Origin of the sequence: Citrobacter braakii (genome assembly GCF_002075345.1) — a bacterium.
Taxonomy (GTDB): domain Bacteria; phylum Pseudomonadota; class Gammaproteobacteria; order Enterobacterales; family Enterobacteriaceae; genus Citrobacter; species Citrobacter braakii.
Window position 1 is genome coordinate 57,672 of sequence record NZ_NAEW01000006.1, and the last position, 230,686, is coordinate 288,357.

At 52.5% G+C, this 230,686-nt stretch carries 203 protein-coding genes, 3 tRNA genes, 3 pseudogenes and 1 other annotated feature (2 of these 210 only partly in view); of the genes and pseudogenes, 86 read left to right on the forward strand and 123 right to left on the reverse strand.

The genetic code is table 11. The features are described from left to right. A protein-coding gene (mrcB, locus tag BZK42_RS14390; protein ID WP_016151745.1) for a bifunctional glycosyl transferase/transpeptidase crosses the window boundary here: on the reverse strand, positions 1-409 show its 5' end (the start). It extends 2,132 nt beyond the left edge of the window; the window shows 409 of its 2,541 coding nt (coding positions 1-409); it begins with the start codon at positions 407-409; its stop codon lies beyond the left edge, outside the window. A 135-nt stretch (positions 410-544) separates the two neighbouring features. Beyond that, positions 545-2,974: an ATP-dependent helicase HrpB gene (hrpB, locus tag BZK42_RS14400; protein WP_095715627.1), complete on the reverse strand. Its 2,430-nt coding sequence runs from the start codon at positions 2,972-2,974 to the stop codon at positions 545-547. A 73-nt stretch (positions 2,975-3,047) separates the two neighbouring features. Here hrpB and thpR point away from each other — a divergent pair, with 73 nt between their 5' ends. From thpR to panD, 9 genes are all read left to right on the forward strand, one after another. Beyond that, positions 3,048-3,578 (forward strand): RNA 2',3'-cyclic phosphodiesterase, encoded by a 531-nt coding sequence (gene thpR / locus BZK42_RS14405; protein WP_016155716.1) that lies wholly within the window; start codon positions 3,048-3,050, stop codon positions 3,576-3,578. A 15-nt stretch (positions 3,579-3,593) separates the two neighbouring features. Next, positions 3,594-4,298, forward strand: a complete 705-nt coding sequence (sfsA, locus tag BZK42_RS14410; protein WP_016151742.1) for a DNA/RNA nuclease SfsA — start codon at positions 3,594-3,596, stop codon at positions 4,296-4,298. A gap of 177 nt (positions 4,299-4,475) precedes the next feature. Beyond that, positions 4,476-4,931 carry an RNA polymerase-binding protein DksA gene (gene dksA, locus BZK42_RS14415; RefSeq protein ID WP_003018625.1) on the forward strand — a complete coding sequence of 152 codons (456 nt, stop codon included), beginning with the start codon at positions 4,476-4,478 and terminating at the stop codon, positions 4,929-4,931. A 70-nt stretch (positions 4,932-5,001) separates the two neighbouring features. Next, positions 5,002-5,898, forward strand: a complete 897-nt coding sequence (gene gluQRS, locus BZK42_RS14420) for a tRNA glutamyl-Q(34) synthetase GluQRS (protein ID WP_016155714.1) — start codon at positions 5,002-5,004, stop codon at positions 5,896-5,898. Between the two features lie 71 nt (positions 5,899-5,969). After that, the gene (gene pcnB, locus BZK42_RS14425; protein ID WP_203457720.1) at positions 5,970-7,364 is read left to right on the forward strand and encodes a polynucleotide adenylyltransferase PcnB; all 1,395 of its coding nucleotides are present in this window, start codon (positions 5,970-5,972) and stop codon (positions 7,362-7,364) included. Further along, positions 7,361-7,840: a 2-amino-4-hydroxy-6-hydroxymethyldihydropteridine diphosphokinase gene (gene folK, locus BZK42_RS14430; RefSeq protein ID WP_016155713.1), complete on the forward strand. Its 480-nt coding sequence runs from the start codon at positions 7,361-7,363 to the stop codon at positions 7,838-7,840. Before pcnB ends, folK begins: the two co-directional genes overlap by 4 nt. A 120-nt stretch (positions 7,841-7,960) precedes the next feature. Next, positions 7,961-8,752, forward strand: a complete 792-nt coding sequence (gene panB / locus BZK42_RS14435) for a 3-methyl-2-oxobutanoate hydroxymethyltransferase (protein WP_003829230.1) — start codon at positions 7,961-7,963, stop codon at positions 8,750-8,752. Between the two features lie 125 nt (positions 8,753-8,877). Next, on the forward strand, positions 8,878-9,732 hold the full coding sequence (panC, locus tag BZK42_RS14440) for a pantoate--beta-alanine ligase (protein ID WP_016151737.1): 855 nt from the start codon (positions 8,878-8,880) through the stop codon (positions 9,730-9,732). Positions 9,733-9,827: 95 nt separating this feature from the next. Beyond that, positions 9,828-10,208 carry an aspartate 1-decarboxylase gene (panD, locus tag BZK42_RS14450; protein WP_000621526.1) on the forward strand — a complete coding sequence of 127 codons (381 nt, stop codon included), beginning with the start codon at positions 9,828-9,830 and terminating at the stop codon, positions 10,206-10,208. 6 nt (positions 10,209-10,214) lie between these two features. On the opposite strand, the gene BZK42_RS14455 is transcribed toward panD, so the two are convergent. From BZK42_RS14455 to BZK42_RS14470, 4 genes are all read right to left on the reverse strand, one after another. Next, positions 10,215-11,444 (reverse strand): polysaccharide deacetylase family protein, encoded by a 1,230-nt coding sequence (locus BZK42_RS14455; RefSeq protein ID WP_080859358.1) that lies wholly within the window; start codon positions 11,442-11,444, stop codon positions 10,215-10,217. Between the two features lie 61 nt (positions 11,445-11,505). Next, positions 11,506-11,946 carry a PTS sugar transporter subunit IIA gene (locus BZK42_RS14460; RefSeq protein ID WP_080859359.1) on the reverse strand — a complete coding sequence of 147 codons (441 nt, stop codon included), beginning with the start codon at positions 11,944-11,946 and terminating at the stop codon, positions 11,506-11,508. Positions 11,947-12,049: 103 nt separating this feature from the next. Then, a complete protein-coding gene (locus tag BZK42_RS14465) occupies positions 12,050-12,820 on the reverse strand; it encodes an ABC transporter permease (RefSeq protein WP_003829467.1) in 771 nt (256 codons plus the stop codon). Beyond that, positions 12,817-13,743: an ABC transporter ATP-binding protein gene (locus BZK42_RS14470; RefSeq protein WP_046275357.1), complete on the reverse strand. Its 927-nt coding sequence runs from the start codon at positions 13,741-13,743 to the stop codon at positions 12,817-12,819. Before BZK42_RS14470 ends, BZK42_RS14465 begins: the two co-directional genes overlap by 4 nt. A 101-nt stretch (positions 13,744-13,844) precedes the next feature. Between BZK42_RS14470 and can the strand changes: the two genes are divergently transcribed. Further along, entirely contained in the window at positions 13,845-14,534 is a 690-nt protein-coding gene (gene can / locus BZK42_RS14475; RefSeq protein ID WP_016151733.1) for a carbonate dehydratase, read from the forward strand. A 70-nt stretch (positions 14,535-14,604) separates the two neighbouring features. On the opposite strand, the gene hpt is transcribed toward can, so the two are convergent. Continuing rightward, positions 14,605-15,141, reverse strand: a complete 537-nt coding sequence (gene hpt, locus BZK42_RS14480) for a hypoxanthine phosphoribosyltransferase (RefSeq protein ID WP_016151732.1) — start codon at positions 15,139-15,141, stop codon at positions 14,605-14,607. 203 nt (positions 15,142-15,344) lie between these two features. Between hpt and BZK42_RS14485 the strand changes: the two genes are divergently transcribed. Continuing rightward, entirely contained in the window at positions 15,345-17,735 is a 2,391-nt protein-coding gene (locus BZK42_RS14485) for a glucose/quinate/shikimate family membrane-bound PQQ-dependent dehydrogenase (protein ID WP_032931273.1), read from the forward strand. A gap of 34 nt (positions 17,736-17,769) precedes the next feature. On the opposite strand, the gene BZK42_RS14490 is transcribed toward BZK42_RS14485, so the two are convergent. Together BZK42_RS14490 and cueO are read right to left on the reverse strand one after the other, a co-directional pair. Further along, positions 17,770-18,291 (reverse strand): hypothetical protein, encoded by a 522-nt coding sequence (locus BZK42_RS14490; protein ID WP_080859360.1) that lies wholly within the window; start codon positions 18,289-18,291, stop codon positions 17,770-17,772. Between the two features lie 121 nt (positions 18,292-18,412). Further along, the gene (gene cueO / locus BZK42_RS14495; RefSeq protein ID WP_080859361.1) at positions 18,413-20,029 is read right to left on the reverse strand and encodes a multicopper oxidase CueO; all 1,617 of its coding nucleotides are present in this window, start codon (positions 20,027-20,029) and stop codon (positions 18,413-18,415) included. 153 nt (positions 20,030-20,182) lie between these two features. Between cueO and BZK42_RS14500 the strand changes: the two genes are divergently transcribed. Beyond that, entirely contained in the window at positions 20,183-20,530 is a 348-nt protein-coding gene (locus tag BZK42_RS14500; RefSeq protein ID WP_003018667.1) for a YacC family pilotin-like protein, read from the forward strand. A gap of 30 nt (positions 20,531-20,560) precedes the next feature. Here the strand turns inward: BZK42_RS14500 and BZK42_RS14505 are convergent, their stop codons facing one another. The 6 genes from BZK42_RS14505 to acnB form a co-directional block, all read right to left on the reverse strand. After that, a complete protein-coding gene (locus BZK42_RS14505; protein ID WP_046275359.1) occupies positions 20,561-21,328 on the reverse strand; it encodes a DeoR/GlpR family DNA-binding transcription regulator in 768 nt (255 codons plus the stop codon). A gap of 9 nt (positions 21,329-21,337) precedes the next feature. Continuing rightward, complete coding sequence (locus BZK42_RS14510; RefSeq protein WP_080859362.1) at positions 21,338-22,321, reverse strand: D-threonate 4-phosphate dehydrogenase; 984 nt, start codon at positions 22,319-22,321, stop codon at positions 21,338-21,340. Further along, positions 22,311-23,582, reverse strand: a complete 1,272-nt coding sequence (dtnK, locus tag BZK42_RS14515) for a D-threonate kinase (RefSeq protein WP_080859363.1) — start codon at positions 23,580-23,582, stop codon at positions 22,311-22,313. The genes BZK42_RS14510 and dtnK overlap by 11 nt, the downstream gene beginning before the upstream one ends. Continuing rightward, positions 23,579-24,532 carry a 2-keto-3-deoxygluconate permease 1 gene (locus BZK42_RS14520; RefSeq protein ID WP_016151725.1) on the reverse strand — a complete coding sequence of 318 codons (954 nt, stop codon included), beginning with the start codon at positions 24,530-24,532 and terminating at the stop codon, positions 23,579-23,581. Before BZK42_RS14520 ends, dtnK begins: the two co-directional genes overlap by 4 nt. 180 nt (positions 24,533-24,712) lie before the next feature. Further along, on the reverse strand, positions 24,713-25,075 hold the full coding sequence (yacL, locus tag BZK42_RS14525) for a protein YacL (RefSeq protein ID WP_016151724.1): 363 nt from the start codon (positions 25,073-25,075) through the stop codon (positions 24,713-24,715). A gap of 174 nt (positions 25,076-25,249) precedes the next feature. Then, positions 25,250-27,847, reverse strand: coding sequence for a bifunctional aconitate hydratase 2/2-methylisocitrate dehydratase (gene acnB, locus BZK42_RS14530; RefSeq protein WP_016151723.1), 2,598 nt, complete (start codon positions 27,845-27,847; stop codon positions 25,250-25,252). A gap of 447 nt (positions 27,848-28,294) precedes the next feature. Here acnB and BZK42_RS14540 point away from each other — a divergent pair, with 447 nt between their 5' ends. Beyond that, positions 28,295-29,896 (forward strand): DUF3300 domain-containing protein, encoded by a 1,602-nt coding sequence (locus BZK42_RS14540; protein WP_080859364.1) that lies wholly within the window; start codon positions 28,295-28,297, stop codon positions 29,894-29,896. A gap of 10 nt (positions 29,897-29,906) precedes the next feature. Beyond that, a complete protein-coding gene (locus tag BZK42_RS14545) occupies positions 29,907-30,701 on the forward strand; it encodes a DUF2950 family protein (protein ID WP_053390263.1) in 795 nt (264 codons plus the stop codon). 61 nt (positions 30,702-30,762) lie between these two features. Here the strand turns inward: BZK42_RS14545 and traT are convergent, their stop codons facing one another. The 5 genes from traT to pdhR form a co-directional block, all read right to left on the reverse strand. Then, complete coding sequence (traT, locus tag BZK42_RS14550) at positions 30,763-31,494, reverse strand: conjugal transfer complement resistance protein TraT (RefSeq protein ID WP_043018444.1); 732 nt, start codon at positions 31,492-31,494, stop codon at positions 30,763-30,765. Positions 31,495-31,689: 195 nt separating this feature from the next. Further along, complete coding sequence (gene lpdA / locus BZK42_RS14555; RefSeq protein ID WP_016155701.1) at positions 31,690-33,114, reverse strand: dihydrolipoyl dehydrogenase; 1,425 nt, start codon at positions 33,112-33,114, stop codon at positions 31,690-31,692. A gap of 175 nt (positions 33,115-33,289) precedes the next feature. Continuing rightward, positions 33,290-35,182: a pyruvate dehydrogenase complex dihydrolipoyllysine-residue acetyltransferase gene (aceF, locus tag BZK42_RS14560; protein WP_016151718.1), complete on the reverse strand. Its 1,893-nt coding sequence runs from the start codon at positions 35,180-35,182 to the stop codon at positions 33,290-33,292. A 14-nt stretch (positions 35,183-35,196) separates the two neighbouring features. After that, positions 35,197-37,860 carry a pyruvate dehydrogenase (acetyl-transferring), homodimeric type gene (gene aceE / locus BZK42_RS14565; protein WP_016151717.1) on the reverse strand — a complete coding sequence of 888 codons (2,664 nt, stop codon included), beginning with the start codon at positions 37,858-37,860 and terminating at the stop codon, positions 35,197-35,199. 162 nt (positions 37,861-38,022) lie between these two features. Further along, positions 38,023-38,787: a pyruvate dehydrogenase complex transcriptional repressor PdhR gene (gene pdhR, locus BZK42_RS14570; protein WP_003018699.1), complete on the reverse strand. Its 765-nt coding sequence runs from the start codon at positions 38,785-38,787 to the stop codon at positions 38,023-38,025. A gap of 564 nt (positions 38,788-39,351) precedes the next feature. On the opposite strand from pdhR, the gene aroP reads away from it, so the two are divergent. The 3 genes from aroP (at position 39,352) to BZK42_RS14585 (ending at position 43,239) form a co-directional block, all read left to right on the forward strand. Beyond that, positions 39,352-40,725, forward strand: coding sequence for an aromatic amino acid transporter AroP (gene aroP / locus BZK42_RS14575; protein WP_085951098.1), 1,374 nt, complete (start codon positions 39,352-39,354; stop codon positions 40,723-40,725). A 157-nt stretch (positions 40,726-40,882) separates the two neighbouring features. Continuing rightward, positions 40,883-42,289, forward strand: coding sequence for a glycoside-pentoside-hexuronide (GPH):cation symporter (locus BZK42_RS14580; protein WP_016151715.1), 1,407 nt, complete (start codon positions 40,883-40,885; stop codon positions 42,287-42,289). Then, on the forward strand, positions 42,289-43,239 hold the full coding sequence (locus tag BZK42_RS14585) for a glycoside hydrolase family 43 protein (protein ID WP_049269187.1): 951 nt from the start codon (positions 42,289-42,291) through the stop codon (positions 43,237-43,239). The genes BZK42_RS14580 and BZK42_RS14585 overlap by 1 nt, the downstream gene beginning before the upstream one ends. Positions 43,240-43,320: 81 nt before the next feature. On the opposite strand, the gene ampE is transcribed toward BZK42_RS14585, so the two are convergent. Beyond that, positions 43,321-44,175, reverse strand: coding sequence for a beta-lactamase regulator AmpE (gene ampE, locus BZK42_RS14590; RefSeq protein WP_080859365.1), 855 nt, complete (start codon positions 44,173-44,175; stop codon positions 43,321-43,323). Next, a complete protein-coding gene (gene ampD, locus BZK42_RS14595) occupies positions 44,172-44,735 on the reverse strand; it encodes a 1,6-anhydro-N-acetylmuramyl-L-alanine amidase AmpD (RefSeq protein ID WP_080859366.1) in 564 nt (187 codons plus the stop codon). Before ampD ends, ampE begins: the two co-directional genes overlap by 4 nt. Positions 44,736-44,822: 87 nt before the next feature. On the opposite strand from ampD, the gene nadC reads away from it, so the two are divergent. From nadC to hofC, 4 genes and pseudogenes are all read left to right on the forward strand, one after another. Next, positions 44,823-45,716 (forward strand): carboxylating nicotinate-nucleotide diphosphorylase, encoded by an 894-nt coding sequence (gene nadC / locus BZK42_RS14600; protein WP_080859456.1) that lies wholly within the window; start codon positions 44,823-44,825, stop codon positions 45,714-45,716. 244 nt (positions 45,717-45,960) lie between these two features. Then, positions 45,961-46,398, forward strand: a pseudogene (gene ppdD / locus BZK42_RS14605) (prepilin peptidase-dependent pilin). A 9-nt stretch (positions 46,399-46,407) separates the two neighbouring features. Then, the gene (gspE, locus tag BZK42_RS14610; protein WP_080859367.1) at positions 46,408-47,793 is read left to right on the forward strand and encodes a type II secretion system protein GspE; all 1,386 of its coding nucleotides are present in this window, start codon (positions 46,408-46,410) and stop codon (positions 47,791-47,793) included. Next, positions 47,783-48,985, forward strand: coding sequence for a protein transport protein HofC (hofC, locus tag BZK42_RS14615; protein WP_080859368.1), 1,203 nt, complete (start codon positions 47,783-47,785; stop codon positions 48,983-48,985). The genes gspE and hofC overlap by 11 nt, the downstream gene beginning before the upstream one ends. 55 nt (positions 48,986-49,040) lie before the next feature. Here the strand turns inward: hofC and BZK42_RS14620 are convergent, their stop codons facing one another. Further along, positions 49,041-50,084: a GMP reductase gene (locus BZK42_RS14620; RefSeq protein WP_003829510.1), complete on the reverse strand. Its 1,044-nt coding sequence runs from the start codon at positions 50,082-50,084 to the stop codon at positions 49,041-49,043. 225 nt (positions 50,085-50,309) lie between these two features. Here BZK42_RS14620 and coaE point away from each other — a divergent pair, with 225 nt between their 5' ends. The 3 genes from coaE to yacG are packed head-to-tail and all read left to right on the forward strand — an operon-like array spanning position 50,310 to position 51,877. After that, a complete protein-coding gene (gene coaE, locus BZK42_RS14625; protein ID WP_046275369.1) occupies positions 50,310-50,930 on the forward strand; it encodes a dephospho-CoA kinase in 621 nt (206 codons plus the stop codon). Next, positions 50,930-51,673 carry a cell division protein ZapD gene (zapD, locus tag BZK42_RS14630; RefSeq protein ID WP_016151705.1) on the forward strand — a complete coding sequence of 248 codons (744 nt, stop codon included), beginning with the start codon at positions 50,930-50,932 and terminating at the stop codon, positions 51,671-51,673. The genes coaE and zapD overlap by 1 nt, the downstream gene beginning before the upstream one ends. Before the next feature lie 9 nt (positions 51,674-51,682). Continuing rightward, positions 51,683-51,877, forward strand: a complete 195-nt coding sequence (gene yacG / locus BZK42_RS14635; protein ID WP_016151704.1) for a DNA gyrase inhibitor YacG — start codon at positions 51,683-51,685, stop codon at positions 51,875-51,877. Between the two features lie 88 nt (positions 51,878-51,965). Here yacG and mutT read toward each other — a convergent pair whose 3' ends face one another. From mutT to leuO, 23 genes are all read right to left on the reverse strand, one after another. Next, on the reverse strand, positions 51,966-52,355 hold the full coding sequence (mutT, locus tag BZK42_RS14640; RefSeq protein WP_016155691.1) for an 8-oxo-dGTP diphosphatase MutT: 390 nt from the start codon (positions 52,353-52,355) through the stop codon (positions 51,966-51,968). Positions 52,356-52,411: 56 nt separating this feature from the next. Further along, a complete protein-coding gene (gene secA, locus BZK42_RS14645; protein ID WP_016151702.1) occupies positions 52,412-55,117 on the reverse strand; it encodes a preprotein translocase subunit SecA in 2,706 nt (901 codons plus the stop codon). Positions 55,118-55,177: 60 nt separating this feature from the next. Continuing rightward, positions 55,178-55,684, reverse strand: a complete 507-nt coding sequence (secM, locus tag BZK42_RS14650; RefSeq protein WP_029139762.1) for a secA translation cis-regulator SecM — start codon at positions 55,682-55,684, stop codon at positions 55,178-55,180. Between the two features lie 284 nt (positions 55,685-55,968). Next, complete coding sequence (lpxC, locus tag BZK42_RS14655; RefSeq protein ID WP_006686706.1) at positions 55,969-56,886, reverse strand: UDP-3-O-acyl-N-acetylglucosamine deacetylase; 918 nt, start codon at positions 56,884-56,886, stop codon at positions 55,969-55,971. A gap of 100 nt (positions 56,887-56,986) precedes the next feature. Then, positions 56,987-58,138 carry a cell division protein FtsZ gene (gene ftsZ / locus BZK42_RS14660; protein WP_003018753.1) on the reverse strand — a complete coding sequence of 384 codons (1,152 nt, stop codon included), beginning with the start codon at positions 58,136-58,138 and terminating at the stop codon, positions 56,987-56,989. A gap of 186 nt (positions 58,139-58,324) precedes the next feature. Beyond that, entirely contained in the window at positions 58,325-59,587 is a 1,263-nt protein-coding gene (gene ftsA / locus BZK42_RS14665; protein ID WP_003018755.1) for a cell division protein FtsA, read from the reverse strand. Beyond that, the gene (ftsQ, locus tag BZK42_RS14670; RefSeq protein ID WP_080859369.1) at positions 59,584-60,417 is read right to left on the reverse strand and encodes a cell division protein FtsQ; all 834 of its coding nucleotides are present in this window, start codon (positions 60,415-60,417) and stop codon (positions 59,584-59,586) included. The genes ftsA and ftsQ overlap by 4 nt, the downstream gene beginning before the upstream one ends. A 1-nt stretch (position 60,418) precedes the next feature. Next, complete coding sequence (locus BZK42_RS14675; RefSeq protein WP_016151699.1) at positions 60,419-61,339, reverse strand: D-alanine--D-alanine ligase; 921 nt, start codon at positions 61,337-61,339, stop codon at positions 60,419-60,421. Continuing rightward, positions 61,332-62,807, reverse strand: a complete 1,476-nt coding sequence (gene murC, locus BZK42_RS14680; protein ID WP_080859370.1) for a UDP-N-acetylmuramate--L-alanine ligase — start codon at positions 62,805-62,807, stop codon at positions 61,332-61,334. Before murC ends, BZK42_RS14675 begins: the two co-directional genes overlap by 8 nt. A gap of 51 nt (positions 62,808-62,858) precedes the next feature. Continuing rightward, entirely contained in the window at positions 62,859-63,926 is a 1,068-nt protein-coding gene (gene murG / locus BZK42_RS14685) for an undecaprenyldiphospho-muramoylpentapeptide beta-N-acetylglucosaminyltransferase (protein ID WP_080859371.1), read from the reverse strand. Next, the gene (gene ftsW, locus BZK42_RS14690) at positions 63,923-65,167 is read right to left on the reverse strand and encodes a cell division protein FtsW (RefSeq protein ID WP_016151696.1); all 1,245 of its coding nucleotides are present in this window, start codon (positions 65,165-65,167) and stop codon (positions 63,923-63,925) included. The genes murG and ftsW overlap by 4 nt, the downstream gene beginning before the upstream one ends. Continuing rightward, positions 65,167-66,483, reverse strand: a complete 1,317-nt coding sequence (gene murD, locus BZK42_RS14695) for a UDP-N-acetylmuramoyl-L-alanine--D-glutamate ligase (protein ID WP_016151695.1) — start codon at positions 66,481-66,483, stop codon at positions 65,167-65,169. The genes ftsW and murD overlap by 1 nt, the downstream gene beginning before the upstream one ends. 2 nt (positions 66,484-66,485) lie before the next feature. After that, positions 66,486-67,568 (reverse strand): phospho-N-acetylmuramoyl-pentapeptide-transferase, encoded by a 1,083-nt coding sequence (mraY, locus tag BZK42_RS14700; RefSeq protein ID WP_016151694.1) that lies wholly within the window; start codon positions 67,566-67,568, stop codon positions 66,486-66,488. Beyond that, positions 67,562-68,920 (reverse strand): UDP-N-acetylmuramoyl-tripeptide--D-alanyl-D-alanine ligase, encoded by a 1,359-nt coding sequence (gene murF / locus BZK42_RS14705; RefSeq protein WP_080859372.1) that lies wholly within the window; start codon positions 68,918-68,920, stop codon positions 67,562-67,564. Before murF ends, mraY begins: the two co-directional genes overlap by 7 nt. After that, positions 68,917-70,404, reverse strand: coding sequence for a UDP-N-acetylmuramoyl-L-alanyl-D-glutamate--2,6-diaminopimelate ligase (gene murE / locus BZK42_RS14710; protein ID WP_016151692.1), 1,488 nt, complete (start codon positions 70,402-70,404; stop codon positions 68,917-68,919). The genes murF and murE overlap by 4 nt, the downstream gene beginning before the upstream one ends. Further along, positions 70,391-72,157, reverse strand: a complete 1,767-nt coding sequence (ftsI, locus tag BZK42_RS14715; RefSeq protein ID WP_016151691.1) for a peptidoglycan glycosyltransferase FtsI — start codon at positions 72,155-72,157, stop codon at positions 70,391-70,393. The genes murE and ftsI overlap by 14 nt, the downstream gene beginning before the upstream one ends. A gap of 15 nt (positions 72,158-72,172) precedes the next feature. After that, complete coding sequence (gene ftsL, locus BZK42_RS14720) at positions 72,173-72,538, reverse strand: cell division protein FtsL (RefSeq protein ID WP_006686695.1); 366 nt, start codon at positions 72,536-72,538, stop codon at positions 72,173-72,175. Next, positions 72,535-73,476, reverse strand: coding sequence for a 16S rRNA (cytosine(1402)-N(4))-methyltransferase RsmH (rsmH, locus tag BZK42_RS14725; protein ID WP_016151690.1), 942 nt, complete (start codon positions 73,474-73,476; stop codon positions 72,535-72,537). Before rsmH ends, ftsL begins: the two co-directional genes overlap by 4 nt. A 1-nt stretch (position 73,477) precedes the next feature. Next, positions 73,478-73,936 carry a division/cell wall cluster transcriptional repressor MraZ gene (mraZ, locus tag BZK42_RS14730; protein WP_005124560.1) on the reverse strand — a complete coding sequence of 153 codons (459 nt, stop codon included), beginning with the start codon at positions 73,934-73,936 and terminating at the stop codon, positions 73,478-73,480. A 613-nt stretch (positions 73,937-74,549) separates the two neighbouring features. Then, positions 74,550-75,554 (reverse strand): catabolite repressor/activator, encoded by a 1,005-nt coding sequence (gene cra, locus BZK42_RS14740; protein ID WP_016151689.1) that lies wholly within the window; start codon positions 75,552-75,554, stop codon positions 74,550-74,552. Between the two features lie 175 nt (positions 75,555-75,729). Continuing rightward, positions 75,730-76,221, reverse strand: a complete 492-nt coding sequence (gene ilvN / locus BZK42_RS14745) for an acetolactate synthase small subunit (RefSeq protein ID WP_003829566.1) — start codon at positions 76,219-76,221, stop codon at positions 75,730-75,732. 2 nt (positions 76,222-76,223) lie between these two features. Then, on the reverse strand, positions 76,224-77,948 hold the full coding sequence (gene ilvI, locus BZK42_RS14750; protein WP_016151688.1) for an acetolactate synthase 3 large subunit: 1,725 nt from the start codon (positions 77,946-77,948) through the stop codon (positions 76,224-76,226). Between the two features lie 318 nt (positions 77,949-78,266). Continuing rightward, on the reverse strand, positions 78,267-79,214 hold the full coding sequence (gene leuO, locus BZK42_RS14755) for a transcriptional regulator LeuO (protein ID WP_080859373.1): 948 nt from the start codon (positions 79,212-79,214) through the stop codon (positions 78,267-78,269). A 654-nt stretch (positions 79,215-79,868) separates the two neighbouring features. On the opposite strand from leuO, the gene leuL reads away from it, so the two are divergent. The 5 genes from leuL (at position 79,869) to leuD (ending at position 84,727) form a co-directional block, all read left to right on the forward strand. After that, positions 79,869-79,949 (forward strand): leu operon leader peptide, encoded by an 81-nt coding sequence (leuL, locus tag BZK42_RS28320; RefSeq protein WP_135107961.1) that lies wholly within the window; start codon positions 79,869-79,871, stop codon positions 79,947-79,949. A 96-nt stretch (positions 79,950-80,045) separates the two neighbouring features. Beyond that, positions 80,046-81,617, forward strand: a complete 1,572-nt coding sequence (leuA, locus tag BZK42_RS14760; RefSeq protein ID WP_016151686.1) for a 2-isopropylmalate synthase — start codon at positions 80,046-80,048, stop codon at positions 81,615-81,617. Then, positions 81,617-82,708: a 3-isopropylmalate dehydrogenase gene (gene leuB / locus BZK42_RS14765; protein WP_016155686.1), complete on the forward strand. Its 1,092-nt coding sequence runs from the start codon at positions 81,617-81,619 to the stop codon at positions 82,706-82,708. Before leuA ends, leuB begins: the two co-directional genes overlap by 1 nt. A 2-nt stretch (positions 82,709-82,710) precedes the next feature. Beyond that, positions 82,711-84,111, forward strand: coding sequence for a 3-isopropylmalate dehydratase large subunit (leuC, locus tag BZK42_RS14770; protein ID WP_016155685.1), 1,401 nt, complete (start codon positions 82,711-82,713; stop codon positions 84,109-84,111). A 10-nt stretch (positions 84,112-84,121) separates the two neighbouring features. After that, positions 84,122-84,727: a 3-isopropylmalate dehydratase small subunit gene (leuD, locus tag BZK42_RS14775; RefSeq protein WP_080859374.1), complete on the forward strand. Its 606-nt coding sequence runs from the start codon at positions 84,122-84,124 to the stop codon at positions 84,725-84,727. A 49-nt stretch (positions 84,728-84,776) separates the two neighbouring features. Here leuD and BZK42_RS14780 read toward each other — a convergent pair whose 3' ends face one another. Together BZK42_RS14780 and sgrT are read right to left on the reverse strand one after the other, a co-directional pair. Beyond that, positions 84,777-85,955: a sugar efflux transporter gene (locus BZK42_RS14780; protein WP_080859375.1), complete on the reverse strand. Its 1,179-nt coding sequence runs from the start codon at positions 85,953-85,955 to the stop codon at positions 84,777-84,779. 115 nt (positions 85,956-86,070) lie between these two features. Then, the gene (gene sgrT / locus BZK42_RS14785; protein ID WP_016151681.1) at positions 86,071-86,193 is read right to left on the reverse strand and encodes a glucose uptake inhibitor SgrT; all 123 of its coding nucleotides are present in this window, start codon (positions 86,191-86,193) and stop codon (positions 86,071-86,073) included. A gap of 99 nt (positions 86,194-86,292) precedes the next feature. Here sgrT and sgrR point away from each other — a divergent pair, with 99 nt between their 5' ends. The 4 genes from sgrR to thiQ all read left to right on the forward strand — a co-directional run bounded on the left by sgrR (position 86,293) and on the right by thiQ (position 91,578). After that, complete coding sequence (gene sgrR, locus BZK42_RS14790; RefSeq protein ID WP_053388885.1) at positions 86,293-87,948, forward strand: HTH-type transcriptional regulator SgrR; 1,656 nt, start codon at positions 86,293-86,295, stop codon at positions 87,946-87,948. Between the two features lie 375 nt (positions 87,949-88,323). Beyond that, complete coding sequence (gene thiB / locus BZK42_RS14795; protein WP_080859376.1) at positions 88,324-89,307, forward strand: thiamine ABC transporter substrate binding subunit; 984 nt, start codon at positions 88,324-88,326, stop codon at positions 89,305-89,307. Further along, positions 89,283-90,893, forward strand: coding sequence for a thiamine/thiamine pyrophosphate ABC transporter permease ThiP (gene thiP, locus BZK42_RS14800; RefSeq protein WP_080859377.1), 1,611 nt, complete (start codon positions 89,283-89,285; stop codon positions 90,891-90,893). Before thiB ends, thiP begins: the two co-directional genes overlap by 25 nt. Continuing rightward, positions 90,877-91,578: a thiamine ABC transporter ATP-binding protein ThiQ gene (gene thiQ / locus BZK42_RS14805; protein ID WP_016151677.1), complete on the forward strand. Its 702-nt coding sequence runs from the start codon at positions 90,877-90,879 to the stop codon at positions 91,576-91,578. Before thiP ends, thiQ begins: the two co-directional genes overlap by 17 nt. 49 nt (positions 91,579-91,627) lie before the next feature. On the opposite strand, the gene BZK42_RS14810 is transcribed toward thiQ, so the two are convergent. Next, complete coding sequence (locus tag BZK42_RS14810; protein ID WP_016151676.1) at positions 91,628-92,395, reverse strand: DedA family protein; 768 nt, start codon at positions 92,393-92,395, stop codon at positions 91,628-91,630. Between the two features lie 119 nt (positions 92,396-92,514). Beyond that, positions 92,515-93,360 (reverse strand): arabinose operon transcriptional regulator AraC, encoded by an 846-nt coding sequence (gene araC, locus BZK42_RS14815; protein ID WP_003018834.1) that lies wholly within the window; start codon positions 93,358-93,360, stop codon positions 92,515-92,517. 339 nt (positions 93,361-93,699) lie between these two features. On the opposite strand from araC, the gene araB reads away from it, so the two are divergent. Genes araB through araD form a run of 3 tightly spaced genes read left to right on the forward strand, consistent with a single transcriptional unit; the run spans position 93,700 to position 97,675 of the window. Then, positions 93,700-95,409 (forward strand): ribulokinase, encoded by a 1,710-nt coding sequence (gene araB, locus BZK42_RS14820; protein ID WP_080859378.1) that lies wholly within the window; start codon positions 93,700-93,702, stop codon positions 95,407-95,409. Positions 95,410-95,419: 10 nt separating this feature from the next. Next, entirely contained in the window at positions 95,420-96,922 is a 1,503-nt protein-coding gene (araA, locus tag BZK42_RS14825; protein ID WP_016155678.1) for an L-arabinose isomerase, read from the forward strand. A 57-nt stretch (positions 96,923-96,979) separates the two neighbouring features. Next, complete coding sequence (gene araD / locus BZK42_RS14830) at positions 96,980-97,675, forward strand: L-ribulose-5-phosphate 4-epimerase (RefSeq protein ID WP_047498360.1); 696 nt, start codon at positions 96,980-96,982, stop codon at positions 97,673-97,675. Between the two features lie 44 nt (positions 97,676-97,719). On the opposite strand, the gene BZK42_RS14835 is transcribed toward araD, so the two are convergent. Beyond that, a complete protein-coding gene (locus tag BZK42_RS14835) occupies positions 97,720-98,103 on the reverse strand; it encodes a DUF4751 family protein (protein WP_016155677.1) in 384 nt (127 codons plus the stop codon). 600 nt (positions 98,104-98,703) lie between these two features. On the opposite strand from BZK42_RS14835, the gene polB reads away from it, so the two are divergent. From polB to rluA, 3 genes are all read left to right on the forward strand, one after another. Beyond that, positions 98,704-101,055 (forward strand): DNA polymerase II, encoded by a 2,352-nt coding sequence (gene polB, locus BZK42_RS14845; RefSeq protein ID WP_080859379.1) that lies wholly within the window; start codon positions 98,704-98,706, stop codon positions 101,053-101,055. A gap of 177 nt (positions 101,056-101,232) precedes the next feature. Then, a complete protein-coding gene (gene rapA, locus BZK42_RS14850; protein ID WP_080859380.1) occupies positions 101,233-104,139 on the forward strand; it encodes an RNA polymerase-associated protein RapA in 2,907 nt (968 codons plus the stop codon). A gap of 11 nt (positions 104,140-104,150) precedes the next feature. Continuing rightward, the gene (rluA, locus tag BZK42_RS14855; protein WP_016151668.1) at positions 104,151-104,810 is read left to right on the forward strand and encodes a bifunctional tRNA pseudouridine(32) synthase/23S rRNA pseudouridine(746) synthase RluA; all 660 of its coding nucleotides are present in this window, start codon (positions 104,151-104,153) and stop codon (positions 104,808-104,810) included. A gap of 95 nt (positions 104,811-104,905) precedes the next feature. Here the strand turns inward: rluA and djlA are convergent, their stop codons facing one another. Further along, positions 104,906-105,721, reverse strand: coding sequence for a co-chaperone DjlA (gene djlA / locus BZK42_RS14860; RefSeq protein WP_046276044.1), 816 nt, complete (start codon positions 105,719-105,721; stop codon positions 104,906-104,908). Between the two features lie 343 nt (positions 105,722-106,064). Here djlA and lptD point away from each other — a divergent pair, with 343 nt between their 5' ends. The 6 genes from lptD to apaH are packed head-to-tail and all read left to right on the forward strand — an operon-like array spanning position 106,065 to position 112,810. Then, complete coding sequence (gene lptD, locus BZK42_RS14865; protein ID WP_080859381.1) at positions 106,065-108,425, forward strand: LPS assembly protein LptD; 2,361 nt, start codon at positions 106,065-106,067, stop codon at positions 108,423-108,425. 53 nt (positions 108,426-108,478) lie between these two features. Further along, on the forward strand, positions 108,479-109,765 hold the full coding sequence (gene surA, locus BZK42_RS14870; RefSeq protein ID WP_016155672.1) for a peptidylprolyl isomerase SurA: 1,287 nt from the start codon (positions 108,479-108,481) through the stop codon (positions 109,763-109,765). Beyond that, positions 109,765-110,757, forward strand: coding sequence for a 4-hydroxythreonine-4-phosphate dehydrogenase PdxA (gene pdxA / locus BZK42_RS14875; protein ID WP_080859382.1), 993 nt, complete (start codon positions 109,765-109,767; stop codon positions 110,755-110,757). Before surA ends, pdxA begins: the two co-directional genes overlap by 1 nt. Beyond that, positions 110,750-111,571 carry a 16S rRNA (adenine(1518)-N(6)/adenine(1519)-N(6))-dimethyltransferase RsmA gene (gene rsmA, locus BZK42_RS14880; RefSeq protein ID WP_003018865.1) on the forward strand — a complete coding sequence of 274 codons (822 nt, stop codon included), beginning with the start codon at positions 110,750-110,752 and terminating at the stop codon, positions 111,569-111,571. Before pdxA ends, rsmA begins: the two co-directional genes overlap by 8 nt. A 2-nt stretch (positions 111,572-111,573) precedes the next feature. Then, a complete protein-coding gene (gene apaG, locus BZK42_RS14885; RefSeq protein WP_003018867.1) occupies positions 111,574-111,951 on the forward strand; it encodes a Co2+/Mg2+ efflux protein ApaG in 378 nt (125 codons plus the stop codon). Between the two features lie 10 nt (positions 111,952-111,961). Then, positions 111,962-112,810 carry a bis(5'-nucleosyl)-tetraphosphatase (symmetrical) ApaH gene (gene apaH / locus BZK42_RS14890; protein ID WP_016151663.1) on the forward strand — a complete coding sequence of 283 codons (849 nt, stop codon included), beginning with the start codon at positions 111,962-111,964 and terminating at the stop codon, positions 112,808-112,810. 94 nt (positions 112,811-112,904) lie between these two features. On the opposite strand, the gene folA is transcribed toward apaH, so the two are convergent. From folA to BZK42_RS14935, 9 genes are all read right to left on the reverse strand, one after another. Then, a complete protein-coding gene (folA, locus tag BZK42_RS14895) occupies positions 112,905-113,384 on the reverse strand; it encodes a type 3 dihydrofolate reductase (RefSeq protein ID WP_143329700.1) in 480 nt (159 codons plus the stop codon). 198 nt (positions 113,385-113,582) lie between these two features. After that, positions 113,583-115,445, reverse strand: coding sequence for a glutathione-regulated potassium-efflux system protein KefC (kefC, locus tag BZK42_RS14900; RefSeq protein ID WP_016151661.1), 1,863 nt, complete (start codon positions 115,443-115,445; stop codon positions 113,583-113,585). Next, on the reverse strand, positions 115,438-115,968 hold the full coding sequence (gene kefF / locus BZK42_RS14905) for a glutathione-regulated potassium-efflux system oxidoreductase KefF (protein ID WP_006686662.1): 531 nt from the start codon (positions 115,966-115,968) through the stop codon (positions 115,438-115,440). Before kefF ends, kefC begins: the two co-directional genes overlap by 8 nt. A gap of 103 nt (positions 115,969-116,071) precedes the next feature. Next, the gene (locus tag BZK42_RS14910) at positions 116,072-116,305 is read right to left on the reverse strand and encodes a YgdI/YgdR family lipoprotein (RefSeq protein ID WP_003018880.1); all 234 of its coding nucleotides are present in this window, start codon (positions 116,303-116,305) and stop codon (positions 116,072-116,074) included. A gap of 90 nt (positions 116,306-116,395) precedes the next feature. Next, a complete protein-coding gene (locus BZK42_RS14915) occupies positions 116,396-117,739 on the reverse strand; it encodes an MFS transporter (protein WP_019078353.1) in 1,344 nt (447 codons plus the stop codon). Between the two features lie 109 nt (positions 117,740-117,848). Beyond that, positions 117,849-118,136, reverse strand: a complete 288-nt coding sequence (gene fixX / locus BZK42_RS14920; RefSeq protein ID WP_000203738.1) for a ferredoxin-like protein FixX — start codon at positions 118,134-118,136, stop codon at positions 117,849-117,851. Then, entirely contained in the window at positions 118,133-119,419 is a 1,287-nt protein-coding gene (locus BZK42_RS14925; protein ID WP_080859384.1) for an FAD-dependent oxidoreductase, read from the reverse strand. Before BZK42_RS14925 ends, fixX begins: the two co-directional genes overlap by 4 nt. Before the next feature lie 49 nt (positions 119,420-119,468). After that, positions 119,469-120,410, reverse strand: a complete 942-nt coding sequence (locus tag BZK42_RS14930; RefSeq protein ID WP_080859385.1) for an electron transfer flavoprotein subunit alpha/FixB family protein — start codon at positions 120,408-120,410, stop codon at positions 119,469-119,471. 15 nt (positions 120,411-120,425) lie between these two features. Next, on the reverse strand, positions 120,426-121,196 hold the full coding sequence (locus BZK42_RS14935) for an electron transfer flavoprotein FixA (RefSeq protein WP_049269136.1): 771 nt from the start codon (positions 121,194-121,196) through the stop codon (positions 120,426-120,428). A 481-nt stretch (positions 121,197-121,677) separates the two neighbouring features. On the opposite strand from BZK42_RS14935, the gene caiT reads away from it, so the two are divergent. The 6 genes from caiT (at position 121,678) to caiE (ending at position 128,808) form a co-directional block, all read left to right on the forward strand. After that, positions 121,678-123,195: an L-carnitine/gamma-butyrobetaine antiporter gene (gene caiT / locus BZK42_RS14940; protein WP_016155669.1), complete on the forward strand. Its 1,518-nt coding sequence runs from the start codon at positions 121,678-121,680 to the stop codon at positions 123,193-123,195. A gap of 34 nt (positions 123,196-123,229) precedes the next feature. Beyond that, positions 123,230-124,372, forward strand: a complete 1,143-nt coding sequence (caiA, locus tag BZK42_RS14945; protein ID WP_047417246.1) for a crotonobetainyl-CoA dehydrogenase — start codon at positions 123,230-123,232, stop codon at positions 124,370-124,372. Between the two features lie 105 nt (positions 124,373-124,477). Then, the gene (gene caiB / locus BZK42_RS14950) at positions 124,478-125,695 is read left to right on the forward strand and encodes an L-carnitine CoA-transferase (RefSeq protein WP_019078349.1); all 1,218 of its coding nucleotides are present in this window, start codon (positions 124,478-124,480) and stop codon (positions 125,693-125,695) included. 62 nt (positions 125,696-125,757) lie between these two features. Further along, a complete protein-coding gene (caiC, locus tag BZK42_RS14955; protein WP_019078348.1) occupies positions 125,758-127,311 on the forward strand; it encodes a crotonobetaine/carnitine-CoA ligase in 1,554 nt (517 codons plus the stop codon). 54 nt (positions 127,312-127,365) lie between these two features. Further along, positions 127,366-128,151 carry a crotonobetainyl-CoA hydratase gene (gene caiD, locus BZK42_RS14960; RefSeq protein WP_080859386.1) on the forward strand — a complete coding sequence of 262 codons (786 nt, stop codon included), beginning with the start codon at positions 127,366-127,368 and terminating at the stop codon, positions 128,149-128,151. Positions 128,152-128,211: 60 nt separating this feature from the next. After that, complete coding sequence (gene caiE, locus BZK42_RS14965; RefSeq protein ID WP_080859387.1) at positions 128,212-128,808, forward strand: carnitine operon protein CaiE; 597 nt, start codon at positions 128,212-128,214, stop codon at positions 128,806-128,808. A 42-nt stretch (positions 128,809-128,850) separates the two neighbouring features. Here the strand turns inward: caiE and caiF are convergent, their stop codons facing one another. From caiF to BZK42_RS14990, 5 genes are all read right to left on the reverse strand, one after another. Beyond that, positions 128,851-129,246, reverse strand: a complete 396-nt coding sequence (gene caiF, locus BZK42_RS14970; RefSeq protein ID WP_016151651.1) for a carnitine metabolism transcriptional regulator CaiF — start codon at positions 129,244-129,246, stop codon at positions 128,851-128,853. Between the two features lie 273 nt (positions 129,247-129,519). Continuing rightward, the gene (gene carB, locus BZK42_RS14975; RefSeq protein WP_047498316.1) at positions 129,520-132,747 is read right to left on the reverse strand and encodes a carbamoyl-phosphate synthase large subunit; all 3,228 of its coding nucleotides are present in this window, start codon (positions 132,745-132,747) and stop codon (positions 129,520-129,522) included. Positions 132,748-132,764: 17 nt separating this feature from the next. After that, positions 132,765-133,913 (reverse strand): glutamine-hydrolyzing carbamoyl-phosphate synthase small subunit, encoded by a 1,149-nt coding sequence (carA, locus tag BZK42_RS14980; RefSeq protein WP_003018918.1) that lies wholly within the window; start codon positions 133,911-133,913, stop codon positions 132,765-132,767. 455 nt (positions 133,914-134,368) lie between these two features. Beyond that, positions 134,369-135,190, reverse strand: a complete 822-nt coding sequence (gene dapB / locus BZK42_RS14985) for a 4-hydroxy-tetrahydrodipicolinate reductase (RefSeq protein ID WP_016151648.1) — start codon at positions 135,188-135,190, stop codon at positions 134,369-134,371. A 133-nt stretch (positions 135,191-135,323) separates the two neighbouring features. Further along, positions 135,324-136,331 (reverse strand): LacI family DNA-binding transcriptional regulator, encoded by a 1,008-nt coding sequence (locus BZK42_RS14990; RefSeq protein ID WP_080859388.1) that lies wholly within the window; start codon positions 136,329-136,331, stop codon positions 135,324-135,326. Between the two features lie 187 nt (positions 136,332-136,518). Here BZK42_RS14990 and BZK42_RS14995 point away from each other — a divergent pair, with 187 nt between their 5' ends. From BZK42_RS14995 to BZK42_RS15015, 5 genes are read left to right on the forward strand one after another with little or no spacing between them, the layout of a single operon-like run. After that, positions 136,519-138,264, forward strand: a complete 1,746-nt coding sequence (locus tag BZK42_RS14995; protein ID WP_016155664.1) for a class I mannose-6-phosphate isomerase — start codon at positions 136,519-136,521, stop codon at positions 138,262-138,264. 4 nt (positions 138,265-138,268) lie between these two features. Further along, positions 138,269-138,697, forward strand: coding sequence for a PTS sugar transporter subunit IIA (locus tag BZK42_RS15000; RefSeq protein ID WP_016155663.1), 429 nt, complete (start codon positions 138,269-138,271; stop codon positions 138,695-138,697). A gap of 11 nt (positions 138,698-138,708) precedes the next feature. Then, positions 138,709-139,203: a PTS sugar transporter subunit IIB gene (locus BZK42_RS15005; RefSeq protein WP_003837349.1), complete on the forward strand. Its 495-nt coding sequence runs from the start codon at positions 138,709-138,711 to the stop codon at positions 139,201-139,203. 10 nt (positions 139,204-139,213) lie between these two features. Then, on the forward strand, positions 139,214-140,014 hold the full coding sequence (locus BZK42_RS15010; protein ID WP_046276031.1) for a PTS mannose/fructose/sorbose/N-acetylgalactosamine transporter subunit IIC: 801 nt from the start codon (positions 139,214-139,216) through the stop codon (positions 140,012-140,014). After that, the gene (locus tag BZK42_RS15015; protein ID WP_016151643.1) at positions 140,014-140,832 is read left to right on the forward strand and encodes a PTS system mannose/fructose/sorbose family transporter subunit IID; all 819 of its coding nucleotides are present in this window, start codon (positions 140,014-140,016) and stop codon (positions 140,830-140,832) included. Before BZK42_RS15010 ends, BZK42_RS15015 begins: the two co-directional genes overlap by 1 nt. Before the next feature lie 41 nt (positions 140,833-140,873). Here the strand turns inward: BZK42_RS15015 and BZK42_RS15020 are convergent, their stop codons facing one another. The 9 genes and pseudogenes from BZK42_RS15020 to BZK42_RS29305 form a co-directional block, all read right to left on the reverse strand. Next, positions 140,874-141,656 carry a glucose-6-phosphate isomerase family protein gene (locus BZK42_RS15020; protein ID WP_047414458.1) on the reverse strand — a complete coding sequence of 261 codons (783 nt, stop codon included), beginning with the start codon at positions 141,654-141,656 and terminating at the stop codon, positions 140,874-140,876. Further along, complete coding sequence (locus BZK42_RS15025; protein WP_016151641.1) at positions 141,649-142,212, reverse strand: glucose-6-phosphate isomerase family protein; 564 nt, start codon at positions 142,210-142,212, stop codon at positions 141,649-141,651. The genes BZK42_RS15020 and BZK42_RS15025 overlap by 8 nt, the downstream gene beginning before the upstream one ends. A gap of 97 nt (positions 142,213-142,309) precedes the next feature. Further along, entirely contained in the window at positions 142,310-143,224 is a 915-nt protein-coding gene (rihC, locus tag BZK42_RS15030) for a ribonucleoside hydrolase RihC (RefSeq protein ID WP_047358352.1), read from the reverse strand. A 66-nt stretch (positions 143,225-143,290) separates the two neighbouring features. Further along, a complete protein-coding gene (ispH, locus tag BZK42_RS15035) occupies positions 143,291-144,241 on the reverse strand; it encodes a 4-hydroxy-3-methylbut-2-enyl diphosphate reductase (RefSeq protein WP_016155658.1) in 951 nt (316 codons plus the stop codon). A gap of 1 nt (position 144,242) precedes the next feature. Further along, on the reverse strand, positions 144,243-144,692 hold the full coding sequence (fkpB, locus tag BZK42_RS15040) for an FKBP-type peptidyl-prolyl cis-trans isomerase (protein ID WP_003018929.1): 450 nt from the start codon (positions 144,690-144,692) through the stop codon (positions 144,243-144,245). 117 nt (positions 144,693-144,809) lie between these two features. Next, entirely contained in the window at positions 144,810-145,307 is a 498-nt protein-coding gene (gene lspA / locus BZK42_RS15045; RefSeq protein WP_003018932.1) for a signal peptidase II, read from the reverse strand. Further along, positions 145,307-148,123, reverse strand: a complete 2,817-nt coding sequence (gene ileS / locus BZK42_RS15050; RefSeq protein ID WP_080859389.1) for an isoleucine--tRNA ligase — start codon at positions 148,121-148,123, stop codon at positions 145,307-145,309. Before ileS ends, lspA begins: the two co-directional genes overlap by 1 nt. A 37-nt stretch (positions 148,124-148,160) precedes the next feature. Continuing rightward, positions 148,161-149,099, reverse strand: a complete 939-nt coding sequence (gene ribF, locus BZK42_RS15055) for a bifunctional riboflavin kinase/FAD synthetase (protein ID WP_080859390.1) — start codon at positions 149,097-149,099, stop codon at positions 148,161-148,163. A gap of 7 nt (positions 149,100-149,106) precedes the next feature. Continuing rightward, a pseudogene (locus BZK42_RS29305) lies at positions 149,107-149,322 on the reverse strand (DUF2575 domain-containing protein). Positions 149,323-149,427: 105 nt separating this feature from the next. On the opposite strand from BZK42_RS29305, the gene rpsT reads away from it, so the two are divergent. After that, positions 149,428-149,691, forward strand: coding sequence for a 30S ribosomal protein S20 (gene rpsT, locus BZK42_RS15065; protein ID WP_003018940.1), 264 nt, complete (start codon positions 149,428-149,430; stop codon positions 149,689-149,691). Positions 149,692-149,770: 79 nt separating this feature from the next. After that, a pseudogene (locus BZK42_RS29680) lies at positions 149,771-149,869 on the forward strand (hypothetical protein); the annotation flags it as partial. Between the two features lie 114 nt (positions 149,870-149,983). Here BZK42_RS29680 and nhaR read toward each other — a convergent pair. From nhaR to BZK42_RS15095, 6 genes are all read right to left on the reverse strand, one after another. Further along, the gene (gene nhaR / locus BZK42_RS15070; RefSeq protein ID WP_016151636.1) at positions 149,984-150,883 is read right to left on the reverse strand and encodes a transcriptional activator NhaR; all 900 of its coding nucleotides are present in this window, start codon (positions 150,881-150,883) and stop codon (positions 149,984-149,986) included. A gap of 38 nt (positions 150,884-150,921) precedes the next feature. Further along, a complete protein-coding gene (gene nhaA, locus BZK42_RS15075; RefSeq protein ID WP_016151635.1) occupies positions 150,922-152,088 on the reverse strand; it encodes a Na+/H+ antiporter NhaA in 1,167 nt (388 codons plus the stop codon). A gap of 156 nt (positions 152,089-152,244) precedes the next feature. Then, positions 152,245-153,960: an aryl-sulfate sulfotransferase gene (locus BZK42_RS15080; RefSeq protein ID WP_046274470.1), complete on the reverse strand. Its 1,716-nt coding sequence runs from the start codon at positions 153,958-153,960 to the stop codon at positions 152,245-152,247. 118 nt (positions 153,961-154,078) lie between these two features. Further along, positions 154,079-155,329, reverse strand: coding sequence for an IS1/IS1595 family N-terminal zinc-binding domain-containing protein (locus tag BZK42_RS15085; RefSeq protein ID WP_080859391.1), 1,251 nt, complete (start codon positions 155,327-155,329; stop codon positions 154,079-154,081). Positions 155,330-155,353: 24 nt separating this feature from the next. Then, a complete protein-coding gene (locus tag BZK42_RS15090) occupies positions 155,354-156,553 on the reverse strand; it encodes an anaerobic sulfatase maturase (protein ID WP_100250040.1) in 1,200 nt (399 codons plus the stop codon). A 98-nt stretch (positions 156,554-156,651) separates the two neighbouring features. Further along, positions 156,652-158,145: a sulfatase family protein gene (locus BZK42_RS15095; protein ID WP_080859392.1), complete on the reverse strand. Its 1,494-nt coding sequence runs from the start codon at positions 158,143-158,145 to the stop codon at positions 156,652-156,654. 573 nt (positions 158,146-158,718) lie between these two features. Between BZK42_RS15095 and BZK42_RS15100 the strand changes: the two genes are divergently transcribed. After that, positions 158,719-159,477, forward strand: coding sequence for an outer membrane protein OmpK (locus BZK42_RS15100; protein WP_047414475.1), 759 nt, complete (start codon positions 158,719-158,721; stop codon positions 159,475-159,477). Between the two features lie 110 nt (positions 159,478-159,587). Continuing rightward, positions 159,588-161,159 carry a bifunctional metallophosphatase/5'-nucleotidase gene (locus BZK42_RS15105; RefSeq protein ID WP_065554597.1) on the forward strand — a complete coding sequence of 524 codons (1,572 nt, stop codon included), beginning with the start codon at positions 159,588-159,590 and terminating at the stop codon, positions 161,157-161,159. Between the two features lie 64 nt (positions 161,160-161,223). Here the strand turns inward: BZK42_RS15105 and BZK42_RS15110 are convergent, their stop codons facing one another. The 5 genes from BZK42_RS15110 to dnaK form a co-directional block, all read right to left on the reverse strand. Further along, complete coding sequence (locus BZK42_RS15110) at positions 161,224-162,936, reverse strand: aryl-sulfate sulfotransferase (RefSeq protein WP_047358359.1); 1,713 nt, start codon at positions 162,934-162,936, stop codon at positions 161,224-161,226. 902 nt (positions 162,937-163,838) lie between these two features. Continuing rightward, on the reverse strand, positions 163,839-164,162 hold the full coding sequence (locus tag BZK42_RS15120) for a phage holin family protein (RefSeq protein WP_046275510.1): 324 nt from the start codon (positions 164,160-164,162) through the stop codon (positions 163,839-163,841). Positions 164,163-164,208: 46 nt separating this feature from the next. After that, the gene (locus BZK42_RS15125; protein ID WP_080859393.1) at positions 164,209-165,105 is read right to left on the reverse strand and encodes a LysR family transcriptional regulator; all 897 of its coding nucleotides are present in this window, start codon (positions 165,103-165,105) and stop codon (positions 164,209-164,211) included. A 190-nt stretch (positions 165,106-165,295) separates the two neighbouring features. Further along, positions 165,296-166,429, reverse strand: a complete 1,134-nt coding sequence (dnaJ, locus tag BZK42_RS15130; protein ID WP_008786151.1) for a molecular chaperone DnaJ — start codon at positions 166,427-166,429, stop codon at positions 165,296-165,298. Between the two features lie 85 nt (positions 166,430-166,514). Continuing rightward, the gene (dnaK, locus tag BZK42_RS15135; RefSeq protein ID WP_016151634.1) at positions 166,515-168,437 is read right to left on the reverse strand and encodes a molecular chaperone DnaK; all 1,923 of its coding nucleotides are present in this window, start codon (positions 168,435-168,437) and stop codon (positions 166,515-166,517) included. Between the two features lie 611 nt (positions 168,438-169,048). Here dnaK and satP point away from each other — a divergent pair. Beyond that, positions 169,049-169,615: an acetate uptake transporter gene (gene satP / locus BZK42_RS15140; protein ID WP_047358362.1), complete on the forward strand. Its 567-nt coding sequence runs from the start codon at positions 169,049-169,051 to the stop codon at positions 169,613-169,615. A gap of 34 nt (positions 169,616-169,649) precedes the next feature. Here the strand turns inward: satP and BZK42_RS15145 are convergent, their stop codons facing one another. From BZK42_RS15145 to tal, 3 genes are all read right to left on the reverse strand, one after another. Next, positions 169,650-170,957 carry an MFS transporter gene (locus BZK42_RS15145; protein WP_080859394.1) on the reverse strand — a complete coding sequence of 436 codons (1,308 nt, stop codon included), beginning with the start codon at positions 170,955-170,957 and terminating at the stop codon, positions 169,650-169,652. Between the two features lie 124 nt (positions 170,958-171,081). After that, positions 171,082-171,669, reverse strand: a complete 588-nt coding sequence (gene mog / locus BZK42_RS15150; protein WP_016155649.1) for a molybdopterin adenylyltransferase — start codon at positions 171,667-171,669, stop codon at positions 171,082-171,084. A gap of 110 nt (positions 171,670-171,779) precedes the next feature. Further along, positions 171,780-172,733 (reverse strand): transaldolase, encoded by a 954-nt coding sequence (gene tal / locus BZK42_RS15155; protein WP_016151631.1) that lies wholly within the window; start codon positions 172,731-172,733, stop codon positions 171,780-171,782. Between the two features lie 274 nt (positions 172,734-173,007). On the opposite strand from tal, the gene BZK42_RS15160 reads away from it, so the two are divergent. Then, positions 173,008-174,438 carry an alanine/glycine:cation symporter family protein gene (locus BZK42_RS15160; RefSeq protein WP_016155648.1) on the forward strand — a complete coding sequence of 477 codons (1,431 nt, stop codon included), beginning with the start codon at positions 173,008-173,010 and terminating at the stop codon, positions 174,436-174,438. Positions 174,439-174,515: 77 nt separating this feature from the next. After that, the gene (gene yaaA / locus BZK42_RS15165; protein WP_016155647.1) at positions 174,516-175,289 is read left to right on the forward strand and encodes a peroxide stress protein YaaA; all 774 of its coding nucleotides are present in this window, start codon (positions 174,516-174,518) and stop codon (positions 175,287-175,289) included. A gap of 84 nt (positions 175,290-175,373) precedes the next feature. Here yaaA and thrC read toward each other — a convergent pair whose 3' ends face one another. The 6 genes from thrC to yjjY form a co-directional block, all read right to left on the reverse strand. Next, the gene (gene thrC, locus BZK42_RS15170) at positions 175,374-176,660 is read right to left on the reverse strand and encodes a threonine synthase (RefSeq protein ID WP_075847928.1); all 1,287 of its coding nucleotides are present in this window, start codon (positions 176,658-176,660) and stop codon (positions 175,374-175,376) included. A gap of 3 nt (positions 176,661-176,663) precedes the next feature. Continuing rightward, positions 176,664-177,593, reverse strand: a complete 930-nt coding sequence (gene thrB, locus BZK42_RS15175) for a homoserine kinase (RefSeq protein ID WP_080859395.1) — start codon at positions 177,591-177,593, stop codon at positions 176,664-176,666. A 1-nt stretch (position 177,594) separates the two neighbouring features. Continuing rightward, positions 177,595-180,057 carry a bifunctional aspartate kinase/homoserine dehydrogenase I gene (gene thrA, locus BZK42_RS15180; protein WP_047500133.1) on the reverse strand — a complete coding sequence of 821 codons (2,463 nt, stop codon included), beginning with the start codon at positions 180,055-180,057 and terminating at the stop codon, positions 177,595-177,597. Positions 180,058-180,080: 23 nt separating this feature from the next. Next, positions 180,081-180,207, reverse strand: a sequence feature (Thr leader region). Further along, the gene (gene thrL, locus BZK42_RS15185; RefSeq protein WP_032337689.1) at positions 180,137-180,202 is read right to left on the reverse strand and encodes a thr operon leader peptide; all 66 of its coding nucleotides are present in this window, start codon (positions 180,200-180,202) and stop codon (positions 180,137-180,139) included. (Overlaps the previous feature by 66 nt.) Before the next feature lie 206 nt (positions 180,208-180,413). Continuing rightward, the gene (locus BZK42_RS15190) at positions 180,414-181,100 is read right to left on the reverse strand and encodes a tRNA/rRNA methyltransferase (protein WP_016155643.1); all 687 of its coding nucleotides are present in this window, start codon (positions 181,098-181,100) and stop codon (positions 180,414-180,416) included. A 399-nt stretch (positions 181,101-181,499) separates the two neighbouring features. Beyond that, positions 181,500-181,640 carry a YjjY family protein gene (gene yjjY / locus BZK42_RS28330; RefSeq protein WP_042998021.1) on the reverse strand — a complete coding sequence of 47 codons (141 nt, stop codon included), beginning with the start codon at positions 181,638-181,640 and terminating at the stop codon, positions 181,500-181,502. 95 nt (positions 181,641-181,735) lie between these two features. On the opposite strand from yjjY, the gene arcA reads away from it, so the two are divergent. Continuing rightward, positions 181,736-182,452: a two-component system response regulator ArcA gene (arcA, locus tag BZK42_RS15200; RefSeq protein ID WP_001194359.1), complete on the forward strand. Its 717-nt coding sequence runs from the start codon at positions 181,736-181,738 to the stop codon at positions 182,450-182,452. Positions 182,453-182,512: 60 nt separating this feature from the next. Here arcA and creD read toward each other — a convergent pair whose 3' ends face one another. From creD to creA, 4 genes are read right to left on the reverse strand one after another with little or no spacing between them, the layout of a single operon-like run. Further along, positions 182,513-183,880, reverse strand: coding sequence for a cell envelope integrity protein CreD (gene creD / locus BZK42_RS15205; protein WP_080859396.1), 1,368 nt, complete (start codon positions 183,878-183,880; stop codon positions 182,513-182,515). Positions 183,881-183,937: 57 nt separating this feature from the next. Beyond that, positions 183,938-185,362 (reverse strand): two-component system sensor histidine kinase CreC, encoded by a 1,425-nt coding sequence (gene creC / locus BZK42_RS15210; protein WP_019078322.1) that lies wholly within the window; start codon positions 185,360-185,362, stop codon positions 183,938-183,940. Next, positions 185,362-186,051: a two-component system response regulator CreB gene (gene creB / locus BZK42_RS15215; RefSeq protein WP_080859397.1), complete on the reverse strand. Its 690-nt coding sequence runs from the start codon at positions 186,049-186,051 to the stop codon at positions 185,362-185,364. Before creB ends, creC begins: the two co-directional genes overlap by 1 nt. A gap of 12 nt (positions 186,052-186,063) precedes the next feature. Next, a complete protein-coding gene (gene creA, locus BZK42_RS15220; RefSeq protein WP_016155640.1) occupies positions 186,064-186,537 on the reverse strand; it encodes a protein CreA in 474 nt (157 codons plus the stop codon). A 211-nt stretch (positions 186,538-186,748) separates the two neighbouring features. Here creA and robA point away from each other — a divergent pair, with 211 nt between their 5' ends. Next, positions 186,749-187,618 carry an MDR efflux pump AcrAB transcriptional activator RobA gene (robA, locus tag BZK42_RS15225; RefSeq protein WP_003837295.1) on the forward strand — a complete coding sequence of 290 codons (870 nt, stop codon included), beginning with the start codon at positions 186,749-186,751 and terminating at the stop codon, positions 187,616-187,618. Here robA and gpmB read toward each other — a convergent pair. Continuing rightward, positions 187,615-188,262 (reverse strand): 2,3-diphosphoglycerate-dependent phosphoglycerate mutase GpmB, encoded by a 648-nt coding sequence (gene gpmB / locus BZK42_RS15230; protein ID WP_016155639.1) that lies wholly within the window; start codon positions 188,260-188,262, stop codon positions 187,615-187,617. The two genes, robA and gpmB, sit on opposite strands and share 4 nt — an antisense overlap. A 52-nt stretch (positions 188,263-188,314) precedes the next feature. Here gpmB and yjjX point away from each other — a divergent pair, with 52 nt between their 5' ends. Further along, entirely contained in the window at positions 188,315-188,830 is a 516-nt protein-coding gene (gene yjjX / locus BZK42_RS15235) for an inosine/xanthosine triphosphatase (protein ID WP_080859398.1), read from the forward strand. Positions 188,831-188,905: 75 nt separating this feature from the next. Here yjjX and trpR read toward each other — a convergent pair whose 3' ends face one another. Both trpR and sltY read right to left on the reverse strand, forming a co-directional pair. Then, positions 188,906-189,232, reverse strand: a complete 327-nt coding sequence (gene trpR / locus BZK42_RS15240; RefSeq protein ID WP_019078321.1) for a trp operon repressor — start codon at positions 189,230-189,232, stop codon at positions 188,906-188,908. Positions 189,233-189,321: 89 nt separating this feature from the next. After that, positions 189,322-191,259 carry a murein transglycosylase gene (gene sltY / locus BZK42_RS15245; RefSeq protein ID WP_047358370.1) on the reverse strand — a complete coding sequence of 646 codons (1,938 nt, stop codon included), beginning with the start codon at positions 191,257-191,259 and terminating at the stop codon, positions 189,322-189,324. Between the two features lie 408 nt (positions 191,260-191,667). Between sltY and ettA the strand changes: the two genes are divergently transcribed. Continuing rightward, a complete protein-coding gene (gene ettA / locus BZK42_RS15250; protein ID WP_003019019.1) occupies positions 191,668-193,335 on the forward strand; it encodes an energy-dependent translational throttle protein EttA in 1,668 nt (555 codons plus the stop codon). 99 nt (positions 193,336-193,434) lie between these two features. Here ettA and nadR read toward each other — a convergent pair whose 3' ends face one another. The 3 genes from nadR to serB form a co-directional block, all read right to left on the reverse strand. Then, positions 193,435-194,664 (reverse strand): multifunctional transcriptional regulator/nicotinamide-nucleotide adenylyltransferase/ribosylnicotinamide kinase NadR, encoded by a 1,230-nt coding sequence (gene nadR / locus BZK42_RS15255; RefSeq protein ID WP_016151614.1) that lies wholly within the window; start codon positions 194,662-194,664, stop codon positions 193,435-193,437. A 65-nt stretch (positions 194,665-194,729) separates the two neighbouring features. Next, on the reverse strand, positions 194,730-196,112 hold the full coding sequence (gene radA, locus BZK42_RS15260) for a DNA repair protein RadA (protein WP_016151613.1): 1,383 nt from the start codon (positions 196,110-196,112) through the stop codon (positions 194,730-194,732). A gap of 83 nt (positions 196,113-196,195) precedes the next feature. Beyond that, the gene (gene serB / locus BZK42_RS15265; protein ID WP_003829946.1) at positions 196,196-197,164 is read right to left on the reverse strand and encodes a phosphoserine phosphatase; all 969 of its coding nucleotides are present in this window, start codon (positions 197,162-197,164) and stop codon (positions 196,196-196,198) included. Positions 197,165-197,279: 115 nt separating this feature from the next. On the opposite strand from serB, the gene BZK42_RS15275 reads away from it, so the two are divergent. Then, entirely contained in the window at positions 197,280-197,921 is a 642-nt protein-coding gene (locus BZK42_RS15275; protein WP_016151612.1) for a YtjB family periplasmic protein, read from the forward strand. A 20-nt stretch (positions 197,922-197,941) separates the two neighbouring features. Then, positions 197,942-198,958, forward strand: a complete 1,017-nt coding sequence (gene lplA / locus BZK42_RS15280; protein ID WP_016155635.1) for a lipoate--protein ligase — start codon at positions 197,942-197,944, stop codon at positions 198,956-198,958. Between the two features lie 84 nt (positions 198,959-199,042). On the opposite strand, the gene deoD is transcribed toward lplA, so the two are convergent. The 4 genes from deoD to deoC all read right to left on the reverse strand — a co-directional run bounded on the left by deoD (position 199,043) and on the right by deoC (position 203,517). Continuing rightward, positions 199,043-199,762, reverse strand: a complete 720-nt coding sequence (gene deoD / locus BZK42_RS15285) for a purine-nucleoside phosphorylase (protein ID WP_000224864.1) — start codon at positions 199,760-199,762, stop codon at positions 199,043-199,045. Positions 199,763-199,961: 199 nt separating this feature from the next. After that, positions 199,962-201,185: a phosphopentomutase gene (gene deoB, locus BZK42_RS15290; protein ID WP_016151610.1), complete on the reverse strand. Its 1,224-nt coding sequence runs from the start codon at positions 201,183-201,185 to the stop codon at positions 199,962-199,964. Between the two features lie 50 nt (positions 201,186-201,235). Then, positions 201,236-202,558 (reverse strand): thymidine phosphorylase, encoded by a 1,323-nt coding sequence (gene deoA, locus BZK42_RS15295; RefSeq protein ID WP_016151609.1) that lies wholly within the window; start codon positions 202,556-202,558, stop codon positions 201,236-201,238. Between the two features lie 179 nt (positions 202,559-202,737). Next, positions 202,738-203,517 (reverse strand): deoxyribose-phosphate aldolase, encoded by a 780-nt coding sequence (deoC, locus tag BZK42_RS15300; RefSeq protein ID WP_211280441.1) that lies wholly within the window; start codon positions 203,515-203,517, stop codon positions 202,738-202,740. A gap of 261 nt (positions 203,518-203,778) precedes the next feature. Between deoC and BZK42_RS15305 the strand changes: the two genes are divergently transcribed. Further along, a complete protein-coding gene (locus tag BZK42_RS15305) occupies positions 203,779-205,329 on the forward strand; it encodes a YjjI family glycine radical enzyme (protein ID WP_080859400.1) in 1,551 nt (516 codons plus the stop codon). Continuing rightward, positions 205,301-206,164 carry a YjjW family glycine radical enzyme activase gene (locus tag BZK42_RS15310; protein WP_046275499.1) on the forward strand — a complete coding sequence of 288 codons (864 nt, stop codon included), beginning with the start codon at positions 205,301-205,303 and terminating at the stop codon, positions 206,162-206,164. The genes BZK42_RS15305 and BZK42_RS15310 overlap by 29 nt, the downstream gene beginning before the upstream one ends. Before the next feature lie 32 nt (positions 206,165-206,196). Here BZK42_RS15310 and BZK42_RS15315 read toward each other — a convergent pair whose 3' ends face one another. The 8 genes from BZK42_RS15315 to holD all read right to left on the reverse strand — a co-directional run bounded on the left by BZK42_RS15315 (position 206,197) and on the right by holD (position 212,706). Then, positions 206,197-206,973: a metal-dependent hydrolase gene (locus BZK42_RS15315; RefSeq protein WP_053389011.1), complete on the reverse strand. Its 777-nt coding sequence runs from the start codon at positions 206,971-206,973 to the stop codon at positions 206,197-206,199. Then, positions 206,970-208,043 (reverse strand): patatin-like phospholipase family protein, encoded by a 1,074-nt coding sequence (locus BZK42_RS15320; protein WP_016151604.1) that lies wholly within the window; start codon positions 208,041-208,043, stop codon positions 206,970-206,972. Before BZK42_RS15320 ends, BZK42_RS15315 begins: the two co-directional genes overlap by 4 nt. Before the next feature lie 245 nt (positions 208,044-208,288). After that, positions 208,289-208,450 (reverse strand): DUF1328 domain-containing protein, encoded by a 162-nt coding sequence (locus BZK42_RS15325; protein WP_003019081.1) that lies wholly within the window; start codon positions 208,448-208,450, stop codon positions 208,289-208,291. A 127-nt stretch (positions 208,451-208,577) separates the two neighbouring features. After that, complete coding sequence (osmY, locus tag BZK42_RS15330; protein ID WP_016151602.1) at positions 208,578-209,195, reverse strand: molecular chaperone OsmY; 618 nt, start codon at positions 209,193-209,195, stop codon at positions 208,578-208,580. 305 nt (positions 209,196-209,500) lie between these two features. Then, positions 209,501-211,090 carry a peptide chain release factor 3 gene (gene prfC, locus BZK42_RS15335; RefSeq protein ID WP_016151601.1) on the reverse strand — a complete coding sequence of 530 codons (1,590 nt, stop codon included), beginning with the start codon at positions 211,088-211,090 and terminating at the stop codon, positions 209,501-209,503. Between the two features lie 92 nt (positions 211,091-211,182). Then, entirely contained in the window at positions 211,183-211,863 is a 681-nt protein-coding gene (gene yjjG / locus BZK42_RS15340; RefSeq protein WP_016151600.1) for a pyrimidine 5'-nucleotidase, read from the reverse strand. A 14-nt stretch (positions 211,864-211,877) separates the two neighbouring features. Beyond that, on the reverse strand, positions 211,878-212,324 hold the full coding sequence (rimI, locus tag BZK42_RS15345; RefSeq protein ID WP_005123887.1) for a ribosomal protein S18-alanine N-acetyltransferase: 447 nt from the start codon (positions 212,322-212,324) through the stop codon (positions 211,878-211,880). Next, positions 212,293-212,706 carry a DNA polymerase III subunit psi gene (holD, locus tag BZK42_RS15350; protein ID WP_003837254.1) on the reverse strand — a complete coding sequence of 138 codons (414 nt, stop codon included), beginning with the start codon at positions 212,704-212,706 and terminating at the stop codon, positions 212,293-212,295. Before holD ends, rimI begins: the two co-directional genes overlap by 32 nt. A gap of 103 nt (positions 212,707-212,809) precedes the next feature. Between holD and rsmC the strand changes: the two genes are divergently transcribed. From rsmC to BZK42_RS15370, 4 genes are all read left to right on the forward strand, one after another. After that, complete coding sequence (gene rsmC / locus BZK42_RS15355; protein ID WP_080859401.1) at positions 212,810-213,838, forward strand: 16S rRNA (guanine(1207)-N(2))-methyltransferase RsmC; 1,029 nt, start codon at positions 212,810-212,812, stop codon at positions 213,836-213,838. 209 nt (positions 213,839-214,047) lie between these two features. Further along, a tRNA-Leu gene (locus BZK42_RS15360) sits at positions 214,048-214,134 on the forward strand. 28 nt (positions 214,135-214,162) lie between these two features. Beyond that, positions 214,163-214,248 (forward strand) — tRNA-Leu (locus tag BZK42_RS15365). A 31-nt stretch (positions 214,249-214,279) separates the two neighbouring features. Then, positions 214,280-214,365: transfer RNA gene (locus BZK42_RS15370), tRNA-Leu, on the forward strand. A gap of 39 nt (positions 214,366-214,404) precedes the next feature. Here the strand turns inward: BZK42_RS15370 and BZK42_RS15375 are convergent. Continuing rightward, entirely contained in the window at positions 214,405-214,680 is a 276-nt protein-coding gene (locus BZK42_RS15375; protein WP_019078313.1) for a DUF1435 domain-containing protein, read from the reverse strand. Between the two features lie 216 nt (positions 214,681-214,896). Between BZK42_RS15375 and BZK42_RS15380 the strand changes: the two genes are divergently transcribed. Both BZK42_RS15380 and fhuF read left to right on the forward strand, forming a co-directional pair. Beyond that, on the forward strand, positions 214,897-215,973 hold the full coding sequence (locus tag BZK42_RS15380) for a GGDEF domain-containing protein (protein ID WP_016151597.1): 1,077 nt from the start codon (positions 214,897-214,899) through the stop codon (positions 215,971-215,973). 108 nt (positions 215,974-216,081) lie between these two features. Continuing rightward, positions 216,082-216,870 carry a siderophore-iron reductase FhuF gene (gene fhuF, locus BZK42_RS15385; protein WP_047414505.1) on the forward strand — a complete coding sequence of 263 codons (789 nt, stop codon included), beginning with the start codon at positions 216,082-216,084 and terminating at the stop codon, positions 216,868-216,870. A gap of 29 nt (positions 216,871-216,899) precedes the next feature. Here fhuF and BZK42_RS15390 read toward each other — a convergent pair whose 3' ends face one another. Continuing rightward, positions 216,900-218,243 carry a PTS sugar transporter subunit IIC gene (locus BZK42_RS15390; RefSeq protein WP_080859402.1) on the reverse strand — a complete coding sequence of 448 codons (1,344 nt, stop codon included), beginning with the start codon at positions 218,241-218,243 and terminating at the stop codon, positions 216,900-216,902. Between the two features lie 365 nt (positions 218,244-218,608). Here BZK42_RS15390 and BZK42_RS15395 point away from each other — a divergent pair, with 365 nt between their 5' ends. Continuing rightward, positions 218,609-219,070 carry a YbaK/EbsC family protein gene (locus BZK42_RS15395; protein ID WP_016151593.1) on the forward strand — a complete coding sequence of 154 codons (462 nt, stop codon included), beginning with the start codon at positions 218,609-218,611 and terminating at the stop codon, positions 219,068-219,070. Between the two features lie 54 nt (positions 219,071-219,124). On the opposite strand, the gene bglJ is transcribed toward BZK42_RS15395, so the two are convergent. Next, the gene (gene bglJ / locus BZK42_RS15400) at positions 219,125-219,802 is read right to left on the reverse strand and encodes a DNA-binding transcriptional activator BglJ (protein ID WP_047414508.1); all 678 of its coding nucleotides are present in this window, start codon (positions 219,800-219,802) and stop codon (positions 219,125-219,127) included. After that, positions 219,763-220,488, reverse strand: a complete 726-nt coding sequence (locus BZK42_RS15405) for a response regulator transcription factor (protein WP_080859403.1) — start codon at positions 220,486-220,488, stop codon at positions 219,763-219,765. The genes bglJ and BZK42_RS15405 overlap by 40 nt, the downstream gene beginning before the upstream one ends. A gap of 458 nt (positions 220,489-220,946) precedes the next feature. Between BZK42_RS15405 and BZK42_RS15410 the strand changes: the two genes are divergently transcribed. The 6 genes from BZK42_RS15410 (at position 220,947) to opgB (ending at position 226,674) form a co-directional block, all read left to right on the forward strand. Continuing rightward, positions 220,947-221,723: a threonine/serine exporter family protein gene (locus BZK42_RS15410; RefSeq protein WP_080859404.1), complete on the forward strand. Its 777-nt coding sequence runs from the start codon at positions 220,947-220,949 to the stop codon at positions 221,721-221,723. Beyond that, a complete protein-coding gene (locus BZK42_RS15415) occupies positions 221,714-222,187 on the forward strand; it encodes a threonine/serine exporter (RefSeq protein ID WP_016151589.1) in 474 nt (157 codons plus the stop codon). The genes BZK42_RS15410 and BZK42_RS15415 overlap by 10 nt, the downstream gene beginning before the upstream one ends. Positions 222,188-222,310: 123 nt before the next feature. Further along, entirely contained in the window at positions 222,311-222,850 is a 540-nt protein-coding gene (dnaT, locus tag BZK42_RS15420) for a primosomal protein DnaT (RefSeq protein WP_016151588.1), read from the forward strand. Between the two features lie 2 nt (positions 222,851-222,852). Then, complete coding sequence (gene dnaC, locus BZK42_RS15425; RefSeq protein WP_080859405.1) at positions 222,853-223,590, forward strand: replicative helicase loader DnaC; 738 nt, start codon at positions 222,853-222,855, stop codon at positions 223,588-223,590. 70 nt (positions 223,591-223,660) lie between these two features. Next, on the forward strand, positions 223,661-224,152 hold the full coding sequence (locus BZK42_RS15430; RefSeq protein WP_016151586.1) for a YjjA family protein: 492 nt from the start codon (positions 223,661-223,663) through the stop codon (positions 224,150-224,152). Between the two features lie 230 nt (positions 224,153-224,382). Next, on the forward strand, positions 224,383-226,674 hold the full coding sequence (gene opgB / locus BZK42_RS15435) for a phosphatidylglycerol--membrane-oligosaccharide glycerophosphotransferase (RefSeq protein WP_080859406.1): 2,292 nt from the start codon (positions 224,383-224,385) through the stop codon (positions 226,672-226,674). A 105-nt stretch (positions 226,675-226,779) separates the two neighbouring features. On the opposite strand, the gene BZK42_RS15440 is transcribed toward opgB, so the two are convergent. Further along, entirely contained in the window at positions 226,780-228,225 is a 1,446-nt protein-coding gene (locus BZK42_RS15440) for a tagaturonate reductase (RefSeq protein WP_080859407.1), read from the reverse strand. A 13-nt stretch (positions 228,226-228,238) separates the two neighbouring features. Continuing rightward, on the reverse strand, positions 228,239-229,261 hold the full coding sequence (locus BZK42_RS15445; protein ID WP_080859458.1) for a zinc-binding alcohol dehydrogenase family protein: 1,023 nt from the start codon (positions 229,259-229,261) through the stop codon (positions 228,239-228,241). Between the two features lie 137 nt (positions 229,262-229,398). Between BZK42_RS15445 and BZK42_RS15450 the strand changes: the two genes are divergently transcribed. After that, the gene (locus BZK42_RS15450; protein ID WP_080859408.1) at positions 229,399-230,301 is read left to right on the forward strand and encodes a GntR family transcriptional regulator; all 903 of its coding nucleotides are present in this window, start codon (positions 229,399-229,401) and stop codon (positions 230,299-230,301) included. Positions 230,302-230,513: 212 nt separating this feature from the next. After that, positions 230,514-230,686: the 5' portion of a C4-dicarboxylate TRAP transporter substrate-binding protein gene (locus BZK42_RS15455; RefSeq protein WP_228522537.1), read on the forward strand. It continues 835 nt past the right edge of the window; 173 of the gene's 1,008 nt are visible here — the first part of the coding sequence; its start codon is at positions 230,514-230,516; the stop codon falls past the right edge of the window.

Sequence of the window (230,686 nt, forward strand, 5' to 3'; positions counted from 1 at the left end):
TCACCTGACGATACTGCGTAGCCTCCAGCAGTTTCACCATCTCGTTCTTGCCGATCGGCATTTCTGGCTCAAGGTTAACCATACGGCCATATACTGCCGCAGGAAGCTGCCAGACTTTACCATCTATACGGCTGCGGATTTTTTGGTCCAGATAAACGCCGTAAATGGCGATCAGCACCAAAAAAACAATCGACAGTTTTACCAGCAGCCAGAACCAGCCGCGTTTACCACGAGGCTTACGCCCTTTGCCTTTACCCTTACGCGGCATCGGTTCTTCATCCTCATAGTCATCATCATCATAATCGTCGTCATACTCTTCATCTCTGAGTTGACGACGGCTCACCTTTTGTTTCACCGGACGCGAGGGTTTCCCTTTACGTCCAATTGGCTCGCGGTCATTCCCCGCCATGCTTTTTCTCCGCAACATTCAGGCGCAAGGGCCCGATTCTCTGTTCTTCCGTCAGTTAACAGAAGAAGAAATCTCTCAATTTACTGCCGTGTTTATACCGGATGACGGCTTCGCTTTATCCGGCCTACAGTTTCATTACGAATACTTCTTTGTTCGCCGCGTTGGCGCGGTATTCGCCGGATCGTCCGGCCAGACATGTTTGGGATAGCGCCCTTTCATCTCTTTTTGCACCTCACGGTACGATCCCTGCCAGAACGCGCTCAAATCGCTCGTTACCTGCAACGGTCGTTGGGCCGGAGACAGCAGTTCCAGCACCAGCGGCACGCGCCCCTCGGCGATGGTTGGGGTCTTCGCTTCACCAAACATTTCCTGCATCCGAACCGCCAATACCGGAGGGTTATCCTCATGATAGCGAATGGCAATCCGGCTTCCCGTCGGCACAGTGTAATGCGCTGGCAGTTCACTATCCAGACGTTGCAGCATTGACCAATCCAGCAAACCGCGCAACGCCTGACCCACATTTAGCGCTTTTAACGCGCGTAGCGAATGCACACCGCTCATGTGCGGCAGCAGCCAGCTCTCCAGCGTCGCCAGCAGAGAATCCTCATCTACCGCGGGCCAGTTATACTCTGACAACCAGTTTGCCGCACATTGCAGACGCAGGCGAAACTGCTCGGCTTCCGGCGTCCAGTTGAGCACACTTAGCCCTTTATCGCGAATGCCGTTCAACATCGCCAGGTGCAACTCCTCTTCCGAGGGTTTGGCCAGCGCCTGTACTTTTACCGTTAGCTGGCCAATGCGCGACCGACGCAATGCTTTTAACGTTCCCTGAGTTTCATCCCATTCGATGGTGTCAGATTGTTGTAGCAGTTCAGGGCATGCCTGTATCAGCACCTCGATATCCAGCGGCAGAGCCAGCAGAATACGCGCATCCGGCGAAGCGCTGCCCTGCAGTAACAGCGGCGCAATCAGCCATTCATGGCGTCCGGAGGCGTCATCGGCATCCAGCATTGCCCCCATGCCATTCGCCAGTTGATAGCGCCCTTCCTGCCCGCGCCGACGCGCGATCCGATCGGCAAACGCCTGCGCCAGTAATGAGGGGAGCAGCGCGCTCTCCGGCTGTCCGCTGCGAACGTTAAGCCGTTTCAGTAATTGTTGACTGCGCTGCTGCCAGGCGGGCTGATTTCGTGAAAACGCTACAGCCAGATCGGTACTGCCACCGCGCGGCGGCTCTTCCAGAATCGCAGCCAGTTTTGCCGCCGTTGCCGCTTCATTGTCATTGTTGGCGCTAACCAGCATAGCCGCTAAACGGGGGTCGTTACCCAACGTCGCCATTTTCTGCCCAATGGCGCTGAGCCTGTCACCCTCAAGCGCCCCCAGCATCTGCAGCAGCCGCTTTGCCGCCTGCAGGTTGATGGCGGGCGGGGTATCCAGCCAGTTCAGTTGCTCAGGGTCGGAACATCCCCATTGCAGTAACTCCATCAGCAGTCCGGACAGGTCGCTCTGTAAAATCTCCGGTTCTCCCTGCGCCGCCGCTCTTTCCGCCTGCTCTTTGGCAAGCAAATGTAGGCAGATACCGGGTTCCAGACGGCCCGCGCGTCCCGCTCGCTGGGTCATCGAGGCCTGGCTTATGCGTTGGGTAATCAGTCGCGTTAAACCGGTACGCGCATCATAGCGCGCCACGCGCTCCTGGGCGCAGTCCACCACCAGCCGGATGCCTTCGATCGTTAAGCTGGTTTCGGCAATATTGGTCGCCAGCACTACTTTGCGCTTGCCTTGCGGAGCGGGCAAAATCGCCTGACGCTGCTCGGCAAGCGTCAGCGCGCCGTACAGTGGGCACAACAACACATCGCTGCCCACACGCGTTGCCAGTTGCTCCTGCACGCGCTGGATTTCCCCTACACCCGGCAAAAACAGCAGCAGCGACCCGCTTTCATGGCGCAGGAGTTCTGCCGTCGCTATCGCTACCGCTTCAGCAAAACGCAGATGCGCCGCCAACGGCTGATATCGTCGCTCAACGGGAAATGCGCGGCCTTCAGAAACGATCGTCGGCGCATCGGGCAACATCTGCTGCAAACGCCCGTTGTCCAAAGTGGCGGACATGATCAACAGTTTCAGATCGTCACGCAGCCCTTGCTGCACATCCAGCAACAGCGCCAGCGCCAGGTCGGCCTGCAAACTCCGCTCGTGAAATTCGTCGAGGATGATCAGCCCAACGCCCGTCAGTTCGGGGTCGCGCTGGATCATGCGCGTCAGAACCCCCTCCGTCACCACCTCAAGGCGGGTCTGCGGCCCTACGCAGCTTTGCGCACGCATGCGATACCCCACGGTCTCGCCAGGCTTTTCATTCAGCAATTCCGCCAACCGCTGCGCCACATTGCGTGCTGCCAGACGCCGCGGCTCCAGCAAAATAATCCGTCCCTTGATACCGCGATGTTCAAGGAGTCGCAACGGCAGCCAGGTTGATTTCCCGGCACCGGTCGGCGCCGTCAGCAAAACCTGCGACGAGGCATCAAGGGCGGTAAGTAGTTCAGGCACTACGGCAGCAACGGGCAACGACGTCACAAATGACTCCAGAGGGTTAACATTCTTCGCGCTGCATTGTAGCATCGCGTTAATTCATAACCGAGTATCCATCATGTCTGAGCCAAAAAGGCTGTTCTTTGCGATTGAATTGCCTGGCGAGGTTCGGGAGCAGTTAATCCACTGGCGGGCCGCGCAGTTCCCCCCTGAAGCGGGTCGTCCCGTCGCCGCCGATAATCTGCATCTGACGCTCGCCTTTTTGGGCGACGTCAGCGCTGAGAAGCAGCATGCGTTAACGCAGCTTGCAGGGCGTATTCGCCAGCCGGGTTTTACGCTCAAACTCGACGATGCCGGGCAATGGCTGCGCTCGCGAGTCGTGTGGTTGGGAATGCGTCAGCCGCCGCGCGGGCTGCTGCAGTTGGCGAACATGTTGCGGGCACAAGCCGCACGCAGTGGGTGCCACCAGAGCCCGCAGCCGTTTCACCCGCATATCACGCTGCTGCGTGACGCCGGTCACGCGGTATCTATCCCTCCGCCAGGGTTTGGCTGGTCGTTTCCGGTAACAGAGTTTGGGCTTTATTCCTCCTCATTCATGCGAGGACGCACGCGTTACACGCAGTTGCAACGCTGGACGCTGACTGAATAATCAAAGGAACTGTTCATGCAATTTTCTCCACCTTTACAACCTGCAACGCTCATTCAGCGCTATAAGCGTTTTTTAGCGGATGTGATCACACCGGATGGCACAACGTTAACGCTACACTGCCCCAATACGGGAGCCATGACCGGCTGCGCAACGCCGGGAGATACAGTTTGGTATTCGACATCAGAAAATACTAAACGAAAATATCCACATACCTGGGAATTAACGCAAACCCAATCCGGTGCACTTATTTGTGTTAACACGCTGTGGGCCAATAGATTAACGAAAGAGGCTATTCAGCGTTCGTTAATTTCGGAAGTTTCAGACTACAGCACCTTGAAAAGTGAAGTAAAATACGGCGCAGAAGGGAGCCGCATCGACTTTTTGTTACAGGCGGATTCCCGACCTGACTGCTATATTGAAGTGAAATCAGTCACGTTGGCGGAAAAAGATCAGGGTTATTTTCCCGATGCCATCACTGAACGAGGTCAGAAACATCTTCGGGAATTGATGAGCGTAGCGGCCGAAGGCAAGCGCGCGGTGATATTTTTCGCGGTGTTGCATTCAGCCATTACACGGTTTTCACCCGCGCGCCATATCGATGCAAAATATGCGCAATTATTAGTTGAAGCACAGCTTAAGGGGGTAGAAATTCTGGTTTATAAAGCGGAACTTTCTGCCCATGGTATGACTCTTAAAGAGCCGTTGCCCATTACCTTGTAATGGTGTAAATATTCGGTTAATTAGTATTCTGGGCGCGTGGGCAAATACGCTTTTCCTCACAGGGTTGTCAAGTGTTACGTTTAGATAATTGCTATCCGGAAAAGCATCTGCTATTTATAGCGACCTGATTTTTCCCCCGAACATGGGGATCGATAGTGCGTGTTAAGGAGAAGCAACATGCAAGAAGGGCAAAACCGTAAAACATCGTCCCTGAGTATTCTCGCCATCGCTGGGGTGGAGCCGTACCAGGAGAAACCGGGCGAAGAGTATATGAACGAAGCCCAGCTGTCGCACTTCAGGCGTATTCTTGAGGCATGGCGTAATCAACTTAGGGATGAAGTTGATCGCACCGTATCTCATATGCAAGACGAAGCGGCTAACTTCCCTGATCCGGTGGACCGCGCCGCACAGGAAGAAGAATTCAGCCTTGAGCTGCGTAACCGTGATCGTGAGCGCAAACTGATCAAAAAGATCGAGAAGACGCTGAAGAAAGTAGAAGACGAAGATTTCGGCTACTGCGAATCATGCGGCGTAGAAATTGGTATTCGCCGTCTGGAAGCGCGTCCGACAGCCGATCTGTGCATCGACTGTAAAACGCTGGCAGAAATCCGCGAAAAACAAATGGCAGGTTAATTCCGGTCATTTTTACCACGTTTACTACAGGCGGGAGCTTCTCCCGCCTTATTATTTGTTAGCCCGCAAAATGAGCGATTCACATTATATTGGCCGCTTCGCCCCTTCCCCCTCTGGCGAACTCCATTTTGGTTCACTGATTGCCGCCCTCGGAAGTTACCTGCAGGCCCGTGCTCGTCGCGGAATCTGGCGGGTACGCATTGAAGATATTGACCCCCCTCGTGAAGTTCCCGGTGCTGCAGACACGATTCTGCGTCAGCTGGAACATTACGGACTGCACTGGGATGGCGATATTTTATGGCAATCCCAGCGTCATGACGCCTACCGCGAGGCGCTGGCCTGGCTGCATCAGCAGGATCTGAGCTATTACTGCACCTGTACGCGCGCGCGTATTCAAAGCGTCGGCGGTATTTACGACGGTCATTGCCGTGAGCTACGCCACGGGCCTGAACAGGCGGCGGTCCGCATTAAGCAACGCCATCCGGTGATGCAGTTTACGGACCAACTGCGCGGTGTGATTCAGGCTGATCCGCGGCTTGCAAAGGAAGATTTTATTATTCACCGTCGCGACGGGCTGTTTGCCTATAACCTCGCGGTGGTGGTAGACGACCACTTCCAGGGCGTGACGGAAATTGTGCGCGGTGCCGATCTTATCGAACCGACGGTACGGCAAATTTCGTTGTATCAACAGTTCGGCTGGCAAGCGCCGGACTATATTCATCTGCCGCTGGCGCTCAACGAACAAGGCGCTAAACTTTCAAAACAAAATCATGCACCTGCACTGCCGCAAGGCGATCCACGCCCGGTGATTGTTGCTGCGCTGCGCTTTCTCGGCCAGCACTCCGATATCCCGTGGCAGGAGATGCGCGTGGATCAGATTCTCACGTTTGCCATTGAAAACTGGAGTCTGACAGCGGTGCCAGAATCGGCGATCGTAAATCCGCCATTCTCAAATGCATCATGCTGAGCTATGATTAGCCGCTATTTTTACACAGCAACACTTGTTCTGATTGAAGTTTGACACTACCGAGGTGCACTATTTTTACCCGAGTCGCTAATTTTTGCCGCAAGGTGCTAAGCCGCGAGGAGCGCGAGGCCGAGCTCGCCGTTGCCCGTCCACATATGACGGTAATCCCGCGTGAGCAGCACTCTATCTCCCGCAAAGATATCAGTGAAAATGCCCTGAAGGTAATGTACAGGCTCAATAAGGCCGGATACGAGGCATGGCTGGTTGGCGGAGGCGTACGCGATCTTTTGCTGGGCAAAAAGCCGAAAGATTTTGATGTCACGACTAACGCCACGCCAGATCAGGTGCGAAAACTGTTTCGTAACTGTCGTCTGGTTGGTCGCCGTTTCCGTCTGGCCCATGTCATGTTTGGCCCGGAAATTATCGAAGTGGCAACTTTCCGTGGTCATCATGAAGGCAGCGAGTCCGATCGCACAACCTCACAGCGCGGACAAAACGGTATGCTGCTGCGCGACAACATCTTCGGCTCCATCGAAGAAGATGCCCAGCGTCGCGACTTCACGATTAACAGCCTGTATTACAGCGTGGCCGATTTCACCGTGCGTGATTACGTTGGTGGCATGCAGGATCTCGAAGAGGGCATCGTTCGCCTGATCGGTAATCCGGAAACGCGCTATCGCGAAGACCCTGTACGTATGCTGCGGGCCGTGCGCTTTGCCGCCAAGCTCGACATGCGTATCAGCCCGGAAACCGCTGAGCCAATCCCGCGTCTGGCAACACTGCTTAACGATATTCCCCCCGCACGCCTGTTTGAAGAAGCACTCAAACTGTTACAGGCGGGCTATGGGTATGAAACCTATAAAAAACTGCGTGAGTACAGCCTGTTCCAGCCGCTGTTCCCCACCATTACGCGCTATTTCACCGAAGACGGTGACAGCCCAATGGAACGCATCATCGCTCAGGTGCTGAAGAATACCGATAACCGCATCCACAATGATATGCGCGTTAATCCGGCGTTCTTGTTCGCCGCCATGTTCTGGTATCCGTTACTGGAAGCTGCGCAGAAAATTGCCCAGGAAAGCGGTCTGGCTTATTACGATGCCTTCGCACTGGCGATGAACGACGTACTGGATGAAGCCTGCCGCTCGCTGGCGATCCCGAAACGTCTGACCTCGCTGACCCGTGATATCTGGCAGTTGCAGCTACGCATGTCTCGTCGCCAGGGCAAACGCGCCTGGAAGCTGATGGAGCATCCGAAGTTCCGCGCCGCTTACGATCTGCTGGCCCTGCGTGCCGAAGTGGAAAACAACGCTGAACTGCAGCGTCTGGCGCAGTGGTGGGGAGAATTCCAGGTTTCAGCGCCGCCGGAACAAAAAGGCATGCTCAACGAACTCGACGAAGAACCAGAACGCCGTCGTCATCGTCGCCCGCGTAAACGCGCCCCGCGCCGTGAAGGTTCCGCGTGACCATCGCCTATATCGCTCTCGGCAGTAATCTGGCCTCTCCTCTGGAGCAGGTTAATGCTGCCGTAAAAGCGATTGGCGACATTCCCGACAGCCGTATCGTCGCTGTTTCCTCCTTTTACCGCACACCGCCATTAGGCCCACAGGATCAGCCAGATTACCTGAACGCTGCCGTGGCGCTGGAAACCACTCTCGCTCCCGAAGAATTGCTTAATCATACCCAACGCATTGAGCTGCAACAGGGACGCGTACGTAAAGCCGAACGCTGGGGGCCGCGCACTCTGGACCTCGATATTATGCTGTTTGGCGATGAAGTGATTAACACCGAACGTCTGACCGTGCCGCACTACGACATGAAAAACCGTGGTTTTATGCTGTGGCCGCTCGCTGAAATCGCACCTGAGCTTATCTTCCCGGAGGGTATCAGCCTGCATCAGCTCCTCACCCATCTTGGTGCCGCAAAACCTGCACACTGGTAAAGTATCCTCTCCCCTTCCGCGTTTACTACTTTAGTGCCAAACGGTTGCTTAAAACAATTGCCCCCCTGAATGTGACTGTTAGAATGCCGATAAATATGACTTTCATCATCAGGAAATGTTATGAAACCCACCACCATTTCACTGCTGCAGAAATGCAAGCAAGAGAAAAAACGCTTCGCAACCATTACCGCCTACGACTACAGCTTTGCTAAGTTATTTGCCGACGAAGGCATTAATGTGATGCTGGTTGGCGACTCGCTGGGCATGACGATTCAGGGGCATGACTCCACCCTACCGGTCACCGTTGAAGATATTGCTTACCACACTCGTGCCGTACGTCGTGGCGCTCCCAACTGTCTGCTGCTCTCCGACCTGCCATTTATGGCTTACGCCACGCCGGAACAAGCATTTGAAAACGCCGCGGTGGTGATGCGGGCGGGCGCTAATATGGTCAAAATTGAAGGCGGCGCCTGGCTGGTGGATACGGTAAAAATGCTCACCGAACGCGCCGTACCGGTTTGCGGTCATCTGGGATTAACACCGCAGTCGGTGAATATTTTCGGCGGCTATAAAATTCAGGGCCGCGGCGACGCCGGGCAGGTATTGCTGGATGACGCGCTGGCCTTAGAAGCCGCTGGCGCTCAGTTGCTGGTGCTGGAGTGCGTGCCGGTTGAGCTGGCGAAGCGCGTCACCGAAGCGCTGTCGATTCCGGTTATCGGAATCGGCGCTGGTAACGTCACCGATGGACAAATCCTCGTCATGCACGATGCCTTTGGTATTACCGGTGGCCACATCCCGAAATTTGCGAAGAATTTCCTCAATGAAGCAGGCGACATGCGCGCCGCAGTGCGGCAGTATATGGCTGAAGTGGAGTCCGGCGTTTATCCGGGCGAAGAACACAGTTTCCACTAATTTTTCAGGCCATATATCGGCCTGAAAAGCGTAGCGCCATCAGGCGGTTCGCTGCATGTTGCCGGATGGCGGCGTAAACGCCTTATCCGGCCTACGGTTCCTCAGGCAACTCAAGGAGTCTTGTCGTGTTAATCATTGAAACCCTGCCGCTGCTGCGCCAGCATATTCGTCGTCTGCGTCAGGAAGGCAAACGCGTCGCTCTGGTTCCCACCATGGGCAACCTGCACGACGGCCATATGAAGCTGGTCGATGAGGCAAAAGCGCGGGCTGATGTGGTGATCGTCAGCATTTTCGTCAACCCGATGCAGTTTGACCGACCGGACGATCTGGTGCGCTATCCACGCACGCTGCAGGAAGATTGTGAAAAGCTGAACAAGCGTAAAGTCGATTATGTTTTTGCGCCAGCCGTTGAGGAAATCTACCCGCAGGGGCTGGAAGGCCAGACGTTCGTTGAAGTTCCCGGTCTCTCCACCATGCTGGAAGGCGCCAGCCGTCCAGGCCATTTCCGTGGCGTTTCCACTATCGTCAGCAAGCTGTTTAACCTGATCCAGCCAGATATCGCCTGCTTTGGCGAGAAAGATTTCCAGCAGCTCGCGCTGATCCGCAAAATGGTGGCGGATCTGGGTTATGACATTGAGATCGTTGGCGTGCCGATTATTCGCGCCAAAGACGGTCTGGCGCTTAGCTCACGTAACGGCTATCTGACCGCAGAGCAGCGAAAAATTGCGCCGGGTCTGCACAAAGTGATGAACGGCATCGCTGAAAAGCTGCTTGCTGGCCATCGTGACCAGGAAGAGATTATTGCCATTGCCGAGCAGGAACTGAATGAAAAAGGCTTCCGTGCCGACGATATTCAGATTCGTGATGCCGACACGCTGCTGGAGCTGACGGAAACCAGTAAACGCGCGGTGATTCTGGCCGCCGCCTGGCTGGGTCAGGCACGTCTGATCGATAATCAAAGCGTTACATTAGCCCAGTAGACAGGGGTTAAAAATCAGGCAATACTGCCTGAGAATTTCTCAAAGCAGGCCAGTAGTGCCTGCTTAGCCAAGGTAAACGACAGGGTATAGAAGTTATGATTCGCACCATGCTGCAAGGCAAGCTCCACCGCGTAAAAGTCACGCAGGCGGACCTGCACTACGAAGGCTCCTGCGCCATCGACCAGGATTTCCTCGATGCCTCTGGTATTCTGGAAAACGAAGCTATTGATATCTGGAACGTGACCAACGGTAAACGTTTCTCAACCTATGCGATTGCGGCTGAACGCGGCTCCAGAATCATCTCGGTGAACGGCGCAGCGGCGCACTGTGCTGAAGTCGGCGACATTGTGATTATCGCCAGCTTCGTCACCATGTCTGATGAAGAAGCCCGCACCTGGCGTCCGAAAGTGGCCTACTTTGAAGGCGACAACGAAATGAAGCGCACCGCGAAAGCCATTCCGGTACAGGTTGCCTGACAGCCCTTACCCCTGCGGCTGATTACTTATCAGCCGCGACATCGTCTCCAGCGAATCCGTTCTTAAAATATAAAGTCTTTTCAATAAGAACGGATTATCCCCCGGTTTAACCTTCCCTCTCACCGTGGTGACCGCCATGTGGAATCCCGCGTCGCCTGCCGCTTTTACTGCCGTGGCGTTATAGCCACCAAACGGATACGAAAGATATAGAACGTGAGGGTTAAACTGAGACAACGCCCGACGCGAACGGGCAAAATCAAACAGAATATTGTGATAGCTGCGACTCAGCAGGATTGGCCGGTGATTCGCATCAACCCGATGTAAAAAATGGGTATGCGACTGGAAGTCGAACACGTCCCTGATCTCATTCAGTTCCGTGATGCTCATAAACTGCAGTGATTTCGGATCCCACTTCTGCGGGTGGCGCTTGATACGTGAGGAGATAATAAACGCCGTTGCCTTCATACCGTGCTGCTTCAGAATCGGGTAAGCATAACGACTCACCGACTTCAGACCATCATCAAAAGTCAGCACCACCGCCCGCGCCGGGAGATTCATATTGTTGCGAACATAGCCTTCCAGTTGGTACATCGTCAACGTGGTGTAGCCGCGGTCCTGTAGCCAGGCCATCTGGTTGCTGAAGGCGCGTACGGAGGTTGTCGTGGAGGTGTGGCGAAAACGGGTATTCTCTTCATCGCGCAGAATATGGTGATAGGTTAACACCGGGATACCGTTGTCTTCCTGCGCATCCAGAGCGCTGATATAGGCCAGTCTGCCGCCAATACGGATCTGGTACCAGGTTTGGTTGAGACGGTCTTTAAGCTTGCTGATAACCGGATAACGCAGATTATCCGCCAGCACGCCAAACGGGGCGCTACCAACATCCGGAGCGTTATAAACCGGCGTATCTTTCCAGGTGATCAGGCTTTGGTTGCTGAGGGGTTTATTGAGATCGCCCAGACCATCGTCGACTTTCTGCCGCCCCTGCACAGGCTCCAGATGCCCTTTATCAATAAACCCGGTACCAAAACCAAAGGTAAATTCGTAATAGTCTGCCGCAATTGGCTCAACGGCGAGGATCTGCCCGGCGCGAATATTTCCTACCGTCACCATCTTGTTGCCAATCTGCGCCCACACGGCGGCTGCTTCGGTGGTTTGCATGTAGCGAGCAGGCAAAGCCGCAGCTATGCGGCCAGAAAACAGGAGCAATAAAACAAGCAGAACGCGCATCACCATATGAGATAACCGAGGCGAGAAACCCCGGCTATTGTAGCAAAAGCGCCATCAATACCAATGATTAATACTCATACAAATCATGCTTCAACACGAAGGGGGGATTTTTCTGTTGTTGATGCCAGAGGCTAGAGACTTCGGGCCCGCCAAGCGCAACGATGCTATCACGAAACGCAGAACTGCTCATCGATTCCCGCGACGAAAGCATTCGCTCAAGCAATGGATAACTGATACCTGAAATCACTTCACACTGGGGATGTTTATGGCTCATTAACGAAGCCACGCGGTAAGGCGCGGCCCCGGCCATATCCGTCAGGAATATCACACCCTCGCCAGAGTCTGTAGCATGCAGGGCATGGCACATCATGCGGCTTAGCATATTCGAGCTAAGCCCACGCCAAAAACTCACCGCCTGGCATTGAACCAACGGGCCGTACTTTTTCTCCAGATGATGCAGCATATCCTGTGCCTTATCATCATGACAGGTAATTACCCAACCTAGCATTGCCTACCTCCTTAGCAGGCAAGTAGTTTATCAGGGTGATAAATCCGTAATGGTGATAAGCATCAAAAGTCTTCCTCTCCCGGGCAAGGAGAGGAAGAAAGACTTAGCTGCGCAGGCCGCGTCCGCGCTGAATCAGGTACCAGCACAGCAAATAAAACGCCGCGATAAACACCACCAGCACGCCAAAGGTCGTGACCAGCGGAACATCGTGGATCCCCAAGAAGCCGTAACGGAAACCGCTAATCATGTAGACAATCGGGTTCAGATGGGACAGTCCCTGCCAGAATGGCGGCAGCAGCGTTAACGAATAGAAAACGCCGCCCAGATAGGTCAGCGGAGTCAGCACGAAGGTTGGGATCAGGCTGATATCGTCAAAGGTTTTAGCGAAAACCGCGTTCAACAGACCGGCCAGCGAAAACAGCACCGCTGTTAACACCAGCGTAAGCGCCACAAAGACCCAGGAATGCACCTGGAACGGCACGAAGAACAGCGAAATCGCTGTTACCAGGATCCCTACGCACAGGCCACGCGCCACGCCGCCGCCAACAAAGCCGGCGATGATCACGTGCGTCGGTACCGGAGCGACCAGTAACTCTTCAATGTTGCGTTGAAACTTGGCGCTGAAGAATGACGATGCCACGTTGGCGTACGAGTTGGTAATTACCGCCATCATAATCAGCCCTGGCACGATAAACTGCATGTAGCTAAAACCATGCATTTCGCCGATACGCGAGCCGATCAGGTTACCAAAGATAATAAAATAGAGCGTCATAGTAATGACGGGAGGAACCAGAGTCTGGACCCAGATACGCATAAAGCGGTGGATCTCTTTCGCCCAGATGCTTTTCAGCGCAACCCAATAAAGCTGCATCATGCGCGATCTCCTTGTTTTTCATGCACCAGAGAAACAAACAGTTCTTCCAGTCGGTTCGCTTTGTTTCGCATACTCAATACCTGAATGCCCTGGGCGCTCAGCTGTGAGAACACGCTGTTGACCCCCTGTTCACGCAGTACTTCAACTTCCAGCGTGGAGGTATCCACCAGCCGGTATTGATAGCCCTCCAGTTTTGGCAGCGGGCTTTTCGGCGCCAGATCGAGAATAAAGGTCTCGGATTTCAGCTTAGAGAGCAGGCTCTTCATCGAGGTGTTTTCCACCAGCTCGCCATGCTGAATAATGCCGATGTTGCGACACAGCATTTCCGCTTCTTCGAGATAGTGAGTGGTCAGAATAATCGTGGTGCCTTTGTCGTTTAAATCCTTTAAAAAACCCCACATTGAACGACGCAGCTCAATATCGACCCCCGCCGTCGGTTCATCAAGGATGAGTAATTTAGGCTCGTGCATTAGTGCGCGGGCAATCATCAGACGACGTTTCATCCCGCCGGAGAGCATGCGCGCGCGCTCGTTACGTTTTTCCCATAAATCGAGCTGCTTTAAATATAGTTCGCTGCGTTTGACCGCCTCTTTATACTCAACGCCGTAATAACCCGCCTGGTTGACTACGATCTGCTGCACGGTTTCAAACGGGTTAAAGTTAAACTCCTGCGGTACCAGACCAAGCTGGCGTTTCGCATTAACGGTATCTTTTTCAAGATCGTATCCGAAGACGCTCACCCGCCCAGAGGTTTTATTCACCAGCGAGCTGATTATCCCGATGGTGGTGGACTTGCCTGCGCCATTCGGTCCCAAAAGCGCATAAAAATCCCCCGCTTCGACTTGCAAATCTATTCCGCGTAACGCCTGAACGCCACCGGGATAGGTTTTTTTAAGTTGTTGAAGTTCCAGAGCAATGGTCATGGTTTTTTACTTACCTTACATTCTAATGCTTGATATTTGGTTTTAATAAATCAGGAGTTAACCTATATTAGCGCAACGCAATTCAATTGGTTACAGCCTCCATGAAAGACATAGATACACTCATCAGCAACAACGCGCTATGGTCAAAGATGCTGGTAGAAGAGGATCCCGGATTTTTTGAAACGCTGACTCACGCACAAAATCCGCGCTTTTTATGGATTGGATGTTCCGACAGTCGCGTTCCCGCAGAACGTTTAACCGGTCTTGAGCCGGGTGAATTATTTGTTCACCGTAATGTTGCCAATCTGGTTATTCACACCGACCTGAACTGTCTCTCAGTAGTTCAGTATGCGGTGGATGTGCTGGAAGTGGAACATATTATTATTTGCGGCCACTATGGATGTGGTGGCGTACAGGCAGCTATTGAAAATAAAGAACAGGGGCTGATTGATAACTGGTTACTGCATATTCGCGATATCTGGTTTAAACACAGTTCACTGCTGGGCGAAATGCCGCAGGAGCGTCGCATTGACACCCTGTGCGAACTGAATGTAATGGAGCAGGTCTACAACTTGGGCCACTCAACCATCATGCGTTCAGCCTGGAAGCGCGGTCAGAAAGTTACCATTCACGGCTGGGCTTACGGTATTCATGATGGCCTGCTGCGCGATCTGGACGTCACCGCCACCAGTCGCGAGACGCTGGAGCAGCGCTATCGCCAGGGGCTGTCTAACCTCAGCCAGAAACATACCAATCACAAGCAGATACCAACAAGCGGCAGCGACGCTTAAGTCGCTTTTCGGCCTGCGGGGAAGTATCGTGCAGGCCGAATAAGCAAAGCGCCATCAGGCGCTCCCGACATTACTCGTCCAGCAGCACCACTTTGCCAACGTACGGCAGATGGCGATAACGCTGGGCATAGTCAATGCCATAGCCGACAACAAACTCATCTGGGATAGAGAATCCGATAAACTCAACCGGAACATCCACTTCGCGACGGGTAGGTTTGTCCAGCAGCGTACAAATAGCCAGGGATTTCGGCTCGCGCAGGCTCAGAATCTCACGCACTTTGGACAACGTGTTACCGGAGTCGATGATGTCTTCGACAATCAGCACGTCCTTGCCACGAATGTCTTCATCCAGGTCTTTCAGGATTTTAACATCGCGCGTGGTGGACATTCCGCTGCCATAGCTGGAAGCAGTCATGAAATCGACTTCGTGGGAGACATGCACTTCACGGCACAGGTCGGCCATAAACATAAATGAGCCGCGTAACAGACCAACCAGCACCATATCGCTGCCGCTGTCCTTGTAACGTTCGTTAATCTGACGTCCCAGTTCAGCAATACGCGCTTTGATCTCCGCTTCCGGGATCATGACTTCAACAGTATGTTTCATATCTCTAACCATATGATTTAAAAACAAATCACTCAATGCTAACTTTTAATAAGTCAGCATCTAAGCGCAAGGCACGCAGTATACCAGCAAAAGCATTCATACGCGGCATCTGTTGATAAAGTTCATAATGTGACGTTTATCACGCGTTTTAGCTCCTATAATTAACTGCTATTAAAGAAATAACACCTGTGATGGTATTTTTTATGGCAAATAACAACGTACGTTCTCAACGGCTTATCGTGACCCTGAGCGCCCTGTTTGCGGCACTTTGTGGACTATATCTCCTGATTGGTGGAGGCTGGCTGGTCGCCATCGGTGGCTCCTGGTATTACCCGATCGCGGGCCTTGCCATGCTCGGTGTGGCTCTCCTGCTGTGGCGCAGTAACCGATCCGCCCTTTGGCTGTATGCCGCCCTGCTTCTCGCCACCATGATTTGGGGCGTCTGGGAAGTCGGCTTTGATTTCTGGGCGCTGACGCCGCGTAGCGACATCCTGGTCTTCTTTGGTATCTGGCTTATCCTGCCTTTCGTCTGGCATCGCCTGATTATCCCTTCCAGTGGCGCAGTAGCGGCGCTGGTGGTGGCCCTGCTGATTAGCGGCGGTATCCTGACCTGGGCTGGCTTCAACGACCCACAAGAGGTTCACGGCACGCTGAGTGCAGATACCTCTCAGGCCGATGCAATCTCAGCGGTTGCCGACGAGGACTGGCCGGCTTACGGTCGCAATCAGGAGGGTCAACGCTACTCACCGTTAAAACAAATTAACGCTGACAACGTTCATCAGTTGAAAGAAGCCTGGGTATTTCGTACCGGGGATTTAAAACAACCCAACGATCCCGGCGAAATCACCAATGAAGTCACGCCAATAAAAGTGGGGGATACTCTTTATCTGTGTACCGCCCACCAGCGGCTGTTCGCCCTGGATGCGGCCAGCGGTAAAGAGAAGTGGCATTTCGATCCCCAACTCAATACCAATACCAGCTTCCAGCACGTAACCTGTCGCGGCGTTTCTTATCATGAAGCCAGACCGGATACGGCTTCTGCAGAAGTGATGGCCGACTGTCCGCGCCGCATCCTTTTGCCGGTCAATGATGGTCGACTGTTTGCCTTGAATGCCGAGACCGGCAAGCTGTGCGAAACCTTCGCCAATAAAGGTATTTTGAATCTGCAGACCAATATGCCGGATACCTCACCGGGCCTGTACGAACCAACGTCTCCCCCGATAATCACCGATAAAACCATCGTTATTGCCGGGTCGGTAACCGATAACTACTCAACCCGCGAAACATCCGGGGTGATACGTGGTTTTGACGTCAATAACGGCAAGCTTCTGTGGGCGTTTGATCCCGGTGCCAAGGATCCTAATTTCATCCCGTCAGATGAACATACCTTCACCTTTAACTCACCCAACTCCTGGGCGCCTGCGGCCTACGACGCGAAGCTGGATCTGGTGTATCTGCCCATGGGCGTTACCACGCCGGATATCTGGGGCGGTAACCGCACACCGGAACAGGAACGTTACGCCAGCGCCATTCTGGCGTTAAATGCCACGACCGGGAAATTGGCCTGGAGCTATCAGACCGTTCACCACGATCTGTGGGATATGGACTTACCGGCGCAGCCAACCCTGGCGGATATCAACGTCAATGGAGAGAAAATTCCGGTCATTTATGCCCCGGCAAAAACCGGTAATATCTTTGTGCTCGACCGCCGTAATGGTGAACTGGTGGTGCCTGCCCCGGAAAAACCGGTGCCGCAAGGTGCAGCCAAAGGTGATTATGTCAGCAAAACCCAGCCGTTCTCCGATCTCAGTTTCCGTCCGCAAAAAGATCTCAGTGGTGCGGATATGTGGGGCGCAACCATGTTTGACCAGTTGGTGTGCCGCGTAATGTTCCACCAGCTGCGCTATGAAGGCATTTTTACCCCGCCTTCAGAGCAAGGCACTCTGGTGTTCCCGGGTAACCTCGGCATGTTCGAATGGGGCGGTATTTCCGTTGATCCCAACCGTCAGGTAGCCATTGCCAACCCGATGGCGCTGCCGTTCGTTTCTAAGCTGATCCCACGCGGTCCCGGCAATCCGATGGAGCCGCCGAAAGATGCCAAAGGTACTGGCACGGAGTCCGGTATTCAGCCGCAGTACGGCGTACCGTTCGGCGTAACGCTCAATCCGTTCCTTTCACCATTTGGTCTGCCGTGTAAACAGCCAGCATGGGGCTACATTTCCGCCGTAGATCTGAAAACCAATCAAGTGGTGTGGAAAAAACGCATTGGTACGCCACAGGACAGCATGCCATTCCCAATGCCGGTTCCGGTGCCGTTCAATATGGGGATGCCGATGCTGGGTGGACCTATCTCCACCGCGGGTAACGTGCTGTTTATAGCCGCGACTGCCGATAACTATCTGCGCGCATACAACATGAGCAACGGTGAAAAACTGTGGCAGGGTCGGCTTCCGGCAGGCGGCCAGGCAACGCCGATGACGTATGAAGTTAACGGTAAGCAATATGTGGTGATATCCGCCGGGGGCCACGGCTCATTTGGCACCAAGATGGGCGATTATATTGTGGCATATGCGTTGCCGGACGACGCGAAGTAAAATGGACAACGCCCGCTAATCAGCGGGCGTTTTTTTATTCAAACTTCAGTGACAGTAACGACGCTTTTGCGGCTTCCTGATACTGAGCCACAAGATCTTTGGTCATATTGAAGGAGACCTGCACCGCTTTCTCGTTTTGCGAGGTAATCAGCAGCATATTGAGAATTTCAGTATCCGGCGCTTGAGAACGGAAAGTAATCAGCCACGCTTTATGTCCATCAACCGTGACAGGTTCCGCCTGCGGCTTGAAGTTGGTCAGCATCTTCAGTGTCGCATCCTTTGCCATATCCAACTGAGCGGCAGGCAACGCGTTGCGCCCGGCGGTAATACCTAGAGACGCTTTACCGCGTTCGTCACCGTAAATCACCTGTGGACGGTTTTCAGAAGGGTATTTGATTTTTGCCATTTCGTCCGGCATTGGCGTGAGCGTCTGCGGAATTTCGAGACTTAAATTCAGTTTTGAAATCTGTTGGCGTTCCATCTTCATCGCAGCCTGTGCCGAAACCGCCAGAAGCATAATAAAAGATGCCGTCAGTACTTTACGCAAAAGGGCCATGAATACCTCGTGATGAGTGATTAACCTCATCAGTATATGAATGCCTTTACTCGACGATAGAGTAATAATCCTTTTTTGAAATAAACATTTAGCGGATAGCGCCACCGCTATTCGCCGCTGTTTATACGGTAAAACCGAGCATCATCCCGGTGTCTTCATGCTCTAACAAATGGCAGTGCGCCATATAGGCATGTTCCTTTGGCGCGTCGTGGTCAAATTTCACCAGCACCTCGCTCACGCCGCCCTCTACCCGCACCGTATCTTTCCATCCCGCGCGGTGCGCAGCAGGCGCTTTGCCATTTTCAGACAGAATACGGAACTGCGTGCCGTGAATGTGGAACGGATGCAGCATCATGTCGCCCTGACCGGAAATCACCCAGCGTTCGTGTTGACCTTTCGCCGCGGCAAACATCGGTTTATTCATATCAAACGCCTGACCATTAATCCGGTTGGCATTATGGAAATCGAATGTTCCATGCTTCATGTTGCCCATGTCACCATGCTGCATATTCCCCATCTCACCGTGGTTCATATTGCCATGCTTCATGTTCCCGTGGCCCATATTGTCATTATTCATATGGCCCATCATCTTGCCATGATCCATACCCGCCATAGCCTGAGCGCCGTACTTCTTCATCAACATTTGCATGCCCATCATGTCGAGCATTGGGTCCATCGATAATTGCAGTTTGCGCACCGTCAGCCCCTCAAGCGATGGCAGCGCCGGCATGGATGTCAGCGTATCCGGCAACGTGCCGGAAGCGGTAATCAGCAGCGGCTGAACGCGCATCACCGGATGCGGCTTATCAAATGGCGCAATCGCCATGCCCATCTGACCCACAGGCAGAGTAACCAGATCAAACGCTTTACCGTCACTCACGTCCACCAGCACTTCAAAGCGTTCGCCCATCAGCATAGGAAGTTCGGTCACTTTTACTGGCTCCGCCAACAGTCCGCCGTCGCTGGCAATAACGTACAAAGGACGATTGTCGCTGGCCGCGATATTCAGTGAGCGTGCGTTACAACCATTTAGCAGACGCAGACGCAGCCAACCGCGCGGTGCGGCATGCTGAGGATAAATCACCCCATTGGTCAGCAGCGTATCGCCAAACCAACCGACGGCAGCGGTCATGATGTCCAGTTGATAGTCAACCTGACCATCAGCAGAGAACTGTTTATCCTGAATAATCACCGGCACATCATCAATACCCCACTGCTTAGGCAGCAGCAACTTGCGAATCTCTTCATCTTCAATCAGCACCAGTCCGGCCAGGCCCATCGCCACCTGATGACCGGTCTTCCCATGCTGATGCGGGTGGAACCAGCAGGTTGCCGCGCGCTGATCCGGTGTGAAGGTCACAGAACGTTTCCCACCCGCCGGAATAATACCTTGCGGGCCACCGTCGACTTCACCGGGGATTTCCAGCCCGTGCCAGTGCAACGTCGTCTCTTCGGCAAGCTGGTTATGGATATCCACCGTCACCGATTGCCCTTTACTCAGCTTGACCGCCGGCCCGAGCAAACTGCCGTTATATCCCCAGGTCGTGGCTGTTTTACCGGCAAAACTCGACTGTCCGGCTTGCACGATCAGCTGCATACGGTTAGAGGCATCTGCGGTTAACAGGTCTGGAATGGGTAATGCGGGACGGTCTGCAGCAAATACGCTCCGGCTCCACAGAGGTAACGCTGACGCGACGCCCAGCGCCACGGAGTACTTTAAAAAGTCACGACGTTGCATAATCACTTCCTTATATTCAGCAGCTTAAGCAGGCTATCTTTTAAGCATAAGCCTTCCCCTTACGGGAAGGTCAAGTAAACGGCTAATAATAAAGGTCGTCGCTTCGCTCGCAGTGTGCTAACGTTTAAATTCCGTGATGCAGTGGTAGAAGCAATGAAGACGTTTTTCAGAACCGTTTTGTTCGGCAGCCTGATGGCCGTATGCGCAAACAGCTACGCGCTTAGTGAGTCCGAAGCCGAAGATATGGCCGATTTAACGGCAGTTTTTGTTTTTCTGAAAAATGACTGTGGATACCAGAATTTGCCAAATGGGCAGATTCGTCGCGCACTGGTCTTTTTTGCCCAGCAAAACCAGTGGGACCTGAGCAATTACGACACCTTCAATATGAAAGCGTTGGGTGAAGACAGCTACCGCGACCTCAGCGGTATAGGCATCCCAACGGCCAAGAAATGCAAAGCGCTGGCACGTGACTCCCTGAGCCTGTTGGCTTACGTAAAATAATCTCCGGCACGACCACGGTTGATATTACCATTACTCTGGCTGAACCAGCGAGAGGGCAACGGATTGCGCTTTTAATTCAGCCTGCGCGTTTGGCGCTAAATTCACATCGGTAACAACATCGGTAAAGCGGCTGAGCGGCGCGACGTTAAATAACGAATGCGCACCGTACTTGCTGCTATCCGCCAGTAATACCTTGCGTTGAGCATTAGCAATAATTTCCTGCTTTAATCCCGCTTTGTCTTCCGTGGGCGTGGTTACGCCCTTTTCCATACTCCAGGTGTTACAGCTCATAAAAGCGATATCAGGATAGACGCTGCGCAACATTTTCCGGCCAAACTCACCAATACAGGACTGGCTACTGTCATCGATGCGCCCACCGACGATCGTCACCTCTATCTGGCGAAATTCTGACAAAAACAGGGCAATGTGTAGATCAACGGTAATGACGCGCAGCGGCAAATGCGTCAAACATTTTGCCAATTCCAGCATCGTGGTACCGGCGTCAAGCACCACGGCATCGCCCGCGCGCACCATTGAGGCGGCAAAACGCGCAATCGCCCGTTTCTCAGCACGCGAACGCAGTTGCTTTTCGTTCGTGGTCGGCTGCGCCGCTTCAAAGCGTCGTAACGCAACACCGCCGTGGCTACGGCTGATCACACCCTGTTCATCCAGCTTAATGAGATCGCGTCTGATCGTTGCTGGTGAAGCGTCAACCGCATCAACCAATTGTTCCACGGTAACCAGCGTATGATTTTTCAAATACGCCACTATCTTATCCAGACGGTGTTGCCCTTTCATAACAGTAAATTACGCCAGTTGCATTGCCAGTTTGATCGATACGGCCATGCTCTCAGATTTTGCTTTTCCCGTCCAGGCGATATCAAATGCCGTACCATGATCGGCAGAAGTACGAATGAACGGCAAACCTGCTGTGATATTTACGCCATCATAAAAACCGAGCAACTTCAGTGGGATATGTCCCTGGTCGTGGTACATCGCCACGACCATGTCATACTGGCCCTCATAAGCCTGTAAAAACACGGTATCCGGTGGGCACGGACCGTAAACATCCATCCCCTTCGCCTTCATATTTTCAATCGCAGGCCCGACAATACGGATTTCCTCATCGCCAAACAGGCCATTCTCACCGGCATGTGGGTTCACTCCCGCAACGGCAATACGCGGATGCGCAAAGCCTACGCGCTTCAGGAAGGTATCGGCAATGCCAATCACCGTTTCGACACGTTGCCCATTGAGCGTATCGAGGAATTTGCGCAGAGCGATATGCGTGGAAACATGGATGACTTTCAGTTTGTCAGTGTACAGCACCATTGCGTAATCACGACTTTCCGTCAGCGTTGCCAGCAGTTCCGTATGTCCGGGATAATTGTGTCCACCAAGATGCAATGCTTCTTTGTTCAACGGCGCGGTCGCAATCGCATGCACATCACCCTTCATTGCCAGTTCCGTCGCGCGTTTCACACAGCGATAGGCCAGATCGCCCGCCTGCGCCTGTACGGTTCCCGGAACAAGTTCATCGGGTTGTGCCAACGGTTCATCAATCACATGAATCGTATCTGGTGTAAATCGGGCATCGGCGACCTGTTCAATAGCGCGAAATGTCACCCCTTCGGCCAACCCCTGGGCCTGCAATCGATGCAGCGTTTTCAGGCACCCAACCACCACTAACGGCGCACCGTTAAGCTCATCCTCGCGTAGCGCTTTAACAATAATTTCCGGACCAATCCCCGCCGGATCTCCCATCGTAATCGCAATTGTTTTAGTTACCACGGTACATCTCCTCAATAAAATACAGCGCATCACAAAGGGTCGTGTCAGAACCGAATCCGCCCGCTTTGGTAATCACAGGCAAGTCATCAATCTCGCTATTCACAAACGTTCCACACGGAATACAGGGGGCAACCTCACTTTGAATGCGATACCCTTCGGCTCCCAACGCACTGGCGACCGCCGTGGCAATATCACCTCCGGTCAGGAACAAGCCGCCGATACGTGCCTGTTCAATAATGTGCAGCGTTATCATTCCGAGACGCTGGCTCAGCAGTTCTCCTAGCTGTTGTCGGCTCATTTCCACGTTACGACACAGCGCGTCGATCATATCCCGGTCTTCAGCACGCCGACTGGTGCGCAGGATCGTGTGGTGTTGTTGACTCAACAGCCCACAAGCCTGCTCAATAACGGAGGCCATTTCCTGCTCGAATTCTGACCCTGCCAGGCGTGCGGCATCAACGTCCACCACCTTTGCCCGGTCCTGACACAAGGCCTTTTCCACCTGACGTCGCGTTGCTTCGCTCATTGAGCCCGCCACAACCAACACCGGCAATTCCTGCTTTTCTTGCATAAACGTTCCGGCCGGTAGCGCATTGGCAAGCCCCGCCGCCCCGACCAGTAGTGGCATCTGTTTTTGCTCACAGACCGCCTGAGCAATCAACGCGAGATCTCGTTCCTCTTGCGCATCCACCACCACCATACATTCACCTGCTGTCGCGAATCCGCTCAGCAACGCACTCAAGCTTCCCCGACGCACATCCGCTAGCGACACCTCATGTACCGGGATATCGCTTTGTAACGCGAGCAGTTCAGCAATACGTGAAGAGAGAATTGGCGTTTTCGGATCGCTGGCGAATTCCGTCTCCAACAGCGGTACGCCATGAACCAGGCATAATCCATCCCGTGTGGTACGCCCGGCGGCAGGAATCGCCGCCGCAATAACGGCCTGCGTCCGACCAGCTGTGTGCATGGCAGCAGTAACTTCAGCCCCTACGTTGCCACGGAATGTCGAGTCGATTTTTTTGTACACCAGCGGTTTTATTGCTTCTTCACACCATGGCGCTAACGCCTGTTGTACAGCTGCTGCGGCCTGCATTGCAGGCATCGCCCGACTTTCCGTGTTGATGACCAGAACATCGACGCGACGAGAAGGCTTCTGTGCCGATGTAAGCATGACCTCAGTGCGTGCGCCTTTTTTCGCCAACTGTACGCCGGTATCGTTAGACCCCGTAAAATCATCGGCGATAACGATCATTTTCATGCTTTCTTCTCCTGCACCGCCTGACGCGCCTGTTTTTTCGCCACCCACGACGTAAGAATTGGCGTCAGAATAGCGGTGGTAATTACCGACGCAGCAATCAACGGCGCAGCCGCAGCGGCAACCTCTGCCAACGATGGATCGGCTTGTGCTATCGCCAGCGGCGTCGCGACGGCGTTCCCCGCTGTACTGGATGCAGCGGCGCCAGCAATACCACTTCCGCCTACCAGACGATCGGCACGAATGTTAAAGAAGCCGCCAACAAAGGTGGTCAGCACGCCAAGCAGAATGCCTGCCAGACCACCCTGCAGCAGCATTTCCAGATTAATGCCAGCCCCAAGTGCAAACGCAAAGAAAGGAATGAGCAACGGACCGCCTTTGGTCAGGAAGTCACGCATATTGGCATCGAGGTTACCGAGGATCATACCTACCGCCAACGGTACCAGAACTGCCACCAGCGCCATGACAGGAATGTTTGCCATACCCGCAGCACCCAGTGCAATCATGGTAAAGAAAGGTCCGTCATTCAAAGACAGAATAGAAATCGCACCGACATCACGTTCGTTGCCAAATTCCCCAACCAGCGCCGCATAAAGCCCGCCATTGGAGTTACTCATTGCCGCAATAATGGCGACACCGCTCAAGCCAAAGATGCCTTCTGCACCAAACAGGTGTTCAACCCCGAGACCAATCGCGATTGCGACCAGCAATTTCGTCAGCGTAATCGTACCGCCTTGTAACAAAGCCTGTGGTGCCGCCTTTACACTAATTCCCGCCCCCATGCAGAGCAGGAACGCGCCGATCAAAGGAGCCGCACCATTTTTAAATAAAGCTGTGGTGAATCCACCGATCTGCAACGCCTGCGGGGCAAAAGTGTTGATAATGGCACCGATAACCAACGGCACTACCATCATGCCGCCGGGTACGCGTTCTATTGCCTTCTTGATGTTCATGGTCTTCCCGCCTGTTGTTGTGTTGTGATTAAATAAAATCATAAAGATTATATTCAATCAAAAACAGATCGCAAACGCGGCAGATCACAGTTTTAAAATGATTAATAAAAATCAAATAATCATTTCAATGAAAAAAAAACCGGGTTCGTCTCACCCGGCTTCATTGATATCTGAAATATCTCAGGATTGTTGTACAAACTCGCGGTACGCCGCCACGACCTGAAGAAAGTCCTCTACGCCGCAAAGTGAAAAGCTCTCTTCGTCGTAGTAGCTCATCCCCTCTTCCATTTCATCTCCGGAGAATTCCAGCTGATTGGCGCGCACCATCACCTCTTCACCATCCAGCCAGAGCGTGTATTCATGCCCTGCTCGCTGCCAGGAGCGCTCACTGCCCTTCACCGCATGCGCCGCCTGTTCCACTTCATCAAGTAAGGCCAGGTTCTCTTTCACTTCTTCGTTAAACCAGTGCCCCACCACCTCGTGGCCCATGGACATACGCACTTTTACCACTCCGGTAATATCGCGCAGAAATTCGTAATCCATAATGTCTTCCTCTGCTCCTGGCAATGCGCCAATACCGCATTGCGCCTTGCTGTAATTATCGCAGCAGCGCGGCAGAAAAAAAGCGTAGCGGGTATAAGGAATAGAAATAAAAATGCCCGGAGAAGCAGACTTCTCCGGGCATTGATGCGTTTTTACACAAATCGCGTTAGCGTATTACACCGCGGTCTGGAAAATCACACCATCGGCTTTCTCAGTATACTGAGACAGCTGGTCGAAGTTCAGATAACGGTAAGTATCCACCGCCGTCTTATCAACCTGCGCCACATAGGTCTGATACTCTTCCGCCGTCGGCAGTTTGCCAATCAGCGCCGCAACCGCCGCCAGCTCCGCAGACGCCAGGTAGACGTTCGCCCCGGTACCTAAACGGTTCGGGAAGTTACGGGTAGAGGTCGAAACCACCGTTGCGCCGTCAGCCACACGCGCCTGGTTACCCATGCACAGCGAACAGCCAGGGATCTCAATACGCGCACCGCTCTTACCAAACACGCTGTAGTAGCCTTCTTCGGTCAGCTGCGCCGCATCCATACGGGTTGGCGGAGCCACCCACAGACGAGTCGGCAACTGGCCTTTGTGTGCATCCAGCAGTTTACCCGCCGCACGGAAGTGGCCGATGTTGGTCATGCAGGAGCCGATGAAGACTTCATCGATCTTCTCGCCCTGCACGTCAGACAGCAGACGCGCGTCGTCCGGATCGTTCGGTGCACACAGGATTGGCTCTTTGATATCCGCCAGATCGATGTCGATCACCGCCGCGTATTCTGCGTCAGCGTCGGCTTCCAGCAATTGCGGATCCGCCAGCCATTTTTCCATCCCCTGCACACGACGCTCCAGCGTACGGCGATCGCCGTAACCTTCAGCGATCATCCACTTCAGCAGAACGATGTTAGAGTTCAGATACTCAACGATCGGCTCTTTGTTCAGTTTGATGGTACAACCGGCAGCGGAACGTTCAGCGGAGGCATCGGTCAGTTCGAACGCCTGCTCCACTTTCAGATCCGGCAGACCTTCGATTTCGAGGATGCGGCCAGAGAAGATGTTTTTCTTACCTTTCTTCTCAACGGTCAGCAGACCCTGTTTGATCGCGTACAGCGGAATGGCGTGTACCAGATCGCGCAGGGTAATCCCCGGCTGCATTTTGCCTTTGAAACGCACCAGAACGGATTCCGGCATATCCAGCGGCATCACGCCGGTCGCAGCAGCAAACGCCACCAGGCCAGAACCCGCCGGGAAGGAGATGCCAATCGGGAAACGAGTATGGGAGTCACCGCCGGTGCCGACGGTATCCGGCAACAGCATGCGGTTCAGCCAAGAGTGGATTACGCCATCGCCCGGACGCAGCGACACGCCGCCACGGTTCATGATGAAGTCCGGCAGAGTGTGGTGCGTGGTCACGTCAACCGGCTTCGGATACGCGGCAGTGTGACAGAAGGACTGCATCACCAGGTCAGCAGAGAAGCCCAGGCACGCCAGGTCTTTCAGTTCATCACGGGTCATCGGGCCGGTGGTATCCTGAGAACCCACGGAGGTCATCTTCGGTTCGCAGTACGCGCCCGGACGGATACCTTTCACGCCGCAGGCGCGGCCCACCATTTTCTGCGCCAGAGAGAAGCCGCGGCTGCTTTCCGCCACGTCTTTCGCCTGACGGAATACGTCGCTGTGCGGCAGTCCCAGCGCTTCGCGCGCTTTGGTGGTCAGGCCACGACCGATGATCAGCGGAATACGGCCACCAGCGCGCACTTCGTCGATCAACACATCAGTTTTCAGCTCAAAGCTTGCCAGCAATTCGCCGGTTTCGTGGTTACGCACTTCTCCTTTGAACGGGTAAACGTCAATCACGTCGCCCATGTTCATGTTCGAAACGTCCACTTCGATTGGCAGTGCGCCCGCATCTTCCATGGTATTGAAGAAGATCGGTGCAATTTTGCCGCCGAGACACAGACCGCCGCCACGCTTGTTCGGTACATGAGGGATATCATCGCCCATGAACCACAGTACGGAGTTGGTTGCAGATTTACGCGAAGAGCCAGTACCAACAACGTCACCCACATAAGCCAGCGGGTAGCCTTTTTTCTGCAGTTCTTCAATCTGTTTGATCGGGCCTACCGCGCCCGGCTGGTCCGGTTCGATACCTTCACGGGCATTTTTCAGCATCGCCAGCGCGTGCAGAGGGATATCCGGGCGAGACCATGCGTCCGGTGCCGGAGAGAGGTCATCGGTGTTAGTTTCACCCGTCACTTTAAACACGGTAACGGTGATTTTTTCAGCCAGAGCTGGACGGTTCAGGAACCATTCGGCATCGGCCCAGGACTGCATTACCTGCTTCGCGTATTCGTTGCCCGCTTTGGCTTTTTCTTCTACATCGTAGAAGTTATCGAACATCAGCAGCGTTGAAGAGAGCGCTTTGGCGGCAATCGGCGCCAGTTTTGCGTCGTCAAGCGCGTCGATCAGCGGATGAATGTTGTAACCACCCTGCATGGTGCCCAGCAGTTCAATGGCTTTTTCTGGAGTCACCAGCGGGGAGGTGGTGTCGCCTTTCGCGACGGCAGCGAGAAAACCCGCTTTAACATAAGCGGCTTCATCTACGCCAGGAGGAACGCGGTTGATCAACAGGTCTAACAGGAATTCTTCTTCGCCCACAGGCGGGGTCTTCAGCAGCTCGACAAGTGCGGCCATTTGGGTTGCGTCTAACGGTTTTGGCACAATCCCCTGGGCAGCACGCTCAGCTACGTGCTTACGGTATTCTTCTAGCACGACGATATCTCCTCGCTCTCATTGTCATAATGCGGCGCTTTTGTAGATGGGCGATTCTCTTCACGCTCCTGTGAGACAGTAGTTAGTAGGGTAAATGCCCGGTACCGCGTAAGGCACAATAACAGGATTTTCATTAAGTGTTAATCCGTTTACAAAAAAGCAACATAAAAAATTGGCTGAATCGTTAAGAATGGTGTAGCGACAAGGCGGGGCGTAATTTAGGCTCCCTAAAAACGATGTAAAACGGTTAATTTTCAAGCGTGACATGCTGAATATTCCAGCGATTTTTCAGCCATCAGATATAATTGTGTAATAAATCTTCACACTCTTTTTCCGGACCTGCCGGGTGAATCCCCAATAAAAGTCAAAACTATCTAACACGGGTGAATAATACTCGCGGCAACAGAACGCCTCACGGCACAGCGCTCGTCTCGTTGGAGTCATTTTATGAAGTTGCCCTTTAAGCCACATCTGCTTGTCCTTCTGTGCAGTGCCGGGCTGTTTGCCGCCTCTGGCGTGATGTTCGTTAAAAGTCGCGCAACGGAGCCAGCAGCTCCAGCCCCCGTCGCACAGCAACCGTCCGCACCGGCTCCAGCTCCCGTAGCGGCCCCTGCCCCGGCCGATCAACCAGCGCCCACCGCAGCCCCTACGTACACATCGGCACAAATCGATCAGTGGGTTGCGCCTATCGCGCTCTATCCGGATTCACTGCTGTCGCAAATTTTGATGGCCTCAACCTACCCGGCCAACGTCATCCAGGCCGCGCAGTGGTCAAAAGACAATCCCAAAATGCAGGGTGATGCCGCCATTCAGGCCGTTGCTAGCCAACCCTGGGATCCCAGCGTGAAATCGCTGGTGGCGTTTCCACAGCTGATGTCGCTGATGGGTGAAAATCCGCCGTGGGTACAGAGCCTGGGCGATGCATTCCTTGCGCAGCCGAAAGAGGTTATGGATTCCGTTCAACGCCTGCGTGCGCTGGCGCAACAGACCGGAGCATTGCAATCAACACCGCAGCAGACCGTTACCACCGTGACCAAAGCAGCACCGGCTAAAACCGTCACCAGCGAGTCAACAACCACAACAGCCACGACCGCAGCTTCAGCAAGCCCAACGGTAATCAAAATTGAATCCGCCGACCCGCAGGTAGTTTACGTTCCCACCTATAACCCAAATACGGTTTACGGTACCTGGCCGAACACCGCCTATCCGCCAACCTATCTACCGCCAACGCCCGGCGAGCAGTTTGGCAACAGCTTCGTTAACGGTTTAGGCTTCAGCCTCGGCGTCGCCACAACTTATGCCATCTTCAGCAATATTGACTGGGATGACGACGATGACTGGGATCACCATCATAACGATGACTGGGATAACCATGGCGGCTATAACCGCAACGGTGATAACAACATCAATATCAACGTAGATAACTTCAATAAAATCAGTGGACAGCGTCTGACGGATGCCAACCGTACCTGGCAGCACAACCCGGCCTATCGCGAAGGGGTGCCGTACCCTAATAGCCAGCTCAATAACCGCTTCCACTCCACTAACACGGCTACTGGCCTAAGCTCAACCCAGCAAAGACCGGTCAACCGTGATAGCCAGCGTCAGGCAGCGTTGAGCCAGATGGAAAAATCAACGGGGAAAACCTTCCCCCAGACGGCGCGTACGGGAACGAAAGACGCCCAGCGTCAGGCATCCAGCCAACAACTAAAGCAAATTTCCCAGCGTAATAACTACCGTGGTTACGATACCAAACCGCAAACGGCAAAACGGACAAACGCTCAGCAACATGAACATCGCCAGGCCGCCACTCAGCGACAAGAGAAACGGGTCACGCAACCAGCGCAGCAACGCAACGTGCAGCAGCGCAATCTTCAACAACGGACCAGCCAACCGCGGGCCAATGCGCTGAGCGGCAACGACAGTCGCTCCGCCAGTTGGCAGGCGCAGCAGCAGCGAGGGGCTCAAAGCAGGCAGGTCGCCCGCAACCAGCCATCTCGCCAGCTATCCGGCGACCGTGCTGAACACCGTGAATTCCGTCATCGTTAAGGGAAGCGACATGAAAAATAAACTACTCAGTGGAATGGTGTTATTCATGGTTTCGACCACCGCGATGGCACAGCAATCCTTCAGCACACCAGACCAGGCGACCGATGCCCTGGCAACCGCGATAAGCGAGCAGAATGAAAGCGCGATGAACAACCTGCTCGGGGAAAACTGGCGCGAGTTTCTGCCACCGGAAGGCGTCGATCCTGATGCGGTTGATCGCTTCCTGCGCGACTGGAAGGTCCGCCATAATACCGTCATCGACGGCAATACCGCGCACCTGGTGGTCGGGGACAGCGACTGGCAACTGCCGATCCCGGTTGTTAAAAGCGCTTCCGGCTGGCAATTTGATATCAAGGAAGCGGCTGAAGAGATCCTGACCCGTGAGATTGGGCGCAACGAACTTGCGGCTATTGAAGCATTACACGCCTATGTAGATGCTCAGCAAAGCTACTTTGCGATGAACCAAAAATACGCGCAAAAGATTGTCAGTTCTGAAGGGAAAAAAGATGGTCTGTACTGGCCTGTTTCGCCCGGCGAAGCGCCAAGCCCGCTTGGCCCGGCCTTTAGTCCGCAGGAGCCTGGCACGGGCTATCACGGCTATCGTTTCCGTATCCTTCCCGATAAAACCAGCGGCTTTGCGATGGTTGCCTGGCCCGTCAGCTACGATCACACTGGTGTTATGAGTTTTATGATTAACGGTGATGATAAAGTCTACCAGGCCGATCTCGGCGTTGATTCACAACAGAAAGCCCAGGCGTTAACCGCATATCATCTGGATAAAAACTGGCAGCCCGTAGCGCCCTGAATGCCAGTCAAATAGTGAGTTGACCGGGGAAGCGAAGCCCCTCCGGCCAACTCACGAGAGATTACAGGATGTTAGCGACGGATTTCGCCAGCTGCGCTTCCAGAACCGGTTTCGCTTCCTCGAACTTCAGGTTCACTTTGTTGGCATTAGACACGACGCGGGTCTGGTATTTTGCGCGATCGCCCTGCGCGCTGCTGGTTTGCAGCTTGATACCGGACGTGCCCTGGCGCAGTGCGGCAACGTTATCCGTTGTCACTTTCGCTTTGCTGCGCTCAGAGATTTGCAGGTCAGTGACCATGGTGTAGTTCACGTCTTCTACCATGGCATCCGCGGCCATACCGATCAGCCCCGCCGCCAGGCCAACGCCCAGCGCCGCGCCGGAGGAGTTGCTGTTATAGGCAGTGATCCCCGCTCCCAACGCAGCACCCACCGCTGCCCCTTCATAGCCGGTCTTCAGGAAGCCCTGAGCTTCACGCAGATCCATTTTGTCCGCTTTCAGTACGTTCGCCTGTACCCAGTAGTAAGCGCTGTCTGGTGAACTGGTCACTTTATAGCCCTTCGCAGACAGGTCGTTTGCCAGCAGGGTTTGCAGGTTGCTCATGTCTTTATCAGAAGTGTTTTTTACCTGAATGTAGACGGTCTTCTCGCTGGAAGGCTCCAGCCAGATGGTTTCACTCATCTGCGTTTTCACTTCGAGATTACGTTTTTTAACGGCGGTGGTCATCGCGCCACAACCAGTCAGCGTCATTGTCGCGACAACCATGCCAACAACCGCGATTTTTTTTAAAGACATGTTATTTCCTTTTTTCGTGTAATAGAGAATCCAGAGCCTCTTAACCGCGCGGCCAGTAGCCACACAATGGCGAAAAAAGTATCGGCAGTTGCGCAATTTTTTTTAGTGGAAATATCAATAAGATGACTACCAGAACTGGTAGCTTTCAGGCAAAAAAAACGCCTCCGAAGAGGCGTTTTCACAAAAGCGGGAAGATTACTTTTTCTTCGCTTTCGGGTTTGGCAGGTCGGTGATGCTACCTTCGAACACTTCTGCCGCCAGGCCCACAGACTCGTGCAGAGTCGGGTGCGCGTGGATGGTCAGCGCGATGTCTTCAGCATCACAACCCATTTCGATCGCCAGACCGATTTCACCCAGCAGCTCGCCGCCGTTGGTACCGACAATCGCACCACCGATAACACGGTGAGATTCTTTGTCGAAAATCAGTTTAGTCATACCGTCTGCGCAGTCGGAAGCGATAGCACGACCAGAAGCAGCCCACGGGAAGGTGGCGGTCTCAAAGCTGATGCCTTTCTCTTTCGCTTCTTTCTCAGTCAGGCCAACCCATGCAACTTCTGGTTCAGTGTATGCGATGGATGGGATAACTTTCGGATCGAAGTAGTGTTTCTTACCGGCGATAACTTCAGCGGCAACGTGACCTTCGTGAACACCTTTGTGCGCCAGCATCGGCTGACCGACGATATCGCCGATAGCAAAGATGTGCGGCACGTTGGTACGCAGCTGTTTGTCAACGCGGATGAAGCCACGGTCATCAACTTCCACGCCAGCTTTGCCCGCGTCGAGGTTTTTGCCGTTCGGTACACGACCGATAGCCACCAGCACTGCATCGTAACGCTGAGCTTCAGCTGGCGCTTTTTTGCCTTCCATAGAAACGTAGATACCGTCTTCTTTCGCTTCAACGGCGGTTACTTTGGTTTCCAGCATCAGGTTGAATTTCTTGCTGATGCGTTTGGTAAAGACTTTAACCACGTCTTTATCGGCAGCCGGGATAACCTGGTCGAACATTTCAACCACGTCGATCTCTGAACCCAGCGCATGGTACACAGTACCCATTTCCAGACCGATGATACCGCCGCCCATTACCAGCAGGCGCTTAGGAACAGTCTTCAGTTCCAGTGCATCGGTGGAATCCCACACGCGCGGATCTTCATGCGGAATGAATGGCAGTTCGATCGGACGGGAACCCGCCGCGATGATCGCGTTGTCAAAGTTGATCACGGTTTTGCCGTTTTCACCTTCAACTTCCAGGGTGTTTGCCCCGGTAAATTTACCCAGACCGTTAACCACTTTCACTTTACGGCCTTTGGCCATACCCGCCAGACCGCCGGTCAGTTGAGTGATAACTTTTTCTTTCCAGGTACGAATCTTGTCGATATCGGTTTTCGGCTCGCCAAAAACGATACCGTGTTCAGCCAGCGCTTTGGCTTCTTCGATAACTTTTGCTACGTGCAGCAGCGCTTTAGAAGGGATACAGCCGACGTTCAGACAAACACCACCGAGGGTGCTGTAACGTTCTACGATGACGGTCTCCAGACCTAAATCTGCGCAACGGAAGGCAGCAGAGTAACCTGCAGGGCCTGCCCCAAGTACCACGACCTGAGTTTTGATTTCAGTGCTCATCATGACCTCTTAATTTATACCCGTCGTCCACCGGGTCGTTCTATCCGCCCGTATTTTACAAAATTGTTAACAATTTTGAAACAACAAACGGCAACCGATTTGTCTTTCGCACAATAACCTCACTGACTTCATGAGATTACCAGAAAAAAGCCGGCCGTCGGGCCGGCTTTTTCGCTTACATCACCAGGCGGCGAATGTCAGACAGCATGTTGTTGATGATGGTGATAAAGCGCGCACCATCAGCACCGTCGATTACGCGGTGGTCGAAGGAGAGCGAAATCGGCATCATCAGACGCGGCATAAACTCTTTACCGTTCCACACTGGCTCCATAGAGGACTTGGAGACACCGAGGATAGCCACTTCCGGCGCGTTCACAATCGGCGCGAAGTGGGTCGTACCCAGGCCACCGATGCTGGAGATGGTGAAGCAACCGCCCTGCATTTCGCCAGCGGTCAGCTTGCCATCACGCGCTTTCTTGGAGATGGTGGTCAGTTCACGAGACAGCTCGGTAATGCTCTTCTTGTTCACGTCTTTGAAGACCGGAACAACCAGACCATTCGGCGTATCTACCGCGACACCGATGTTGATGTATTTTTTCAGGGTCAGACGCTGACCGTCTTCAGACAGAGAGCTGTTGAAGCGCGGCATCTGTTCCAGAGCGGCGGCAACGGCTTTCATGATGAAGACCACTGGCGTGAATTTCACATCCAGTTTACGTTTTTCAGCTTCGGCGTTCTGCTGTTTACGGAACGCTTCCAGATCGGTGATATCGGTCTTGTCGAAGTGAGTAACGTGCGGGATCATCACCCAGTTACGGCTCAGGTTAGCACCAGAGATTTTCTGGATACGACCCAGTTCCACTTCTTCGATTTCACCAAACTTGCTGAAGTCCACTTTCGGCCAAGGCAGCATGCCCGGAATACCGCCGCCTGCTGCTGCCGGAGCAGCTTCAGCACGCTTGATAGCGTCTTTCACGTAAGCCTGAACGTCTTCACGCAGGATACGACCTTTACGGCCAGAACCTTTCACTTTCGCCAGGTTTACACCGAACTCGCGCGCCAGGCGACGAATCAGCGGCGTTGCATGAACGTAAGCGTCGTTCTCAGCGAACTCAGATTTACCTTCCGCTTTCGCGGCCGGAGCTGCAGCTGGTTTAGCAGCCTGAGCCGGTGCAGCTGCAGAGGCTGGAGCAGCCGCGGCAGCTGGAGCGGCAGCAGGTGCTGCGCCTTCAACTTCGAAGATCATAATCAGAGAACCGGTTTTGACTTTGTCGCCGGTGCTGATTTTGATTTCTTTCACGGTGCCCGCGAACGGTGCCGGAACTTCCATCGACGCTTTATCGCCTTCAACGGTAATCAGTGACTGCTCAGCGGCAATTTTATCGCCCACTTTAACCATCACTTCAGTGACTTCAACTTCGTCACCGCCGATATCCGGAACGTTAACCTCTTTCGAGCCAGAAGCTGCCGGAGCCGCCGCTGCTGCTGGAGCTGCCGCCTGAGCCGGTGCTGCAGCAGGCGCTGCGCCTGCAACTTCGAAGACCATAATCAGAGAACCGGTAGACACTTTATCGCCCGTGTTGATTTTGATCTCTTTAACGGTGCCCGCGAACGGCGCCGGAACTTCCATCGACGCTTTATCGCCTTCAACGGTGATCAGAGACTGTTCAGCCGCAACGGTGTCGCCCACTTTAACCATAACTTCGGTAACTTCGACTTCGTCACCGCCGATGTCCGGTACGTGTACTTCTTTCGCCGCTGCCGCAGCAGGTGCTGCTGCCGGAGCTGCTTCTTTCTTCTCTTCTGCCGGAGCAGGTGCAGCGGCTGCTGCACCATCGGCGGAATCGAAAATCATGATCAGTTTGCCGGTCTCAGTTTTGTCGCCAACAGAGACTTTGATCTCTTTAACGATACCTGCCTGAGGAGACGGAACTTCCATAGAGGCTTTGTCGCCTTCTACGGTGATCAGCGACTGTTCAGCTTCAACTTTGTCGCCCACTTTGACCAGGATCTCGGTGATTTCAACTTCATCAGCCCCGATGTCCGGTACATTGATTTCGATAGCCATTATTCTTTTACCTCTTACGCCAGACGCGGGTTAACTTTATCTGCATCGATGTTGAATTTGATGATTGCGTCAGCAACCACTTTCTTATCGATTTCGCCACGTTTAGCCAGTTCGCCCAGGGCCGCTACAACCACATAAGAAGCATCAACTTCGAAGTGGTGACGCAGGTTTTCACGGCTGTCAGAGCGACCGAAGCCGTCAGTACCCAGTACGCGATAATCATCAGCCGGTACATAAGTACGAACCTGTTCGGCAAACAGTTTCATATAGTCAGTAGATGCCACTGCCGGAGCGTCGTTCATCACCTGAGCGATGTACGGAACGCGCGGAGTTTCCATCGGGTGCAGCATGTTCCAGCGTTCACAATCCTGGCCATCACGCGCCAGTTCAGTGAAGGAGGTTACGCTGTAAACGTCAGAACCTACACCGTAGTCGTTCGCCAGGATCTGTGCTGCTTCACGCACGTGACGCAGGATAGAACCGGAGCCCAGCAGCTGAACTTTACCTTTCTTACCTTCGAGGGTTTCGAGTTTGTAGATACCTTTACGGATACCTTCCTCGGCACCTGCTGGCATTGCCGGCATGTGGTAGTTTTCGTTCAGCGTGGTGATGTAGTAATAAACGTTCTCTTGTTTCTCACCGTACATACGCTCCAGACCATCGTGCATGATGACCGCAACTTCGTACGCGTAAGACGGATCGTAAGAGATACAGTTCGGGATAGTCAGAGACTGAATATGGCTGTGACCATCTTCGTGCTGCAGACCTTCGCCGTTCAGCGTCGTACGACCAGAAGTTCCCCCTACCAGGAAGCCGCGAGCCTGTTGGTCGCCTGCCTGCCAGCACAGGTCACCGATACGCTGGAACCCGAACATGGAGTAGTAGATGTAGAACGGAATCATCGGCAGATCGTTGGTGCTGTAGGAGGTCGCAGCAGCCAGCCAGGATGCGCCAGCACCCAGTTCGTTGATGCCTTCCTGCAGGATCTGACCTTTCTCGTCTTCTTTATAGTAAGCAACCTGCTCACGGTCCTGCGGGGTGTACTGCTGGCCGTTCGGGCTGTAGATACCGATCTGACGGAACAGACCTTCCATACCGAAAGTACGCGCTTCGTCAGCGATGATCGGAACCAGACGATCTTTGATCGACTTGTTCTTCAGCATCACGTTCAGGGCACGAACGAAAGCGATAGTGGTGGAGATTTCTTTGTTCTGCTCTTCCAGCAGCGCACCGAAGTCTTCCAGAGCAGGCAGTTCCAGCTTCTCGGTGAAGTTCGGCTGACGAGCAGGCAGATAGCCGTGCAGTTTCTGACGCTGAGCGTGCAGATAAGTGTGCTCTTCAGAACCTTCCGGGAAGGTGATGTAAGACAGGTTTTCAACCTGCTCATCGGTCACAGGAACGTTGAAACGGTCGCGGATATAACGCACGCCGTCCATGTTCATTTTCTTCACCTGGTGAGCGATGTTTTTACCTTCGGCGGTGTCACCCATGCCGTAACCTTTGATGGTATGGGCCAGGATTACAGTTGCTTTGCCTTTGGTTTCCTGCGCTTTCTTCAGTGCAGCGTAGACTTTCTTCGGATCGTGACCACCACGGTTCAGAGCCCAAATCTGCTCGTCAGTCCAGTCAGCAACCAGGGCTGCGGTTTCCGGGTATTTACCGAAGAAGTGCTCACGTACGTATGCGCCATCTTTGGATTTAAAGGTCTGGTAGTCGCCGTCAACGGTTTCGTTCATCAGTTGGATCAGTTTACCGCTGGTATCTTTACGCAGCAGCTCATCCCAACGACCGCCCCACATGACTTTGATAACGTTCCAGCCAGCGCCCGCGAAGATGCCTTCCAGTTCGTTGACAATCTTGCCGTTACCGGTGACCGGACCGTCAAGACGCTGCAGGTTACAGTTGATAACAAAGACCAGGTTGTCCAGTTTCTCACGGGTCGCGATGGTGATAGCACCCTTAGATTCTGGCTCATCCATTTCGCCGTCGCCCAGGAAGGCGTAAACGGTTTGTTTAGAGGTATCTTTCAGGCCACGGTGTTCCAGATATTTCAGGAACTTAGCCTGGTAGATTGCACCGATTGGGCCCAGACCCATAGATACGGTCGGGAACTGCCAGAATTCCGGCATCAGTTTCGGGTGCGGGTAGGAAGACAGGCCTTTGCCATGTACTTCCTGACGGAAGTTGTTCATCTGCTCTTCAGTCAGACGACCTTCCAGGAATGCGCGAGCGTAGATGCCCGGAGAGATGTGGCCCTGGAAGTAAACCAGATCGCCGCCATCCTGCTCGTTGCGTGCACGGAAGAAGTGGTTGAAGCAAACATCATACACCGTTGCGGAGGACTGGAAGGATGCCATGTGGCCACCCAGCTCGAGGTCCTTTTTAGACGCGCGCAGTACGGTCATGATGGCGTTCCAGCGGATAGCAGAACGAATACGACGCTCCAGCTCCAGATTGCCCGGGTATTCCGGTTCATCTTCAACGGCAATAGTGTTTACATAATTGCTGGCCCCAGCACCTGCCGCTACTTTCACGCCGCCTTTGCGAGCTTCTGAAAGCAGTTGGTCGATCAGATACTGAGCACGCTCAACACCTTCTTCACGGATGACCGATTCGATCGCCTGTAGCCAGTCGCGAGTTTCGATCGGATCCACGTCATTTGGGAAACGTTCTGACATGGGGGTATTCCTTATCTATCTAATACGTTGAGTTATCTGGAACCTGTCCCATTACGTTCTCACCAGAGAGCGTAATAAGACAGGTTCTGCGTTTAGTTGCCGCGCCTTTCGATAGCGCTTGATTTACAACATCTTCTGGTTAACGTTCTGCCAGAAAAATCACTAATTCTTTCGTTGCTCCAGACGGCGTAAGGCGCGTTCACGACGGCTTTCCTCACGGCTCCTGTCCAGCAGAATCTCTTCGATAAACGCCAGGTGACGGTGAGACGCTTCACGCGCTTCTTCAGGCTTCCCGGCGATAATTGCTTCAAAGATGCGGGTACGGTGACTGCTCACCAGCGGCAGCATCTCGCGACGCGCATACAGCAATTCGAAGTTTTGCCGAACGTTCTGGGCCAGCATCGGCTCCATACACCTTAGCAAATGGAGCAGCACCACATTATGTGCCGCTTCGGTGACAGCAATTTGATACTGGAGTACCGCGTCAGATTCGCCGTCAAGATCGCCGGACTGTTGAGCAAGCTCGATCGCATGGTGGAGTTCACGGATACGCGTTTTGTCTTCATCCGTGCTGCGCAGTGCAGCGTAATAGGCTGCAATACCTTCCAGCGCATGGCGCGTCTCAAGCAGGTCAAACTGGGATTCAGGATGGTCGGAGAGCAGCTCTACCAGTGGGTCGCTAAAGCTCTGCCACAGGCTGCTCTGAACAAAAGTGCCACCGCCCTGACGACGAAGCAGTAACCCCTTCGCTTCAAGGCGTTGGATCGCCTCGCGTAAGGAGGGGCGGGAGACGTCGAACTGTTTTGCCAGCTCGCGTTCCGGTGGGAGTTTTTCTCCGGGGCGAAGTGTCCCCTCAAGAATTAAAAACTCCAGCTGCTGCTCAATCACATCGGAGAGTTTTGGTTGGCGGATTTTGCTGTAGGCCATGATTTCCTGTCTTAAGCCATTTGCCCGGAGTCAATTGGTCTTACCAATTTCATGTTCTTGACGCTAAAGTAACAAAGTATTCACCTTCTGTCCATACAGGTTTTGATTGAAATCAGTAAAGGGGGCATATTTTAACAACATTACAGAAATAACGTTTCAAACATGTAACTATGCACAAATGTTAAATTTACCCACCACGGGGTAGTTTTAACGGAATTGAAACGAAAAAATATCTTATCTGAACCGATTCACCTGATTATTTATCGACACATTAGCCACAATTAGTGAATAAAAATTCAAAATGGAAATTTTGTGGTAGATAAACTCGCATTTACAAATGGTTTCTTTTTATTCAACTCGTCATCTTGCCCGCATAAAGCAGGTGCATTCGCGCTCGCATATCATTATTCTGATCAAGACAAAAGCATTGAGGCAACATTTTATCTAAAGCATCTGTAAACAAATAAATACAACAAACGGAATTGCAAACTTACACACGCATTGCTGCGTAGTTCAAAAAATAAGTACTCGAAATATGAAGAGTAAAACCACACACGAGGTTTAATGATGGAAAGTCAACAGCATGGCGATCAGCTCAAGCGCGGTCTTAAGAACCGCCATATACAGCTAATCGCGCTGGGTGGCGCGATTGGTACCGGGTTATTTCTCGGTAGCGCATCCGTTATCCAGTCTGCAGGACCGGGTATTATTCTGGGTTACGCAATTGCCGGCTTTATCGCCTTTTTGATTATGCGTCAGTTAGGTGAAATGGTAGTTGAAGAACCGGTTGCAGGCTCCTTTAGCCACTTTGCTTATAAATACTGGGGCGGTTTTGCGGGCTTCTCTTCTGGCTGGAACTATTGGGTACTGTACGTCCTGGTTGCCATGGCTGAACTGACTGCCGTAGGTAAATACATCCAGTTCTGGTATCCGGATATCCCCACCTGGGTTTCTGCTGCAGCCTTCTTCGTGCTGATCAACGCCATCAACCTGACCAACGTGAAAGTGTTTGGGGAAATGGAGTTCTGGTTCGCCATTATTAAAGTCATTGCCGTGGTTGCGATGATTCTGTTCGGCGGCTGGTTGCTGTTTAGCGGCAACGGCGGCCCGCAGGCCAGCGTCAGTAACCTGTGGAGTCAGGGTGGCTTCCTGCCGCACGGCTTCACCGGTCTGGTGATGATGATGGCTATTATTATGTTCTCTTTCGGTGGGCTGGAGCTGGTCGGGATCACCGCAGCAGAAGCCGATAACCCGGAGCAAAGCATTCCCAAAGCAACCAACCAGGTTATCTACCGTATCCTGATTTTCTATGTAGGTTCGCTGGCTGTTCTGCTTTCCCTGATGCCGTGGACGCGCGTCACGGCTGATACCAGCCCGTTTGTCCTTATTTTCCACGAGCTGGGCGACACCTTTGTTGCCAATGCTCTGAACATCGTAGTGCTGACCGCTGCCCTTTCTGTCTATAACAGCTGCGTATACTGCAACAGCCGTATGCTGTTCGGTCTGGCACAACAGGGCAACGCGCCAAAAGCGCTGATGAACGTCGACAAACGCGGCGTACCGGTGAACACCATTCTGGTCTCCGCGCTGGTTACGGCTCTGTGTGTACTGATCAACTATCTGGCACCGGAATCCGCCTTTGGCCTGCTGATGGCGCTGGTGGTTTCCGCACTGGTGATCAACTGGGCAATGATTAGCCTGGCGCACATGAAGTTCCGCAAAGCCAAACAGCAGCAAGGCGTTACCACCCGTTTCCCGGCGCTGCTCTATCCGCTTGGTAACTGGGTATGTCTGATTTTCATGGCTGCAGTGCTGGTGATTATGCTGATGACGCCGGGCATGGCGATTTCGGTGTACTTAATCCCGGTATGGATTGCCATTCTTGGCATCGGCTATTTGTGCAAACAGAAAACCGCCAAAGTAGCTAAAGCGCATTAATTCTCCCTCCCCCACCTGCATCAGGTGGGGGTTGTTACCTGCCTCACACTTTCCCACTCACGACTGTTTCGTCCATATCACTGGCGTTATCCTGCAACGCAAAAACACCTCTGCCAGACAATAATTATCTCCATATCTTATTAATGGAGTGCAGTTGATGGAAACCAGTAAGCTCACGGTGAAAGAAAAGATCGGCTATGGAATGGGCGACGCCGGATGCAACATCATCTTTGGCGCCATCATGTTGTTTGTTAACTATTTTTACACAGATATTTTTGGTCTGGCACCGGCCCTGGTCGGCGTGTTACTGCTCTCAGTACGCGTTATAGATGCCGTTACCGACCCTATTATGGGCGCGATGGCCGACCGCACCCGCAGCAAATATGGTCGATTTCGTCCATGGCTTTTGTGGATGGCTTTCCCATACGCATTATTTAGCGTACTCATGTTTACCACCCCTGAGTGGACGTATAACAGCAAAGTAATCTATGCGTTCGTCACCTACTTCCTGCTCTCTATCACCTATACGGCGATCAACATCCCTTACTGCTCGCTCGGCAGCGTCATCACTAACGATCCAAAGGAACGTGTCGCCTGCCAGTCATATCGCTTTGTGTTGGTAGGAATTGCAACCCTGCTGCTCTCCCTCACCTTGCTGCCAATGGCGGACTGGTTTGGCGGGGAAGATAAAGCTAAAGGCTATCAGATGGCGATGGCAGTGCTGGCCTTCATCGGCATGTGTATGTTCCTGTTTTGCTTTGCAACCGTCCGTGAGCGCGTACGTCCTGCCGTCCCGACTAACGACGATTTAAAAGCCGACCTGAAAGACGTATGGAAGAACGATCAGTGGGTAAAAATCCTGCTGTTAACCCTGTGCAACGTCTGTCCGGGCTTTATTCGCATGGCTGCCACCATGTACTACGTAACCTGGGTTATGCAGCAAAGCACGCAGTTCGCAACGTTGTTTATCAGCCTTGGCGTTGTGGGCATGATGATCGGCAGCATGCTGGCGAAGGTGTTGACCGATCGCTGGTGCAAACTGAAAGTCTTCTTCTGGACCAATATCATCCTGGCGATTTTCTCCGGCGCGTTTTACTTCTTCGATCCTAAAGCCACCATGATGATTATGGTGCTTTACTTCCTGCTCAACATTCTGCATCAGATCCCATCCCCACTGCACTGGTCGCTGATGGCAGATGTCGATGACTACGGCGAGTGGAAAACCGGTAAACGTATCACCGGAATCAGCTTCTCCGGCAACCTGTTCTTCCTGAAACTGGGCCTGGCGATTGCCGGAGCGATGGTTGGTTTCCTGCTCTCCTGGTACGGCTACGACGCAGGGGCGAAAGCGCAAAGCGACTCCGCCATTAACGGTATTATGCTGCTGTTTACCATCATACCGGGTGTAGGCTACCTGATTACCGCAGGCGTAGTTCGTCTGCTGAAAGTTGACCGCGAGTTTATGCAACAAATCCAGACAGATTTAGAAAAGCGCCGCGCCAACTACCGTGAACTGAATGAGTACCACGATATAAAAACGACTGAAAACGTAAGGAAAGCCTAATGAATCAGTGGCCAAATCCCTTTATTGAACAGCGTGCCGACCCGTTTATTTTACGTGACGGTAGCCACTACTATTTCATTGCTTCAGTGCCCGAATACGATCGTCTGGAGATCCGCCGGGCGGACTCGCTGGAAGGGTTACGCACCGCCGTCCCGGTTGTCGTCTGGCGCAAACCAGAAAACGGCCCCATGAGCCAGCTGATCTGGGCGCCTGAGATCCATCATCTGGCAGGCAAGTGGTACATCTATTTTGCCGCCGCCCACACACAGGCGCTCGACAAGCTGGGGATGTTCCAGCACCGTATGTTTGCGCTCGAATGTGCAGACGCCGATCCGCTGACCGGCCAATGGACAGAGAAAGGGCAGATTAAAACGCAGTTTGATACCTTCGCGCTCGATGCCACCACCTTTAACCATCAGGGAAAACAGTGGTATCTGTGGGCGCAGAAATCCCCCGATATCGCCGGAAACTCCAATATCTATCTCGCCGAACTGGAAAATCCATGGACGATTAAAGGCGAGCCGGTAATGCTCAGTCATCCAGAGTATGACTGGGAATGCCGGGGTTTTTGGGTCAACGAAGGCCCGGCCGTCATGGTTCACGGCGATAAGCTGTTTATCAGCTATTCCGCCAGCGCCACCGATGAGAACTACTGTATGGGATTATTGTGGATTGATCTCAACGCCGATCCGCTCAACCCGCAGAACTGGCACAAATCGCCGCGCCCGGTCTTTACCACCAGCTACGAAAACCGCCAATACGGGCCGGGGCACAACAGCTTTACGCAAACGCCGGAAGGAGAAGATGTGCTGGTGTACCACGCGAGAAATTACACTGAAATCGAGGGCGATCCGCTGTACGACCCAAACCGCCATACTCGTCTGAAGCTGGTGCGCTGGAACGAAAACGGGATGCCAGATTTTGGCATCCCACCTGCTGATACGCTTTGAAAGATTGGCCCGCAAGCACAAAGCGACCGGGCCAATTTTTTTCCTCGACGGATAAGCGCAGCGCCATCCACCAATAATGGCTTAAATTAATGTTCCATAAATGGTCAGCACGGCAATGACCACCACCACCACAAACGAGGTCTTCTTCGCCATCGAAACCGCGGCTTTTGGCGTTGCGACTTTATCGGTATGTGGTTCACGCTCCAAAGAAAACTGCGCAAGGCGAGTAAGCACCTGATATTGCGAAGTATGCAGATCCGCCAGCGACGCAAACCAGGCAGGCAACGCCTTCTCGCCGTGCCCCAGCAGCGCATAGACGACACCCGCCAGGCGCACCGGGATCCAGTCCAGCACGTGCAGGATCGCATCGATACCTGATTGCAAACGCTGGTGTGGCGTCTGATAGCGCGCCAGCCAGGACTGCCAGGCACGTAGAAAGGCATAACCCACCAGCGTCACCGGTCCCCACGGGCCACCGACAATCAGCCAGAATAACGGCGCCAGATAAAAGCGAAAGTTGTTCCATAACAGCGCGTTCTGCAGTTCGCGCAAGAACTCACGCTCATCGCACTCAGGCGGAATCCCATGAATCAGGGTCAGCTCGCTGGCCATCGCTTCACGGGCGTGAGCGTCATCGCGAGCAGCCGCGTTCAGATAGGCATGATAATGAAGACGCGTCTTGCCAGCGCCGATGCACAGCAAACCAATTAAGATCCACGCCACCAGCAAAGGCACGTTAAACAACAGGCCTTGAAGTGCGCGCAGCAGCAGGAATGTCACCCCCATCGCAATAAGGGCCATGCCTACCGTACGCATCATCGAAAAATGCTTCACCCGGCGGAAAAAAGCTTCAACCCGGTGATCAAGCTGCCAGTGCTCACCCAGCTTAAACAGGCGTTCAACAATCAACACCAGTAATGTTGTAAACAGCGTCATGTCATCTCCTTGTGCGACGAGGGGGTGACCAGGGCGCGAAACCTTGCCCAGTCAAAAGAGGGCCCGGGATCGGTCTTACGCTCGGGCGCAATATTGCAATGTCCTGTCATGTTGTTGGCAATGGCCGGATAACGCGTAATCAGGGCATTCGTCACGGCTGCCAGTTGCTGATACTGCGCATCGGTATAGGCCAGCGTATCCGTCCCTTCCAGCTCAATACCAATTGAGAAATCATTACAGCGTTCGCGGCCTTGATAGTTCGACACGCCAGCATGCCAGGCGCGTTTATCAAAGGGGACATACTGCACGATTTCACCGTCACGGCGAATTAAACAATGTGCCGAAACGCGCAAATGGGCGATCCCGGCAAAATAAGGATGGGCATTGGGAGCAATCGTGCCCGTAAACAGCGCATCGATCCACGGGCCGCCAAACTCGCCAGGCGGCAGGCTGATATTATGCACCACCAGCAGAGAAGGGTTTTCGTCATCCGGGCGGCAATCGTAATGAGGAGAGGGAACGCGTCGCGCCTCTGCCAGCCAGCCCTCGTCTAACAACATGCAGAATCTCCTTATTGGTGGTGCTCATATCAGGTTCAGGGTAGCATGTTTCCACCTTATGATTCGTTAGCAATTTGGAGTTTTATCATGCCGCCTCGCCGCTATAACCCTGACTACCGACGTGACGCGCTGTTGGAACGCATAAATCTGGATATCCCTGCCGCTGTAGCTCAGGCGCTGCGTGAAGATTTAGGCGGAGAAGTTGATGCCAATAACGATATCACCGCACAGCTTTTACCCGCGGATATGCGCTCCCACGCCACCGTGATCACCCGCGAAGATGGCGTTTTTTGTGGAAAACGTTGGGTAGAAGAGGTCTTTATTCAACTGGCTGGCGATGATGTCAACATCACCTGGCATGTCGAAGATGGCGACAGCATTAAGACCAATCAGCCGCTATTTGAACTGGACGGCCCTTCCCGCGTGCTGCTAACTGGCGAACGTACCGCGCTTAATTTTGTACAGACGCTTTCGGGTGTGGCGAGCGAGGTGCGTAAATATGTCGACCTGCTGGCGGGAACAAAAACCCAACTGCTGGATACACGTAAAACTCTGCCGGGGCTACGTACCGCGCTGAAATACGCCGTATTATGCGGCGGCGGCGCAAATCATCGTCTGGGCCTTTCTGACGCTTTCCTGATTAAAGAAAACCACATTATTGCTTCAGGTTCGGTACGTCAGGCCGTTGAAAAAGCCTTCTGGCTGCACCCGGATGTGCCGGTTGAAGTCGAAGTAGAAAGCCTGGATGAACTGGACGACGCGCTGAAAGCAGGGGCCGACATCATCATGCTCGATAACTTCGAAACTGACCAAATGCGGGAAGCGGTAAAACGCACCAACGGCCAGGCGCGTCTGGAAGTGTCGGGTAACGTCACTCATGAAACTCTGCGCGAATTTGCCGAAACCGGCGTGGATTTCATCTCTGTTGGCGCGCTGACCAAGCATGTTCGCGCGCTCGATCTCTCTATGCGTTTTCGCTAATTACTGATGGTGTAGCCCGATAGTACTTTCACTTATCGGGCCCATCACGTCGGTTTTTTCTATCGGCCGGATAAAGCGTTTACGCCGCCAAACGGCTGTTTCTTGGAGCCTCTTCGCAAATACGGTGTCTGACTCTGTAATTTCATAAAAATCCTCGGAACCCGCCTTCCCGTTCTGTTTTTTGCCTCTCGCCGTGACCCCGAGCGTTTGCCAAAGTAGCGCCAGCTAACTCAAGGAGCGAACGATGGACAAGCAACGAGGCTTCACACTTATCGAACTCATGGTGGTCATTGGCATTATTGCCATCCTTAGCGCCATCGGTATTCCGGCTTATCAAAACTATCTGCGCAAAGCCGCGTTAACAGACATGCTGCAAACCTTTGTTCCCTATCGCACGGCGGTTGAGCTCTGTGCGCTGTAGCATGGCGGAACAACAACCTGTGATGCCGGAACGAATGGCATCCCTTCTCCAGCCACCACCCGTTATGTCTCAGCCATGAGCGTTGAAAAAGGGGTGGTCAGCCTCAGCGGACAAGAAAGCCTGAACGGGTTAAGCATCACCATGACGCCGGGTTGGGACAATGCCAACGGAATTACCGGCTGGAGTCGTAACTGCGTTATCCAGAATGACAGCGCATTGCAACAGGCCTGTGAAGACGTTTTCCGTTTCGATATCAATTAAGGAAAAGAGATGAATACCACCCAACTTACGGCGCTGTGCCAACGTCATCAGGGAATATTACTGGATGCAGACAATGAAGTGGTGCACATCGCCGTCGTGGACGCTCCATCCCACGAATTGCTGGACGCACTGCATTTTGCCACCACCCGACGTATCGACATCGTCTGCTGGACGCGTCAACAAATGGAAGGCCACACGCATACGCCACAGAAAATGCTCCCGGCAGTGGTCACGAAAAGCAGCGCCAGCGCAGCAGATTTGCTGAATCAGACGTTTCAATCCGCCCTGGTGCAACGGGCTTCTGATATTCATTTTGAGCCAGCGGAAAATCACTATCGAATCAGATTACGTGTGGATGGCGTACTGCATGCTTTACCGGACGTCACGACCGAGATGGGTATCGCCATCACTGCCAGACTAAAAGTTTTAGGCAGTCTGGATATTGCCGAGCACCGACTTGCGCAAGACGGCCAATTTACCGTTGAGATTTCAGGAGAGCCGGTCTCGTTTCGCATCGCCACTCTGCCCTGTCGTTTCGGCGAAAAAGTGGTGCTACGGCTACTGCATCAGGTCGATCAAGCGCTGGAAATCACCGCGCTGGGAATGCAGGACGCGCAGCTGGCAGCATTTTCACAAGCGTTGCAGCAGCCTCAGGGGCTGATTCTGGTCACCGGACCAACCGGAAGCGGTAAAACGGTCACGCTGTACAGTGCGCTGCAGACCCGAAACACTCCGGACGTTAACCTCTGTAGCGTGGAAGATCCAGTCGAGATCCCGATCGCAAGTCTTAACCAGACACAAATTCATCCACGTGCCGGTCTCACTTTTCAGGGAGTATTGCGCGCGCTGCTGCGTCAGGATCCCGACATTATCATGGTGGGTGAAATCCGTGATGGCGAAACGGCCGAAATAGCCCTTAAAGCCGCACAAACCGGTCATCTGGTTCTATCAACACTGCATACCAATTCCACTACAGAAACACTTATACGCTTGCAGCAAATGGGGGTTGCACGCTGGATGATCGCCTCCGCGCTGACGCTCGTTATTGCACAGCGGTTGGTGAGAAAATTGTGTCCCCATTGCCGACAATGTCTGGAAACGCCGATCATGCTCCCGGAAGCGATCTGGCCTATGCCACTGCCTCGTTGGCAGGCTCCGGGCTGCCAACATTGCTATCACGGATTTTATGGCCGTACGGCATTGTTTGAAGTTCTCCCCGTTACACCTGCATTGCGCCAGAGCATCGCCAACGGTACGTCCGTAGACGGAGTGGAATCGAATGCTCAGCAACTGGGGATGAGCACGCTTTTCGAAAATGGTTGCAAGGCCGTCGAACAAGGGTTAACAACATTTGAAGAGTTGGTACGCGTACTGGGCATGCCCCATGTCAGCTAAACTGCTTTGGCGCTGGCAAGGTATTAGCAACGAAGGTAATCCACTGGAAGGCGTACTTTGGGCCGATACCCGCCCCTCATTGATACTTGCTCTCGAGCAACGGCATATTACGCCGCTGCGCATTAATCGTATGCGTGTAAAAGCCTCACAATGGAGCCGTGAAAAAAGCGCTGAAACCATACATCAACTGGCGACGTTGCTGAAAGCAGGGCTAACACTCTCGGCAAGTTTAGCTTTGCTGGCTGAACAGCATCCCAGCAGCCAATGGCAAGCGCTACTGCGCACGCTGGCTCACGATATGGAACAGGGTATTTCTCTCTCCACCTCGCTATCTCAGTGGCAACACGTTTTTCCGCCTCTTTATCAGGCAATGATCCGTACCGGAGAGCTTACGGGTAAGCTGGACGACTGCTGCTTTGAACTCGCCCGCCAGCAGAAGAATCAACAGCAACTGGCGGATAAAGTTAAAAAAGCCCTACGCTATCCGATTTTCATCATCACGATGGCGGTGATGGTAGTATTCGCGATGCTGCAGTTTGTACTCCCTGAGTTTGCCGCCATTTACCAGACGTTTAACACCCCGCTACCAGTACTCACTCAGTGGATTATTGCCATCGCGCATTTTAGCAGCCAATGGGGATGGCTGGCGGGAGCATTCAGCCTGGTAGCGGGTGCGGCATATCACCTGATGAAGCAGAAGCCATACTGGCTCACTCTGCGCCAGAAATTGCTGCTCGGCTTCCCGGTCATAGGACCGATGGTGAGAGGGCAAAAACTCACGCAGATCTTCACTGTTCTGGCGTTAACGCAAAATGCAGGTATTCCTTTTCTGCAAGGTCTTGAGAGCGTCACTGAAACGCTGGCCAACCCTTTCTGGTCGCAACGCTTAGCGCAGGTACATCACGACATCAGCGCCGGAAAACCGGTCTGGTTAGCGCTAAAAAATTGCGGTGAATTCAGCCCATTGTGCATACAGTTGGTCAGAACAGGTGAGGCTTCCGGCTCGCTGGATACAATGCTGCGTAATCTCGCCCATCACCACGGCGAGAAAACATTGTCTCAGGCAGAGAATCTGGCTGCACTACTAGAGCCTGCGTTACTGGTCATTACGGGGCTGATAATCGGTACGCTGGTCGTTGCGATGTATTTGCCGATTTTTCATTTAGGAGATGCGATGAGCGGGGTGGGATAAATTCAAATGCCGGATGGCGCACAGCTTATCCGGCATGTCATAGTACTACCTGTTCTTACAGGCTATTGAAAACGCGGTTTTCTTGTTCCTGTACACGAATAAACGTTGTACGTTTGGTCAGTTCTTTCAGGCGAGATGCACCGACATAGGTACAGGCAGAACGCAGGCCGCCAAGGATATCGCGTGCAGTGTTATCAACCGGGCCACGCAGAGGCAACTTAACTGTTTTACCTTCCGCAGCGCGGTATTGTGCAACACCACCAACGTGACGCGTCATGGCTGATTCAGAGCTCATTCCGTAGAACAGCATGAATTTCTCACCGTTCTCTTCAACAATTTTGCCGCCGCTTTCTTCATGACCGGCCAACATACCGCCGAGCATAACGAAGTCCGCGCCACCGCCGAACGCTTTTGCCACGTCACCCGGCATTGTGCAGCCGCCGTCACTGACAATCATGCCGCCCAGACCGTGAGCTGCATCAGCACATTCAATAACCGCAGAAAGCTGTGGGTAGCCAACGCCGGTTTTTACACGTGTGGTACATACAGAACCCGGGCCAATGCCGACTTTAACAATGTCCGCGCCGGAAAGAACCAGCTCTTCACACATTTCCCCAGTAACCACATTGCCCGCACAAATTGTTTTTGTCGGCCATGCTTCACGCGCTTTCGACACAAACTGAACAAAATGCTCTGAGTAGCCATTTGCCACATCAATGCAGATAAAGTTCAGCGCCGGGTTGAGCGCCAGAATCTGTTTGGTTTTTTCGAAATCGGCATCAGAGGTGCCGGTTGAAACCATTACATGTTTGAGCACATCAGCAGAGCTCTCTGCGATGAAAGCAGCCCAGTCTTCAACAGAATAGTGTTTGTGTACCGCAGTCAGGATGTCGAAGGATGCCAGCGCCGTTGCCATGGCAAACGTCCCGACAGTGTCCATGTTCGCGGCAATAATCGGTACGCCGGACCAGGTCTGACCTGAGTGCTTAAAGGTAAATTGACGTTCCAGCTCAACATCGGAACGGCTTTTGAGAGTAGAACGCTTAGGGCGGATAAGAACGTCTTTGAAACCTAACTTCAGATCTTCTTCGATACGCATGTGCGGATTCCTGGGGTTAATGGCGAAAAATCGAAACTCACAACTCCAGTGACGCTATCATACGCACTAATCAATGCCGCGCAAGACTGCGAAATTCTCTTTTTTTACGCTACAATCCCATAAATTTACCTGGCGAATAGTAGGTTAATCCTGCAGCAGCCTCGCCGTCGCACGCTTAACTTTTAACTGTTTGATAATCAAACTTAAACTCCAGGATCTGCATCTATGAGGTATACGGTAGCCTTAACCGGCGGCATTGGCAGTGGTAAAAGTACCGTTGCAAATGCGTTCGCTGACCTCGGAATAAACGTCATTGATGCAGATATTATTGCGCGCCAGGTAGTTGAACCCGGTACCCCAGCCCTTAAGGCGATCGAAGAACATTTTGGTACCGAAGTTATAGCTACCGACGGATCGTTGCAGCGACGCATTTTACGCGAACGCATTTTTTCCAGTCCTGAGGAGAAAAGCTGGCTGAATGCCTTGCTCCATCCGCTTATTCAGCAGGAAACGCAGCGCCAGTTTCAGCAAGCAACCTCCCCTTATCTGTTGTGGGTTGTACCTTTGCTGGTGGAAAATTCGCTGTATAAAAAAGCCAACCGCGTACTCGTGGTGGATGTTACCCCCGAGACACAGCTCAGACGCACTATGCAGCGCGATGACGTCACGCGTGAGCATGTTGAACAAATTCTTGCTGCCCAGGCAACGCGCGAAGCGCGTCTGGCCGTGGCAGACGATGTTATTGATAATAATGGCGCACCGGAGGCCATCGCCTCGGATGTCGCCCGCCTGCACGCGCTCTATTTGCAATGCGCGTTGCAGTTTGTCTCACAGGAAAAACCGTAATGCACACCCAGGTCCTTTTTGAACACCCTCTCAATGAGAAGATGCGTACATGGCTGCGCATTGAGTTTTTAATCCAACAGCTCTCCGTTAATGTACCCATAGCGGACCATGCAGGCGCACTGCATTTTTTCCGCAACATCGGAGACTTACTGGATGTATTTGAACGCGGCGAAGTCCGTACCGAACTCCTCAAAGAGCTGGAAAGACAACAGCGTAAACTCCAGGCCTGGGTTGAAGTTCCCGGCGTCGATCAAAACAGGATCGACGCATTGCGCCAGCAGTTAAAAAGCGCGGGCAGCATTCTTATTTCGGCTCCGCGTATTGGACAGACGCTGCGCGAAGATCGTCTGATTGGCCTTGTACGTCAGCGTTTAAGCATTCCTGGCGGATGCTGCAGCTTCGATCTGCCGACCCTGCATATTTGGTTACATCTACCGCAGTCGCATCGCGACGCGCAGGTTGAAACCTGGCTTGCAAGTCTGAATCCGCTCAATCAGGCACTGTCGCTGGTGCTGGATTTAATTCGCAACTCTGCGCCATTCCGTAAGCAAACCAGCTTGAATGGTTTTTATCAGGACAACGGCGAAGATGCCGATCTGCTTCGCTTGCAGCTGCCGCTTGATTCGCAGCTTTATCCGCAAATTTCTGGTCATAAGAGCCGCTTTGCTATTCGCTTTATGCCGCTGGATAGCGAGAATGGCCAGGTGCCTGAGCGTCTCGATTTTGATCTGGCGTGCTGTTAAGGAGTCAACATGTCTGAACAAACCATCGTCAACTGCCCAACCTGCGGCAAACCCGTAGTGTGGGGTGAAGTCAGCCCGTTTCGCCCATTCTGCAGCAAGCGCTGCCAGTTAATCGATCTGGGTGAGTGGGCCGCAGAAGAGAAACGTATCCCAAGCTCTGGTGATCTGTCGGAAAACGACGACTGGAGTGAAGAGCAGAAGTAATTCAGCTAAAACGTAGGGCGGGCAAGCGTAGCGACCCCGCCCTAATTTGCCGGATGGTGGGGTTGCCTAATCCGGCCTACGAACACCTTTATCCAGCAATCAGCTTTTCAATTACCGGCGCATTCGCAGGCGGAAAATCTTCTGTATTCAGAGCATCTTGCGCAATCCACTGCGCCGGTTGCCCCTCTTTCCCCCACGGTTCGCCTTCCCAGCTTTCAACCAGCCAGAACCACAGAGTGATATGCCGGTCCGGAAACTGGTACTCCAGCTTTTCGAACAGTGAGCTTTGAGTCGGCGTAATGCCTACTTCTTCCTGTAACTCGCGAATCAGCGCCTGCTCCGGCGTTTCGCCCGCTTCAATTTTCCCGCCGGGGAACTCCAGCTTATTGGCCATGTGGGCATCAGCCGCACGCTGGGTTATAAAAATTTCATGGTGCTGGTTGCGAATAATCCCGACGGCGATCTGCAGTATTTTCATCTTTATCGTCCATAAAAAAGGCGCAGAATTCTGCGCCTTTTCAGTAAGTTATTTTCTTAACTCAGGCGGCCATGGCACTGTTTGTACTTTTTGCCGGAACCGCAAGGACACGGATCGTTACGGCCCACTTTACGATCGCCAGTTTGTGCTGCCAGCTCTTCTGCCGCGGCAGAATCGTCACCTTTATGGCTCAACTGCTGCATCTGCGCTAAACGTTCAGCGTCTTCACGACGTTGCTGCTCCATCGCTTCTACTTCTTCAGGCATACGCACCTGAACTTTGCTCAGGGTGCTGATCACTTCGTACTTCAGTGATTCCAGCATTGATGCAAACATAGAGAAGGATTCACGCTTGTATTCCTGCTTCGGATCTTTTTGCGCATAACCACGCAGGTGGATACCCTGACGCAGGTAGTCCATCGCCGCAAGGTGCTCTTTCCACAGAGAATCGAGAGTTTGCAGCATCACGCCTTTTTCGAAGTGACGCATCATCTCCGCGCCCACAACTTCTTCTTTACGCTGATAAACTTCGATGGCGTTTGCCAGAATACGTTCGCGCAGCGTTTCCTCATGCAGCTCAGGCTCTTTATCCAGCCACTCTGAAATAGGCATTTCCAGATCGAAGTCGTTTTTCAGACGTTCCTGCAGACCCGGGATATCCCACATTTCTTCCAGAGACTGCGGCGGAATATAGGCATCAATTGTCGCTTTGAAGACATCCTCACGGATGCTATTAATGGTTTCGCTAACGTCAGTTACGTCCAGCAGTTCGTTACGCTGGGTGTAGATTGCGCGACGCTGGTCATTGGCAACGTCATCATATTCCAGCAGTTGCTTACGAATATCGAAGTTGCGGCTTTCTACTTTACGCTGCGCGTTTGCAATCGCTTTAGTCACCCACGGGTGTTCAATTGCTTCACCAGGCTTCATGCCCAGTTTACGCATCATGCCGGACACGCGGTCAGAAGCAAAAATACGCATCAGCGCATCTTCCATCGACAGATAGAAACGAGAAGACCCCGCATCCCCCTGACGACCAGAACGACCACGCAGCTGGTTATCTATACGACGAGATTCGTGACGCTCGGTACCGATAATATGTAAACCACCTGCTGCTAACACCGCATCATGGCGAACCTGCCACTCGGCTTTGATCTGCGCGATTTGTTCTGGAGTCGGGTCCTCCAGCTCGGCAATTTCCGCCTGCCAGCTACCACCCAGCACGATATCGGTACCACGACCTGCCATGTTTGTCGCGATAGTCACTGCGGACGGATAACCCGCCTGGGCGACGATTGCGGCTTCGTTGGCGTGGAACTTGGCGTTCAGAACGTTGTGTTTGATACCCGCCTTGTTCAGCTCGTTAGAAACCACTTCCGATTTTTCAATAGAGATAGTACCAACCAGCACCGGCTGGCCATTTGCGGTACGCTCTTTAATATCTTCAATGATCGCCTGAATTTTTTCCGCTTCAGTCATGTACACCAGATCCGGTAAATCCTTACGGATCATCGGGCGGTTGGTCGGCACAACAACGGTATCCAGTTTGTAAATGGAGCTGAATTCAAAGGCTTCAGTATCTGCTGTACCGGTCATACCGGCCAGTTTTTCGTACAAACGGAAGTAGTTCTGGAAGGTAATAGATGCCAGCGTCTGGTTCTCGTTTTGGATATCTACGCCTTCTTTGGCTTCAACAGCCTGGTGCAGACCATCGGACCAGCGGCGACCCTGCATGGTACGACCGGTGTGTTCGTCGACGATGATAACTTCACCGTCTTTCACGATATAGTCAACGTCGCGAGTAAACAGCACGTGCGCGCGCAGTGCAGCAGTCACGTGGTGCATCAGCATAATGTTGCCCGGAGAGTACAGCGACTCGCCCTCATCCATAATGCCTTCGTTAACCAACAGCTCTTCAATCAGTACCAGACCACGTTCGGTCAGGTTGACCTGGCGCGCTTTCTCATCAACAGAGAAGTGGCCTTCCCCCTGGAACGTGTCGGAATCGTCCTTCTCCTGACGAATCAGGTGCGGGATGATTTTGTTCACTTTTTTATACATTTCCGAGCTGTCTTCAGCCGGACCGGAGATGATCAGCGGCGTACGCGCTTCATCGATCAGGATGGAGTCGACTTCATCGACCAGCGCATAGTGCAGTTTACGCTGAACGCGCTCTTCCGGGCTAAACGCCATGTTGTCGCGCAGGTAGTCAAAGCCGTATTCGTTGTTGGTACCGTAAGTAATATCGGCATTGTAGGCTTCACGCTTGGCTGGCGCAGGCAGGCCAGACATGTTGATACCCACGGTCATGCCGAGGAATTCAAACAGCGGGCGGTTATTTTCGGCGTCACGCTGAGCCAGGTAGTCGTTCACGGTAACCACGTGTACACCTTTCCCGCTTAAGGCGTTGAGGTAGGCTGGCAGCGTTGCGGTCAGGGTTTTACCTTCACCGGTACGCATTTCCGCGATGCAGCGATCGTTAAGCACCATACCACCCAGCAGCTGTACGTCGAAATGACGCATGCCGAACACACGCTTACTCGCTTCGCGGACCACCGCGAACGCTTCCGGGATCAGGCTTTCAACGCTGGCGCCTTTTTCCAGACGGGCGCGGAATTCAGCGGTCTTCGCTTTCAGTTCATCATCGGAGAGTTTTTCCATCTCCGGTTCCATTGCATTGATGACATTGACCACTTTACGCATACGACGCAGCGTACGCTCGTTACGGCTACCGAATACTTTTGTTAATAATTTGATTAGCATAATAAAATCTCAAACGCCCCGCGGTGCGGAGTCAAAAATTATAAGTTGGAAGGTTCTTTTTTAGCTGAGGCGTTGAGGGCCAGCACGGATACCCTGCAGCTGGCTGATCCAGACCGGAACGCTAAATGCGGCCTGAGAGGTAAAATGGGCATATGTCACGCGACTCACGGTCGCGGGCGGTCTGCCTTCTTGCGTCAGCATCGCGCTGAGCGTATTCAGTAACGCAAGATGGTGCGCCTGGATTGGCAACGGCTCTTCGGCAACAGGCAGCGCCTGAGGAGCCATGGCAAAAGAAAGATGGCGAATGACCGTACGAATGGCATGCTGATGCCAGTAGTCAACGGTAAAATTCGGGCGGCGATTGGTCGCCTCCAGCAAAGCAAGCTGGCTAAAGTTAACTTTGGCAGATTGATCGTGATTGCTGGCGGTCGCCTTCGCGGGAGTATTAGGTTCAGCAGCATTACCGAGCGCAGGCAGGCCAAAACTAGCCGCGACCATCCCCAACAGGAGATGCGGCCAGAAGTACCGTCTGCCTAACTGTCGCCAACGCGTCAGTATTCCACTCACGTTATTGCCACCTGATATACCCTGCGTTTGGGGTTACAAATGCAAAACCATTTTTTTGCGCATAAATATTACCATTAAAGCGTACGCTCCACAGCAGTAATGACAGCAAGTCGCGGGTAAATATGCTTAAGAAAGCAGCGATCGAACGGTGTTTTAATCTGTTGGTGGGGAAAAAGTCGCTTCAGATAAGGTGGTTTTGCAATCGAAAGATAAAAAACGACTGGCTCACCTGGCCGGAGAGAGTGCCAGATTTACCAGTCGAATTTATGCGACAGCGTATGTCGTTATGCCAGTACAGTCGAAGGTGCTTTGAACGCCAACGGCAGTTCTGCATCGTCCTGGAAGGTCACATATTCCCAGGCTTCCTGTTTTGCCAGGACTGCCTGCAATAGTTTGTTATTCAGTGCATGACCGGATTTATACGCGGTGAATGCACCAATAATGTTGTGACCACACATGAACAAGTCACCAATCGCGTCGAGCATTTTGTGACGAACGAATTCGTCTTCAAAACGCAGGCCGTCTTCGTTCAATACGCGATAATCGTCAACAACGATGGCACAATCGAAGCTGCCGCCCAGGCACAGGCCGCGGGACTGCAGATATTCGATATCACGCATGAAGCCGAAAGTACGCGCGCGGCTGATCTGGCGCATGAACGCATCCGCAGAGAAGTTCATCGCGTAGCGCTGCGTGCTGGAGTCGATCGCCGGATGGTTAAAGTCGATGGTGAAATCCAACGTAAAACCATTATACGGCTTAAACTCAGCCCACTTATCGCCATCTTCGACACGAACGGTCTCTTTGATGCGAACAAATTTTTTGGCGCTGCTCAGTTCTTCAATACCTGCATCAAGCAGCAGGTAAACGAACGGAGCGGCACTGCCATCCATAATCGGGATTTCCGGGGCGTTAACTTCAATAACGATGTTATCGATACCTAAGCCCGCCAGAGCAGCATTAAGGTGCTCTACAGTTGAAATCCGCACATCATGCTCATTGACCAGACACGTACAGAGCATGGTATCACGCACAGATTTGGCATCGGCCGGGAAATCTACCGGAGGATTCAAGTCGGTGCGACGATAGATGACCCCGGTGTTGGCCGGCGCAGGTCGTAATGTCAGGGTGACTTTTTTGCCGGTATGCAAACCGACGCCAGTCGCCTGAACGATACGTTTAAGAGTCCTTTGTTTGATCATCGTATAATCTCGCCAAATTACCTATCCAACCGAAGTGTACTATACATTCGGTGGGCCAGTTTAGCACAAAGAGCCACAATTCCCAAATTCCAGCTAATTCTTAATCAGCTTGCTTACGCAGGAATGCAGGGATATCCAGATAATCCGGCTCTTTCGTGGTTTGCGGCGTATTGTCGTTAACCACTTTCGCTACCGGTTTCTGCTCTTGCGTCAACGGCGCCATGCCGTGCTGCTGGTAACGATCCATTACCGGCTGCTGTACCTGTTTGTTGGTCACCAGAGTGATTTCAGGACGCTTGTCCATACCAATTCCAGTCGCAACAACGGTCACGCGCAGTTCGTCGTTCATATCCGGGTCCAGAGAGGTACCGATAACCACAGTCGCGTTATCCGATGCAAAGGCACGAATCGTGTTACCCACGGTTTCGAACTCATCCAGACGCAGGTCGAAGCCCGCAGTAATGTTAACCAGCACTCCGCGTGCGCCGGACAGATCGATATCTTCCAGCAGCGGAGAAGAGATAGCCATTTCAGCCGCTTCTTCTGCACGGTCTTCACCGCTCGCCACGCCAGAACCCATCATCGCGTAGCCCATTTCGGACATCACGGTGCGTACGTCTGCAAAGTCGACGTTCATCAGGCCCGGACGAGTAATCAGTTCAGCGATACCCTGGACTGCGCCTTTCAGCACGTCGTTCGCTGCGCCAAATGCATCCAGCAGGGAGATACCACGGCCCAGTACTTTCAGCAGCTTGTCGTTCGGGATAGTGATCAGAGAGTCCACGTGTTTGGACAGCTCGGTGATACCCTGCTCCGCGAATGCCATACGCTTCTTGCCTTCAAAGTTGAAAGGCTTAGTCACGACAGCAACGGTCAGGATACCTAAATCTTTTGCGACTTCAGCTACCACTGGCGCTGCACCGGTACCGGTACCGCCGCCCATGCCAGCTGCGATAAACACCATGTCTGCGCCGTCAAGCGCTGCGCGCAGAGCTTCGCGATCTTCGTCTGCCGCATTACGACCGACTTCCGGGTTTGCACCCGCGCCCAGACCTTTGGTGATGCCGCTACCAATCTGAATGGTCTGTCCAACCGCCGTTTTACGCAACGCCTGAGCGTCGGTATTCACCGCGAAGAATTCAACACCTTCGATGCGCTCACGCACCATGTGTTCAACGGCATTACCGCCGCCGCCACCGACGCCGATGACTTTAATCACCGCGTCGTTGGTTAGTTCCATAGGTTCAAACATAGTTTCTCTCTCCGTTTTACACTTCATCCTTCAAGCCGCCTCTTTGTTGGCTGCCTTCACTCACTCCCGTGACATAGTAAACTATGCTCCAGGAGATTCGCTCAGTTGCCGCCGCGATGCAACTTGAATGACTTTGTGTAGTGCCTGTCGCCTGAGACCGTTAATTTGCGTCGGTCTCTTTAAAAATTAAAACTCTTTACGTAACCAGCTATTCAGTCGCTTGATCCACGATCCGACCGAGGCAGTTACGCGCTTTTCTACTTCAGCCTCACCACTTAAATGGGATTCTTTCCCGTAGTGCAGCAGCCCTACCGCCGTTGAATAATACGGCTCCTGGGCATAATCCGTCAGACCGGTAATATTCAGCGGTGCGCCAATACGTACTTGTGTATGGAACACGCGCTGTGCGCAGGCCGCAAGACCTTCAATTTGCGCAGCACCGCCGGTTAACACAATCCCCGCCGCCAGATGATGTTTCACACCCTGCTGGCGAAGCTGTTCTTGTAATTGCAAAATTTCTTCGTTGACCAGGTTGAGCAGCTCGGTATAACGCGGCTCAATGACCTCTGCCAGAGTCTGACGTTGCAGGCTACGCGGCGGACGACCACCAACGCTTGGCACTTCAACGCTCTCGTCTTTACCCACGATGGAACCCAGTGCGCAGCCATGACGCACTTTGATGGCTTCAGCATCGCTCGGCGGCGTACCAAAGGCATACGCGATATCGCTGGTCACGACATTCCCTGCATAAGGGATAACTTTAGTGTGGCGCAACGCCCCGCCAGTATAAACGGCGATGTCCATTGTACCACCACCAATATCCACCACGCAGACACCCAGTTCACGTTCATCTTCCGTCAATACGGAATAACTGGCTGCCAACCCGGCAAAAATCAGTTGGTCAACTTTCAGACCACAACGTTCAACGGCTTTGACAATATTCTTCGCCATGTCGTTGTGGCAGGTAATAAGATGGACTTTTGCCTGCATACGCACACCGGAAAGACCGACCGGATTTTTGATACCTTCCTGGTAGTCGATGGCGTATTCCTGCGGGATGACGTGCAGAACACGATGTTCATCGCGAACGCGTACGGATTTTGCCGTATGTACCACGTTTTCCACATCTTCCTGCGTCACTTCCTCTTCGGAAATGGGCACCATACCAATTTCATTCTGACAGCTAATATGTTTACCGGAAAGCGCCAGATACACTGAAGAGATCTGGCAATCTGCCATCAGTTCAGCCTGGTCAATGGCGCGCTGTACGCACTTCACCACTGACTCAAGGTCATTCACCCCGCCTTTATCCATACCTCGCGATGGGCAACTGCCCACGCCAATGATATTGACCATACCGTCGGGCAGAACTTCCCCTACTAAAGCGGCTACCTTCGCGGTGCCAATCTCCAGTCCAACTACCAGTTTTCTGTCCGTCGCCTTGATCATTGTTGTTCTGCCTGTGCCTGATTCTGTTGCTGATTAGATTCCTCAGGAGGCAAGGGAACCCAGCCTACTGCCGCTCCTGAGTCATAACGCAAATCAACGTAGCTAATCCGTTTGCCATCGGTTTGCGCCTGCTGCTGTAAAACCGGGTAGAGTTCCACAAAGCGAGCCAAACGTTTTATCGTATCGCCCCTGCCCAGATTCAGCTTAATATCGTTATTCAGCGTCAACTGCCAGGAACGACGAGCGGTCATTGCCGCTTCCTTCAGGGTGAATCTGTCCTTAGCCAGCACCTGCCCCATATCGCGGAACCCTTGCAGCACTTCACTTGCGCTGCCTTCCGGTCCGTACAACATAGGTAATACCTGCTTATTGGCCCGACCGGTTGGGACACTGAAGGTATTTCCTTCGGCATCCACCATATGTTGGTCATTCCAACGCGCTATTGGCACATATTCAACCAGATGAATCTTCAATTCATCAGGCCATTGCTTTCTAACGCTCGCCTGTTTGATCCAGGGGAGGCGTTCAATCTGGCTCTGGATGATGTTCACATCCTGAGTCATAAATGTTCCCGGAGCGCCCAGCGCCAGGATGGACTGACGGATATCATCATTGCGTGTGTAATGCCGTTCACCGGTTAACACCAGTTTTGACAATGGCAGGCGCTGCGCATCTTCCATCCATCCCAACACTACCCAGCCGCTGACAAACACGGTGCACAGCACTGTCAGCAGGAACAGTATTCCTGCAAGACGCGTTCCATTATTGCGGCGTGAGGAGTTTACTTCGTCTTCATCACCGTTTCGCGTGTTCAGCGCAGCCTGCGACATATCAGTCCGCCAACTCCAGAATTCTTACCACCAACTGCGAGAAGCTCAGGCCCGCCTGACGCGCCGCCATCGGCACCAGACTGTGACTGGTCATACCCGGAGAGGTATTCGCTTCCAGCAGATAAAACTGGCCATCGCTGTCCAGCATGACGTCAATGCGACCCCAACCTTTACAGCCCAATGCAGTCCACGCTTTCAGGACTAATTCCTGTAAAAAGGCTTCTTGTTCGACTTCCAGACCAGCAGGGCAGAAATATTGTGTCTCATCAGAGAGATACTTCGCCTCATAATCATAGAAGGTTCCCGCGGGTTGGATACGTATTGACGGTAAAATTTCTTCGCCAAGTATCGCAACTGTAAATTCCGGGCCACTGAGCCATTTTTCAATCAGTACTTCTTCATCATGCTGAAAAGCCAATGCTAATGCACCCTGCAAAGCATTTTCTTCTTCAACTTTTGACATCCCTACGCTGGAACCTTCACGGCTTGGCTTTACAATCAGCGGCAAGCCTAACGCAGAAATTTTTGTAACTGCTTCATCGCTAAGACCTTTTTCGAACTCAGCGCGGGTCAGCGCAACCCATGGGGCGACGGGTAAACCTGCGCCCTGCCACAGCAGCTTGCTGCGCAGTTTGTCCATGGAAATCGCGGAAGCCATGACGCCGCTGCCGGTATACGGCAGGCCAATCAGCTCCAGCATGCCCTGCAATGTGCCATCTTCACCGCCACGACCGTGCAGCGCAATAAACACCTTCTGAAACCCCATAGATTTCAAAAGAGTGACATCGACCTCTTTGGGGTCAACCGGATGGGCATCTACACCACCTTCGCGTAATCCTGCCAGTACGGCCGCGCCTGAATTCAGCGATACTTCACGCTCAGCGGAGGTTCCCCCTAACAGGACCGCGATTTTATCAGCCATGTTGTTCTTCCTCCGGGTTTTGCGGCTTCAGTTTGATTTCAGCTAAGGAACGCGCGATTTTGCCGATATTTCCAGCGCCCTGCACCAAAATCAGATCGTTGCCGGTTAATACGGGTGCCAGCATTTCTGCCACCTGGGTCGGATCGGATACCAGAATCGGATCGATCTTACCGCGGCCACGAATCGTACGGCACAACGAACGGCTGTCGGCACCCGGAATCGCGGCTTCGCCCGCGGCATACACATCCAGCATCAACAGCGCATCGACCTGGGTCAGCACGTTAGCAAAGTCGTCGTACAGATCGCGTGTACGCGTAAACCGGTGCGGCTGGAACAGCATCACCAGGTTTTTGTCCGGCCAGCCCGCGCGTGCGGCTTTAATCGTGGCGTCCACTTCCGTTGGGTGGTGGCCATAGTCATCAACCAGCATCGCGGTCCCGGCTTTACCGTTCACCGGCTCAAGCGGGAATTCGCCGAGGAAGTCAAAACGACGTCCGGTACCCTGGAAACTTTCCAGCGCGCGCAGAATAGCGTCGTCTTCAATACCTTCTTCCGTCGCGACCGCCACTGCCGCCGCCGCGTTCAGTGCATTGTGACGACCCGGCGCGTTTAACGTAACACGTAAATCGGCCATCCCCTGACGCACCAGCGTGAAGTGTCCTTGTGGACCAATCTGCTGGTAATCTTCAACGCGCACATCGGCATCATCACTGAAACCATAGGTTGTGGTTTGACGGCCAACTCGCGGTAACAGTTCGCGGATAACCGGATCGTCAACGCACATCACCGCACGACCATAAAACGGCAAGTTGTGCAGGAAATTAATAAACGTCTGCTTTAAATTTTCGAAGTCGCCATGGTAGGTATCCATGTGGTCGGCTTCGATATTGGTGACGATCGCCACCATTGGCTGCAAATGCAGGAACGACGCGTCGCTCTCGTCTGCTTCGGCAATCAAATAACGGCTATGACCCAGGCGCGCATGCACGCCTGCGGCCTTCACCAGACCGCCGTTGACAAAAGTGGGATCCAGACCCGCTTCCGCGTAGATGCTGGAGACCATTGCCGTAGTCGTGGTTTTACCGTGCGTCCCGGCAATAGCGATACCGTGACGAAAACGCATTAACTCCGCCAGCATTTCAGCACGACGAATCACCGGAATACGTGCTTCATGCGCTGCAACAATTTCCGGGTTATCCGCAGAAATAGCGCTGGATACCACCACCACGCTCGCATCGCGCACGTTTTCCGGGCGATGGTTGAAGAAAATCGTGGCCCCCAGATTCGTCAACTGCTGCGTCACAGGATTCGGCGCTAAGTCAGAACCGCTGATCTGATAACCTTCATTGGCCAAAACTTCGGCAATACCGCCCATACCAGCACCACCGATGCCGACAAAGTGAATGTGCCGAACGCGACGCATTTCGGGCACGATGGAACGCAGTTTTGCCAGTTGTTGTGTATTCATTCTTTAGCCATTAACTTCTTAGTTCATGCGATGCAAAAGGCATCACCACAATTACGCCCGGGCAGCCCGGCTCACTTCATTTGCAACGCGCTCTGTGGCATCCGGTATGGATGCGGCGCGCGCACGTTCTGCCATGGTTAATAACGTTTCTCGCGACCACCCGGCAAGGGTGCTGGCGACGGCATCCACAGTAAACTGCGGCTGCTCCAGAATTTTGGCGGCGCCCGCTTTCTCCAGCGGCAGCGCATTCCAATACTGCTGTCTGTCTTTGTGCTGGAACGGCACAAACAGCGCAGGCAAACCTGCGGCGGCAATTTCGCTCACCGTCAGCGCGCCTGAGCGACAAACCACGACATCAGCCCACGCGTAGGCCGCTGCCATATCATCAATAAACTCAGTGACCTTGTGCTGCGGTTGTCCCGCGTCGGCATACGCCTGTTCAACGGTCTGCTGCGAGCCTTTGCCGCTCTGATGCCAGATAGTCACCGCGTCGCCAAGCTTTGCGGCAACCTGCGGCATCGTCTGGTTCAGTACGCGTGCGCCCTGAGATCCCCCGACGACCAACACACGAACCGGACCTTCACGCCCGGCCAGACGCACTTTTGGCAACGGCAGCGCCAGCACGTCAGTGCGCACTGGGTTGCCCACCACTTCCGCATTCGAGAAAGCGCCAGGAAAAGCCTGCATCACCGTAGTGGCAATCTTCGCCAGCCATTTGTTAGTTAATCCCGCAATGCCGTTCTGCTCATGCAGTACAACCGGAATACCTAATGACCAGGCCGCCAGACCGCCAGGGCCAGACACGTAGCCGCCCATACCCAGCACCACATCGGGTTTAAACTGCTTCATGATGGCGCGCGCCTGACGCCAGGCATTAAAAATACGCACAGGTGCGGCAAGCAGCGCATTGACGCCTTTACCACGCAAACCGGAGATACGAATAAAGTCAATTTCAATGCCGTGTTTCGGCACTAAGTCCGCTTCCATACGATCGGCGGTGCCCAGCCAACGAACCTGCCAGCCCTGGGCCATTAAATGGTGCGCGACCGCCAGCCCCGGGAACACATGCCCGCCGGTACCGCCTGCCATCACCATTAACCGCTTCGGTTGACCACTCATCGTGCACCTCGTGTAAACGCCTGGGCTTTTTCCAGACGCGTTTCATAATCAATACGTAACAAAAACATGATGGCCGTCGACATAATCAACAAACTTGAACCACCATAACTGATCAGCGGCAGCGTCAGACCTTTGGTTGGCAGCATACCCGCAGCCGCACCGACGTTTACCAGTGCCTGGAAGCTAAACCAGATCCCGATTGAGCAGGCTAAAAAGCCTGAAAAACGGTGGTCAATTTCCAACGCCTTACGGCCAATCGACATCGCGCGAAAAGCGACGAAGAATACCATTAAAAGTGCCAATACCACACCGATATAACCCAGCTCTTCCCCAATGATGGCGAAGATGAAGTCGGTATGCGCTTCTGGTAAATACTCCAGTTTTTGGACTGAATTACCTAAGCCCTGCCCCCAAACCTCACCGCGACCAAATGCCATCAGGGATTGCGTCAGCTGGTAGCCACTGCCGAACGGATCTTCCCATGGGTTCCAGAAAGAGGTTACGCGGCGAATACGATACGGTTCGGCAAGGATCAGCAGCACGACCGCTGAAATCCCCATGCCGATAATGGCAATGAACTGCCACAGTTTCGCTCCGGCGAGAAACAGCATCGCCAGGGTAGTGACAAACAGCACTACCACCGTACCAAGGTCAGGCTGTGCCAGCAGTAAAATAGCCAGCACCAGGATCACGCCCATCGGTTTTAAGAAACCGCGCAAGTTGTTACGCACTTCATCAACTTTACGCACCAGGTAGTTGGCGAGGTAACAGAACAGCGACAGCTTGGTAAATTCCGCAGGCTGAATACGCAGCGGCCCCAGCGCAATCCAGCGCGACGCCCCGTTAACGGAGCTACCCACCACCAGCACAATCAGCAGCATGATGATCGAGGCTATCAGCATCGTCGTACTGTACTTTTGCCAGAACTCCATCGGCAGACGCAGCGTCACCATCGCCAGGCAGAAGGCGAGGAAGATGTACAGTGCATCACGCTTAGCAAACAGGAAAGGATCGCCCGCCAGACGTTGTCCAACGGGCATCGATGCCGATGTCACCATCACAAAACCGATCGCTGCCAGACCAAAGGTCAACCACAGCAGCATGCGGTCATACATGATCAGGCTGTCCGCGTCTTTATCACGCGAAGCCATCACCCAGCCTTTAAGTGCCGCGAAGACCCACGCCAGGATACCCAGTCCCGGTAAGCGCGGCATTCTCAGACGAGGGAGAGATAAGCGCATCAACCCAACTCCTTCGCCAGGCGGGTAAAGACGTCACCACGTTGCTCAAAGTTCTTGAACTGGTCGAGGCTGGCGCAGGCGGGCGACAGCAGCACCATATCGCCCGACTTCACGCGCGGTGCGAGCAGACGCATTGCCTGCTCCATGGTTTCAGTTTGTTCCGTAACGTCAGGTCGCAGAGCGGCAAGCTGCGCGCCATCGCGACCAAAGCAGTACAGACGAATGTTGTCGCCGGTCAGGTATCGTTGCAGCGGCGTAAAGTCAGCGGATTTCCCGTCTCCCCCCAGCAACAGGTGCAACGTACCGTCAACGTGCAGGCCATTCAGCGCGGCTTCAGTGCTTCCGACGTTGGTGGCTTTAGAATCGTTAATCCAGCGCACGCCGTTGTGCTCAAGCACAGTCTGAAAACGGTGCGCCAGACCGGTAAACGTGGTGAGCGCTTTCAGGCTCGACGCCCGCGGCAGACCTGCGGCATCCGCCAGCGCCAGCGCAGCCAGGGCGTTGGTATAGTTATGCTGACCGGAAAGCGTCATCTCTTTCACGTTAAGAACTTTTTCACCCTTCACTCGCAGCCAGGTTTCGCCCTGCTGACGGTTCAGGTGATAGTCACCCATGTTGATGCCAAAGCTCACGCAACGCTCATCCGCCCCGCGAACCGGCATGGTCAGCGCATCATCAGCGTTGACCACACACACTTTCGCGTTTTCATAGACGCGCAGTTTGGCCGCACGATACTGCTGCAAGCCAAACGGATATCTGTCCATATGGTCTTCGGTGACGTTCAAAATGGTAGCGGCTACGGCTTGTAAGCTGGAGGTCGTTTCCAGTTGGAAGCTCGACAGTTCCAGAACATACAGCTCACGTTCGTCATCCAGCAGCATCAGCGCGGGCAGGCCAATATTACCGCCAACCCCCACGTTCACACCGGCCGCTTTCGCCATCTCACCTACCAGCGTAGTGACTGTGCTTTTCCCGTTGGAACCGGTGATCGCGACGATCGGTGCCTGTGCTTCGCGACAGAACAGCTCAATGTCGCCGACAATTTCAATTCCCGCATCGGCGGCGGCGCTCAACGAAGGATGCGCCAGGGCAATACCAGGGCTGGCGACAATAAGATCAGCGGCCAGCAGCCAGTCATCATTCAGACTGCCAACATGACGCTCAACCGCTTCCGGTAATTTGTCCAGGCCCGGCGGCGTCGCGCGGGTATCCATTACGCGCGGCGTCACGCCACGCGCCAGGAAGAAATCCACGCAGGACAGCCCGGTCAAACCCAGACCGATAATGACGACTTTTTTACCCTGGTAATCAGCCATGATTAACGTACCTTCAGCGTTGCCAGGCCAATCAGCACCAGCATCAGCGAAATAATCCAGAAGCGCACAATTACGCGCGGTTCCGGCCAACCTTTCAGTTCATAGTGATGGTGGATCGGCGCCATACGGAAGATGCGCTGTCCGCGCAGCTTAAAGGAGCCAACCTGCAAAATGACCGACAGTGTTTCTACGACGAATACACCGCCCATGATCACCAGCAGGAACTCCTGACGCAGCAGCACGGCAATAATGCCCAGCGCGCCGCCCAGCGCCAGCGATCCGACGTCGCCCATAAAGACCTGCGCCGGATAGGTGTTAAACCACAAGAAGCCTAACCCCGCACCGACAATTGCCGTACAGACGATCACTAATTCGCCGGCATGACGTAAATAGGGAATATGCAGATAGTTGGCGAAGTTCATGTTACCGGTCGCCCACGCTACCAACGCAAAACCTGCGGCCACAAAGACGGTCGGCATAATCGCCAGACCATCCAGACCATCGGTGAGGTTGACCGCGTTGCCAGTACCCACAATCACGAAGTACGCCAGCAGCACGTAGAACAGCCCCAACTGGGGCATCACGTCTTTAAAGAACGGCACCACCAGCTCAGTGGCCGGGGTATCTTTACCAGCCAGATACAGGGCAAAGGCCACGCCCAGCGCAATCACCGACATCCAGAAGTATTTCCAGCGCGCGATCAGGCCCTTGGTGTCTTTGCGTACCACTTTGCGGTAGTCATCGACAAAACCGATAATGCCGTAACCGACCAATACCACCAGCACGCACCATACGTACGGGTTCGACGGGTATGCCCACAGCAGTACGGAGATAACAATCGCGGTGAGGATCATAATCCCGCCCATGGTCGGCGTACCGCGTTTACTGAAGTGTGATTCCGGACCGTCGTTACGCACGACCTGTCCAAAGGACATTTTTTGCAAGCGGGCGATCATGCGCGGGCCCATCCACAAAGAGATGAACAGCGCGGTCAGCAGGCTGACGATGGCGCGAAACGTCAGATAGGAAAAGACGTTAAAGCCGGAATAATATTTGACCAAATGTTCGGCCAGCCAAACTAACATGTCCCATTCTCCTGTAATGCGCGTACTACCTCTTCCATGGCGGCACTACGTGAACCCTTCACTAAAATCGTCATAATCTGATGTTCTGCAATCAGCGCCTTAAGATGCGCGGTCAACGCGGTTTTATCCGCAAAATGCTCACCCGCACCGCTGGCATGGCTAATTGCCTGACTCAGTTTCCCTGTACTCAGCACACGGTCGATACCTGCAGCCTTCGCAGCGTCACCCACCTGCACGTGGCATGCTTCGCTTTCCGCGCCAAGCTCTGCCATATCGCCAACGACCAGCACGCGGTAGCCCGGCATTTCGGACAGCACGTTTACCGCTGCGGTCATTGACCCGACATTTGCGTTATAGGAGTCATCCAGCAGTAGCTGATTTTCTGCCAGTTGAATCGGGAACAGACGCCCCGGTACCGCTTGCAGCTCCTTCAGACCCGCTTTAATCGCTTCGTGCGTCGCGCCTACCGCCATAGAGAGCGCAGCCGCCGCCAGGGCGTTAGCAATGTTGTGACGACCCGGCAGCGGCAGCAGAACATCAATGCTTCCGGTTGGCGTTTGCAGAGAAAACTCTGTGCCGTGTGAAGTCACATGAACATTGGCCGCCGAAAAGTCGCTGTTGGCCGCATTCGGGGAGAAGCGCCAGACTTTGCGATCGCCGATAATGCTCTGCCAGTTCAGCCAGTCGTTATTGTCGGCATTCATAATGGCGATTCCGTTCGCTGGCAGGCCGGTAAAAATCTCACCTTTTGCCTTCGCAACACCCGCCAGTGAACCAAAGCCTTCCAGATGCGCGGCTGCCAGGTTGTTCACCAGCGCCGCTTCCGGACGCGTCAGGCCAACGGTCCAGGCGATTTCGCCCTGATGATTAGCGCCAAGCTCAATCACGGCATAGTCGTAATCGTTGTTTAAGCGCAACAGCGTCATCGGTACGCCGATGTCGTTATTCAGGTTGCCCGCGGTATATAAGGTGTTGCCACACTGACTCAGAATGGATGCGGTCATCTCTTTGACAGACGTTTTACCGGAAGAGCCGGTCAGCGCGACAACGCGCGCCGGAACCTGAGCGCGTACCCATGCCGCCAGTTCACCAAACGCCAGACGTGTATCTTTAACAATCAGCTGCGGCAGGTTGGTGTCCAACGGACGGCTGACCAGCAGCGCACCCGCCCCGCTCTCTTGCGCCTTGTCTGCGAAATCGTGGGCATCAAAGCGTTCGCCTTTCAGCGCGACAAACAGGCAGCCCGGCGTAACTTTACGCGTATCGGTTGTCACCGCATCAAGAGTCAGATCGGCTCCTTTCAGTTCGCCACGGAGGATCTCCGCCAGTTGGCTGAGCGTTACGCTAATCATGCGATTACTCCCAGCAGACGCGCTGCCGTGACGCGGTCAGAATAGTCGAGGCGCTGCGAGCCAACGATCTGGTAGTCTTCGTGACCTTTCCCGGCCACCAGCACCACATCGTTTTCTTTCGCCTGCATAATGGCGTTTGTCACAGCCTCTGCGCGACCTTCCATCACTTTCGCCTGTCCGGCATCCAGCATACCCGCCAGAATGTCGTTAATAATGGCGCGCGGCTCTTCGGTACGCGGGTTGTCATCGGTCACCACGACAACATCAGCAAACTGCTCGGCAATCGCGCCCATCAACGGACGTTTGCCTTTGTCGCGATCGCCGCCGCAACCAAAGACGCACCACAGTTTGCCAGTACAGTGCAGACGTGCCGCCTGCAGCGCTTTTTCCAGCGCATCTGGCGTATGGGCATAATCAACCACAACGGTGGTTTTACCCGGCGCGCTGAACACTTCCATGCGCCCACAAACTGGCTGTAATTGTGTCGCCGTTTTCAGTAAATCAGCTAACGGATATCCCAACGCCAGCAGCGTTGCCAGCGCCAACAGCAGATTGCTGACGTTAAACGCGCCCATCAGGCGACTTTCAATTTCGCCGTCACCCCATGAGGAGGTAAAACGAATTGTTGCCCCGCTGTCGTGATAATTCACGTCAATCGCCTTTAACCAACGACCATGACAGTTCGGGTTGATGTGATCTTCCATCGATACGGCAACCGCATCCGGAAGTTTGGCCAACCAGCGACGACCGACTTCATCATCCGCATTAACGATGGCCTGGCCGCAATGGTGCGTGGAATACAGCAGCCATTTCGCGGCTTCGTAATGTTCCATGTCGCCGTGGTAATCAAGATGGTCGCGGCTTAAGTTAGTAAATACTGATGCGGCAAACTTCAGCGCCGCCACGCGATGCTGAACCAGACCGTGTGAAGACACTTCCATTGCGCCAACCGTTGCGCCTTGTGCAACCAGCCCTGCCAGCACATGCTGGACATCTACGGCTGAACCGGTGGTATTTTCCGTCGGGATCACTTTGCCCAGCAGGCCATTGCCGACTGTTCCCATCACCGCGCTGGTTTCGCCAAGCAGTTGGCTCCACTGTGCCAGCAATTGGGTGGTGGTGGTTTTACCGTTGGTCCCGGTCACGCCGACCAGTCGCATTTTTTCAGAAGGCTCGTGGTAAAAGCGGCCCGCCAGTGCAGATAAACGTTCGTTAAGCTGACTGAGATAGATAACTGGAACGCCGTGCATTTCACGGATTTCACCGTCAGTAGCTTCATCTTTTGCTTCTGCAATAATGGCAGCCACACCTTGCGCTATCGCCTGCGGGATATACCGACGCCCGTCCGCCTGATGACCCAATACTGCGACAAAGAGATCGCCCGATGCAGCCATACGGCTGTCGAGCGTCATCTCCCGCAGTGCTCGCTCCGGTGCACCCGGCACCCATGGAGCAAGAAGGTCGCGCAAATTACGATCTGCCACCTGTTGCCTCGCCTTGATTATTCACAAATTCATTTTTATCGCCCGTTGTCAGCGCATCCGGCTCGATGTTCATGGTGCGCAGTACGCCGCCCATGATGGCACCAAAGACCGGCGCGGAAACGGCGCCACCGTAGTATTTACCCGCCTGCGGATCGTTGATAACAACAACCAGCGCGAAGCGCGGCTGACTCGCAGGCGCAACGCCTGCGGTATAAGCAATGTATTTGTTGATGTAGCGGCCATCCGGCCCTACTTTCTTCGCCGTACCGGTTTTAATGGCGATACGATAGCCTTTAATCGCCGCCTTCACGCCGCCGCCGCCGGGCAGCGCCACGCTTTCCATCATGTGCACCACGGTACGCACGGTTGATTCCGGGAAGATACGCTCGCCCGGAACAGGAGGGTCAACTTTGGTGATCGACAGTGGCCGATAAACGCCATAGCTGCCGATCGTTGCATAGACTCGCGCTAACTGTAACGGCGTTACCATTAGCCCGTAGCCGAAAGAGAAGGTGGCCCTCTCTATGTCAGACCACCGTTGTTTTTGAGGATATAAGCCACTGCGTTCTCCGACCAACCCCAAATTGGTCGCTTTTCCCAGCCCAAAACGTGAGTAAGTGTCTACTAACGCTGAGGACGGCATCGCTAACGCCAGCTTGGAAACACCGACGTTACTCGACTTCTGCAAAACCCCGGTGAGGGTCAATTCGCTATAACGCGCCACGTCTTTAATTTCGTGGCCATTAATTCGGTAAGGGATAGTGTTAAGTACGGTATTTTCGCGAACCACGCCACGCTGCAGCGCCGTCATCACCACCATCGGTTTGACAGTGGAACCCGGTTCAAACACGTCGGTAATCGTACGGTTACGCATCGCATCCTTCGGCGTACCGGTGAGATTGTTCGGGTTGTAGGACGGGCTGTTGGCCATCGCCAGCACTTCACCGGTGTTCACATCCACCAGTACCGCACTGCCTGACTCCGCCTTGTTAAACGCCACGGCGTTATTCAGTTCGCGGTAGACCAGCGCCTGTAAACGCTCATCGATACTTAGCGCAAGGTTATGCGCCGCCTGGCTGTCGGTTGAGGAAATATCCTCAATGACGCGGCCATAACGGTCTTTACGTACAATACGTTCGCCCGGTTGCCCGGTGAGCCATTTGTCGAAGCTCTTCTCAACGCCTTCAATCCCCTGGCTGTCGACGTTAGTAAAGCCGATAAGGTGAGCGGTCACTTCTCCGGAAGGATAGTAACGGCGGGATTCTTCGCGCAGGTGAATGCCTGGCAGCTTCAGTTTTTTGATGTAGTCAGCCATGTCAGGGTTTACCTGACGCGCCAGATAGATAAAGCGCCCTTTCGGGTTGGCGTTAATGCGGGAAGCCAGTTGATCGAGCGGGAGATTCAGCGCGGTCGACAGCGCTCTCCAGCGTTCACCAACGCTTACGCCGCCTGCGTCATGCACCTCTTTGGGGTCGGCCCAAATCGCCTTAACCGGAACGCTCACCGCCAGCGGACGACCTGAACGGTCGGTAATCATCCCGCGCGATGTGGACACTTCCTGTACGCGCAGAGAGCGCATATCGCCCTGACGCACCAGCATGTCCGGCGCGATGATTTGCAGCCAGGCAACGCGCCCCAGCAGAAAACCCAGTGCCAGCAAAATACAGCCGCACAGTAACGCAAAACGCCAACTGATAAAGTTGGCTTGTTCTTCCTGGCGTTTTGGCTTGTGCGTTTTTGCCGCTGCTTTCATGCGTCGCGTTTATCCTTATTTTTGTACTACGATATTTTCTTGTGAGGGATCAACATGCTGCATTTGCAGCTTTTCCGTTGCGATCCGTTCAACACGGCTATGGTCGCCGAGCGCGTTCTCCTCAAGGATCAAGTTGCGCCATTCGATATCCAACGCATCTCGCTCCAGAACCAGCTGCTCACGTTGCGCGGTTAGTAACCGCGTATGGTGTGCTGTTGTCACGACGGTAACCGCCGTCAAAATAATGCAAATGAACAGGCAGAGTGGCAGCTTCCCATACCGCAAAAGATCGTCACCGATCACGCCAGGCAAGGCATGGCGCTCGTTGCTTCCTATCGATCCTTTAACTTTGCTGAGGGCTTCTGTCACTCTGCTGATCATGCGTTCGTCCTCTCTGCAATACGCAGAACTGAACTACGGGCACGAGGATTTTCAGCTACCTCTTCTTCACCCGGCATCATCTTGCCTAGTGCTCTTAACTCACGGCCGCCCAGCTTTTTGATCTGCGCTTCGGTCATCGGTATTCCAGCCGGAACCTGAGGACCACGGCTTTGTTCGCGCATAAAGCGTTTCACAATGCGATCTTCAAGCGAATGGAAACTGATTACCGAAAGGCGACCACCTGGTGCCAGCACGCTGAGCGAGCTTTTTAGCGCCTGCTCTATCTCCTCCAGTTCACTGTTCACCCAAATGCGCACCGCCTGGAAGGTACGGGTCGCGGGATGTTTGAATTTGTCTTTCACCGGCATTGCCGCCGCAATCACTTCCGCCAGCTCTTTAGTGCGGGTCATCGGTTCGATGCGGTTGCGCTCTACGATGGCGCGAGCAATACGTTTGCCGAAGCGCTCTTCGCCAAAGGTTTTAATCACCCAGGCAATGTCTGCTTCATCGGCGGTTTGCAGCCATTCGGCCGCTGACTGACCGCGTGTTGGGTCCATACGCATATCTAACGGACCGTCACGCATAAATGAGAATCCGCGCTCAGCATCATCAAGCTGTGGAGAAGAAACCCCAAGATCGAGAAGAATCCCGTCGATCTTACCGGTAAGTCCGCGCTCGGCGACATAATCAGCCAGCGCAGAAAAAGGACCATGGACGATGGAAAAACGGGGATCGGTAATCGTCTTTGCAACGGCAATCGCCTGCGGATCGCGATCGATGGCCAGTAAACGCCCCTCTTCGCCAAGTTGCGAGAGGATCAGACGTGAGTGACCACCGCGACCAAATGTCCCGTCAATGTAGATGCCGTCTGGACGAATATTCAGGCCGTTTACGGCTTCATCCAGCAACACCGTTGTATGTTTATAATTTTCCATCATTTTATAGAGACAAATCCTGCAATCGTTCCGACAGCGCGCCGGTAACAGACTGCTCAGCGTCGATATCTTCCTTGACCTGTTGATACCAGGTCGTTTCATCCCACAGCTCAAACTTATTGAACTGCCCAACCAGCATCACTTCTTTCGTTAGCCCTGCGTGTTGCCGCAGAATGGGCGCTATCAATAATCGGCCAGCGCTATCCATCTGACATTCGCTAGCATGACCCAACAACAGGCGCTGTACGCGACGCTCAACTGGATTCATGCTCGACAGACGCGATAACTTCTGCTCGATAATTTCCCATTCAGGCAGGGGATACAGCAGCAGGCACGGGTGATGGATGTCAATGGTGCAAACCATTTGACCGGTAGCGCTCTCGAGCAGTTGATCCCGATAACGGGTAGGCACAGATAAGCGCCCTTTACTGTCGAGATTAACTAACGTTGCTCCCCGGAACATGCCAGCCTCACCCCCGATTACCACTTTATCCCACAAATTCCCACTTAAAGGAGTTTACGGAGCGGAGGAAAACCTTGTCAAGCAAGTCACGGCGCTTAGCGGAGCAAAAAACCCATTGTTTACGGCTAATATCAGCGTTGAACAAATTCCGTACAGCAAACGAAGCAAATTAACGTCATGAATATTTGTAAGAAAAAAATCCAACAACTCATGATTGTTTAAAACAACTGAATATCATCAAAAGAAAAATATAAAGTGTCAGTTTGCGACGCGAGCGGCATTTTAGGACAATATGCAGCGAGATAACAGTACCAGTTAATCAGTCTGTACGCCGCACAGGAGCGAGATCAGGCCGAGATTGTCGCAACACACCAGTAAAGTGTTTGTTAATTCGGCAAACCCCTACATGCTTGTAACAAAATAATACAACCGTAACGCATCGTTACGTCTCAATTACCCAAAAATGGATAGTTGCATTTTTAATTCGGCATAATAGAAGAATCAATTTCAGATAATTCTAAAGAATATTCTTAATTATAATGCGGTTATTTCCGAGAACGGGATAATTGATGATGTCAGAGGCTTATCCGCCGACATCATCAATTGAGGCAACTTAGTTACGGCTTAGAATACCGCGACGGTACAGATTACGCCGTATACGCGTTAAACCTGGTTTGGGTTTACGCGGCTCATCCAGGCTTGCCAACACAATCTCCAACACGCGTTCCGCGACATCTCGATGGCGCTGCGCCACCGCCAGAACCGGGCACTGCAGGAAGTCGAGCAGCTCGTGGTCGCCAAAAGTCGCAATCGCTAAATCAGACGGTAACTGCCCGTCGCGGCGCAGGGTCACATCCATCACCCCCTGCAACAGGGCAAACGACGTGGTAAACAGCGCCTGAGGCATTGGATGCGTTTCCAGCCATTTATCAAATAACTGCGCGGCCGCCTCCCGCTCATAGCTGTTGGCATAGAGAAAATGCACTTCACGCGGATCGTCCTTCCACGCGGTACGGAAACCCTGTTCGCGCAGGAAACTGACGGACAATTCAGGAAGCGCCCCCAGATAGAGCACGGTTTCAGCAGGGAATTTACGTAACTCCTCCGCCAGCATCTGCGCATCATCCTGGTCTGCGCCCACCACGCTGGTGAAATGTTCACGATCCAGCGCGCGATCCAGCGCCACAATCGGGAATGAACTGTTCGCCCAGCGCTGATAAAACGGATGTTCAGGCGGCAAGGAAGTCGAAACGATAATGGCATCAACCTGACGTTGTAAAAGATGCTCAATACAGCGCATTTCGTTATCCGGCTGATCTTCAGAGCAGGCAATCAGTAGTTGATACCCGCGCTGACGCGCCTGGCGCTCCAGATAGTTTGCGATCCGGGTATAGCTCGTGTTCTCGAGATCCGGGATCACCAGCCCGATAGAACGTGTGCGTCCAGCACGCAGCCCGGCCGCCACGGCATTCGGGTGGTAATTATGCTCACGCACCACCGCCATGACTTTTTCAACCGTTTTGTCGCTTACGCGGTATTGCTTTGCTTTGCCGTTAATAACGTAGCTTGCAGTCGTTCGCGAAACGCCGGCCAACCGAGCGATTTCATCCAGTTTCACAATTGCCCCTTGCGTAAAATGTACAAACCATAACCTTTGAGATGGCATGGGTTAAACTTCTTAACATCTAAGCGCAGAATAATGACTGCGGCAACCGCTTTTGTCTCTGGTTACTGCTGATTTCGCAAAAAAAAGCAACCAGTAGCCAATGCATCTCGCGTAGGTCAGGTAAGCGTTAGCGCATAATTTTATCGCCGCGGGAAAGCCCCACCACGCCGGAACGGGCAACTTCCACGATTTTGGCGACTTCCCGTAGCGTTGCCAGAAACGCATCCAGCTTATCGCTGGTGCCCGCCAGCTGTACGGTGTAGATCGACGGCGTAACATCGATGATTTGCCCACGGAATATCTCCGTGTTGCGTTTCACCTCTTCCCGGCCATAGCCGCTGGCCTGGATTTTCACCAGCATGATTTCTCGTTCAACGTGGGCGCCCTGCCCCAGTTCGCTGACGCGCAGAACATCCACCAGTTTGTGTAGCTGCTTTTCGATCTGCTCCAGGACTTTCTCATCCCCTACCGTTTGAATCGTCATCCGCGATAAGGTCGGGTCGTCAGTCGGCGCGACGGTCAGGCTTTCAATGTTGTATCCGCGCTGGGCGAAGAGGCCAATCACACGTGACAATGCACCCGACTCGTTTTCCAGCAATACTGATAATATCCGGCGCATAATCAGGTCCTCTCCGTTTTACTTAACCACATTTCGTCCATCCCGCCCCCACGAATCTGCATCGGGTAGACATGCTCACTGCCGTCGACGGTGACATCAACAAACACCAGGCGATGGTTACGCACATGTTCCAGCGCTTCGCCCAGCTTGCTCTCCAGTTCGCCTGGATGATTAATCTGGATACCGATATGCCCATAAGCTTCAGCAAGGCGCACAAAATCGGGTAGCGACTGCATGTAAGACTGGGAGTGACGCCCGGAGTAAATCATGTCCTGCCACTGTTTGACCATGCCGAGATAGCGGTTGTTAAGGTTGAGCACCAGTACCGGTAGCTCATATTGCAGCGCCGTCGACAGTTCCTGGATGTTCATCTGAATGCTGCCATCCCCGGTAACGCACACCACCGTTTCATCCGGCAGCGCCATTTTCACCCCTAACGCCGCGGGTAAACCGAATCCCATGGTGCCGAGGCCGCCTGAGTTAATCCAGCGGCGTGGTTTATCGAACGGATAGTAAAGTGCGGCAAACATTTGATGCTGGCCAACGTCAGAGGTCACGTATGCATCCCCTTTCGTCAGACGCCAGATGGTTTCAATCACCGCCTGCGGTTTAATACTTTCACTTTGCGTGTCGTATTTCAGGCACTGACGAGCGCGCCAGTGTTCGATCTGTTGCCACCAGTCACGGTTATCATCCAGCGGCTGCTGCGATTTCTCCTGCGGCAGCAGTTCAAGCATCTGATCCAGCACCAGGCGAGCATCGCCCACAATCGGAATATCCGCAGTGACGGTTTTTGAAATTGAGGTCGGATCGATGTCGATATGCAGCACGGTCGCATTCGGGCAATATTTTGCCAGGTTATTGGTCGTTCGATCGTCAAAACGAACGCCGACGGCAAAGATCACATCAGAATGATGCATGGTCATATTCGCTTCGTAAGTACCATGCATGCCCAACATTCCCAGCGCCTGGCGATGCGTGGCCGGAAACGCGCCTAACCCCATCAGCGAGGAGACAACCGGCAGATTAAGTGCTTCGGCAATTTGCCCCAGTTGTTCGTGACAGGCGGCATTCACCGCGCCACCACCAACATAGACAACCGGTTTCTTCGCCGCCACCAGCGTCTGCAAAGCACGTTTTATCTGTCCTTTGTGCCCGGTCGTTGTCGGGTTATACGAACGCATACTCACCGACTCCGGCCAGCTATAAGGCAGTTTTTTCGCCGGATTCAGAATATCTTTCGGCAAATCCACCACCACCGGCCCCGGACGACCGCTTGCCGCCAACCAGAAGGCTTTTTTCAGCACCTGCGGGATATCTTCCGTTTGTTTAACCAGAAAACTGTGTTTTACCACCGGGCGGGATATACCCACCATGTCGCACTCCTGGAAGGCATCGTAGCCAATCAGGGAGGTGGCGACCTGGCCAGAGAGGATCACCAACGGAATGGAATCCATATATGCTGTTGCAATCCCGGTGATCGCATTGGTTGCCCCTGGTCCGGAAGTGACCAAAACGACGCCCACTTCTCCCGTGGCACGCGCCAGGCCATCAGCCATATGTACCGCGGCTTGCTCATGACGGACTAACACATGATCAATACCGCCGACCGTATGCAATGCATCATAAATATCGAGGACGGCCCCCCCGGGATAACCGAATACCTGCTTCACACCCTGATCGATAAGCGATCGGACGACCATCTCGGCTCCAGACAACATCTCCATGGCTTGCCTCACTCTTATAATGAATTACGGTTTAACAACACATTAACCGCTGACGATGACGCATGGCAATTGACTCCGAAGGGGTGGCACTGGAGTAAATAAGAATAAAACGGAGGTAAGAATTGAATAAATGGAGAATTAAACCAGCATAAGCAATTGATATGATAAATAATCGCTTAAAAAGGGGGACTTACAGCAATTAGTCTATTTTTTTACACTTTCGGACATACGTAAAAAGTCGAGTTCAGCACAAAATTTTAGATATAAAGACAAAAGCAGAATAAACCAGATGTATTCCCCGATTTATTCTGCCAGCGGCTACTTCTTACAGACGGAGACCAACAGTTCTTCCATCCATTGATGTCCTTTATCGCGCCCCGCAGCCTCATGCCAGGAAAGATAACATGTGCGGCTATTCAATTTTAAAGGTAAAGGCAATATCTGCAGTTCTAAAGAATCGGCGAACTCTTCCGCCAACCAACGCGGCGCAATAGAGACCAGGTGCGTTTGCGACACAATATTAAGCACGCTGATTAATGCCATTCCCTGATAAGCCACGCAGGATTGTTTATCCGGTGTGTCATACCACGGCTGGCTGAATGAGGCGAAGCGATCAAGCGAAACCACGGCATGCTGTTCATGATAGAGATTGCTTTCCAGCAATGGGCCACTAATGCGCGGATGTTTTTTGCTTGCCACTAACACCATTTCGTCATTGAATAACGGAACACTGGTAAATTCCGGACGACGGAATTCTTCATAGCTAATAACAAACTCAGTTTCCTGATAACGTAATTGGTGCTCGGTATTTAGATTTAGTGAAGATTTAAAAACGACATTAATGTTCGGCGCGACTTGTTCAACTCGATTATAAATCAACGAAGTTAGAATATTATCCAATGGACTGCATACGCAAAGATTGAATACACGCTCGCTGCTGGTAGGTTCAAAGCCAGAACCAGGCAGTTCATTCTGCACTAATTGCAATGCCTGACGAACGGAGCCAAACAGGTGGAAGGCTCTTGCTGTCGGCTGGATTCCACGGCCATAACGAACAAAAAGCTCATCGTTAAACATGACTTTCAGGCGTGCGACCGCATTACTGACAGCGGGTTGCGACATCCCCAGCGTATGTGCAGCACGCGTAATATTTTGTTCCTGCATCACCGCATCAAAAACAGTTAATAAATTAAGATCAACCATGCGAAGCTGTGGCTTCCCCATCTCTATGAGATTAGATTTATCTATTATTTTTACTTCTGGCATATTTAACTCCACTGTCACTCTAAACTCCCTTTTCCCAGACGGAGTGCAGAAATAATCTCCGTTAATATGATTTACCATGCATATAAAATAAGAAAAAGGAAAAACATTAAAATTAGGAAAACATAAAGGCACAAATCTAAATGTACAAAAGAACACCACAAGCGTAGTGCGGCAGATGTCACTGCGCGATGATTCATATGTTTAAATTTCGAAAACAATATAACCATAAGCGTGGCGAATACACAATCATACGCACAGTGAATATGTATTTAAGTTTTAATTAAACATTTCTATTATTAACACATTAAAAGTTAACATTAATTTATCAATTATTGGGTAACACATTGGTTTCATCCATTCAAAATGAATATAAAAGCTGATAAATCATAAAGATATGAAATCCCAAATGAGGCGTTATCTTTAGTTCTTCGTTACCATAAATGCAAATAAATATGCTTAAATATGTCAAACCGTGAAAAATATGTTCAACGATCAGATGATTAATTTTATATACCCTGAGAAATTCAGCACAATTCGCTTAAGTTTATCAGAAACTTTCCCCCTTAACGGGAGCATTTGCAGGGAATGGGGTTGACATCAGTCTTCATATCCAGTACCACTAAAAGCATATCGCATTCGCCTGGAGCTTGATTGATGACTTACATTGCTCGTTTTATCGGTCTACTACTACTAAACGCATTCTCATTGCGCGGTAGACTGGTGGACGACATTTAGCATTAAGTCAGCTCCAGTTAAGACAAAAAACCCGCGCCGTTGCGCGGGTTTTTTTATGCTCGAAGCAAGGCGCCCTAAAGACCAAGGACCTAAACCATGAGCCAGCAAGTCATTATTTTCGATACCACCTTACGTGACGGTGAACAGGCGTTACAGGCGAGCCTGAGTGTGAAAGAAAAACTGCAGATTGCGCTGGCCCTCGAGCGTATGGGCGTTGACGTGATGGAGGTCGGTTTTCCGGTCTCTTCACCGGGTGACTTTGAGTCCGTACAAACCATCGCTCGTCAGGTGAAGAACAGCCGCGTTTGCGCCTTAGCCCGCTGCGTAGAAAAAGATATCGACGTTGCCGCAGAATCTCTGAAGGTCGCTGAGGCTTTCCGCATTCATACGTTCATCGCCACCTCGCCGATGCATATCGCGACGAAATTGCGCAGCACGTTGGATGAAGTGATCGAGCGAGCAGTCTACATGGTGAAGCGTGCGCGTAATTATACAGATGACGTGGAGTTCTCATGCGAGGATGCTGGCCGTACCCCTATTGCCGATCTGGCCCGCGTGGTCGAAGCCGCGATTAATGCGGGTGCCAAAACCATCAATATCCCCGATACCGTTGGCTACACCATGCCTTTCGAATTCGGAGCAATCATTTCTGGTCTGTATGAACGCGTACCGAATATCGATAAAGCCATCATCTCCGTGCACACCCATGATGATTTAGGTCTGGGCGTTGGCAACGCGTTGGCGGCCGTCCACGCCGGTGCTCGCCAGGTGGAAGGCGCGATGAACGGTATCGGCGAACGCGCCGGTAACTGCTCACTGGAAGAAGTGATCATGGCGATCAAAGTGCGCAAAGATATCCTGAACGTACAGACCCGCATTAATCACCAGGAAATCTGGCGTACCAGTCAGTTAGTCAGCCAAATCTGCAACATGCCTATTCCGGCCAACAAAGCCATTGTCGGTAGCGGCGCCTTTGCCCACTCCTCTGGCATCCATCAGGACGGCGTACTGAAAAATCGTGAAAACTACGAAATCATGACGCCTGAATCCATCGGTCTGAACCAGGTGCAGTTGAACCTGACTTCCCGTTCCGGACGCGCCGCAGTGAAACACCGTATGGACGAGATGGGATATAAAGAGAATGAATACAACCTGGACAACCTGTACGACGCATTCCTGAAGCTGGCGGATAAAAAAGGTCAGGTATTTGATTACGACCTGGAAGCGCTGGCCTTTATTAATAAACAGCAGGAAGAGCCGGAGCATTTCCGTCTGGATTACTTCAGCGTGCAGTCCGGCTCAAATGACATCGCCACCGCCTCCGTCAAGCTGGCCTGCGGTGAAGAAGTCAAAGCCGAAGCGGCGAACGGTAACGGTCCGGTCGATGCCATTTATCAGGCCATCAACCGTGTGACCGAGTACAACATCGAACTGGTGAAATACAGCCTGACCGCCAAAGGGCACGGTAAAGATGCGCTGGGCCAGGTGGATATCGTTGCTAATTATAACGGCCGCCGCTTCCACGGCGTCGGTCTGGCAACAGATATCGTCGAATCGTCCGCGAAAGCGATGGTTCATGTGCTGAACAACATTTGGCGCGCCGAAGAAGTCGAAAAAGAATTGCAACGCAAAGCTCAGAACAACGAGAACAACAAGGAAACCGTGTGATGTCGAAGAATTATCATATTGCTGTTTTGCCGGGCGACGGTATTGGCCCGGAAGTGATGGCGCAAGCCCTGAAGGTACTGGACGCAATCCGCAACCGTTTTAACATGCGCATTACCACCAGCCACTACGACGTGGGGGGGGCCGCTATCGATAACCATGGTCAGCCGCTGCCACCAGCGACGGTTGAAGGCTGTGAGCAAGCTGACGCCATTCTGTTTGGCTCCGTTGGCGGCCCGAAATGGGAAAATCTGCCACCCAATCAGCAGCCTGAACGCGGCGCGCTGCTGCCGTTGCGTAAACACTTCAAATTATTCAGCAATCTGCGCCCGGCTAAGCTGTACCAGGGTCTGGAAGCATTTTGCCCTCTGCGCGCAGATATTGCCGCGAACGGTTTCGACATCCTGTGCGTGCGCGAACTGACCGGCGGTATCTACTTCGGTCAGCCAAAAGGCCGCGAAGGCAGCGGACAACATGAAAAAGCCTTTGATACCGAGGTTTATCACCGTTTCGAGATCGAGCGTATCGCACGTATCGCGTTTGAATCTGCTCGCCAGCGTCGCCGCAAAGTCACGTCGATTGATAAAGCCAACGTACTGCAAACGTCTATTCTGTGGCGCCAAATCGTCAATGAAATTGCTAATGAATATCCGGATGTTGAGCTGGCGCATATGTACATCGACAACGCGACGATGCAGTTGATCAAAGATCCATCCCAGTTCGACGTGCTGCTGTGCTCCAACTTGTTTGGCGACATTCTGTCTGACGAATGCGCCATGATCACCGGATCAATGGGGATGTTACCGTCCGCCAGCCTGAATGAGCAGGGCTTTGGTCTGTACGAGCCCGCTGGCGGATCCGCTCCGGATATCGCCGGGAAAAACATTGCTAACCCTATCGCCCAAATCCTTTCGCTGGCGCTGCTGCTGCGCTACAGCCTGGACGCCAATGATGCGGCAACCGCAATTGAGAGCGCCATCAACCGCGCATTAGAAGAAGGCATTCGCACCGGTGACTTAGCCCGTGGCGCTGCCGCAGTCGGTACCGATGAAATGGGTGACATTATTGCCCGTTACGTCGCAGAAGGGGTGTAATCATGGCCAAAACGTTATACGAAAAATTGTTCGATGCGCACGTCGTCTACGAAGCGCAAAACGAAACCCCGCTGTTGTATATCGACAGACATCTGGTGCATGAAGTGACCTCTCCGCAGGCGTTTGATGGCCTGCGTGCGCATGGCCGTCAGGTGCGCCAGCCGGGTAAAACCTTTGCCACCATGGACCATAACGTCTCCACGCAGACCAAAGACATTAACGCTTCCGGCGAAATGGCCCGCATTCAGATGCAGGAATTAATCAAAAACTGCAATGAATTTGGCGTCGAACTGTACGACCTGAACCACCCGTATCAGGGGATCGTTCACGTGATGGGGCCTGAGCAAGGCGTAACGTTGCCGGGTATGACCATCGTTTGCGGCGACTCCCACACCGCCACACACGGCGCGTTTGGCGCGCTGGCCTTTGGTATTGGCACCTCTGAAGTTGAACACGTTCTGGCGACGCAGACCCTGAAACAGGGGCGTGCCAAAACCATGAAGATTGAAGTTAACGGCACAGCAGCACCTGGCATTACCGCCAAAGATATCGTGCTGGCGATTATCGGTAAAACCGGTAGTGCAGGCGGTACCGGACACGTCGTTGAATTTTGTGGCGAAGCCATCCGTGCGCTGAGCATGGAAGGTCGTATGACCCTGTGCAACATGGCCATTGAAATGGGCGCCAAAGCAGGTCTGGTCGCACCGGATGAAACCACCTTTAACTATGTGCAGGGTCGTTTACACGCACCGAAGGGTGAGGATTTTACCAACGCGGTTGCGTACTGGAAAACGCTGAAAACCGACGACAACGCGACGTTTGATACCGTCGTTACCCTGCAGGCAGAAGAGATCGCACCGCAGGTCACTTGGGGTACGAACCCGGGTCAGGTCATCTCGGTGAACGATAATATTCCCGACCCGGCGTCATTTTCCGATCCCGTTGAGCGCGCATCGGCTGAAAAAGCGCTGGCATATATGGGGCTGAAACCGGGTATTCCGTTAACAGAAGTGGCTATTGATAAAGTGTTTATCGGTTCCTGTACCAACTCGCGTATTGAAGATTTACGCGCTGCGGCCCAAATCGCCAAAGGGCGCAAAGTTGCGCCAGGCGTACAGGCGCTGGTTGTGCCGGGTTCTGGTCCGGTGAAAGCGCAGGCTGAAGCGGAAGGTCTGGACAAGATCTTCATCGAAGCCGGGTTTGAATGGCGTTTACCGGGCTGTTCCATGTGTCTGGCCATGAACAATGACCGCCTGAACCCAGGCGAGCGCTGTGCATCCACCAGCAACCGTAACTTTGAAGGCCGCCAGGGCCGCGGTGGTCGCACGCACTTAGTCAGCCCGGCCATGGCCGCCGCTGCCGCCGTTACCGGTCATTTTGCCGACATTCGCAGCATCAAATAAGGAAACTACCATGGCAGAGAAATTTACCCAACATACCGGCCTGGTTGTCCCACTGGATGCCGCCAACGTGGATACCGACGCGATTATTCCCAAACAGTTTTTGCAGAAGGTTACGCGCACCGGTTTTGGCGCTCATCTGTTTAACGACTGGCGTTTTCTAGATGAAAAAGGGCAACAGCCTAACCCAGAGTTCGTACTGAACTTCCCGGAATATAAAGGCGCGTCAATTCTGCTGGCGCGGGAAAACTTTGGCTGCGGCTCTTCCCGTGAACATGCGCCATGGGCGCTGACCGATTACGGCTTTAAAGTAGTGATCGCGCCAAGCTTCGCTGACATCTTCTACGGCAACAGCTTCAATAACCAACTGCTGCCGGTGACCTTGAGCGACGCGCAGGTAGATGAAATGTTCGCCCTGGTGAAAGCCAATCCGGGCATTAAATTTGAAGTGGATCTGGAAGCGCAGGTGGTGAAAGCGGGCAATAAGTCCTACAGCTTTAAAATCGACGACTTCCGCCGCCACTGCATGCTGAACGGTCTGGACAGCATCGGGCTGACGCTGCAGCATGAAGCAGCCATCACCGAGTACGAAGACAAGCAGCCAGCGTTTATGCGCTAGTCCTTGTGGTGCCGGATAAGGCGTAAGCTGCCATCCGGCACTACAAAAATCAAACGTCCTTTACCCGCCCGGTCATCACCAGCGTGACCACAGAAATCGCCGCAATCACCCAATAGACGGCAAAGTGACCGTAGCTTTGCGCAACAGCCCCCTGAATCACTCCCGCGAGAATGACCCCCGTTGAAATACTGTTGGTAAATAATGTGGTCGCTGACCCCGCACGCCCTGGCATAAGATCCTGAAACCACAGCATTCCTATCCCGGCGATGATACCGATAAATACTGCATTAAATAGTTGCAGCACCAGCAGCGCCGTGCGGCTGTGAAAGAAGATCAAACCAAGATAAAACAGTACGCCCGCCGCGACGGCCGCGATCATCATTCGCCGTTTGCCAAAGCGCTTCACATAGTAGCCCGCCAGGATCATCGCCGGAATTTCCAGCCCAGCCGCCGTCCCCATCAGGAGCCCGGCCAGCTTGTCCGGTAACCCCAGCTCAAGGCTTATCCACAGCGGCATATCGATGATGTACATGGTATTGCAGGTCCACATCAGCGTGGAGGCAATAAACAACATGCGCACATTTTTGTCCTGCCAACCGCCGGTCTGTTCCAGCGGTACGTCAACAGGTTGCTCCACCCGCGTGACTGACGGCAGTATCAGCGCAATCAGCACCAGGCTAATGGCGAAAATCCCTGCGGCAATGGAAAACATCGCCGTAAAGCCGTAATTCAGCGCCAGCATGAAGGCCAGCGGCGGTCCAATTACCCAGGCCAGCGAAAGCTGCGCACGCATCACCGAGCTAAACATCACCACTTCACGCGCGGAGTTATCAGCGTATTCCCGCGCCAGCGCAAACAGCTGCGGCATGGCGGTATTCGCCAGCGAGGCCAGCAGCACACCGCAGGTGATAAGCGTGAGATAGTGGCGATTAAACGCAAACAGCAGCGCGTTTCCGATTGCCATCAGGCAGCAGAACATGATCAGCTTGCGCCTGTCGCCCTGGCTGTCGGATCGTTTCGCGAGGGCAAGGCTGACAACGATCCCGACAATCGCATTGACGGTATAAAACAGCCCGACCCAAAACGGCTGCGCCCCGACTTCACGGCTCAGGAACAAGCTCAGCGTGGGTGCCTGCAATGCACCTGCTACGCCCATCATAAAAGCGACCAGCATAAATGCCGCGTAAACGCCGTTGAGGCGCCGTCCCATGGTCATAATCCAGAGCATTACAGTTCCTTTTAGCGCTGCAGAAACAAAAAAAGCCAGCAGTGATTATCTGCTGGCGCGGCGATTAACACCAATACTCAGTCACACATGATGTCTGCAATTCCCAATTCAGGAGTCAGGCTGTCACCTCCCACTGCATCAGTTCTTCGAGCATCTTTAAGCGCTGCGGTGCGCTCAGGCAAGCCAACCAGGACGATTTTTCCGTCGCGGTAAAGTATTTCAACCAGAACTGACGCATAGATGACCCCTTCGTTGTCTCATCGCTTCATCGGAATCTATTATTGGCTTAATATAGGGATAATAAAATTGCTGAGTTTTTCGCAGGAGTTCCCCTTTTATGTCTTCTGGTCGTCTGCAACAACAGTTCATCCGTCTGTGGCAATGCTGTGACGGCAAAACGCAAGACACGACGCTGAACGAGCTGGCGGAGCTGCTGAGTTGTTCGCGCCGCCATATGCGTACCCTGCTCAATACCATGCAAGAACGCGGCTGGTTAACGTGGGAAGCCGAAGTTGGGCGAGGTAAACGCTCGCGCCTGACTTTCCTCTATACCGGGCTGGCACTCCAGCAGCAGCGGGCAGAAGACCTGCTGGAACAGGATCGCATCGATCAACTGGTGCAGTTGGTCGGTGACAAAACGGCCGTACGACAGATGCTGGTTTCGCACCTGGGGCGCAGTTTTCGCCAGGGGCGGCACATCATGCGCGTTCTCTATTATCGTCCCATGCACAACCTGCTTCCCGGTACGGCGCTACGCCGTTCAGAAACTCATATCGCCCGGCAAATCTTCAGCGCCTTAATTCGGGTAAATGAGGAAAATGGGGAACTGGAAGCGGACATCGCCCATCACTGGCAGCAGATTTCACCGTTACACTGGCGATTCTTCCTGCGTCCGGGGATTCATTTTCATCATGGCCGCGAACTGGAAATGGAAGATGTCATCACCTCGCTGATGCGCATTAACGCCCTGCCGCTGTACTCGCACATCACGCAGATCGTTTCTCCCACGGCCTGGACGCTGGATATCCATCTCGCCCAACCCGACCGCTGGCTTCCCTGGCTATTGGGGCAAGTCCCCGCCATGATCCTGCCGCGAGAATGGGAGACGCTCAGCAACTTCTCCAGCCACCCAATTGGCACTGGTCCCTATTCGGTGATGCGCAATACCAATAACCAACTGAAAATTCATGCATTTGATGATTACTTTGGCTACCGGGCGCTGATCGACGAAGTTAACGTTTGGGTTTTACCCGATATCGGTGAAGAGCCTGGCGGTGGGTTGACGCTAAAAGGCCCCACGGAGGATGAAAAGGCGATCGAAAGCCGCCTCGAGGAAGGATGCTACTACCTGCTGTTTGATGCGCGCACCCACCGTGGCGCTAATCAGGAGGTTCGCGATTGGGTTAGCCGCGTTCTTTCGCCAACCCATCTCATCTGCCATGCCGACGAACAGTTCCAGCGACTGTGGTTTCCCGCCTACGGTTTGCTCCCCCGCTGGCACCATGCCAAACCCGGCCATGGTGAAAAACCCGCCGGACTGGAAACGCTGACGATCACCTACTATCGCGATCACATCGAACATCGGATTATCGCGCAGATCATGAAGACGTTGCTGGCAGAGCATCAGGTACAGTTAAATATTCAGGAGATCGACTACGATCAATGGCATGCGGGTGAAATCGTCAGTGATATCTGGCTCAACAGCGCCAACTTTACCCTACCGCTGGATTTCTCGCTGTTCGCCCATTTGTGCGAAGTCCCGTTACTGCAAAACTGTATCTCGCGGGACTGGGAAAACGATGCGGCCCGCTGGCGGACGGGCGAAATGAGCCTGGCGGCATGGTGCCAACAGCTGCTCGCCACAAAGGCCATTGTGCCATTAATCCACCACTGGCTGATCATTCAGGGGCAGCGCAGTATGCGCGGGTTACGCATGAATACCCTCGGCTGGTTTGATTTTAAATCAGCGTGGTTTGCACCACCGGATCCTTAGATCCGGCTCTTGATTGCCGCATAGCAACAAAATCATTACACTAACGCCGTTCTCAACGGGGTGCTAAATAAAAACATACACAAAATCATTCAGGCTGCATCAAGGCGGCAAGCGAGTGAGTCCCCAGGAGCATAGATAACTATGTGACTGGGGTGAGCGACAAATCTGCCGGGAGCAGATTTGAACGCTGCTTGCAGCGGCCCCGAAGGGGCGAGGCCCGGAGATGGGCCGAGTAACGCAGCCAACACAGAGGCAGCGTGAATGATGAAGTGTATGGGCTGAGAGATACCCGTCGAACCTGATCCGGATAATGCCGGCGAAGGGATTTGAGGCTGCAACTCAAGTCCTTTGCCACCCAACTTTATGAGGTGCAAAGTGTTTAAAAAATGTCTTCCGCTTTTACTGCTGTGCGCAGCGCCTGCTTTCGCCAAACCTGTACTGACCGTATATACCTACGACTCGTTCGCAGCTGACTGGGGCCCGGGCCCGACAATAAAAAAAGCCTTTGAAGCTGACTGCAACTGTGAACTGAAACTGGTCGCGCTGGAAGATGGCGTCTCGCTGCTTAACCGCCTGCGCATGGAAGGAAAAAACAGTAAAGCTGACGTCGTACTGGGCCTCGATAACAACCTTCTGGAAGCCGCCACCCAAACCAAACTGTTTGCCAAAAGCGGTGTAGCAAGTGAAGCCGTAAACGTGCCCGGCGGCTGGAAAAACGATACCTTCGTTCCGTTTGATTACGGCTATTTCGCCTTCGTTTATGATAAGAACAAGCTGAAGAATCCGCCCAAAAGCCTGAAAGAACTGGTAGAGAGCGATCAAAAATGGCGCGTCATTTATCAGGACCCGCGTACCAGCACGCCGGGGCTGGGCCTGCTGCTATGGATGCAGAAAGTCTATGGCGATAAGGCGCCGGAGGCCTGGCGCGCGCTTTCGGCAAAAACCGTCACGGTCACCAAGGGCTGGAGTGAAGCCTACGGCCTGTTCCTGAAAGGCGAAAGCGATCTGGTACTCAGCTACACCACCTCCCCGGCCTATCACATCATCGCCGAGAAAAAAGACAACTACGCCGCAGCCAACTTTAGCGAAGGCCACTATTTGCAAGTGGAAGTCGCCGCCCGTACTGCGGCCAGCAAACAGCCGGAACTGGCCGAGAAATTCCTCAAGTTTATGGTGTCTCCAGCCTTCCAGAATGCGATTCCGACCGGCAACTGGATGTATCCGGTAACCCCGGTCGCCCTGCCTTCTGGATTCGAGCAACTGAATAAGCCAGCCACCGCGCTGGAATTTACGCCGCAGCAGGTTGCGGCTCAACGCCAGGCATGGATTAGCGAATGGCAACGCGCCGTCAGCCGTTAATTTCCGGCTGGCTGGTTCCAGGGCTTACCGCCGCCACGCTGATGGTGGCCGTTGCCCTGGCCGCGTTTCTGGCGCTGTGGTTTAACGCCCCACGGGGGGAGTGGCTCTCACTGTGGCAAGACGACTACCTGTGGCACGTGGTGCGCTTTTCTTTCTGGCAGGCTTTTTTATCCGCAGTGTTGTCGGTCATCCCGGCGATTTTCCTTGCCAGAGCGCTCTATCGCCGCCGTTTTCCAGGACGACTGGCGCTGCTGCGCCTGTGCGCGATGACGTTAATCCTGCCAGTGCTGGTCGCGGTCTTCGGTATTCTTAGCGTGTACGGTCGTCAGGGCTGGCTGGCCTCGATCTGGCATACATTCGGGCTGGAATGGACGTTTTCGCCGTACGGTCTGCAGGGCATTCTGCTGGCGCACGTCTTTTTCAATCTGCCGATGGCCAGTCGTCTGCTGTTGCAGTCGCTGGAGAATATTCCCGGCGAACAGCGACAGTTAGCCGCTCAGTTGGGTCTGCGCGGCTGGCATTTCTTCCGCTTTGTTGAATGGCCGTGGCTGCGTCGGCAAATTCTTCCCGTCGCGGCGCTCATCTTTATGCTCTGTTTCGCCAGCTTCGCCACTGTTTTGTCACTGGGCGGTGGACCGCAGGCCACAACCATCGAGCTGGCGATTTATCAGGCGCTGAACTTTGATTACGATCCCGCCCGCGCCGCCATGCTGGCGTTGATCCAGATGGTTTGTTGTTTAGCGCTGGTGCTCTTCAGCCAACGTCTGAGCCGCGCCATCGCCCCCGGTACCACGCTGGTTCAGGGCTGGCGCGATCCCGACGATCATCTGCACAGCCGCCTGGCAGACGCACTGCTGATTATTCTGGCCCTGCTGCTACTGCTGCCGCCGCTGCTGGCGGTAATTGTCGATGGTATTAACCGCCATATGCTGGATGTTCTTAAGCAACCTGTACTGTGGCACGCACTGGGAACCTCGCTGCGCATTGCGCTGGCGGCAGGTGCGTTGTGCGTAGTTCTCACCATGATGCTGTTATGGAGCAGTCGTGAACTGCGTGCCCGACAGCAGGTGCTGGCGGGTCAGATGCTGGAACTTAGCGGCATGATGATCCTCGCCATGCCGGGCATCGTGCTGGCAACCGGCTTCTTTCTGCTGCTCAATAACACCATTGGACTCCCCGAATCAGCCGACGGCATTGTCATTTTTACCAATGCGCTGATGGCGATCCCTTACGCGCTGAAGGTGCTGGAAAACCCAATGCGGGACGTCACCACCCGCTACAGTATGTTGTGCCAGTCGTTGGGAATTGAGGGATGGTCGCGCCTGAAAGTGGTTGAACTGCGCGCCCTGAAGCGCCCGCTGGCGCAGGCGATGGCTTTTGCCTGCGTGCTGTCGATTGGCGATTTTGGCGTGGTTGCGCTATTCGGTAATGAGGATTTCCGCACCCTGCCGTTTTATTTATATCAGCAGATTGGCTCTTATCGCAGTCAGGATGGCGCAGTTACGGCGTTATTGCTGCTGATCCTGTGCTTTACGCTGTTTACTGTTATTGAGAAATTGCCGGGTCGAAATGTTAAAACTGATTGATATCACATGGCTTTATCACCATTTGCCGATGCGCTTTACGCTGTCGATCGCACGCGGTGAGCAGGTCGCGATCCTCGGGCCCAGCGGCGCCGGGAAAAGTACGCTGCTGAATCTGATCGCCGGCTTTCTCACGCCTGCCAGCGGTACCATGTTGATTGAAGGTGAAGATCACACCGCCACGCCTCCATCACGTCGCCCCGTTTCGATGCTGTTTCAGGAAAATAACCTGTTCAGCCACCTGAGCGTGCAGCAAAACATCGGCCTGGGCCTTAACCCGGGATTGAAGCTGAACGCATCGCAGCGGGAGAAAATGCATCACATCGCCCAGCAAATGGGGATTGACTCACTGCTGGAGCGCCTCCCCGGTGAGCTTTCCGGCGGTCAGCGACAGCGCGTAGCGCTGGCGCGTTGCCTGGTGCGGGAACAACCCATTTTGCTGCTTGATGAACCGTTCTCTGCGCTCGATCCCGCCCTGCGCCAGGAGATGTTAACGCTGGTTGCTGAAGTCTGTCGCGATAAACAGCTTACCTTACTGATGGTGTCCCACAGTGTAGAAGATGCGGCGCGAATTGCGTCCCGTTCGATTGTGGTCGCCGACGGGCGCATCGCCTGGCAGGGCAAAACGGATGAGTTATTAAGCGGTCAGGCCAGCGCCTCGACGCTCTTGGGCATCAAAGCCGAGTGATTGATTTCCCAGGCCGGATAAGCGTCAGCGCCATCCGGCAAAAGAATCGTCAGAAACCCACGACTTTACGCAGAATATCAATATACACCGGCATCAGCGGATGGCGCAGTAACGCCACCAGCGCGACCACGCCGATCCCAAGCGTCAACGGCGCCAGATACAGTAAACGGCTGCGGGGGAAATACGCGGTTAAGCGATCGACTGCCGCTTTGCCGCTACGCCACAGTCGCCAGCAAAACCAGCCCCCTACCCATAGCAACAGCGCCGTCGCCAGCAGCAACCATTTAAAATCCCCGCTCTGCATCTCAGAAGGAATATCAATTGCCGCCCCCGCCAGGATCCCCGGCAGGAAGTAGAACGGCGGCCACAGCACGCAGCCAATAATATTCGGGACGATAAATTTAGCGACAGGCAGATCCAGCATGCCCGCCACCATTGGCACCAGCGGACGCGTCGGTCCCACAAAACGCCCCACCAGAATGGTAAACATGCTGTGCTGATGCAGCGCGTGCTCGGTTTTATCCAGCAACGCCTTGTTCTTTTTCATGAACGACCAACGGTGCAGCGGCTTTTTAAAGCGCCAGCCCAACCAGAAAGAGATCCAGTCCCCCAACAGGCAACCAATGATGCCCGCAAGCCAGGCATGCCAGAAGTTCAGTTCGCCACTGCCAATCAGCGCCCCCAGCCCCGCCATCATCACGGTACCGGGCAGAATCAGACCAACCAGCGCCAGCGACTCCAGAAAGGCCACCAGCAGTACGGCGATCAGGGAGTACAGGGCGGACTGAAGAATAAAGTGTTCCAGCAATGCTTGCATAATGTGTCCGTCAGATTTACGAAGCAGGGATTTTGATAACCCGTCTCAACTTCGTCAAGCCATCAATTGTCTGAATAGATTGCGAGTTATGACAACTTTCAGGACACATCATTCACTTTTTATTCACATCCGGCGCGAAACTCGCTCGGACTGGCGCCGGTACATTTTTTGAAAACGCGAGAAAAATAGAGCTGATCGTCAAAGCCAACATTGCGCCCTACCGTAGCAATGGGCATACGAGTGGTACTCAGCAATAGCTTGGCCTGGCTGATACGCTGATCCTCGCGCCAGCTTAATACGCTGATACCCAACTGCTGACGGAACAGATGCGACAAACGGGAAGGCGACAGGCAGACGTGCTGTGCGACGCTGGCAATATCAAAATTACTGTCCGCCAGGTGATCGCTGATGTACTGGCAGGCGTCGCGCACGCGGTTGTCCATGGGGGGATGCAGCGATTCATTAATGGCTTCCATACGTCGGAGCAATAACTGCTCCAGTAAATTAATCGCCAGCAGTTCGGAATAGCGACCTTCTCCCTGCCCGGCGTTGATTATCTGCCCAAACAGTTCGTTAAAATGCGGCTGATGTGCTTCATCCGGGCGAAAGAATCCAGTCTGGGCAAAAATGGCCGGCCAGGTCAGCCACTCCTGCCAGTAGGCGCGTGGGCGAAAGTAAACCCACTGGTGATACCACTCGCTGGCATCAGGATGGCGTCCGTAGTGGTGAATTTCTCCGGGCGGAAACAGCAAAATATCGCCAGGCCGGCAGACAAATTGTTTGCCCTGATTATTGATAACCCCTTCGCCACGGATAGTGAGATTGAGGATATAGCCCTTCATACCCAGCGGCCTGTCGATAAAAAAATCCAGGTATCCGTTCGCCTCGATGGGGGTTAATCCGGCCACCAAATGCGCATTAAACGAATAGCCTGGCAGCAGGGGATCGTTTTGCGTTTCAGCCATAATTTCAATACTCCCTATGTTCTGCTAAGAAACAATTTGTCCATATTACGCCAGACATCATTGCCGTCGCCCCTGCGGGCCGCTGTGTTTGCGGTAATGGACCATCAACCCCGCTTGTGAAAAGCACTTTGTAAAAAATATGTACTGCGCCAACGTTAAAATCGGCTAACAAAAGTGTCTATAACTACGGCAGAAATGTCCACATTGATTATTTGCACGGCGTCACACTTTGTGATGCCACAGCATTTTAGTCCATAAGATTAGCGAATCCTGCCTGACGGTTTTTATCCCTACTAACTACTGTTTATCCATACCCGTATTTTTGGATGGAGTAAGACGATGGCGATTGCAATTGGCCTCGATTTTGGCAGTGATTCAGTACGCGCTTTGGCAGTGGAATGTGCCACCGGTGAAGAAATCGCCACCAGCGTAGAGTGGTACCCACGTTGGCAGGAAGGACAGTATTGCGATGGCCCAAACAACCAGTTTCGCCATCATCCACGCGACTACATTGAATCAATGGAAGCGGCGCTGAAAACCGTGCTGGCCGAACTGAGCGTTAAACAGCGTGCGGAAGTGGTCGGGATTGGCGTTGACAGCACCGGTTCAACCCCGGCCCCCATCGATGCCGACGGCAACGTACTGGCGTTGCGTCCGGAGTTCGCTGAAAACCCAAATGCAATGTTTATCCTGTGGAAAGATCACACCTCAGTAGAAGAAGCTGAAGAAATTACCCGTCTGTGCCACACACCGGGCAAGATCGATTACTCCCGCTATATCGGCGGTATTTATTCCAGCGAATGGTTCTGGGCCAAAATCCTGCATGTGACCCGTCAGGACCACGCGGTTGCCGAGGCCGCGGTTTCGTGGATTGAACTGTGCGACTGGGTTCCGGCCCTGCTCTCTAATACCGTACGTCCACAGGATATTCGTCGCGGTCGCTGCAGCGCCGGGCATAAATCACTGTGGCATGAAAGCTGGGGTGGTCTACCGCCAGCCAGTTTCTTTGACGAACTCGACCCCATCCTCAACCGCCATCTGCAATACCCGATGTTTACCGATACCTTCACAGCCGACCTGCCGGTTGGCACCCTGTGCGCCGAGTGGGCGCAGCGTCTGGGACTACCGGAAAGCGTGGTGATTGCAGGCGGCGCTTTTGACTGCCATATGGGCGCGGTCGGCGCGGGCGCACAGCCCAATACGCTGGTGAAAGTCATTGGCACGTCGACCTGCGACATTCTGATTGCTGACAAACACAGCGTCGGCGAGCGCGCGGTGAAAGGCATTTGCGGCCAGGTTGATGGCAGCGTGGTGCCGCATTTTATTGGCCTCGAGGCAGGCCAGTCCGCGTTCGGCGATATCTATGCCTGGTTTAGCCGTGTGCTGAGCTGGCCGCTGGAGCAGCTTGCCGCGCAACACCCGGAGCTGAAGACCCAGATTAAAGCCAGCCAAAAACAGCTGCTACCAGCGCTAACCGAAGCCTGGGCGAGAAATCCGTCGCTGGATCACCTGCCGGTGGTGCTCGACTGGTTCAACGGTCGCCGTACGCCCAATGCCAACCAGCGTTTGAAAGGAGTGATTACCGATCTGAATCTGGCAACCGACGCGCCAGCGCTGTTCGGCGGTCTGATTGCCGCCACCGCCTTTGGTGCACGCGCCATCATGGAATGCTTCACCGAACAAGGCATTGCGGTTAACAACGTAATGGCGCTAGGCGGCATCGCCCGTAAAAATCCGGTCATCATGCAGGCCTGCTGTGACGTGCTCAACCGTCCGCTACAGATTGTCGCTTCAGACCAGTGCTGCGCACTCGGTGCAGCTATCTTTGCCGCCGTTGCCGCGAAAGTACACACCGATATCCCAGCCGCTCAGCAACAGATGGCAAGCGCCGTGGAAAACACGCTGCAACCTCGACCAGAGCAGGCTCAACGTTTTGAACAGCTTTACCGCCGCTACCAGCAGTGGGCGGTTAGCGCTGAACAACAATACCTTCCGACTGCCGCTCCGGCGCAACAAACCCCGGTAGACCAGGCAACCCTGACACATTAAGGACACGACAATGACGATTTTTGATAACTATGAAGTGTGGTTTGTGATTGGTAGCCAGCATCTGTATGGCCCTGAAACCCTGCGTCAGGTAACCCAACATGCCGAGCACGTCGTTAACGCGCTGAATACTGAAGCTAAACTGCCCTGCAAACTGGTTTTAAAACCGCTGGGTACTTCACCTGACGAGATTACCGCTATTTGTCGTGACGCTAACTACGATGATCGCTGCGCAGGTCTGGTGGTCTGGCTGCACACTTTCTCTCCGGCCAAAATGTGGATTAACGGTCTGACTATCCTCAACAAGCCGCTGATGCAATTCCATACCCAGTTCAACGCCGCCCTGCCGTGGGACAGCATTGATATGGACTTTATGAACCTGAACCAGACCGCGCACGGCGGCCGTGAATTCGGCTTCATCGGCGCACGTATGCGTCAGCAGCACGCCGTGGTCACCGGTCACTGGCAGGACAAACAAGCGCACGAACGCATTGGCTCCTGGATGCGCCAGGCCGTGTCCAAACAGGATACCCGCCATCTGAAAGTCTGCCGTTTTGGCGACAACATGCGTGAAGTCGCGGTCACCGATGGCGATAAAGTCGCTGCGCAGATCAAATTCGGCTTCTCGGTAAATACCTGGGCCGTAGGCGATCTGGTGCAGGTAGTGAACTCCATTAGCGACGGCGAAATCAACGCGCTAATCGATGAGTATGAAAGCACCTACACCATGACGGCGGCAACGCAAGTCCACGGTGAGAAACGTCAAAACGTACTGGAAGCGGCCCGTATTGAACTGGGGATGAAGCGCTTCCTGGAACAGGGCGGATTCCACGCCTTTACCACGACATTTGAAGATTTACACGGCCTGAAACAGCTCCCGGGTCTGGCCGTACAGCGTCTGATGCAGCAAGGCTACGGCTTTGCGGGCGAAGGCGACTGGAAAACCGCCGCTCTGCTTCGCATCATGAAGGTGATGTCAACCGGTCTGCAGGGCGGCACCTCATTTATGGAGGATTACACCTACCACTTCGAGAAAGGCAACGATCTGGTGCTCGGCTCGCACATGCTGGAAGTGTGCCCGTCCATCGCGGTGGAAGATAAACCGATCCTCGATGTTCAGCATCTCGGCATTGGTGGTAAAGACGATCCCGCTCGTTTGATCTTCAACACCAAAACTGGCCCGGCAGTCGTTGCCAGCCTGATCGATCTTGGCGATCGCTATCGTCTGCTGGTTAACTGCATCGACACGGTTCAAACACCGCACTCCCTGCCGAAACTGCCGGTGGCTAACGCATTGTGGAAAGCCCAGCCTGATCTGCCGACCGCATCTGAAGCCTGGATCCTGGCCGGTGGCGCGCACCACACCGTCTTCAGCCACGCGCTGGATCTGAACGATATGCGCCAGTTCGCTGAAATGCACGATATCGAGATCGCCGTGATCGACAACGATACCCGCCTGCCGGCCTTTAAGGACGCGCTGCGCTGGAACGACGTCTATTACGGTTTTAAACGTTAATTATGTTGTTGCCGGATGGCTCTGCGCTTGCCCGCCATCCGGCACAGAGGAATCAACATGTTAGAAGATCTCAAACGTCAGGTGCTGGAAGCCAATCTGGCGTTGCCTAAGCACCACCTGGTTACCTTGACCTGGGGGAACGTGAGTGCCGTCGATCGCGAGCGCGGCGTGTTTGTGATAAAACCTTCCGGGGTCGATTACAGCGTTATGACCGCAGAAGATATGGTCGTAGTCAGTATCGCCACCGGTGAGGTTGTAGAAGGTGCGAAGAAACCCTCCTCTGATACCCCAACGCACCGTCTGCTGTATCAGGCATTCCCGACCATTGGCGGCATTGTTCATACCCATTCGCGTCATGCGACCATCTGGGCGCAGGCGGGCCAGTCGATTCCAGCCACGGGTACCACTCATGCGGACTATTTCTACGGATCGATTCCCTGCACACGGAAAATGACCGAGGAAGAAATCAACGGCGAATATGAGTGGGAAACCGGTAACGTGATCGTTGAAACCTTTGAGAAACAAGGCATTGACGCTTCGCAGATGCCTGGCGTGCTGGTGCACTCTCACGGTCCGTTTGCGTGGGGAAAAAACGCCGAAGATGCGGTACACAACGCCATCGTGCTGGAAGAAGTCGCCTACATGGGGATCTTCTGTCGCCAGCTCGCGCCGCAATTGCCGGATATGCAGCAAACCCTGTTAGATAAACACTACCTGCGTAAACACGGCGCAAAAGCCTACTACGGCCAGTGAAAACAATCTGAGCGCGCCCGAAATCTCGGTGGCGCGCTCTCTGGTTATTCCTTTATATATTCCGCAAACGCACTTCGATACACACAGTTATTAGCACAAACGTATTTAATCACGTTGTCATAATGTCCCTGCGCCTCTTCACCATCCAGTGAATGAAAGAAAATGTAATCTGTAATCGTTGACTGCCAGCGCTGTCCATTCAACAGATAATTAATCACCGTATCACGATGACCATTTATTCTGTCATGCCCTTGCCAGTGAAAGAAAGCATTCCCACGTTCAATAACCTCAGTACGCCAAATTTGACCTGACCACGTTCTATACTCAATATATTGACTTACTGATTTAATAGTAGGGTTAGATAACTGAGTATTAACAAATAAATAGTGATCATATCCTACCTGTAACGCCTGAGTATAAATATCCATAATAGGCCTCCATAACACTACGCACCCAAACTATTGATATAAAACACCCGAGCTATCAGATGAATAAAATTATATTCAGCGATAAAAATCAAATTATACAGAGAGATATTCCCGACGAAATCGAACCGAAAATCCGTTTTTATCCAGACAATAGCAAGCCATAAAAATATATTATATTCAATCTGGTAACCCGAGTGTTTGATTAAAATAGTTACACTAACCATGAATAAAAACAAATAAAAAAAATAACCATTTTTCCTGAACCGAGGGATGAGTAACAAAACCGTACGAGCACGATTCCGAAAATGACATAAAAATCCTGAAACGGACTTCCAATTTATGAAACAAATATAATTACAAAAGAATAATAGATACAAATAGCCATGACAGGCCAATAAAATAATTAAAGGAAGAGTTTTCAATTAAGGCATTCATTTATTAAATATCAAAGCCTATCCTGTAACACTTTTACTGCGGAGGGCATTTTACTGTTACTGTCACAATAACTTCCCGCAGCTCTCATTTTTAACTGTACAAAATAACAGTACAATCGTGTAAACCAGGCTATAATAATGCCTGGTTTTTTAATGGGTACGCAGCGTGGCGCAGGCAGGCTTTATTTTAACCCGGCACTGGCGGGACACCCCGCAGGGAACTGAGGTCACATTCTGGCTGGCTACGGACGACGGGCCGCTACAGGTCACGCTCGCGCCTCAGGAGTCGGTCGCGTTTATTCCTGTCAGTCAGGTTCCTCGCGTAGCGTCATTATTACGCAATGAAAACGGCTATCGTCTGACGCCGCTGCAATTGCAAGACTTCCACCGCCAGCCCGTTTCCGGCCTGTATTGCCGCTCACATCGCCAGCTCATGCGGCTGGAAAAGCTGCTGCGTGAAAACGCAATTACCGTCTACGAGGCCGACGTGCGTCCGCCGGAACGGTATCTGATGGAGCGTTTTATCACCTCACCTGTGTGGGTTGAAGGCGACAGACACAACGGTACGCTGGTCAATGCCCGATTGAAGCCAAACCCTGACTATCGACCGCCGCTGAAATGGGTCTCGCTGGATATCGAAACCACGCGCCACGGCGAACTCTACTGTATCGGCCTTGAAGGCTGTGGGCAGCGTATTGTCTACATGCTCGGTCCGGCAAACGGCGATGCCTCAGCGCTGGATTTTGAACTTGAATATGTCGCAAGCCGCCCGCAGTTACTGGAAAAGCTCAACGACTGGATTGCCCGTCACGATCCTGATGTGGTAATCGGCTGGAACGTCGTGCAATTCGATTTACGCGTCCTGCAAAAGCATGCTGAACGTTACCGCATTCCCCTGCGTTTTGGCCGTGACAATAGCGAGCTGGAGTGGCGCGAACATGGCTTCAAAAACGGCGTATTCTTCGCGCAGGCTAAAGGTCGCCTGATTATCGACGGCATTGAGGCGCTTAAATCCGCATTCTGGAATTTCTCATCCTTTTCGCTGGAAACGGTGTCACAGGAGCTGCTGGGCGAAGGGAAGTCGATAGATAATCCCTGGGACAGGATGGACGAAATAGATCGCCGGTTTGCCCAGGATAAGCCCGCACTCGCCACCTACAATCTCAAAGACTGTGAGCTGGTCACGCGTATTTTTCATAAAACCGAGATCATGCCATTTTTGCTGGAACGATCGACGGTAAACGGCCTGCCGGTCGACCGGCACGGCGGTTCCGTTGCCGCCTTCGGCCATCTCTACCTACCGCGAATGCACCGGGCGGGCTATGTGGCACCGAATCTGGGGGAGGTTCCCGCGCACGCCAGCCCCGGTGGCTACGTGATGGACTCGCGCCCGGGTTTGTACGACTCCGTGCTGGTGCTGGATTACAAAAGCCTGTACCCGTCAATTATTCGTACTTTTTTGATCGATCCAGTGGGACTTATCGAAGGGATGGCACAGCCGGATCGGGAACACAGTACCGAGGGGTTCCTTGACGCCTGGTTCTCACGCGAAAAGCACTGTCTGCCGGAAATTGTTACCCAGATCTGGCATGGGCGCGATGAAGCCAAACGCCGCGGCAATAAGCCGCTCTCACAGGCGCTGAAAATCATCATGAACGCGTTTTACGGCGTGCTTGGCACCACCGCCTGCCGCTTTTTCGACCCGAGGCTGGCTTCGTCTATCACCATGCGCGGTCACGCGATCATGCGTCAGACCAAAGCGCTGATTGAGGCTCAGGGTTACGACGTCATCTATGGCGACACCGACTCCACCTTTGTCTGGCTTAAAAAGGCGCACTCGGAAGACGATGCGGCCCGGATTGGTCGGGAGCTGGTAAGCTATGTCAACAACTGGTGGGCGCAATCGCTGAAGCAGCAAAACCTGACCAGCGCGCTGGAGCTGGAATTTGAAACCCACTTTTGTCGCTTTCTGATGCCGACGATTCGCGGTGCAGATACCGGCAGCAAAAAACGCTACGCCGGAATGATTCAGTCAGGTGCTGAGCAACGCATGGTCTTTAAAGGTCTGGAAACGGTACGAACCGACTGGACGCCGCTGGCCCAGCAGTTTCAGCAGGAGCTGTACCTGCGAATTTTTCGTAACGAGCCTTATCAAGAGTTTGTTCGCGAGACTATCGACCGTCTGATGGCGGGTGAACTGGATGAACACCTGGTGTACCGCAAACGCCTGCGCCGCCCGTTGAGCGAATACCAGCGGAATGTTCCGCCGCACGTTCGCGCCGCGCGGCTCGCCGATGAGCAGAACGTCAAACTGGGGCGTCCGCAGCAGTATCAGAATCGTGGCACGATTAAATATGTCTGGACGATAAATGGACCTGAACCTGTTGATTATCAGCTATCTGCACTTGATTACGAGCATTATCTGACCCGCCAGATCCAGCCGGTTGCCGAGGGAATTCTTCCCTTTATTGACGATAATTTTGCTACACTACTCACAGGACAACTGGGGTTATTTTGACGCGTGACGAAACCGCCGCCATCCAGTACCATAGCGCCCTTTCCATTCCTGGACCCATTTAACACCCCTACCACTGATTTATTAGCCTGGTAGCGGGGTCGTATGCTCTCAATAACGGGGACTAGCCCGGAAAATGACGAGTATTGCCTGCAATTAAAGATATAGAGCCGAACATATATGCCTTTTACACTTGGTCAACGCTGGATCAGCGATACAGAAAGCGAATTGGGACTTGGTACTGTTGTCGCCATGGATGCGCGAACCGTCACTTTACTTTTCTCATCGACGGGTGAAAACCGTCTGTATGCGCGCAGTGATTCCCCCGTGACCCGCGTGATGTTCAATCCTGGTGACACGATCACGAGCCATGAAGGCTGGCAACTGCATGTCGATGAAGTAAAAGAAGAAAACGGCCTGCTTGCCTATATCGGAACCCGCCTTGATACCGAAGAAACCGGTGTAACGCTGCGTGAAGTGCTGCTCGACAGCAAACTGGTTTTCAGTAAACCCCAGGATCGCCTGTTTGCCGGCCAGATTGACCGTATGGACCGCTTTGCGCTGCGCTATCGCGCACGTAAATTTCAGAGCGAACAGTACCGTATGCCGTGGAGTGGTTTGCGTGGTCAACGTACCAGCCTGATCCCCCACCAGCTCAACATTGCCCATGATGTCGGCCGTCGTCATGCCCCTCGCGTGTTGCTGGCAGACGAAGTGGGTTTAGGTAAAACCATTGAAGCAGGGATGATCCTGCATCAACAACTGCTGTCAGGCGCCGCGGAGCGCGTTCTGATCATCGTCCCGGAGACGTTACAGCACCAGTGGCTGGTCGAAATGCTGCGTCGTTTCAACCTGCGCTTTGCGCTGTTTGATGATGAGCGTTATGCAGAAGCGCAGCACGATGCCTACAACCCGTTTGAAACCGAACAGTTGGTTATCTGTTCGCTGGACTTTGCCCGTCGCAGTAAACAGCGTCTGGAGCACCTGTGTGATGCCGAATGGGATCTGCTGATTGTCGATGAAGCCCATCACCTGGTGTGGAGCGAAGACGCGCCCAGCCGTGAATATATGGCCGTTGAACAGCTGGCAGAGCGCGTACCAGGCATCCTGCTGCTGACCGCAACGCCGGAACAGCTGGGCCTGGAAAGCCACTTTGCGCGCCTGCGTCTACTGGATCCAAGCCGCTTCCACGATTTCGCCCAGTTTGTTGAAGAACAGAAAAATTACCGTCCGGTCGCCGATGCCGTCGCCATGTTACTGGCTGGCAACAAGCTGAGTAACAATGAGCTGAACATGTTAGGTGACATGATTGGCGAACAGGACATTGAGCCGTTATTGCAGGCGGCAAACAGCGACAGCGAAGACGCCCAGAGCGCGCGTCAGGAGCTGGTTTCGATGCTGATGGACCGCCACGGCACCAGCCGCGTGCTGTTCCGAAATACCCGTAACGGTGTGAAAGGCTTCCCGAAACGCGAGCTGCATACCATCAAATTGCCGTTGCCAACCCAATACCAGACGGCCATTAAAGTCTCCGGCATTATGGGCGCGCGTAAGAGCGCGGAAGACCGCGCGCGCGACATGCTCTACCCGGAGCAGATTTATCAGGAATTCGAAGGCGACACCGGCACCTGGTGGAACTTTGACCCGCGCGTGGAATGGCTGATGGGCTACCTGACCAGCCACCGCTCGCAAAAAGTTCTGGTCATCTGTGCGAAAGCCACCACTGCGCTTCAGCTGGAGCAGGTTCTGCGCGAGCGCGAAGGTATCCGCGCCGCCGTATTCCATGAAGGGATGTCGATCATTGAACGTGACCGCGCTGCGGCCTGGTTTAGCGAAGAAGATAGCGGCGCCCAGGTGATGCTGTGCTCTGAAATCGGCTCCGAAGGGCGTAACTTCCAGTTCGCCAGCCATCTGGTGATGTTTGATCTGCCGTTCAATCCGGACCTGCTGGAACAGCGTATTGGCCGTCTGGACCGTATTGGTCAGGTGCATGATATCCAGATCCACGTTCCATACCTGGAAAAAACCGCGCAATCCGTGCTGGTGCGTTGGTACCACGAAGGTCTGGATGCGTTCGAACACACTTGCCCGACCGGACGTACCATCTATGACACGGTATATAACAATCTGATCGGCTACCTGGCTGAGCCAGAAAACACCGATGGCTTTGACGATCTGATCAAAACCTGTCGCGAACAGCATGACGCGCTGAAAGCACAGCTGGAGCAAGGTCGCGATCGCCTGCTGGAGATCCACTCTAACGGCGGCGAAAAAGCGCTGGCGCTGGCTGAGAGTATTGAAGAACAGGACGACGATACCAGCCTGATCGCCTTCGCCATGAACCTGTTTGTTATCGTTGGTATTAATCAGGATGACCGTGGCGACAATTTGATCGTGCTGACACCGTCCGATCATATGCTGGTGCCGGATTTCCCAGGGCTGCCGGAAGATGGCTGTACCATTACGTTTGAGCGTGATGTTGCCCTGTCGCGTGAAGACGCGCAGTTTATTACCTGGGAGCATCCGCTGATCCGTAATGGTCTGGATCTGATCCTCTCCGGCGACACCGGAAGCAGCACCATTTCTTTGCTGAAAAACAAAGCATTACCAGTCGGTACTCTGCTGGTTGAACTGGTCTACGTCGTTGAAGCGCAAGCGCCAAAACAGCTGCAGTTAAACCGCTTCCTGCCGCCAACCCCGGTACGCATGCTGCTGGACAAAAACGGCAACAACCTTGCCGCGCAGGTTGAATTCGAAACCTTTAACCGTCAGCTCAGTGCCGTTAACCGCCACACCGGCAGTAAACTGGTCAACGCCGTACAGCAGGATGTGCATGCCATTCTGCAACTCGGTGAAGCGCAGGTAGAAAAATCGGCCCGCGCGCTGATCGACGCGGCGCGTAAAGAGGCGGACGAGAAGCTGACGGCTGAACTCTCCCGTCTGGAAGCGCTGCGTGCCGTTAACCCGAACATCCGTGATGACGAACTCAGCGCCATTGAAAGCAATCGTCAGCTGGTGATGGAAAGCCTGGATCAGGCGGGATGGCGTCTGGATGCCCTGCGCCTGATCGTCGTGACGCATCAGTAACGGAGCCAGACATGGGGATGGAAAACTATAATCCGCCGCAGGAACCCTGGCTGGTTATCCTGTATCAGGATGAGCACATTATGGTGGTCAACAAGCCGAGCGGCTTGTTGTCCGTGCCGGGTCGTCTGGATGAACACAAAGACAGCGTGATGACGCGTATTCAGCGCGATTATCCGCAGGCTGAATCCGTACATCGTCTGGATATGGCAACCAGCGGCGTGATTGTAGTGGCGCTAACTAAAGCGGCAGAGCGCGAGCTAAAGCGCCAGTTTCGCGAACGCGAGCCGAAGAAACAGTATGTCGCACGCGTCTGGGGACATCCCGCTCCGGCCGAGGGGCTGGTTGATTTACCGCTGATTTGCGACTGGCCGAATCGGCCAAAGCAGAAAGTGTGTTATGAGACCGGAAAATCGGCGCAGACCGAGTATGAAGTGGTGGAGTTTGCGGAAGATAACACCGCCCGGGTCGTGCTCAAACCCATTACCGGACGCTCCCACCAGTTACGTGTGCATATGCTGGCATTAGGGCATCCGATCCTGGGCGACCGCTTCTACGCCCCGCCACAGGCCCTGGCGTTAGCGCCGCGCCTGCTGCTGCACGCAGAGATGTTAACTATCACGCATCCCGAATACGGCAACAGTATGACGTTTAAAGTTCCGGCAGATTTTTAAACGCAGGTCCCATTTAGGCCGGTGGGCTTCGCTTGCCCGGCCTACAGTCATTAACGTAGGCCGGATAAGGCGCTAGCTGCCACCCGGCATAACGATTATTTAAAACCTTTCTGTTCTTTAATTAACTCGTAAGCTTTTTGAATTTCCTGCGCTTTTTGCTTCGCCATTTCCATCATTTCTGGCGGCAGGCCTTTCGCCACCAGTTTGTCCGGATGGTGCTCGCTCATCAGCTTACGGTATGCGCGCTTAATGGTGGTCGCATCATCGGTCGCTTTCACACCCAGCACATTGCAGGCGTCTTCCAGCGTCGGACCGCGTTGCGTCTGCTGCCAGCCACCGCCGCCGGACTGCTGCTGATATCCGCCGCCAAACTGGGCGCCGCCCTGCATCATGCGCAGAAACTGATCAAACTGGGTACGTGAGATCCCCAACTCTTCAGCAATCACATACAGCACTTCACGCTCGTTCGGATGCAACGACCCATCGGCAAAAGCCGCCTGGATCTGAATCTCCAGAAACATGCGGATCAGATCGAAGCGACCAAAACAGACGCTGCGAAACTGACGCATTTTTTCACGTAATGGGTAATTGTCCGATTTTCCCACCCGGAAGGCATGTTGCGCGGCGGTACGCGAGTCGCCGTGCAAATTCATTCGATCCATCAATTGACTGGCGATATGGATATCGGCTTCCGTGACGCGACCTTTGGATTTGGTCAGATGCCCCATCACCTCAAAAGTGGTGGCAAAAAACAGCGCCTGGCGTTCACGCTGGTTGGCAAACCACGCCATTTTGCGCATGCGGGCTTTGTCGAACATGTGGCCAACTAACAGGCCCAGAACCACACCCCAGAAGCCGCCGCCCATCATTAAGGCCACGGCGACACCAATTATCTTTCCCCAATACTGCATAGACTCCCCAAATCTTTCTGCTCTCAGCCAGGATATGTCCCACAATATAAGGTGCTTTTACCGATTTACGGCTGCGGTCAATTGTGGGACATCGCCTATAATTTGCATTATCATACCTGTCATTCTATGCCGTGCCTAACACCACAAACGCTATACCCGTAGGATTTCGAGTTGCAATAAGGCGGCAACGCAGTGACCAATTCGTCTGAAACGAAGATGCAGCTTGAAAGGTGGCGGGATAAAATGGGCAGGATTAATACTAGCGAAGTGAAGATGAGATAAGTTAGGCTGTGACCGTTTGTCACGCGCGACGCTACTGATGATGGAACAATAAATACAACGTATGAAAAAACGTATTCCCACTCTTCTGGCCACCATGATTGCCAGCGCCCTCTATAGCCATCAGGGTCTGGCAGCCGATCTCGCCTCACAGTGTATGCTGGGCGTGCCAAGCTATGACCGTCCTCTGGTACAGGGCGAGACCAATGAATTACCCGTCACCATCACTGCTGACAACGCGAAAGGGAATTACCCGGATGACGCGGTGTTTACTGGCAATGTGGACATCGCACAGGGTAACAGCCGCCTGCAGGCCGACGAAGTGCAGCTTCATCAGAAGCAGGCAGAAGGCCAGCCGGAGCCAGTTCGTACCGTCGATGCGCTTGGCAATGTCCATTATGATGACAATCAGGTTATTCTGAAGGGGCCGAAGGGCTGGTCTAATCTGAATACCAAAGATACCAACATCTGGGAAGGTGATTATCAGATGGTAGGCCGTCAGGGGCGCGGAAAAGCCGATCTGATGAAGCAGCGTGGGGAAAACCGCTATACCATTCTGGAAAACGGTAGCTTCACCTCTTGTCTGCCAGGTTCCAATACCTGGAGCGTCGTCGGTAGCGAAGTCATTCACGACCGTGAAGAACAGGTCGCAGAGATCTGGAACGCCCGTTTTAAACTGGGTCCGGTTCCGGTATTTTACAGTCCTTATTTACAGTTACCCGTCGGCGATAAGCGTCGCTCTGGTTTCCTGATCCCGAACGCAAAATACTCTACCAATAACTATTTTGAGTTCTATCTCCCGTATTATTGGAACATTGCGCCCAATATGGACGCCACCATCACGCCGCATTATATGCACCGTCGTGGCGGTATCATGTGGGAGAACGAATTCCGCTACCTCACCCAGGCGGGCGCAGGTCTGATGGAGTTCGACTACCTGAATTCCGATAAAGTGTACGAGGATGAACATCCGAAGGATGACAATTCCCGCCGCTGGCTGTTCTACTGGCAGCACGCCGGTGTAATGGATCAGGTGTGGCGTTTTAACGTCGACTACACCAAGGTCAGTGACTCCAGCTACTTTAACGACTTTGACAACAAGTACGGTTCCAGTACCGACGGCTACGCCACGCAAAAATTCAGCGTCGGCTATGCGGTACAAAACTTTGATGCGACAGTTTCGACCAAGCAGTTCCAGGTCTTTGACGATCAGAACAACAGTAGCTATTCCGCTCAGCCGCAGTTAGACGTCAACTACTACCAGAATGATGTGGGTCCGTTTGACACCCGTATCTATGGTCAGGCAGTCCATTTCGTTAATACCAACGACAACATGCCGGAAGCAACGCGTGTTCACCTCGAACCGACCATCAACCTGCCATTGTCGAATAACTGGGGAAGTATCAATACCGAAGCTAAGCTGCTGGCTACGCACTATCAGCAGACTAACCTGGATTGGTACAACAGCAACCCGCGTAACGTTAACAAGCTTGATGATTCAGCCAACCGCGTCATGCCGCAGTTTAAAGTTGACGGCAAGATGATCTTCGAGCGCGATATGAACATGTTAGCGCCGGGCTATACCCAAACGCTGGAGCCCCGTGCGCAGTACCTGTATGTACCGTATCGCGACCAAAGTCATATCTATAACTATGACTCGTCCCTGCTGCAATCTGACTACAGCGGCCTGTTCCGTGATCGTACCTATGGCGGTCTGGACCGCATCGCGTCTGCCAACCAGGTAACGACCGGGGTCACATCTCGCGTTTATGATGACGCTGCCGTTGAACGTTTTAATATTTCTGTGGGTCAAATCTACTATTTCACCGAGTCTCGCACCGGCGATGACCATATCGAATGGGAGAATGACGACAAAACAGGCTCATTGGTATGGGCAGGTGACACCTACTGGCGCATCTCCGATCGCTGGGGTTTACGCAGTGGGATCCAGTACGATACCCGTCTGGACAGCATCGCAACCAGCAACAGCAGCATCGAATATCGTCGCGACGAAAACCGTATGCTGCAGCTGAACTACCGTTATGCCAGCCCGGAGTATATTCAGGCTGCAGTGCCTTCCCGTGATGTGACTAAACCACAATATGAAAACGGGATTTCACAGGTGGGCGCGGTAGCAAGCTTCCCGATCGCCGATCGCTGGTCGATTGTCGGGGCTTACTACTTTGATACCAACGTGAACAAAGAAGCAGATTCCATGCTGGGCCTGCAGTACAACTCCTGCTGTTACGCCATTCGCTTCGGCTACGAACGTAAGCTGAACGGCTGGGATGACAAACAGCAGCACGCGATTTATGACAACACGATCGGCTTTAATATCGAACTACGCGGCCTGAGTTCCAACTACGGTCTCGGCACCAACCAAATGTTGCGTTCGAACATTTTACCGTATCAAAGCTCTTTATGATCTGATTGATTTACAACGTAATCCGCTTTGCGGTTAATTGAAATGGAAAAAGTATGAAGAACTGGAAAACGCTGCTTCTCGGTATCGCCATGATCGCGAATACCAGTTTCGCTGCCCCACAGGTAGTCGATAAAGTCGCAGCCGTCGTCAATAACGGCGTCGTTCTGGAAAGCGACGTCGATGGCTTAATGCAGTCAGTAAAACTTAATGCGGGTCAGGCTGGTCAACAATTACCGGACGACGCCACGCTGCGTCATCAGATCCTGGAACGTTTGATCATGGATCAAATCCTCCTGCAGATGGGTCAGAAGATGGGTGTTAAAATCTCTGACGAGCAACTGGATCAGGCAATTGCCAACATCGCCAAGCAAAACAACATGACGCTGGATCAGATGCGCAGCCGTCTGGCACAGGATGGCTTAAGCTATTCGACCTATCGTAGCCAGATCCGCAAAGAGATGACCATCTCTGAAGTGCGGAACAACGAAGTTCGCCGTCGCGTTACTATCCTGCCTCAGGAAGTGGATGCCCTGGCGCAGCAGGTCGGCAACCAAAACGATGCCAGCACCGAGCTGAACCTGAGCCACATTCTGATCCCATTACCGGAAAACCCAACTTCTGACCAGGTTAACGCGGCTGAAAGTCAGGCGCGCTCTGTTGTTGATGAAGCGCGTAACGGTAGCGATTTCGGCAAACTGGCTATCACCTATTCCGCTGACCAGCAGGCGCTGAAAGGCGGCCAGATGGGTTGGGGACGTATTCAGGAGCTGCCGGGCATCTTTGCCCAGGCGCTAAGCACCGCGAAAAAAGGCGATATCATCGGCCCAATTCGTTCTGGTGTCGGCTTCCACATCCTGAAAGTTAACGATATGCGTGGTCAAAGCCAGAGCATCTCCGTGACTGAAGTTCATGCCCGCCATATTCTGCTCAAGCCATCGCCGATCATGACCGATCAACAGGCGCGTCTGAAGCTGGAACAAATCGCAGCTGATATTAAGAGCGGTAAAACAACCTTCGCGGCAGCGGCTAAAGAATTTTCTCAGGATCCGGGTTCTGCCAACCAGGGCGGCGATCTGGGCTGGGCTGCAGCGGATATTTTCGATCCCGCTTTCCGCGATGCGCTGACCAAACTTCACAAAGGCCAGATGAGTACCCCGGTGCACTCCTCTTTCGGGTGGCATCTGATCGAGCTGCTGGACACGCGTAACGTTGATAAAACTGACGCGGCGCAGAAAGACAGAGCTTATCGTATGCTGATGAACCGTAAATTCTCGGAAGAAGCGGCAACCTGGATGCAGGAACAGCGCGCCAGCGCCTACGTTAAAGTTCTGAGCAACTAATGACTCGTATTCAACGCGTTGTGATCACTCCCGGCGAACCCGCCGGGATTGGCCCGGACCTGGTGGTTCAGCTCGCCCAACGTGAGTGGCCTGTAGAACTCGTTGTCTGTGCGGATGCCGCACTCCTCAGTGACCGGGCAGCAATGCTCGGTTTACCGCTTTCACTCCTCCCATACTCTCCAGATACCCCAGCCAGACCGCAATCAGCAGGTACGTTGACGCTGTTGCCGATTGCTCTGCGGGCGCCTGTTATCGCGGGTCAGTTGGCGGTAGAGAACGGACAATATGTGGTGGATACGCTGGCTCGCGCCTGCGATGGTTGTCTGCAAGGTGAGTTTGCGGCGCTGATTACCGGTCCGGTGCACAAGGGCGTAATCAATGACGCAGGCGTCCCGTTTACTGGACATACCGAGTTTTTTGAAGAGCGCTCACAGGCGAAGAAAGTCGTCATGATGCTGGCGACTGAAACGCTGCGCGTTGCCCTGGCAACCACTCATTTGCCGCTCAGAGCCGTTGCCGATGCCATTACGCCTGCTCTGCTTAAGGAAGTGATCGGTATTTTGCATCATGATTTGCGCACCAAGTTTGGCATTGCCGATCCGCATATTCTGGTGTGCGGTCTTAACCCGCATGCCGGTGAAGGTGGTCATATGGGAACGGAAGAGATAGACACCCTCATTCCGGTCCTTGATGAACTGCGTGCGCAGGGGATGAAATTAAACGGCCCGCTGCCCGCAGATACGCTGTTTCAGCCCAAATATCTCGACCACGCGGATGCCGTGCTGGCAATGTACCACGATCAGGGTCTCCCCGTGCTAAAATACCAGGGATTTGGTCGCGGTGTGAATATCACGCTGGGCCTGCCCTTTATTCGCACATCCGTCGATCACGGCACCGCGCTTGAACTTGCGGGTCGTGGGCAAGCAGATGTCGGCAGTTTTATTACGGCGCTTAATCTCGCCATCAAAATGATTGTTAATACCAATGAATAATCGAGTCCATCAGGGCCACTTAGCCCGTAAACGTTTCGGGCAAAACTTCCTCAACGATCAGTTTGTGATCGAAAGTATTGTCTCTGCTATCAACCCGCAGAAAGGTCAGGCTATGGTCGAAATCGGCCCGGGCCTGGCAGCGTTGACCGAACCTGTAGGCGAACGCCTGGACAAGCTCACGGTCATTGAGCTGGACCGCGATCTCGCCGCCCGCCTGCAAACACACCCGTTTTTAGGGCCGAAGCTGACTATTTATCAGCAAGATGCCATGACCATGAACTTCGGCGAACTCGCACAAACGATGGGTCAGCCGCTGCGCGTATTCGGCAACCTGCCGTACAACATCTCCACGCCGCTCATGTTCCATCTTTTTTCCTATACTGATGCCATCGCCGACATGCATTTCATGTTGCAAAAAGAGGTGGTCAACCGTCTGGTTGCAGGGCCAAACAGTAAAGCGTATGGTCGATTAAGCGTCATGGCGCAGTATTACTGCAATGTGATCCCGGTACTTGAAGTGCCGCCATCCGCATTTACGCCTGCGCCTAAAGTCGATTCCGCCGTGGTACGTCTGGTCCCTCACGCGACAATGCCGTACCCCGTTAAAGATGTTCGTGTGCTGAGCCGTATTACCACTGAAGCGTTTAATCAGCGTCGCAAAACGGTACGTAATAGTCTCGGCAACCTGTTTAGCGTTGAAGTACTAACAGAGCTGGGCGTTGATCCGGCGATGCGAGCGGAAAATATCTCTGTCGCGCAATACTGCCGGATGGCTAACTATCTGTCAGAAAACGCGCCATCGAAGGAGAGTTAAACATGATCAATTCGCCCCGAGTGTGCATTCAGGTACAAAGCGTCTACATTGAGGCGCAATCCTCACCTGATGATGAACGTTACGTTTTTGCTTATACCGTGACTATCCGCAATTTGGGGCGAGCGCCTGTGCAGCTGTTGGGGCGTTATTGGTTGATCACCAATGGTCATGGCCGTGAAACCGAAGTTCAGGGCGAAGGCGTGGTTGGCGTTCAGCCCCACATCGAACCTGGCGAAGAGTACCAGTACACCAGCGGTGCGGTGATTGAAACACCGCTGGGCACCATGCAGGGTCATTACGAAATGATCGATGAACAAGGGATCGCCTTTACTATCGACATTCCCGTGTTCCGACTCGCCGTTCCTACACTCATTCATTAAAACAATAGCTATGGCAACATACCTCATTGGCGACGTTCACGGTTGTTACGATGAACTGGTAGCCTTGCTGCACCAGGTTGACTTTAATCCAGAACAAGACACCTTATGGCTCACCGGCGATCTGGTCGCGCGTGGGCCAGGGTCGTTAGACGTTTTGCGCTACGTTAAATCGCTGGGCGACAGCGTACGGTTAGTCCTCGGTAATCACGATTTACACCTGTTGGCCGTGTTTGCTGGCATCAGCCGTAATAAACCGAAAGACCGGCTCACGCCGCTGCTTGAGGCACCGGATGCTGACACGCTGCTTAACTGGCTACGTCGCCAGCCGCTGTTGCAGGTTGATGAAGAGAAGAAACTGGTCATGGCGCATGCAGGGATTACCCCACAGTGGGATCTGCAGACGGCGAAGGACTGTGCTCGCGATGTTGAAGCCGTGCTGTCGAGCGACTCTTATCCATTCTTTCTTGATGCCATGTACGGCGACATGCCAAATAACTGGACCCCGGAGCTGACGGGGCTGGCGCGCCTGCGTTTTATTACCAACGCGTTTACCCGCATGCGTTACTGCTTCCCCAACGGTCAGTTGGACATGTACAGCAAAGAGTCGCCAGAAGATGCGCCTGCCCCGCTGAAGCCGTGGTTTGCCATTCCTGGACCTGTCAGTGAAGCCTATAGCATTGCATTCGGGCACTGGGCATCGCTGGAGGGCAAAGGCACGCCAGAAGGTATTTACGCGTTAGATACGGGGTGTTGCTGGGGCGGGGATCTCACCTGTCTGCGCTGGGAAGACAAACAGTACTTTGTACAGCCATCAAATCGCCATCTGAATCTGGATCCCGGCGAGGCCGTCAACGCCTGATAGTCGTCTGCCGGATGGCGGTGCTTACACCTGATCCGGCAGACGAATGTGCAATCTGTAGGCCTGATTAGCGCAACGCCATCAGGCATCCACATTAACGACGTTCCAAAATCTCGAAGCAGTAGCTGTGGGAGTTTTGCGCGTCAGCATCGTGGAATTCACTGAACACCGATTCCCAGTCATCCGGTTCGTAGTCCGGGAAATGCGTATCCCCTTCAACTTCCGCATCAATGTGTGTCAGATACAGTTTCTGCGCTTTCGGCAGGAATTGCTCATACACACGCCCACCGCCAATAACCATAATTTCAGGTTCATCGCCACAGGCCGCGATCGCTTCCTCAACAGACTTCACCCACTGCACGCGTTCGTCGGTGCCAGGCTTGCTGCTGATGACGATATTTTTACGCCCTGGCAACGGTCGCCCGATGGATTCCCACGTGTGGCGTCCCATGACAACCGGCTTGTTTAAGGTATTACGTTTAAACCAGGCGAGATCGGCAGGTAGGTTCCATGGCATGGCATTTTCCATACCGATGACGCGATCTACCGCTAACGCCGCAATCAGACTGATCATTGAATGTTTCCCGGATACAAAAAAATTGTCGCCACTATACGGAAAGCGCAATCTTTCGTCGACTGGCGGAAAGAGGATGAGCATGAAAATTTTCCGTTCTGCTGGCGAACCGACCTATTTAAGGTGGTACGCCAGCATTACAGTAGTTCAAAAACAGCCAATTAGCAGTAAAGTTTGCAGAACATCACATTTTTTACCCTATGCTGACGGTTTCACTTCCGGCTCATCGGCGACGTCGCCCGTATGCTTACCTTCATCCGTGCCTTGCCAGCCATGGCGTTGAATTAATGATAAGTGCTGACGATCTTCCGCAATAATTTCACTCAGCATTTCGCTGGTGCGTTTATATACCGCCGCGCGGGACGTTGCGTCATTTTCCCCTTTCACCATCTCCTCAACCATCAGCGTGTTGAAGCGGCGGAATACATCGGCCCGCTCACGCGCTTCATAGCGTCCAAGCCCAAGACCTTCCAGTGCCAAACGTCCGGTCTTCAGCGCGCCCTCAAAGGTTTCACGTTCCGGCATCTCCACGCCAGCCTGGCGCAGGCGGATGTAATGATCCACATCGCGCGCACGGGCAATAATTTGCAGATGCGGGAAATACTGTTTCACCATTTCGGTCAGTTGCAGGCTGGTTTGCGGATCGTCAATGGCGTTAATAATAACTTCAGCTTTAGCCGCCCCGGCAGACTCCAGCAGATCCATCCGCGTCGCATCGCCATAGAAAACCTTCATGCCGAATTTACGCAGCGTTTCGATATGGTCCGGGTCATGATCAAGAACCACCATTTTGACCCCGCTTGACAACAACAGACGACCGGTTATCTGACCAAATCGCCCAAACCCGGCGATGATCACCCGAGGTTGTTCCTCGTCGATTTCATCTGCTTCCCGCTCTTCACCGGTCGCCGATTTTTCCAGACGCGTCAGAATTACCAGTAAAATCGGCGTCGCCGCCATCGACAGCGCCACCGCCAGCGTCAGAGATTTCGCCCAATCAGGATCAAGCACGTTTGCCATTTGCGCCGCGCCAAACACCACGAAGGCAAACTCACTGCCCTGCCCTAATAACACGGCAAACCATCTGCGCTGCTTGTTCGGCACCTGTAAGGGTTTCGCTATCAGCCACAGCATGACGGTTTTGATAACCAGGAAACCGACCAACAGAATGATAATGCGCAAGGGATTATCAATCAGCGTACCAAAGTCGATAGACATCCCGACGCCGATGAAAAACAGTCCCAGCAGCAGCCCTTTAAATGGCTCGATATCGCTTTCCAGCGCGTGACGATACTCAGAGCTTGCCAGCAGCACGCCAGCCAGGAACGCCCCCATCGCCATCGACAGTCCAACCTCTTCCAACAGCAGACCGAAGCCAAAAACGAGGAACAGCGCAACGGCACTGAATACTTCCCGCAGGCCAGAGCGAGCGACAAAACGCAAGGCCGGACGCGTCACATAACGCCCCAGCAACACCACCAGCACCAGGGCGCTCGCCACTTTAAGGGCGGAGAGCGCAAACGCCCCAAGCGTTGTCGATGCGCCGCTCGCCGCAAGTAATGGGATCATCGCCACCAGAGGAATAGCGGCGATATCCTGGAACAACAGCACGGCAAACGCGCTGCGTCCCATTTGCGAAACCATCAGGTTTCGCTCATTCATCGCCTGCATAGCAATAGCCGTGGAGGAAAGCGCCAGCGTCATGCCGATCAGTTCCGCTACCTGCCAGCGAAGGCCGAGGAACATACAGAACAAACCAATCAGACCGCCGCATACCACCATCTGCAGCGCACCACCACCGAACACCGAGGCCCGCAGTTTCCACAAACGTTGCGGATCCAGCTCCAGACCGATGACAAACAGCATCAACACCACGCCAATCTCGGCAAAATGCAGGATTGATTCAGCGTCGGTCACCATCCTCAGACCCCATGGTCCAATAATGCACCCTGCGATGAGATACCCCAGCACTGATCCTAGCCCCAGTCGCACGGCAATGGGGACAATCAGCGCCGCCGATCCGAGATAAATCAGCGCCTGTATTAGCGTATGGTTATCCATGATGAACCTCCTGCCACTCCAACAGACGCTGTTTGTAATGACGCGCCTGCGCCTGCAGAGTTTCATCATCACAGATAAACGTACAGTGCATCGCAAACGGCGGCAGCCATTTGAGGCCACAGTAGAGCGCCGTTGCCTGTAAGGGCTGGGAAAGCACATCAAATCCGGGATGGGAGCCAATATCAAAGTGGTTTTCGCCGCCGCCGGTCGTCACTGCCCACAGCAGATGTTTACCGTGGAGCGCTGTCCCGCCGTGGCCATATGCCCAACCGTGTGAAAGGACCTTATCCATCCACAGCTTGAGTAAGGGAGGTGTGCTATACCATTGCATAGGATGCTGCCAGATAATCAAATCAGCGCGCGCCAGCGCATCCTGTTCAGCGGCAATATCGATATTGAAGTCGGGGTAGAGCTGGTAGAGCGAGCGGATCTCCACGCCCTCCAGCGTCCTTGCCTGTTCAAGCATCCGCTTATTCGCATGCGAGTGCTGCGGATAGGGATGCGCATAAATGATGAGGATCATGATTAGCCTGTTTCACTGCATTATTGTAATAACAGTGAGTTTAGTCAGTTAATCCGCAGGCTAACAGTCAATATTATTGAGTGGTTGAATGGAGAAAACTGAACTAGTTATCCAGTTCGCTCATATCTTTAACCTGATCGCGGTTAATTTGTTCCGTCTTACCCGTTTGCGCATTTTTGTACGACACCAGGCCTGTATCATCATCGACTTGCGGTTTGCCGTCGGTCACGATTGTTTTGCCATCGGTCGTTTTAACCGCCTGGTTCGAGGAGCAACCGGCTACGGTGAACAGTGCTGCTGCGGTAAAAATAGAGGTGATCAGAATATGTTTTTGCATGGTGTTCTCCCTGCTTTTCAGTCGTTTTCAGTGATATACCCGTTAACTGTAGGCTAACTGACTGAGTTGCAGGGAAAATACAGAACACTCCTAATAACCCGCCCTGGTCACGGGTTTACTGCGGATCGTCATTTGGCTGGTTTGCGCCAGCGTCAGACCTCGCGTTTCCGGGGCGAAAGCGATGGACACGAGCAGGCCGATCAGCGAAATGCCCGCCCCCATCAGCATGACATTACTGATCCCGTATTTGGTGATGAACACCGGCAGCGCCCAGGTTGAAACAATGGTGCCGATACGGCTTAAGGACATAATCACCCCGACGGCAGACGCACGAATATCGGTGGGAAACAGTTCGTTAGGGTATAGCCATTGCAGGTTTCCTGGTCCCCCAGAGAAAAATGCGTATACGGCAAACGCCAGCACCACCAGCCACGCGCCCATATCAGGGATTAACCCCAGCACGGCCAGCGCCAGCGTCATCATAATGAAGCTGCCAATTAACAGCGGTCGTCGGCCCGCGCTATTAAGCCAGAACATGGGAGGAATGCATCCCAACATAAAGCACAAGCTGATTACCACATTTCCCAACGCGGCGCTTTTCCCGGCACCAAGCCCCAGTAGCCCCACAATCTGCGGACCAAAGGTATAAATGGCAAACATCGGGATCACCTGACAAGTCCAGATAGCGGCGACAAACAGTACAAACGGGAAATGACGGCGATTAAATAGCTGAAGAAAGCGCGTCTCCTGCGGCGCTTCTTCGTCGAACACCACCGGTTCGCCGAACAGTTTGATCATCATCTCCTCACATTCTTTCACCCGACCTTTACGCAGCAGCCAGCGCGGCGATTCAGGAAGATCGAAACGCCCAATCAGGATCAAAATACAGGGGATCACCGCGCTGCCCAACATCCAGCGCCATCCGCCCTCAACATCATACAACCAGTAGCCGACCAGATCGGCACAGGTGGCGCCGACATACCACATAGCGGCGATAAAACCGATGGAGAAAGCGCGTTGGCGGGTATTGGAGAACTCAGTGATCATCGAGGTGGCGATCGGGTAGTCGGCACCAATCACAATACCGATCAGCACGCGCATTACCAACAGCTCAACGGGCGAGGAGACAAACATGGTTGCCGCCGATATCACGCCAATGGCGATAATATCGATAATGAACATTTTGCGCCGCCCGACCTTGTCGGAAATGTAGCCAAACAGCGACGTCCCCACAAACAGCCCCGCGAGCGTACCGGCGCCCAGCAGACCAATCCACTGCGCATCCAGTTTCAATGCTGGCGTGAGCTGTTCCAATGCCACGCCAATCATCACCAGCACATAACCATCCAGAAACGGCCCACCGCTTCCCCACAGCATTATCCGGCGGTGAATAGAGGTGAATTTGATGTCATCAAAGTTCCTGGGCTGCTGCATGGTTATGTCCTGTTTTATTTTAACTTAATGCCTGATGACGTTACGCTTATCAGGCCTACGCATTGTTCCTGTAGGCCGGATAAGGCGAAGCCGCCATCCGGCACCAGGTTTAGCCGTAGCGGAACTCCACGCCAAACGTCCCACGCGGGTATTCCCATTTTTCCAGCGCTGTATCCAGCCCGAGAATGCGGCACGTTCCGCATTCCAGGCATCCGGCATAATCAAAACGTACGCTACCGTCATCCTGCTTTTTATACAGGCCAGCCGGACAGGCCTTAATCAGCACCTCCAGCACCTGTTTATCAGGATCGGTTTTGAGAATGATATGCGGACTGTCTTCATCCACATTGAACTTATTGACGCCCAGTTTGACGTCCACGTTGACGGGAGATGTCATAATACGGTCACTCCTTTCAGGCCATCTTTCATCAGGTTGATGAAGCCCACTTTCTTCGCATGGCGTAGGATTTTTTTACGCATTGGCACCGGTGCCGAACCATCCACGGTGAACAGGTCGCGCGCAATACTGACCGCCATTTCCGGATAAGCGGTAAACATGCGTGGGTTATCAAGAAAAGCGGGTAGCTTTTGATACATGCGCATATCGCGCATCGGGCCTTCGTCCAGATGCTGACGGTATTCCTCCAGCGACTGCTTGCTAAAATCGTCGCGCTTCATTGCGGAAAGCACCGTTTTCGCCGCCGCTTCACCTGCGGATATGGCGAGATCCATACCGCGAATGGTAAAGCCGAGGTTCATACACATTCCAGCAGCGTCACCAGCAATCAATACGCCGTCCCCCACCAGTTCTGGCTGCATGTTGATACCGGCTTCCGGTACGACGTGCGCGGCATATTCCACCAGCTTGCCACCGGCGATCAGCGGGGCAACCGCCGGATGCTGTTTGAAATCTTCCAGCATTTGCGGAACCGATTTTTTCGCATCTTTCAGATGATGAAGGCCGCAGACCAGTCCCAGAGAAAGGGTCGTTTCATTCGTATAGAGAAAGCCACCGCCCATCAACCCATCGGTGGGCGATCCGGCAAACAGACAGGCAGCCCCTTCGTTCCCTTGTAACTGGAAACGATCTTCAATTACCGATTTCGGCAACTCGATCAGCTCTTTTACGCCGACGGCAACATGCGATGCCTCGACGCGCTTTGCCATACCCAACTTTTCAGCCAACAGAGAATTCACTCCGTCGGCAAGGATCACCACTTTGGCTTCCAGAATATCGCCATCGGCTTCCACGCCCACGACTGTGCCCTCGCGCTGCACAACGTTATCCACGCGGATACCGGTGATGAGCTGAGCGCCCGCCTCTTCGGCCTGCTCCATCAGCCAGGCGTCAAATTTACTGCGTAAGACAGAGTAAGAAACCTGCGACGATTTGGCGTCTTCGCCGTTGCAATAGTCGATGGTCATCGCCCCTTTGTCGGTCATAAAGGCGAGTTTTTCGTGGGTGATGATGCGTTCAATGGGGGCCTGCTCAGCAAAACCGGGAATGATATTCTCCAGGCTATGCGCATACATGCGCCCACCGGTGACATTCTTCGCGCCAGCAGAATTGCCGCGCTCGATAACCAGCACCTGTGCGCCCTCCCGAGCCAGCACCAGCGCCGCAACCGAACCCGCCAGACCTGCACCCACGATGATGGCATCAAAGATATCTTCGGACATACGTACTCCTGTCAGCGGCAGGACACCTTCGCATCCTGCCCGAAATGGTTTAACGCGCTAAAGCAGCCGTCAGCGCAGGCAGGATCTTCAGTGCATCGCCAACGATGCCAAAATCCGCATACTGGAAAATCGGCGCATTTTTATCTTTGTTGATGGCGAAAATCGTCTGCGCGCCGTTGGCGCCGACCATATGTTGGATCTGCCCGGAGATCCCCACGGCCAGATACAGTTCCGGCTTGAGCATCAGGTTGGAGATGCCGACGTAGCGTTCGTGCTCCATCCACTTCTCGTTTTCCGCCACCGGACGGGAGCACGCCAGCTCGGCACCAATCGTCTGGCACAGCGCCTCCGCCAGCGAGATATTTTCTTTGCTGCCGATCCCGCGTCCCACGCTGACCACCAGACGGGCTTTGTCGAGGTCGACGCTGTTGCTCTGACGTGCCTGAGTTGCCGTACGAGTAACGGCTACAGCCGGAGCCTGCCATGATACGGTGTGCACCTCGCTACTGCGGGCGGTATCCGGTTGCTGCGCGTCAAACGTTCCACTGCTTAGCGTTATCACGGCGAACGGTGAAGCGATTGTTTCTGCCCCCATCGCCAGGCCGCCGTAGACCATATGTTTTACCGCCGCTTTTCCGTCCTGCACGGCGACTGCACTGGCGTCATTTGAGACCGCTGCCGACAAGCGAAAACCCAGTTTTGCCGCTAACAGCTTGCCGCGACGCGTATTTGGCAGCAGCACCGCCCCGCCCTCGCTGTGCTGACGAATAGTTTCGGCCATCACATCAGCGTAGTCTTCGACCATACGGTCATCTGGTTTACCGCTGAGTAACCAGACATCATCTGCGCCTAAATGGCATGCCGTCGCGCAGTCCGCTTCACTCAGCACAAACGTGTTAACTTTTTCACCTAAAGCCTGCGCACCATTCATCAGTTCCGGCAGACGAGAAGGGGTATCGCTGAATACCCAGATACTGGAAAATTTGTTCATAACATCCCCTGATAATTAAATGATTTTGCGAAGATTCTCGACAAATGCGGCAATCTGTTCTTCACCGTCACCTTCAATTACAACGCGCTGACGCTCGCGCTGCTTCGGTGCAGCAACGTGTTGTTCGGAATATGCCTGCGCGCTGTTCAGGCCAATGTCTGCCGGCGACCAGACCTGAACCGTTTTTTTCGCCGCGCCAAGAATGGCTTTCATCGAAGGGATTTGTGGGGTATTGATGTCCGTTGAGACCGCGATCACCGCCGGAAGCGGAATGCTCAGAGTTTCGACTTCATCTTCCAGTTCACGCTCTACCGTCAAAGTGCTGTCAGTAAGAGAGAGGATTTTACTCACGCCGTTAATCGCCGGAATGTTCAGCGCTTCGCCCACCAGCAGACCAACCTGCTGAGCATAAAGATCGGAAGAACCGTCACCGCAAATAAGCAGATCGAAACCTGCTTTTTGCGCGGCGGCAGCCAGCGCGCTGGCAGTTTGTTGTGGCAGCGCCTGCTCAAATTGCTCGTCAATAACAACAATCAGTTCATCTGGGCCACGGGAAAGCACATCTTTTCGCCCTTTTGCATTGGTCAGCGCTTTGCCGCCGACGCTCATGGCCACAACCAGGGCCTCTCCTGACTGTTGTTTCAACTGACAAGCCGCTTCGATCGCATTCAGATCATACTGGCTTATTTTGCCATCCGCTTTGCTGAAATCGAGTGAACCATCAGCATTATTAATCGCAATATCCTGTTCATCAGGTACGCATTTGTAGCAAGTAATTATCTTCATTGCATCTCCAGAAATCATGAAGGAAACGTATTTATATCGGCAGTGTTAAATACAGATATCACGCTCTTTAATTCGGAAATAAAACCTTAATCACCAATATTGAAAATGTCACACATTGAAATTCGTAACTTTCAATAGTGTTATGCACCTCACCAATATTGAAAGAATCACGTCAAATATGAAAATTTTCAATATTGTCTGCGGGTTCAACAATATTGAACACCAGTCACTTAAAAAAGTTAAAAAACCACAGCCAACCAATTGATTATAAACAAAAAATATCAAATTTTTGAGCGAATTGCTCAGCATAAAAAAGTGTGACGAAGATAACAGAACCACCCGATATGAATACTCATTATGGGTTACTCACTGAGGCGCTCCCAGAGGTTAAAAAGTTATCAACAAATCATTAATAATAAATAAACAAACGATCATGCACGGGCACGCTAAATAAGTTTCGTTTTCACACTGGAATTCACTTATGAAAAATGAAAAGAGAAAATCGGGAATTGAACCGAAGGTTTTTTTTCCGCCATTAATAATAGTTGGGATACTTTGTTGGCTAACTGTAAGAGATCTCGATGCCGCTAACGTCGTTATTAATGCGGTATTCAGTTATGTCACCAATGTCTGGGGCTGGGCATTTGAATGGTATATGGTCGTCATGCTCTTCGGCTGGTTCTGGTTGGTCTTTGGCCCGTATGCCAAAAAGAAATTAGGCGACGAAAAACCAGAGTTTAGTACCGCCAGCTGGATTTTTATGATGTTCGCTTCCTGTACATCCGCCGCGGTGCTGTTCTGGGGTTCCATCGAGATCTACTACTACATCTCCACCCCGCCGTTTGCTCTCGCGCCTAACTCCACGGGCGCGAAAGAGCTGGGCCTGGCGTACAGCCTGTTCCACTGGGGACCATTGCCGTGGGCAACCTACAGTTTCCTTTCTGTGGCTTTCGCCTACTTCTTCTTTGTGCGCAAGATGGACGTCATCCGTCCCAGCTCCACGCTGGTACCGTTAGTGGGCGAGAAGCATGCGAAAGGGCTGTTCGGCACCATCGTCGATAACTTCTATCTGGTGGCGCTGATCTTCGCGATGGGTACCAGCCTCGGTCTGGCCACTCCGCTGGTAACCGAGTGCATGCAGTATCTGTTCGGTATTCCGCATACGCTGCAACTCGACGCAATCATCATTACCTGCTGGATCATATTGAACGCCATTTGCGTGGCCTGCGGCCTGCAAAAAGGGGTCAAGATCGCCAGCGACGTGCGTAGCTATCTGAGCTTCCTGATGCTGGGCTGGGTGTTTATCGTCAGCGGCGCCAGCTTCATCATGAACTACTTCACCGACTCCGTCGGCATGCTGTTGATGTATCTGCCGCGCATGCTGTTCTATACCGATGCCATCGGTAAAGGCGGCTTCCCACAGGGCTGGACCGTCTTCTACTGGGCGTGGTGGGTCATTTACGCCATCCAGATGAGTATCTTCCTGGCCCGTATTTCTCGTGGTCGTACCGTCCGTGAACTGTGCTTCGGGATGGTGCTGGGCCTGACCGCGTCGACCTGGATCCTGTGGACAGTCCTTGGCAGCAACACGCTGCTGCTGATGGATAAAAACGTTCTCAATATCCCGCAGCTGATTGAACAACACGGTGTGGCGCGCGCCATTATCGAAACCTGGGCTGCTTTACCGCTCAGCACCGCCACCATGTGGGGATTCTTCATCCTCTGCTTTATTGCCACGGTGACGCTGATTAACGCCTGCTCTTACACCCTGGCGATGTCCACCTGTCGTGAAGTCCGCGATGGTGAAGAACCGCCGCTGTTAGTACGTATCGGCTGGTCCGTTCTGGTCGGCATCATCGGTATCGTTCTGCTGGCGCTGGGTGGGCTGAAGCCGATTCAGACCGCGATTATCGCCGGAGGATGCCCGCTGTTCTTCGTCAACATCATGGTGACGCTGTCCTTTATTAAAGACGCCAAAGTGCACTGGAAAGACAAGTAATTCTAATTAACCCAATTGATCAAGAGGCTGAAAGATGGATTTCAACTTAAATGACGAGCAGGAGCTGTTTGTCGCCGGTATTCGTGAATTGATGGCCAGTGAGAACTGGGAAGCTTATTTTGCCGAGTGCGATCGTGACAGCGTCTACCCTGAGCGTTTTGTAAAAGCGCTGGCGGATATGGGCATTGATAGTCTGTTGATCCCGGAAGAACACGGTGGTCTGGAAGCGGGTTTTGTTACCGTCGCTGCCGTCTGGATGGAGCTGGGTCGTCTTGGTGCGCCAACTTACGTGTTGTACCAATTGCCGGGCGGTTTTAACACTTTTCTGCGTGAAGGTACCCAAGAGCAGATTGATAAAATCATGGCATTCCAGGGCACCGGTAAGCAGATGTGGAACTCAGCCATCACCGAACCGGGAGCGGGATCGGATGTTGGCAGCCTGAAAACCACTTATACACGTAAAAATGGTAAGGTTTATCTTAATGGCAGTAAGTGCTTTATCACCAGTAGCGCCTATACCCCGTACATCGTGGTTATGGCGAGAGATGGTGCATCGCCGGATAAACCTGTTTACACCGAGTGGTTCGTTGACATGAGCAAAGCGGGTATCAAGGTCAACAAGCTGGAGAAACTCGGTCTGCGCATGGATAGCTGCTGTGAAATCACCTTTGACGACGTTGAACTGGACGAGAAAGACATGTTCGGTCGGGAAGGTAATGGTTTCAACCGCGTGAAAGAAGAGTTCGATCATGAACGTTTCCTCGTCGCGCTGACCAACTACGGTACGGCAATGTGCGCTTTTGAAGACGCCGCGCGCTACGCCAATCAGCGCGTGCAGTTTGGCGAAACGATCGGCCGCTTCCAGCTGATTCAGGAGAAGTTCGCGCATATGGCGATCAAACTGAATTCCATGAAAAACATGCTGCTTGAAGCGGCATGGAAAGCGGATAACGGCACCATTACTTCGGGCGATGCGGCAATGTGCAAATACTTCTGCGCCAACGCTTCGTTTGAAGTGGTCGATACCGCCATGCAGGTGCTGGGGGGTGTAGGTATCGCGGGTAACCATCGCATCACGCGTTTCTGGCGCGATCTGCGCGTTGACCGTGTTTCTGGTGGCTCTGATGAAATGCAGATCCTGACGTTGGGTCGTGCGGTACTCAAGCAATACCGCTAATTCAGCACGATTCGTAGGCCGGATAAGGCGTTTACGCCGCCATCCGGCAACATGCCCGGTGGCGCTGCGCCTACCGGGCCTACAAAAAATGCCAGGAGCAAAATTATGAATCATTTACCAATGCCAACCTTTGGCCCACTTGCCGGGGTACGCGTGGTTTTTTCAGGGATCGAAATTGCCGGCCCGTTCGCCGGACAGATGTTCGCCGAATGGGGTGCTGAGGTTATCTGGATTGAAAACGTCGCATGGGCCGATACCATCCGCGTGCAACCTAACTATCCACAGCTCTCACGCCGCAACCTGCACGCCCTGTCGCTGAATATTTTCAAAGATGAAGGCCGGGAAGCGTTTCTGAAGCTCATGGAAACCACCGATATTTTCATTGAAGCCAGTAAAGGCCCGGCCTTTGCTCGCCGCGGCATTACCGATGACGTGCTGTGGGAACATAACCCAAAACTGGTTATCGCCCACCTTTCCGGCTTCGGCCAGTTTGGTACCGAGGAGTACACCAATCTTCCGGCATATAACACCATCGCACAGGCGTTCAGCGGCTATTTGATCCAAAACGGTGATGTTGATCAGCCGATGCCAGCCTTCCCGTACACCGCCGATTACTTCTCCGGGATGACCGCGACGACAGCAGCGCTGGCAGCCCTGCACAAAGTACGCGAAACGGGTAAGGGTGAAAGCATTGATATCGCCATGTACGAAGTGATGCTGCGTATGGGTCAGTACTTCATGATGGACTACTTCAACGGTGGCGAAATTTGTCCACGCATGACCAAAGGCAAAGACCCGTATTACGCTGGCTGCGGTCTCTATAAATGCGCCGATGGCTATATCGTCATGGAGCTGGTCGGCATCACGCAAATCAACGAGTGCTTCAAGGATATTGGCCTCGCCCACATTCTTGGCACACCGGAAGTCCCGGAAGGCACCCAGCTTATCCATCGCGTGGAATGCCCTTACGGCCCGCTCGTGGAAGAGAAACTGGACGCCTGGCTGGCAACGCACACCATCGCCGAAGTCCAGGCGCGCTTTGCTGAGCTGAATATCGCCTGCGCGAAGGTACTGACCATTCCTGAACTGGAAGGCAACCCGCAGTACGTTGCCCGTGAATCCATTACTCAGTGGCAAACGATGGACGGCCGCACCTGCAAAGGGCCGAACATCATGCCGAAATTTAAAAACAACCCGGGGAAAATCTGGCGTGGCATGCCGTCACACGGCATGGATACCGCCGCCATTCTGAAAAACATTGGTTATAGCGAAGCAGACATAAATGAGCTGGTCGGCAAAGGCCTGGCCAGAGTTGAGGAATAAACGCGACGCGCTGACCCGCTGGTTGGTTAGCGCTCACGCCTGATTTCAGTGGATAAAGCATTATGGATATCGTTGGCGGACAAAACTTACGTCAGATGTGGGACGACCTGGCCGGGGTGTACGGAGATAAAACGGCGTTAATTTTCGAATCCTGCGAAGGAATCGTTCGGCAGTATAGCTATGCCTCGCTCAATGAAGAGATAAACCGCACGGCGAACCTTTTCCATTCCTTAGGGATCCGCAAGGGCGACAAGGTCGCATTGCATCTGGATAACTGTCCGGAATTTATCTTTTGCTGGTTTGGACTGGCAAAAATTGGCGCCATTATGGTGCCGATTAATGCCCGCTTGCTGGGCGAAGAGAGCGCCTGGATCCTGCAAAACAGCCAGGTGAGCCTGCTGGTCACCAGTGCCGAGTTTTATCCTATGTACCGGCAGATACGGCTGGAAAATACCACTCCGCTAAATCATATCTGTCTGATTGGCGAGCAGCTTCCGGTTGACGACGGCGTGAGCCACTTTACCCAACTGCAAGCCCGCCAGTCGACTAATCTGTGCTATACGCCTGCGTTATCCACTGACGATACGGCGGAAATTCTGTTTACCTCAGGCACCACCTCGCGGCCTAAAGGGGTGGTGATTACCCACTACAACCTGCGCTTTGCGGGCTACTACACCTCCTGGCAAATCGCTCTGCGCGATGATGACGTCTATATGACGGTGATGCCCGCTTTTCATATCGACTGTCAGTGTACGGCTGCCATGGCTGCCTTCTCCGCAGGCAGCACCTTTGTGCTGGTGGAGAAGTACAGCGCCAGGGCGTTCTGGGATCAGGTGCGTAGATATCAGGCGACGGTCACCGAATGCATCCCGATGATGATCAGAACGCTGATGGTCCAACCCGCAGCCCCAACGGACAGACAGCATCACCTGCGCGAAGTGATGTTCTATCTCAATTTATCCGAACAGGAAAAAGATGCCTTTATCGAACGCTTTGGCGTCAGACTGCTGACCTCCTACGGTATGACCGAAACCATCGTGGGCATTATTGGCGATCGCCCCGGGGACAAACGGCGCTGGCCCTCTATTGGTCGCGTGGGTTTTAGCTATGAAGCCGAAATCCGTGACGATCACAACCGTCCCCTGCCCGCAGGAGAAATTGGCGAAATCTGCATTAAAGGCGTGCCGGGAAAAACAATCTTCAAAGAGTACTACGCGCAACCCGACGCTACTGCCAAAGCGCTGGAACCTGAAGGGTGGTTACATACCGGTGATTCGGGTTACCAGGATGCGGACGGTTTTTTTTATTTCGTCGACAGACGCTGCAACATGATTAAACGCGGTGGGGAAAATGTCTCCTGCGTCGAGCTGGAAAATATTATTTCTGCGCATCCGAAAATTCAGGACATTGTGGTTGTCGGTATTAAAGACTCGATCCGTGATGAAGCCATTAAAGCTTTTGTCGTCCTTAATGAGGGTGAAACATTAAGCGAAGCTGAGTTCTTCAGCTTCTGCGAAAACAATATGGCGAAATTCAAGGTTCCTTCTTTTATGGAGATAAGAACCGACCTGCCGCGCAATTGTTCAGGAAAAATAATCAAAAAAAATCTGAAATAACCCTTCCGGTCGGAATTCCTCCGGCCGGGAAATCTAATTATCTGGAGATGAACTATGATTGAATCATTACATCTGACCCGTAACGGCCCGATCCTGGAAATTACCCTTGACCGGCCTAAAGCCAATGCCATTGATGCTAAAACCAGCTTTGCAATGGGGGAAGCTTTTCTTAATTTTCGTGATGACCCGGAATTACGCGTAGCAATTATCACCGGCGGCGGAGAGAAATTCTTTTCTGCGGGCTGGGACTTAAAAGCGGCGGCCGAAGGTGAAGCGCCAGATGCCGATTTTGGCCCAGGCGGCTTCGCCGGTTTAACCGAAATTTTCGACCTCGATAAGCCGGTCATCGCCGCGGTAAACGGCTACGCGTTTGGCGGCGGTTTTGAGCTGGCGCTGGCGGCGGATTTTATCGTCTGTGCGGAAAATGCCAGCTTCGCGCTGCCGGAAGCAAAACTCGGGATCGTGCCTGACAGCGGCGGCGTACTGCGTTTACCTAAACTGCTGCCACCGGCAATCGTTAACGAAATGGTGATGACCGGCAGACGAATGAGCGCCGAAGAAGCACTGCGCTGGGGCATCGTCAACCGCGTTGTCAGCCAGAGCGAACTGATGGATAGCGCGCGCGAACTGGCGCAGCAGCTGGTAAATAGCGCCCCGCTGGCTATCGCCGCGCTGAAAGAGATTTACCGTGCAACCAGCGAAATGCCGGTGGAAGAAGGCTACCGGTACATCCGCAGTGGTGTGCTGAAGCACTATCCATCGGTGCTGCACTCGGAAGATGCGCTCGAAGGACCACAGGCATTTGCGGAAAAACGCGATCCGGTATGGAAAGGTCGTTAATGTGCCTATGCCGGATAAGGTATTTACGCCGCAATCCGGCAATAAAACCGAAATAAGACAATGAGCTATTACGCCTTTGAGGGCCTGATTCCGGTGGTACATCCGGATGCCTATGTCCATCCCAGCGCTGTGCTGATTGGCGATGTCATTGTGGGGACCGGGGTTTATATTGGTCCACACGCCTCATTGCGCGGTGACTATGGTCGCCTGATTCTGGAAGCCGGTTCTAACCTGCAGGATAGCTGCATCATGCACGGCTACTGCGACACCGACACTATCGTGCATGAGAATGGACATATCGGCCATGGCGCAATCCTGCACGGCTGCGTGGTGGGCAGAGATGCACTGATTGGCATGAACAGCGTGATTATGGACGGTGCGGTGATTGGCGAAGAGAGCATTGTCGCCGCCATGAGCTTTGTCAAAGCCGGATTTCAGGGAGAGGCAAGGCAGATGTTGGTTGGTTCACCGGTTCGCGTACTGCGTGAAGTCACGGACCAGGAGCTGGACTGGAAACGGCTGAACACCAAAGAGTATCAGGACCTTGCAATCCGCTGCCAAACAGGACTACACGAAACCTTGCCATTAACGCAGGTCGAAAAAAACCGGCCGCGCCTGAAAGGCACGACGGACGTAAAGCCAAAATCAGCACGGTAATTTATGCCGGAGAAGCGCTCACGCCGATCCGGCAAATCACCATTATCGACGCATGCTCTTGGAGAGCATCATCTGCCATTTCTGCTCACGGTTAAGCTCTGTTGGGGGAACCGCTGGCAGTCGCGGCGTTTTCGCCACACTCACCTTTTTTTCCTGCAAATTGTGATTCAAGCGTCTGTAGAGATGAGAATCAATACTGATGACTTTCACCAAACGCTGGCACTGGCAGCCGCGGCCTGCAATTTGATTAGGGATCATCTTAACTTCACAAACAATTTCTCCCACTTCCGACAGAATATAAGAGAGCGTATTAATTGCTTTGCAGTGTTCAATATCAAAATGGCGGGAAATTTCCTTTGCTGTGATCCAACGATCTTCAGCCATCATCCAGTCAGCAATTAACAAATAAAGCGGTCTTTCAACATATTTTTCACACATAAGCACACCATTTCACAAATTAAAAATCTGGCTACGGCCTGTCCAAATTAATAAAAACTAAGCCATATTAAAATTGTGGATATAATGGATAGTATGCGACTTGAATGTTGATTAGTGTGAGCAACATCGTGCTTATTACATTGAAAATGTGGTTATGAAAGCGCGGTTGGCCAGGAATGACCTTATGAGAGATAAAAAAAGGGTTTCTTTACAGAAACCCTTTCCCAATTATATTGCAGGCCCGGTTAGCGCAATTATCACCGGGCCTTTTTTTTATGACTTTTTGATCTGCGCGTGCATTTCCTGAACCGAGGTCACCTTCTCGGTAGCATCGGCATTCAGCGCCATCGCCGTTGCGAAACCACCGTTCAGGGTGGTGTCATAATGCACTTTGTACTGCAGTGCGCTGCGGCGAATCAGCTTGGAGTCTTCAATAGCCTGACGGCCTTCGGTAGTGTTGATGATGTAAGTGTACTCGCCATTCTTGATACGGTCCTGAATGTGCGGACGGCCTTCATGCACCTTGTTCACCAGACGTGGATTGATACCGGCTTCGCCCAGCACAATCGCGGTGCCGTGCGTCGCATCCAACTCGAAACCAAACTTCAGCAGCTTCGCCGCCAGATCAACCACGCGCTCTTTATCGCCTTCGCGAACGGAGAGCAGCGCACGACCCTGTTTTTTCATGGTGGAGCTGCTGCCGAGCTGTGCCTTGGCGAACGCTTCCGCGAAGGTACGGCCCACGCCCATCACCTCACCAGTAGAGCGCATTTCTGGCCCTAATAGCGGATCAACGCCCGGGAACTTGTTGAACGGCAGCACCACTTCTTTTACCGAGTAGTACGGCGGGATAACTTCTTTGGTGACGCCCTGCTGTGCCAGCGTTTTCCCGGCCATCACGCGCGCCGCGACTTTCGCCAGCGGTACGCCCGTTGCCTTGGAGACGAACGGAACGGTACGCGCCGCACGCGGGTTCACTTCAATCAGGTAAACTTCGTTATTCTTCACCGCAAACTGGACGTTCATCAGACCGCGAACCTGCAGTTCGAAGGCCAGTTTCTGCACCTGCTGGCGCATCACATCCTGAATTTCCTGGCTCAGGGTATACGCAGGCAGAGAACATGCGGAGTCACCGGAGTGCACGCCCGCCTGTTCGATGTGCTCCATGATGCCGCCAATCAGCACCATTTCGCCGTCGCAGATGGCGTCCACGTCCACTTCCACCGCGTCATCAAGGAAACGGTCCAGCAGTACCGGCGCATCGTTAGAAACGCTGACCGCGGTCTGGAAGTAGCGACGCAGGTCGGCTTCGTCGTAGACGATTTCCATCGCGCGGCCGCCGAGAACGTAGGACGGACGCACCACCAGCGGGTAGCCAATCTCTTTCGCCTTCTCAACCGCCATTTCAATGGCGGTCACGGTGGCGTTAGCCGGTTGTTTCAGCTTCAGACGGTCAACCGCCTGCTGGAAGCGTTCACGGTCTTCCGCACGGTCGATAGCATCCGGGCTGGTGCCGATAACCGGCACGCCTGCCGCTTCCAGCGCGCGCGCCAGCTTCAGCGGAGTCTGGCCGCCGTACTGCACGATAACGCCTTTCGGCTTCTCGATGCGCACGATTTCCAGCACGTCTTCCAGCGTTACCGGCTCGAAGTACAGACGGTCGGAGGTATCGTAGTCGGTAGAAACGGTTTCTGGGTTACAGTTGACCATGATGGTCTCGTAACCGTCTTCGCGCAGCGCCAGCGAGGCGTGTACGCAGCAGTAGTCGAATTCAATGCCCTGACCAATACGGTTTGGACCACCGCCCAGCACCATAATCTTGTCACGATCCTGAGTTGGATTCGCTTCGCACTCGTCTTCATAAGTGGAGTACATGTAAGCGGTGTCGGTGGCAAATTCTGCCGCGCAGGTATCCACGCGCTTGTAGACCGGGTGCAGGTTATATTGGTCACGCAGCTTGCGGATTTCCGCTTCGCGTACGCCGGCCAGCTTCGCCAGACGCGCATCGGCGAAACCTTTGCGCTTCAGTACGCGCAAGAAGTCAGCGTCGAGGCCGTTGATGCCAAGGTCTGTGACTTTTTCTTCCAGGCGCACCAGTTCTTCAATCTGCACCAGGAACCAGCGGTCGATGTTGGTCAGGTTGAACACGCCATCGACGGACAGGCCAGCACGGAAAGCATCGGCGATGTACCAGATACGCTCGGCGCCCGCGTCTTTCAGCTCGCGGCGGATTTTGGTCAGCGCTTCCGGGTCATCCAGACTTACTTTCGGGTCGAAGCCGGTCGCGCCCACTTCCAGACCGCGCAGCGCTTTTTGCAGAGACTCCTGCTGGGTGCGGCCAATCGCCATCACTTCACCGACAGATTTCATCTGGGTGGTCAGACGGTCGTTAGCGCCAACAAATTTCTCGAAGTTGAAGCGTGGAATTTTCGTCACAACGTAGTCGATGGACGGCTCAAACGAAGCCGGAGTCCGCCCGCCAGTGATGTCGTTCATCAGTTCGTCGAGGGTGTAACCTACCGCCAGCTTGGCTGCGACTTTAGCAATCGGGAAGCCGGTTGCTTTGGACGCCAGCGCCGAGGAGCGTGAGACGCGCGGGTTCATCTCGATAACAATCAGACGGCCGTTTTTCGGGTTTACCGCAAACTGGACGTTAGAACCACCGGTTTCAACGCCGATTTCACGCAGCACCGCCATCGAGGCGTTACGCATGATTTGATATTCTTTGTCGGTCAGCGTCTGGGCTGGCGCAACGGTGATGGAGTCACCGGTATGGATGCCCATCGCGTCGAAGTTTTCGATGGAGCAGACGATGATGCAGTTGTCGTTTTTATCACGTACCACTTCCATCTCGTACTCTTTCCAGCCAATCAGCGATTCATCAATCAGCAGTTCGTTAGTTGGGGAAAGATCCAGACCGCGTTCGCAAATTTCTTCAAACTCTTCGCGGTTGTAGGCGATACCGCCGCCGGTGCCACCCATGGTGAAGGACGGACGGATAATGCACGGGAAGCCGACGTCAGCGGCAACCGCCAGCGCTTCCTCCATGGTGTGAGCGATGCCTGAACGTGCGGTATCGAGACCGATTTTTTTCATCGCGATGTCGAAGCGACGACGGTCTTCCGCTTTATCAATGGCATCCGCCGTCGCGCCAATCATGGTCACGCCGAACTCAGCCAGTACGCCCTGACGTTCCAGCTCCAGCGCACAGTTCAGCGCCGTCTGACCGCCCATGGTTGGCAGCACCGCATCCGGGCGCTCTTTCTCAATGATTTTGCGTACCACTTCCCAGTGAATCGGCTCGATGTAGGTGGCATCGGCCATTTCCGGGTCGGTCATGATGGTCGCCGGGTTGGAGTTCACCAGAATAACGCGGTAACCCTCTTCACGCAGGGCTTTACACGCCTGCGCGCCGGAATAGTCAAACTCACACGCCTGACCGATAACGATCGGACCCGCGCCCAGAATCAGGATACTTTTTATGTCTGTACGTTTTGGCATGGCTCTTTTACTCCTGATTATTTCGCGGACTGACGGTATTGCTCAATTAACTCGATAAAGTGGTCGAACAGCGGCGCAGCGTCGTGTGGACCTGGGCTTGCTTCAGGGTGCCCCTGGAAGCTGAACGCCGGTTTGTCGGTACGATGAATCCCCTGCAGGGTGCCGTCGAACAGCGACTTGTGGGTCACGCGCAGGTTGGCAGGCATGGAGGCCTCATCGACCGCAAAACCGTGGTTCTGAGCGGTGATCATCACGGTGTTGTTATCAATATCTTTTACCGGATGGTTGCCGCCGTGGTGGCCAAACTTCATCTTAATGGTCTTCGCACCGCTTGCCAGCGCCAGCAGTTGATGGCCGAGGCAGATGCCAAATACCGGAATATCGGTTTCGAGGAATTTCTGAATCGCGGTAATCGCGTAGTCGCACGGCGCCGGATCGCCAGGACCGTTGGACAGGAAGATACCGTCCGGATTCATCTTCAGAACATCTTCAGCAGAGGTTTTCGCCGGCACAACCGTCAGGCGGCAGCCGCGATCCGCTAACATACGCAGAATGTTACGTTTAGCGCCGAAATCGTAGGCCACTACGTGGAACGGCAGTTCATCGGCAGATTTAGCTTCCGGCAGGTCACCGGCCAGCGTCCAACTACCTTGTGTCCAGCTATAAGGCTCCGCGGTGGTCACTTCTTTCGCCAGATCCATACCGTTCAGCCCCGGGAAGGCTTTCGCTTTTTCCAGCGCCAGCGCCGCATCCGGGTTATCACCCGCGATAATGCAGCCGTTCTGTGCGCCCTTTTCACGCAGCAAACGCGTCAGCTTACGGGTATCGATATCGGCAATTGCCACAATATTATGGCGTTTGAGGTAAGAAGAGAGGTCTTCGGTATCGCGGAAGTTGCTGGCAATCAGCGGCAGGTCGCGGATGACCAGGCCTTGCGCATGTACTTGAGAAGATTCTGCATCGGCTTCATTGGTGCCGACATTACCGATATGAGGATAAGTAAGAGTGACGATTTGGCGGGAATAGGAAGGATCAGTGAGGATTTCTTGATAACCGGTCATTGAAGTATTGAAAACGACTTCCCCAACCGCCGAACCTGTTGCCCCTATGGCCCGACCGTGAAACTGGGTTCCGTCTTCCAGAACCAATAGCGCTGACTTAATCAAAACACCCTCCAGAGAATATTCACTCACTTTATTTGCATATTAATTCATTAACACTTCATGAATCAATGCAAATTTGCTTACCTATGGATTTCTGGCAAACGGCGGCATTCTAGAGATAGCCCACGTAAAAGTCTACCCAAAAGGGCATTTTTTATTATTATTTTACGCCACTGGGATAAAACACACGATTTAACAGGCAAAAAGATCAGCTAACTTGGGGTAGAAAACGCTTGCGGAAGATAAAGAGTGTAAAAACAGGAAGCGCGATAGATAAAAGTGGACCGCTTGGTCAAAATTTACATTGAAATAACAAAATAACCATGCAAAACACCAACAAACAGGCCATTAAATAAAAAATCAAATTAAAAAACGAAAAATAAAAGGGCAATAAAATATTGCCCTATGTAATCAAATAGTTATGATTACAATAACCACATCACGAAGGGTAATAAAAGTTATAAACTGCGTAAATCAAGCACATCTTTCATATCAAAAAGACCGTTTGACTTTGATTTCAGCCAAATTGCCGATCGTACTGCGCCATTGGCAAAGGTCATGCGGCTGGAGGCTTTATGCGTGATCTCAATGCGCTCGCCAATATCGGCAAACATCGCGGTATGCTCACCAACGATATCTCCCGCCCGCACCGTGGCAAAACCGATCGTACCGGGTACGCGCTCACCGGTGTAACCTTCACGCGAATAGACGGCACACTCTTTTAAATCTTTATCCAGCGCCCCGGCAATCGCCTCCCCCATCGCCAGCGCAGTGCCTGACGGCGCATCCACTTTATGACGGTGATGGGCTTCAATAATCTCAATATCGGTGTAATCACCCATCACTTTCGCCGCCTTCTCCAGCAGCTTAAGCATGACGTTAACGCCAACGCTAAAGTTCGCGGCGAAAACGATAGCAATGTCCTGCGCAGCATCACGAATAGCCTGTTTGCCCGCGTCATCAAAACCGGTGGTGCCAATCACCATCCCTTTACCGTGCTGGCGGCAAAACGCCAGATGCGCCAGCGTGCCTTCCGGGCGAGTAAAATCGATGAAAACATCAAAATCATCTTTCACCGCCTCAAGACTACTTTGCACGGTAACGCCCGTTTTACCGGCTCCCGCTAATTCTCCGGCATCGCTTCCCAGCAAAGAAGAACCTTCGCGCTCCAGCGCCGCGCCGAGCTGTACGCCATCCATGCCAAGAGTGGCCTGAATCAACTGACGCCCCATGCGCCCTCCGGCTCCCGCGATGGCAACGCGGATTTGTGCATCATGCATAGCTATTCTCTTTTGTTAATTTTACGTAAATCGTTTTCAGATTAACCAGCACATCGCTGCGCCGCCAGCCGAAAACGTCGATAATTAGAATTTAATGATAAACAGGGAGAGATATCAGTAAAAGGCATGACGATCAGCGAAAACCACATGATTCTCTGACCACCAGCGCAGGTGGCAGAATAATGCGTTTCGGAGGTTCGTCATTTCCCTGAATGCGACTATAAAGTAGCTCCCCAGCCTTGCGACCTATCTCTTTTGCGGCCACCGACACGGTGGTGAGCGCAGGTTGTACCAGCGCCGCTTCGGTGATGTCATCGAACCCCACCAGCGCAAAATCGCGCCCTGGTTCACGCCCCATTTTACGTAATGCCTGCATAACCCCAAGCGCCACAATATCCTGATAACAAACGGCGGCAGTAATTTCCGGGAACCGCATAAGAAGCGACTCTGCCACTTTTGCGCCGTCAATCTGGCTGGCCTGCGTCGCCACTATCCATTGCGGATTCGGCGATATTCCCTGCTCCAGCAACGTGCTGGTGAATCCACCGATACGCTGTGCCCGGCTCCCGGAACTTGGGCTACCACCGATAAACGCAATATTCTTATGCCCCATTTTGACTAAATGGGTGGTGGCCATTTGCGTACCGAGAAAGTTGTCGGTTCCCACAAAATCAAAATCAGGGTCGCTAAGAGGGCGAACCACCATGATGGCGGGAATATTGCGCCTTTTCAGCGCCTCGAAGAAGGAGGTCGGTGTTTCACGCGCCGCGCAGAGCACCATGCCGCAGGCATTATTGCGCATCAACGAGTCGACAAATTTTTGCTGCCTTTCTCCTGACTCTTCACTGTTTGCCAGAAACAGAAGCAGGTCATGCCGCTCCATCTCATGGCTTAGCCCTGCAGTCATCTCACCGTAAAAAGGGTTAGTGATATCGTGTAACAACAATCCGACCTGATTACTGCTCCGGTTACGCAGGTTGGCGGCGGTTTGATTATAAACGTAGCCGGCATCGTCCAGCGCTTTGAGCACCCTGTCACGTGTGACCTGAGAAATGCGCCCCCGGTTACGCAACACCATTGAAACGGTTGCCGTGGAGACTCCCGCGCGTTCAGCAACCTGCGCCAGCGTGACTGTAGTCATGACCTCTCCTGTTTATTTCGAAGGTTAATCGAATAACCGAAATATTGCCTTTTTACGTGTGATTCACATCACGCTAACGTGCATTTCACCGCACTGGATTCTGATTATGGCGGGTTAATCGCGTTAACCACACTATGAAAATAAGGTTAATCGATTAATCTTAAATAAGCCAACACGGAGACAGAATATGCGTACAACCTATAATAAATTCCCTGAGGTTAACGTTCAGGGCTATGACAACCACGCCTGGCAGGGTTGGTCGTCAATTCATTCAGTGCTTAACACCAGGGTTTCTACCGCCGCCAAAACCGTATTGATCGTGGATTGCTATCCGGGCGTGCGGCTTGACGAGCTGGAGCAACAGCTTGTTACGACATTAGATACCGCACTGGTGCTAAATATTGAATCCGCCCGCCGCGATGAGCAGGCCCTGCATGATTTACTGGCGCGTAACCTTACCGACGATCGCGTATTCGGCGTTCTCTCCTGTCATCACCTGGATGAATTTTTTGATAGCGACAAACTCAGCCAACTCCGCCAACAGATTGATGCCGTTACCACAGGGCTGGTTGTCGTGTACGGCTCGGGCGCTGCGCTGGCACACCCTGGTGACGTACTGGTTTATGCCGATCTTCCGCGCTGGGAAATTCAACAGCGTATGCGTCATAACGGGCTGGGTAACTGGGGTGCAGAAAACCAGGATGAAGATATTCTTCGTCGTTACAAACGTGCTTTTTTCATTGAATGGCGGGTATTCGACAAACACAAAACGCCGTTACTCAAACGCGCCGATTATTTGCTCGATACCACGGTAGAAAATAGTCCCGCGATGGTCAGCGGCGACGCGTTACGCGCCGGTCTGCAACAAACCACCGAACAACCGTTTCGCGTTGCCCCTTTCTTTGACCCAGGCGTCTGGGGCGGGCAATGGATGAAACAACGCTTCGATCTCGATCCCTCAGCCCCCAATTACGCGTGGTGTTTTGATTGCGTGCCCGAGGAAAACAGCCTGTTACTGCGTTTTGGCAACGTGCGGATCGAGATCCCCTCTCAGGATCTGGTGCTGACCTGTCCCCGCCCCCTGCTGGGTGAAAAAGTTCACGCACGCTTTGGCGCGGAATTCCCCATCCGTTTTGACTTCCTCGACACTATTGGCGGCCAGAATTTGAGCTTTCAGGTTCATCCTCTCACGGAGTACATTCAACAGCAGTTTGGTATGCACTATACCCAGGATGAGAGCTATTACATTCTCGAAGCCGAGCCGGACGCCGTGGTGTATCTCGGGACCAAAACCGGGATCGCACCGCAGGATATGCTCGACGACCTCCGGGCTGCGGGTCGTGGCGAAAAAACCTTTGATGATGAACGATTCGTTAACCAGATCCCCGCACATAAACACGATCACTTCCTGATCCCCGCCGGAACCGTACACTGCTCGGGTGCAGGAACCATGGTGCTGGAGATCAGCGCAACGCCCTATATCTTCACCTTCAAGCTGTGGGATTGGGGCCGCTTAGGGTTAGACGGCTTACCGCGTCCGGTGCATCTGGATCACGGTCAGCAGGTTATTGACTGGCAGCGAGACACGCAATGGGTGCACGACAACCTCGTCAACCGTATTGAACCCCTGGCTGAAGGGGAGGGTTGGCGGGAAGAAAGAACCGGAATGCACGAACGCGAATTTATCGAAACGCGTCGCCATTGGTTTACGGCACCGGTCACTCACCATACCCATGGCGGCGTCAACGTCCTGAACCTGGTCGAAGGTGCGCAGGCCGTTGTTGAAAGCCCGAGCGGTGCGTTTCCCCCCTTTGTCGTCAACTATGCAGAGACCTTTATCATCCCTGCCGCCGTCGGAGAATATCGTATTTCGCCGTTTGGCAAAGGCGTCGGTCAACAGCTCGCCACGATTAAAGCCTGGGTTAGAGGATAAGCGCATGATTAACGTAATTGTTGCCACCCATGGTCCCCTGGCGGACGCGCTTCTCGCCAGCGGTCGTATGGTTTATGGAGAATTACCGCATGTTTACCCCGTCACGCTGAGTGAACAGGCAGGTATCGAAGGGTTTAAAGCGACGTTCTCTCAGGTTCTCACCAGTGCCGGAAAAGACGCTGACGGCGTACTGGTGCTGTGTGACATGCAAAGCGGTACGCCGTGGAATGTCGCCTGCCATCATGCTTTTTCTTCACAAACGGTTCCTCCCGTTGCCGTCGTAGCGGGGGTCAATTTCCCGATGCTGTTACAAAGCGAGGAGATTTGCCATTTAACGGATGTTCACGCCGCAGCCGTCGAGCTGTTGGCGCTGACGATACCCACGCTGATTAAAGCCGCCCCGGTTTTATCCGTTCAGTCCGACGATTTTTAAAGGAAAACACTATGAGTATTTCTTTTGTACGTATCGATGACCGCGTAATCCATGGGCAGCTCGTGACACGTTGGGCCAAAGAGCTGCCCTGTGATGGGATCGTCGCTATAGACGACGCCGTCGCGGCCGACCCTTTGCTCTCTTCGGTGATGAAAGGCGCCGTACAGGACACCAAAGTTTGGTTGTTTGATACGGCCACCGCGATTGAAAAATTGCCAAAAGTCATTGCCAGCGAGAAACGTTATTTCGTCATTGGCAAATCACCCGTCACGCTCAAACGCATTGAAGAAGCAGGTATCAGCCTGAAAAATGCCAACGGCAAGATTAATGTGGGTCCGATGAGCGCGCGTGCTGATACCACCACCATCGGCCCGAATCAGTCGGTCAACGGGGATGAAATTGCCGCCTTTGACTGGCTGACGCAACATGGGCACCTGGTTGAGTTTCGCCTGGTTCCTGATGCCAGTTGCTACAGCTGGCAGGACGCACGTCAGAAGCTGAAATAAGGAGCGCACGATGATTATCGAAGCTACGTTGATTGGCATACTTTGCTATCTCGGCGCCCTCAGCAGTCCCTGGCTTCTGGGGCTGACCGGCGGCTGGTATCTGATCACCCGCCCGCTGATTTCCGGAATGCTGGTCGGGATAATTCTTGGCGACATTAAAACCGGGATCATGATTGGCGTCGCGGTTCAGGCGGTGTATATCGCGATGGTAACGCCTGGCGGTTCGATGCCGGCCGATCTCAACTTTGTTGCTTACCCCGCAATCGCCCTAGGGATCCTTTCAGGAAAAGGCCCCGAGGTCGCGGTCGCGCTGGCGGCGACCATCGGTATCGCCGGAACCATTTTGTTTAACGCGATGATGGTACTGAACTCTTTCTGGAATCACCGGGCAGATGTGGCGCTGGAACGGGGCGACGAACGCGGTATTTACCTGAATAGCGCCATCTGGCCACAGGTGACAAACTTTGTCCTGCGTTTTGTACCGACTTTTATTGCGGTTTACTTCGGCGCGCAATACATCAGCGGTTTTATGGACAGCTTGCCGAAAATAGTTCTGTCAACGATGAACGTACTGGGCGGCATTTTACCCGCCGTCGGGATCGCGATTTTGCTGAAGCAGATCATCAAAAACTACACCATGCTGATCTACTTCCTCGTCGGTTTTGTCTGCATCGTATTTTTAAAACTCAACATGGTCGCGCTGGTGATCGTCGGTTCGCTGTTGGCGTTGATCCATTACAACTACAAACCGGAACCGCCGCAGGCCGCGAATGCAAAGTCGGTAGCCGATGATGAGGAGGATGAATTCTGATGGAAGAACGTACACTTACGCGTAAAGATCTTCGCCGCTGCTGGCGCGCATGGATGATGCACAACTTGTCATCGATGAGTTTTGAACGTCTGGAATCTTTTGGCTTTTGTCTGAGTATGCTTCCGGTGGCGAAAAAGCTCTATCCCGACGCAGCCCAACGTACTGAAATGCTGCGCCGTCATGCCTCATTCTATAATACGGAGCCCCAGATAGGCGCGATCGTAAACGGTATGGTGCTGGGGCTGGAGGAGAAAAAAGCGAACGGTGAGCCGATCGATGGGGAGACCATCAATACCCTGAAGGTTGGCCTGATGGGCCCTATTGCCGGGATCGGCGATTCAATGATCCCTGGCATGCTGATCCCTATCCTGCTCAGCATCGGCATGGCCCTGGCGGCCGGCGGTAACATTCTGGGGCCGCTGTTTTATACCGTTGCCTGGCTGGCCATCATCATTCCCGGCTCGTGGTTCTTGTTCCTGAAAGGCTACAAAATGGGTTCTGGCTCGGTGGAAATGCTGGTGAGCAGCAAGTCTGCCCGTCTGCGTGAAGCGTTATCGCTGCTGGGTGTGTTTGTCATGGGGGGCGTAGCGGCCAGCTACGTTAAACTTGGCACCGGACTGGAGTTTATTACCAAAGATGGGGTGAATATCCATGTTCAACAGATGCTGGACGGTATCTTCCCGCAGTTACTGCCGCTGATTGTGGTGCTTGGTACCTGGTATCTGATGGCCAAGCGCGGTGTATCACCAGTGAAAGCGATGATTTTACTGTTGATACTGGCCGCCCTCGGCGTCGCCACGGGCCTGTTTGCGGGATAACACACAGAAAACGGTACAACCGGGGCTATGCCCCGGTTTTTTTATGGATGAAAGTTTTGCCATAGCTCGGGGTGCTTGTCCGGGCGTGAGATAAATTGGAAACGCGCCGGGTCCTCGATGAATTGTTGATAAACAGGTGCGGAAGTAATCGAGAATTCCGTATATTGTCTGGGCGTAACGGCCTGCAGTCGTCCAGGGATGTAACGCGGATTATGCTGCCAGATAACGTTGTTGCCCTGCAGCAGCGGATACCATGCCAGTCCTTTATGCGCACGCACGGCGTCGTACTCAAAACCATATTCACGATCGCACCACGCGCCAAAGGTTAACGGTACATCCGGGTCTGCGGATATAGTCGCATGCCCCCAACCGGGTGGTACCAGCACTTTCTCACCGGGTCCGGCAATTACAGCAAAACAGCGGCCTGGGTCGTCCTCAACATATTCCTGCATATAAATGATCGCTTTTCCCTGCCAGATTTCATAAAGCTCCGGCGGAGACCAGCCGCTGTGCTGACTAATACGATGAATATGTCCCTGACTACGCACCGGCTCTTCTCCCAGCCGTCCCGCCGCATAGGTCACCACGCCAAACAACAGCATCCGCTTTTTCAACTCTTCGCGATCCTGCATTCGCGCCACATCCATTGCAATGGCATACACCTCTTGCGGCCCTTCACAGTGCGGATCGCGCAGCGAGGCGCGAATCTGGTCGAGTTGACGAATCTCCGGCATCGGCCCGGTAACCTCATCCCCATAGCTAAAACCAAGCGGGTGATGATGGACCGTCATATCCAGGCCGTAAGAATGCGCTAAGTCACCCATTCTGTACCTCCTTCGCCTGAACCGTCTTATTTTCCTCAAAGACCCTTATTCTGAAGCCGCTGGCAAGCGCTGCATAATCATGACCCGCAATCCCTGGCCATACGGCGAGCGCCGACAGAACCTCTTCCCCGGTGTTGATTAACCGATGCGCGGTAAAGCCGGGGATAATGTGGACAGATCCCGCGAATACTTTTTCCAGCCTCGCGTCGCCCTGCTCAGTTTGCAACAGCAGCAAACCGGTGCCACGCAGACCAAAATAGACTTCCCCCTGTTCGCGGCGCGCATGGAAATGCCCGCGAGTCATAAAATACTCACAGCCGACCCGGCCAGGGTAAAGATGGGTAACGCCGGTGTAGAGTTCACCTTCAGCGGGAGAGGTATCCAGCATCTCGACGTCATACACGACCTGCTCGCCAGCCAGCTGTTGACGGGCGTGTTCATCGGCAAAAACGTCTGGAAGATCCTCAATACGGGTGGATTTACGCAATAACAGGCCATCAGCTAAAGCGCCGCTTGCCCACGCCACCTGCGGTGGCTGGATAAAAGAAAGGTTCATATGTGTCTCCGGCCCGAGGAGAACAACAGGATCAGATTAGCAGATTAATCGATTAACCTGCTATCGCTATCTGCATATTGCGGGCCGGATCACAGCCTCAAGGTGCCAGCGTCAGTACCTCTGCCACCCACTGCTGGAACCCCTCAACGTCCAGCCCCAGCGCGACCAGGGCATTTGCCGGATGCCCTAAACGTCCTTCAATGTCCACCACCGTCGTACCCGAGGTATATTCACCCTGGGTTTCAACCGCCACGAAGCACGGCTGCAGGGTAAACAGTTCCGGGCGCACCAGCCAGGCAATAGCGCACAGGTCGTGCATTCGTAGCCCCGTATTCATACTGCCGCTACGGTAATGGCTAAACAGCGCGTGCAGCATTTTTCCCGTCTGGTTAAGCTGCGGCAACGTCGCCAGATAGTCAGGCGTGAGCATGGCCTGATTAGTGACATCCAGCCCACACATCACAATCTCCAGCCCGCTCTGGAAGACTTTTGCGGCGGCCTCGGGATCAATAGCAATATTAAACTCGGCGTTTGGCGTGAAGTTCCCGCGCCCGGCAGAACCGCCCATAATCACCAGACGGTGAATGTTGAATATGCATTCAGGATAATGAGTCAGCAGCAGCGCAATGTTGGTCAGGGGGCCAATTGCCACCAGCGTCACAGGCTGCGGGGCATGCATCAACGCATCGCGAATGGCCTGGAAGGCAGGTTTTGCCATCACCTGGCGGTCATGTTCGACAAATTCATACCCTTCCATACCTGATTCACCGTGTACGGAAGCGGCATCTCGTAGCGGTCTCACCAGCGGCATCGATGCCCCCTGCGCCAGTGGAATATCCGCATTCCAGAAGTGCAGCAGTTGCAATGCATTACGGGTGGTTTTTTCCACCGACACATTACCTGCTACCGTGGTCATCAGTTGCAGATCCAGCTCAGGGGCAAACAGCGCGGCGGCAATAGCGGCTGCATCATCAATGCCGGGATCGGTATCAAGAATGATCGGTAAGCGCATGGTTTCTCCATAAAAAAATGCCAGACGTTAAGTCTGGCATCTTCTCATAATCGTAACCGGAAAGACTTACTCTACTTCACGAACATCCACACGCAGCTCTTTCGGTACTTCGAAAACGATGTTTTCTTCACGCCCTGCCAGCGGAATAGCTTCCCCACCGCCAAGCTCCTGCAGGCGAGCAATCACGTTTTGAACCAGGATATCAGGCGCCGAGGCACCGGCCGTCACGCCCACGCACCTGGCTTCTTTCACCCACGCTTCCTGGATATCGGTCGCATCGTCAATCAGATACGCCGCTTTCCCCATTCGTTGGGCCAGTTCAGCCAGACGGTTGGAGTTAGAAGAGTTTTTCGAGCCGACCACCAGCACAACATCGGCCTGCTCTGCCAGCGCACGGACCGCTTCCTGGCGGTTGGTCGTGGCATAACAGATATCGTCTTTGCGCGGCCCGACAATTTTCGGGAAACGGCTTCGCAACGCGTCAATAACGTCAGAGGTGTCATCAACGGAGAGAGTAGTCTGCGTCATGAAGGACAATTTGCCTTCATTTTTTACATTCAGTTTCAGCACATCTTCAGGTGATTCGACCAGATACATTCCCCCCTGCGGGTTACTGTACTGGCCCATCGTGCCTTCAACTTCCGGATGCCCGGCGTGACCAATTAAAATTGACTCTTCACCGCGACGGCTAGCGCGGGCAACTTCCATATGCACTTTCGTTACCAGCGGGCAGGTCGCATCAAAAACCGTGAGGTCGCGGCCTTTGGCTTCGTTACGCACCGCCTGAGACACACCATGAGCGGAGAAAATCAGGATCGCGCCATCCGGTACTTCACTGATTTGCTCAATAAAAATAGCGCCGCGCTCGCGCAGGCTATCCACCACATAGCGGTTATGCACCACTTCATGACGGACATAAATCGGTGCGCCGTAAATAGCCAGCGCGTTTTCCACAATGCTGATAGCGCGGTCTACGCCAGCGCAAAAACCGCGCGGGTTGGCCAACAGGATCTGCATTTTACGCCTCCAGTGCCGGTTCGACTTCCAGCACTTCAATATCAAAATGAACGGTATGCCCGGCCAGCGGATGGTTGAAATCAACCGTGATCGAGTCACCATTGATTTCGCGGATCACACCAGGCATCTCGCTGCCGTCCATTGCGGTAAAGAGCATGATAGCGCCAATTTCTGGCTCGCCCGCGTCCATAAATTCCCGACGCGAGAAATACTGAATTAAGTCCGGGCTTGACACGCCGAAGGCGGCATCCGGCTCCAGAGCAAAAGTGGTTTTATCACCTTCTTTTAACCCCAGCAGGTGTTGTTCCAGTCCTTCAGACAGAGAACCGTCGCCCAGGCGAAACAGCGCAGGCTTGCCGTTATTGCGGGTTGACTCTGCGGTGGAGCCATCGTCGAGCTTAAGGGTGAAGTGCACCAGCACCGCACTGTTACTCTGTACTGATTTAGACATGCAGGTTGCTCTTTAAAATTGCTGCCGCCTGTTTGCCCGATAGCGCTACGCTTACCGGGCCCACAAGAATCGCAGTATATTGTAAGCCGGATTAGCATAGCGCCATCCGGCATTTTTTTATGCGGCTTTTTTCTCTTTCGACGGTAAGAAGCCTTCGAGGACAATCAATGCCGCACCGATACAGATCGCCGTATCGGCAAGATTGAATGTCGCGAAATGCCAGTCACCGACGTAAAAGTCAATCATATCAACCACGAAGCCGTGCCACAGGCGATCGAACAGGTTGCCCAGCGCACCGCCAATGATTAACGCATACGCGATGTTGTTTAGCTTCTGCGTCGCCTTCGAGCGATACATCATCACCATCAGGATAACGCAGATACCAATGGCGATACCGGCAAAGAACCAACGTTGCCAGCCACCGCTGTCGGCTAAGAAGCTAAACGCCGCACCATAGTTACGCGCGTAGTGCAGATTAAGCGACGGGAACAGCGACACCGTATCCCCCAGAGCAAAGTTCTGGAGGATCAGGTATTTGCTGCCTAAATCGATAATCAGCACGACTACCACCAGCCACAGCCAGCGTAGTCCTGTTGAACAGAGAGGCTTACTCATCAGGCAAACTTACGTTGTTCGCCATCACCGGCGATGTTGCTGACACAGCGTCCGCAGATATCTGCATGTTCCGCCACCTGGCCGACATCGGTAGTGTAATGCCAGCAGCGTGGACATTTCTCACCTTCGGCTTTGCTCAGTACGATTTTCAGACCTTTGAGCAGTTCGCTCTGCTGAGCATCAGCAGGAGCCGCTGCATAATCCGCAACCGTCGCACCGGAGGTCAGCAGAACAAAGCGCAACTCTTCGCCCAGCGCGGTCAGTTTCGCCGCCAGCTCTGGTTCAGCGTACAGAGTAACCGCCGCTTCCAGCGAACCACCGACTTTCTTATCCGCACGCGCCTGCTCGATGACCTTGTTCACTTCGCCGCGCACTTTCAGCAACTCGTCCCAGTAGGCGTCATTCATCGCTTCGGTTTCGCCTAAGCCAAACAGACCTTCGTACCATTCACCGGTAAAGACGTACTTCTCACGATCGCCCGGCAGGTAACCCCAGATTTCATCGGCGGTGAAGGACATGATCGGCGCCATCCAGCGTACCAGTGCTTCTGCAATATGGAACAGCGCAGTCTGGCAACTACGACGCGCCACGCTGTCCGCTTTCGCGGTGTACTGACGGTCTTTGATGATGTCGAGGTAGAACGAACCCATTTCTACAGAGCAGAAGCGCATCAGGCGCTGTACTACTTCGTGGAAGTCATAGGCTTCATAAGCTTTCAGGATCTCTTCCTGCGCCGCTTGTGCACAACCTACCGCCCAGCGATCCAGCACCACCATCTCTTCCGGTTTCACCATATCTTTTACCGGATCGAACCCGTTCAGATTCGCCAGCAGGAAGCGTGCGGTGTTACGGATACGACGATAGCTGTCGGCAGCACGTTTCAGGATTTCGTCAGAAACGGCCATTTCGCCGGTATAGTCGGTAGAAGCGACCCACAGACGCAGAATATCCGCGCCCAGTTTGTTCATTACGTCCTGCGGGCTTACGGTGTTACCGATAGACTTGGACATTTTGCGACCCTGACCATCAACGGTGAAACCGTGGGTCAGTACCTGACGGTATGGCGCTTTGCCCTTCATTGCAGTGGAGATCATCAGAGAAGACATGAACCAGCCGCGGTGCTGGTCAGAACCTTCCAGATACATATCTGCCGCATGGCCTGCAAACTCAGGACGCACGTCCACAACGGATGAGTGGGTTGAACCGGAGTCGAACCACACGTCCAGCGTATCCGGGACTTTGACATACTGGTCAGCTTCATCGCCGAGGATATCTTTCGGATCGAGATCCCACCACGCCTGGATGCCGTCAACTTCAACGCGTTTGGCCACTTCTTCCATCAATTCGATAGCACGCGGATGCAGCTCTTCGGTGTCTTTGTGAACAAACAGAGACATCGGCACACCCCACGTACGCTGACGGGAGATACACCAGTCAGGACGGTTGGCAACCATCGATTCAATACGTGCCTGACCCCAATCCGGGATCCATTGCACGCCTTTGATCTCTTTTAGCGACTGCGCACGCAGACCTTTCTGATCCATGCTGACGAACCACTGCGGAGTCGCACGGAAGATGATCGGCGATTTGTGGCGCCAGCAGCACGGGTAGCTGTGCTGCATCTTCTCAACGTGCAGCAGAGCGCCTTTATCGCTCAGAAGCGCAACGATTTTGTCGTTGGCTTTAAAGACGTTCACACCGTCCAGATCCGGATAGGTACCCGCCAGATATGCGCCGTCCGGGCCAACCGGGTTAGCGATTTCCAGACCGTATTTCTGGCTAATGACGTAGTCATCCGGACCGTGGCCGCCGGCGGTATGGACCGCACCAGTACCCGCATCCAGCGTAACGTGATCGCCAAGAATAGCCGGCACGTCAAAGCCCATAAACGGATGGGTAAAGCGCAGCAGTTCCAGCTCGGCGCCTTTTACGGTGCCCAGAATAGTGTATTCAGCCGCACCAATACGCTGCATGACGCTTTCAACCAGATCCTTCGCCAGAATCACAGCCTGCCCGTCAATCTGCACCAGCACATAGTCAAAGTCAGGCGCCAGAGAGATTGCGCGGTTCGCCGGTAACGTCCACGGGGTGGTAGTCCAGATAACCAGTGAGATCGGGCCATTGACGTCAGAAACGCCAAATTTCGCTTTTACCGCGTCCAGATCGGCGGCGTGGAACGCAACGTCGATGGACGGGGAGGTTTTGTCATAATACTCAACTTCCGCTTCCGCCAGCGCGGAACGGCAATCAACGCACCAGTGCACCGGCTTCGCACCTTTGTGCAGGTGACCGTTACCGATGATTTTACCCAGCGCACGAATGATGTTGGCTTCAGTTTTGAAGTCCATGGTCAGGTACGGATGCGACCAGTCGCCCAGCACGCCAAGACGGATAAAGTCTTTACGCTGACCGTCAACCTGCGTCGCTGCGTATTCACGGCATTTGGCGCGGAACTCAGCGGCGGTGAACTTCTCGCCCGGCTTGCCGTATTCCTGCTCTACTTTCAGCTCGATAGGCAGACCGTGGCAGTCCCAGCCCGGAACGTAAGGCGAGTCGAATCCCGTGAGTCCTTTGGACTTCACGATAATGTCTTTCAGAATCTTGTTAACCGAGTGACCAATATGAATGCTGCCATTCGCATAAGGAGGGCCATCATGCAGAATGAAGGTTTTTTTGCCTTTTTTGGCCGCACGAATGATGCCGTACAGGTCATCATCAGTCCAACGCGCCAGCATTCCCGGTTCACGCTTGGCGAGATCGCCGCGCATCGGGAACCCTGTTTCCGGCAAATTCAGGGTTGATTTATAGTCACTCATCAGATTCTCGGTTCCGTATTTAAAACTCGTATAGGCATTAAGCCGGTTTTGTTAGCCCAAAAAATGCACGGGCAGTCAACTCATCACGCGCAATCTGCGCTTTTAGTTCATCCAGCGAGGCAAATCGCTGTTCGCTGCGTATTTTTTTACGCAGTACTACATCTATATGGCGACCATACAGGTCCATTACAACGTCCAATAGATGCACTTCCAACTGTTGGCGTACGCCTGCTACCGTCGGGCGTGTGCCGATGTTGGCGACGCCGGGGAAAGGTTTGTCACCCAGCCCCATTACTTCAACCGCATAAACCCCTTTCACCGGAGAAACCTGGCGACGAAGCGGTAAGTTTGCCGTCGGAAAACCGATAGTGCGCCCTAACTCGTCACCGTGAACTACGCGTCCTGAGATAGTAAAAGGATGCCCAAGCAGGCTTTCGGCCAGTTGCAGGTTATCTTCCGCCAGCGCCTGACGTACCGCGGTGCTGCTGATGCGCACACCGCCTTCACAGAAAGTTTGGGTGCTGGTGATATCAAAACCATACTCAGCGCCCGCTTCCTGTAATAACAAGAAATCGCCCGCACGGCTAGCGCCAAAGCGGAAATCATCACCAACGGCAAGAAATTGTACACCAAGGCGCTTCACCAACAGATCGCTGATGAAGGTCTGCGCCGTTAATGCCGCGAAGCGCCTGTCAAAACGCACGCACAGCACGTAATCAACGCCGCACTCCGCCAGATAACGCAGTTTTTCCCGCAGACGGGTGAGGCGCGCAGGTGACTTGTCCGTCGCAAACAGCTCCAGCGGCTGCGGCTCGAAAATCATCACCATCACCGGTAAATTGCGTTTGCGCCCTTCTTCCCGTAAGCCTTGCAGCAACGCACGATGGCCACGGTGCACGCCGTCGAAATTACCAATAGTCAGCACACACCCATGCGGGGCCTGACTGAGATTATGTATGCCTCGTATCAGCTTCATGTCTGGCTCAAAACAGTGAAAATCGTGAAAGTATACCCTGTACCGCGTTCAACGTTAACCGGCGATTGTTTCTACGAAACAGAAAGAGGATGGTTTTCATCGTTATGAAACAAATTGACGCCCTTCACGGGCACACCAATGCAATTTTTCTCGTGGAAAGGCTGTATTCACGCCCCGCAAGCTGGTAGAATCCTGCGCCATCACTACGCAACGAGTGCTGCAATTTAAACGGCGCTTATTTGCACAAATCCATTGACAAAAGAAGGCTAAAAGGGCATATTCCTCGGCCTTTGAATTGTCCATATAGAACACATTTGGGAGTTGGACCTTGGCTAATATCAAATCAGCTAAGAAGCGCGCCGTTCAGTCTGAAAAGGCCCGCAAGCACAACGCTAGCCGTCGCTCTATGATGCGTACTTTCATCAAGAAAGTATACGCAGCTATCGAAGCTGGCGACAAAGCTACTGCACTGAAAGCATTTAACGAAATGCAACCGATCGTGGACCGTCAGGCTGCTAAAGGTCTGATCCACAAAAACAAAGCTGCACGTCATAAAGCAAACCTGACTGCACAGATCAACAAACTGGCTTAATCGCCTGCTTGTTGTTGCTTTGTGAAAAAACCCGCGTAAGCGGGTTTTTTTATGCCCGTCGTTTGCAGCCGGATTCGACAGCAACCTTCATTCACTGGGCATTGAGCTGATAGTCTCTGTCTGGCCGAAGGTGGATAACCGCACCAAGAGGTATCGGGAGATGCGTGAAAACGGCTGGCCACGGAACAGAATTCCGGTATTTATCCGCGAAGGTGGTCAGTACCGGAATTTATTAAAGCAGTAGAATCCTTCCGGCTGTAGGCAACCACCGCAGCCGGAAGCATTACGACAATCAGGCTGATTGCAGCTTAAATAATGCCGAGTAGTCCGCATTGCAAATACGCTGCACCGCTGGATGCTGGATCATTCTTTCTGCAAATATGGCGTGATACTCCTCCATCACATTCTCTACGCGTCCAATTTCAACAATTGAATCATCGGCATAGAAATTGTGGGAGTAAAGCGTAGGCGCAACAAAAATAGCGTTATGCGTTGCGCCGAACGCTTTCATCAGCGCGGCATCATCAAACTCGCCAAGGATTTCAACGTTCAGCCCTTGGGAGTTAATCCAGTTCAGCAGCTTACGCCCGAGCATCGAACGGCGTCCAGGGATCAGCAAGCGACGCTCTTCGAGGCAGGCCGGAAATGGTTTCTCAGGCAATGGCTGGGTGCACCAAAAGCTCACGCTGCATTCGCCAATCCGCACTGAGAACAACCCTTCCTGCTGCGTAGAGTCGATCGGACAGTCGGAGATAATCATATCCAGTTTATGCTGGCTGAGCTGATCAAGCAGCATCTCGTGCGTTGATTCAAAACAACGCAGATGGATTTGTTCATCTTCAACGACTGCGGCATTCAGCACGCTGCTGACCAGCTGTTTGGACAACGCATCCGCCACGCCGACATCGAACAGTAAATTCGACTCTTTGCGATAGTTCACGATATCCAGCATTTCCTGGCTTAACGTGAACATCTTATCCGCATAACGAAAAACCAATTCGCCTAATTCGCTGGGCTCCAGTCCACGCCCCTTCCGCTTGAACAACTTTCCCTGTAAGCGTTCCTCAAGCGCTTTAATCTGCCCGGTAATGGTCTGCGGTGTCAGATAAAGCGCCTCTGCTGCACCAACCACCGATCCTTCTTTATATACATGCCAAAAGTAGTACAGGTGGTTGTAGTTTATATGAGACATACACTCTCCCTGAAAATTGTCACGAAAGGGTTATCCCGTCAGGCTGCTGCGTTCAACCGGGTGCGTAACCAGCAGTAACCTATTACCGCCGACAGCAAAGAACCGATCAGGATCCCCAGTTTCGCCCAGTTAATCAGCTCAGGATCGACGGTCCCAAACGCCAGGCTGGCGATGAAAATCGACATCGTAAAGCCAATGCCGCACAGAATGCCGACCGCCATAATTTGCTGGAAATTCGTTCCCTCCGGCAATTGCGCCATCCTGAAGCGTAACGCCAGCCAGCAAAAGAGGCTGATACCCAGTGGTTTCCCGATTAACAGGCCAGCAATGATCCCCAGCGGTAACACCGAGGTCAGTCCATCAATGGTGACGCCCTGCAGTGAGACACCCGCGTTAGCGAAGGCAAACAACGGTAGGATCAGGTATGCCACCCACGGGTGCAGAACATGCTCCAGACGCTTCGCCGGTGAACGCCCGTGTTTTTCCTTCAACGGAATGAAGAAACCGACGATCACGCCCGCCAGAGTTGCATGCACGCCAGACTTCAGTACGGCCGTCCACAGCACTACGCCAACCAGAATATAAATACCGGTACGTCTTACACCGCACAGATTCAATGCTGCCAGGACAAGGATCGCGCACGCGGCAACGCCCAGCGATAACAGCGAGAGATCGCTGGTGTAGAACAACGCGATGATCACAATAGCGCCGAGGTCATCGATTATCGCCAGCGCCATCAGGAAGATTTTCAACGCCAGCGGGACACGGCTGCCCAACAGCGCCAGCACGCCTAATGCAAAAGCGATATCCGTTGCCGCCGGGATCGCCCAACCCTCACGGGTGATAGGGTCAGCATAGTTGAATGCCAGATACAGCAGCGCCGGGACAATCATGCCCCCGATAGCGGCAATGATCGGAAACGCCGCCTGGCGCAGACTGGCCAGCGAACCTTGCATTAACTCACGCTTCACTTCCAAACCGATCAACAGGAAGAACACCGCCATCAACGCGTCATTGATCCACAGCAGCATATTTTTGTTGATCTCAAGCGCGCCAACCCGCAGTTGAACGGGCGTTTCCAGAAAGGCGTGGTACCATCCACTGGTAACCCCGATATTTGCCATCAGCATAGCAACCACGGCAGCGATGATCAGAATGATGCCCCCCGAGGCGTCACTACTAAAAAAACGATGCAGATGTTTCACTTTTATTCTCTCTATTGGGTGAATACTTCGTAAATACTATCTTACACCTTCAGAAAGCTCGTTAAAATTAGATTATTCATGATGAATAGATCGGTTTTTACGAATAAAAAAGCCCGAACAGATGTCGGGCATAGAGCGCAAAACACTGAGACCTAATCAGGCATACAGTCCCATTTTATAAACGCGGAAACTGGTGATGTCATAGCGATAGCCTACGCCATTCACTTCCTCGTTTTTATAGTAACCAGAGGTCATTGTCGCCTCAAAAAGCACCGACTTGGTTACCGGTTCAATTTCTTGCAGAAGCAAATTCCCCAATGCTTCATTTCCTTCCTGCGGGTCAATAATGTCGCTATCCCCCGGCTGGCAAGAGATAGCTCGGCCATTTTCGTCAAATGTGCAATCGCCGAAATGCACAACGATGTTGCCATTCTGCAACACCTCTTTGGCGCTTACACAACTACTATAACCGCGAGCTCCCAACTCCTTACCGTATTCAAAAGGGCGCATTACCGTCATTGCGTTCAAATCAACGATAAAGTGTACAACCCGGCTGTAATTATCTGGTGGAAGCAGGCTTTTACTATCAACACGAGAGCGATAGTTACCATTGTCGAATACCATAAATTCGACCATTCCTGGTTCGTCATTAGCCACTTCAGTCACATTGTGTTGTCCCCACGACCAAAAATCACGGTTTGCCGCATCCACATCATCCTGATTGCTGAAGTCATAAAGAGGGACACCATCACTGTCGACCGGAGTCAGAAGGTAAGGCTTATACTCCTCGCTCCAATCTTCATGCGTGGACATAATAAACTGCAGCGATTCAGTCTCGAGGCTGATGCCAAAAACAGCGCTCTGATGACGCCCTGAAGCGATCAGCAAACTATTCGTTTCATTAACATAGCTTTGGTTGATATGCAGCCAGTCCTGAGCGGTCGGATCTTCACCAGGTGCCGTCCCCGTTGGTCTCGCTGTACGTGAGGTATCAAGAATAGCGGCCATGTCGTAATAGGCAATTTCCAGCCCGGTAGATAAATCCACAACTGAGACGCCATCTTCATTAGTCTTCAGTGAATCTGGTCTGCCCGAGGTATATTCGGAAGGCGCGACGATGGTATTACTGTCCCATTGCCAAATTGAGTGGTGGAATTGGTTATCCAGAATATAAAAAGTATACAGCCGTCCCATCATGTCGAACTCATACATCTCAAGGTAGGTGTTTTTAGCTTCTGATGTAGCCAAGAAATGACCGTTATCAATGCGCACCAAATTGAATGACGGGAAGTCCTGTGTCACGTACCAACGCACCACACCATCCTGATCCAGAGCATAGTTATAGCGGTCGAAATGCGTAATGAAATAGCAGCCCGGCGCAATCAGGTCGGCGTCAGTCACTGGTTGAGTCACATTGATAACAGGAAACCCTAACTGCACATCTGCAGAATCCGTTGCAGGTAAAGGTTGGGTTGCTATCGTATAAGTGGCGATAACGACTTCATCAACCAAAATAGCCAGTTGGTTATCGACATCTGCCACTAGGCCAAGTACAGGCAGCAGATTCGCCCCCACATTCAACGTAAAATCTTGCACGACTTGTATCGCGCTTTGCGCCAGATCCTGAATTTTCAGCGTTACAGTACGTTCTTCAGCACTCCAAACACCGGCATATGCACTTAAAGGCGCTGTACCATAAGGGTTTAGAACAATGACCGCATTTTCCAACGTATTCTCATCAGTGATCCGAGCCAGACAATCTTGATAAACAGCTGTATGACTGAGAACCATCTCATTATTGCTGTCAATCTCCTGATTAACAGCGGGACGAGGTGTAGGCAACTTAATATCGGGGGAAATAATCTTTTTCATTATGCGTGTCCAATGTATTCATTTCATCGTTCCACAGCGGAACAACAAAATAAATACACTGGGGATGTATCAATCAGGCAATCAAAAAGTATCAATTAATATCAATAAAAACATTCCGTTATCGCATTATATTTTTATTATATTCAAATTTTAAATAATTCAGTACGACCGTAACATTGGCAGGAGACAGGCGGCTAAGCTGAAAGAAAAACGGATGCGTATGCAAAAACTGAATAAATTTAGTGCTGCCCGTTAAGGTAGCGTAGCGTAGCATACTCGTTTTTTTATTTCCTGTGAGGTTACATACGGCTTTAGAGTAACCGCGTGTTGAGAAGGCTCGCCAGACATTATTACGTATTCCGCCACTAAGGAACACTCGATAAGGAAAGTCTTTATCCGGAGGTGAAACCCCCATTTCTCTTACAAATGATATATGACAACGACCTTGCCGCACAGATTGCAGATTAGCCATCATACATCCTCCTAATATAAAACACTCATGATCGATGTCGTGCTGAACATTGAGGGAGTGCTCATCCGTAAGCTCTTTGACCAGCTCAAAATGCCGGTACGCGGGAAGAACTGGTTTTACCAACATCCCGGGATCGTTTTTGTAAAGCGTGGCGGGACCATAGTCGATATCAAATAGGGTATTTCGCCTCATCGTCATGAGTTCTTTGCGTTGGACAAGATGCGCTAACGTCCCAGGCGGCAGACGTTCCTCGTATTCAGAAATGTACTGATATTCGTTTTCGACAGGCTGCGTGGAATAATTAGTTGTCACAGCGATAACCCTGCCACTGCTCTCTTCTGCCGTAACCAGAACATACAAACTGTTGTCGCCGCCATTAAATTTAACCCGAAAAGCGCACGTACTCATCGCCAGATCAAACGCAGGAAAAACGAACTCTCGTTCAGCCTCATTTACCTTGCGGGATAATTTTTGTAGCGCACGGTTTAGACCCGTGCTGTCTAATGAAAGTGTCGCTCTAATATCAGACAACGAAGCGCCTTCCTGGATAAGTCTGGCAAGGTTTTCCTGACGGATATCTGCCTTATGTTCTCTTGGGGAAACGAACGTTTTGTGGCACTCAAGGCAGTATAGTCGCGCCTCTCTTTGAGCGGAAAATCCATATTTTTTCAGTGATGAACTACCGCAGCCAGGACAAGCTTTAATCAATCCCTTCCAGGCCTGGTTTGCCGACTGACGGAAGAGATTGAGCGAGTACTCAGAAATGATGGGGAACAAAAATCCACATTCTCTACACAGAATCTCCTTCCCTTGGGTTAAATAATCCGGACTATTTAATATACCCATATTTTTACAAGTAGGTGTTTTACAGGCATCAACATTGATTCGAGAAAACATATTCACTCCCTGCGAATATTACTATCACACAAATATTGTTTTTATCTCTGCTGGCGAAATATTATTTTCATAGAGCGTTTTCATCGCCCCCATCGCTAGTGCAGTATGGGAAAAAAACAACTGATAACCAGCACATAAAAAGTTCTGATTCGATACTCCTGAGACTGAGGGGAGAAATCGGTGTTTAGGACATCCCCCATTGCAAGCAAACCGCCACTGACAGGAGTAACATTCTTGCGCCATGGTACGGCTTTTATCATTGCCGAATTGCCGATTTTGCTCACTATTGTTCATCGCACGCACCGTTGTATGCTGAATATTCCCTAGTTTGTACTGCGGATAGACAAAGTGATCGCAGTTATAAACATCACCATTCATTTCCATTGCGAATGCACTGCCGCACGTTGGAGAAAACACGCACACATGCGGAGGTAATCCGCACCAGGCAGCCAGCGTCTGCTCAAATATCTGTATGCCAATATTACCAATATCCTCACGGATCCAGATATCAAAAATAGCATTGAGAAAATGGCCGAATTCAAGTGAGTCAACGGACCACGGCATCATTTTCGTTTGTTTATCACAGGGTGCAGCCAACTCGGCATCGCTGTTGTCACTACGCCTCTCCACTAATGGAATAAACTGCATATACTGGCTACCAATGCTTTTCAGATATTGGTAAACCTGCAGTGGATGAGACATATTAGTGTGGTTAACCACCGTCAGCGTATTAAACTCAACGCCGTGACGTACCAGGCGTTTAATGGCCTGCTCCACTTTCTCATGTGTCGGTTTACCCGAACGAGTAACACGCCATTCATCATGTAGCGCGGCGTCACCGTCAACAGAAATCCCCACCAGAAAATCATTCTTCTTGAAAAACTCAGCCCATTCTTCGTCGATCAAAACGCCATTAGTCTGAAAGGTATTTACTATGGTTCTCCCCTCAGCGTAACGCTGCTGAAGTTCAATCGCCCGCTGGTAAAACGCGCGCCCCATCAGAGTCGGTTCTCCACCTTGCCATGCAAAAATGACGTCATCCACATCCTGTGCGGCAATGTGTTGCTTGATGAATAATTCAAGCATTTCATCTGACATTTTGAAATTTGCTTTTCTGTCTGGATAGAGCTTCTCTTTTTCCAGGTAAAAACAGTATTTGCAGTCCAGATTGCATACTGATCCTGTCGGCTTAACCATTACCTGACAACTTTTCCTTTGCATCACGGAGGTCCATAAATAAAAGAACCCGGCTCAGCATAAAAATACTGAGCCAGGCGGGCATAGCCCTAAGTGGCATACTCTATTTTTTTGTTGTTATCCGATTAACCCCAGGTTACTGGCGTCGGTTTTTCACCTCGGGCTTTCATTAAGGAATCGTTATCAATATCCTTTTTGTACTTCAGGAACTTACCGTACAGTTGTTTTTCGATATCAGGCTGCTTGCCAATCTGATTAAGGGTTTCAAAACGATCTTTTTTCAGGTTGTAGAGGTATTTAGGTTTATTTTCGCGATTGATGATCATTTTCCAGTCACCATCGCGAATAGCCCACTCATCCGTTGGATCATCCTGGAATGGCATATCAATACCAAAAATGAGTGGCTTCTGACGCGCTAATGTTTTCTGTTCCAGTAATGGCACCAGAGACTGCCCATCGTAGGTACGATCTGTTGGCAGTTTAAAATCCATCATATTTGCCAGCGTCGGCATCCAGTCGAGACCATAAACCGGCGTATCCGTTACCATCCCCTGCGGAATATGTTTACCATACTTGATGATTGCCGGAACACGGATGCCGCCTTCCCACAAATTGTCTTTACGACCGCGAAGCCCATCCGTTTCGCCCGCCAGGTTCAGTTCATACACTTTACGAGCCTCGCGTGTGACCGGTCCGTTATCGCTGGTAAAAATGACAATGGTGTTATCTTCTTCACCCATTGCCTTAATCTTATCCATTACTTTACCGACCTGCGCATCCATATAGCTGATATTGGCGTAATATTCTCCCGTGCCGCGCCACGGTTTATCAGCCCAATCTCCGTAGAACAGATCCGGATGCTGTTTCTGGTAGTCGCTCATGTTTTGTGAATACATATCGAGATACTTTTTCGGCGATGCCAGTGGGCTATGAACTTCTGTGAAGGCGACGTATAAGAAAAACGGCTTATCATCTTTCTTATTATCCAACCAGTTCACAACTTCAGAGCTTACTAATTCTCCACTGAAGGTCTCTGCTCTACCAATCGGCTTGCCATTACGCACAAAACCGGTTGGATGTACCATGCCATGACGCGGGCGCTCTGTTGCGGTATCTAAAGTTGAGTCCGTTACGAACCCGGCAGCATTCACCAGGGTGTAATCGAATCCCATATCGTTCGCTTGCGGCTGATCGGTGCGATCTCCTCCGGCATTCAGGTGTAATTTGCCCATTATCGCCGTGTCGTAGCCCTGCTCTTTCAGCAGATTGGCAATCGTCAATTCATTGCGTCCTAATGCGACGTCTTTCCCTTCAGGGATCCATGAGCGTATCCCGGTACGAAACGGCATACGCCCCGTTAATAAACCAGCACGAGAAGGAGAACACAGCGGCGCAGGTGCATAGTAGTCGGTAAATTTCACCCCTTCCTGCGCCAGCTTGTCGATATTAGGGGTTTTGACGATTTGATGGCCATAAGTCGCGAGATCGCCATAGCCTAAATCGTCAGCAAGAATGATGACTAAGTTAGGACGTTTATCCGTAGCAGCCTGCGCGGTTGACGATACGCTTCCGGCACATAAGGCCAGTCCGATCATACTGGCAACAACAGTTCTTTTCATTTCAACTCCTTTGAATTATCACATCACCAATTACGCAATAAACTTGCCAAAAGGCTTAATATTTTCGGTTGATTTCTGGCACTCACTATTACATCAGCATGCAATAAAGAGTGATTGAAAAAAAATAAAGAAACAAATACATTCGCAGACGCTATATTAATAATTAAAGTATCATTTTCATTTATATAAACTTACCAGAAAATTCTATTAAAAAACTGCACAATAACAAGTGACGAAGATCCCAAACACCTCCCTCACCCTCTCTATATCTCGTTAATGTCAGCATATGTTGTTTTCTCGGCACTAAGTTGCTAATAGCGAATAAGTCATACAAAAAGAATATCAAAAGCATCGATAAAAAATATTCGCGTTACTCCGGTAACACGCCTTATATTCAAAAAAACATAAAGTTAGCATAAAAAAAACAACACCTCCCGACACTTTCTCAAATTAATATTCGAACACTGGTATTTTTGCGACACCTATCACTCACAAACAAAACATCAACCAATAGACTTCCTTTTTTTCAAAAGCATTACACTTTATTATTTTCTTTACCTCACGGAGCTGAGCATGAACAAAAAATACATTAATAGTCTACTTGGTGCATGCCTTATCTTAGCCTGTTTTAATGGTCATTCAGCTGAACTAAAACGCGTATATGGGAAAATTAGTCTCGGGTATGGTGACTGGAATAAAGGTTTCGTAAACGTCGATCGTGGTGAAGTGTGGAAAGCGGTGGCTGATTTTGGCGCCGTTTTCGACAGAGGTGAATTTGCTTCATTTTACGAAATGAACGTTCTCAACCATCCAGTCGAAGGACGGAACCACGTTACTCAGTTTCTCGGACATTATCGTCCGATAGAAGGTTCTGATTTTACGTTGATGACCAAACTCTATATGTCGATGGAGAACACGTTTGGTGATGAATTGAATATGATGTATGGGGTCGGCTACCTTGGTCTGGTAGAAAAATCATGGTTCATTAAACCCTATGTGGCTATACACAATTTATCCAACGACTATACGTCAAAAAAATACGGTCAGGCTACTGGCCTTAACGGATATGTACTTGGTTGGGTTGCGGCATATAATTTTGAAATGTTTAACGAAAAATTTGCTGTTTCCAACTGGAATGAAATTGAAATGGATCGTAATGATGCCTATGCAGAGCAACAAGGTGGACATACTGGTCTGAATGGCGCAGTGACTTTCACATGGAAATTTATACCTAGCTGGACTGCATCGGTATCCTATCGTTACTTTAATAATAAATTAGGTTATAAAGATTATGGTGACCGTATGAATTATATGATTGGCTTCGAGTTCTGATTACTATCAAAATAAATAAAAAAGAAATAACCCAGTTTGAAACTCTGCATCCGATATATCAGATGCGGTGAGGTGTAATTGTCAATATATCGAATAAATGGAATATGAATATGAATGTGAAGAATAAATTCTCGCTGTCCCTCTTGTCTTTATGTATTGGTTTATCATCTGCTATAACCTTTACTGCAGATGCCAGAGACATTACCATTTACTACACAAATGATTTGCATGCTCACGTTACACCAGGGATTATTCCTTCTGTGTCGAAGACACGTGAGGTAGGAGGATTTGCTCCTATCTCTAAAATAGTTAAGGATGCCAAAGAAAAAGATAAAGATGTTTTTTTCTTTGATGCAGGTGACTATTTTACTGGCCCTTATATCAGCACCTTAACCAAAGGTGAAGCCATTATCGATATTTTGAATACCATGCCCTATGATGCCGTTTCGGTAGGAAATCATGAGTTTGACCATGGACATGAAAATCTAGTCACACAACTGAGTAAACTTAAATTTCCGGTACTGCTCAACAACGTGTTTTACAGCAATAGTGATAAACCATTAATTAAAACACCTTATACCATCGTCGAAAAAAATGGTTTGAAAATTGGTGTTATTGGGATGCACGGCGTTTCGGCATTTTATGAAGCAATTGCCGCAGGCGTCCGTGAAGGTGTTGACTGCCAGGATCCCGTACCGTATGTGAAGAAACAACTGGAAGAATTGAAAGGGAAAGTTGACCTGACAGTACTGCTCGCGCATGAAGGTGTACCGGGTCGTCAATCCAGCGGTGGTGATGAAGACGTTGCCCGTGCGCTGAAAGCTGACGTTGAAATGGCTAAAACGCTTGAAGGCTACGGGTTGAACGTACTGATCACCGGCCATGCCCATAAAGGTACTCCAGAACCCATTAAAGTCGGCGATACGTTGGTGGTTTCAACTAATGCCTACACGATTGAGTTAGGCAAGTTAGTCCTCGACTGGAACCCTGAAACCAAAAAAGTGGATAGCTACAATGGTAAGCTAATCACGATGTACGCAGATACCTATAAGCCTGATCCGCAAACACAGGCAAAAATCGATGAGTGGAACAATAAAGTTAAGAAAATTACCGACAGAGTCGTCGCCTACTCACCTGAAATTTTGACCCGTTCTTATGGTGAATCTGCTACTACAGGTAATTTAATTACTGATGCTTTGATGTATAAGGTACCTTACGCCGATGCCTCATTCTATAATGCTGGCGGTATTCGTTCCGAATTACCCAAAGGCAACATTACATATGGTGATGTATTGAGCATGTATCCATTCACCAATGATGTAATGAGTGTGGAGATCAGCGGTAAAGATCTCAGGTCAATTATGTCTCATGCCGCAGATTTGAAAAATGGGACGCTACACGCGTCAAAAACAGTACAGTTTAAATACGACAGCACAAAACCGTTGGGGCAGCGTATTGTTTCGTTTAGTATTAAAGGAAAACCGGTAGAAGACAGTCAATTTTATACTATTGCTCTGGATTCTTTTATCGGGAAAGGCGGTGGTGGATTTAGTTTCACCAATAGTAAAAATGTTAAATACATTAAGGGATTACAAACCGCTCAGGCAATAATCGATTACATGGAGCATGTGAAGAACATTGTTCCTGATCACACAATGCGTGTTGACGATATTAGCAAATGATTTTTTAGTAAGATCATTTAATACATAATGCGGCCACAATCATGGCCGCATTCATTTTTACTTATCAAAATAATGGCAGTTTATAAACTCTGAAAGCAGAAATATCATAACGATAATCATCACCATTTACTTCAGCATTTTTATAATAACCTGACGTTACCGTCGCCTCAAAAAGAAGCTGTTTCGTCTGCTTATTGATCTCTTGTAATACCAACATCCCCAGCGCCTGACTTCCATCTTGCGGATCCACAATATCACTGTATCCCGGTTGGGCAGATAGAGGACGACCATTTTCATCCATGGTGCTTGCACCAAAATGGATGACCAGATTACCATTGCTCAATAAATGCTTGGCACTTACGAAGCTGCTGTAGCCCCTGCTACCAACCTCGTCTTTCCCATATTCATACGAGCGTGTTACCGTCATCGTGTTTAGATCTATTCTAAACTGAACTACCCGGCTAAAGTTATCCTTTGGCAACAAGCTCCTGGCATCGTCTCGAGAACGATAATTTCCATTGTCAAAAACTAAAAACTCCAGAATACCGATCTCAGCATTTGGAATCTCTACGATATTATGCTGCCCCCATGTCCAGAAATTACTGTTCGCTAAATCAATTCCATCTTGAGTAGAAAAATCAAACAGCGGATTACCTGACTCATCGACTGGTGTCAGCAAGTATTCCTCAAAGTCGGAGGCCCAGTCTTCATGATCAGCCATAATAAAACGCAGTTGGCCCGAGTCGACATCAACACCGAAGATGGCACTTTGGTGACGCCCTGATGAAACCAGCACATTATTGGTTGTATTAATATAGCTCTGGTTGATATGCAGCCAGTCATCCATCGTAGCCGATTGACCCGGTGCACTTCCTGATGGACGTGGCGAACGAGAATAGTCCATCACTTTTAACATGTCATAATAAGCAACCTCAAGCCCTGAAGTGAGATCGATAATGGAAACACCATCTTTACCTGTTGAGTAATCATCTGGACGTCCATTAGTATATTCCGAGGGGGCAATAGCCAGATTGTTCTCTAATGGCAGAATGGAGTGATGAAACTCATTATCAAGGAGATAGACTGCATATACTCTGCCCATTACGTCAAATTCGTACATATCCAGGCAGTGATTAATTCCTTGTGACGTAGCCAGGAAATGCCCGCTGTCTGTTCGGACAAAGTTATAAGAAGGAATTGCCTGAGAGACATACCAACGAACGATGCCATTTTGATCAAAGGCAAGATTATAGCGATCAAAATATGTTGAAAAATAAAGGCCATCTGCAACTAATGAGGAATCGTCAACTGACTTTGTCACAGTGATGACAGGGAAGCCAAGACTGATATCAGCAGAATCCGATGGCGGCAATGCTGATGGGGTTACCGTGTATTGCCCAACAATCTGCGCACCTGAGATTAAGGTAACGACATTATCCTCCCCGGCAACCAGACCCGAAACTGGAATCAGGTTTGCACCGGTCTGCATGCTGTAGGTCCAGGATACAGCTACCGTTATCCCCTTGCTATCCTGCACATTAATTTTGATATCTTCATTCAATTTCCCCCAAATACCCAGATATAGGCTTAAAGGTGCCGTACTATAAGGATCTAACGTAACTATGGCATTATCATAATCATTAGTTTCCATCACTGCAGAGAGGAGTGTTTGATAGATTGCATTATGCGAAAGCACCGTTGCGTTATCAACATCAATTTTCTGGTTAACTGGCATACGAGGTTCTGGTTGACTAATTTGTAATTTATTAATTTGCATATCTCTATCCTTTCACAAAAAGTTTTCATTTCCAATCGGCTATATAATCCCGATAGCTGGTAAGATAAACAGAACCGTAGTATTCGTACAAATAACTAGTAATAAAATAATCTAAAAAAACATCTTTATGAAGAAACAAAAAATTTATGTGACTATAAAACCATCTATTAATATGCTATGCCATATATCCCCAAATAAAAGTCTATAAATTGCCATTCAGCCTATGTCAAAAAACTCAATAATGCCTCCCTACCCCCCTAATGGCCAATTAAATAAATAACTCCTATTTAATTTAAAATTAATACAAACTAAAAATATCATAACTTATGTGACACGTATCGTTTTTACATGCAACAGGTATGCATATGTATTGAATAACAGAAAATTTGTATTTAATATTTCTGAACACATTAAACTAACCATGGTATATAAATGACCATTTACATTATTAAAAATAGTTGTATGTATGATAACGCCAGCCATGAATTAAAAAGTAAAGATGGGAAGCGAACTATAAAACTTACTCATATGCGTTCTAAATGTTTAAATTTCATCCTAACTCATGCGCAAGAACTGGTGATAAGGAAAAATCATATTGCGGAAGCATTATGGGAGGACAGGAGTACATTTATAAGTGATGCTAATCTGACTCAACTACTCTATCTGGTCAGAAAAGACCTGAGAATTTTTGGCATTGACAATTTGTTCATTACAATTCCACGTCAAGGAGTACAGATTAATGAAAACATAGAAATAAAATGCTTAAATAGCAAACATCATTTCCTGCAGAAACCGTTTCTGTATTATTATGCAATGATTTTATTTATTACAATAATTCTATATATCACACTAAGATTTTACTTGCTTTAAGTATGGTAATGCCCATGGACGGGCAATACAGCTCACTTAGCAAAAACCTGTGCCAGTTTATCTTTCAACATTTTCAGTACGGGCCCAGCAAAAACCCCTCCCAGCCCTGACAATATGAGTATCATATTTATACCAGCACCTTTATCAAGAGCAATGCCAGAGAGTAAAAAACCTGTAAAACATGAAATAATGACTTGTTTTAAACATCCTGCTATATTTTTTTTCTTTCGTCCTCGGGCTTCTCTCATGAGATAGCTAACGACTCCCCCCCAAGCACTCACGATAATAATCGCAAGAATAGTCTCTAGCTCTATAATATACTTTAAGGCAGGTTCTGAACTTATTATCACTGACATAAATTATCCCGATCATTTATAGATGAATATTTAGATTGCAGTATCACTATCCACTCTCTAAGCACAACATAATATTTGTTTTTTTATATAAAGAAGCATAAACAGGGATTGTTTTAAAAAATATTTCATCAGGCAGTGATAATATTTTAATATCATACCCTCTGGTATATTTAAAAAATGAAGCCAACTCAAGAGGTACAATGCAGATCATATTTGTTGTTTCTACTATATTGACTACCCCTAACATAGAATCGCTGCGATAACCTATTTTACGTTCTGTTCTATGATCAACGCTATTGGTATAAACCATTACTTCAGGAGAGAACATATCAGATTGATATACCGCATGTGAAAAAGTATAAAAATGGTGTAGTGTGATTTGTTCTAAGATTGATAGTGGATTGTCGTTGCCACAAATACAAACATATTGCCTAAAAACGTCAATAAGATGAACTTCAATATCAAAGTTTTTTGGTGGTGAAAGATTAATTAAAATATCACCCACTCCAGAAAGTAACATTTCAGCCAAAGTATCTTCGCTATTTTTATTTACTGCATAATGATTTATTTCATACTTTTCAATTAACTCATCATTCCTAATAAAATGATGGAGATAATAATTTTCTACAATATCACTCCCTAATAAAGTTATTGCTGGAGGATCGTAGTTAATCTTTGAAAGTGAATATGTAGCGTTGATTACATTCACAACATGGCTATAGGCCTTATGGAGTTCCAATCCTTTTTTCGTAGGCGTCAACCCTTTTCGGGTTCGTTCAAAGAGTTTAAATGAATAAATATTCTGTAATCGACTTAACGCCTGAGAAACTGCAGCTGGTGTTATGGATAATCTCTCGGAAGCTCGAGAAGCGTTTCCGGATTCCACAACGGCATTAAATATCTTAATTAAATTGAAGTCAAAATCATTTTCGCGCACAAGCATTTCACTCACCTTTTCTTCTATTAACTGAGCAAAAAATAGAAGAAAATCTTTATTTTAAAAAATCATTTCTCATCATTTTTCCTGAAGATTTATTCTTGATATCTAACTCATTATTTTTGTATTCGATACAAAAATAAAAAGCCCAGGATTCTTCAATCCAAGGCCTTTTAATTAATAAGACAGCTGTAAATTAGCGCGTCAAATCGTCAAAAAATTTCTTCACACCGTCGAAGAAGCTTTTAGAGCGCGGACTGTTTTGCTCGCCGGTCGGGCCGCCAAAGCTGTCCTGCAGATCTTTCAGCAACTGCTTCTGCTTGTCGTTGAGGCCTACCGGGGTTTCAACCACCACACGGCACAGCAGATCGCCCTGTGCGCCGCCGCGTACTGACTTAACGCCTTTACCACGCATGCGGAACAGTTTGCCGGTCTGCGTTTCGCCCGGGATTTTTAACTTCACGCGACCATCCAGCGTCGGCACTTCAATCTCGCCGCCCAGCGCTGCCATCGCAAAGTTAATCGGCACTTCGCAGTACAGGTTATTGCCTTCACGTTCGAAAATTGGGTGCTGTTTTACCTGCACCTGAACGTACAAATCGCCTGCTGGCGCGCCATGTTCACCGGCTTCACCTTCACCCGCTAAACGAATACGGTCGCCAGTATCAACCCCTGCCGGGATCTTAACAGACAGCGTTTTGCTCTTCTCAACGCGACCATGACCATGGCATTTGTTGCACGGGTCTTTAATCAACGTACCGCGGCCCTGACAGTGTGGACAGGTCTGCTGTACGGCAAAAAAGCCCTGACGCATCTGCACCTGACCAGAACCGTGACAGGTTGGACAGGTCTGGGGTTGCGTGCCCGCCTTCGCACCGCTGCCGTGGCAAACATCACACTCTTCCAGCGTCGGAATACGGATCTCTTTGGTGACGCCACGCACGGCTTCTTCCAGAGTGAGATCCATGTTGTAACGTAAATCAGCACCACGTGAGGCGCGCTGACGACCGCGACCGCCGCCAAAGATATCGCCAAACACGTCACCAAAGATATCGCTGAAGTCGGCCCCGCCGCCAAAACCGCCGCCGCCGCCCATACCGCCTTGCTCAAACGCTGCATGGCCGTACTGATCATAAGCCGCACGTTTTTGCGCATCGGTGAGGATCTCGTACGCTTCTTTGATCTCTTTAAACTTGGCTTCGGCCTCTTTATCACCCTGGTTGCGGTCCGGGTGATATTTCATGGCCAGGCGCTTGTAGGCCTTTTTGATTTCACGCTCTTCCGCTGATTTGGAAACGCCTAAAATCTCGTAATAGTCTTGCTTAGCCATCTCTTTTTATCTGCCCCTAACATGCGTGCACGGGCGGAGAGGAAACCTCTTCGCCCGTGCCAGTAATTACCCGTTCAAAGGGCGATTATTTTTTGTCTTTCACTTCTTCAAACTCAGCGTCGACAACGTCGTCATCTTTCGCGTTGTTTGCAGAAGCATCAGCACCTGCTGCGCCAGCCTGCTGCTGTGCGTGCTGCTGCTGAGCGATTTCCATCAGTTTCTGGGAAACCTGTGCCAGCGCCTGCATTTTAGCTTCGATATCCGCTTTGTCTTCGCCTTTCAGAGAAGTTTCCAGCGCAGTCAGTGCAGACTCGATGGCAGTTTTGTCATCAGCCGGCAGTTTGTCGCCTGCTTCTTCAACCTGCTTGCGAGTGCTGTGCAGCAGATGGTCACCCTGGTTACGGGTCTGAACCAGCTCTTCAAACTTACGGTCAGATTCTGCGTTCGCTTCTGCTTCACGAACCATTTTCTGAATTTCTTCTTCGTTCAGACCAGAAGAAGCCTTGATGGTGATCTTCTGCTCTTTACCGCTATTTTTGTCTTTCGCGGAAACGTGCAGGATACCGTCGGCATCGATGTCAAAAGTAACTTCGATCTGCGGCATACCGCGCGGAGCCGGGCTGATGCCATCCAGGTTAAATTGACCCAGATCTTTGTTATCAGCGGCACGTTTACGTTCACCCTGCAGCACGTGTATGGTTACCGCAGACTGGTTGTCTTCAGCGGTAGAGAACACCTGGCTGTGCTTGGTCGGGATAGTGGTGTTTTTCGCGATCAGTGCAGTCATCACGCCACCCATGGTTTCGATACCCAGAGACAGCGGGGTAACGTCCAGCAGCAGCACGTCTTTCACATCACCGGTCAATACACCACCCTGAACGGCAGCACCGATTGCCACAGCTTCGTCCGGGTTAACGTCTTTACGCGGCTCTTTACCGAAGAACTCAGCAACTTTCTTCTGTACCATCGGCATACGAGTCTGACCACCGACCAGGATAACGTCCTGAACGTCGGAAACAGACAGACCAGCATCCTGCAGAGCAACTTTCAGCGGCTCGATAGAACGGTTAACCAGGTCTTCAACCAGGCTTTCCAGTTTCGCACGGGTCACCTTGATGTTCATATGTTTCGGACCAGTCGCGTCTGCAGTGATATACGGCAGGTTCACGTCGGTCTGCTGAGCGGAAGACAGTTCGATCTTCGCTTTCTCAGCGGCTTCTTTCAGACGCTGCATCGCCAGCGGGTCGTTACGCAGGTCGATACCCTGATCTTTCTTAAATTCGTCAACTAGGTAGTTGATCATACGGCTATCGAAGTCTTCACCACCCAGGTGGGTATCACCGTTGGTTGCCAGAACTTCGAAGGTTTTTTCACCGTCAACTTCGTCGATTTCGATAATAGAGATATCGAAAGTACCACCACCCAGGTCATAAACCGCGATAGTACGGTTGCCGACTTCTTTATCCAGACCGTAAGCCAGTGCAGCTGCGGTTGGTTCGTTGATGATACGTTTTACTTCCAGACCTGCGATACGGCCGGCGTCTTTGGTTGCCTGACGCTGAGCATCGTTAAAATATGCAGGTACGGTGATAACTGCTTCAGTTACCGGTTCACCCAAGTAATCTTCAGCCGTTTTCTTCATTTTTTTCAGCACTTCAGCAGAAATCTGCGGCGGTGCCATTTTCTGACCTTTTACGTCAATCCATGCATCACCGTTGTCAGCACCGATGATTTTGTACGGCATGATGGCTTCATCACGCTGCACTTCTTCGTCCTGGAAGCGGCGGCCAATCAGGCGTTTAATCGCAAACAGGGTGTTTTGCGGGTTTGTCACTGCCTGACGTTTAGCCGGCTGACCAACCAGAGTTTCACCATCCTGGGTATAAGCAATGATAGAAGGCGTGGTGCGATCGCCCTCGGCGTTCTCCAGCACACGTGCAGTAGTGCCATCCATAATCGCTACACAAGAGTTGGTAGTACCCAGGTCGATACCAATAATTTTACCCATCTAAACGTCTCCACTAAAAATTCGGTCATCATGTGGTTGTGAATCTGTAATAAGGGCGAAACGTGCGGTTTCAACTACCCTGAATCGTTTTTTTTCAGACTCACCACTGCGGTTGTCTACAAGATGGGGTCGTAACCCACGTCATCAAGGGGGGCATGAAAAATTTTTTTAGCCTTGTGGCAATAAATTCGCAGAAAAAAGGCAAAAAGAGATAAAAATGAATAGTCGCCAACCAGAATTAATTCATACAACCAATTAAATCAGGAAAGCCATTCACATGAAAATTGCAATAAAAAGAAAAGATTACGAGCATGAATCGTTTTTATGACGACGGTAATATGGTCTGAAGTCACACACTTTTGCAGCCGCCAAAGAGAAACTCCATGAAATCCGTGTTAACCCTTTCCGCCAGCCTGCTTATGGGCCTTCTGCTGAGCAGCACCGCCGTAACTGGCTAGCGTGATGCCCATCACAGGGAAAATAATTCATTTACCCTTCGTTAGATCATAGACAGTGCCCTCTCCCCTGATTATCATGCCGCGCCCCGAAGACAGCGATCGTTATTCGGGGAAACTATTTCACCATTCAATCAATGATGATTTTGAGGAATTATGGGCAACACTAAGTTGGCTAATCCGGCACCGCTGGGCCTGATGGGCTTTGGCATGACCACCATTCTGCTTAACCTGCACAACGCGGGTTTCTTCGCTCTGGACGTTATTATTCTGGCGATGGGCATTTTCTACGGCGGTATCGCGCAAATTTTTGCCGGACTGCTGGAATATAAAAAAGGCAACACCTTCGGTTTAACCGCCTTTACCTCCTACGGTTCGTTCTGGCTGACGCTGGTTGCGATCCTGCTGATGCCGAAAATGGGCCTGGCGGATGCAACCAATAGTCAGTTCCTGGGCGCTTACCTCGGTCTGTGGGGCGTGTTCACTCTGTTCATGTTCTTCGGTACGCTGAAAGCCGCGCGCATGCTGCAGTTCGTGTTCCTGAGCCTGACAGTGCTGTTCGCCCTGCTGGCCGTTGGCAACATTGCGGGTAACGAAGCGATCATTCACGTTGCTGGCTGGGTAGGCTTAGTGTGTGGCGCAAGCGCCATTTACCTGGCGATGGGTGAAGTGCTGAACGAACAGTTTGGCCGTACCATCCTGCCGATTGGTGAAGCGCACTAATCTGATGCAATCCCCCCTGACGGGGGGATATTCCTTACAAGCGCTGTAACTCTGCCTGTACGCTTGAATCGCGATAATAAAGATCCTGTCGCAGCCAAATCCCCAAACCTAGCCCTACCAGCGATAACGCCAGCACATACCAGGCCGGAGCTATTGGCGACACACTCATTAACATCGTGACGGCGATTGGCGTCAGACCACCAAAAATGGCGTACGACACGTTGTAAGAAAAGGATATTCCGGTAAAGCGGACTTCCGCCGGAAACGCGCGCACCATCACATAAGGCACAGCCCCCACCACGCCAACGCATAACCCCACCAGCCCGTATAACAGGAACAAATGCTGGGGATAGCTGCCGGTCAGGTGATAGAAAAACCAGCTTGAACAGGCCAGCAGCAGGCTGCCGACAATAAAGGTTTTGCTGGCGCCGACCCGGTCGACAATAAACCCGGCCAGCAGACAACCGACGCACAGCATAATGGTAGCGACACTGTTGGCTTGCAACGTTAGCGCCGGCACAAAGCCATACTGCTTCTGCAACCAGACTGGTGACATCAGGATCACCACCACAATCCCGGCTGAAAGCAGCCAGGTCAGCAGCATTGAAATAACCACCGCTTTTTTATGTTTGCTCACCACTGACTTCACAGGTAGCTCTTGCGCCAACGCTTTACGCTGCTGCATTTCGAGAAATATGGGCGTCTCCTGCAGCCAGCGACGCAGGTACATCGCCACCAGCCCAAACACGCCCCCCAGCAGGAAAGGAATACGCCAGCCGTAATCATGCACCGCCTGCTGCGTCAGGCTGGTGTTCACCAGCGTCGCAACCACCGACCCCAGCAAAATTCCCACCGTCAGGCCGGCAGTCAGCGTTCCGCAGGCAATGCCGATGCGACGCTCCGGTACATGCTCCGCCACGAACACCCACGCGCCCGGAACTTCTCCGCCGATGGCAGCGCCTTGCAAAATACGCATCAGCAGTAACAGCAGCGGCGCGAGGATCCCCATTGAGGCGTAGGTAGGCAACAGACCAATCGCCAGCGTCGGTATCGCCATCAGCAAAATGCTCAGGGTGAACATTTTCTTGCGCCCGACCAGATCGCCAAAGTGCGCCATGATGATGCCCCCCAGCGGACGCGCCAGATAGCCGGCGGCAAAAATGCCGAAGGTTTGCACCTGACGTAGCCATTCAGGGATGTCTGCGGGGAAGAAGAGCTCGCCAACAACAGCGGCAAAGAAGACAAAGATAATGAAATCATAAAACTCAAGCGCACCACCAAGGGCAGCAAGCGTAAGGGTTTTATAATCCTGGCGATTCAGCGGTCGAGTGTGTTGTGACATAGCAAACCATGAGTCAGTGAAGTAATTGAATCTGTTTGTTGATATATGTAAAGCAAAAATTACTATATCGTAAACAATTCAATACTCCACTGTCATTGGCACTTATGTCACGATCGGGCTACTTTCAGGCTTTTGTATCGCGTATTGCGCTTTTAGGACGAAAAGATGCTACAACAGTCGGTGCGGTTTCCACATACGGCCCATCCAATAGCTGTATACAATACGGTACACTTGCAAAAATACCCGGCACGATAACCTTACCGTCGGCATCTTTCACGCCTTCCAGCGTCTCTTTGATCGATTTTGGCTGCCCAGGCAGATTCAGGATCAACGCCTGCTTGCGAATCACGCCAACCTGACGGGAAAGAATCGCCGTTGGCACAAAGTGCAGGCTTATCTGGCGCATCTGTTCACCAAAGCCCGGCATCTGACGGTCGGCTACGGCAAGTGTCGCATCAGGCGTTACGTCACGACGGGCCGGACCCGTTCCGCCGGTAGTCAGCACCAGATGACAACTCATTTCGTCTACCAGCTCGCATAAGGTCTGTTCGATGATCGCCTGTTCATCCGGGATCAATCGCGTTTGCAGCTCAAAAGGGGTGGTAAGGGCTGACGCCAGCCACTCTTCAAGGGCCGGGATACCTTTATCCTGGTAAACGCCGCTGGAAGCACGGTCAGAAATGGAAACCAGGCCAATGCGTAAAGTATTCATGATTATTCCGTTTAAACAGTCTCGTTAAACAGAATGATACACTGCGAAGGGAAGGACAGACAGGTTTCAGAAGAGGTAGCGTGACCCATATCAGGGCCACGCACTAATGATTACAGCAGATCGCCGATCATTTTTTCCAGTTTACCCTGGTCTACAGCAAACTTACGGATACCGTCCGCCAGTTTGTCTACAGCCATCGGATCCTGGTTATGCTGCCACAGGAACTCAGCTTCGGTGATGCGTGCAGGGCGCGCTTTCACTTCGCCGGAGAAAGACAGTTTACGTTCGATAGCACCTTCGCTTTCCGCCAGTTCTTTCAGCAGTGCCGGAGCAATCGTCAGACGATCGCAGCCTGCCAGCTCAATGATTTCGCCGATGTTACGGAAGCTCGCACCCATAACTACGGTTTCGTAACCGTGCTGTTTGTAGTACTCGTAGATTTCCGTTACGGAAACCACACCCGGATCTTCTGCCGGTGCATACTCTTTCTTGTCGGTATTGGCTTTGTACCAGTCAAGAATACGGCCAACGAACGGAGAAATCAGATATACGCCAGCTTCTGCACATGCACGTGCCTGCGCGAAGGAGAACAGCAGAGTCAGGTTACAGTTGATGCCTTCTTTTTCCAGCTGCTCAGCGGCACGGATGCCCTGCCAGGTTGAAGCCAGTTTAATCAGGATGCGATCGTTGCTGATGCCAGCATCGTTGTACATTTTGATCAGGCGTTTTGCTTTAGCGATGGACGCGTCGGTGTCGTAGGACAGACGAGCGTCAACTTCAGTGGAGATACGACCTGGGACCAGTTTCAGGATCTCCAGACCGATATTTACTGCCAGCTTGTCGGTCGCGTCGACGACCTGCTGCGCACGGTCGTTGCTCTGCTGCTTAGCCCAGGCTACAGCGTCATCAATCAGCTTGCGGTATTCCGGGATCTGCGCTGCGTTAAGAATGAGAGAAGGGTTAGTTGTGGCATCCTGAGGCTGATACAGCTTCATTGCCGCGATGTCTCCGGTGTCGGCCACTACTGTGGTGAACTGACGAAGGGAGGTCAATTTGTCCGTCATGATAGCGATTCTCTTTAAACAGCTTGTTAGGGGGATGTAACCGATCTTCCCTGATGATAGCACGACGCACTCTCAGCGCAACCGCCTGGATTGTCCGACCAGCCGCTCAGCCCTGATTACGCATCGCCAAGCCTGTGATGCGCAATTAAGGGATATAACGATTGTTATGATAAACTCCCGCAATCAATCACCTTATAAGGTATATACTGGTCGATTATTGGTAGCGCTTACACGGGAATATTCGCGCTTACCGGCATCAACAAGAGGGATGTTAATGCCTGATTTTTTCTCATTTATTAATGAAATACTCTGGGGATCGGTGATGATCTACCTCCTGCTTGGCGCAGGATGTTGGTTCACCTGGCGTACAGGGTTTATTCAGTTTCGCTATATTCGTCAGTTTGGCAAAAGTCTTAAAAACAGCATCAGCCCGCAGCCGGGCGGTTTAACTTCCTTTCAGGCTTTATGCACCAGTCTTGCCGCACGTATCGGTAGCGGAAATCTGGCGGGCGTGGCGTTGGCGATTGCCGCTGGCGGCGCGGGAGCCGTGTTCTGGATGTGGGTCTCGGCGATCATTGGTATGGCGACGTCATTTGCCGAGAGCTCTCTTGCCCAACTGTATAAAGAGCGCGACAGCAAGGGACAGTTTCGCGGCGGTCCTGCGTGGTATATGGAGCGTGGGCTGGGCATGCGCTGGATGGGCGTTCTTTTTGCCATCTTTTTACTCATTGCTTATGGTCTGATTTTTAACAGCGTTCAGGCAAATTCGGTCTCTCATGCGCTGACCTTTGCTTTTGATATCCCTCCCCTCTTTACCGGTATCGCACTGGCAATAGTGTCATTATTGGCAATCATTGGCGGCATTAAAGGCGTTGCCCGCCTGATGCAATGGTTCGTTCCGATGATGGCGCTGTTGTGGGTCGGTTGCAGCATCGTCATCTGTCTGTGGCATTTCGGACAGCTCCCCGGCATTATCATGACCATTATAAAAAGTGCCTTTGGCTGGCAGGAAGCCGCAGCCGGTGCCGCCGGGTATACACTAAGCCAGGCCATTGCCAGCGGCTTTCAACGCGGTATGTTTTCTAATGAGGCCGGAATGGGATCAACTCCGAACGCGGCCGCGTCAGCAGCATCCTGGCCTCCGCATCCTGCGGCACAAGGCATTGTGCAAATGATCGGAGTATTAGTTGATACGCTGATTCTCTGTACGGCCAGCGCGATGATTGTTCTGTTGGCTGGTAATGACGCCAGCTATGTACCGATGGAAGGCATCCAGTTACTCCAGAAAGCGATGGTTTCAGTGACGGGAGAATGGGGTGCCGGATTCGTGGCGTTAATTGTGATTCTGTTTGCCTTTAGCTCTATCGTGGCCAACTATATCTATGCGGAAAACAACCTCGTTTTCCTGAAGCTGGACAATATCCGCGTCATCTGGCTATTACGGATCGCCACCGTTAGCACCGTTATCGGCGGAACGTTAGTCAGCGTTCCGCTGATCTGGCAGTTGGCGGACATCATTATGGCGTGTATGGCCATCACTAACCTGACGGCGATTCTGCTGCTTTCACCGGTTGTGCAGACGATCGCCTGCGACTATCTACGCCAACGCAAACTCGGGGTGCGCCCAGAATTCGATCCGCGCCGTTATCCTGATATCAGACAACAACTTGCGCCCGAAAGCTGGGATGAGACGCCGCGCGGATAGCGCGGCAATCGCAACCATCGATCAATTCTGTCGTTTTTTTTGCTAAAGTCGCAGTAAATTTCCTGCAAGGACTGGATATGCTGATTCTGATTTCACCTGCAAAAACGCTCGACTACCAAAGTCCGCTGGCAACGACACGTCATACATTGCCCGAACTGCTGGATCACTCTCAGCAGCTTATTCACGTGGCGCGCCAACTCTCTGCTCCGCAAATTGGCAAGCTGATGGGAATTAGCGACAAGCTGGCGGATCTGAACGCCACGCGTTTCCATGACTGGCAGCCTGATTTCACGCCGGAAAACGCGCGCCAGGCCATTCTGGCGTTTAAAGGCGACGTGTATACCGGACTGCAGGCTGAAACCTTCAGCGAAGCGGATTTCGACTTCGCTCAGCAACACTTACGGATGTTGTCCGGGCTGTACGGCGTTTTGCGTCCGCTGGATTTGATGCAGCCTTACCGTCTGGAGATGGGTATTCGTCTGGCCAATGCGAAAGGTAAAGATCTCTACCAGTTCTGGGGAGATACCATCACCGATAAACTTAACGAAGCGCTGGAAGCGCAAGGCGACAGCGTAGTGATTAACCTCGCCTCGGATGAGTATTTTAAATCCGTGAAGCCGAAAAAGCTCAATGCGGAGCTTATCAAACCGGTCTTCCTCGACGAGAAGAACGGTAAGTTCAAAGTCATCAGCTTCTATGCCAAAAAAGCGCGCGGCCTGATGAGTCGCTACATTATTGAGAACCGCTTAACGCAGCCAGAACAGCTGACCGCCTTTAACAGCGAAGGCTATTTCTTTGATGAAGAAGCGTCAGGAAATGGCGAACTGGTGTTTAAGCGCCAGGAGCAGTAGTAAAAAGGCCGGATGGCGGCGAACGCCCGATCCGGCCGACAGGTTTTGTAGGCCCGCTAAGCAAAGCGCCAGCGGGCACAACCGTTAACCGCGGGCCATCATCAGCTTGCGCAGTTCAGCAAAATCAGCAGGCAGGTGATGAGAAAGCAGCGGCAGGTCCGCGCGTTCCGCCAGCGCTTTTGGCAGCGCCAGCGTCAGGTCAAGAATCTCTTCAACGCTTTCTTTAAACTTGGCCGGATGCGCAGTGCCGAGGAACAGGCCGTACTCGCCAGGGTTCAGTTGGTCACGCAGCGCACGGTAAGCCACCGCCGCATGCGGTTCTGAGGTGTACCCCATCTCATGCAGCTCACGCATCGTGTCCTGAGTAGTGGCATCGTCAACAGCGGCATAACCCAGTTCATTCAGACGCCAGATCTTACGGCGGAACAGTTCTTCCACCCGCGGCCAGTTATTTGGCTGGCTGACATCCATCGCATTCGACAACGTCGCCTGAGTCGCTTTCGGCGCCCACTCACCTTGTGCAAGAAAGCGTGGAACCGTATCGTTGACGTTGGTCGCCGCGATAAAACGCTTCACCGGCAAGCCCAGTGATTTTGCCAGCAGCCCGGCAGTCAGATCGCCAAAGTTGCCGCTGGGAACGGAAATAACCAGTTGATTACGCGCCTCTTGCGGCAGTTGAGCCACGGCCTCAAAGTAGTAACAGATTTGCGCCAGCAGACGGCTGATGTTGATTGAGTTAGCCGAATTCAGCCCCAAAGCTACCTTCAGCTCTTCGTCATCAAACGCCTGTTTCACCAGCGCCTGACAGGCATCAAAATCGCCATCAATCGCCACGGTTTCAATATTGCCACCCAGTGTACAGAACAGTTTTTCCTGTAATGGGCTAATCTTGCCGTTCGGATAGAGGATCACCACGCGCACATTTTTCAGACCATAAAAGGCATGTGCGACTGCCGCACCAGTGTCTCCAGAGGTCGCCGTCAGAATGGTGACCGGTTTGTCGCCGCTGATATGCGTCAGCATCTGCGCCATAAAGCGCCCGCCAAAGTCTTTAAATGCAAGCGTTGGGCCGTGGAACAGCTCCAGACAGCCGATATCCGCGGCAACCTGAGCCACCGGCGCCGGGAAGGCAAACGCCGCACGCACGCGCTGTTCCAGAATCTCCTGTGGGATTTCATCACCGATAAATGCGGAAAGGATCTTCGCGCTGCGGCTAACGAAATCCTGGTTCAACATCTCATCGACTTCTGACAGATTGAATTCCGGCAAATCGTGCGGAAAAAACAATCCCTGATTCTTGCCAAGCCCTTGCGTGACGGCCTGTGCAAAGCTGACCTGTTCGTTATGATCTTTCAGATTATACAGTTTCATTGATTATCCCAGTACCCGTGCGCCCGCCGTGTCCAACCGGCAAATATGAACAAAGCCTTCCTGATTTTGCAGATACTTTTTACCCAGCCAGTCTGCTACACGCTGCGCCGTATCCGGCTTGTCGCACAAAGCGAACAGCGTCGGCCCCGAACCGGAGATGCCGCTGGCCAGCGCCCCGATTTCCGCTACCGCCTGACGCGCCTGGCTAAAGCCTGGCAGTAGGCGGGTACGGTACGGCTCAGCAATGACATCTTTCATCAGCTTCGCGGCAAGCCCTGGCTGACGGGAATAGCAGGCATGGATAAACCCAGCCAGATGCCGCCCGTGGGCGATACAGTCCTGACGGCGATACTGCGCAGGTAAAATCGCCCGCGCTTCTGCCGTCGACACTTTAATTCCCGGATACGCGAGGACCCACAGCCACTCATCAAAGCCTGGCACCTGCTGGCTGATAATGCCGTTTTCTTCGATCATTAACTGCATGCCGCCCAAAAAGCACGGGGCGACGTTATCGTAATGAATACTGCCGGAGATACGCCCTTCCAGCTCACCCATTATCGCCAACAGGCGCGTATCGTTGAGCGGTTTACCGCAATGCTCGTTCATGGCGACCAGCGCCGCCACAACGGAACACGCGCTGGAGCCTAACCCGGAACCAATCGGCATATTTTTTTCCAGCGTCATCGCCACCGGAACGCTTTTACCCAGCTCCTGACAGAATCGCTCCCAGCACTGGTAGACAATATTTTCTCGCGGCTCAGGCGGCAGCTTATTGGCAAAGCGACCGAGGTTGTTGAGGCTGAAATGGTCAGCCGCCTCAACGGATACCACATCGCCTAACAGCGAACCGTCCACCGGGGTTACCGCCGCTCCGAGCACATCAAACCCGACGCTCATATTGGCGCTGGAAGCCGGGGCATAAACTCTCACCATGTCAGACTCCTAACTTCCATGAAAGGGTGCGTAGCAGGTCGGCAAATACGCCCGCCGCCGTCACGTCGTTACCCGCGCCGTATCCGCGCAGAACCAACGGTAGCGGCTGATAATAATGGCTGTAAAACGCCAACGCGTTTTCACCGTTTTTCACTTTGAACAGCGGATCGTTGCCGTCTACTGCTTCTATTTTTACGCGACAGACGCCATCCTCTTCAATATTGCCAACATAGCGCAATACTTTCCCCTCATCACGGGCTTTCGCCACACGCGCGGCAAAGGCGTCATCCAGCTGCGACAATTTCGCCATAAACGCGGAAACATCACCGGAATCATCAAACTCTTTTGGCAGGACCGGCTCAATAACAATGTCAGAAAGCTCCAGCTCACGACCGGTTTCACGGGCCAGGATCAACAGCTTACGCGCCACGTCCGTACCGGATAGATCGTCACGCGGATCGGGTTCGGTATAGCCCAGCTCACGCGCCATGGTGGTGGCCTCGGAGAAGCTCATGCCTTCATCCAGCTTGCCGAAAATAAACGACAGCGAACCAGAAAGAATGCCGGAGAAACGTTGCAGTTCATCGCCCGCGCTGAGCAGATTTTGCAGGTTCTCAATTACCGGCAAGCCCGCGCCTACGTTGGTGTCGTACAGGAATTTACGACGAGACTTCGCCGCAGCAAAACGCAGCTGATGGTAGTAATCCATCGACGACGTGTTGGCCTTTTTGTTCGGCGTAACCACATGGAAGCCTTCGCGCAGGAAATCCGCATACTGATCCGCAACCGCCTGACTTGACGTACAGTCGACAATCACCGGATTGAGCAGATGATATTCTTTCACCAGACGAATTAAGCGCCCCAGGTTGAAAGGCTCTTTCGCGCTTTCCAACTCCGACTGCCAGTTTTCCAGATTCAGACCATGGACGTTGGTCAGCAGGGCCTTCGAGTTCGCCACACCGCACACGCGCAGATCGATATGCTTCTTTTTAAGCCAGGTTTGCTGACGTTTAAGCTGCTCCAGCAGCGCACCGCCCACGCCGCCAACACCAATGACAAATACTTCAATCACCTGATCGGTGTTGAACAGCATCTGATGGGTCACACGCACGCCAGTGGTCGCGTCGTCATTATTCACCACTACCGAAATGGAACGCTCAGACGAGCCCTGGGCGATTGCCACGATATTAATGTTCGCGCGAGCCAGCGCGGCAAAAAATTTCGCCGAGATGCCACGCAACGTGCGCATACCATCGCCAACGACCGAGATGATCGCCAAACGCTCAGTCACCGCCAGCGGCTCCAGCAAGCCTTCTTTCAGTTCGAGATAGAATTCATCCTGCATGGCGCGTTGCGCACGCGCGCAGTCGCCCTGCGGGACGCAGAAGCTGATGCTGTATTCAGAAGAGGATTGGGTGATCAGCACCACCGAGATGCCTGCGCGCGACATCACGGCAAAAACACGCGCCGCCATCCCCACCATGCCTTTCATCCCAGGGCCGGAGACGCTAAACATCGCCATGTTATTGAGGTTAGAAATCCCTTTTACCGGCAAATCGTCATCATCACTGCTGGCACCGATAAGCGTGCCGGGCGCTTGTGGATTGCCGGTATTTTTAATCAGGCACGGGATCTGGAACTGGGCAATAGGGGTAATGGTGCGCGGGTGCAGCACTTTAGCGCCGAAGTAAGAAAGCTCCATCGCTTCCTGATAAGACATCGACTTCAGCAGTCGGGCGTCGGGTACCTGGCGCGGATCGCAGGTATATACGCCATCGACATCGGTCCAGATCTCACAACAATCGGCGCGCAAACAGGCGGCCAGTACGGCGGCAGAGTAGTCAGAGCCATTACGCCCCAGCACCACTAACTCTCCTTTCTCATTCCCGGCGGTAAATCCTGCCATCAGAACCATATGGTCCGCAGGAATACGGCTGGCGGCAATGCGGCGCGTAGATTCGGCGATATCAACGGTAGATTCGAGGTAATGGCCTACCGCCAGCAATTTCTCTACCGGGTCGATGACGGTCACGTTGTGCCCGCGCGCTTCCAGCAGGCCAGCCATGATGGCGATCGACATTTTTTCACCACGGCAAATAAGCGCGGCATTGATGCTGTCCGGGCACTGACCCAGCAGGCTGATACCGTGCAGGACGTGCTTAATCTGTGCAAACTCTTGTTCAACAAAGGCTTTGAGCGGAGCCTGCGGGAAACCCGGTTGCGCGGCGGCAAGACCCACCAACAGCTCAGAGAAAATGCGTTCGGCGTCGCTGATATTGGCTAAAGCATCCTGACCACCGATGGTCTTCTCAATCATCGCCACCAGATGGTTGGTAATTTTTGCGGGGGCAGAGAGAACGGTCGCGACCTGCCCCTGTCTGGCATTGCTTTCCAGAATATCGGCAACCCGCAGAAAGCGCTCTGCATTTGCCACTGATGTACCGCCGAACTTCAACACTCGCATGGTTTACCTCATTGCCTTTGGTCGAAAAAAAAGCCCGCACTGTTTAGGTGCGGGCTTTTTCTTGTGTTTCCTGTACGCGTCAGCCCGCACCGTTACCTGTGGTAATGGTGATGGTTGTGGTAATAGTGATGCTGATGCGTTTCATGATGTTGTGTGCTCTGTAATTATTTATTATCTGTCCTGTATTCTTTTAGGGTTAAAGTATCTGCTGACCTAAGTCAATAAATTTTTAAATTGGTCACATTCCGAAACTTGTTCACGAGCGACTGCTTGCCCTTTTAGTTTCGACCAATACAGTATGTCACCCCTACTTGAATCCAGAGCAAAACACCACGCAACAAATGTAGGTCGATATTTTATTTCGTGATGCTTTTTTCTATATCATGTAAAAAACGGTGCAACATTGCCGTATCTCGCTGCCCTAACAGACCCATTCGCTGTTGCAGCCAGTCCGTCAACTTGATGTCGTCAGAAACGTTCAGCGTGGCTAATAAACGCAAAACGCGCGCGCGCAATGCCTGTAGCTGAAGCTCATCCGTCACCTCAATGTTTTTGACGGGTTGTTGTATTAAACCTGCTAATTGATAGCAATACACCATCACCGCCTGCCCCAAATTGAGTGAAGGATAGTCAGCCACCATAGGTACACCGGTGAGTACATCCGCCAGGGCCAATTCTTCGTTGGTCAGCCCTGAATCTTCACGACCAAAAACCAGCGCGGCGTGATCCATCCACGTTGATTTTTCCTGCAGCAGAGGAACCAGTTCGACCGGCGTAGCGTAGTAATGGAACTTCGCCCGACTACGCGCAGTGGTCGCGACGGTAAAATCTACGTCGTGCAGCGCCTCCGCTAACGTTGAAAAAACGCTAATATTATCAATAATATCGCCAGAACCATGCGCGACCCATCGCGTGGCGGGTTCCAGGTGGGCTTCGCTGTCAACGATGCGTAATTGGGTGAACCCCATGGTCTTCATAGCGCGGGCAGCCGCACCAATATTTTCCGCTCTGGCGGGGGCAACCAGAATAATTGTTAAACGCATTTCGATACTCTTTTTGGCCAGTCTGCAAGGAAAAATGTGACGTGCTTCAACATATTACGCAGAGCGAATTTACATATTTTTAACAGAAATCACTGAAAAAGCATTTCGCATCCATTAAAAAATGCTAAACTATTTCCCGGGTGTACTATTGCTTTTTATGTTAACAAAAGTTGCATATCCCTCTGTTTATCCATGATAATTTAATTTAAAATGGATCGCACTGGTTGGATTCATTACATTTATTAATTTGCTCGTGCAACTAGTTGTAATATTGCAATTTTGTGATGAAAGCAAACATTTGGATACGTTGATTTCATCAAACTGTTAACGTGCTACAATTGAACTTGATATATGTCAACGAAGCGTAGTTTTATTGGGTGTCCGGCATGTCTTAGCCTGTTATGTTGCTGTTAAAATGGTTAGGATGACAGCCGTTTTTGACACTGTCGGGTCCAGAGGGAAACTACCCACGACCAAGCTAATGATGTTGTTGACGTTGATGGAAAGTGCATCAAGAACGCAATTACGTACTTTAGTCATGTTACGCCGATCATGTTAATTTACGGCATGCATCAGGCAGGTCAGGGACTTTTGTACTTCCTGTTTCGATTTAGTTGGCAATTTAGGTAGCAAACATGCAGACCCCGCACATTCTTATCGTTGAAGACGAGTTAGTAACACGCAACACGTTGAAAAGCATTTTCGAAGCAGAAGGCTATGATGTATTCGAAGCGACAGATGGCGCGGAAATGCATCAGATTCTCTCTGAATATGATATCAACCTTGTGATTATGGATATCAATCTGCCTGGGAAAAATGGCCTGCTGTTAGCGCGTGAACTTCGCGAACAAGCTAACGTTGCGCTGATGTTCCTGACGGGCCGTGATAACGAAGTCGATAAAATTCTCGGCCTCGAAATCGGCGCAGACGATTACATCACCAAGCCGTTTAACCCGCGCGAACTGACTATCCGTGCTCGTAACCTGCTGTCCCGTACCATGAACCTGGGTACTGTCAGCGAAGAACGCCGTAGCGTCGAAAGCTATAAGTTCAATGGCTGGGAGCTGGACATCAACAGCCGCTCTCTGATTGGTCCTGACGGTGAGCAGTATAAACTGCCACGCAGCGAATTCCGCGCCATGCTTCACTTCTGTGAGAATCCGGGCAAAATCCAGTCTCGCGCAGAACTGCTGAAAAAAATGACCGGTCGCGAACTGAAGCCGCATGACCGTACCGTTGACGTGACGATCCGCCGCATTCGTAAGCATTTCGAATCAACGCCGGATACGCCAGAAATCATCGCCACCATTCACGGTGAAGGCTACCGTTTCTGCGGCGACCTGCAGGATTAATTCAATCCTCACTGGTATAAAAACGGCGCTTTATGCGCCGTTTTTCATTTCCCTACTCCCCTATTTCCACAAGCGAAATTCGTCGCTCTGCGCAGGCTGAAGTTCTGGAAGTTCTGTAGATTTTGGCTTTGTTTTTGGCTGTGCCAGCGAGTGCCAGTCAAGATGACGCGTCAGGAACATTACCCCACAAAGCGCGAACAACAGCACGCCGGTTCCCAGCAGTAAAGAGCTATCCTGTGAACGTAGCAGCACCCACATCACACCATCCAGCCCCAGCAGCGCCACGGTGAACAAAATACTGTTCCGCCAGCCCTGCAATATCGCCTGCAGATACACACCGTTCATCAACGCCCCCACCAGACTTGCCGTTATCCACGCCGCCGTAAAACCGATGTGTTCTGACATTGCCAGCAGCAGCAGATAAAACATTACCAGCGATAGCCCCACCAGCAGATACTGCATCGGGTGCAGGCGCAGATTGGTCATACTTTCAAGGACGAAGAAAGACATAAAGGTCAGCACAATCAGCAGGATGGCATACTTTGTCGCCCTGTCCGTTAACTGATACTGATCTGCTGGCGTGGCGACGGCGACGCTAAACGCTGGCATGCCCAGCCAACCAATCTTTTCGTCGTTAAAGCGCTCGCCGAGGTTGTTCGCAAACCAGCTGCTTTGCCACTGAGCCTTGAATCCTGATTCGCTATTTTCGCGCTTAGCCGGGAGGAAGTCCCCAAGAAAGTTGGGATGCGGCCAGTTGCTGGTTAAGGTCATTTCACTGTTACGTCCAACCGGAACGACGGAGAAATCGCCGGTTCCGCTCAAATTAAGCGACAACGCCATGCTCAGATTTTGCTCAGCCCAGCTCGCATCGGGTAGCGGAATGTGGATCCCCTGCGCACGTCCATCCAGCCCTGTCCCAGGCTCAACGGCCAGCGACGTTCCATTGACCTGCGGCGCTTTTACCACGCCAATCCCACGCGCGTCCCCCACGCCAACCACAATAAACGGTTTGCCGATGCTGATATTTGGATGATTTAAATCACTCAACCGTTCGGCGTTAAACTCAGCCTTCACCGAAACATCATTGTGCCAGACCTGGCCCTCATAAATACCGATTTTACGCGCTTCAACGTTCTGATTCCCCTCAACTACCAACGACTCCGGCAGCCAGAAATGGATATAGCTACGCTTACGCTGGATTTCTTTGCCATCCTCCAGTGAGGTGTAAAGTTCCGTTAGCGGAATGGCTATCAACGGTCCTACCATCTTTTGCGGCCCGCTTGTGCTCTGTCGGATAGCATCTTCGACTTCATCGCGGTAATCCGATCGCTCCACGATGATCTGCCTGACCATCGTCAGCGGAATTAACAGCAGCAGTATTGCGCCACCTAAGGTGACTATTTTCCAAAACAGGGGTGATTTAAACATAGCGTTCTCCTTTGCAATATCAGCAAGGTAGAGCAGCTATGTGCGGAGAATTTGAAGTTATGTGAAGTGAGCGTGAAGCGTAAACGAGGCCTGTGCGCCGCCTTGTGGTCGGTTGCACAATGTCACCGTCCCCTCGTGCAGTCGCGCAACCTCACTGACAAACGCCAGCCCTAAACCGCTGCTCTTATGCCCATTTTCACGGGGCAGCGAATAGAAACGCTCAAAAATACGCGGCAACGCGAAGTCGGGGATTCCGCTGCCGCTGTCGATTATCTGCAACGTGACCAGTTCATCCTGCTGATGCGCGCTCAGCGTAATCGTCCCGTCCTGTGGCGTGAAGTCGATAGCGTTGTCGAGCAAATTCCCCAATGCCTGCTCCAGTAACGCAGGATCGGCGGCGACGCTAAGCGATGAAGGCATAATGGTAAGCGTGATGTTTTTTGCCGCCAGTTGCACGCTACGCGCCTCTTTGAGCTGAGCAAACAGCGCATCTACCGCCACTGGCGTCAACGTAATGTCCTGTCGATTCTCCAGCCGCGCCTGGCGTAACAGGGTTTCGACCAGCGCCTGCATGCGCGCATTTTGCGTCAGGATATTATCGGTAAAGCGCGCAACCACGTTCGGCGGCGGACCTTCGCGCAAAATCTCAGCCGCGCCGCGAATGGCCGCCAGCGGACTTTTCAGTTCATGCGTTAACGCATAAACATACTGCTCAATGTAGTTTTTGCCCTCCAGCTTCAGTCGCATACTTTCCAGCGCCTGCGCCAGTTTACGTAGCTCGCTGCTACCTAAATCAGGCAGTGGGACGGGGCGATTCTCGGTAACGGAGTCGGCATAGCGCGCCAGCCGGGCGATGGAGCGGTTTATCCACCATACCATCCCGATGCCAATCACTAAGGCAATGCCCAGCAATACGGCGCTGGCCCACAGCATCCGCCGTTCACTGCGTTTAATCACCGGCGCCATCGCCGCATTCGGTTTACCGACGCTAAGCACTCCGATAATACGTCCGCCGTCTACGATCGGCGCGGCCACGTACATCACTGAACTTTCCGGATCGTTCGGGTTTTGCGGCGTACTGCGGGCGCCATATTGCCCACGCAGGGTTAACCACACGTCGTTCCAGCGAGAATAGTCCTGACCGACAGCCTGGTTTGCGGAATCAAACAACACTTTACCCTGCGCGTCCGTCATGTAGACATGGTATTCATTACGGACTTTGTTAATGCCGCTGATATTGGCGCTGAATGGGCGGTTATGCAGTTGCGAAAATGCCTGCGCCAGCTTGCCGTTGGCGGGAGAGTCAGAGAGCAAGTCATCGCGCGCCAGCGCAGCCAGCAGCGTGGCGGTATCAATCAAAGTGCCTTCGGTTGCCCGGCGGACGCCTGGTTTAATTTCCTGTACAAAGATCGACAAAACGAACCAGGCGGCGACGGCAACAATCAGAAAATAGCCGAGCAACAAACGCATGCCAATGCGCATCAGACGCTCCTCAGGCTATATCCCATACCGCGATGCGTATTGATGGGGGAAAGCTCAGGGTTGATAGCCCGCAGCTTGGCGCGCAGCGTTTTAATGTGGGTATCGACCGTTCTGTCAAAGGTGTCCTGTGCATCGGCCCAGACTAAATCCATCAACTGCTGGCGTGAGTAAATGCGCCCCGGCGACAACAGCAGCGTTTTCAGCAACAGAAATTCATAGCGCGTCAGGTTTAACGGCTTGCCGAACCAGGTAATCTGCGCGGCCTGCTCATTAAGTTCAAAATCGCCGCAACGCGTCGTCGATGAAGGAGCAGAGAATTTCTGCACCCGCCGCAGCAGCGTACGCACGCGGGCGCACACCTCGCGCGGTGAGAAAGGCTTGGCAACATAGTCATCCGCGCCAATTTCCAGCCCCAGCAGGCGATCCACCTCATCGCTACGCGCGGTCAGAAACAGGATCGGCAACGCTGGATGCCGCTCCAGCAGGCGTCGACACAGTTCAAAACCGCTGATATCTGGTAGTCCGACATCCAGAATGATTGCATCAGGACAACGCTGGCGAGATTTCTCCAGCGCAGGTAACCCGCGCTCAAACGCTTCCACGCTAAAACCTTCCTGCTGCAGCATGTAGATGAGCGTATCGGCAATGCCCTGCTCATCCTCAACCAACCAGATCAACGGTTGTTGCATTTTGCTTCCTTGTTATTCCCGCCACGGCATGATGGGCACCGCGCTGATGGCATTTTTGGGCGATCCATCGACCACTTTATCTGAATAGGCCAGATAGGCCAGGGCATTACGTTTCGCGTCGTAAAAACGCACGACCTGTAAGGATTTAAACACCAGCGAGGTACGTTTTTTAAATACCACTTCGCCCTGCGCTTTGCCGTTCTTGATTCTGTCGCTCAGTTCTACCGGCCCCACCTGCTGACAGGAAATGGCGGCATCGGAGGTATCTTCCGCCAGCCCCAACCCACCTTTGATGCCGCCGGTCTTCGCCCGGCTCACGTAGCAGGTCACGTTGGTAACATCAGGATCGTCAAACGCTTCGACCACAATTTTATGATCCGGCCCAAACATTTTGAACACCGTATCGACAGATCCAATCTGCTCCGCATGGACAACCTGCGCCAACATCAGCAGAATTGAGGAAATGATTAAGCTCTTATATTTCATATTGTTACCATTTTTAAAAGTTACTCTGTGTAATTATTCGACATTCTAAGATAAAACGTATACAGATCACAGGATTACAATAATCACGCTTTCGAATGATCGAAAAAAGCATTTATGAGCAAAAAAAACACTGAATGCTAAAACAGCAAAAAATGCTATTATCCTCATACCTGACGTCAGGTACTCGTTGTTGAAAGGATGAGGATATTTTATGGATCAGGCTGGCATTATTCGCGACCTATTAATCTGGCTGGAAGGTCATCTGGATCAGCCTTTGTCGCTTGACAATGTGGCGGCAAAAGCAGGCTATTCCAAGTGGCACCTGCAGAGAATGTTTAAGGACGTGACGGGCCATGCTATTGGCGCCTATATCCGCGCCCGTCGTTTATCGAAATCCGCAGTGGCGCTGCGCCTGACTGCACGCCCAATTCTGGATATTGCGCTGCAATATCGCTTTGACTCTCAACAAACCTTTACCCGCGCGTTCAAGAAACAGTTTTCCCAGACGCCTGCGCTGTATCGCCGTTCACCGGAATGGAGCGCGTTTGGTATTCGCCCGCCTATGCGACTGGGTGAATTTGCCATGCCTGCGCACGAGTTTGTCACGCTGGAAGATACGCAACTGCTTGGCACCACGCAAAGCTATTCCTGCTCGCTGGAGCAGATTTCAGATTTCCGTCATGAAATGCGAATTCAGTTCTGGCGCGACTTCCTTAGCCAGGCTCCTGCGATCCCACCGGTGCTGTACGGGCTGAACGAAACGCGTCCGAGCATTGAAAAAGATGACGAGCAGGAAGTGTTTTACACCACAGCACTGACGCCGGAACAGGCCAATGGTTATGTGCCGTCGGCACAGCCTATCCTGCTACAGGGCGGCGAGTATGTGATGTTTACCTATGAAGGGCTGGGGACCGGTGTACAGGAGTTTATCCTGACGGTTTACGGCACATGCATGCCAATGCTGAACCTGACGCGCCGTAAAGGGCAGGATATCGAGCGATACTACCCGGCAGAAGATGCCAAAGCGGGAGATCGCCCGATCAACCTGCGCTGCGAATTCCTGATTCCGATTCGCCGCTAGCGCTGCAGTTCGTCTAACGCAGGGGCGTCCAGATGTGAGATGTCCCCTGCCGTTTCAACTACCCATCCCGGCGCAAGCCACAAACTTTCCTGGTAATCGACGCGAGAAATAGAACAGTTGCGCAGACGCAGGCGACGTTCAGCCCATGCCGGTAATCCCAGAATCGTACTCACCAGACAACCCAGTGCAATACCGTGACTGACCAGCAGCGGACGACTCCCCGGCGGCAGTTCCAGACAGGATGCCAGCGCCGCGTGGACGCGATCGCTCAGTTCCTGCATCGATTCCCCTTCAGGAATACGCCCCTCCACCGTACCGTTCACCAACTGGCGACGCCAGCCCTCTTCTTCCGACGTCAGCGTATCGATATGGCGTTGCTCCAGCACGCCCATATTCAGCTCGCGCAAACGTGCGTCATAGGTGATATCACAGCCACAGGCCTGGGCGATGATTTCTGCGGTGCGTCGTGTACGACCTAAATCGCTACTGATGACATGCGTAATACCAAACGTGCGGGCGCGTTCGCCCACCTGCATGGCTTGCTGTTCACCTTTGGCGGTCAGTGGGCTGTCTGACTGGCCTTGAATACGTCGCTCGGCGTTCCACTGCGTTTCGCCATGGCGAACAAGGTATACCTGTAACATGCTTTTTTTCCGTTATACTGCGATGCGATGAATTTTCAAACTGAGCTTAATTATGCACAAGGTTATCTCTGCGACCACCAATCCTGCCAAAATTCAGGCAATTCTGCGGGCATTTGAAGAGATTTTCGGGGAAGGATCCTGCCATATTGAACCCGTCGCCGTCGAGAGTGGCGTGCCGGAACAACCTTTCGGAAACCAGGAAACGCGCACTGGCGCACGAAATCGCGTTGATAATGCGCGCCGTCTGCACCCGCAGGCTGATTTCTGGGTCGCTATTGAAGCGGGAATTGACGACGATGCGACCTTCAGTTGGGTGGTGATTGATAATGGCGTCCAGCGCGGCGAAGCCCGTTCAGCCACGCTGCCATTGCCTGCTGTCATTCTCGACAGAGTCCGTCAAGGCGAAGCGCTCGGTCCGGTGATGTCGGACTACACGGGTATTGATGAGATTGGCCGTAAAGAGGGCGCAATCGGCGTCTTTACCGCGGGCAAGCTGACGCGCTCAAGCGTATACCACCAGGCGGTGATTCTGGCGCTCAGCCCATTTCATAACACAGTGTATTTATAGCATTGTGCCGGATGGCGGCTTCGCCTTATCCGGCCACAACCGCTCCACATAATTAGGCCTGAAAGCGAAGCGCCATCAGGCATTTTTTAGCAGCACCTGCTCCAGCCAATGACGCAGATCCACCGGTGCGGATTTGAGGCTGTTCGACCCCCGAGTAATGGTGGCGATCCCCGCCCCGAGCTCGTTTTTAAGCTCGCGCTGACTCATCTCGCCGCGCAGCAGCTCTTCAATGATACGCACGCGCGTGCCCAGCGCTTCGCGCTCATCCGGCGTTAACATCAAATTGAGCAGGGGCAGGTGTAAGTCTTGTTCATAGGCGTGTTTAAGCAGATCGACAAAACGTAACCACTCCTGGTGACGCTGTTCTGCCATCTCTGCCGAATAGGGTGATTGCTGAGTCATAAGTTATCGCCATCGTTGCGGGGGAAGCGTGCTTGCCTCCCCCTTTTGTACTCTTTAACGAGTACGATAGCATAACACAACCGACACGATCAGTAACGACGTTGCCATTCTGCGTCGCTCATCAACTCCGGTTTGTCACCGAGGAAATAGCGATAGTACGCATCGTAAGCCAGCACGTTCTTCACGTAGCCACGCGTCTCAGAGAATGGAATGCTTTCGACAAACGCGACAGCATCGATACGACCCGCGCTATTGCCAAGCCAGGTGCGAACGCGCCCCGGTCCGGCGTTATAGGCCGCCGACGCGAAAATGCGGTTATTACCGAATTGCTGATAGACATACTGTAAATAGCTGGTACCAATGTTGATGTTGGTATCAGGATCCAGTAGTTGGCTCGGGCTGCTGTAACCTGGAATCGAGAACATTTTCACCGTATGCGTCGCCGTGCCCGGCATAATCTGCATCAGCCCGCTGGCACCAACCGGCGATTTTACTTTCGGGTTCCAGGCGCTTTCCTGACGCGCTATCGCCATCGCATAGCTTGGCGGAATATCCTTGCCGCTGGTGTAGCGTGTAAACAGATCCTTGTAGGCCAGCGGGAAGCGCTCTTCCAGATGATCCCACAGCTTACCGGCGATCGTCGCTTGTACGCTCAGATCCCACCAGTGATTGTTGAACGCGTAACGCGCCAGCTGAGCCTGCTCAGACTTCGTGCGACTGGTGACCAGATTCGCCCATTCACTGCGCGCGGTATTGTCCAGGTTCCAGTACATTAGCTCGCGCACACGTGCCATTTCCGGTCCCTGAGTCAGCGCAGAGTCAACGTTTGCCGGGGCTTTATCCACTTTCAGCTCGTACTCTTCACCCAGACGCTGTGCCGCCACCATCGGATAGAAACCGCGCTGCTGCATGAGCTGGTGCAGGATCTCTTTGGCTTCCGCCTCACGCCCGCGCTCAAGCAGCAGATCCGCCTGCCAGTAACGCCACTCATCTTTCTCTTTTGCTTCCATTGGCAGACGCGCCAGCCAGGTATTCAGACCACGACGATCGCCGGTTCCCAGCGCCATGCGCACACGGCGTTCCACAAGCGAGGTGGAATTCGAGCGCATAATGGCGTCATCGCGCCATTTGGCCTGCTCATCGGTAACGTCATTGCCCATCAGACGCCAGGCGACGATGTCGCGCAGCTCCTGGGTTTGCTCGTCATTCAGCTGTTGCGCCTGCGCCAGAGACGGGATCATCAGGCGGGCGTTTTCCGCATCCTGACGCGCCACGCTGGAAAAAGCCACCGCCGCCATCTGTCGGGTGAAATCCGTCGCGCCAGTGGTGCGTGCAAAGGTCATCACCGAATTCGGATCGTTGGCCAGCGCGATGATCGCCGAAGCGATAGTTTGGTATTGCGCGGGCATTTGCCCAGCTAACGCCGTGACCAGACCGGTATTCCCGGCTTTCATCGCCAGACGAATACGCTCCAGATACGCCAGCGGATCCTGAGTTCCTGAGGCGCGCCATACGCCGAATAATTTGTCACAGGCGTTGGGCTGGCTTTTCCCGCTCAACCACAGTTCTTTCGCGCCCTGCCAGGCCTCTTCGGTTTGCCCGGTGCTCCATTTCGCAAAGTAATAGTTGCATTGCGCTTCCGTGGTACCCGGTTTTTCTGGGCTGAACGCCAGTAGTCCACGCCAGTCCTCCCGTCGCGCCAGTTCATTCACGAAACGTGATTGCAGAGTACGCGCGGGGGGCAGCGTCGGGTTGGCGCGCACAAAATTGGTAACGGTAATGGTGGGCTGATTCATCAGATCGTCAGTAATCTGACGATATTCCAGATAAGGATACAGAGGATAATTCTTCAGGCCGGGCATCATCTGCTCTACGACATCCATCTGTCGGTTATCCCAGGCCTGTTTAATTTGCGCATAGCGACTGCGCTGCTCATCCAGGGAATCGGCTCGCGCCACTTGACTGACCGTCAGCAGACATACGCTGGCCGCCAGCAGGCGCCAGGTAAATTGATTGGCTTTGTCCACAAGCTCTTCCTCTTCTCATGTTACGTCTGTGCAGCATCATGCCGCTTAATTAGTTCATGCTAACCAGACATTGCAGAATGCGCCACGTCACGGACACTTTTTTACTTTTGTTGCGAGTGAGATCTGCTGGCTGGGATTGGGCAATGAAAAAGGCTACACTTCGCCTTTGATAACTATTTACCAATAATTAGCCCTAAATAATTCAAGTTGCAGCAAGGCGGCGAGGGAGTAAATCCCCTGAGCGTACAAAGTGCGTGACTGGGGGGAACGACAAATCTGTCAGGAACAGATTTGAACGCTGCGGAGCAGCGGCCCGCAAGGGCGAGGCTCATGGATGAGCCGAGTAACTCACAGCCAACGCATCTGCGGCTTGAAGTATGACGGGATAAATAAAGAGGCGAGTCCAACGTGGCCCAATTTGTTTATACCATGCATCGTGTCGGCAAAGTCGTTCCGCCGAAACGTCATATTCTTAAAAACATCTCACTGAGCTTCTTCCCTGGCGCCAAAATCGGTGTACTTGGTCTGAACGGCGCGGGTAAATCGACCCTGCTGCGCATCATGGCCGGCATTGATACCGATATCGAAGGTGAAGCTCGCCCACAGCCTGGCATTAAAATCGGTTACCTGCCGCAGGAACCGAAACTAAACCCGGAACATACCGTTCGTGAATCCGTGGAAGAAGCGGTTGCCGAAGTGGTTAACGCGCTGAAAGGTCTGGATGAAGTGTACGCAAAGTACGCCGAGCCGGACGCCGACTTCGATAAACTCGCTGCGCAACAGGGCAAGTTTGAAGAGATCATTCAGGCGCACGACGGTCATAACCTGAACGTGCAGCTTGAGCGTGCCGCTGACGCCCTGCGTCTGCCGGACTGGGACGCTAAAATTGAGAACCTCTCCGGTGGTGAACGCCGCCGCGTCGCGCTGTGCCGCCTGCTGCTGGAAAAACCAGACATGCTGCTGCTCGACGAACCGACTAACCACCTGGACGCCGAATCCGTTGCGTGGCTGGAACGCTTCCTGCACGACTTCGAAGGCACCGTGGTGGCGATTACCCACGACCGTTACTTCCTCGACAACGTTGCGGGCTGGATTCTGGAGCTTGACCGCGGCGAAGGTATTCCATGGGAAGGCAACTACTCCTCCTGGCTGGAGCAGAAAGATCAGCGTCTGGCGCAGGAAGCGTCTCAGGAAGCGGCTCGCCGTAAATCCATTGAGAAAGAGCTGGAGTGGGTGCGTCAGGGCGCTAAAGGCCGTCAGTCTAAGGGTAAAGCCCGTCTGGCACGTTTTGAAGAGCTGAACAACACCGAATACCAGAAGCGTAACGAAACCAACGAACTGTTTATCCCACCTGGAGCACGTCTGGGTGATAAAGTCGTTGAAGTCACCAATCTGCGTAAATCCTACGGCGATCGCGTTCTGATTGACGACCTGAGCTTCTCCGTACCGAAAGGCGCCATCGTCGGCATCATCGGTCCGAACGGCGCGGGTAAATCTACCCTGTTCCGTATGATGTCCGGTCAGGAACAGCCAGACAGCGGCACCATCACACTCGGTGAAACCGTCAAGCTGGCTTCCGTTGACCAGTTCCGTGACGCCATGGACAACAGCAAAACCGTGTGGGAAGAAGTTTCCGGCGGGCTGGATATCATGAAGATCGGCAACACCGAGATGCCAAGCCGCGCCTACGTAGGCCGCTTCAACTTTAAAGGTGTTGATCAGGGTAAACGCGTAGGCGAACTCTCCGGCGGTGAGCGCGGTCGTCTGCACCTGGCGAAGCTGCTGCAGGTTGGCGGCAACATGCTGCTGCTTGATGAACCAACCAACGACCTGGATATCGAAACCCTGCGCGCGCTGGAAAACGCCCTGCTGGAGTTCCCGGGCTGCGCGATGGTCATCTCGCACGACCGTTGGTTCCTCGACCGTATCGCGACCCACATCCTGGATTACCAGGATGAAGGTAAGGTTGAGTTCTTCGAAGGTAACTTTACCGAATACGAAGAGTACAAGAAACGCACGCTGGGCGCAGATGCGCTGGAGCCGAAGCGTATTAAGTACAAGCGTATTTCGAAGTAATTACCGTTAAGCGCCGGATGGCGGCGTTACGCCTCATCCGGCCTACGAGGTGAGTCCGACTTGTAGGCCGGATAAGCGCAACGCCATCCGGCATTTACGCTATCTCTGCTCGCCCATCAACTCTTTCACCAACTCCACGCAGCGCAGAAATCGACCGTCATAGTCGGGCTCCTGAACGTGCACAAAATTGATATTGTTTTCCTGCAGCATCTCGACCAGCAGCGACTGAAACGCTTTTCTGTCAACCGAACTGCCGAGACTGCGTAAGCCATCCGCCACCCATGGAGTGTTGTTCTCCAGCAGGATCACCAGGTCAAAGCGATACTCGTCAATCAGGGCCTGCACAAACGGGTGTTCACGCCCTTCATACTTTTTGCAGAAGGCCTGAGTGGTAACGAAATCGGTGTCGATAAACGCCACTTTATTGGCATACTTGACAGCAAAATCAATGTATTGGGCTTGTCCCAAGGCGATTTTATCGTAGTCGGAATACTGCAACGCCATCTCATCACCGCCCAAATGGGAGAAGACGTAATCACGCCCATATTCCCACGCACTGGTAGTGTTAAAGATATTGGCGAGCTTGTTCACCAGCGTCGATTTTCCGCTCGACTCTCCGCCGAGGATCGCCACAGTGCGCACGAAAAACGGCTTCACTTCTGTAGGAATATACTCCCAGTAGCGAAACGGGTTCTCACGGATTTGCCCGCCGCTGATGTTCATAAACGTTCGTTTGGGATCCACCAGCACGGTTTCGATCCCCAGATGTTCCAGATACTGCGGGGCATCTGACTCTTCAGAAGTGTAAATCCAGTTAGGCTGGATCCCTTTCTCCTGCATAAACGTTTTGATCCCGTTGCTCCACACATCCCAACCGTGTGGGTACGGCTCCATCCCCTCTTCGTTGAAGGCATGAATACGGATATTTTTCTGATACTTAAAGGTTTGCAGCAGCCAGCGTAGACGATCGGGCACCGTGGGCTGTTGCGACATAGCGCTGTCTTCAAACAGGCTGCGATCGCGCGTGTCGTCATACCCCATGATGATATGCAGTTCATCGACCTGACTACACGCGCGCTGGATAAGATAGATATGGCCGGTATGCAGCGGATAAAACTTACCGAATACCACACCGATATTCTTCTGCTGGCGCGGAAACTCCAGCCCGAGAAACCGGTGCAACGCCTCCAGCTTTTGCGCGCTGGGGCTTTTAATTTTGGCATTCAGCAGTTGGCTTAAATATCCCTTGGTCATGCCACTGGCATCTGCCACCTGTTGCAGGGTACAGCCCTTTTGCTTAATGGCGGTTTTCAGATAATCAAATGACACAAGAGCCTCCTGCTGTAAAAATAAACGTAATACCCAATACCGCCGGAAAGACGGCGGGTATTTTATTATAGGTCGTCAAACACGCTTAAAGCATCCGTAAGCTTCTTAACGCCAAAGACCTGCATCCCTTCCGGCACTTTTTTCGGCACGTTGGCGGCAGGAACAATCGCCCGACGAAAGCCGTGCTTCGCCGCTTCGGAAATACGCTCCTGGCCGCTGGGTACCGGACGGATTTCGCCCGCCAGTCCCACTTCGCCAAAGACCACTAAGTCCTGCGGCAGCGGTCGGTCGCGCAGGCTGGAAACCATTGCCAGTAGCAGTGCCAGATCGGCGCTGGTTTCGGTAACCTTCACGCCGCCGACCACGTTGACGAACACGTCCTGATCCGCCATCTGCAAGCCGCCGTGACGATGCAGCACGGCCAGCAGAATCGCCAGACGGTTCTGCTCCAGACCGACCGCCACACGACGCGGATTCGCCATCATCGAATGGTCGACCAGCGCCTGAATCTCCACCAGCAACGGGCGCGTGCCTTCCCAGACCACCATCACCGAACTGCCGGAGGTGACTTCATCGCCACGGCTTAAGAAGATAGCGGAAGGGTTGCTAACTTCACGCAGCCCCTGTTCGGTCATGGCAAAGACGCCCAGTTCATTCACCGCGCCAAAGCGGTTTTTATGGCTACGCAGAGTACGAAAACGAGAATCGGCGTCGCCGTCGAGCAGCACCGAGCAGTCAATACAGTGCTCCAGCACCTTTGGACCGGCCAGCGAGCCGTCTTTGGTGACGTGGCCGACCATGACAATCGCCACGCCGCGCGTTTTGGCAAAGCGGGTCAGGTAAGCCGCGGTTTCGCGTACCTGTGCCACGCTGCCCGGCGAAGACTGAATATCCGCCATGTGCATCACCTGAATGGAGTCGATAACCATCAGCCTCGGCTGTTCTTCTTCGGCAATCAGGCAAATTTGTTCGATGCTGGTTTCCGACAGCATGTTCAGATTCGCCGTCGGCAGACCGAGTCGATGCGCGCGCATCGCCACCTGTTGCAAAGACTCTTCGCCGGTGACGTACAGGGTTTTCATCTGCTCAGCGAGCTTGCACAGCGTTTGCAGCAGCAGCGTTGATTTCCCTGCGCCGGGGTTACCGCCAATCAGGATGGCGCTGCCGGGCACCACACCGCCGCCCAGCACGCGATCAAACTCTTTAAATCCGGTGGAAAAACGCGGCAACTCTTCAAGGCTGATATCAGACAGCTTCTGCACTTTTGCGATGCCCGCATTCCCGGCATAGCCGCTGAGCCGCTCGTTACGCGCCACCGTTGGTGACGCGGCAAGGCGTACCTCGGTAATGGTGTTCCAGGCCTGACAGGCGCTGCATTGCCCTTGCCAGCGCGGGTAATCGGCCCCGCATTCGTTACAAACAAAGGCGCGTTTTGGAGCTTTGGCCACGTTTTACCTCTTTCGTTAGCGCGTTTACCGGACAGCGTGGGCGCTTATCCGGCCTACGGTCACTTTGCCATCAGGCAATTAAATCATTTCTGGTTCATGCTGCCAGAGAGAATGCAGAACACGCCCATCAGGTCAGCGTGACGGATCGTAATCTCCGTCTTTTCATTCACTTTGGGTTTGGCATGATACGCTATACCCAGTCCAGCCGTTTTGATCATCGGCAGATCGTTGGCGCCATCGCCGATCGCCACCGTCTGCGCCATCGGGATCTCATACTCCTGCGCCAGGCGGGTCAGGGTGTTGGCTTTGTACTGCGCATCGACGATATCGCCGATCACGTTGCCGGTGAATTTACCGTCCATGATCTCCAGCTCGTTTGCCACAGCCGCCGTCAGACGTAGTTTGTTACGCAGATAATCGGCAAAGAAGGTAAAACCGCCGGAGGCAATTGCCACTTTCCAGCCGAGCGTTTCCAGTTTTAACACCAGTTGAGTCAGGCCAGGCATCAGTGGTAGCGTTTCGCGCACCTGGTGCAAAATATTGGCATCAGCGCCCTTCAACGTCGCCACGCGGCTGCGCAAGCTGGCGGTAAAGTCCAGCTCGCCGCGCATCGCGCGTTCGGTGACTTCGGCAACCATTTCGCCGGTTCCCGCCAGTTTGGCAATTTCATCAATACACTCGATCTGGATAGCCGTTGAATCCATGTCCATCACCAGCAAACCCGGCGTGCGCAAATGCGGAATTTTACCCAGTGGCGCAACATCCAGTTTGGCATCATGCGCCAGTTTTGCCGCACGCGGCGTTAACGAGCCCGCCAGACGAATCACCTGATAATCCTCAACGCACCACGCCGCCACGATCACCATCGCCGCACCCAGTTTGCTCTGGTATTGCGTTAACCGTTGTTTATCCAGCCCACGACCGTACAGCAGCCAGCCACTGCGGCCCGCGTGGTAATCCAGCGGCATGACTTCATCACCGCTTAAAGAGAGAGGCAGACCTGGCCACAGAGAAACATCTTCAGGTAGATCGCACCAGGTAATGTTAGGCATTAAAGCTCCTGTAAAATCGTTCGGGTCGGAATCATCAGGGGAAAATAACGCATGAGGCTACCCTGTAACCAGCGCTTCTGGCAACATTAAGTCTCAAATTTTCAGCAGGTGGAATATGGCTCGCACAAAACTGAAATTCCGACTTCATCGTGCAGTGATTGTATTGTCCTGCCTTGCGCTGCTCGTTGCTCTGATGCAGGGCGCGTCCTGGTTTAGTCAAAGCCACCAACAGCAGCGTAATCCGCAGCTCGAAGAGCTGGCGCGCACGCTGGCTCGCCAGGTCTCCTTGAACGTCGCCCCGCTGATGCGTACCGAAACGCCGGATGAAAAGCGCATTAAAGCGGTACTCTCGCAGCTCACGGAAAGTAGCCGTATTCTGGATGCGGGGGTCTACGATGAACAGGGAGACCTGATTACACGCACCGGTGAGAGCGTCAACGTTCGAGACCGACTGGCGTTGGACGGCAAAAAAGCCGGGGGCTATTTTAACCAGCAGATTGTCGAGCCCATTCAGGGAAGAAATGGTCCGCTGGGCTATCTACGCCTGACGCTGGATACCCACACGCTCGCCACCGAAGCCAAGCAGGTGGATAACACCACCAACATCTTACGCCTAATGCTGCTTCTGTCACTGGCAATTGGCGTGGTGCTCACCCGTACCTTATTGCAAGGCAAGCGCACCCGCTGGCAGCAATCCCCTTTCCTGCTGACCGCCAACAAACCGGTACAGGAAGAAGATAACGAGAAGAAAGAGTAATAACAGAAAGGAAATCGACCATGACGACACTACGCCTGCTTATCTCAGACTCTTACGATCCGTGGTTTAACCTCGCGGTCGAAGAGTGCATTTTTCGCCAGATGCCCGCCACGCAGCGCGTCCTGTTCTTGTGGCGTAACGCCGATACGGTGGTGATTGGCCGGGCGCAAAACCCGTGGAAAGAGTGTAATACCCGCCGTATGGAAGAAGACAACGTGCGGCTCGCCCGTCGCAGCAGCGGCGGCGGCGCGGTGTTCCATGACTTAGGCAATACCTGCTTTACCTTTATGGCCGGTAAACCGGAGTACGACAAAACCATCTCTACTGCTATTGTCCTCCATGCCCTGAACGCGCTGGGCGTAGACGCCGACGCCTCCGGGCGTAACGATCTGGTCGTGAAAACGCCAGACGGCGATCGCAAAGTTTCCGGCTCTGCTTATCGGGAAACGAAAGACCGCGGATTCCACCACGGCACGCTTTTGTTGAACGCCGATCTCAGCCGCCTGGCAAACTATCTCAATCCGGATAAAAAGAAACTCGCCGCCAAAGGCATCACCTCGGTTCGCTCACGCGTAGCGAATCTAACGGAGCTGTTGCCGGGCATCACCCATCAACAGGTCTGTCAGGCTATCACGGAAGCCTTTTTTGCCCACTACGGCGAACGTGTCGAAGCGGAAATTATCTCGCCGGACAAAACCCCGGATCTGCCGAACTTTGCCGAAACCTTTGCCCGTCAGAGCAGTTGGGAGTGGAATTTTGGTCAGGCGCCCGCGTTCTCGCATCTTCTGGACGAGCGTTTCACCTGGGGCGGCGTTGAGCTGCATTTCGACGTGGAAAAAGGTCATATCACCCGTACGCAGGTCTTTACCGACAGCCTCAATCCCGCGCCGTTAGAAGCGCTGGCGGGTCGTCTGCAGGGGTGTTTGTACCGTGCGGATATGCTGCAACAGGAGTGCGAAGCGCTGCTGGTTGATTTCCCAGGGCAGGAGAAAGAGTTACGCGAGCTGTCAGCGTGGATTGCCAGTGCAGTGAGCTAAACGCTGGCCTGAAAATGCCGGATGGCGGTCCGGCATACATCGATTGTAGCCCGGTAAGCGCAGCGCTACCGGGCATCACAACACTTACTCTTTATCGCCCAGCAGAACGGATTCCAGTGCGATTTTGATCATGTCGTTGAAGGTCGTCTGACGTTCGGCGGCAGTGGTCTGCTCGTGAGTACGGATATGGTCGGACACGGTGCAGATGGTCAGCGCTTTCGCACCAAACTCAGCCGCAACGCCGTAGATACCCGCCGCTTCCATTTCCACACCCAGCACGCCGTATTTTTCCATTACGTCGAACATTTCGCCGTCCGGAGAGTAGAACAGGTCAGCGGAGAACAGGTTGCCCACGCGCGCGTCTACGCCCAGTGCTTTTGCCGCATCAACTGCATTACGCACCATGTCGAAGTCAGCGATAGCTGCGAAGTCATGATCTTTAAAACGGATACGGTTTACTTTGGAGTCGGTGCAGGCGCCCATACCGATAACCACGTCACGCAGTTTAACGTCCATACGCACAGCGCCGCAGGAGCCTACGCGAATGATTTTCTTCACGCCAAAATCGGTGATCAGCTCTTTGGTGTAGATAGAGCAGGACGGGATACCCATCCCGTGACCCATAACGGAGATCTTACGGCCTTTGTAAGTACCGGTGAAACCTAACATGCCGCGAACGTTGTTCACTTCACGAACATCTTCGAGGAAAGTTTCAGCAATATGCTTTGCGCGCAGCGGGTCGCCCGGCATCAATACGACGTCAGCGAAATCACCCATTTCTGCATTAATATGTGGAGTTGCCATCTTCAGTTCCCTTTTGATTTATTGTTTTTGTCGAGGGGGTAGCAATGCCTTACCCAACCGACAAAACGAATTCAAATACCCTAAGGATTTCGCGTTGTAGGAAGGCGACGAATTCGGAACCCCCGGGAGCATAGATTACCTATGTGACCGGGGTGAGCGAATGAAGTCAACGCATCTACAGCGCGAAAGACAACGGGTATCACAGCATGTTTTTACCGTAGTCCATCGGCGATGTACCAAAGTAGCTCGCCAGCGTCTGGCCAATATCCGCGAAAGTTTCACGGTGGCCTAAAGAACCTGGTTTCACTTTCGGGCCGTAAACCAGCACCGGAATGTGCTCACGGGTGTGGTCAGTGCCGGTCCAGCTCGGGTCACAGCCGTGGTCAGCGGTCAGGATCAGAATGTCATCTTCACCTACCAGTTCCATCAGTTCAGGCAAACGGCGGTCGAACAGTTCCAGACCTGCAGCGTAACCAGCGATATCGCGACGATGTCCCCAGGAAGAGTCGAAATCAACGAAGTTAGTGAAGACGATGGTCTTATCACCCGCTTCTTTCATCTCTTTGATGGTGGCGTCGAACAGCGCGTCCAGGCCGGTAGCTTTCACTTTTTTGGTGATGCCACAGTTAGCGTAGATATCCGCGATTTTACCGACGGAAACCACGTGACCGTCTTTCTCGTCGACCAGTTTCTGCAGCACGGTCGGTGCTGGCGGCTCAACGGCCAGATCGTGACGGTTACCGGTACGCTGGAAATTACCCGCTTTATCACCGATAAACGGACGCGCGATAACACGACCGATGTTGTAACCACCTTCGGTCAGTTCTTCACGAGCGATTTCACACAGTTCGTAGAGTTTATCCAGGCCAAAAGTCTCTTCGTGACAGGCAATCTGGAACACGGAGTCTGCAGAAGTATAGAAAATCGGCTTGCCGGTTTTCATATGCTCTTCACCCAGTTGATCCAGGATCACGGTACCGGAAGAGTGGCAGTTGCCGAGGTAGCCCGGCAGGTTGGCACGTTTGACCAGTTTATCCAGCAGTTCCTGCGGGAAGCTGTTGTCATGATCGGAGAAATAACCCCAGTCAAACAGAACCGGAACACCCGCGATTTCCCAGTGGCCAGACGGCGTGTCTTTCCCGGAAGAGAGTTCATGCGCCCAGGCGTAGGCACCAATCACTTCCGCGTTACCGTCCATACCAGCAGCAATTTTACCGGTAGAACCTTCGTGAGCTTTCACCAGGCCCAGACGGGTCAGGTTAGGCAGATTCAGTGGACCTTTGCGACCCTTGTCAGCTTCGCCTTTCGCACAGGCTTCTGCAATGTGTCCCATAGTGTCTGAGCCTACGTCGCCAAAGCGATCCGCATCTTCAGTCGCACCAATACCAAAGGAGTCCAGCACCATAATAAATGCACGTTTCATCTTGTTCTCCAACATCTGCGCCGCAAAAAAGCGATCAGATCAGTATACAGTTATTCGGTAATACGACGATAGACTGTCGGTGTAATTTCTGGCGCTTTATCGTCAAGGCTAATTGCCGCTTTGACCGCTTTCGCCGCTTCCTGCCAGCTGGCTTCGTCTTTGGCGTGGATCACCGCCAGCGGACGCTGTCCGTCTACGCTGTCGCCCAGACGCGCCATGTCGCTAAAGCCAACGCTGTAATCAATGGTGTCCGAAGCCTGACGACGACCGCCGCCCATGGAAACAACCGCCATTCCCAGCGCACGGGTATCCATAGCGCTGACAAAACCTTCGGTATCAGCATATACCGCTTTGCTGAGCATTGCCGTCGGCAGGTACTTCGCATAATTTTCGACGAAATCGGTCGGGCCTTTCTGCGCTGCAACCATGCGACCAAAAATCTCTGCCGCTTTGCCGTTATCCAGCACCGCCTGCAATTTTGCACGGGCTTCGGCATCATCTTTCGCCAGATTGCCGGAGATCAGCATTTCCACGCACAGCGCCATCGTGACGTCTAACAGACGTGGATTGCGGTATTCACCTGTCAGGAACTGCACCGCTTCGCGGACTTCTACCGCGTTACCTGCGCTGGATGCCAGTACCTGGTTCATATCGGTTAACAGCGCGGTGGTACGTACACCCGCTCCGTTCGCCACGCCGACAATCGCTTCGGCAAGCGCTTCAGAAAGCTCATAGGTCGGCATAAAGGCGCCGCTGCCTACTTTCACATCCATCACCAGCGCATCCAGCCCTTCCGCCAGCTTTTTCGCCAGGATAGAGCCGGTAATCAGCGGGATGGAATCCACCGTCGCGGTAATATCGCGGGTGGCATAAAAACGTTTGTCCGCCGGTGCGAGCGAGCTGGTTTGCCCAATAATCGCCACACCCACGTCTTTAATAATTTCACGGAAACGCGCATCGTCCGGGAAGATGTCAAACCCTGGGATGGCTTCCAGTTTATCGAGCGTACCGCCGGTATGACCCAGACCACGTCCGGAGATCATCGGAATATAGCCGCCGCATGCAGCGACCATCGGGCCTAACATCAGTGATGTTACGTCACCCACGCCGCCGGTAGAGTGTTTATCCACAATCGGGCCGTTCAGTTGCAGGCTTTTCCAGTCCAGCACGGTTCCTGAATCACGCATTGCCATGGTCAGCGAAACACGCTCAGGCATTGTCATATCGTGGAAGAAAATGGTCATCGCCAGGGCGGCGATTTGCCCTTCAGAGATGGTGTTGTCGCGAATCCCATTGATAAAGAAACGAATCTCTTCATCGCTCAGCGCATGACCATCACGTTTTTTACGAATAATTTCTTGTGCGAGAAACATGGTAACCCCCGATAAATCAGGTTAAATGCAGCGGAAAACCCACTGCAATGAATGATTACTCTAAACAATTCGAGTCGCAGGAAGCGGCAAGGAAGCTCATCCCCAGGCGCTTACTACAGTAAGTGACTGGGGTGAGGGAGTGCAGCTAACGCACCTGCGGCTTGCAGTATGACGAGTAATTAGTAGCTGCTTGCGCTCTTACCGTCGCCGTGACCCAGCGCTTTCAGCAGGCTCGCCAGCAGGCTGGATGCGCCAAAACGATAGTGACGGGAATCGGCCCAGTCAGCGCCAAACAGTTCGTCGGCAATCGCCAGGAACTGCTGTGCATCTTCTGCGGTACGCACGCCGCCTGCCGGTTTGAAACCTACAGTTTTAGAAACGCCCATGTCGCGGATCACTTCCATCATGATGCGTGCGCTTTCCGGCGTCGCATTTACCGGCACTTTACCGGTAGAGGTTTTGATGAAATCAGCACCCGCTTTGATGGAGATTTCAGACGCTTTACGGATAAGACTCTCTTCTTTCAGCTCACCGGTTTCGATGATCACTTTCAGCAGCACGTTTGCCGCCGCACACGCATCTTTACATGCTTTAACCAGATCAAAACCAACCTGCTCGTTACCGGCGATCAGGGCACGGTAAGGGAACACCACGTCAACTTCATCCGCGCCGTAGGCAATCGCCGCGTGGGTTTCAGCCAGCGCAATCTCGATGTCGTCGTTGCCGTGCGGGAAGTTGGTCACGGTTGCAATACGGATGTCCGGAGTGCCTTGCTCTTTCAGCGTTTTACGCGCGATAGGGATGAAACGCGGATAGATGCAAATAGCGGCAGTGTTGCCTACCGGAGTCTTCGCCTGATGACACAGCGCGATCACTTTTTCATTGGTGTCGTCGTCATTCAGAGTGGTCAGGTCCATCAGTTTCAGTGCACGCAGGCTGCTTGCTGTTAAATCGGTCATAACATTCTCCAACGGCATCGCCGTATAAAATTTCACCTTGCGAGTTTGTTAGTATTCTAACATCCACTCGCTATTACACTTCGATATACATCACAGTTAATGAAAACCACATACAGATTTGCATTACTCTAATGAGATCTACTTCAAATAAATCACCTTTCAGGAAGGGATGCGGTGGCATCAGGCGCATCCGGATCAAAGGTTGTGGCGGCGTTGCTTTCTACAATGGCGTTACACCTTCGGGATAAAAAGGAATCAACGATGCCCACTTCAAGCGAACTCGCGCTGCAACAGCGTTGCCAACAAATCGTGACCAGTCCGGTGCTCAGCCCTGAGCAGAAACGCCACTTCCTGGCACTGGAGGCTGAAAACGCGCTGCCTTACCCGCAACTACCTGCTGAGGCTCGCCAGGCGCTGGATGACGGGGTGATCTGCGATATGTATGAAGGTCATGCCCCGTTCAAACCGCGCTATGTTTTACCCGACTACGCGCGTTTTCTGGCTAACGGTTCCTCATGGCTGGAACTGGAAGGAGCCAGGGATCTTGATGACGCGTTATCCTTACTCACCATCCTGTATCACCACGTTCCGTCAGTCACCTCGATGCCGGTCTATCTCGGCCAGCTCGACGTTCTGTTGCAACCGTATGTTAGAATTCTAACACAAGATGAGATCGATATTCGAATAAAACGTTTCTGGCGTTATCTCGACAGAACCCTGCCAGACGCATTTATGCATGCCAATATCGGCCCCGCAGATACGCCTGTCACCCGTGCAATTTTACGCGCAGATGCAGATTTAAAGCAGGTTTCGCCTAATCTGACGTTCATTTATGATCCGCAAATTACACCTGACGACCTGCTGCTCAACGTGGCGAAAAATATCTGCGAGTGCAGTAAGCCGCACATTTCCAACGGCCCCGAAAATGATAAAATTTTCACAAAAGGTCAGTATGGCGTCGTCAGCTGTTACAACTCATTGCCGCTCGCCGGGGGTGGAAGCACGCTGGTCAGGCTCAATCTGAAAGCCATCGCAGAGCGCAGCACCTCTGTCGATGACTTCTTTACGCGCACCCTACCGCACTATTGCCAGCAGCAAATCGCCATCATTGATTCACGATGTGAATTCCTCTATGAAAAATCACATTTCTTTGAGAATAGCTTCCTGGTGCAGGAAGGGTTGATTGATCCCGAACGTTTTGTCCCTATGTTCGGCATGTATGGCCTGGCGGAGGCGGTGAATCTGCTGTGCGATAAGGCGGGGCAGAATGCTCGCTACGGAAAAGATGAGGTCGCCAATCAGCTCGGCTATCGCATCAGCGCCCAACTGGCGGAGTTTGTAGAAAGTACCCCGGTGAAATTTGGCTGGAAGCAGCGCGCAATGCTGCACGCACAGTCAGGGATCAGTTCTGACATCGGCACCACGCCGGGCGCGCGTCTGCCCTACGGCGATGAGCCGGATCCGATCACTCACCTGCAAACCGTCGCGCCGCATCATGCGTATTATCACGCTGGGATCAGCGACATTCTCACGCTGGATGAAACCATCAAGCGCAATCCTCAGGCGCTGGTGCAATTGTGCCTCGGGGCGTTTAAAGCTGGGATGCGTGAGTTTACTGCCAACGTGAGTGGTAACGATCTGGTCCGCGTCACCGGCTATATGGTACGCCTGTCGGATCTGGAAAAATATCGCGCCGAAGGTTCACGCACCAACACCACCTGGCTGGGCGAAGAAGCCGCGCGCAATACCCGCATTCTGGAACGACAACCTCGCGTGATTAGCCATGAACAGCAGATGCGCTTCAGTAAGTAAGATCATTCCTTTCTCCTGCGTCGACGGGCCGGGCAGTCGCCTGGCTCTGTTTCTGCAAGGATGTAACCTGCGCTGTAAAAATTGCCACAATCCGTGGACGATGGGACGCTGCAACGACTGCGGGGAATGTGTCCTGCATTGCCCGCATGAGGCGCTGAGCCTGAGTGCGGGGAAAGTGAGATGGCAATCCGACGTATGTCAGCAGTGCGATACCTGCCTGCACATGTGCCCACAGCAGGCCACGCCGATGGCGCAAACCCTGAGCGTTGATGAAGTGCTGCAGCATATTCGCAAGGCGGTGCTGTTTATTGAAGGAATTACGGTCAGCGGCGGCGAAGCGACCACCCAGTTGCCGTTTATCGTGGCGCTGTTTAACGCGATCAAAACCGATCCGCAGCTGCAACACCTGACCTGCATGGTAGACAGCAACGGCATGCTGAGCGAAACCGGCTGGCAAAAACTACTGCCGGTATGCGACGGCGTAATGCTCGATTTAAAAGCCTGGGATAGCGCGTGTCATCGACAGTTGACTGGCCGCGATAACACGCTGATTAAACAAAGCATTACCTTTTTGTCTGGGCAGGGAAAACTTGCGGAACTGCGCCTGCTGGTTATTCCTGACCACGTGGATTATCTACAGCATATCGATGCACTAGCGGCGTTTATCAAACGTTCAGGTGATGTTCCGGTGCGGCTAAATGCCTTTCATGCGCACGGGGTGTACGGCGAAGCGAAGGACTGGCCGAGCGCCACGCCTGAGGATGTGGAGCAACTGGCGCAAAGATTGCGCGAGCGCGGAGTGGATAATTTGATCTTCCCGGCGCTGTACCTGTAATTGCCGGATGCGACGTATCCGTCGTCCGGCAATTAAAAATCAAATAACGCCGTCGTATTGCGATACAGCGCATCAGCGATAACATCCGCAGGTTCCGGGCGCAGCTCGCAGAGGACATCAAAGACTCTGACCACCTGCTCCGGGCGATTCGGCTGTCCCTGAAAGCCGTTGAGCGGCATATCCGGCGCGTCAGTTTCCAGCAGCAGTGAGTCCAGCGGCAGTTGCGCCATTACCTCGCGGGTTTTACTGGCGCGCGGATAGGTAATGGTACCGCCCACGCCAATTTTGTAGCCCAGTTGCACAAAACGTTCGGCCTGCTGCACGCTCCCGGAAAATCCATGCACCACGCCGGTTCGCGGTAAAGCATGGCGTTTCAGGTGCATCGCCAGCTTGTCATGAGTGCGCCGCGAATGCAGGATCACCGGCAGTTCGTAACGCTTCGCCAGCTTAAGCTGCGCTTCCAGCAGCCGCTCTTGCTTATCGAATTGCGGATCGTCCCGATAAAGATCCAGCCCAATCTCACCTACCGCCACCAGCTTTTGCGGACGCTTATCCAGCGCCTGCTGCAACTGCTCCAGGCAGTCATCGCTATGTTGCTCAATAACAATGGGGTGCAGCCCCAGGGCGGCAAACAATGGAGGGTAATTTTCCGCTAACGCCAGTACACGGGAAAAATTTGCCGCCTGGGTGGCCGGAACGATAATGCTTTGCACGCCGACGTCAGTCGCGCCCTGAATACTGGCAGATTCATCGCCCGTAAACGGAGGAAAATCAAAGTGACAATGCGTATCAATAAAACGATAACTCACGCCAAATCCTCATTATTAAACGTCGTGTCGTTAGCCTGAGGCGCATTGGTCACCACGGGGGCGTGAGCGTCGTTAGCCACCGGCGCAGGTGGAACCACGACCGGTCCCGGCACCACAATCTTCGGCGTCTGACGAGGCAGCGGCGCATTTTTCGCCAGCAGCTTACCGACGGTTGCCAGGAAGTAACGACCACACAGGCGTCCGGTCTTGTAATCTTCCCGCAGCGCCGGAATACGGCTTCCTAATGCCATGCTATGGAGCGGTTTGGGCGGGTAGATCTCAAAGATACGCAGCTTGCCCGGCGGTTTCTCAATAAAACTCTGAATCGCGCGATAGCTGGCTTCATGGTGCTGGACCAGATTCAGCAGCGGTTGCAGGCTGCTTTCGCCCAGCCAGCGTTCCATACGCTTGAACCACTGCGGGGTATAATACATTTGCGAAGGCACGGTGCGGATAACCACCAGCGTTTTTGCCCCCTGCTTCGCCGCTTCCTGCACGGGAATGGCGTCGCTGACTCCTCCATCGAGATAATTCACACCATCCAGCGCAACCCCTGCGCGGTAGAACCCTGGAATCGCGCTGGAGGCACGAATAAGATCGAGCCAGTTTTGCCGGTTCGGCGAAAAATAGCCAGGCGTGTAGTCATCGCCCCGACAGGCGCACATATAAAACGATTTCCCTGCGGCAAACAGACGCTCGGCGTTATCCATCGCCAGCGGCATCTGGGACGCGGTCGAATCCACTAGCCAATCGAGATCGATTAAATTTCCCCCGCGCACAAAGCGCACCGGGTCAAAAAATTCACGTCGGGTAGTGTAACGCATGATGACTTTACGACCGTAACCCGGCTGGTTACAAAGATAGGCTGAAAGGTTTTGCGCACCAGCGGAGGTCCCGTAGAAGAGATCAAAAGGATTGAACTGCGCGCGCATGAATTCATCCAATACGCCAGCGGTGAAGATGCCTCTTTGTCCGCCGCCCTCACACACCAGCGCCATACTGCCTGGTTGAAACGGACGTAACGATAACGGCGCAATATTACCGAGCGTGACGGGTATTCTCTGCCCCACCTCTGCCTTCCTGTTGTTTTTGTAATAGAACAACAAAGTAACGCAAATTGCCTGATGCTAAAACCGTAAAAGCCAGTCCGGTGGACTGGCTTAGTAGCAAGTTATCTTTACGGTTAATCCCCAAAATAATTCGAGTCACAAGAAGGCGGCAAGGGCGTGAATCCCGACCAGCTTACTCTGGTAAGTGATACGGGCGAGCACGCGTAGCCCACGCACCTTTAACTTGAAGAATAAAGGGGATGTCGCTAGGGCCGTTTACGACCTGTAAACAGGCTGACCAGAAACAGAATGATCCCCACCACAAAAACAATTTTCGCTGCGCCAGCAGCGGTACCCGCCAGTCCACCAAAACCCAGTGCAGCGGCAATTAACGCGATAACCAGAAATATGATGCCCCATCGAAACATGCGCTTCTCCTTTACCATAGTTAATGTCACCGCTTGATATGAGCACTCAGGCTGCCCATCGGCGATATTTTCAGTGTGGTGCACAACACGCCTCCCGACAAACGTCGGGAGGACGAATTAAGTCTAATTAGTGAGTTTTAAGATCGTTTTTGACGCTTTTCACGCCATCAATCGCTTTGGCGATGCTCTCAGCGCGATCGCTTTGAGCCTGTGATTCAACGGTTCCTGAAAGCTGTACCACGCCATCGGTGGTTTCAACTTTCACTTTGCGGGAAGGGACAATATCATCGGCCAGCAGCTTGGCTTTTACCTCACTGGTGATTGCCGTATCGCCCGCATAGCCTTTTACAGAAGTGTCTTTGCTATCACGTACGTGCAGTTTGTCGCTAACGGAGGTCACACCCTCAACGCCTTTGGCGACTTTAACTGCCTCTTCGGCCTGTGCCTGGCTTTCAACAAACCCGCTTAGCGTCACCACCTTCTGGTCGGTTTTAACGGAAATGTCGGTGCTCTTAATGCTATCGTGATCCACCAGCGCGGCTTTTACTTTCGCAGTGATGGTGCTGTCATCCATGAAATTACCGACTTTGTTCATGGAGCTATCGACTTTCTGCCCCGCACTTTCGACGCCGGATTGCGTTTTATCCGTCGTGGAGTTTTCTGCATAAGCAGAACCCGTTGCAACAGCGGAGGTCAGCATCACGGCCAGCAGCGTTTTAGAAATCTTAAGTCCTGTCATTGTCATCGATGTATTCCTGTATGTTTGCTAAAAGCTGCGCTCTGCCGTAAACGGCTTGAGCCAGCAACTAATCTTGTAAGTGGAATAAATATCAGCAATAGAAGCTGCAACAGGCAGCCTAAAAAGCATTTAACGCCGACATTTATGTCATCACATTGTTAAATATAGTTCAGGATTTCGTGATCGCAGTCCAGATTGACTAAAAAACGTGCAAACAAAAGAAAAACGAGAGGTTTTAAGAACATTCCGCAAGGGATTTAAAAGATAGGAAAAGTTGTAGGGCACGGCGGATACCGTGCCCTGAAGGTCGATTAGTGTTCGCGCGTTTTGCGGAACTGAACGTCAGGGTAACGTTCCTGGGTGAGATTCAGGTTAACCATGGTCGGCGCGATATAGGTGAGGTTATCGCCGCCATCCAGCGCCAGCTGAATTTCGTTTTTACGCTTAAATTCTTCGAATTTCTTCACGTCAGAACACTCTACCCAGCGTGCTGTCGCTACGTTGACAGACTCATAAATCGCTTCAACGTTGTATTCGCTCTTCAGGCGTGAAACCACCACGTCGAACTGCAGCACACCAACAGCGCCCACGATCAGATCGTTATTAGCGATCGGACGGAAAACCTGCACTGCGCCCTCTTCGGACAGCTGAACCAGCCCTTTCAGCAGCTGTTTCTGCTTCAACGGATCCTTCAGACGAATACGACGGAACAGCTCCGGCGCGAAGTTCGGAATACCAGTGAACTTCATCATTTCGCCTTGGGTAAAGGTATCGCCAATCTGGATAGTGCCGTGGTTGTGCAGACCCAGAATATCGCCCGGATACGCTTCTTCCACGTGAGAACGGTCACCGGCCATAAAAGTCAGCGCATCGGAGATAACCACGTCTTTACCAATGCGCACCTGGCGCATTTTCATACCTTTCTCGTACTTGCCGGACACCACGCGCATAAACGCCACGCGGTCACGGTGTTTCGGGTCCATGTTGGCCTGAATTTTAAACACGAAGCCGGTGAACTTCTCTTCTGAGGCTTCAACAACGCGGGTGTCGGTTTTACGCGGCATCGGCGCAGGCGCCCACTCCACTAAGCCATCCAGCATATGATCAACGCCGAAGTTACCGAGCGCGGTACCGAAGAATACCGGGGTGATTTCGCCCGCGAGGAACAGCTCATGGTCGAACTCGTTAGACGCGCCCTGCACCAGCTCCAGCTCGTCGCGCAGCTGCTGCGCCAGGTCTTCCCCCACGGCGGCATCGAGTTCCGGGTTGTTCAGACCTTTAACAATGCGCACTTCCTGAATGGTGTGGCCTTTACCCGTCTGGTACAGGTAAGTTTCGTCTTTATATAGGTGATAGACGCCTTTGAACAACTTACCGCAGCCAATCGGCCAGGTAATCGGCGCACAGCCGATTTTCAGTTCATTCTCGACTTCATCCAGCAGCTCCATCGGATCGCGGATGTCACGGTCGAGTTTGTTCATAAAGGTCAGGATCGGGGTATCACGCAGACGGGTAACTTCCATCAGCTTACGGGTCCGGTCTTCAACACCTTTTGCGGCGTCGATGACCATCAGGCAGCAGTCCACCGCCGTCAGAGTACGGTATGTATCTTCAGAGAAGTCTTCGTGCCCTGGGGTGTCCAGCAGGTTTACCAGGCAGTCATGATATGGAAACTGCATCACAGAGGTGGTAATGGAGATACCACGCTGCTTTTCCATTTCCATCCAGTCAGATTTCGCATGCTGGCTGGAGCCACGGCCTTTTACCGTACCGGCGGTCTGAATCGCCTGTCCGAATAACAGTACCTTTTCAGTAATTGTCGTTTTACCGGCATCCGGGTGAGAAATAATGGCAAAAGTGCGGCGTTTGGCCACCTCTTGCAAATAAGGAGACAACGTCATAGTCAAATCTTCTTAGGTAAGCACGGCAACAGGCCGTGCAAGTTGAATACGAAAAATTGCGGCTATTTTACCCATCAACGGGGGGGAGGCAATCAGTGTTTACACAGGAGCCGCTCCAGTTCACTTAATGACGCCACGGTCCAGGTCGGCTGAATGCCCGCTGGCTGCTCGCGGTGGTGCGTATTTAGCCAGCAGGTGGATAGCCCGGCGTTAATGCCGCCAAGAATATCGGACTCTGCGGTGTCGCCCACCATCAGTACGCGGGAACGCTCAGGATTGCCCGCCTGCTCCAGCGCATGGTCAAAAATACGGGGATCGGGTTTTGCCACGCCAACCTGCTCAGAAATCACCAGCAGGTCAAAATAGTCGCGCAGCCCCGTCCGCTCAAGGCGGATTTGCTGCAACGCCGTAAAGCCGTTAGTAATAATACCGATTTTTGTTTTATCACGAATCGCATTGAGCAGAGAAACCGCCCCTGGCAACGGCGAGCAGATCTCCGCCATCGCATTGATAAAGGCGTCATTAAGCTGGCCTGGCTCAACCTTCAGGCGTTCAGCCCAGCTCTGAAAACGAGCGTGCTGGAGTTGTAATGAGGTAATCGCACCGTTTTGATAATCCACCCACAGCGGTTTATTTACGGCCTGGTAGTCCTGAAAATCCTCAGCGGTAAAGGTAATGCTATAGTCGAGAAACATCCGCTGTAAGCCGGTAAACGAGTCAAACGTAAACAGCGTTTCGTCGGCATCAAAGAAAATCCAGTCCCACTTCTTCATCATTACACCTTGTCTTACATGCTGATTGGCAATGCCATTATAATGGCGTCTTCATGACCATCGGCCGTCGGATAGTAATTGCGCCGGATTGTCGCCTCGTTAAAGCCCAGGCTTTCGTACAGCGCGATAGCGGCAGCATTTGAGGCGCGCACTTCAAGCCACAGTGTCAAAATGCCACGTTTTTCCAGCTCATCGATCAGGTATTCCAGTAGCTCACGCCCCAGGCCCCGGCGCTGAAAGTCAGGATCGACGGCAATATTGAACAGCGTAGCTTCATCCAGCACGACCTGTGTAATCGCAAAGGCGGCCATTACGTCGTCAACCCTCAACTGAAAATTGAGGTAGCGATCGCCCTGGTTGCTGGCAAATGTTTTTTCACTCCACGGAAAAGCGTGAGCGCGTTTTTCAATCTGAAATGCTGCAGGTAAATCAGTCGGTTCGAGGGAAGAAATCGTGTTCATATGCGCAGATTTGTTGCCATAACGCGGCGCGGGCCGCGGGGTTTTCCCGTAATTCATTAAACGCAGGACTCTCGACCTGAGCGCCCTCCAGCAGCAGCGGCTCTTCGGTTCCCAGCCGCCAGCTATTACAGCGACTGCCCTGCGGCAGCATGGCGACGCGGTCAGGCGTCAGTTGTAAAACCTGATCCGGGCTGACGGTTAATGCGCGTAAAATATCGCTCATCAACGGTTCGGTTAGTGCGGGTAATTGTGCAGCAACCATCACCAAACGGACGTGCGCAGGAATTGAAATCGCGATCTCGCCCTGCAGTGCGCCGGGACGACGCAATGACCACTGCGTAATGCCCAGTTGCTGTAACTGCCAGTCTCGTCGGGATGTCATAGCGAAACACTCCTGTCTATCAGGGGCGCAAATATAGCAAATTTGTCGAATCCGTGCCATCAAACAACTATAATCCCCCGCTGTACAATTTAAGGAGCACTCCATGTCTGCTTTTACCCCGGCAAGTGAAGTCTTGCTGCGCCACAGTGATGATTTCGAACAAAGCCGTATTCTGTTTGCCGGTGATTTGCAGGATGACCTGCCTGCCCATTTTGAATGCGCCGCCAGCCGTGCGCACACTCAGCAGCTTCACCACTGGCAGGTGCTTAACCGCCAGATGGGTGACAACGTTCGCTTTAGCCTCGTCGCGCAGGCCGATGACGTTGCCGATAGCGATACGCTGATCTACTACTGGCCGAAGAATAAGCCGGAAGCCCAGTTCCAGTTGATGAACATTCTGGCGCTGTTACCGGTGGGCACCGATATTTTTGTTGTTGGTGAGAACCGCAGCGGCGTACGTAGCGCAGAGCAGATGCTGGCCGAATACGCACCGCTGAACAAAGTCGACAGCGCGCGTCGCTGTGGCCTGTACCATGGTCGTCTGGAAAAACAGCCGGTCTTTGATGCAGAAAAATACTGGGATGAATACCAGACCGAAAATCTGACCATCAAAACGCTGCCGGGCGTATTCAGCCGTGACGGTCTGGATGTTGGCAGCCAACTGCTGCTCTCCACGCTGACGCCGCACACCAAAGGCAAAGTTCTGGATGTCGGCTGCGGTGCAGGTGTACTCTCCGTCGCCTTAGCCAGCCACTCGCCAAAAGTGCGCTTAACCCTGTGCGATGTTAGTGCCGCCGCCGTTGAAGCCAGCCGCGCAACGCTTGCTGCCAACGGTATTGAAGGAGACGTAATCGCCAGTAACGTCTTTTCTGACGTGACGGGTCGCTTTGATATGATCATCTCCAACCCACCGTTCCACGACGGGATGCAGACCAGCCTCGATGCCGCGCAAACGCTGATTCGTGGTGCAGTGCGCCACCTCAACAGCGGCGGTGAACTGCGTATCGTGGCGAACGCCTTCCTGCCTTATCCGAAGGTACTGGATGAAGTGTTTGGCTTCCACGAAGTTATCGCGCAGACCGGTCGCTTCAAGGTCTATCGCACCATCATGACGCGTCAGGCGAAGAAGTAGAACGGCCATCCCATGCCGGATAAGGTGCCTGCACCGCCATCCGGCAGGGTTTGCTAAATGCGGGGTGGCACTTCGTTTACACGGCCTGCGTTTAGCGCCCATTTTTACATCAATTAAGCGCGTCCTGGGCAATTAACTATTGACGAAAAGTTGAAAACCACTAGAATGCGCCTCCGTGGTAACGATACTTTTTTGAGTGTCGATGGTATGCGAAGGTGGCGGAATTGGTAGACGCGCTAGCTTCAGGTGTTAGTGTCCTTTCGGACGTGGGGGTTCAAGTCCCCCCCCTCGCACCATAATCCACGTTGATATTGCTCGCACTGGGCGAAGGTGGCGGAATTGGTAGACGCGCTAGCTTCAGGTGTTAGTGTCCTTAGGATGTGGGGGTTCGAGTCCCCCCCCTCGCACCAACGAGGCGATATCAAAAAATAAGATGACTGTGCGAAGGTGGCGGAATTGGTAGACGCGCTAGCTTCAGGTGTTAGTGTCCTTAGGATGTGGGGGTTCGAGTCCCCCCCCTCGCACCAATTATCTTATTTCCCTCTCGATTTTCTTCCCTGTTTTGTTCATCCCTGATTCCCGTTCATCATCACCAGAACAATGCCGCCGATCAGCGCCGCACATGAAGGCAACAGGACAAAATGCCGCAAACGCTTGTGGTACAGCATGAGTGAAGTCAACAGTAATCCTAATACAATCATCGCCTTCCATACGTAGACCGACAGGTCGCTAAATGCCATCCCGGCAATCAGTATTCCCGGCAGCAGAACCCCCCATCCACTGCCCAGCGTACGTTGCAACATGGTACCACCTATGACATTGATAATGATAACCAATATCATATGATAAATTTTCTCATTTGTCAGCTGGGAGGCACTATCAATTATATGAGTTTTACTTAACGATTGATGACATGAATAATTTAAGGTGATAAATTGCTCGCCGGTTAGCTTTTCAACTAAAAACAATAAAAACCTCTGCGAATGATACCCCGTTCGTTATTTGTTTTATTTACCAACACACCTTCGTACATTGCAGATAACTAACAATATTTACCTATGACAGTACAATCCTGGCGAGCTCTGCGCACCAAAAAATACCAACTCTCTTTACGATTATTTCTGCTGCTCAACGCAGTCTCCGCACTGTTTACGCTTTTTTTTCCCCTGTTTGCCGTCAAAGCGTTGTCAGTACCGGCATTGCTGATTCTCGTGATGAGTACATTGTTGCTGGCATGGCATAGGAAATATGTGGATAAAAGAATTAATCTTCCTTTTATTTCAATCGTTTTTGGTTTGCTATGGGCATTACATATTTTCCTGAAATATAACGCTCTGGGTCATAATGATTATTATTTTCTATTAATCGCGCTTCTCAGCGTGCTGTTTATTGGTTCTATCGCTTTTGCCAATAATATCATCGCGTTTACGCTTCACTCATTGCCTTCCGTCGCCGTCTGTTTATGGCTGAATGGCAGCGAGCATGGTTTGCGAATTATCTATTTTATGGCGCTGCCCATGGCCGGGATCGCCATCCAGCATGTGATACAAAAGCGCTACGATGGCTTCGCCCAGCAGCTGATGTATAAACTGCTGGAAGAACGGGAAACCCTGAACGGACTCAGCATGCTCGACCCGCTAACCGGTTTGTACAATCGTCGGGGGCTACAACACCGACTCGATACGCTGTTGGCCTTGAGCAACGCGAAGCACTACGTCTTGCTGCTGGATATCGACCACTTCAAAGCCTATAACGATCACTACGGTCATATGATGGGAGATCAGGCGCTGATCCGCGTCTCTGCCGCGATTCGTGACTCCGTGCGCTCCCGGGACGTGGTGGCGCGCTTTGGTGGGGAAGAGTTTATGGTTTTGCTGACCGCGGTCGATCCCCAGCAGGCCCAGGCTGCCGCCGAACGTATTCGCCAGAAGGTGTACGACCTTAAAATTCCTCACATGTTTAACGAGAGCGTGGCAACCAACGTAACCGTGAGTATTGGTATTGCGCCTCTGGTCGAGCAGGATATTGATGCCGCTGTTGCCCGAGCGGATAAAGCCCTTTATGAGGCCAAGAGCCTTGGGCGCAACAGTACGCTGGTTAGCGATGACCTGCGGGTAAACTGCCCTTCTGCCTGAGCTATCTGTGCGGTGTCTCCCGGGATGGCGACAAAGATCTTGCCATCGCTCAATGTCAATTATAGGATTAGCAATCATTATCATTAAGATTAACATCCTTATATCGACATGGCTTATCGTTCCGCACCGATCGTTGAAGATGTCATCTGGCGTAGCCCTCTGCCTGCAAAGATGCCCTCGCTGGCTGCTGCCGTACGCGCAACGATAGCCAACACCCGTGAGCACCTGCTGGACTTCATTCGTCTTGACGAAACGCCCGTGCCAGGTGCGATGACGCTACATGAATGGACGCAATCAACGACGCTAAGTTCATTGCTGGCTGTCTATTCAGACCATATTTATCGCAATCAGCCCACGCTGCCACGCGAAAATAAGCCGCTGATATCTCTCTGGGCGCAGTGGTATATCGGCCTGATGATGCCTCCGCTCATGGTGGCCCTGCTGACGCAAAAAGAGGCCATCGATGTCTCTCCTGAACACATGCACGTAGAATTCCACGAAACAGGCCGTGCTGCCTGCTTCTGGATCGACGTACATCAGGATCACCAGGTCACGGCCCAGTCTCCTCAGCAACGCATGGAAACGCTGATTCTCTCGGCGCTGACGCCGGTTGTGCAGGCGCTGGAAGCGACAGGCGAGATCAATGCGAAGCTTATCTGGAGCAACACCGGATATTTAATTCACTGGTATTTAACGGAAATGAAGCCGTTATTAGGTGAAGAACTGCTGACCACACTGCGCCAGACCTGTTTTTTTGAGAAGCAACTCTCCTGCGGTCAGGATAATCCCCTGTGGCGTACCGTTGTTCCGCGCGAGGGACTGTTAGTGCGCAGAACCTGCTGCCAGCGCTATCGCCTGCCCGATGTCCAGCAATGCGGTGACTGCACGCTGAAGTAAGCGAGGAGCCGTAGCCCCTCGCCCGTCAGTTATGCAACCTGCTGATTTTCTTCTTCTATACGCTGTGCTTCTTCTTTTTCCTGCGCTAATAGCTGCTTTTCGTAAACCTTAAAGAATGGGAAGTAGATGACGGCAGACACCAGTGCCAGCAGGACAACCAGAATGGCCGCTCGATAATCCCAGCCTAACGCCCATGCCGCGCCAACCGGTGCCGGGGCCGTCCAGGGAACCACTGAAATCACCCGCCCAATCAAATCCAGCTTCATCGCCGCCCAGGCCAGCACTGCGTTCACCATCGGGGCCAGCAGGAAGGGAATAAAGAACACTGGGTTCATGACAATCGGCGTACCGAAAATCACCGGTTCGTTAATATTAAAAATGCTCGGGACAATGCTCAAACGCCCGATCGATCGTAGATGGGCCGAACGGCTACGCAGATAGCAAATCACCAGCCCCATCGTCGCGCCGGAACCTCCAACCACAATAAAGAACGTCCAGAACGCTTCCATAAAGATATGCGGTAAAGGCGCGCCCTGCGCCAGCGCCGACTGGTTCATCCCGAGATTGGTGAGCCAGAACATTTGCAGCATTCCCGACACAATTGCCGCGCCATGAATACCCGCAAACCACAGCAGATGGCCGATCAGCACCGCCAGCAGTATCGCTGGCAGAGAATCCGCTGCAGACACCAGTGGTTTAAAGATGGCCATGATGGCCTGCGGGATCAGCATGTCAAACTGCGACTGAATCACCAGACTCAGCGGGTACAGCGTCAGTACCACCACCAGCACAGGGATCAGCAGATCGAAGGAGTTTTTGATCATCGGCGGCACCTGATCGGGTAAACGAATGCCGATGTTGTGCGCCTTCAGGAAGCGCATCATTTCAACGCAGTAAATAGCCACCAGGATGGCAGTGAAAATCCCCGTACCGCCCAGGCTATCAACCGGCATAGTGCCTTTGGTTTTCGGTGCAGCAATCAGCAAAAAAGCCATGATCGATAGCATCGCGCACATGAAGGGATCTAGCTGATGTGACTTCACATAGTGCTTGCCCAGGTTATAAGCGATAGCCGCACATATGTAGACTGACATGATCCCCATCGTCATATCAAACGGTGTGAGGATTTGGCCTTCAAACTGTTTCGCCATATCCAGCCACGCACGTGCAAACCCCCAGGTGGTATCCGGAGAAAAAGGTGGATAGGCGAAAACCAGCAGAAACGAGCCTACGATCATAAAGGGCATCGCCGAAATAAACCCATCACGGATAGCCATCACATGACGTTGTGAAGAGATGCGCCCGGCAACAGGGCTGACGTAATTTTCAACGAAGCGGAAAATCACATTAAACACAGCATTATTAGTAGACATAGCCGTTCTCCCGTTGTGCAAAACCCTGCAACCGTGCTGGTGTCAACACCACCACGTAAAGCCCATTACTACTTTTCGCAACCGTGCCAGGAGGAACGCCAGCGCTACTGCATTTTGAGTTCAGTTTCATAGATGGCTCTTATTATGTAATACAGAGGAAGTGACAACTTCAGTATTAATCGCCATTTGAGCATTCTGCAACCGGTTACTGTAACCGGTTTCTTTGATTGTGAAGACGATCGAAAAACTGCCAATGTTGCCATGTTGTTACATTAAAATATTTACAGCGAGCTTGCCCCTATGACAAATTACGCCATGCGGTTTTCTGCTGGATGGAGCTGCCTGTAGGCGATTTGGAGAGAAGAATGAGTTTGCAATCTGTACGCCAATTTTTAGCGCAATATGCACCAGATATTGAGATTATCGAATTAGATCAGAGCACAGCTACCGTCGATCTGGCAGCGAAAGCCCATAACGTCGAACCAGGCCAGATCGCGAAAACGCTTTCGCTGAAGGTCAAGAACGACATTATTCTGGTCGTCGCCAAAGGTGATGCCCGACTGGATAACAAAAAGCTAAAGAGCACTTTCGGTGCCAAAGCCCGTATGTTGAGTAGCGATGAAGTAGTGAACGCGACGGGCCATCCCGTTGGCGGTGTTTGCCCTTTCGGACTGGAAACGCCGATTTCGGTATACTGCGACGTTTCGTTGAAGCATTACGCTGAAGTGCTTCCCGCCGCAGGCGCCATCCACAGCGCCGTTCGTATCACGCCAGAAAGGATGGCTGAGCTGACTTCCGCCACCTGGGTGGATGTGTGTCAGGGATGATTCACGTTCCGTGCCGATAACGAAACCCGGCACGAAACGATCTAACATTACCCGCTAAGAAGCCGCCTGTAGAAAAGGTGCAGGTTCACCTGCACGCAGGTACAGCAGGATATCTGCAGCATCCAGCAGTCCGGCATCTGAGCTCACGCCCAGCTTGGACATCACATTAAATTTATGTGCCCGAATGGTTTTAATATTCCGCTCTAACTGAGCAGCGATCTGCGGCATTGAATAGCCATTCGACATAAAGCGCAGTATTTCTCGTTCTGTTGGACTGAGCATACGGCTTTGATTGATATACCAATGGTTTTTAGAACCTTCGGTTCCCCGGTTGGGACCGTTCAATACTGTATATAACGCGTCCTGCAGTACCGTTAATGAAGAAGATTTGCTCACAACGCCATCTAACGGCAACGGCGACAAAGAGCCGATTAATCGCGCTTCAGCGTCATCATCAGCAATCACCACCCGGCGAATACGCGGAAAATTTACCGCTAATTCCGTCAGATAAGCTAACCCGGCCCTGCGATCGGTTCTGATTGCAGAGAGGGAGAAAATAACCGCCGAAAACGACGTTTTTAACATCACCTGACTAAATGCAGGCTGGCTCGAAAAGATATGAAGTTCGTATTGGTTATCCGGCATGGTATTAAACAGGCTCTTAATACCGACGCTACTCATCGCGCACTTCTCTACCAGCGCAACGTTTCTTTTGATGCTTCGGCTTTCCATTCCGTGGTTTCTCCATAAACTGAAGGTAAATTCAATTCTCGCGATCCTTGAGAACTGTTTATCCAGGCGTACATTTCTGCATTGCTATGTATCGACAAGCGACGCATAGCGCTGTTCTTTTGGGCGCTGATCGTTTTATTGCTTTTCTTCAGCAATGTCGCAATCTGATTAATTCCCCAACCTTTTCCCAGGAGTCTCAGCACTTTCCTCTCCGAGAGGGTAAGTACAATTGAGCGGGCGCTATGGTCTGCTAATTCTGGCATCAGGGGCGGAGAGAGCAGAGACTTGCTAATTCTCTCGGCACGGCTATTTCCTGCGTGAATAACATTCACCAAACTTTCAATCGTCTCGGCATCAGATAACAGCGAACTGACAGGGCACATCAGCAATTCAATGGCCAGCGGATAAAAAACACGAGAAACGAGAAATATCCAATGAATATCGCGGTATTGAGATAATAAAGAATAATACTGTTCGCAGACTGAACGTGGATGATTACAGTCTCCGGATAAGTCAGCAATCACCAAATCGGCACAACGCAGCTGCAGCAACGTCAATTCTTCGACGGAGCGGCAGTAGGTAAGTTCATAATCAGCGAACTGCCCCAGCATTACACTTTTAAGTCCGGTTTGTACGATCGGTAATTTACTAATAATAATTGCGTTTTTGCAGCGTCCTGGCAACATATCTCCTCCACACTCACCAGTCCGTATTCGCACTTATTAAAAATCCCCTGATAAATTAAAAGTATTAATTAACAGGAAACCCTAAACAATAGACGAGGTGAATTGTTTATCCTTGGCTTTTATTTATAAACAAAGTTATACCGCTACAATCCCAGTAGCATCAAACTATTGAACCATCATGCCAATAATTACTCATGAATACACTCTTTGTACAATTAAAAGAACTACAATAGATCGTTAGCGTTGCTTACGTATTTTCCATCCTGATAAATAACACTACATTTTCATAAGCGCTGTCTTTATTGATAAGCAAGTGAGGTGTGCAAACGCATCAGACGTACGATCTGCATCTTTTTTCGACGCAAAGATTGATCTTAGCCAGAGCCAACAGGATCATGCTTCGTGATAAAAAGAAGACATCCGCCACGCAAAGAGATCCTTTTCAGTCAGAGCGAGTCATGCAAACAGAGCAGTCGTCACAGCGAACGGTTACACGGTTATGTATTCAATGCGGTCTTTTTTTACTTCAGCATGGGGCAGAAAGTGCGCTGGTTGACGAGCTATCCACCCGCCTCGGGCTGGCGCTTGGCATGGATAGCGTAGAAAGCGCTATCTCCTCTAACGCCATCGTCCTGACCACCATTAAAGACGGGCAGTGCCTGACTTCAACGCGAAAAAATCAGGATCGCGGAATTAACATGCACGTCGTGACGGAGGTGCAGCACATCGTTATTCTGTCGGAACACAAACTGCTGGATGTTAAAGGCGTTGAGAAACGCTTTAGCCAGATTAAACCGCTGCGCTATCCAAGATGGTTGGTCGCCTTTATGGTCGGCTTGTCCTGCGCCTGCTTTTGTAAACTCAATAATGGCGGATGGGATGGCGCGGTGATCACCTTTTTCGCCAGTATGGTGGCAATGTATATTCGCCAGATTCTGGCGTCCCGGCATTTGCACCCGCAAATCAACTTCTGCATTACTGCGTTTGTGGCAACCTCGATTTCTGGTCTGCTGCTGACGTTGCCGACGTTTAACCACACTCCAACCATCGCCATGGCCGCCAGCGTGCTGCTGTTGGTTCCGGGTTTTCCGTTGATCAACTCCGTCGCGGATATGTTTAAGGGACACATTAATACTGGGCTCGCTCGCTGGGCTATTGCCAGTCTGCTGACGCTGGCGACCTGCATTGGCGTAGTCATGTCGATGACCTTATGGGGGCTGCGCGGATGGGCGTGATCGATTTCATTTTGGCGCTAATGCAGGACATGATCCTGTCGGCAATACCTGCGCTTGGTTTTGCCATGGTATTTAACGTACCACATCGGGCGCTCCCCTGGTGCGCGTTACTCGGCGCACTCGGCCACGGTTCACGAATGGTGATGATGAGCGCAGGATTTAATATCGAATGGTCAACCTTTATGGCGTCGCTACTGGTGGGCTGCATTGGGATCCAGTGGTCACGCTGGTATCTGGCGCATCCGAAAGTCTTCACCGTTGCGGCAGTAATCCCCATGTTCCCTGGGATCTCTGCCTATACCGCCATGATCTCGGCGGTAAAAATCGGCCATTTTGGTTACAGCGAAGCGCTGATGATCACGCTGTTGACCAATTTCCTGAAAGCCTCATCGATTGTCGGAGCGCTCTCCATCGGGCTATCCGTACCGGGATTATGGCTGTATCGCAAACGCCCGCGCGTTTAGCGGCACGCTTTGTTTGCTCCTCGCAGAGAGGGGAATCGCCCCCTCTTCTGCTGCTCTCCTTCTTCTCTGTGTTACTATAAAAGCAGTCCCCTTCTCGGTTGTTGTTCAGTATTGAGAAACATTATGCCCAGCAAAATTTTGACGCCGGACGTCACTAGCATTGACGCCTTACTACACGATCACCATACGGTGCTGGCCAGGTCCGCGGGCGGTGCCGTAGCCGTATTCGCCAATAACGCGCCAGCATTTTACGCGGTGACGCCTGCACGACTGGCCGAGTTGTTGGCGCTTGAAGAGAAACTGTCACGCCCGGGAAGCGATGTGACGCTGGATGCACAATTTTATGAAGAGCCGCAAACCGCTCCTGTTGTCGTGCCAATGGGGAAATTTGCGATGTACGCTGACTGGCAGCCCGATGCCGACTTTCAGCGCCAGGCCGCCCTGTGGGGCGTGGCGTTAAGAGAACCGGTCACCGCCGAGGAACTAGCCTCATTTGTCGCCTACTGGCAGGCCGAAGGCAAAGTCTTTCACCATATTCAGTGGCAGCAAAAACTGGCACGCAGCATCCAGATTGGCCGGGCCAGCAATGGCGGAATGCCGAAGCGCGATGTGAACAGTGTCAGCGAGCCTGACAACCATATTCCACCGGGTTTTAGAGGATAACGATGAAAAACGTTGGCGACCTGATGAAACGTCTGCAAAAAATGATGCCGGCTAATGTCGAGCCAGCCTTTAAAACGGGCAAGGAGCTGCTGGCATGGCAAAAAGAGCAAGGTGAAATTCGCGCCGCAGCGCTGGCCCGTGAAAACCGAGCCATGAAAATGCAGCGCACATTCAACCGTTCCGGTATTCGTCCACTGCATCAGAACTGTTCGTTCGATAACTATCGGGTGGAATGCGAAGGTCAGATGAACGCCCTGAGCAAAGCTCGCCAGTACGTTGAAGAGTTTGACGGCAACATCGCCAGCTTTATTTTCTCTGGCAAGCCCGGCACCGGCAAAAACCATCTGGCCGCCGCTATCTGCAACGAACTGCTGCTGCGCGGCAAGTCGGTGCTGATTATCACCGTTGCGGACATTATGTCAGCCATGAAAGATACCTTCAGCAACCGTGAAACCAGCGAAGAACAGCTACTCAACGATCTCAGCAATGTCGATTTGCTGGTGATCGACGAAATCGGCGTGCAGACCGAATCCCGCTATGAAAAGGTGATCATCAACCAGATCGTCGATCGCCGCTCGTCTTCAAAACGCCCGACCGGTATGTTGACCAACAGCAATATGGATGAAATGAACAAACTGCTGGGCGAGCGGGTAATGGACCGTATGCGCCTTGGCAACAGCCTGTGGGTGATTTTTAACTGGGAAAGCTACCGTAGTCGGGTAACCGGTAAAGAGTATTAACGTATTAGGACCACTCCTAAGACTGCCGGCGCTATACTGCGCTGAAAAGGCATAACACGAGTTGCATATAATGATGAAAACAACCAAACGTCTGCTGTGCTGTGCGCTTGCCGCCAGCACGCTCATCTCGACCAGCGTTTTCGCCGCCTCCTGGCAGGATTCGCTCTCCAGCGCGGCCAGCGAACTGAGCAAACAAAGCTCCGGCTCGCAGGGCGGCTCGTCGCTCTCTTCCCTGACCAGTCTACTGAATGGCAGCAATCAGTCGCTGACCTCCAGCAGCATGAATAACGCCGCCGGGATCCTGGAATATTGCGCGAAACAGAAACTGGCCTCGGTCACCGACACGCAAAACGTCAAAAACCAGGTGCTGGATAAACTGGGCCTCAGTGCTCCGGAGCAGAAACAAGACACCAACTATATGGACGGCATTCAGGGGCTGCTCAACGCCAAAGATGGTCAACAACTGGACCTGAACACAATTGGCAACAGCTCGCTGGCGAAGCAGGTAAAAACCAAGGCCTGCGATCTCGTGTTAAAACAGGGTATGAACTTCATTTCCTGACGCACGACATGCCGCGTATACCCTGCGCGGCATCAACCTGCTCCCCATAAAATTCACACGTCAAATAATCAGTAAATCCCCCGCAAAAAACACGCATATCTAAACCAATTCTGAATAACAACGTAATTTAATGTCACTACAATTGCAGCAATGCAACATCGCTATTACATTGTGCTTTCCCAAAATCATTAGCCTGCCTGGCGTTTGCCCGGTTTACTGAGGATCGATCGTTGTCAGAACTCATCTCCATTACTCTGTTTCTCGCTTCAGTGCTGATTTACGCCTGGAAAGCGGGTCGCAACACCTGGTGGTTTGCTGCCACGTTAACGGTGCTGGGGATTTTTATTGTCTTGAATATCACGCTGTATGCCAGTGACTATTTCACCGGCGACGGTATCAATGACGCGGTTCTGTACACGCTGACCAATAGCCTGACCGGCGCGGGAATTGGAAAATATATCTTACCTGGCGTCGGGATTGCGCTGGCCCTGACGACCGTTTTTGTCGCTCTCGGCTGGATTCTGCGCCGCCGTCGCCATCATCCGCATCATGTGGGTTACAGTCTGCTGGCCCTGCTGCTGGCGCTGGCCTCCGTAGACGCCAGCCCGGCGTTTCACCAGATAACCGAACTGGTAAAGTCGCAGTCGCGCGATGGCGATCCGGATTTCCCAACCTATTATAAAGAGCCGTCAAAAACGATTCCCAACCCGAAGCTGAATCTGGTTTATATCTATGGCGAAAGCCTCGAGCGCACCTATTTTAACAACGACGCGTTCCCGGATCTGACCCCGGAACTCGGTGCGTTGAAAAACGAAGGTCTGGATTTCAGCAATACCATGCAACTTCCGGGTACCGATTACACCATCGCTGGCATGGTCGCCTCCCAGTGCGGTATTCCGCTGTTTGCGCCGTTTGAAGGCAACGCCTCGGCATCGGTCTCCAGCTTCTTCCCCAACAATATCTGTCTGGGCGATATCCTGAAAAACTCCGGCTATCAAAACTACTTTGTGCAGGGAGCCAACCTGCGCTTTGCCGGCAAAGACGTGTTCCTGAAATCTCACGGTTTTGATCATCTGTACGGTGCGGAAGAGTTAAAAAGCGTGGTTGCGGACCCAGCCTATCGCAACGACTGGGGCTTCTACGACGATACCGTGCTGGATGAAGCGTGGAAAAAATTCGAAGAGCTTTCACGTTCGGGCCAGCGCTTTTCACTGTTTACGCTGACTGTGGATACCCATCATCCAGATGGATTTATCTCACGTAGCTGCAACCGTAAACGTTATGACATCGACGGGAAGGCCAACCAATCCTTCAGCGCGGTCAGCTGCAGCCAGGAAAACATTGCCGAATTTATCAATAAGATCAAAGCCTCACCGTGGTTCAAAGATACCGTCATCGTGGTTTCTTCCGATCATCTGGCGATGAACAACACCGCATGGAAGTATCTGAACAAGCAGGATCGCAACAACCTGTTCTTCGTGCTGCGCGGCGACCAGCCACAGCAGGAGACGCTGGCGGTGAAGCGTAACACGATGGATAACGGGGCAACGGTACTGGATATTCTCGGTGGCGATAACTTTATAGGTCTTGGCCGCAGCAGTTTGTCGAGCGAATCCGTGTCTGAAGTGTTCCTGAACATCAAAGAAAAAATGCTGGCGTGGAAGCCCGATATCATTCGCCTGTGGAATTTTCCGAAAGAGATGAAAGAGTTCACCGTCGACCAGGACAAAAACATGATCTCTTTCTCCGGCAGCCATTTCCGCCTGCCGTTGTTGCTGCGCGTATCGGACAAACGCGTCGAGCCGCTGCCGGAAAGCGAATACTCGGCCCCGCTGCGCTTCCAACTGGCAGATTTCGCGCCGCGAGATAACTTTGTCTGGGTTGATCGCTGCTACAAAATGGCGCAGCTATGGGCCCCGGAGCTGGCGCTCTCCACCGACTGGTGCGTATCGCAAGGCCAGTTAGGCGGACAGCAAATCGTGCAGCACGTCGACAAAGCCAAATGGAAAAGTAAAACCGTGTTTAAAGACACGGTGATCGACATGGAGCGCTACAAAGGTAACGTCGATACGCTGAAAATTGTCGATAACGACATTCGCTACAAAGCCGACAGCTTCGTCTTCAACGTGGCGGGCGCGCCGGAAGAGGTTAAACAGTTTAGCGGCATATCACGCCCCGAATCCTGGGGGCGCTGGTCCAATGCGCAGCTCAGCAAAGAGGTGACCATCGAGTACAAGGCCCCGCTGCCGAAGAAATTCGATCTGGTCATCACCGCGAAAGCCTTCGGCGACAACGCCAATCGTCCTATTCCCGTGCGAGTTGGCCACGAGGAACAGACGCTGGTGTTAGGCCATGATGTCACTACCACTACCTTGCATTTTGATAACCCGGCAGATGCCGATACGCTGGTGATTGTCCCGCCCGATCCGGTCGCCACCAACGAGGGCAATATTCTCGGCCACTCGCCGCGTAAGCTGGGGATCGGGATGGTTGAAATCAAAGTGGTCGCTCAGGGCTCGTAACATGAAATGGCTGATGGCGCTTCGCTTATCAGCCTTACAGCCAGCCGCATTTATTGTCTGAAAAAAAACAGCGCCCAACACCACACCGGGCGCTGCATGGCAACCTTATTCCAGACTTTTCACTGCCTGGCGCATCCCCTGCACCAGAATCATTTCCAGGTTTGCCGTCACCTGCCCGGCAAACCCGGGCAGTAACGTCAAATCTTCCCCCCAGTGCGCCGCATCGCCGAGCACAGTATCCACCAGTTCACGCAGCGTTAAATCTTTGCCAACTCGCGGCCACAGACTGGCATACAGGCTAACCCACTGCTCATCATCCTGTATCGGATAGCGTTCTCCCTCCCGCTCTGCGCGATAAAACGCCAGCAGCGCCGCAAGGGCGAACGTTAACCGCACGGGCCAGCGCCCATTTTGCTGGCCCGCCAGCAGTTGCGGCAAAATTCGGGTACGGAATTTGGTCATCCCGTTAAGCGCAATGGAAAGCAACTGGTGACGAATGTAGGGGTTTTGAAAACGCCCGCTCACCGCGTCGGCAAATTCACGCAGTTCATCCGCCGGGAGATCCAATACCGGTATAATTTCCTCGCTAATCGCCCGCTCGATAAAGTGACGGACATCGGCATCCTGCATCGCTTCGCCGACGGTCTCCAGACCACACAACCAGGCCACCGGCACCAACGACGTATGCGCGCCATTGAGAATGGCGACCTTACGCTCTTTGTACGGTTTAATATCGCTCACTACCCGAATGTTCAGCGGGCACTGCGCCAGCTTCAGTTCCTCCGCCAGCCACTGCGGCCCCTGAATCACAAACAGGTAAAAATGCTCCGCGGTATCGAGAAACGCATCGTGATAGCCAAGCGTAGCTTCCAGCGCGGCGGCTTCTTCTCGCGGGTAGCCGGTGACAATGCGGTCGACCAGCGTGGAACAGAAGGTGTTTGCCGTCGCCACCCAGTCGGCAAACGCCGGGGGAAGCTGCCACTCCTGCGCATACTGCAGTACCAGCGTTTTGAGCGCCTCACCGTTATAGTCGATAAGCTCGCACGGGATAATGACCCAGCCCTTATCCACTGCGCCCTCAAAATGATTAAAACGCTCCAGCAGCAGACGTGTCAGTTTAGCCGGAAAGCTTACCGGCGGCGCATCATCGACCCGGTCTGCCGCGTGATAGCTAATTCCGGCTTCGGTGGTATTTGAAAACACAAAGCGAATATCCGCATTGTGGGCCAGCGCCAGATACGCCGCGAAGTCCTGATACGGATTGATTTCGTTATTCACCGAACGGATAAGCCGCGCCTCGCTCACCGCTTCGCCCTGCGAGTTTAGACCGCGAATAAGCGTGGTATACAGCCCGTCCTGGGTATTCAGCGACGGTGGAAAATCACTATTGATCGGGCGAACGATGGTCACGCCAGCGTTCAGAAAGGTTTGCTCGTTGAGGATATCCAGTTGCCAGTCGATAAACGCTCGCAGGAAATTCCCTTCACCAAACTGGATCACGCGCGTTGGGTAACTGGCACCCGGAAAATCACGTCGATTCAATGTCTTCATCGCATTTCCCCTCTCAGAACGTGATCACGCCTTTAATCAGCTCACGGTTGTTAATCACATCCCGTTCGTAGATTTCTGCCAGTGTGGCAAACGCGTAACGGTGCGTGAGCATCATGTCGGCGGTCAGTTTGCCTTCCGACATCAGGCGGCCCACTTTGGCGAAATCTTCCGGTGTGGCGTTGCGACTGCCCATCATGGTGGTCTCTTTCTTGTGGAACTCCGGATCGGAGAACTGCAAATCGCCTTTGAATAGCCCAACGAAAACAATGCTGCCGCCATGGCGAATCAAATTCACCGTGTTGTTCATCGCATGCTGATTGCCCGTGGCATCAATGACCTTTTGCGCCAGCGAACCGCCAAACTGGTCACGCAGTTGCGCATCAAAATCTTCAGCAGACGGATCGATAACCGGGAGCCCCAACCGGGAAACCACATGCTCCCGGCGAGCCGGACTGGTATCGGCGACCACCACCTGTGCGCCATCGGCTTTGGCAATCGCCGCCGCGCCCAGACCAATCGGACCGGCACCAACCACCAGCACCTGCTCACCCGGAGCCACCGCCGCCCGGCGTACCGCATGCGCGCTAATGGCATAAGGCTCAATCAGCGCCGCCGCCTGCGGATCAATTCCCTGCGCATCCAACAGGTTGGTGACCGGTACGGACAGGTATTCGCTGAAGCCGCCATCCTGATGCACGCCAATCACCGAAATCTTCTCGCAGCAGTTAGTGCGCCCGCTCAGACAGGCCGGACACTGCTGGCAGGCCACGTAAGGAATAACCGCCACCTGCTGACCATTTTTCAGATTCTGTATATTTTTGCCCAGCCCGACAATTTCCCCACATATTTCATGCCCCAGTACACGTGGATAGCTGAAAAATGGCTGATTGCCACCCCAGGCATGAATATCGGTACCGCAAATCCCGACTGATTTAATTTTTATTAATGCTTCACCCTCACCCGGAATAGGTATTTCACGCGTTTCCCAGTGCATTTTTTTGGGTTCCTGACACACCAGGACATTCATTGTTGCCATCATATTCTCTCCCATATTTTCTGTTGCAACAGATATCCTAGAAAAAGCCTCTAAAAATAAACGGGTAACATAACTTGTGAAACTCAACGCATTAAAATGTTTTAAATCGGGTTTTAATGCTCAAAAAGGAGGGAGCCATGAGTCGTTCGCAGAACTTACGTCACAATGTGATTAACCAGATGATTGACGATATGGCACGCGGTCATATTCCTTCACCGTTGCCATCGCAAAGTGCGCTGGCCGAGATGTACAACATCAGTCGCACCACGGTACGCCACATGCTGAGCCATCTCAGCGAATGCGGTGTGCTGACGCAGGTCGGCAGCGATTACGTCATTGCCCGTAAACCCGATCATGATGATGGCTTCGCCTGTACCACCGCCTCCATGACTGAGCAAAACCGGATTTTTGAGCAGGCTTTTTTCACCATGATCAACCAGCGTCAGCTACGCGCAGGCGAGAGTTTCTCCGAACTACAGCTTTCCCGCGCGGCTGGCGTAAGCCCGGTCGTTGTCCGGGAGTTTCTTTTAAAATTTGGACGTTACAATCTAATCCAAAGTGAAAAACGTGGTCAGTGGAGCATGAAAAAGTTTGATCAGACCTATGCCGAGCAACTGTTCGAACTGCGTGAAATGCTGGAAACGCACGCGTTACAACGTTTCCTTAACCTTCCAGCCGATGACATTCGCTGGCAGAAAGCCCGCGATCTTCTTGACCATCATCGCACCCTGCGAGACACGATTGGTGACAACTATCGTATGTTTTCCTCACTGGACAGAGAGTTTCACACGCTACTGCTGAGCGCGGCAGAAAATGTTTTCTTTGACCAGTCGCTGGAGATTATCTCGGTTATTTTTCATTTTCATTATCAATGGGATGAAAGCGATCTTAAACAGAGGAATATTATTGCGGTCAATGAGCATATGACCATTCTTAGCGCGTTAATCTGCCGTAATGATTTTGGTGCCACCACCGCTTTACGCCAACATCTGCAAACAGCCAGACAGACCATGGTTCACTCGATTAATACCTCTGGTTAAATACCGATTAAAAACAATAAAGCATTACCACTACCACAAAATCACCCAAAAAACGCCACCTGGTGGTGATGAGATAATAGGCTCTAAATCTTCACATAGAAAATAGACCTGCGAGTTGGGCAGTATAACAAAATAAGCATCAACCTGACCGGACTATCATTCCCCTATCGTAATGTGAATTAATTCCGCAGTTCCCACGAAACTGGAGAGCAATGATGAGTAAAATGATAAAAAAAGGAAATAAGTTACTGGCATTTGCAATGGGTTCAATAATCGCAACAGCCTCCCTTACGGGTTCTGCCTTTGCCGCGGCTGAATATACATTAAAAGTCGCTTATGAAAACAACCCAGGAGAACCTTTTGATCAAGCCATTCATGAATGGGC

What these genes read in the sequence shown, in the direction of transcription:
- thpR (WP_016155716.1), top strand. Translation starts at nt 3,048, where the DNA reads ATGTCTGAGCCAAAAAGGCTGTTCTTTGCGATTGAATTGCCTGGCGAG.
- sfsA (WP_016151742.1), top strand. Translation starts at nt 3,594, where the DNA reads ATGCAATTTTCTCCACCTTTACAACCTGCAACGCTCATTCAGCGCTAT.
- dksA (WP_003018625.1), top strand. Translation starts at nt 4,476, where the DNA reads ATGCAAGAAGGGCAAAACCGTAAAACATCGTCCCTGAGTATTCTCGCC.
- gluQRS (WP_016155714.1), top strand. Translation starts at nt 5,002, where the DNA reads ATGAGCGATTCACATTATATTGGCCGCTTCGCCCCTTCCCCCTCTGGC.
- panB (WP_003829230.1), top strand. Translation starts at nt 7,961, where the DNA reads ATGAAACCCACCACCATTTCACTGCTGCAGAAATGCAAGCAAGAGAAA.
- panD (WP_000621526.1), top strand. Translation starts at nt 9,828, where the DNA reads ATGATTCGCACCATGCTGCAAGGCAAGCTCCACCGCGTAAAAGTCACG.
- BZK42_RS14455 (WP_080859358.1), bottom strand. Translation starts at nt 11,444, where the DNA reads ATGGTGATGCGCGTTCTGCTTGTTTTATTGCTCCTGTTTTCTGGCCGC.
- BZK42_RS14460 (WP_080859359.1), bottom strand. Translation starts at nt 11,946, where the DNA reads ATGCTAGGTTGGGTAATTACCTGTCATGATGATAAGGCACAGGATATG.
- BZK42_RS14465 (WP_003829467.1), bottom strand. Translation starts at nt 12,820, where the DNA reads ATGATGCAGCTTTATTGGGTTGCGCTGAAAAGCATCTGGGCGAAAGAG.
- BZK42_RS14470 (WP_046275357.1), bottom strand. Translation starts at nt 13,743, where the DNA reads ATGACCATTGCTCTGGAACTTCAACAACTTAAAAAAACCTATCCCGGT.
- can (WP_016151733.1), top strand. Translation starts at nt 13,845, where the DNA reads ATGAAAGACATAGATACACTCATCAGCAACAACGCGCTATGGTCAAAG.
- hpt (WP_016151732.1), bottom strand. Translation starts at nt 15,141, where the DNA reads ATGAAACATACTGTTGAAGTCATGATCCCGGAAGCGGAGATCAAAGCG.
- BZK42_RS14485 (WP_032931273.1), top strand. Translation starts at nt 15,345, where the DNA reads ATGGCAAATAACAACGTACGTTCTCAACGGCTTATCGTGACCCTGAGC.
- BZK42_RS14490 (WP_080859360.1), bottom strand. Translation starts at nt 18,291, where the DNA reads ATGGCCCTTTTGCGTAAAGTACTGACGGCATCTTTTATTATGCTTCTG.
- cueO (WP_080859361.1), bottom strand. Translation starts at nt 20,029, where the DNA reads ATGCAACGTCGTGACTTTTTAAAGTACTCCGTGGCGCTGGGCGTCGCG.
- BZK42_RS14500 (WP_003018667.1), top strand. Translation starts at nt 20,183, where the DNA reads ATGAAGACGTTTTTCAGAACCGTTTTGTTCGGCAGCCTGATGGCCGTA.
- BZK42_RS14505 (WP_046275359.1), bottom strand. Translation starts at nt 21,328, where the DNA reads ATGAAAGGGCAACACCGTCTGGATAAGATAGTGGCGTATTTGAAAAAT.
- dtnK (WP_080859363.1), bottom strand. Translation starts at nt 23,582, where the DNA reads ATGAAAATGATCGTTATCGCCGATGATTTTACGGGGTCTAACGATACC.
- BZK42_RS14520 (WP_016151725.1), bottom strand. Translation starts at nt 24,532, where the DNA reads ATGAACATCAAGAAGGCAATAGAACGCGTACCCGGCGGCATGATGGTA.
- yacL (WP_016151724.1), bottom strand. Translation starts at nt 25,075, where the DNA reads ATGGATTACGAATTTCTGCGCGATATTACCGGAGTGGTAAAAGTGCGT.
- BZK42_RS14540 (WP_080859364.1), top strand. Translation starts at nt 28,295, where the DNA reads ATGAAGTTGCCCTTTAAGCCACATCTGCTTGTCCTTCTGTGCAGTGCC.
- BZK42_RS14545 (WP_053390263.1), top strand. Translation starts at nt 29,907, where the DNA reads ATGAAAAATAAACTACTCAGTGGAATGGTGTTATTCATGGTTTCGACC.
- traT (WP_043018444.1), bottom strand. Translation starts at nt 31,494, where the DNA reads ATGTCTTTAAAAAAAATCGCGGTTGTTGGCATGGTTGTCGCGACAATG.
- lpdA (WP_016155701.1), bottom strand. Translation starts at nt 33,114, where the DNA reads ATGAGCACTGAAATCAAAACTCAGGTCGTGGTACTTGGGGCAGGCCCT.
- aceF (WP_016151718.1), bottom strand. Translation starts at nt 35,182, where the DNA reads ATGGCTATCGAAATCAATGTACCGGACATCGGGGCTGATGAAGTTGAA.
- aceE (WP_016151717.1), bottom strand. Translation starts at nt 37,860, where the DNA reads ATGTCAGAACGTTTCCCAAATGACGTGGATCCGATCGAAACTCGCGAC.
- pdhR (WP_003018699.1), bottom strand. Translation starts at nt 38,787, where the DNA reads ATGGCCTACAGCAAAATCCGCCAACCAAAACTCTCCGATGTGATTGAG.
- aroP (WP_085951098.1), top strand. Translation starts at nt 39,352, where the DNA reads ATGATGGAAAGTCAACAGCATGGCGATCAGCTCAAGCGCGGTCTTAAG.
- BZK42_RS14580 (WP_016151715.1), top strand. Translation starts at nt 40,883, where the DNA reads ATGGAAACCAGTAAGCTCACGGTGAAAGAAAAGATCGGCTATGGAATG.
- BZK42_RS14585 (WP_049269187.1), top strand. Translation starts at nt 42,289, where the DNA reads ATGAATCAGTGGCCAAATCCCTTTATTGAACAGCGTGCCGACCCGTTT.
- ampE (WP_080859365.1), bottom strand. Translation starts at nt 44,175, where the DNA reads ATGACGCTGTTTACAACATTACTGGTGTTGATTGTTGAACGCCTGTTT.
- ampD (WP_080859366.1), bottom strand. Translation starts at nt 44,735, where the DNA reads ATGTTGTTAGACGAGGGCTGGCTGGCAGAGGCGCGACGCGTTCCCTCT.
- nadC (WP_080859456.1), top strand. Translation starts at nt 44,823, where the DNA reads ATGCCGCCTCGCCGCTATAACCCTGACTACCGACGTGACGCGCTGTTG.
- gspE (WP_080859367.1), top strand. Translation starts at nt 46,408, where the DNA reads ATGAATACCACCCAACTTACGGCGCTGTGCCAACGTCATCAGGGAATA.
- hofC (WP_080859368.1), top strand. Translation starts at nt 47,783, where the DNA reads ATGTCAGCTAAACTGCTTTGGCGCTGGCAAGGTATTAGCAACGAAGGT.
- BZK42_RS14620 (WP_003829510.1), bottom strand. Translation starts at nt 50,084, where the DNA reads ATGCGTATCGAAGAAGATCTGAAGTTAGGTTTCAAAGACGTTCTTATC.
- coaE (WP_046275369.1), top strand. Translation starts at nt 50,310, where the DNA reads ATGAGGTATACGGTAGCCTTAACCGGCGGCATTGGCAGTGGTAAAAGT.
- zapD (WP_016151705.1), top strand. Translation starts at nt 50,930, where the DNA reads ATGCACACCCAGGTCCTTTTTGAACACCCTCTCAATGAGAAGATGCGT.
- yacG (WP_016151704.1), top strand. Translation starts at nt 51,683, where the DNA reads ATGTCTGAACAAACCATCGTCAACTGCCCAACCTGCGGCAAACCCGTA.
- mutT (WP_016155691.1), bottom strand. Translation starts at nt 52,355, where the DNA reads ATGAAAATACTGCAGATCGCCGTCGGGATTATTCGCAACCAGCACCAT.
- secA (WP_016151702.1), bottom strand. Translation starts at nt 55,117, where the DNA reads ATGCTAATCAAATTATTAACAAAAGTATTCGGTAGCCGTAACGAGCGT.
- lpxC (WP_006686706.1), bottom strand. Translation starts at nt 56,886, where the DNA reads ATGATCAAACAAAGGACTCTTAAACGTATCGTTCAGGCGACTGGCGTC.
- ftsZ (WP_003018753.1), bottom strand. Translation starts at nt 58,138, where the DNA reads ATGTTTGAACCTATGGAACTAACCAACGACGCGGTGATTAAAGTCATC.
- ftsA (WP_003018755.1), bottom strand. Translation starts at nt 59,587, where the DNA reads ATGATCAAGGCGACGGACAGAAAACTGGTAGTTGGACTGGAGATTGGC.
- ftsQ (WP_080859369.1), bottom strand. Translation starts at nt 60,417, where the DNA reads ATGTCGCAGGCTGCGCTGAACACGCGAAACGGTGATGAAGACGAAGTA.
- BZK42_RS14675 (WP_016151699.1), bottom strand. Translation starts at nt 61,339, where the DNA reads ATGGCTGATAAAATCGCGGTCCTGTTAGGGGGAACCTCCGCTGAGCGT.
- murC (WP_080859370.1), bottom strand. Translation starts at nt 62,807, where the DNA reads ATGAATACACAACAACTGGCAAAACTGCGTTCCATCGTGCCCGAAATG.
- murG (WP_080859371.1), bottom strand. Translation starts at nt 63,926, where the DNA reads ATGAGTGGTCAACCGAAGCGGTTAATGGTGATGGCAGGCGGTACCGGC.
- ftsW (WP_016151696.1), bottom strand. Translation starts at nt 65,167, where the DNA reads ATGCGCTTATCTCTCCCTCGTCTGAGAATGCCGCGCTTACCGGGACTG.
- murD (WP_016151695.1), bottom strand. Translation starts at nt 66,483, where the DNA reads ATGGCTGATTACCAGGGTAAAAAAGTCGTCATTATCGGTCTGGGTTTG.
- mraY (WP_016151694.1), bottom strand. Translation starts at nt 67,568, where the DNA reads ATGTTAGTTTGGCTGGCCGAACATTTGGTCAAATATTATTCCGGCTTT.
- murF (WP_080859372.1), bottom strand. Translation starts at nt 68,920, where the DNA reads ATGATTAGCGTAACGCTCAGCCAACTGGCGGAGATCCTCCGTGGCGAA.
- ftsI (WP_016151691.1), bottom strand. Translation starts at nt 72,157, where the DNA reads ATGAAAGCAGCGGCAAAAACGCACAAGCCAAAACGCCAGGAAGAACAA.
- ftsL (WP_006686695.1), bottom strand. Translation starts at nt 72,538, where the DNA reads ATGATCAGCAGAGTGACAGAAGCCCTCAGCAAAGTTAAAGGATCGATA.
- rsmH (WP_016151690.1), bottom strand. Translation starts at nt 73,476, where the DNA reads ATGATGGAAAATTATAAACATACAACGGTGTTGCTGGATGAAGCCGTA.
- mraZ (WP_005124560.1), bottom strand. Translation starts at nt 73,936, where the DNA reads ATGTTCCGGGGAGCAACGTTAGTTAATCTCGACAGTAAAGGGCGCTTA.
- ilvN (WP_003829566.1), bottom strand. Translation starts at nt 76,221, where the DNA reads ATGCGCCGGATATTATCAGTATTGCTGGAAAACGAGTCGGGTGCATTG.
- ilvI (WP_016151688.1), bottom strand. Translation starts at nt 77,948, where the DNA reads ATGGAGATGTTGTCTGGAGCCGAGATGGTCGTCCGATCGCTTATCGAT.
- leuO (WP_080859373.1), bottom strand. Translation starts at nt 79,214, where the DNA reads ATGCCAGAAGTAAAAATAATAGATAAATCTAATCTCATAGAGATGGGG.
- leuL (WP_135107961.1), top strand. Translation starts at nt 79,869, where the DNA reads ATGACTTACATTGCTCGTTTTATCGGTCTACTACTACTAAACGCATTC.
- leuA (WP_016151686.1), top strand. Translation starts at nt 80,046, where the DNA reads ATGAGCCAGCAAGTCATTATTTTCGATACCACCTTACGTGACGGTGAA.
- leuB (WP_016155686.1), top strand. Translation starts at nt 81,617, where the DNA reads ATGTCGAAGAATTATCATATTGCTGTTTTGCCGGGCGACGGTATTGGC.
- leuC (WP_016155685.1), top strand. Translation starts at nt 82,711, where the DNA reads ATGGCCAAAACGTTATACGAAAAATTGTTCGATGCGCACGTCGTCTAC.
- leuD (WP_080859374.1), top strand. Translation starts at nt 84,122, where the DNA reads ATGGCAGAGAAATTTACCCAACATACCGGCCTGGTTGTCCCACTGGAT.
- BZK42_RS14780 (WP_080859375.1), bottom strand. Translation starts at nt 85,955, where the DNA reads ATGCTCTGGATTATGACCATGGGACGGCGCCTCAACGGCGTTTACGCG.
- sgrT (WP_016151681.1), bottom strand. Translation starts at nt 86,193, where the DNA reads ATGCGTCAGTTCTGGTTGAAATACTTTACCGCGACGGAAAAATCGTCC.
- sgrR (WP_053388885.1), top strand. Translation starts at nt 86,293, where the DNA reads ATGTCTTCTGGTCGTCTGCAACAACAGTTCATCCGTCTGTGGCAATGC.
- thiP (WP_080859377.1), top strand. Translation starts at nt 89,283, where the DNA reads ATGGCAACGCGCCGTCAGCCGTTAATTTCCGGCTGGCTGGTTCCAGGG.
- thiQ (WP_016151677.1), top strand. Translation starts at nt 90,877, where the DNA reads ATGTTAAAACTGATTGATATCACATGGCTTTATCACCATTTGCCGATG.
- BZK42_RS14810 (WP_016151676.1), bottom strand. Translation starts at nt 92,395, where the DNA reads ATGCAAGCATTGCTGGAACACTTTATTCTTCAGTCCGCCCTGTACTCC.
- araC (WP_003018834.1), bottom strand. Translation starts at nt 93,360, where the DNA reads ATGGCTGAAACGCAAAACGATCCCCTGCTGCCAGGCTATTCGTTTAAT.
- araB (WP_080859378.1), top strand. Translation starts at nt 93,700, where the DNA reads ATGGCGATTGCAATTGGCCTCGATTTTGGCAGTGATTCAGTACGCGCT.
- araA (WP_016155678.1), top strand. Translation starts at nt 95,420, where the DNA reads ATGACGATTTTTGATAACTATGAAGTGTGGTTTGTGATTGGTAGCCAG.
- araD (WP_047498360.1), top strand. Translation starts at nt 96,980, where the DNA reads ATGTTAGAAGATCTCAAACGTCAGGTGCTGGAAGCCAATCTGGCGTTG.
- BZK42_RS14835 (WP_016155677.1), bottom strand. Translation starts at nt 98,103, where the DNA reads ATGGATATTTATACTCAGGCGTTACAGGTAGGATATGATCACTATTTA.
- rapA (WP_080859380.1), top strand. Translation starts at nt 101,233, where the DNA reads ATGCCTTTTACACTTGGTCAACGCTGGATCAGCGATACAGAAAGCGAA.
- rluA (WP_016151668.1), top strand. Translation starts at nt 104,151, where the DNA reads ATGGGGATGGAAAACTATAATCCGCCGCAGGAACCCTGGCTGGTTATC.
- djlA (WP_046276044.1), bottom strand. Translation starts at nt 105,721, where the DNA reads ATGCAGTATTGGGGAAAGATAATTGGTGTCGCCGTGGCCTTAATGATG.
- lptD (WP_080859381.1), top strand. Translation starts at nt 106,065, where the DNA reads ATGAAAAAACGTATTCCCACTCTTCTGGCCACCATGATTGCCAGCGCC.
- surA (WP_016155672.1), top strand. Translation starts at nt 108,479, where the DNA reads ATGAAGAACTGGAAAACGCTGCTTCTCGGTATCGCCATGATCGCGAAT.
- pdxA (WP_080859382.1), top strand. Translation starts at nt 109,765, where the DNA reads ATGACTCGTATTCAACGCGTTGTGATCACTCCCGGCGAACCCGCCGGG.
- rsmA (WP_003018865.1), top strand. Translation starts at nt 110,750, where the DNA reads ATGAATAATCGAGTCCATCAGGGCCACTTAGCCCGTAAACGTTTCGGG.
- apaG (WP_003018867.1), top strand. Translation starts at nt 111,574, where the DNA reads ATGATCAATTCGCCCCGAGTGTGCATTCAGGTACAAAGCGTCTACATT.
- apaH (WP_016151663.1), top strand. Translation starts at nt 111,962, where the DNA reads ATGGCAACATACCTCATTGGCGACGTTCACGGTTGTTACGATGAACTG.
- folA (WP_143329700.1), bottom strand. Translation starts at nt 113,384, where the DNA reads ATGATCAGTCTGATTGCGGCGTTAGCGGTAGATCGCGTCATCGGTATG.
- kefC (WP_016151661.1), bottom strand. Translation starts at nt 115,445, where the DNA reads ATGGATAACCATACGCTAATACAGGCGCTGATTTATCTCGGATCGGCG.
- kefF (WP_006686662.1), bottom strand. Translation starts at nt 115,968, where the DNA reads ATGATCCTCATCATTTATGCGCATCCCTATCCGCAGCACTCGCATGCG.
- BZK42_RS14910 (WP_003018880.1), bottom strand. Translation starts at nt 116,305, where the DNA reads ATGCAAAAACATATTCTGATCACCTCTATTTTTACCGCAGCAGCACTG.
- BZK42_RS14915 (WP_019078353.1), bottom strand. Translation starts at nt 117,739, where the DNA reads ATGCAGCAGCCCAGGAACTTTGATGACATCAAATTCACCTCTATTCAC.
- fixX (WP_000203738.1), bottom strand. Translation starts at nt 118,136, where the DNA reads ATGACATCTCCCGTCAACGTGGACGTCAAACTGGGCGTCAATAAGTTC.
- BZK42_RS14925 (WP_080859384.1), bottom strand. Translation starts at nt 119,419, where the DNA reads ATGTCCGAAGATATCTTTGATGCCATCATCGTGGGTGCAGGTCTGGCG.
- BZK42_RS14930 (WP_080859385.1), bottom strand. Translation starts at nt 120,410, where the DNA reads ATGAACAAATTTTCCAGTATCTGGGTATTCAGCGATACCCCTTCTCGT.
- BZK42_RS14935 (WP_049269136.1), bottom strand. Translation starts at nt 121,196, where the DNA reads ATGAAGATAATTACTTGCTACAAATGCGTACCTGATGAACAGGATATT.
- caiT (WP_016155669.1), top strand. Translation starts at nt 121,678, where the DNA reads ATGAAAAATGAAAAGAGAAAATCGGGAATTGAACCGAAGGTTTTTTTT.
- caiA (WP_047417246.1), top strand. Translation starts at nt 123,230, where the DNA reads ATGGATTTCAACTTAAATGACGAGCAGGAGCTGTTTGTCGCCGGTATT.
- caiB (WP_019078349.1), top strand. Translation starts at nt 124,478, where the DNA reads ATGAATCATTTACCAATGCCAACCTTTGGCCCACTTGCCGGGGTACGC.
- caiC (WP_019078348.1), top strand. Translation starts at nt 125,758, where the DNA reads ATGGATATCGTTGGCGGACAAAACTTACGTCAGATGTGGGACGACCTG.
- caiD (WP_080859386.1), top strand. Translation starts at nt 127,366, where the DNA reads ATGATTGAATCATTACATCTGACCCGTAACGGCCCGATCCTGGAAATT.
- caiE (WP_080859387.1), top strand. Translation starts at nt 128,212, where the DNA reads ATGAGCTATTACGCCTTTGAGGGCCTGATTCCGGTGGTACATCCGGAT.
- caiF (WP_016151651.1), bottom strand. Translation starts at nt 129,246, where the DNA reads ATGTGTGAAAAATATGTTGAAAGACCGCTTTATTTGTTAATTGCTGAC.
- carB (WP_047498316.1), bottom strand. Translation starts at nt 132,747, where the DNA reads ATGCCAAAACGTACAGACATAAAAAGTATCCTGATTCTGGGCGCGGGT.
- dapB (WP_016151648.1), bottom strand. Translation starts at nt 135,190, where the DNA reads ATGCATGATGCACAAATCCGCGTTGCCATCGCGGGAGCCGGAGGGCGC.
- BZK42_RS14990 (WP_080859388.1), bottom strand. Translation starts at nt 136,331, where the DNA reads ATGACTACAGTCACGCTGGCGCAGGTTGCTGAACGCGCGGGAGTCTCC.
- BZK42_RS14995 (WP_016155664.1), top strand. Translation starts at nt 136,519, where the DNA reads ATGCGTACAACCTATAATAAATTCCCTGAGGTTAACGTTCAGGGCTAT.
- BZK42_RS15000 (WP_016155663.1), top strand. Translation starts at nt 138,269, where the DNA reads ATGATTAACGTAATTGTTGCCACCCATGGTCCCCTGGCGGACGCGCTT.
- BZK42_RS15005 (WP_003837349.1), top strand. Translation starts at nt 138,709, where the DNA reads ATGAGTATTTCTTTTGTACGTATCGATGACCGCGTAATCCATGGGCAG.
- BZK42_RS15010 (WP_046276031.1), top strand. Translation starts at nt 139,214, where the DNA reads ATGATTATCGAAGCTACGTTGATTGGCATACTTTGCTATCTCGGCGCC.
- BZK42_RS15015 (WP_016151643.1), top strand. Translation starts at nt 140,014, where the DNA reads ATGGAAGAACGTACACTTACGCGTAAAGATCTTCGCCGCTGCTGGCGC.
- BZK42_RS15020 (WP_047414458.1), bottom strand. Translation starts at nt 141,656, where the DNA reads ATGGGTGACTTAGCGCATTCTTACGGCCTGGATATGACGGTCCATCAT.
- BZK42_RS15025 (WP_016151641.1), bottom strand. Translation starts at nt 142,212, where the DNA reads ATGAACCTTTCTTTTATCCAGCCACCGCAGGTGGCGTGGGCAAGCGGC.
- rihC (WP_047358352.1), bottom strand. Translation starts at nt 143,224, where the DNA reads ATGCGCTTACCGATCATTCTTGATACCGATCCCGGCATTGATGATGCA.
- ispH (WP_016155658.1), bottom strand. Translation starts at nt 144,241, where the DNA reads ATGCAGATCCTGTTGGCCAACCCGCGCGGTTTTTGCGCTGGCGTAGAC.
- fkpB (WP_003018929.1), bottom strand. Translation starts at nt 144,692, where the DNA reads ATGTCTAAATCAGTACAGAGTAACAGTGCGGTGCTGGTGCACTTCACC.
- lspA (WP_003018932.1), bottom strand. Translation starts at nt 145,307, where the DNA reads ATGAGTAAGCCTCTCTGTTCAACAGGACTACGCTGGCTGTGGCTGGTG.
- ileS (WP_080859389.1), bottom strand. Translation starts at nt 148,123, where the DNA reads ATGAGTGACTATAAATCAACCCTGAATTTGCCGGAAACAGGGTTCCCG.
- ribF (WP_080859390.1), bottom strand. Translation starts at nt 149,099, where the DNA reads ATGAAGCTGATACGAGGCATACATAATCTCAGTCAGGCCCCGCATGGG.
- nhaR (WP_016151636.1), bottom strand. Translation starts at nt 150,883, where the DNA reads ATGTCTCATATAAACTACAACCACCTGTACTACTTTTGGCATGTATAT.
- BZK42_RS15080 (WP_046274470.1), bottom strand. Translation starts at nt 153,960, where the DNA reads ATGAAAAAGATTATTTCCCCCGATATTAAGTTGCCTACACCTCGTCCC.
- BZK42_RS15085 (WP_080859391.1), bottom strand. Translation starts at nt 155,329, where the DNA reads ATGTTTTCTCGAATCAATGTTGATGCCTGTAAAACACCTACTTGTAAA.
- BZK42_RS15095 (WP_080859392.1), bottom strand. Translation starts at nt 158,145, where the DNA reads ATGAAAAGAACTGTTGTTGCCAGTATGATCGGACTGGCCTTATGTGCC.
- BZK42_RS15100 (WP_047414475.1), top strand. Translation starts at nt 158,719, where the DNA reads ATGAACAAAAAATACATTAATAGTCTACTTGGTGCATGCCTTATCTTA.
- BZK42_RS15105 (WP_065554597.1), top strand. Translation starts at nt 159,588, where the DNA reads ATGAATGTGAAGAATAAATTCTCGCTGTCCCTCTTGTCTTTATGTATT.
- BZK42_RS15110 (WP_047358359.1), bottom strand. Translation starts at nt 162,936, where the DNA reads ATGCAAATTAATAAATTACAAATTAGTCAACCAGAACCTCGTATGCCA.
- BZK42_RS15120 (WP_046275510.1), bottom strand. Translation starts at nt 164,162, where the DNA reads ATGTCAGTGATAATAAGTTCAGAACCTGCCTTAAAGTATATTATAGAG.
- BZK42_RS15125 (WP_080859393.1), bottom strand. Translation starts at nt 165,105, where the DNA reads ATGCTTGTGCGCGAAAATGATTTTGACTTCAATTTAATTAAGATATTT.
- dnaJ (WP_008786151.1), bottom strand. Translation starts at nt 166,429, where the DNA reads ATGGCTAAGCAAGACTATTACGAGATTTTAGGCGTTTCCAAATCAGCG.
- dnaK (WP_016151634.1), bottom strand. Translation starts at nt 168,437, where the DNA reads ATGGGTAAAATTATTGGTATCGACCTGGGTACTACCAACTCTTGTGTA.
- satP (WP_047358362.1), top strand. Translation starts at nt 169,049, where the DNA reads ATGGGCAACACTAAGTTGGCTAATCCGGCACCGCTGGGCCTGATGGGC.
- BZK42_RS15145 (WP_080859394.1), bottom strand. Translation starts at nt 170,957, where the DNA reads ATGTCACAACACACTCGACCGCTGAATCGCCAGGATTATAAAACCCTT.
- mog (WP_016155649.1), bottom strand. Translation starts at nt 171,669, where the DNA reads ATGAATACTTTACGCATTGGCCTGGTTTCCATTTCTGACCGTGCTTCC.
- tal (WP_016151631.1), bottom strand. Translation starts at nt 172,733, where the DNA reads ATGACGGACAAATTGACCTCCCTTCGTCAGTTCACCACAGTAGTGGCC.
- BZK42_RS15160 (WP_016155648.1), top strand. Translation starts at nt 173,008, where the DNA reads ATGCCTGATTTTTTCTCATTTATTAATGAAATACTCTGGGGATCGGTG.
- yaaA (WP_016155647.1), top strand. Translation starts at nt 174,516, where the DNA reads ATGCTGATTCTGATTTCACCTGCAAAAACGCTCGACTACCAAAGTCCG.
- thrC (WP_075847928.1), bottom strand. Translation starts at nt 176,660, where the DNA reads ATGAAACTGTATAATCTGAAAGATCATAACGAACAGGTCAGCTTTGCA.
- thrB (WP_080859395.1), bottom strand. Translation starts at nt 177,593, where the DNA reads ATGGTGAGAGTTTATGCCCCGGCTTCCAGCGCCAATATGAGCGTCGGG.
- thrA (WP_047500133.1), bottom strand. Translation starts at nt 180,057, where the DNA reads ATGCGAGTGTTGAAGTTCGGCGGTACATCAGTGGCAAATGCAGAGCGC.
- BZK42_RS15190 (WP_016155643.1), bottom strand. Translation starts at nt 181,100, where the DNA reads ATGCGTTTAACAATTATTCTGGTTGCCCCCGCCAGAGCGGAAAATATT.
- yjjY (WP_042998021.1), bottom strand. Translation starts at nt 181,640, where the DNA reads ATGACTAAAGTACGTAATTGCGTTCTTGATGCACTTTCCATCAACGTC.
- arcA (WP_001194359.1), top strand. Translation starts at nt 181,736, where the DNA reads ATGCAGACCCCGCACATTCTTATCGTTGAAGACGAGTTAGTAACACGC.
- creD (WP_080859396.1), bottom strand. Translation starts at nt 183,880, where the DNA reads ATGTTTAAATCACCCCTGTTTTGGAAAATAGTCACCTTAGGTGGCGCA.
- creC (WP_019078322.1), bottom strand. Translation starts at nt 185,362, where the DNA reads ATGCGCATTGGCATGCGTTTGTTGCTCGGCTATTTTCTGATTGTTGCC.
- creB (WP_080859397.1), bottom strand. Translation starts at nt 186,051, where the DNA reads ATGCAACAACCGTTGATCTGGTTGGTTGAGGATGAGCAGGGCATTGCC.
- creA (WP_016155640.1), bottom strand. Translation starts at nt 186,537, where the DNA reads ATGAAATATAAGAGCTTAATCATTTCCTCAATTCTGCTGATGTTGGCG.
- robA (WP_003837295.1), top strand. Translation starts at nt 186,749, where the DNA reads ATGGATCAGGCTGGCATTATTCGCGACCTATTAATCTGGCTGGAAGGT.
- gpmB (WP_016155639.1), bottom strand. Translation starts at nt 188,262, where the DNA reads ATGTTACAGGTATACCTTGTTCGCCATGGCGAAACGCAGTGGAACGCC.
- yjjX (WP_080859398.1), top strand. Translation starts at nt 188,315, where the DNA reads ATGCACAAGGTTATCTCTGCGACCACCAATCCTGCCAAAATTCAGGCA.
- trpR (WP_019078321.1), bottom strand. Translation starts at nt 189,232, where the DNA reads ATGACTCAGCAATCACCCTATTCGGCAGAGATGGCAGAACAGCGTCAC.
- serB (WP_003829946.1), bottom strand. Translation starts at nt 197,164, where the DNA reads ATGCCTAACATTACCTGGTGCGATCTACCTGAAGATGTTTCTCTGTGG.
- BZK42_RS15275 (WP_016151612.1), top strand. Translation starts at nt 197,280, where the DNA reads ATGGCTCGCACAAAACTGAAATTCCGACTTCATCGTGCAGTGATTGTA.
- lplA (WP_016155635.1), top strand. Translation starts at nt 197,942, where the DNA reads ATGACGACACTACGCCTGCTTATCTCAGACTCTTACGATCCGTGGTTT.
- deoD (WP_000224864.1), bottom strand. Translation starts at nt 199,762, where the DNA reads ATGGCAACTCCACATATTAATGCAGAAATGGGTGATTTCGCTGACGTC.
- deoB (WP_016151610.1), bottom strand. Translation starts at nt 201,185, where the DNA reads ATGAAACGTGCATTTATTATGGTGCTGGACTCCTTTGGTATTGGTGCG.
- deoA (WP_016151609.1), bottom strand. Translation starts at nt 202,558, where the DNA reads ATGTTTCTCGCACAAGAAATTATTCGTAAAAAACGTGATGGTCATGCG.
- deoC (WP_211280441.1), bottom strand. Translation starts at nt 203,517, where the DNA reads ATGACCGATTTAACAGCAAGCAGCCTGCGTGCACTGAAACTGATGGAC.
- BZK42_RS15305 (WP_080859400.1), top strand. Translation starts at nt 203,779, where the DNA reads ATGCCCACTTCAAGCGAACTCGCGCTGCAACAGCGTTGCCAACAAATC.
- BZK42_RS15310 (WP_046275499.1), top strand. Translation starts at nt 205,301, where the DNA reads ATGAACAGCAGATGCGCTTCAGTAAGTAAGATCATTCCTTTCTCCTGC.
- BZK42_RS15325 (WP_003019081.1), bottom strand. Translation starts at nt 208,450, where the DNA reads ATGTTTCGATGGGGCATCATATTTCTGGTTATCGCGTTAATTGCCGCT.
- osmY (WP_016151602.1), bottom strand. Translation starts at nt 209,195, where the DNA reads ATGACAATGACAGGACTTAAGATTTCTAAAACGCTGCTGGCCGTGATG.
- prfC (WP_016151601.1), bottom strand. Translation starts at nt 211,090, where the DNA reads ATGACGTTGTCTCCTTATTTGCAAGAGGTGGCCAAACGCCGCACTTTT.
- yjjG (WP_016151600.1), bottom strand. Translation starts at nt 211,863, where the DNA reads ATGAAGAAGTGGGACTGGATTTTCTTTGATGCCGACGAAACGCTGTTT.
- rimI (WP_005123887.1), bottom strand. Translation starts at nt 212,324, where the DNA reads ATGAACACGATTTCTTCCCTCGAACCGACTGATTTACCTGCAGCATTT.
- holD (WP_003837254.1), bottom strand. Translation starts at nt 212,706, where the DNA reads ATGACATCCCGACGAGACTGGCAGTTACAGCAACTGGGCATTACGCAG.
- rsmC (WP_080859401.1), top strand. Translation starts at nt 212,810, where the DNA reads ATGTCTGCTTTTACCCCGGCAAGTGAAGTCTTGCTGCGCCACAGTGAT.
- BZK42_RS15375 (WP_019078313.1), bottom strand. Translation starts at nt 214,680, where the DNA reads ATGATATTGGTTATCATTATCAATGTCATAGGTGGTACCATGTTGCAA.
- BZK42_RS15380 (WP_016151597.1), top strand. Translation starts at nt 214,897, where the DNA reads ATGACAGTACAATCCTGGCGAGCTCTGCGCACCAAAAAATACCAACTC.
- fhuF (WP_047414505.1), top strand. Translation starts at nt 216,082, where the DNA reads ATGGCTTATCGTTCCGCACCGATCGTTGAAGATGTCATCTGGCGTAGC.
- BZK42_RS15390 (WP_080859402.1), bottom strand. Translation starts at nt 218,243, where the DNA reads ATGTCTACTAATAATGCTGTGTTTAATGTGATTTTCCGCTTCGTTGAA.
- BZK42_RS15395 (WP_016151593.1), top strand. Translation starts at nt 218,609, where the DNA reads ATGAGTTTGCAATCTGTACGCCAATTTTTAGCGCAATATGCACCAGAT.
- bglJ (WP_047414508.1), bottom strand. Translation starts at nt 219,802, where the DNA reads ATGGAAAGCCGAAGCATCAAAAGAAACGTTGCGCTGGTAGAGAAGTGC.
- BZK42_RS15405 (WP_080859403.1), bottom strand. Translation starts at nt 220,488, where the DNA reads ATGTTGCCAGGACGCTGCAAAAACGCAATTATTATTAGTAAATTACCG.
- BZK42_RS15410 (WP_080859404.1), top strand. Translation starts at nt 220,947, where the DNA reads ATGCAAACAGAGCAGTCGTCACAGCGAACGGTTACACGGTTATGTATT.
- BZK42_RS15415 (WP_016151589.1), top strand. Translation starts at nt 221,714, where the DNA reads ATGGGCGTGATCGATTTCATTTTGGCGCTAATGCAGGACATGATCCTG.
- dnaT (WP_016151588.1), top strand. Translation starts at nt 222,311, where the DNA reads ATGCCCAGCAAAATTTTGACGCCGGACGTCACTAGCATTGACGCCTTA.
- dnaC (WP_080859405.1), top strand. Translation starts at nt 222,853, where the DNA reads ATGAAAAACGTTGGCGACCTGATGAAACGTCTGCAAAAAATGATGCCG.
- BZK42_RS15430 (WP_016151586.1), top strand. Translation starts at nt 223,661, where the DNA reads ATGATGAAAACAACCAAACGTCTGCTGTGCTGTGCGCTTGCCGCCAGC.
- BZK42_RS15440 (WP_080859407.1), bottom strand. Translation starts at nt 228,225, where the DNA reads ATGAAGACATTGAATCGACGTGATTTTCCGGGTGCCAGTTACCCAACG.
- BZK42_RS15445 (WP_080859458.1), bottom strand. Translation starts at nt 229,261, where the DNA reads ATGGCAACAATGAATGTCCTGGTGTGTCAGGAACCCAAAAAAATGCAC.
- BZK42_RS15450 (WP_080859408.1), top strand. Translation starts at nt 229,399, where the DNA reads ATGAGTCGTTCGCAGAACTTACGTCACAATGTGATTAACCAGATGATT.